At 70.0% G+C, this 219,344-nt stretch carries 232 protein-coding genes, 2 tRNA genes and 2 pseudogenes (1 of these 236 running past the window's edge); 162 read left to right on the top strand and 74 right to left on the bottom strand.

Translation table 11 applies throughout. The annotated features are described in order from the left end of the window. Positions 1–99 precede the first annotated feature (99 nt). Together GRS48_RS02030 and GRS48_RS02035 are read right to left on the bottom strand one after the other, a co-directional pair. Entirely contained in the window at positions 100–723 is a 624-nt protein-coding gene (locus tag GRS48_RS02030; protein ID WP_159483259.1) for an RPA family protein, read from the bottom strand. A gap of 1 nt (position 724) precedes the next feature. Beyond that, a complete protein-coding gene (locus GRS48_RS02035; RefSeq protein WP_159483260.1) occupies positions 725–1,651 on the bottom strand; it encodes a replication factor A in 927 nt (308 codons plus the stop codon). A gap of 438 nt (positions 1,652–2,089) precedes the next feature. On the opposite strand from GRS48_RS02035, the gene GRS48_RS02040 reads away from it, so the two are divergent. The 4 genes from GRS48_RS02040 to GRS48_RS02055 all read left to right on the top strand — a co-directional run bounded on the left by GRS48_RS02040 (position 2,090) and on the right by GRS48_RS02055 (position 6,863). Further along, entirely contained in the window at positions 2,090–2,392 is a 303-nt protein-coding gene (locus GRS48_RS02040; protein WP_159483261.1) for a hypothetical protein, read from the top strand. 163 nt (positions 2,393–2,555) lie between these two features. Beyond that, on the top strand, positions 2,556–3,758 hold the full coding sequence (locus GRS48_RS02045; protein ID WP_159483262.1) for a hypothetical protein: 1,203 nt from the start codon (positions 2,556–2,558) through the stop codon (positions 3,756–3,758). Positions 3,759–3,924: 166 nt separating this feature from the next. After that, a complete protein-coding gene (locus GRS48_RS02050; RefSeq protein ID WP_159483263.1) occupies positions 3,925–5,985 on the top strand; it encodes an ABC transporter substrate-binding protein in 2,061 nt (686 codons plus the stop codon). Next, positions 5,982–6,863 carry a phosphatase PAP2 family protein gene (locus GRS48_RS02055; RefSeq protein ID WP_159483264.1) on the top strand — a complete coding sequence of 294 codons (882 nt, stop codon included), beginning with the start codon at positions 5,982–5,984 and terminating at the stop codon, positions 6,861–6,863. The genes GRS48_RS02050 and GRS48_RS02055 overlap by 4 nt, the downstream gene beginning before the upstream one ends. Before the next feature lie 46 nt (positions 6,864–6,909). Here GRS48_RS02055 and GRS48_RS02060 read toward each other — a convergent pair whose 3' ends face one another. After that, positions 6,910–7,530, bottom strand: coding sequence for a DsbA family protein (locus GRS48_RS02060; RefSeq protein WP_159483265.1), 621 nt, complete (start codon positions 7,528–7,530; stop codon positions 6,910–6,912). Between the two features lie 266 nt (positions 7,531–7,796). Here GRS48_RS02060 and GRS48_RS02065 point away from each other — a divergent pair, with 266 nt between their 5' ends. The 5 genes from GRS48_RS02065 (at position 7,797) to GRS48_RS02085 (ending at position 15,262) form a co-directional block, all read left to right on the top strand. Then, complete coding sequence (locus tag GRS48_RS02065) at positions 7,797–8,096, top strand: hypothetical protein (protein WP_159483266.1); 300 nt, start codon at positions 7,797–7,799, stop codon at positions 8,094–8,096. Between the two features lie 38 nt (positions 8,097–8,134). Then, positions 8,135–10,945 carry a DNA mismatch repair protein MutS gene (mutS, locus tag GRS48_RS02070; protein WP_159483267.1) on the top strand — a complete coding sequence of 937 codons (2,811 nt, stop codon included), beginning with the start codon at positions 8,135–8,137 and terminating at the stop codon, positions 10,943–10,945. A gap of 72 nt (positions 10,946–11,017) precedes the next feature. After that, positions 11,018–13,222 (top strand): NAD-dependent DNA ligase LigA, encoded by a 2,205-nt coding sequence (gene ligA / locus GRS48_RS02075; RefSeq protein WP_159483268.1) that lies wholly within the window; start codon positions 11,018–11,020, stop codon positions 13,220–13,222. 226 nt (positions 13,223–13,448) lie between these two features. Continuing rightward, positions 13,449–14,450 carry an ABC transporter ATP-binding protein gene (locus GRS48_RS02080; RefSeq protein WP_159483269.1) on the top strand — a complete coding sequence of 334 codons (1,002 nt, stop codon included), beginning with the start codon at positions 13,449–13,451 and terminating at the stop codon, positions 14,448–14,450. Further along, complete coding sequence (locus tag GRS48_RS02085) at positions 14,447–15,262, top strand: ABC transporter permease (RefSeq protein ID WP_159483270.1); 816 nt, start codon at positions 14,447–14,449, stop codon at positions 15,260–15,262. The genes GRS48_RS02080 and GRS48_RS02085 overlap by 4 nt, the downstream gene beginning before the upstream one ends. A 25-nt stretch (positions 15,263–15,287) precedes the next feature. Here the strand turns inward: GRS48_RS02085 and GRS48_RS02090 are convergent, their stop codons facing one another. Both GRS48_RS02090 and GRS48_RS02095 read right to left on the bottom strand, forming a co-directional pair. Further along, entirely contained in the window at positions 15,288–16,592 is a 1,305-nt protein-coding gene (locus tag GRS48_RS02090) for an O-acetylhomoserine aminocarboxypropyltransferase/cysteine synthase family protein (protein WP_159483271.1), read from the bottom strand. Positions 16,593–16,706: 114 nt separating this feature from the next. Beyond that, positions 16,707–17,234 (bottom strand): redoxin domain-containing protein, encoded by a 528-nt coding sequence (locus GRS48_RS02095; protein WP_159483272.1) that lies wholly within the window; start codon positions 17,232–17,234, stop codon positions 16,707–16,709. Positions 17,235–17,399: 165 nt separating this feature from the next. Between GRS48_RS02095 and GRS48_RS02100 the strand changes: the two genes are divergently transcribed. Further along, on the top strand, positions 17,400–17,957 hold the full coding sequence (locus GRS48_RS02100) for a DedA family protein (RefSeq protein ID WP_159483273.1): 558 nt from the start codon (positions 17,400–17,402) through the stop codon (positions 17,955–17,957). 118 nt (positions 17,958–18,075) lie between these two features. Here the strand turns inward: GRS48_RS02100 and prs are convergent, their stop codons facing one another. Continuing rightward, positions 18,076–18,927 carry a ribose-phosphate diphosphokinase gene (prs, locus tag GRS48_RS02105; RefSeq protein WP_159483274.1) on the bottom strand — a complete coding sequence of 284 codons (852 nt, stop codon included), beginning with the start codon at positions 18,925–18,927 and terminating at the stop codon, positions 18,076–18,078. A gap of 168 nt (positions 18,928–19,095) precedes the next feature. Here prs and GRS48_RS02110 point away from each other — a divergent pair, with 168 nt between their 5' ends. After that, positions 19,096–19,746 (top strand): HVO_0476 family zinc finger protein, encoded by a 651-nt coding sequence (locus tag GRS48_RS02110; RefSeq protein WP_159483275.1) that lies wholly within the window; start codon positions 19,096–19,098, stop codon positions 19,744–19,746. A gap of 147 nt (positions 19,747–19,893) precedes the next feature. On the opposite strand, the gene fer is transcribed toward GRS48_RS02110, so the two are convergent. Beyond that, a complete protein-coding gene (gene fer / locus GRS48_RS02115) occupies positions 19,894–20,283 on the bottom strand; it encodes a ferredoxin Fer (RefSeq protein WP_159483276.1) in 390 nt (129 codons plus the stop codon). 186 nt (positions 20,284–20,469) lie between these two features. On the opposite strand from fer, the gene GRS48_RS02120 reads away from it, so the two are divergent. Continuing rightward, a complete protein-coding gene (locus GRS48_RS02120) occupies positions 20,470–21,339 on the top strand; it encodes a CheF family chemotaxis protein (RefSeq protein ID WP_159483277.1) in 870 nt (289 codons plus the stop codon). Between the two features lie 296 nt (positions 21,340–21,635). Here the strand turns inward: GRS48_RS02120 and GRS48_RS02125 are convergent, their stop codons facing one another. Genes GRS48_RS02125 through cheB form a run of 5 tightly spaced genes read right to left on the bottom strand, consistent with a single transcriptional unit; the run spans position 21,636 to position 27,959 of the window. Beyond that, positions 21,636–22,505 carry a CheF family chemotaxis protein gene (locus GRS48_RS02125; protein ID WP_159483278.1) on the bottom strand — a complete coding sequence of 290 codons (870 nt, stop codon included), beginning with the start codon at positions 22,503–22,505 and terminating at the stop codon, positions 21,636–21,638. Continuing rightward, positions 22,506–23,720 (bottom strand): HEAT repeat domain-containing protein, encoded by a 1,215-nt coding sequence (locus tag GRS48_RS02130; protein WP_159483279.1) that lies wholly within the window; start codon positions 23,718–23,720, stop codon positions 22,506–22,508. Next, positions 23,720–24,523, bottom strand: a complete 804-nt coding sequence (locus GRS48_RS02135) for a protein-glutamate O-methyltransferase CheR (RefSeq protein ID WP_159483280.1) — start codon at positions 24,521–24,523, stop codon at positions 23,720–23,722. Before GRS48_RS02135 ends, GRS48_RS02130 begins: the two co-directional genes overlap by 1 nt. Continuing rightward, positions 24,520–26,730: a chemotaxis protein CheA gene (locus GRS48_RS02140; protein ID WP_159483281.1), complete on the bottom strand. Its 2,211-nt coding sequence runs from the start codon at positions 26,728–26,730 to the stop codon at positions 24,520–24,522. The genes GRS48_RS02135 and GRS48_RS02140 overlap by 4 nt, the downstream gene beginning before the upstream one ends. Beyond that, positions 26,730–27,959 carry a chemotaxis-specific protein-glutamate methyltransferase CheB gene (gene cheB / locus GRS48_RS02145; RefSeq protein ID WP_159483282.1) on the bottom strand — a complete coding sequence of 410 codons (1,230 nt, stop codon included), beginning with the start codon at positions 27,957–27,959 and terminating at the stop codon, positions 26,730–26,732. Before cheB ends, GRS48_RS02140 begins: the two co-directional genes overlap by 1 nt. A 102-nt stretch (positions 27,960–28,061) precedes the next feature. Here cheB and GRS48_RS02150 point away from each other — a divergent pair, with 102 nt between their 5' ends. From GRS48_RS02150 to GRS48_RS02165, 4 genes are all read left to right on the top strand, one after another. Beyond that, a complete protein-coding gene (locus GRS48_RS02150; protein WP_159483283.1) occupies positions 28,062–28,496 on the top strand; it encodes a chemotaxis protein CheW in 435 nt (144 codons plus the stop codon). A 128-nt stretch (positions 28,497–28,624) separates the two neighbouring features. Next, complete coding sequence (locus tag GRS48_RS02155) at positions 28,625–29,320, top strand: ATPase domain-containing protein (protein ID WP_159483284.1); 696 nt, start codon at positions 28,625–28,627, stop codon at positions 29,318–29,320. Beyond that, positions 29,320–29,700, top strand: coding sequence for a hypothetical protein (locus GRS48_RS02160; RefSeq protein WP_159483285.1), 381 nt, complete (start codon positions 29,320–29,322; stop codon positions 29,698–29,700). The genes GRS48_RS02155 and GRS48_RS02160 overlap by 1 nt, the downstream gene beginning before the upstream one ends. Before the next feature lie 43 nt (positions 29,701–29,743). After that, positions 29,744–30,352 (top strand): hypothetical protein, encoded by a 609-nt coding sequence (locus tag GRS48_RS02165; protein WP_159483286.1) that lies wholly within the window; start codon positions 29,744–29,746, stop codon positions 30,350–30,352. Positions 30,353–30,371: 19 nt separating this feature from the next. Here the strand turns inward: GRS48_RS02165 and GRS48_RS02170 are convergent, their stop codons facing one another. Both GRS48_RS02170 and GRS48_RS02175 read right to left on the bottom strand, forming a co-directional pair. Continuing rightward, positions 30,372–32,360: an ATP-binding protein gene (locus tag GRS48_RS02170; RefSeq protein WP_159483287.1), complete on the bottom strand. Its 1,989-nt coding sequence runs from the start codon at positions 32,358–32,360 to the stop codon at positions 30,372–30,374. A 165-nt stretch (positions 32,361–32,525) separates the two neighbouring features. Beyond that, on the bottom strand, positions 32,526–34,082 hold the full coding sequence (locus GRS48_RS02175; protein ID WP_159483288.1) for a DNA polymerase IV: 1,557 nt from the start codon (positions 34,080–34,082) through the stop codon (positions 32,526–32,528). Between the two features lie 165 nt (positions 34,083–34,247). On the opposite strand from GRS48_RS02175, the gene GRS48_RS02180 reads away from it, so the two are divergent. From GRS48_RS02180 to GRS48_RS02190, 3 genes are all read left to right on the top strand, one after another. Continuing rightward, positions 34,248–34,526, top strand: coding sequence for a zinc ribbon domain-containing protein (locus tag GRS48_RS02180; RefSeq protein ID WP_321168245.1), 279 nt, complete (start codon positions 34,248–34,250; stop codon positions 34,524–34,526). A 455-nt stretch (positions 34,527–34,981) separates the two neighbouring features. Then, the gene (locus GRS48_RS02185) at positions 34,982–35,311 is read left to right on the top strand and encodes a hypothetical protein (protein ID WP_321168271.1); all 330 of its coding nucleotides are present in this window, start codon (positions 34,982–34,984) and stop codon (positions 35,309–35,311) included. Positions 35,312–35,420: 109 nt separating this feature from the next. Beyond that, a complete protein-coding gene (locus GRS48_RS02190) occupies positions 35,421–36,092 on the top strand; it encodes a phosphate ABC transporter permease (protein ID WP_159483289.1) in 672 nt (223 codons plus the stop codon). A gap of 89 nt (positions 36,093–36,181) precedes the next feature. On the opposite strand, the gene GRS48_RS02195 is transcribed toward GRS48_RS02190, so the two are convergent. Further along, the gene (locus GRS48_RS02195; protein WP_159483290.1) at positions 36,182–37,039 is read right to left on the bottom strand and encodes a 3-hydroxyacyl-CoA dehydrogenase NAD-binding domain-containing protein; all 858 of its coding nucleotides are present in this window, start codon (positions 37,037–37,039) and stop codon (positions 36,182–36,184) included. A gap of 149 nt (positions 37,040–37,188) precedes the next feature. Between GRS48_RS02195 and GRS48_RS02200 the strand changes: the two genes are divergently transcribed. The 3 genes from GRS48_RS02200 to GRS48_RS02210 all read left to right on the top strand — a co-directional run bounded on the left by GRS48_RS02200 (position 37,189) and on the right by GRS48_RS02210 (position 39,860). Continuing rightward, the gene (locus tag GRS48_RS02200) at positions 37,189–37,938 is read left to right on the top strand and encodes a helix-hairpin-helix domain-containing protein (protein ID WP_159483291.1); all 750 of its coding nucleotides are present in this window, start codon (positions 37,189–37,191) and stop codon (positions 37,936–37,938) included. A gap of 240 nt (positions 37,939–38,178) precedes the next feature. Next, positions 38,179–38,982 (top strand): class I fructose-bisphosphate aldolase, encoded by an 804-nt coding sequence (locus GRS48_RS02205; protein ID WP_159483292.1) that lies wholly within the window; start codon positions 38,179–38,181, stop codon positions 38,980–38,982. Further along, on the top strand, positions 38,982–39,860 hold the full coding sequence (locus GRS48_RS02210) for a class 1 fructose-bisphosphatase (protein WP_159483293.1): 879 nt from the start codon (positions 38,982–38,984) through the stop codon (positions 39,858–39,860). Before GRS48_RS02205 ends, GRS48_RS02210 begins: the two co-directional genes overlap by 1 nt. A gap of 67 nt (positions 39,861–39,927) precedes the next feature. On the opposite strand, the gene GRS48_RS02215 is transcribed toward GRS48_RS02210, so the two are convergent. Beyond that, the gene (locus GRS48_RS02215) at positions 39,928–40,839 is read right to left on the bottom strand and encodes an NAD(P)-dependent oxidoreductase (RefSeq protein WP_159483294.1); all 912 of its coding nucleotides are present in this window, start codon (positions 40,837–40,839) and stop codon (positions 39,928–39,930) included. A gap of 205 nt (positions 40,840–41,044) precedes the next feature. Between GRS48_RS02215 and GRS48_RS02220 the strand changes: the two genes are divergently transcribed. The 3 genes from GRS48_RS02220 (at position 41,045) to GRS48_RS02230 (ending at position 44,266) form a co-directional block, all read left to right on the top strand. Further along, positions 41,045–41,275 carry a PRC-barrel domain containing protein gene (locus GRS48_RS02220; protein WP_159483295.1) on the top strand — a complete coding sequence of 77 codons (231 nt, stop codon included), beginning with the start codon at positions 41,045–41,047 and terminating at the stop codon, positions 41,273–41,275. 319 nt (positions 41,276–41,594) lie between these two features. After that, complete coding sequence (locus tag GRS48_RS02225) at positions 41,595–42,332, top strand: hypothetical protein (protein ID WP_159483296.1); 738 nt, start codon at positions 41,595–41,597, stop codon at positions 42,330–42,332. Positions 42,333–42,466: 134 nt separating this feature from the next. Continuing rightward, positions 42,467–44,266: an acyl-CoA carboxylase subunit beta gene (locus GRS48_RS02230; protein ID WP_159483297.1), complete on the top strand. Its 1,800-nt coding sequence runs from the start codon at positions 42,467–42,469 to the stop codon at positions 44,264–44,266. Positions 44,267–44,330: 64 nt separating this feature from the next. On the opposite strand, the gene GRS48_RS02235 is transcribed toward GRS48_RS02230, so the two are convergent. The 5 genes from GRS48_RS02235 to GRS48_RS02255 all read right to left on the bottom strand — a co-directional run bounded on the left by GRS48_RS02235 (position 44,331) and on the right by GRS48_RS02255 (position 48,619). Next, a complete protein-coding gene (locus GRS48_RS02235; protein WP_159483298.1) occupies positions 44,331–45,470 on the bottom strand; it encodes an ATP-NAD kinase family protein in 1,140 nt (379 codons plus the stop codon). Positions 45,471–45,780: 310 nt separating this feature from the next. Then, entirely contained in the window at positions 45,781–46,479 is a 699-nt protein-coding gene (locus tag GRS48_RS02240) for a molybdopterin-binding protein (protein WP_159483299.1), read from the bottom strand. Positions 46,480–46,589: 110 nt separating this feature from the next. Further along, complete coding sequence (locus tag GRS48_RS02245; protein ID WP_321168246.1) at positions 46,590–47,396, bottom strand: DUF5803 family protein; 807 nt, start codon at positions 47,394–47,396, stop codon at positions 46,590–46,592. 3 nt (positions 47,397–47,399) lie between these two features. After that, positions 47,400–48,095 carry a DUF2110 family protein gene (locus tag GRS48_RS02250; RefSeq protein ID WP_159483300.1) on the bottom strand — a complete coding sequence of 232 codons (696 nt, stop codon included), beginning with the start codon at positions 48,093–48,095 and terminating at the stop codon, positions 47,400–47,402. After that, the gene (locus GRS48_RS02255) at positions 48,095–48,619 is read right to left on the bottom strand and encodes a transcription factor (RefSeq protein ID WP_159483301.1); all 525 of its coding nucleotides are present in this window, start codon (positions 48,617–48,619) and stop codon (positions 48,095–48,097) included. Before GRS48_RS02255 ends, GRS48_RS02250 begins: the two co-directional genes overlap by 1 nt. A 245-nt stretch (positions 48,620–48,864) precedes the next feature. On the opposite strand from GRS48_RS02255, the gene GRS48_RS02260 reads away from it, so the two are divergent. Beyond that, positions 48,865–49,806 (top strand): hypothetical protein, encoded by a 942-nt coding sequence (locus tag GRS48_RS02260; RefSeq protein WP_159483508.1) that lies wholly within the window; start codon positions 48,865–48,867, stop codon positions 49,804–49,806. Positions 49,807–49,883: 77 nt separating this feature from the next. On the opposite strand, the gene GRS48_RS02265 is transcribed toward GRS48_RS02260, so the two are convergent. Both GRS48_RS02265 and htpX read right to left on the bottom strand, forming a co-directional pair. Further along, the gene (locus GRS48_RS02265) at positions 49,884–50,630 is read right to left on the bottom strand and encodes a tRNA (cytidine(56)-2'-O)-methyltransferase (protein ID WP_159483302.1); all 747 of its coding nucleotides are present in this window, start codon (positions 50,628–50,630) and stop codon (positions 49,884–49,886) included. A 55-nt stretch (positions 50,631–50,685) separates the two neighbouring features. After that, positions 50,686–51,558 (bottom strand): zinc metalloprotease HtpX, encoded by an 873-nt coding sequence (gene htpX, locus GRS48_RS02270; RefSeq protein ID WP_159483303.1) that lies wholly within the window; start codon positions 51,556–51,558, stop codon positions 50,686–50,688. A gap of 120 nt (positions 51,559–51,678) precedes the next feature. Here htpX and GRS48_RS02275 point away from each other — a divergent pair, with 120 nt between their 5' ends. Further along, positions 51,679–52,590 (top strand): NAD(P)-dependent oxidoreductase, encoded by a 912-nt coding sequence (locus GRS48_RS02275; RefSeq protein ID WP_159483304.1) that lies wholly within the window; start codon positions 51,679–51,681, stop codon positions 52,588–52,590. Positions 52,591–52,733: 143 nt separating this feature from the next. Here GRS48_RS02275 and GRS48_RS15000 read toward each other — a convergent pair whose 3' ends face one another. Together GRS48_RS15000 and GRS48_RS02280 are read right to left on the bottom strand one after the other, a co-directional pair. Continuing rightward, positions 52,734–52,874: a hypothetical protein gene (locus GRS48_RS15000; RefSeq protein WP_200840192.1), complete on the bottom strand. Its 141-nt coding sequence runs from the start codon at positions 52,872–52,874 to the stop codon at positions 52,734–52,736. A gap of 102 nt (positions 52,875–52,976) precedes the next feature. Continuing rightward, positions 52,977–53,756, bottom strand: a complete 780-nt coding sequence (locus GRS48_RS02280) for an HAD-IIA family hydrolase (protein WP_159483305.1) — start codon at positions 53,754–53,756, stop codon at positions 52,977–52,979. Between the two features lie 154 nt (positions 53,757–53,910). Between GRS48_RS02280 and GRS48_RS02285 the strand changes: the two genes are divergently transcribed. From GRS48_RS02285 to GRS48_RS02295, 3 genes are all read left to right on the top strand, one after another. After that, on the top strand, positions 53,911–54,684 hold the full coding sequence (locus tag GRS48_RS02285; protein WP_321168247.1) for a GTP cyclohydrolase IIa: 774 nt from the start codon (positions 53,911–53,913) through the stop codon (positions 54,682–54,684). A 2-nt stretch (positions 54,685–54,686) separates the two neighbouring features. Beyond that, positions 54,687–55,751, top strand: coding sequence for a glycosyltransferase family 4 protein (locus GRS48_RS02290; protein ID WP_159483307.1), 1,065 nt, complete (start codon positions 54,687–54,689; stop codon positions 55,749–55,751). A gap of 78 nt (positions 55,752–55,829) precedes the next feature. After that, the gene (locus GRS48_RS02295; RefSeq protein WP_159483308.1) at positions 55,830–56,060 is read left to right on the top strand and encodes a hypothetical protein; all 231 of its coding nucleotides are present in this window, start codon (positions 55,830–55,832) and stop codon (positions 56,058–56,060) included. Positions 56,061–56,081: 21 nt separating this feature from the next. On the opposite strand, the gene GRS48_RS02300 is transcribed toward GRS48_RS02295, so the two are convergent. Next, positions 56,082–56,312, bottom strand: coding sequence for a hypothetical protein (locus GRS48_RS02300; RefSeq protein WP_159483309.1), 231 nt, complete (start codon positions 56,310–56,312; stop codon positions 56,082–56,084). A 306-nt stretch (positions 56,313–56,618) separates the two neighbouring features. On the opposite strand from GRS48_RS02300, the gene GRS48_RS02305 reads away from it, so the two are divergent. Genes GRS48_RS02305 through GRS48_RS02325 form a run of 5 tightly spaced genes read left to right on the top strand, consistent with a single transcriptional unit; the run spans position 56,619 to position 60,019 of the window. Further along, complete coding sequence (locus tag GRS48_RS02305) at positions 56,619–57,134, top strand: hypothetical protein (protein WP_159483310.1); 516 nt, start codon at positions 56,619–56,621, stop codon at positions 57,132–57,134. Between the two features lie 16 nt (positions 57,135–57,150). Beyond that, complete coding sequence (locus GRS48_RS02310) at positions 57,151–57,738, top strand: hypothetical protein (protein ID WP_159483311.1); 588 nt, start codon at positions 57,151–57,153, stop codon at positions 57,736–57,738. Then, complete coding sequence (locus GRS48_RS02315) at positions 57,728–58,120, top strand: hypothetical protein (RefSeq protein ID WP_159483312.1); 393 nt, start codon at positions 57,728–57,730, stop codon at positions 58,118–58,120. Before GRS48_RS02310 ends, GRS48_RS02315 begins: the two co-directional genes overlap by 11 nt. Further along, on the top strand, positions 58,117–59,676 hold the full coding sequence (locus GRS48_RS02320; protein WP_159483313.1) for a DUF4332 domain-containing protein: 1,560 nt from the start codon (positions 58,117–58,119) through the stop codon (positions 59,674–59,676). The genes GRS48_RS02315 and GRS48_RS02320 overlap by 4 nt, the downstream gene beginning before the upstream one ends. 37 nt (positions 59,677–59,713) lie before the next feature. Further along, positions 59,714–60,019 carry a hypothetical protein gene (locus GRS48_RS02325; RefSeq protein WP_159483314.1) on the top strand — a complete coding sequence of 102 codons (306 nt, stop codon included), beginning with the start codon at positions 59,714–59,716 and terminating at the stop codon, positions 60,017–60,019. Between the two features lie 33 nt (positions 60,020–60,052). Here GRS48_RS02325 and metX read toward each other — a convergent pair whose 3' ends face one another. Further along, positions 60,053–61,357, bottom strand: coding sequence for a homoserine O-acetyltransferase (gene metX / locus GRS48_RS02330; protein ID WP_159483315.1), 1,305 nt, complete (start codon positions 61,355–61,357; stop codon positions 60,053–60,055). Continuing rightward, entirely contained in the window at positions 61,354–62,667 is a 1,314-nt protein-coding gene (locus GRS48_RS02335; RefSeq protein WP_159483316.1) for an O-acetylhomoserine aminocarboxypropyltransferase/cysteine synthase family protein, read from the bottom strand. The genes metX and GRS48_RS02335 overlap by 4 nt, the downstream gene beginning before the upstream one ends. Positions 62,668–62,908: 241 nt before the next feature. On the opposite strand from GRS48_RS02335, the gene GRS48_RS02340 reads away from it, so the two are divergent. Next, entirely contained in the window at positions 62,909–64,384 is a 1,476-nt protein-coding gene (locus GRS48_RS02340; RefSeq protein WP_159483317.1) for a DHHA1 domain-containing protein, read from the top strand. Positions 64,385–64,451: 67 nt separating this feature from the next. Here GRS48_RS02340 and GRS48_RS02345 read toward each other — a convergent pair whose 3' ends face one another. After that, positions 64,452–65,015, bottom strand: coding sequence for a HalX domain-containing protein (locus GRS48_RS02345; RefSeq protein ID WP_321168248.1), 564 nt, complete (start codon positions 65,013–65,015; stop codon positions 64,452–64,454). Between the two features lie 143 nt (positions 65,016–65,158). Between GRS48_RS02345 and GRS48_RS02350 the strand changes: the two genes are divergently transcribed. Then, positions 65,159–65,887, top strand: a complete 729-nt coding sequence (locus GRS48_RS02350; RefSeq protein WP_159483318.1) for an ATPase domain-containing protein — start codon at positions 65,159–65,161, stop codon at positions 65,885–65,887. Positions 65,888–65,996: 109 nt separating this feature from the next. On the opposite strand, the gene GRS48_RS02355 is transcribed toward GRS48_RS02350, so the two are convergent. Beyond that, positions 65,997–66,335, bottom strand: coding sequence for a helix-turn-helix domain-containing protein (locus tag GRS48_RS02355; protein WP_159483319.1), 339 nt, complete (start codon positions 66,333–66,335; stop codon positions 65,997–65,999). A gap of 542 nt (positions 66,336–66,877) precedes the next feature. Here GRS48_RS02355 and GRS48_RS02360 point away from each other — a divergent pair. From GRS48_RS02360 to GRS48_RS02380, 5 genes are all read left to right on the top strand, one after another. Continuing rightward, on the top strand, positions 66,878–67,567 hold the full coding sequence (locus tag GRS48_RS02360) for an archaellin/type IV pilin N-terminal domain-containing protein (RefSeq protein WP_159483320.1): 690 nt from the start codon (positions 66,878–66,880) through the stop codon (positions 67,565–67,567). Positions 67,568–67,798: 231 nt separating this feature from the next. After that, on the top strand, positions 67,799–68,563 hold the full coding sequence (locus GRS48_RS02365; protein WP_159483321.1) for an archaellin/type IV pilin N-terminal domain-containing protein: 765 nt from the start codon (positions 67,799–67,801) through the stop codon (positions 68,561–68,563). Positions 68,564–68,728: 165 nt separating this feature from the next. Further along, the gene (locus GRS48_RS02370) at positions 68,729–69,532 is read left to right on the top strand and encodes an archaellin/type IV pilin N-terminal domain-containing protein (RefSeq protein ID WP_159483322.1); all 804 of its coding nucleotides are present in this window, start codon (positions 68,729–68,731) and stop codon (positions 69,530–69,532) included. Positions 69,533–69,749: 217 nt separating this feature from the next. After that, entirely contained in the window at positions 69,750–70,496 is a 747-nt protein-coding gene (locus GRS48_RS02375; protein ID WP_159483323.1) for an archaellin/type IV pilin N-terminal domain-containing protein, read from the top strand. A 62-nt stretch (positions 70,497–70,558) separates the two neighbouring features. Beyond that, the gene (locus GRS48_RS02380) at positions 70,559–71,164 is read left to right on the top strand and encodes a hypothetical protein (protein WP_159483324.1); all 606 of its coding nucleotides are present in this window, start codon (positions 70,559–70,561) and stop codon (positions 71,162–71,164) included. Between the two features lie 8 nt (positions 71,165–71,172). Here GRS48_RS02380 and GRS48_RS02385 read toward each other — a convergent pair whose 3' ends face one another. Further along, complete coding sequence (locus GRS48_RS02385) at positions 71,173–71,613, bottom strand: zinc ribbon domain-containing protein (protein ID WP_159483325.1); 441 nt, start codon at positions 71,611–71,613, stop codon at positions 71,173–71,175. Positions 71,614–71,884: 271 nt separating this feature from the next. On the opposite strand from GRS48_RS02385, the gene GRS48_RS02390 reads away from it, so the two are divergent. From GRS48_RS02390 to flaJ, 11 genes are all read left to right on the top strand, one after another. Beyond that, the gene (locus GRS48_RS02390; protein WP_159483326.1) at positions 71,885–75,298 is read left to right on the top strand and encodes a BGTF surface domain-containing protein; all 3,414 of its coding nucleotides are present in this window, start codon (positions 71,885–71,887) and stop codon (positions 75,296–75,298) included. A 560-nt stretch (positions 75,299–75,858) separates the two neighbouring features. Further along, positions 75,859–76,233 carry a VOC family protein gene (locus GRS48_RS02395; protein WP_159483327.1) on the top strand — a complete coding sequence of 125 codons (375 nt, stop codon included), beginning with the start codon at positions 75,859–75,861 and terminating at the stop codon, positions 76,231–76,233. Between the two features lie 80 nt (positions 76,234–76,313). Continuing rightward, the gene (gene cheY, locus GRS48_RS02400) at positions 76,314–76,670 is read left to right on the top strand and encodes a chemotaxis protein CheY (RefSeq protein ID WP_159483328.1); all 357 of its coding nucleotides are present in this window, start codon (positions 76,314–76,316) and stop codon (positions 76,668–76,670) included. Further along, entirely contained in the window at positions 76,670–77,956 is a 1,287-nt protein-coding gene (locus GRS48_RS02405) for a chemotaxis protein CheC (RefSeq protein WP_159483329.1), read from the top strand. The genes cheY and GRS48_RS02405 overlap by 1 nt, the downstream gene beginning before the upstream one ends. Next, positions 77,953–78,465 (top strand): chemotaxis protein CheD, encoded by a 513-nt coding sequence (locus GRS48_RS02410; protein WP_321168249.1) that lies wholly within the window; start codon positions 77,953–77,955, stop codon positions 78,463–78,465. Before GRS48_RS02405 ends, GRS48_RS02410 begins: the two co-directional genes overlap by 4 nt. Positions 78,466–78,565: 100 nt before the next feature. After that, positions 78,566–80,173, top strand: a complete 1,608-nt coding sequence (locus tag GRS48_RS02415; protein WP_159483330.1) for a FlaD/FlaE family flagellar protein — start codon at positions 78,566–78,568, stop codon at positions 80,171–80,173. After that, a complete protein-coding gene (locus GRS48_RS02420; RefSeq protein WP_159483331.1) occupies positions 80,163–80,681 on the top strand; it encodes a flagellin in 519 nt (172 codons plus the stop codon). The genes GRS48_RS02415 and GRS48_RS02420 overlap by 11 nt, the downstream gene beginning before the upstream one ends. A 1-nt stretch (position 80,682) precedes the next feature. Then, the gene (locus GRS48_RS02425) at positions 80,683–81,189 is read left to right on the top strand and encodes a flagellar protein G (protein ID WP_159483332.1); all 507 of its coding nucleotides are present in this window, start codon (positions 80,683–80,685) and stop codon (positions 81,187–81,189) included. Between the two features lie 2 nt (positions 81,190–81,191). Continuing rightward, entirely contained in the window at positions 81,192–81,944 is a 753-nt protein-coding gene (locus GRS48_RS02430; RefSeq protein ID WP_321168250.1) for an ATPase domain-containing protein, read from the top strand. 81 nt (positions 81,945–82,025) lie between these two features. After that, entirely contained in the window at positions 82,026–83,699 is a 1,674-nt protein-coding gene (locus GRS48_RS02435; RefSeq protein WP_159483333.1) for a type II/IV secretion system ATPase subunit, read from the top strand. Positions 83,700–83,703: 4 nt separating this feature from the next. Next, complete coding sequence (gene flaJ / locus GRS48_RS02440) at positions 83,704–85,440, top strand: archaellar assembly protein FlaJ (protein ID WP_159483334.1); 1,737 nt, start codon at positions 83,704–83,706, stop codon at positions 85,438–85,440. Between the two features lie 53 nt (positions 85,441–85,493). Here the strand turns inward: flaJ and GRS48_RS02445 are convergent, their stop codons facing one another. After that, positions 85,494–87,509 (bottom strand): helix-hairpin-helix domain-containing protein, encoded by a 2,016-nt coding sequence (locus GRS48_RS02445; protein ID WP_159483335.1) that lies wholly within the window; start codon positions 87,507–87,509, stop codon positions 85,494–85,496. A gap of 226 nt (positions 87,510–87,735) precedes the next feature. On the opposite strand from GRS48_RS02445, the gene larE reads away from it, so the two are divergent. The 3 genes from larE (at position 87,736) to GRS48_RS02460 (ending at position 89,372) form a co-directional block, all read left to right on the top strand. After that, positions 87,736–88,698, top strand: a complete 963-nt coding sequence (gene larE / locus GRS48_RS02450; protein ID WP_159483336.1) for an ATP-dependent sacrificial sulfur transferase LarE — start codon at positions 87,736–87,738, stop codon at positions 88,696–88,698. Positions 88,699–88,788: 90 nt separating this feature from the next. Continuing rightward, positions 88,789–88,986 (top strand): hypothetical protein, encoded by a 198-nt coding sequence (locus tag GRS48_RS02455; RefSeq protein WP_159483337.1) that lies wholly within the window; start codon positions 88,789–88,791, stop codon positions 88,984–88,986. A gap of 152 nt (positions 88,987–89,138) precedes the next feature. After that, entirely contained in the window at positions 89,139–89,372 is a 234-nt protein-coding gene (locus GRS48_RS02460; protein WP_321168272.1) for a glutaredoxin family protein, read from the top strand. A gap of 55 nt (positions 89,373–89,427) precedes the next feature. Here the strand turns inward: GRS48_RS02460 and GRS48_RS02465 are convergent, their stop codons facing one another. Next, the gene (locus tag GRS48_RS02465; protein ID WP_159483338.1) at positions 89,428–90,576 is read right to left on the bottom strand and encodes an FAD-binding oxidoreductase; all 1,149 of its coding nucleotides are present in this window, start codon (positions 90,574–90,576) and stop codon (positions 89,428–89,430) included. Between the two features lie 160 nt (positions 90,577–90,736). Between GRS48_RS02465 and GRS48_RS02470 the strand changes: the two genes are divergently transcribed. After that, entirely contained in the window at positions 90,737–91,591 is an 855-nt protein-coding gene (locus GRS48_RS02470; RefSeq protein ID WP_159483339.1) for a pirin family protein, read from the top strand. A gap of 215 nt (positions 91,592–91,806) precedes the next feature. On the opposite strand, the pseudogene GRS48_RS02475 reads toward GRS48_RS02470, so the two are convergent. Continuing rightward, a pseudogene (locus GRS48_RS02475) lies at positions 91,807–93,570 on the bottom strand (HVO_2922 family protein). A 152-nt stretch (positions 93,571–93,722) separates the two neighbouring features. Between GRS48_RS02475 and GRS48_RS02480 the strand changes: the two are divergent. The 7 genes from GRS48_RS02480 to GRS48_RS02505 all read left to right on the top strand — a co-directional run bounded on the left by GRS48_RS02480 (position 93,723) and on the right by GRS48_RS02505 (position 99,822). Beyond that, positions 93,723–94,889, top strand: coding sequence for an amidohydrolase family protein (locus GRS48_RS02480; protein WP_159483340.1), 1,167 nt, complete (start codon positions 93,723–93,725; stop codon positions 94,887–94,889). Between the two features lie 155 nt (positions 94,890–95,044). Next, entirely contained in the window at positions 95,045–95,386 is a 342-nt protein-coding gene (locus GRS48_RS02485; RefSeq protein WP_159483341.1) for a HalOD1 output domain-containing protein, read from the top strand. Positions 95,387–95,654: 268 nt separating this feature from the next. Further along, the gene (locus GRS48_RS02490) at positions 95,655–97,310 is read left to right on the top strand and encodes a CTP synthase (RefSeq protein ID WP_159483342.1); all 1,656 of its coding nucleotides are present in this window, start codon (positions 95,655–95,657) and stop codon (positions 97,308–97,310) included. After that, entirely contained in the window at positions 97,310–98,227 is a 918-nt protein-coding gene (gene guaA, locus GRS48_RS02495) for a glutamine-hydrolyzing GMP synthase (RefSeq protein WP_159483343.1), read from the top strand. Before GRS48_RS02490 ends, guaA begins: the two co-directional genes overlap by 1 nt. Continuing rightward, entirely contained in the window at positions 98,227–98,631 is a 405-nt protein-coding gene (locus GRS48_RS02500) for a CTP synthetase (RefSeq protein ID WP_235027971.1), read from the top strand. Before guaA ends, GRS48_RS02500 begins: the two co-directional genes overlap by 1 nt. Positions 98,632–98,824: 193 nt before the next feature. Further along, the gene (locus tag GRS48_RS15005) at positions 98,825–98,989 is read left to right on the top strand and encodes a hypothetical protein (protein WP_200840193.1); all 165 of its coding nucleotides are present in this window, start codon (positions 98,825–98,827) and stop codon (positions 98,987–98,989) included. 83 nt (positions 98,990–99,072) lie between these two features. Beyond that, positions 99,073–99,822: a hypothetical protein gene (locus tag GRS48_RS02505; RefSeq protein WP_159483344.1), complete on the top strand. Its 750-nt coding sequence runs from the start codon at positions 99,073–99,075 to the stop codon at positions 99,820–99,822. Here the strand turns inward: GRS48_RS02505 and GRS48_RS02510 are convergent. Beyond that, the gene (locus GRS48_RS02510) at positions 99,714–101,129 is read right to left on the bottom strand and encodes a M20/M25/M40 family metallo-hydrolase (RefSeq protein ID WP_159483345.1); all 1,416 of its coding nucleotides are present in this window, start codon (positions 101,127–101,129) and stop codon (positions 99,714–99,716) included. The genes GRS48_RS02505 and GRS48_RS02510 overlap by 109 nt on opposite strands. 141 nt (positions 101,130–101,270) lie before the next feature. Between GRS48_RS02510 and GRS48_RS02515 the strand changes: the two genes are divergently transcribed. Together GRS48_RS02515 and GRS48_RS02520 are read left to right on the top strand one after the other, a co-directional pair. Then, positions 101,271–101,344, top strand: a tRNA-Lys gene (locus GRS48_RS02515). A 256-nt stretch (positions 101,345–101,600) separates the two neighbouring features. Continuing rightward, entirely contained in the window at positions 101,601–102,527 is a 927-nt protein-coding gene (locus tag GRS48_RS02520) for a ketopantoate reductase family protein (RefSeq protein WP_159483346.1), read from the top strand. Positions 102,528–102,617: 90 nt separating this feature from the next. Here the strand turns inward: GRS48_RS02520 and GRS48_RS02525 are convergent, their stop codons facing one another. Then, a complete protein-coding gene (locus tag GRS48_RS02525; RefSeq protein ID WP_159483347.1) occupies positions 102,618–102,839 on the bottom strand; it encodes a hypothetical protein in 222 nt (73 codons plus the stop codon). Positions 102,840–103,168: 329 nt separating this feature from the next. Here GRS48_RS02525 and GRS48_RS02530 point away from each other — a divergent pair, with 329 nt between their 5' ends. From GRS48_RS02530 to GRS48_RS02540, 3 genes are read left to right on the top strand one after another with little or no spacing between them, the layout of a single operon-like run. Next, positions 103,169–104,017, top strand: a complete 849-nt coding sequence (locus tag GRS48_RS02530) for a CBS domain-containing protein (RefSeq protein WP_159483348.1) — start codon at positions 103,169–103,171, stop codon at positions 104,015–104,017. Continuing rightward, the gene (gene glyS / locus GRS48_RS02535; RefSeq protein WP_159483349.1) at positions 104,017–105,801 is read left to right on the top strand and encodes a glycine--tRNA ligase; all 1,785 of its coding nucleotides are present in this window, start codon (positions 104,017–104,019) and stop codon (positions 105,799–105,801) included. Before GRS48_RS02530 ends, glyS begins: the two co-directional genes overlap by 1 nt. Before the next feature lie 22 nt (positions 105,802–105,823). Continuing rightward, positions 105,824–106,441, top strand: coding sequence for a dolichol kinase (locus GRS48_RS02540; RefSeq protein WP_321168251.1), 618 nt, complete (start codon positions 105,824–105,826; stop codon positions 106,439–106,441). 142 nt (positions 106,442–106,583) lie between these two features. Here GRS48_RS02540 and pdxS read toward each other — a convergent pair whose 3' ends face one another. Both pdxS and GRS48_RS02550 read right to left on the bottom strand, forming a co-directional pair. Further along, complete coding sequence (gene pdxS / locus GRS48_RS02545; RefSeq protein WP_159483350.1) at positions 106,584–107,492, bottom strand: pyridoxal 5'-phosphate synthase lyase subunit PdxS; 909 nt, start codon at positions 107,490–107,492, stop codon at positions 106,584–106,586. Between the two features lie 77 nt (positions 107,493–107,569). Next, positions 107,570–109,375, bottom strand: coding sequence for an aldehyde ferredoxin oxidoreductase family protein (locus GRS48_RS02550; RefSeq protein WP_159483351.1), 1,806 nt, complete (start codon positions 109,373–109,375; stop codon positions 107,570–107,572). Between the two features lie 134 nt (positions 109,376–109,509). On the opposite strand from GRS48_RS02550, the gene GRS48_RS02555 reads away from it, so the two are divergent. Beyond that, entirely contained in the window at positions 109,510–110,178 is a 669-nt protein-coding gene (locus GRS48_RS02555; RefSeq protein ID WP_159483352.1) for a molybdenum cofactor guanylyltransferase, read from the top strand. A gap of 251 nt (positions 110,179–110,429) precedes the next feature. Here GRS48_RS02555 and GRS48_RS02560 read toward each other — a convergent pair whose 3' ends face one another. Beyond that, the gene (locus tag GRS48_RS02560) at positions 110,430–110,876 is read right to left on the bottom strand and encodes a universal stress protein (RefSeq protein ID WP_159483353.1); all 447 of its coding nucleotides are present in this window, start codon (positions 110,874–110,876) and stop codon (positions 110,430–110,432) included. Positions 110,877–111,189: 313 nt separating this feature from the next. Here GRS48_RS02560 and GRS48_RS02565 point away from each other — a divergent pair, with 313 nt between their 5' ends. The 3 genes from GRS48_RS02565 (at position 111,190) to GRS48_RS02575 (ending at position 113,825) form a co-directional block, all read left to right on the top strand. Beyond that, positions 111,190–112,662 (top strand): amidohydrolase, encoded by a 1,473-nt coding sequence (locus GRS48_RS02565; protein WP_159483354.1) that lies wholly within the window; start codon positions 111,190–111,192, stop codon positions 112,660–112,662. Positions 112,663–113,003: 341 nt separating this feature from the next. Further along, positions 113,004–113,492, top strand: coding sequence for an Lrp/AsnC family transcriptional regulator (locus tag GRS48_RS02570; RefSeq protein ID WP_159483355.1), 489 nt, complete (start codon positions 113,004–113,006; stop codon positions 113,490–113,492). 81 nt (positions 113,493–113,573) lie between these two features. Next, positions 113,574–113,825 carry a HalOD1 output domain-containing protein gene (locus tag GRS48_RS02575; protein ID WP_159483356.1) on the top strand — a complete coding sequence of 84 codons (252 nt, stop codon included), beginning with the start codon at positions 113,574–113,576 and terminating at the stop codon, positions 113,823–113,825. A gap of 306 nt (positions 113,826–114,131) precedes the next feature. Here the strand turns inward: GRS48_RS02575 and GRS48_RS02580 are convergent, their stop codons facing one another. Genes GRS48_RS02580 through hemC form a run of 3 tightly spaced genes read right to left on the bottom strand, consistent with a single transcriptional unit; the run spans position 114,132 to position 116,911 of the window. Continuing rightward, positions 114,132–114,920, bottom strand: coding sequence for a uroporphyrinogen-III synthase (locus tag GRS48_RS02580; protein ID WP_159483357.1), 789 nt, complete (start codon positions 114,918–114,920; stop codon positions 114,132–114,134). Further along, complete coding sequence (gene cobA, locus GRS48_RS02585) at positions 114,913–115,761, bottom strand: uroporphyrinogen-III C-methyltransferase (RefSeq protein ID WP_159483358.1); 849 nt, start codon at positions 115,759–115,761, stop codon at positions 114,913–114,915. Before cobA ends, GRS48_RS02580 begins: the two co-directional genes overlap by 8 nt. Continuing rightward, positions 115,754–116,911 (bottom strand): hydroxymethylbilane synthase, encoded by a 1,158-nt coding sequence (hemC, locus tag GRS48_RS02590; RefSeq protein WP_159483359.1) that lies wholly within the window; start codon positions 116,909–116,911, stop codon positions 115,754–115,756. Before hemC ends, cobA begins: the two co-directional genes overlap by 8 nt. 224 nt (positions 116,912–117,135) lie before the next feature. On the opposite strand from hemC, the gene GRS48_RS02595 reads away from it, so the two are divergent. From GRS48_RS02595 to GRS48_RS02605, 3 genes are all read left to right on the top strand, one after another. Further along, on the top strand, positions 117,136–118,413 hold the full coding sequence (locus GRS48_RS02595; protein ID WP_159483360.1) for an aminotransferase class V-fold PLP-dependent enzyme: 1,278 nt from the start codon (positions 117,136–117,138) through the stop codon (positions 118,411–118,413). 144 nt (positions 118,414–118,557) lie between these two features. Further along, positions 118,558–118,971 (top strand): Fe-S cluster assembly sulfur transfer protein SufU, encoded by a 414-nt coding sequence (sufU, locus tag GRS48_RS02600; RefSeq protein ID WP_159483361.1) that lies wholly within the window; start codon positions 118,558–118,560, stop codon positions 118,969–118,971. A 101-nt stretch (positions 118,972–119,072) separates the two neighbouring features. Beyond that, complete coding sequence (locus tag GRS48_RS02605) at positions 119,073–119,771, top strand: Sjogren's syndrome/scleroderma autoantigen 1 family protein (protein ID WP_159483362.1); 699 nt, start codon at positions 119,073–119,075, stop codon at positions 119,769–119,771. A 31-nt stretch (positions 119,772–119,802) separates the two neighbouring features. On the opposite strand, the gene GRS48_RS02610 is transcribed toward GRS48_RS02605, so the two are convergent. Continuing rightward, positions 119,803–122,337 (bottom strand): DEAD/DEAH box helicase, encoded by a 2,535-nt coding sequence (locus GRS48_RS02610; RefSeq protein WP_159483363.1) that lies wholly within the window; start codon positions 122,335–122,337, stop codon positions 119,803–119,805. A gap of 324 nt (positions 122,338–122,661) precedes the next feature. On the opposite strand from GRS48_RS02610, the gene GRS48_RS02615 reads away from it, so the two are divergent. The 3 genes from GRS48_RS02615 to GRS48_RS02625 all read left to right on the top strand — a co-directional run bounded on the left by GRS48_RS02615 (position 122,662) and on the right by GRS48_RS02625 (position 125,055). After that, positions 122,662–123,195 (top strand): DUF5807 family protein, encoded by a 534-nt coding sequence (locus GRS48_RS02615; protein ID WP_159483364.1) that lies wholly within the window; start codon positions 122,662–122,664, stop codon positions 123,193–123,195. Between the two features lie 51 nt (positions 123,196–123,246). Next, entirely contained in the window at positions 123,247–123,726 is a 480-nt protein-coding gene (locus GRS48_RS02620) for a TrkA C-terminal domain-containing protein (protein WP_159483365.1), read from the top strand. Between the two features lie 108 nt (positions 123,727–123,834). After that, the gene (locus GRS48_RS02625; RefSeq protein WP_159483523.1) at positions 123,835–125,055 is read left to right on the top strand and encodes a cation:proton antiporter; all 1,221 of its coding nucleotides are present in this window, start codon (positions 123,835–123,837) and stop codon (positions 125,053–125,055) included. A 92-nt stretch (positions 125,056–125,147) separates the two neighbouring features. Here GRS48_RS02625 and GRS48_RS02630 read toward each other — a convergent pair whose 3' ends face one another. Both GRS48_RS02630 and GRS48_RS02635 read right to left on the bottom strand, forming a co-directional pair. Beyond that, positions 125,148–126,029, bottom strand: a complete 882-nt coding sequence (locus tag GRS48_RS02630; protein ID WP_159483366.1) for a homoserine kinase — start codon at positions 126,027–126,029, stop codon at positions 125,148–125,150. Positions 126,030–126,180: 151 nt separating this feature from the next. Then, complete coding sequence (locus tag GRS48_RS02635) at positions 126,181–126,432, bottom strand: hypothetical protein (RefSeq protein WP_159483367.1); 252 nt, start codon at positions 126,430–126,432, stop codon at positions 126,181–126,183. A gap of 117 nt (positions 126,433–126,549) precedes the next feature. Here GRS48_RS02635 and GRS48_RS02640 point away from each other — a divergent pair, with 117 nt between their 5' ends. Both GRS48_RS02640 and GRS48_RS02645 read left to right on the top strand, forming a co-directional pair. Continuing rightward, a complete protein-coding gene (locus tag GRS48_RS02640) occupies positions 126,550–127,845 on the top strand; it encodes a TIGR00341 family protein (protein ID WP_394351185.1) in 1,296 nt (431 codons plus the stop codon). A 92-nt stretch (positions 127,846–127,937) separates the two neighbouring features. Continuing rightward, positions 127,938–129,818, top strand: a complete 1,881-nt coding sequence (locus tag GRS48_RS02645; RefSeq protein ID WP_321168252.1) for a formate/nitrite transporter family protein — start codon at positions 127,938–127,940, stop codon at positions 129,816–129,818. A gap of 27 nt (positions 129,819–129,845) precedes the next feature. Here the strand turns inward: GRS48_RS02645 and GRS48_RS02650 are convergent, their stop codons facing one another. After that, the gene (locus GRS48_RS02650; protein WP_159483369.1) at positions 129,846–130,835 is read right to left on the bottom strand and encodes a GTPase; all 990 of its coding nucleotides are present in this window, start codon (positions 130,833–130,835) and stop codon (positions 129,846–129,848) included. A 203-nt stretch (positions 130,836–131,038) separates the two neighbouring features. Between GRS48_RS02650 and GRS48_RS02655 the strand changes: the two genes are divergently transcribed. The 3 genes from GRS48_RS02655 (at position 131,039) to GRS48_RS02665 (ending at position 133,371) form a co-directional block, all read left to right on the top strand. After that, the gene (locus GRS48_RS02655) at positions 131,039–131,494 is read left to right on the top strand and encodes a DUF2240 family protein (protein ID WP_159483370.1); all 456 of its coding nucleotides are present in this window, start codon (positions 131,039–131,041) and stop codon (positions 131,492–131,494) included. A 28-nt stretch (positions 131,495–131,522) separates the two neighbouring features. Next, positions 131,523–132,026 carry a hypothetical protein gene (locus GRS48_RS02660; protein ID WP_159483371.1) on the top strand — a complete coding sequence of 168 codons (504 nt, stop codon included), beginning with the start codon at positions 131,523–131,525 and terminating at the stop codon, positions 132,024–132,026. 103 nt (positions 132,027–132,129) lie between these two features. Further along, positions 132,130–133,371: a DNA double-strand break repair nuclease NurA gene (locus GRS48_RS02665; RefSeq protein ID WP_321168253.1), complete on the top strand. Its 1,242-nt coding sequence runs from the start codon at positions 132,130–132,132 to the stop codon at positions 133,369–133,371. Positions 133,372–133,405: 34 nt separating this feature from the next. Here the strand turns inward: GRS48_RS02665 and GRS48_RS02670 are convergent, their stop codons facing one another. Both GRS48_RS02670 and GRS48_RS02675 read right to left on the bottom strand, forming a co-directional pair. After that, positions 133,406–134,197 carry a CPBP family intramembrane glutamic endopeptidase gene (locus tag GRS48_RS02670; protein WP_159483373.1) on the bottom strand — a complete coding sequence of 264 codons (792 nt, stop codon included), beginning with the start codon at positions 134,195–134,197 and terminating at the stop codon, positions 133,406–133,408. A gap of 88 nt (positions 134,198–134,285) precedes the next feature. Next, the gene (locus GRS48_RS02675) at positions 134,286–135,578 is read right to left on the bottom strand and encodes a glucose-6-phosphate isomerase (RefSeq protein WP_159483374.1); all 1,293 of its coding nucleotides are present in this window, start codon (positions 135,576–135,578) and stop codon (positions 134,286–134,288) included. A gap of 353 nt (positions 135,579–135,931) precedes the next feature. Between GRS48_RS02675 and GRS48_RS02680 the strand changes: the two genes are divergently transcribed. Further along, entirely contained in the window at positions 135,932–137,248 is a 1,317-nt protein-coding gene (locus GRS48_RS02680; protein ID WP_159483375.1) for an MFS transporter, read from the top strand. An 86-nt stretch (positions 137,249–137,334) separates the two neighbouring features. Here the strand turns inward: GRS48_RS02680 and GRS48_RS02685 are convergent, their stop codons facing one another. Further along, the gene (locus GRS48_RS02685; RefSeq protein ID WP_159483376.1) at positions 137,335–137,772 is read right to left on the bottom strand and encodes a DUF5809 family protein; all 438 of its coding nucleotides are present in this window, start codon (positions 137,770–137,772) and stop codon (positions 137,335–137,337) included. Between the two features lie 36 nt (positions 137,773–137,808). Then, complete coding sequence (locus GRS48_RS02690; protein ID WP_159483377.1) at positions 137,809–138,378, bottom strand: DUF5810 domain-containing protein; 570 nt, start codon at positions 138,376–138,378, stop codon at positions 137,809–137,811. A 212-nt stretch (positions 138,379–138,590) separates the two neighbouring features. Between GRS48_RS02690 and GRS48_RS02695 the strand changes: the two genes are divergently transcribed. From GRS48_RS02695 to GRS48_RS02715, 5 genes are read left to right on the top strand one after another with little or no spacing between them, the layout of a single operon-like run. After that, positions 138,591–139,814, top strand: a complete 1,224-nt coding sequence (locus GRS48_RS02695) for a translation initiation factor IF-2 subunit gamma (RefSeq protein WP_321168254.1) — start codon at positions 138,591–138,593, stop codon at positions 139,812–139,814. Between the two features lies 1 nt (position 139,815). Beyond that, on the top strand, positions 139,816–140,283 hold the full coding sequence (locus GRS48_RS02700; RefSeq protein WP_321168255.1) for a DUF188 domain-containing protein: 468 nt from the start codon (positions 139,816–139,818) through the stop codon (positions 140,281–140,283). 29 nt (positions 140,284–140,312) lie between these two features. Further along, positions 140,313–140,894, top strand: a complete 582-nt coding sequence (locus tag GRS48_RS02705; protein ID WP_159483379.1) for a DNA-directed RNA polymerase — start codon at positions 140,313–140,315, stop codon at positions 140,892–140,894. Then, positions 140,894–141,091 (top strand): transcription elongation factor subunit Spt4, encoded by a 198-nt coding sequence (gene spt4, locus GRS48_RS02710; RefSeq protein WP_159483380.1) that lies wholly within the window; start codon positions 140,894–140,896, stop codon positions 141,089–141,091. The genes GRS48_RS02705 and spt4 overlap by 1 nt, the downstream gene beginning before the upstream one ends. 36 nt (positions 141,092–141,127) lie before the next feature. Next, positions 141,128–141,700 carry a GTP-dependent dephospho-CoA kinase family protein gene (locus tag GRS48_RS02715; RefSeq protein WP_159483381.1) on the top strand — a complete coding sequence of 191 codons (573 nt, stop codon included), beginning with the start codon at positions 141,128–141,130 and terminating at the stop codon, positions 141,698–141,700. Between the two features lie 177 nt (positions 141,701–141,877). Here the strand turns inward: GRS48_RS02715 and GRS48_RS02720 are convergent, their stop codons facing one another. Then, positions 141,878–142,165, bottom strand: coding sequence for a transcriptional regulator (locus tag GRS48_RS02720; RefSeq protein WP_159483382.1), 288 nt, complete (start codon positions 142,163–142,165; stop codon positions 141,878–141,880). A 185-nt stretch (positions 142,166–142,350) separates the two neighbouring features. Between GRS48_RS02720 and GRS48_RS02725 the strand changes: the two genes are divergently transcribed. The 4 genes from GRS48_RS02725 (at position 142,351) to GRS48_RS15305 (ending at position 144,978) form a co-directional block, all read left to right on the top strand. Then, positions 142,351–142,659: a 30S ribosomal protein S24e gene (locus GRS48_RS02725; RefSeq protein ID WP_159483383.1), complete on the top strand. Its 309-nt coding sequence runs from the start codon at positions 142,351–142,353 to the stop codon at positions 142,657–142,659. A 14-nt stretch (positions 142,660–142,673) separates the two neighbouring features. Beyond that, positions 142,674–144,386: a bifunctional N(6)-L-threonylcarbamoyladenine synthase/serine/threonine protein kinase gene (locus GRS48_RS02730; protein ID WP_159483384.1), complete on the top strand. Its 1,713-nt coding sequence runs from the start codon at positions 142,674–142,676 to the stop codon at positions 144,384–144,386. Between the two features lie 43 nt (positions 144,387–144,429). Next, complete coding sequence (locus GRS48_RS02735; RefSeq protein WP_159483385.1) at positions 144,430–144,717, top strand: DUF5808 domain-containing protein; 288 nt, start codon at positions 144,430–144,432, stop codon at positions 144,715–144,717. Between the two features lie 126 nt (positions 144,718–144,843). Beyond that, positions 144,844–144,978: a hypothetical protein gene (locus GRS48_RS15305; protein WP_255473041.1), complete on the top strand. Its 135-nt coding sequence runs from the start codon at positions 144,844–144,846 to the stop codon at positions 144,976–144,978. Here the strand turns inward: GRS48_RS15305 and GRS48_RS02740 are convergent, their stop codons facing one another. The 4 genes from GRS48_RS02740 to pyrH form a co-directional block, all read right to left on the bottom strand. Beyond that, positions 144,979–146,013 carry a sensor histidine kinase KdpD gene (locus GRS48_RS02740; protein WP_159483386.1) on the bottom strand — a complete coding sequence of 345 codons (1,035 nt, stop codon included), beginning with the start codon at positions 146,011–146,013 and terminating at the stop codon, positions 144,979–144,981. A gap of 143 nt (positions 146,014–146,156) precedes the next feature. Then, positions 146,157–146,480: a hypothetical protein gene (locus GRS48_RS02745; RefSeq protein WP_159483387.1), complete on the bottom strand. Its 324-nt coding sequence runs from the start codon at positions 146,478–146,480 to the stop codon at positions 146,157–146,159. Next, positions 146,481–148,319, bottom strand: coding sequence for a lysine--tRNA ligase (gene lysS / locus GRS48_RS02750; RefSeq protein ID WP_159483388.1), 1,839 nt, complete (start codon positions 148,317–148,319; stop codon positions 146,481–146,483). Then, positions 148,316–149,035 (bottom strand): UMP kinase, encoded by a 720-nt coding sequence (gene pyrH / locus GRS48_RS02755; protein WP_159483389.1) that lies wholly within the window; start codon positions 149,033–149,035, stop codon positions 148,316–148,318. The genes lysS and pyrH overlap by 4 nt, the downstream gene beginning before the upstream one ends. Before the next feature lie 647 nt (positions 149,036–149,682). Between pyrH and GRS48_RS02760 the strand changes: the two genes are divergently transcribed. From GRS48_RS02760 to GRS48_RS02805, 10 genes and pseudogenes are all read left to right on the top strand, one after another. Continuing rightward, a complete protein-coding gene (locus GRS48_RS02760; protein ID WP_159483390.1) occupies positions 149,683–150,564 on the top strand; it encodes a molybdopterin synthase in 882 nt (293 codons plus the stop codon). Positions 150,565–150,900: 336 nt separating this feature from the next. Then, positions 150,901–151,161 carry a hypothetical protein gene (locus tag GRS48_RS02765; RefSeq protein WP_159483391.1) on the top strand — a complete coding sequence of 87 codons (261 nt, stop codon included), beginning with the start codon at positions 150,901–150,903 and terminating at the stop codon, positions 151,159–151,161. 184 nt (positions 151,162–151,345) lie between these two features. Beyond that, entirely contained in the window at positions 151,346–152,497 is a 1,152-nt protein-coding gene (locus GRS48_RS02770) for a site-2 protease family protein (protein ID WP_159483392.1), read from the top strand. 11 nt (positions 152,498–152,508) lie between these two features. Then, positions 152,509–153,309, top strand: coding sequence for an FkbM family methyltransferase (locus GRS48_RS02775; protein WP_159483393.1), 801 nt, complete (start codon positions 152,509–152,511; stop codon positions 153,307–153,309). Between the two features lie 80 nt (positions 153,310–153,389). Beyond that, entirely contained in the window at positions 153,390–153,788 is a 399-nt protein-coding gene (locus tag GRS48_RS02780; RefSeq protein ID WP_159483394.1) for a DUF5778 family protein, read from the top strand. Positions 153,789–153,895: 107 nt separating this feature from the next. Further along, on the top strand, positions 153,896–154,666 hold the full coding sequence (locus tag GRS48_RS02785; RefSeq protein ID WP_159483395.1) for an alpha/beta fold hydrolase: 771 nt from the start codon (positions 153,896–153,898) through the stop codon (positions 154,664–154,666). A gap of 372 nt (positions 154,667–155,038) precedes the next feature. Continuing rightward, the gene (locus GRS48_RS02790; protein ID WP_235027972.1) at positions 155,039–155,716 is read left to right on the top strand and encodes a DUF2391 domain-containing protein; all 678 of its coding nucleotides are present in this window, start codon (positions 155,039–155,041) and stop codon (positions 155,714–155,716) included. 83 nt (positions 155,717–155,799) lie between these two features. Then, positions 155,800–156,540, top strand: a complete 741-nt coding sequence (locus GRS48_RS02795; RefSeq protein WP_159483396.1) for a DUF2391 family protein — start codon at positions 155,800–155,802, stop codon at positions 156,538–156,540. A 252-nt stretch (positions 156,541–156,792) separates the two neighbouring features. Then, positions 156,793–157,158, top strand: a pseudogene (locus GRS48_RS02800) (Hsp20/alpha crystallin family protein); the annotation flags it as partial. A 162-nt stretch (positions 157,159–157,320) separates the two neighbouring features. After that, a complete protein-coding gene (locus GRS48_RS02805) occupies positions 157,321–158,994 on the top strand; it encodes an AarF/ABC1/UbiB kinase family protein (RefSeq protein ID WP_321168256.1) in 1,674 nt (557 codons plus the stop codon). A gap of 166 nt (positions 158,995–159,160) precedes the next feature. On the opposite strand, the gene GRS48_RS02810 is transcribed toward GRS48_RS02805, so the two are convergent. Beyond that, positions 159,161–159,231 (bottom strand) — tRNA-Gly (locus GRS48_RS02810). A gap of 212 nt (positions 159,232–159,443) precedes the next feature. On the opposite strand from GRS48_RS02810, the gene GRS48_RS02815 reads away from it, so the two are divergent. The 25 genes from GRS48_RS02815 to secY are packed head-to-tail and all read left to right on the top strand — an operon-like array spanning position 159,444 to position 173,765. Continuing rightward, positions 159,444–160,310, top strand: coding sequence for a putative RNA uridine N3 methyltransferase (locus GRS48_RS02815; RefSeq protein WP_159483398.1), 867 nt, complete (start codon positions 159,444–159,446; stop codon positions 160,308–160,310). A 4-nt stretch (positions 160,311–160,314) separates the two neighbouring features. Then, the gene (locus GRS48_RS02820; RefSeq protein ID WP_159483399.1) at positions 160,315–161,331 is read left to right on the top strand and encodes a 50S ribosomal protein L3; all 1,017 of its coding nucleotides are present in this window, start codon (positions 160,315–160,317) and stop codon (positions 161,329–161,331) included. Positions 161,332–161,334: 3 nt separating this feature from the next. Next, on the top strand, positions 161,335–162,081 hold the full coding sequence (gene rpl4p / locus GRS48_RS02825) for a 50S ribosomal protein L4 (RefSeq protein WP_159483400.1): 747 nt from the start codon (positions 161,335–161,337) through the stop codon (positions 162,079–162,081). Next, a complete protein-coding gene (locus tag GRS48_RS02830) occupies positions 162,078–162,332 on the top strand; it encodes a 50S ribosomal protein L23 (protein WP_159483401.1) in 255 nt (84 codons plus the stop codon). Before rpl4p ends, GRS48_RS02830 begins: the two co-directional genes overlap by 4 nt. A gap of 1 nt (position 162,333) precedes the next feature. Beyond that, positions 162,334–163,056 (top strand): 50S ribosomal protein L2, encoded by a 723-nt coding sequence (locus GRS48_RS02835; RefSeq protein WP_159483402.1) that lies wholly within the window; start codon positions 162,334–162,336, stop codon positions 163,054–163,056. After that, complete coding sequence (locus GRS48_RS02840; protein ID WP_159483403.1) at positions 163,053–163,478, top strand: 30S ribosomal protein S19; 426 nt, start codon at positions 163,053–163,055, stop codon at positions 163,476–163,478. The genes GRS48_RS02835 and GRS48_RS02840 overlap by 4 nt, the downstream gene beginning before the upstream one ends. A gap of 3 nt (positions 163,479–163,481) precedes the next feature. Further along, positions 163,482–163,946 carry a 50S ribosomal protein L22 gene (locus GRS48_RS02845; RefSeq protein ID WP_159483404.1) on the top strand — a complete coding sequence of 155 codons (465 nt, stop codon included), beginning with the start codon at positions 163,482–163,484 and terminating at the stop codon, positions 163,944–163,946. Continuing rightward, a complete protein-coding gene (locus GRS48_RS02850) occupies positions 163,946–164,866 on the top strand; it encodes a 30S ribosomal protein S3 (RefSeq protein WP_159483405.1) in 921 nt (306 codons plus the stop codon). Before GRS48_RS02845 ends, GRS48_RS02850 begins: the two co-directional genes overlap by 1 nt. A gap of 3 nt (positions 164,867–164,869) precedes the next feature. Then, entirely contained in the window at positions 164,870–165,082 is a 213-nt protein-coding gene (gene rpmC / locus GRS48_RS02855; RefSeq protein WP_159483406.1) for a 50S ribosomal protein L29, read from the top strand. Position 165,083: 1 nt separating this feature from the next. Next, positions 165,084–165,530 carry a ribonuclease P protein component 1 gene (locus GRS48_RS02860; protein WP_159483407.1) on the top strand — a complete coding sequence of 149 codons (447 nt, stop codon included), beginning with the start codon at positions 165,084–165,086 and terminating at the stop codon, positions 165,528–165,530. Further along, complete coding sequence (locus GRS48_RS02865; RefSeq protein WP_008001361.1) at positions 165,521–165,865, top strand: 30S ribosomal protein S17; 345 nt, start codon at positions 165,521–165,523, stop codon at positions 165,863–165,865. Before GRS48_RS02860 ends, GRS48_RS02865 begins: the two co-directional genes overlap by 10 nt. After that, positions 165,865–166,263: a 50S ribosomal protein L14 gene (locus tag GRS48_RS02870; protein ID WP_159483408.1), complete on the top strand. Its 399-nt coding sequence runs from the start codon at positions 165,865–165,867 to the stop codon at positions 166,261–166,263. The genes GRS48_RS02865 and GRS48_RS02870 overlap by 1 nt, the downstream gene beginning before the upstream one ends. 2 nt (positions 166,264–166,265) lie before the next feature. Next, positions 166,266–166,622, top strand: coding sequence for a 50S ribosomal protein L24 (gene rplX, locus GRS48_RS02875; protein WP_159483409.1), 357 nt, complete (start codon positions 166,266–166,268; stop codon positions 166,620–166,622). Beyond that, the gene (locus GRS48_RS02880) at positions 166,619–167,350 is read left to right on the top strand and encodes a 30S ribosomal protein S4e (RefSeq protein ID WP_159483410.1); all 732 of its coding nucleotides are present in this window, start codon (positions 166,619–166,621) and stop codon (positions 167,348–167,350) included. The genes rplX and GRS48_RS02880 overlap by 4 nt, the downstream gene beginning before the upstream one ends. Continuing rightward, the gene (locus GRS48_RS02885) at positions 167,343–167,867 is read left to right on the top strand and encodes a 50S ribosomal protein L5 (protein WP_159483411.1); all 525 of its coding nucleotides are present in this window, start codon (positions 167,343–167,345) and stop codon (positions 167,865–167,867) included. Before GRS48_RS02880 ends, GRS48_RS02885 begins: the two co-directional genes overlap by 8 nt. Next, positions 167,864–168,037: a 30S ribosomal protein S14 gene (locus GRS48_RS02890; RefSeq protein ID WP_159483412.1), complete on the top strand. Its 174-nt coding sequence runs from the start codon at positions 167,864–167,866 to the stop codon at positions 168,035–168,037. The genes GRS48_RS02885 and GRS48_RS02890 overlap by 4 nt, the downstream gene beginning before the upstream one ends. Positions 168,038–168,039: 2 nt before the next feature. Beyond that, the gene (locus GRS48_RS02895; RefSeq protein WP_159483413.1) at positions 168,040–168,432 is read left to right on the top strand and encodes a 30S ribosomal protein S8; all 393 of its coding nucleotides are present in this window, start codon (positions 168,040–168,042) and stop codon (positions 168,430–168,432) included. Between the two features lies 1 nt (position 168,433). Continuing rightward, positions 168,434–168,967, top strand: a complete 534-nt coding sequence (locus GRS48_RS02900) for a 50S ribosomal protein L6 (RefSeq protein WP_159483414.1) — start codon at positions 168,434–168,436, stop codon at positions 168,965–168,967. A gap of 3 nt (positions 168,968–168,970) precedes the next feature. Further along, positions 168,971–169,681 (top strand): 50S ribosomal protein L32e, encoded by a 711-nt coding sequence (locus GRS48_RS02905; protein WP_159483415.1) that lies wholly within the window; start codon positions 168,971–168,973, stop codon positions 169,679–169,681. Beyond that, positions 169,674–170,135, top strand: coding sequence for a 50S ribosomal protein L19e (locus GRS48_RS02910; RefSeq protein ID WP_159483416.1), 462 nt, complete (start codon positions 169,674–169,676; stop codon positions 170,133–170,135). The genes GRS48_RS02905 and GRS48_RS02910 overlap by 8 nt, the downstream gene beginning before the upstream one ends. Then, positions 170,135–170,692 carry a 50S ribosomal protein L18 gene (locus GRS48_RS02915; RefSeq protein WP_159483417.1) on the top strand — a complete coding sequence of 186 codons (558 nt, stop codon included), beginning with the start codon at positions 170,135–170,137 and terminating at the stop codon, positions 170,690–170,692. Before GRS48_RS02910 ends, GRS48_RS02915 begins: the two co-directional genes overlap by 1 nt. Beyond that, complete coding sequence (locus tag GRS48_RS02920; protein ID WP_159483418.1) at positions 170,685–171,332, top strand: 30S ribosomal protein S5; 648 nt, start codon at positions 170,685–170,687, stop codon at positions 171,330–171,332. Before GRS48_RS02915 ends, GRS48_RS02920 begins: the two co-directional genes overlap by 8 nt. Next, entirely contained in the window at positions 171,332–171,796 is a 465-nt protein-coding gene (locus tag GRS48_RS02925; protein WP_159483419.1) for a 50S ribosomal protein L30, read from the top strand. Before GRS48_RS02920 ends, GRS48_RS02925 begins: the two co-directional genes overlap by 1 nt. Next, on the top strand, positions 171,793–172,287 hold the full coding sequence (locus GRS48_RS02930; RefSeq protein ID WP_159483420.1) for an uL15m family ribosomal protein: 495 nt from the start codon (positions 171,793–171,795) through the stop codon (positions 172,285–172,287). The genes GRS48_RS02925 and GRS48_RS02930 overlap by 4 nt, the downstream gene beginning before the upstream one ends. Before the next feature lie 2 nt (positions 172,288–172,289). Continuing rightward, positions 172,290–173,765, top strand: a complete 1,476-nt coding sequence (gene secY, locus GRS48_RS02935) for a preprotein translocase subunit SecY (protein WP_159483421.1) — start codon at positions 172,290–172,292, stop codon at positions 173,763–173,765. Positions 173,766–173,997: 232 nt separating this feature from the next. On the opposite strand, the gene GRS48_RS02940 is transcribed toward secY, so the two are convergent. Together GRS48_RS02940 and mutS (GRS48_RS02945) are read right to left on the bottom strand one after the other, a co-directional pair. Next, positions 173,998–175,803: a DNA mismatch repair endonuclease MutL gene (locus GRS48_RS02940; protein WP_159483422.1), complete on the bottom strand. Its 1,806-nt coding sequence runs from the start codon at positions 175,801–175,803 to the stop codon at positions 173,998–174,000. Further along, positions 175,796–178,672 carry a DNA mismatch repair protein MutS gene (gene mutS, locus GRS48_RS02945; RefSeq protein WP_159483423.1) on the bottom strand — a complete coding sequence of 959 codons (2,877 nt, stop codon included), beginning with the start codon at positions 178,670–178,672 and terminating at the stop codon, positions 175,796–175,798. Before mutS (GRS48_RS02945) ends, GRS48_RS02940 begins: the two co-directional genes overlap by 8 nt. A 163-nt stretch (positions 178,673–178,835) precedes the next feature. On the opposite strand from mutS (GRS48_RS02945), the gene GRS48_RS02950 reads away from it, so the two are divergent. From GRS48_RS02950 to GRS48_RS02960, 3 genes are all read left to right on the top strand, one after another. Beyond that, on the top strand, positions 178,836–179,384 hold the full coding sequence (locus GRS48_RS02950; RefSeq protein ID WP_321168257.1) for a DnaJ domain-containing protein: 549 nt from the start codon (positions 178,836–178,838) through the stop codon (positions 179,382–179,384). Positions 179,385–179,481: 97 nt separating this feature from the next. Continuing rightward, positions 179,482–179,787, top strand: a complete 306-nt coding sequence (locus tag GRS48_RS02955; RefSeq protein ID WP_159483424.1) for a PadR family transcriptional regulator — start codon at positions 179,482–179,484, stop codon at positions 179,785–179,787. Positions 179,788–179,805: 18 nt separating this feature from the next. Then, positions 179,806–180,294, top strand: a complete 489-nt coding sequence (locus tag GRS48_RS02960) for a CopG family ribbon-helix-helix protein (protein WP_159483425.1) — start codon at positions 179,806–179,808, stop codon at positions 180,292–180,294. Between the two features lie 54 nt (positions 180,295–180,348). On the opposite strand, the gene GRS48_RS02965 is transcribed toward GRS48_RS02960, so the two are convergent. Next, the gene (locus GRS48_RS02965; protein ID WP_159483426.1) at positions 180,349–180,813 is read right to left on the bottom strand and encodes a DUF302 domain-containing protein; all 465 of its coding nucleotides are present in this window, start codon (positions 180,811–180,813) and stop codon (positions 180,349–180,351) included. Between the two features lie 215 nt (positions 180,814–181,028). On the opposite strand from GRS48_RS02965, the gene GRS48_RS02970 reads away from it, so the two are divergent. Then, the gene (locus tag GRS48_RS02970; protein ID WP_159483427.1) at positions 181,029–181,628 is read left to right on the top strand and encodes a hypothetical protein; all 600 of its coding nucleotides are present in this window, start codon (positions 181,029–181,031) and stop codon (positions 181,626–181,628) included. A gap of 116 nt (positions 181,629–181,744) precedes the next feature. Next, positions 181,745–182,215: a DUF5812 family protein gene (locus tag GRS48_RS02975; protein WP_159483428.1), complete on the top strand. Its 471-nt coding sequence runs from the start codon at positions 181,745–181,747 to the stop codon at positions 182,213–182,215. Positions 182,216–182,263: 48 nt separating this feature from the next. Here GRS48_RS02975 and GRS48_RS02980 read toward each other — a convergent pair whose 3' ends face one another. Beyond that, positions 182,264–182,596, bottom strand: a complete 333-nt coding sequence (locus tag GRS48_RS02980; protein ID WP_159483429.1) for a hypothetical protein — start codon at positions 182,594–182,596, stop codon at positions 182,264–182,266. Positions 182,597–182,754: 158 nt separating this feature from the next. Here GRS48_RS02980 and secF point away from each other — a divergent pair, with 158 nt between their 5' ends. Together secF and GRS48_RS02990 are read left to right on the top strand one after the other, a co-directional pair. Beyond that, on the top strand, positions 182,755–183,639 hold the full coding sequence (gene secF / locus GRS48_RS02985; protein WP_159483430.1) for a protein translocase subunit SecF: 885 nt from the start codon (positions 182,755–182,757) through the stop codon (positions 183,637–183,639). Further along, on the top strand, positions 183,640–185,241 hold the full coding sequence (locus GRS48_RS02990; RefSeq protein ID WP_159483431.1) for a preprotein translocase subunit SecD: 1,602 nt from the start codon (positions 183,640–183,642) through the stop codon (positions 185,239–185,241). Positions 185,242–185,269: 28 nt separating this feature from the next. Here GRS48_RS02990 and rnhB read toward each other — a convergent pair whose 3' ends face one another. Continuing rightward, positions 185,270–185,941: a ribonuclease HII gene (rnhB, locus tag GRS48_RS02995; protein ID WP_321168258.1), complete on the bottom strand. Its 672-nt coding sequence runs from the start codon at positions 185,939–185,941 to the stop codon at positions 185,270–185,272. 197 nt (positions 185,942–186,138) lie between these two features. Between rnhB and GRS48_RS03000 the strand changes: the two genes are divergently transcribed. The 3 genes from GRS48_RS03000 to GRS48_RS03010 all read left to right on the top strand — a co-directional run bounded on the left by GRS48_RS03000 (position 186,139) and on the right by GRS48_RS03010 (position 189,152). Continuing rightward, positions 186,139–186,621 carry a hypothetical protein gene (locus GRS48_RS03000; RefSeq protein WP_159483432.1) on the top strand — a complete coding sequence of 161 codons (483 nt, stop codon included), beginning with the start codon at positions 186,139–186,141 and terminating at the stop codon, positions 186,619–186,621. Positions 186,622–186,751: 130 nt separating this feature from the next. Next, entirely contained in the window at positions 186,752–188,260 is a 1,509-nt protein-coding gene (locus GRS48_RS03005) for an RtcB family protein (protein WP_159483433.1), read from the top strand. Between the two features lie 187 nt (positions 188,261–188,447). Continuing rightward, a complete protein-coding gene (locus GRS48_RS03010; RefSeq protein ID WP_321168273.1) occupies positions 188,448–189,152 on the top strand; it encodes a hypothetical protein in 705 nt (234 codons plus the stop codon). 59 nt (positions 189,153–189,211) lie between these two features. On the opposite strand, the gene GRS48_RS03015 is transcribed toward GRS48_RS03010, so the two are convergent. From GRS48_RS03015 to GRS48_RS03025, 3 genes are all read right to left on the bottom strand, one after another. Beyond that, positions 189,212–189,523, bottom strand: a complete 312-nt coding sequence (locus GRS48_RS03015; protein ID WP_159483434.1) for an MTH1187 family thiamine-binding protein — start codon at positions 189,521–189,523, stop codon at positions 189,212–189,214. Positions 189,524–189,602: 79 nt separating this feature from the next. Then, on the bottom strand, positions 189,603–190,538 hold the full coding sequence (locus GRS48_RS03020; RefSeq protein ID WP_321168259.1) for an alpha/beta fold hydrolase: 936 nt from the start codon (positions 190,536–190,538) through the stop codon (positions 189,603–189,605). Next, positions 190,535–190,981 (bottom strand): hypothetical protein, encoded by a 447-nt coding sequence (locus GRS48_RS03025; RefSeq protein WP_159483435.1) that lies wholly within the window; start codon positions 190,979–190,981, stop codon positions 190,535–190,537. Before GRS48_RS03025 ends, GRS48_RS03020 begins: the two co-directional genes overlap by 4 nt. A 405-nt stretch (positions 190,982–191,386) precedes the next feature. Between GRS48_RS03025 and yqeC the strand changes: the two genes are divergently transcribed. Then, entirely contained in the window at positions 191,387–192,199 is an 813-nt protein-coding gene (gene yqeC / locus GRS48_RS03030) for a selenium cofactor biosynthesis protein YqeC (RefSeq protein WP_159483436.1), read from the top strand. Positions 192,200–192,257: 58 nt separating this feature from the next. Next, the gene (locus GRS48_RS03035) at positions 192,258–192,629 is read left to right on the top strand and encodes a 30S ribosomal protein S8e (protein ID WP_159483437.1); all 372 of its coding nucleotides are present in this window, start codon (positions 192,258–192,260) and stop codon (positions 192,627–192,629) included. A 46-nt stretch (positions 192,630–192,675) separates the two neighbouring features. On the opposite strand, the gene GRS48_RS03040 is transcribed toward GRS48_RS03035, so the two are convergent. After that, positions 192,676–193,179, bottom strand: a complete 504-nt coding sequence (locus GRS48_RS03040; protein WP_321168260.1) for an archease — start codon at positions 193,177–193,179, stop codon at positions 192,676–192,678. A gap of 149 nt (positions 193,180–193,328) precedes the next feature. Here GRS48_RS03040 and GRS48_RS03045 point away from each other — a divergent pair, with 149 nt between their 5' ends. Both GRS48_RS03045 and hmgA read left to right on the top strand, forming a co-directional pair. Further along, positions 193,329–193,802, top strand: a complete 474-nt coding sequence (locus GRS48_RS03045) for an N-acetyltransferase (RefSeq protein WP_321168261.1) — start codon at positions 193,329–193,331, stop codon at positions 193,800–193,802. Between the two features lie 156 nt (positions 193,803–193,958). Continuing rightward, positions 193,959–195,179: a hydroxymethylglutaryl-CoA reductase (NADPH) gene (gene hmgA, locus GRS48_RS03050; RefSeq protein ID WP_159483440.1), complete on the top strand. Its 1,221-nt coding sequence runs from the start codon at positions 193,959–193,961 to the stop codon at positions 195,177–195,179. Positions 195,180–195,228: 49 nt separating this feature from the next. On the opposite strand, the gene GRS48_RS03055 is transcribed toward hmgA, so the two are convergent. The 4 genes from GRS48_RS03055 to GRS48_RS03070 all read right to left on the bottom strand — a co-directional run bounded on the left by GRS48_RS03055 (position 195,229) and on the right by GRS48_RS03070 (position 197,969). Further along, positions 195,229–195,582: a hypothetical protein gene (locus GRS48_RS03055; protein ID WP_159483441.1), complete on the bottom strand. Its 354-nt coding sequence runs from the start codon at positions 195,580–195,582 to the stop codon at positions 195,229–195,231. A 115-nt stretch (positions 195,583–195,697) separates the two neighbouring features. Continuing rightward, positions 195,698–195,994, bottom strand: coding sequence for a DUF2250 domain-containing protein (locus GRS48_RS03060; protein ID WP_159483442.1), 297 nt, complete (start codon positions 195,992–195,994; stop codon positions 195,698–195,700). A 66-nt stretch (positions 195,995–196,060) separates the two neighbouring features. Continuing rightward, a complete protein-coding gene (gene cofH, locus GRS48_RS03065) occupies positions 196,061–197,449 on the bottom strand; it encodes a 7,8-didemethyl-8-hydroxy-5-deazariboflavin synthase subunit CofH (RefSeq protein ID WP_159483443.1) in 1,389 nt (462 codons plus the stop codon). Positions 197,450–197,585: 136 nt separating this feature from the next. Beyond that, entirely contained in the window at positions 197,586–197,969 is a 384-nt protein-coding gene (locus tag GRS48_RS03070; protein WP_159483444.1) for a hypothetical protein, read from the bottom strand. A gap of 180 nt (positions 197,970–198,149) precedes the next feature. On the opposite strand from GRS48_RS03070, the gene GRS48_RS03075 reads away from it, so the two are divergent. The 3 genes from GRS48_RS03075 (at position 198,150) to GRS48_RS03085 (ending at position 199,859) form a co-directional block, all read left to right on the top strand. Next, the gene (locus GRS48_RS03075; RefSeq protein ID WP_235027973.1) at positions 198,150–198,416 is read left to right on the top strand and encodes a hypothetical protein; all 267 of its coding nucleotides are present in this window, start codon (positions 198,150–198,152) and stop codon (positions 198,414–198,416) included. Then, on the top strand, positions 198,413–199,255 hold the full coding sequence (locus GRS48_RS03080; protein WP_159483445.1) for a 3-keto-5-aminohexanoate cleavage protein: 843 nt from the start codon (positions 198,413–198,415) through the stop codon (positions 199,253–199,255). The genes GRS48_RS03075 and GRS48_RS03080 overlap by 4 nt, the downstream gene beginning before the upstream one ends. 196 nt (positions 199,256–199,451) lie before the next feature. Then, entirely contained in the window at positions 199,452–199,859 is a 408-nt protein-coding gene (locus GRS48_RS03085) for a hypothetical protein (RefSeq protein WP_159483446.1), read from the top strand. Positions 199,860–199,884: 25 nt separating this feature from the next. On the opposite strand, the gene GRS48_RS03090 is transcribed toward GRS48_RS03085, so the two are convergent. Continuing rightward, entirely contained in the window at positions 199,885–201,729 is a 1,845-nt protein-coding gene (locus GRS48_RS03090) for an acetyl-CoA carboxylase biotin carboxylase subunit (RefSeq protein WP_159483447.1), read from the bottom strand. Positions 201,730–201,879: 150 nt separating this feature from the next. Between GRS48_RS03090 and GRS48_RS03095 the strand changes: the two genes are divergently transcribed. From GRS48_RS03095 to GRS48_RS03110, 4 genes are all read left to right on the top strand, one after another. Next, entirely contained in the window at positions 201,880–202,227 is a 348-nt protein-coding gene (locus tag GRS48_RS03095; RefSeq protein WP_159483448.1) for a hypothetical protein, read from the top strand. Between the two features lie 95 nt (positions 202,228–202,322). Beyond that, positions 202,323–202,604: a HalOD1 output domain-containing protein gene (locus GRS48_RS03100; RefSeq protein WP_159483449.1), complete on the top strand. Its 282-nt coding sequence runs from the start codon at positions 202,323–202,325 to the stop codon at positions 202,602–202,604. 75 nt (positions 202,605–202,679) lie between these two features. After that, complete coding sequence (locus GRS48_RS03105; RefSeq protein WP_159483450.1) at positions 202,680–203,804, top strand: tRNA (guanine(26)-N(2))-dimethyltransferase; 1,125 nt, start codon at positions 202,680–202,682, stop codon at positions 203,802–203,804. 132 nt (positions 203,805–203,936) lie between these two features. Further along, positions 203,937–205,268, top strand: coding sequence for a YhjD/YihY/BrkB family envelope integrity protein (locus GRS48_RS03110; RefSeq protein ID WP_321168262.1), 1,332 nt, complete (start codon positions 203,937–203,939; stop codon positions 205,266–205,268). Positions 205,269–205,390: 122 nt separating this feature from the next. Here GRS48_RS03110 and glnA read toward each other — a convergent pair whose 3' ends face one another. Next, positions 205,391–206,758, bottom strand: a complete 1,368-nt coding sequence (glnA, locus tag GRS48_RS03115) for a type I glutamate--ammonia ligase (RefSeq protein ID WP_159483452.1) — start codon at positions 206,756–206,758, stop codon at positions 205,391–205,393. 126 nt (positions 206,759–206,884) lie between these two features. Between glnA and lrp the strand changes: the two genes are divergently transcribed. From lrp to GRS48_RS03145, 6 genes are all read left to right on the top strand, one after another. Continuing rightward, positions 206,885–207,343: an HTH-type transcriptional regulator Lrp gene (lrp, locus tag GRS48_RS03120; protein ID WP_159483453.1), complete on the top strand. Its 459-nt coding sequence runs from the start codon at positions 206,885–206,887 to the stop codon at positions 207,341–207,343. A 154-nt stretch (positions 207,344–207,497) separates the two neighbouring features. Next, positions 207,498–207,692 (top strand): 30S ribosomal protein S17e, encoded by a 195-nt coding sequence (locus GRS48_RS03125; protein WP_159483454.1) that lies wholly within the window; start codon positions 207,498–207,500, stop codon positions 207,690–207,692. Between the two features lie 120 nt (positions 207,693–207,812). Beyond that, positions 207,813–209,048 carry a tripartite tricarboxylate transporter permease gene (locus GRS48_RS03130; protein WP_159483455.1) on the top strand — a complete coding sequence of 412 codons (1,236 nt, stop codon included), beginning with the start codon at positions 207,813–207,815 and terminating at the stop codon, positions 209,046–209,048. 177 nt (positions 209,049–209,225) lie between these two features. Next, on the top strand, positions 209,226–209,405 hold the full coding sequence (locus GRS48_RS03135) for an HVO_2753 family zinc finger protein (RefSeq protein WP_159483456.1): 180 nt from the start codon (positions 209,226–209,228) through the stop codon (positions 209,403–209,405). Position 209,406: 1 nt separating this feature from the next. Continuing rightward, on the top strand, positions 209,407–209,673 hold the full coding sequence (locus GRS48_RS03140) for an elongation factor 1-beta (RefSeq protein WP_159483457.1): 267 nt from the start codon (positions 209,407–209,409) through the stop codon (positions 209,671–209,673). A gap of 161 nt (positions 209,674–209,834) precedes the next feature. Continuing rightward, positions 209,835–210,626 carry an HpcH/HpaI aldolase/citrate lyase family protein gene (locus GRS48_RS03145; RefSeq protein ID WP_159483458.1) on the top strand — a complete coding sequence of 264 codons (792 nt, stop codon included), beginning with the start codon at positions 209,835–209,837 and terminating at the stop codon, positions 210,624–210,626. Positions 210,627–210,698: 72 nt separating this feature from the next. Here GRS48_RS03145 and GRS48_RS03150 read toward each other — a convergent pair whose 3' ends face one another. Further along, entirely contained in the window at positions 210,699–212,117 is a 1,419-nt protein-coding gene (locus GRS48_RS03150) for an ATP-binding protein (RefSeq protein ID WP_159483459.1), read from the bottom strand. Positions 212,118–212,361: 244 nt separating this feature from the next. Here GRS48_RS03150 and GRS48_RS03155 point away from each other — a divergent pair, with 244 nt between their 5' ends. Next, positions 212,362–213,504 carry a thiolase family protein gene (locus GRS48_RS03155; protein ID WP_159483460.1) on the top strand — a complete coding sequence of 381 codons (1,143 nt, stop codon included), beginning with the start codon at positions 212,362–212,364 and terminating at the stop codon, positions 213,502–213,504. 112 nt (positions 213,505–213,616) lie between these two features. Beyond that, positions 213,617–214,564 carry a D-2-hydroxyacid dehydrogenase gene (gene ddh, locus GRS48_RS03160; RefSeq protein ID WP_159483461.1) on the top strand — a complete coding sequence of 316 codons (948 nt, stop codon included), beginning with the start codon at positions 213,617–213,619 and terminating at the stop codon, positions 214,562–214,564. Positions 214,565–214,693: 129 nt separating this feature from the next. Here the strand turns inward: ddh and GRS48_RS03165 are convergent, their stop codons facing one another. Both GRS48_RS03165 and GRS48_RS03170 read right to left on the bottom strand, forming a co-directional pair. Further along, complete coding sequence (locus tag GRS48_RS03165) at positions 214,694–215,632, bottom strand: CehA/McbA family metallohydrolase (protein ID WP_321168263.1); 939 nt, start codon at positions 215,630–215,632, stop codon at positions 214,694–214,696. A gap of 82 nt (positions 215,633–215,714) precedes the next feature. After that, entirely contained in the window at positions 215,715–216,671 is a 957-nt protein-coding gene (locus GRS48_RS03170; protein WP_200840194.1) for a permease, read from the bottom strand. A 141-nt stretch (positions 216,672–216,812) separates the two neighbouring features. Between GRS48_RS03170 and GRS48_RS03175 the strand changes: the two genes are divergently transcribed. From GRS48_RS03175 to GRS48_RS03190, 4 genes are all read left to right on the top strand, one after another. Beyond that, positions 216,813–216,986 carry a zf-TFIIB domain-containing protein gene (locus GRS48_RS03175; protein WP_159483462.1) on the top strand — a complete coding sequence of 58 codons (174 nt, stop codon included), beginning with the start codon at positions 216,813–216,815 and terminating at the stop codon, positions 216,984–216,986. Positions 216,987–216,988: 2 nt separating this feature from the next. After that, positions 216,989–217,489: a hypothetical protein gene (locus GRS48_RS03180; protein ID WP_159483463.1), complete on the top strand. Its 501-nt coding sequence runs from the start codon at positions 216,989–216,991 to the stop codon at positions 217,487–217,489. A 395-nt stretch (positions 217,490–217,884) separates the two neighbouring features. Next, positions 217,885–218,343, top strand: a complete 459-nt coding sequence (locus tag GRS48_RS03185) for a nucleoside deaminase (RefSeq protein ID WP_159483464.1) — start codon at positions 217,885–217,887, stop codon at positions 218,341–218,343. After that, positions 218,340–219,344: the 5' portion of a carbohydrate kinase family protein gene (locus tag GRS48_RS03190; protein WP_321168264.1), read on the top strand. The gene runs 81 nt beyond the window's last position; 1,005 of the gene's 1,086 nt are visible here — the first part of the coding sequence; the start codon lies at positions 218,340–218,342; its stop codon lies beyond the right edge, outside the window. The genes GRS48_RS03185 and GRS48_RS03190 overlap by 4 nt, the downstream gene beginning before the upstream one ends.

A 219,344-nucleotide genomic window follows, 5' to 3' on the forward strand; every position in this document is an offset into this window, starting at 1 on the left:
CATTAAAAGGGCGCCCGCCTCAGTTCCATTAAAAGGGCGCCCGCCTCAGTTCCATTAAAAGGGCGCCCGCCTCAGCCCTCGGCCGAGGGGGAGGCCGCCTCAGTTCCCGGCCGGGGTGTCGGCGCTGGCGGCGTCGCCGTCGGCGAGCTCGTCGCCGCCGTCGAGCCCCTCCAGCGCGGACAGCGCCGCGGCCTTGTACGTCTCGGGGTCGAGGTCGTACTCCTCGCGCGCCATCCGCGCGTACTCGTTGCCCTCGTCGTCGAAGGCGGCGACGCGCTCGATGGTGCGCTCGGCGGTCTCCGCCACCCATCGGTCGCGGACGGCCGCGTCGACCTCCGTGATCGACTCGGGACGGACGGAGACGCGGATCGTCCCGTCGTCGGTCTCGTACGTCCGGGGCTTCCCGACGACCGCGACGTAGGCGGGCGGCTCCAGGTCGCGGATCGCGGAGGCGGCCTCGGGCTGGTACTGACCGGCGTAAACGAAGAACGTCCCCGTCGGGTCGACGATCCGACCGCGCCAGTACTCGGAGTCGTCGCCGACGTCCTCCTTCTCGGTGAGGGTGCCGACGAAGAACACGCGGTTCGCGGACTCGCCGGTCGGAAGCAGCGCGTAGACGGGCGCGCGCTCGTCGTCGGACTCCTTGAAGGTGAAGCCGGCGTCGTTGAACTCGGTCGCGAAGACGCGCCGGGCGACCTCGCGGGTGGGTGCTGACTGGCTCATTTCAGATCGACCTCGCTTTGATCAGCGCGCCCTCGGGATCGATCGGCCCGGGCTCCTCCATGTCGTCGACGAGCACGTAGCGGCCGAACGTCGGCCCCGTCACGCGGTAGTACCGCCCGAGGAGGTCCTCGGCCATCTCCTCGGCGACGACCGTCGTGTCGAGCGCGTCCATCGCCATGTCCTTCGCTTCCTCCAGGGTTATCCCGGTGAGGTCCTCGGTGGCCTCGCGGTCGAAGATCACCTCGGTGACGGTTTCGCCGTCGTCGAGGACGCCCTTGATCCGGAGGTCGAACTCGCCTTCGACCTGGCCGTGCTCCGAGCAGCGGCCGTTCTGGAGGACGCGGGTGCAGTCCTCCTCGGGGCAGCGTTTGATGAGGCCGGACCCGGACTGGATGTCGACGAGCGCGCCCTCGACCGTGTCGGCGTTGTCGCCGACCTCGATCTCCTCGTCGATCGCGGTGATGCCCGTCGTCCGGTTGAGCTTCACCGAGAAGTTGCCCTCGTACTCGTCGGTGACGACGTTCGAGAGCTCGTAGGACCGTCCCTCCTCCAGCTTCGGGAGGTCGGACGTCTCGAAGGCGACGAACTTGATCGTTCCCGACTCGTCGCCGACGAGTCCGACCTGCGAGATGGAGTCGCTACGCGGCTCCCAGAGGTCGACCAGCTTCACGCGCAGGTCGACCCACTGTTCGTCCTGGTCGATGTCGTTCACCTGCACGCGCTCCGTGCCGCCGCGGCCGAGCTGGTCGCGCTCCATGCCGGCGTCGTCGAGGTAGCTGTTGGTGACGCTCCGGCGGGCCTCGTCGAGGGGGACGCGGTACTCGTTGACGAGGTTCTCCAGCCGCTCCTCGACGGCGTCGGCGTCGACGCTCAGGTGGTCCGAGAACTGTTCCGCTATCGCTTCCGCTTCCTGTCGCAGTTCGCTCATGGTGGTCTGCCTCCGGTCGTGTTTCAATGGGAGGCGTACGCCGGTTGGTTCCTCATCGTATTAAAAGGTGTGTGACCGCGGCGAAAGTGGCGTCTCCCGGCCCGTAACGGGGTCTATACGGTCCGAGGCGCTCGCCGATTCGACGGGCGTCGGGGTTCCGGATCCGCCCCTCCCTTTCGGCTCCCGCCGCGACCGGTCTCGGCGTCCGGAGTTAACAGAAGCGTCCGGAGTCAACAGCAGCGTCCGAGCTTAAAAGAAGGATCCGAGATTACAAGCGCGTCCGACGCCCGTCAGCCATGCGCGGGCTTCGTTTCGAGTGGAACGATCCACGATCACGGCTCACATGGGGTGTCGTCCGGACGCGACGTCGTCGGTTTATCAGTGACCGCCGCAGTCGCGCGGCAACGGACCTATGTTCCGTGCGGTCGAACGCCGGGTATGGACGACCGGCTCGAGCGCGTGTTCCGCCAGCAGCTCCGGAAGGCCGGCCGGCAGTTCGAGGAGGCCAAGCGAGCGTACGCCGAGGGGAAGGGATCGCCCGAGGGCTCGAACGCGGGGACGGCGGTGTACGACCTCCCGAGCGACGACGACGGCCGTGCCCGGATCGTCTGCCGTCGCCACGCCGAACGGCGGTCGGTCGCCGTCGACGCCGAGGGCCGTCCCGCGTGTTTCGAGTCCGGACACGTCGACTGTGAGGGCTGTGCGGAGGACGTCCGGGACGGCTACGTCGAGACCTGGTAGCGCTCGCACCCCGTCCACGGTTACGGTAGCGCCCGCACCGCGCCAATCTAGCGCCCGTACAGCACCCGCACCGCGCCAGTTAGCGCCCGTACAGCACCCGCACCGCGCCAGCAGCCGTGTTCGGATAGGGTTTTTATCACGCCACCACGAGGATCGGACACTCATGCGACGGAAAGCGCTCGTCGCCGTGCTGCTCGTCGTCGTCGCCGTCGGGCTCGCGCTTTCCGGCGTCCTCGGCGGGACCGCGGACGAGCCCGCGAGCGGTGAGGTCCCCGCGGAGTCGCTGATCGAGATCGACGGCGATCACGAGCTGTGGCCGTACACGAGCCGAAGCACGTCGGTCGAAGGGCGGACGCTCGCGATCAACGTCGTCTTCCACGCCGACGGCGACGCGGTTCGCGAGGCGTTGACCGCACAGCCGGAGACCGACTGGGAGGAGACCGACGAGCTCGAGAGCGACGCGGAGTCGGACCTCGTCGTCGACGCGGTGACGGCGGACTGGGAGGACGCTCACGGCTCCGTCCGGTACTCCTACTTCGAGGGCCCCGACGGCGGCGAGTGGGTCGACGAGTCGTTCGAGCTGCACGACGGCGAGTACCTCGGTGCGCGCGACCACGTCCGCGCGTACGAATCGCCGGACGGCGCGTACACGGCGGTGCAGGTCCACGAGGAGTACTACGACTGGTTCCGGCTCCGACACACCGTGACGCACATCGGCGACCCGGCGGTGCGGATCGAGGACGACTTCATCGCCGCGACCGGTGAGAACGTGGCGGTGGACGGCACGGCGGTGCGCCGGGAGTACCACGGCATCGACGGCGGCTGGAGCGACGGCTGGCTCTCCGTGATCGAGCTCGCGGTCCTGATCCCGCTGGCCGGCACGCTGTTGCGCCGCCGGACCCGGGAAGCGACCGTCGACCTCGCGCGCCGGTTCCGCTCGGAGGCTGGCCGGCACGCGGACGCCGCCATGTTGGGAACGGCGCTCGCCGCCGTCTTCCTCGGCGTTCGCGCGGCCGGCATCGGCATGGAGGTCGCGTACCCCGGGATCCCGCCGAAGGCGCTCGCGGCTCCTCTGTACCTCGCGATCGCGGTCGGGCTTCCGGCGCTCGTCGTCGGGGCGGCCGGACGCTGTGAGCCGACCGCGGCGTTCCTCGGCGTCGCGGTCGGGCTCGGTGCGGGCTTCGTGCTCGACTTCGCCGGGCTCGGCGTCGCGGTCCCCCCGGACCTGATCGTTCACCGGGCGGCGATGGTGGCCTCGCTGGGGCTCGTCGCGCTCGGCCGGGCGAGCGACGACCGGACGATCCTCGCCCTCGGGCTCCTGGCGTGGACGGCCGGGTTGGCGCTCCCGCTCGCGGACGTGATCTGAGTCCACGTTCCGCCCGCGACGTCCCGCTGGCCCCTCGTTCGCGACGTCCCGCTGGCCCCTCGTTCGCGACATCTCTCGAGCCTCGATCGCCCCGTCCGTGTTCCCGGCCGTACGAGGGGGAGACCACAGAACTGTTATATCGTCGGTGACGAAGGTGTATGAACGAATGACACGGACGACGAGCCGGCGGTCGGTGCTCGCGGGAACGGGTCTCGCGGTCGCGAGCGCCGGCTGTGTCGGACGTGTTCGCAACATCATGGGCCGGGATCGCTCCGCGCAGCTCTCCTTGGAGATACGCACGGTGCCGGCCGACGCCGACCCGAACGCGGTCCGGATCGCTCGACACCTCTCGGAGCACCTCAACGCCGTCGGCGTCGACGCCCGCGTGGACACCATGGCGCAGGCGGACCTCAGCCGCAGCGTGCTCCTCAACCACGACTTCGACGTCTACGTCGGGCAGTTCCCGCGGACGAAGCCGTTCGATGCGGACGCGCTGTATCCGCTCCTCCACTCGCGGTTCACCGCCGAGACGGGATGGCAGAACCCGTTCGGGTTCACCGAGCTCGTCGTCGACGACCTGCTCGAGGACCAGCGCCGCGCGAACGACGAGCGCCGGGCGGAGGTGATCGCAGACCTTCAGGAGGCGGTCTGTGAGCTCCAACCGTTCACCGTCGTCGCGTTCCCCGACGCGCTCACGGCGTACCGCGAGGGGACGTTTAGCGGGTGGGGGACGTCGTACCCGAACTCCGCACAGGGCCTCCTCAAACTGTCACACGTCCGCGAGGGGGAGACCACCGATGACGACGATCCCGTGACGCTCCGACTCACGACGACCGACGACCGGATCACGGAGAACTGGAACCCCATCGCCGCCGAGTACCGCCAGCATGGGGCGTTCACCTCCCTGCTGTACGACCCGCTCGCCAGACCGTCCGACGACGGCCCGATCCCGTGGCTCGCCCGGGCGTGGGAGTGGTCCGACGCCCGTACGCTCCGGGTCGAGATCCGCGACGCCGAGTGGCACGACGGCGAGCCGCTGACGGCCGCGGACGTCGCGTTCACCTACGAGTTCCTTCGGGACACGTCGATGGGCGAGGCGGAGACCCCGATCCCGACCCCCCGGTTCCGCGGCCGGAGCTCCCTGGTTGAATCGGTCGACGTCATCGACCGATCGACGGTCGAGATACGGATGGAAAACGTGAATCCGGGCGTCGGGGAACTGGCCCTCCAAGTTCCCGTCCTCCCGGAACACGTCTGGAGCGAGTACACCGACCCGGTCTCCATCGCTGGCCTCGCGGTCGACGAGGAGACGACGGAGGCGCTCGTGTGGAACAACGAGGAGCCCGTCGGCAGCGGTCCCCTCCGCTTCGTGGAATCGACCGCCGAGTCCGAGGTGACGTTCGAACGGAACCCGAGCCACTTCCTCCGTCGGCCCGAAGCGCTCGAAAGCGTCGACGAAGGGGAGACGGAGGACGGAAACGGCATCGACGAGGAGGGTGGAAGCGATGGGGCGGACGCCGACGAGGACGACGCCGACGACGTCGGCGTCGATGGTGCGGAGGACAACGGGAGCGGTGCGACCGATGAGGACGAGAACGGTACCGGAGACGACGGCGACAGCGACGGCGACAACGGCGACAGCGACAACGGTGATCGCGCCGGCGACGGGGCCGGCGAGGGGAGCGGTGACGACGGGAGCGACGCGGTCCGCTCGATCCCCGAAGCGTTTCACGGCAAGCCGAGCTTCGAGCGGCTCGTTCTCGAGGTCGTCCCGTCCGACATCGCGGCGGTCCAACTGGTCGGCGACGGGATGGCCGACGCGACGGCCTCGAACCTCGGCCCCGACGCGGTGCCGCGGATCGGTCGCGAGGCGGACGCGCGGCTCGTGAGCTCCCGTTCGGCGGCGTTCTACCACGTCGGGTACAACGCCCGGCGCGCGCCGTTGTCCAACCCCCGTTTCCGGGCCGTCCTCGCCTCGCTGATCGACAAGTCGGCGCTCGTCGACGACGCGTTCCAGGGGTACGCACGGGCGGCCGCCTCGCCGATGGCGGCGTCGTCCGAGACCGTCCCGGACCGGCTGCGATGGGACGACGAGACCGACGAGGACCCCGTGTACCCGTTCCGGGGCTCCGACGGCGGCCTCGACGTCGACGCGGTCCGTGACGCGTTCCGGGAGGCCGGGTACCGATACAACGAATCCGGCGAACTGCTCTCGCGGGACCAATGAGCGTCCTGCTCTCGGTCGTCCTCCGGCTGGTGTTCTGGGTCGGCGTGATGTGTTTCGTCGCCGGGATCGCCCTCATCGGACCGGCCAGGCTGTACGAGTTGGCCCACGAGTTGATCCCGAAACTCCGCGCGTCGGCGGTCCCGATCGCCGGCCTGTTGGCCGTACTGATCGCGAGCGCGGTCGGCCGCGGAGCGTTACAGACCGTTTCCGAGGTGATCGCCTTCCGACTGACCGGAACGATCTACGCGATCGAGGGGCCGTTCGTCGCGTGGCTCCAGGCGACGTACGTCACGCCGGAGCTGACCTTCTACTTCTCGTGGATATACATCTACGGCTACGTGTTCCTGCTCACGTTCCCGTTCATCGCCTACGCGGCGCTGCCGGGAACGGCGGCGCTGAAGCGGCTCATCGCCGCGTACGCGCTCAACTACGGGATCGGGCTGGTCTTCTACACGCTGATCCTGGCGTACGGGCCGCGAAACGTGATGCCCGACGTCGTCACCTCCCTGCTGTACACGTTCAACCCGGACTTCCAGGCGCTCACGAGCGAGGTGAACGAGAACACGAACGTCTTCCCGTCGCTGCACACGTCGCTGGCGATGACGGTCGCGACGTTCGGCGTCCTCACCCGCCGCGAGTACCCCGCCTGGGCGGTCATCTCCGTGTGGATCGCGGTTTCGGTCATGGTGTCGACGATGTACCTCGGCATCCACTGGCTCGTCGACGTGATCGGCGGGATCGGCCTCGCGCTCGGCTGCGTCTACCTCTCCTACCGGCTCGTGGAACCCGACGAACCGATCGACGGCGGGGCCGAGGACGTGGCTGCGGGCGAGGATACCGCCACGTCCCCCGGCGAGGACGGATCGGCCACCGGTTAGCTGCTGTCTCGACCGTCGGCGGACGCGGGTCCCGCCGTCGGGCCGGCTACTCGCCCTCGATCAGCCGCCGGAGCTGTTCGGGCGGGACCGCGCCGCGGGCGGCGTGACCGTCGAACATGAACGTCGGGACCCCGGTGACGCCGCGTCGTCTGGCGGCGTCGAACAGCCCGTCGATCCGCTCCCGGTGGTCGTCGTCGTCCAACGCGTCGTCGACGACCGCCGGGGACACCCCGTCGACGTCGTCGGCGACCTCGACGAGGACGTCTCGATCGCCGACGTCCCGACCCTCCTCCCAGAGCGCGGCGAGGACGGCGTCGTCGAACCGCTCCCAGACGTCCGGGGAGTCCTCCTTGACGCGAAGCGAGACGAGCTGGGCCGGCAGCGAGTCGACCTCGAGGGCGAGCTCCTGTGCCATCTCGACGTCGTATCGCTCCTGTAGCCGGCGGACGTTCTCGCGGGCCCCCGCGTAGTAGTCGCCGTCCTTCCCGTCGTCGACGTCGTGGTCGATCACGCCGTCCGGGCCGCGCTTCCCGGCGCGGAGGTCGAACGGGTGCCAATCGACCGCGAGCGGCTCGTCGCGTCCCGACCGGTAGCGCTCGAGCGACTTCCGACCGAGGTAACAGAACGGACAGACGTGGTCCGAGTACACGGTGACGGTGTCGGTCATACCCCGGGTTCGGGCCCGACCCGGAAAGCCCGTTCGCCGGCGGTGATCCGTGACGTCACCGTCGAAGCCGTCGGCGACCGCCGTCAGCGGAAAAGCTGATACCCCCGCCGCCGTGAGTTACCCCCGTCGCGGGAGTCGTGTCCTCGGGTAGGGGCCGAACGCGACCCCGCGACGGCGGTTCGACCCCGGCGAGCGACGGCGACGGACGCGTCACGCCCGAGCCTCCGGCACGGAACCCTTTTGCCCGTCTCGCCCGACGTATCCGTATGGCAGTCCTGGAGTCGCCGGGCGTGGCGCTGTTCGGCGTCGCGGCGACCGCCGCGCTGTTCGTCGCCGTCCGCAGGGACGCGTCCCGGGTCGGGATGTCGCGGTCGCTTTTATGGGCCGTTGCGGCCGCCGTCCCGGTGCTCGTCGGGTTCGGCATGTACCTGTACGTGCCGGCGGTCCCGATGACCGGCGTGATCATGACCGCGAACACGGGGCTCGTCGTCTACGGGCTCGAACGCGAGGTGTCCACCGAGGAGGAGATACCCGCGGACCCGGGGAGCCTCCCGAACCGGAAGTAACCCGTAGGGTTTTAGCCGGCGACGGCGGGAGTACGGGTATGACTACGGGTATCGTCGGGGAGTTCCTGGAATTAAAGGAGGGGACGGACGCGGACCTCCTCGCGATGCAGTGTGGCGACTTCTACGAGTTCTTCGCGGACGACGCCGAGGCGGTCGCCGACGAGCTCGACCTGACGGTGTCGCGGAAGTCCTCGCACGGGTCGTCGTACCCGATGGCGGGCGTCCCGCTCTCGGAGCTGACGCCCTACCTCAAGGCGCTCGTCGAGCGCGGCTACCGCGTCGCCGTCGCGGACCAGTACGAGACGGCGGACGGCCACGCCCGCGAGATCGTCCGCGTCGTCACGCCGGGGACGCTCCTGGAGACGACGGACTCGGACGCCCGGTACCTCGCCGCGATCGTCCGCGACGACGCCGACGCGAACGGGCCGTACGGGCTCGCGCTCGCGGACGTGACGACGGGGCGGTTCCTCGTGACCGAGGCGGCCGACGAGGGCGAGCTGCGGGCGGAGCTGTACCGGTTCGACCCCGCGGAGGTGTTGCCGGGGCCGGCCGTCCGCAACGACGACGCGCTGATCGCCGCCGTCCGCGAGGAGCTGTCCGGGTCGGTCTCGGTGTTCGACTCGGAGGCCTTCGCGCCCGGCCGCGCGAGACACGCCGTCCGCGAGCAGTTCGGCCGGGAGACCGCCGACAGCGTCGGCCTCGAGTCCGAGCGGGCGACCCGCGCGGCGGGGGCGGTCCTCGGGTACGTCTCCGAGACGGGCGCCGGCGTGCTCGCGTCGATGACGCGGCTCACCGCCTACGGCGCGGACGACCACGTCGAGCTCGACGCGACGACCCAGCGCAACCTCGAGCTGACGGAGACGATGCGCGGCGACGGCGACGGCTCGCTGTACGACGCCGTCGATCACACCGTCACCTCGCCCGGCGGGCGGCTCCTGCGCGAGTGGCTCACGCGTCCGAAACGCGATCGAGCGGCGCTGAACCGGCGGCTCGACGCGGTGGACGCGCTGGCGTCGGCGGCGCTCGCGCGCGACCACCTCACGGAGGTGCTCGACGGGGCCTACGACCTCGAGCGGCTCGCCGCCCGGGCGACGAGCGGGAGCGCGGGCGCGCGGGAACTGCTCTCGGTCCGTGACACCCTCGCGCTGCTGCCCGAACTCGACGACGTCGTCGCCGGGACCTCGCTCGAAGGGTCGCCGGTGACGGACGTGCTCCGGCGGCCCGACCGCGACCGCGCACGCGACCTCCACGACGAGCTCGACGAGTCGCTCGCGTCGGATCCGCCGAGCACCAAAACGCAGGGCGGGCTGCTCGCGACGGGGTACGACCCGGAGCTCGACGAGCTGATCGAGCGCCACGAGGCGGCGGTCCGATGGATCGACACGCTCGCCGATCGGGAGAAGCGTCGCCACGGGCTCAGCCACGTCACGGTCGACCGCAACAAGACGGACGGCTACTACATCCAGGTCGGCAAGTCCGTCGCCGACCAGGTGCCCGACGAGTACCGCGAGATCAAGACGCTGAAGAACTCGAAGCGGTTCGTCACCGACGAGCTGGCCGAGCGCGAACGGGAGATCCTCCGGTTGGAGGAGGTCCGCGGGGACCTCGAGTACGAGCTGTTCGAGGAGCTCCGCGAGCGCGTGGCCGCGGCGGCGACGCTGCTGCAGGACGTGGGTCGCGCGGTCGCGGAGCTCGACGCGCTCGCGTCGCTCGCGACACACGCCGCGGGCAACGACTGGACTCGCCCGACCCTCGCGGACCCCGGGACGCTGTCGGTCGAGGCCGGCCGACACCCCGTCGTCGAGCGCACGACGGACTTCGTGCCGAACGACCTCGAGCTCGATTCGGACCGGGGCTTCCTGATCGTGACGGGACCGAACATGAGCGGCAAGTCGACGTACATGCGGCAGGCCGCGCTGATCCAGCTGCTCGCGCAGGTCGGCTCGTTCGTCCCGGCGCGGTCGGCGACCGTCGGGCTCGTCGACGGGATCTACACCCGGGTCGGCGCGCTCGACGAGCTGGCGCAGGGACGGTCGACGTTCATGGTCGAGATGCAGGAGCTCTCGAACATCCTCCACTCCGCGACCGAGGAGTCGCTCGTGATCCTCGACGAGGTCGGCCGCGGGACCGCCACCTACGACGGCATCTCGATCGCGTGGGCCGCGACGGAGTACCTCCACAACGAGGTCCGCGCGCGCACCCTCTTTGCGACCCACTACCACGAGCTCACGACGCTCGCCGACCACCTCCCGCGCGTCGAGAACGTCCACGTCGCCGTCGACGAGCGCGACGGCGACGTGACGTTCCTCCGGACGGTCCGCGAGGGGCCGACGAACCGCTCGTACGGGGTCCACGTCGCCGACATCGCCGGCGTCCCGTCGCCGGTCGTCGCCCGCGCGGACGAGGTGCTCGACCGGCTCCGCGAGGAGAAGGCGATCGAGGCGCGCGGCGGGGGCGGCGGGGACGGCGGGACGACGCAGGCGGTCTTCGACCTCTCCGCCGGCTCGTTTGCGACCGACGCCGGTCGCGACACGAACGGCACCGGCACGACCGAGAGCGACACGGACGGCATCGACACGAACGACACCGACGCGGCCGGAGCGACGACTGGCAACGCGTCGGCGGTCGCGGAGGGCGGTTCGGCGGGCACGGGGGACGCGTCGACTGGCACGGAAGACGTGCCGACTGGCACGGAGGCGTCGCTCGTGGACGGCCCTCCGGCGTCGTCGATCGACCCCGACGCCGAGGCGGTGTTGGACGAGCTGGTCGACATCGACGTGAACGAGACCGCACCGGTCGAGCTGCTCGCCCGGATCCAGCGCTGGCAGGAGCGGCTGGGCGGAGAGTAGCCGCGGGATCCCCCTTCCGGACCCGACCGCGAGCCTCGGACCTTTTAAGCTATCGCGACCAACCCCCGGTCGATGACGAACTCGTCGCCGCGCCACGCCGACCCCGACGAGAACCCGTACGTGGAGCACCCCCCGACCGACTTCGATCCGGTGGCGGAGCTCTCGACCGCGGAGGCCGCCGAACAGGCCGCGCTGCTGCGGGCGGCGGTCCGCGAGCACGACCATCGGTACTACGTCGAGGCGGACCCGCTCGTCGCCGACGAGACGTACGACCGGCTGTTCGCCCGGCTGGTCGAACTGGAGGACGCGTTCGACCTGGACGCGGAGGGCTCACCGACCCGGCAGGTCGGCGGCGAGCCGCTCGACGGGCTGGCGACGGTCGAGCACGTCGCGCCGATGCTCTCGATCGACAACGACGTCGACGCCGAGGGCGTCCGCGAGTTCGACGACCGCGTCCGGTCCGGGCTCGCGGGGGCGGGTTTCGATCCCGACGCGGTCCGGTACGTCTGTGAGCCGAAGTTCGACGGGCTCTCCGTCGAGGTCGTCTACGAGGACGGCGAGTACGCCCGCGCCGCGACCCGCGGCGACGGCTACGTGGGCGACGACGTCACCGAGCAGGTGCGCACCATCCGGTCGATCCCGGGGCGGCTCCGCGGTGACCCGCCCGCCCTGCTCGCGGTCCGCTGTGAGGTGTTCATGCCGCGGGACGCCTTCGAGGCGTACAATCGGGAGCTGATCGAGCGCGGCGAGGAGCCGTTCGCGAACCCCCGCAACGCCGCGGCGGGGACCCTCCGCCAGCTCGACCCCGGCGTCGTCGCCGAGCGCCCCCTCGACGCCTTCTTTTTCGACGTGCTCGGCTGGGAGGCCGACCCGGACGCGGAGACCGACTCGGACGCGGAGACCGACTCGGACGCGGACGTCGATGCCGCCGCCGTCGACCGCCCCGACACACACCGGGGGGAACTCGACCGGTTCGAGTCGTTCGGGCTCCGCCGGAACGACCTCGTCGAGGTCGTCGACGACGTCGCGGCCGCGATCGAGTACCGCGACCGGGTCCTCGACGCCCGCGACGATCTGAACTACGAGGTCGACGGGGTCGTGATCACCGTCAACGACCGTGCGGCCCGCGACGCGCTCGGCACGACCGCGCGCGCGCCACGGTGGGCGTTCGCCTACAAGTTCCCGCCGCGAACGGCGACGACGACGGTCCGCGACGTCGTCGTGCAGGTCGGGCGGACCGGGCGGCTCACGCCGGTCGCCGAGCTCGACCCGGTCGACGTCGGCGGGGTCACCGTCTCGCGGGCGACGCTCCACAACCCGGCGGAGATCGAAGCGCTCGGCGTCGGGATCGGGGACGTCGTCCGGGTGTACCGCGCGGGCGACGTGATCCCGTACGTCCCGGAGGTCGTCGAACGGCGTTCGGAGCGCCCCTACGAGTTCCCGGAACGGTGTCCCGTCTGCGACGCGCCGGTCGAGCGGGACGGTCCGATCGCGTTCTGTACCGGCGGGCTGGGCTGTCCCGCCCAGCTCGATCGCGCGGTCGAACACTGGGCACGACGCGACGCGCTCGACATCGACGGTCTGGGTCCGGAACGCGTCGAACAGCTCCGCGACGCGGGGCTCGTCGGGTCGCTCCCCGAGCTGTACGACCTCTCTATCGAGGAGCTCGCGGCGCTGGACGGGTGGGGCGAGACCAGCGCGCGGAACCTGATCACGGCGCTGGAGGCGACCCGGGAGCCCCCGCTGGACCGGTTCCTCGCCGGCCTCGGGATCCCCGACGTCGGCGCGACCACGGCGCGGTCGCTGGCGGCGCACTTCGGCGACCTCGACGCGCTGATCGAGGCCGACGAGTCGGCGCTCCGCGAGGTCGACGACGTCGGCCCGGAGGTCGCGGCGTCGATCCGCGAGTTCCTCGACGCGCCGGAGAATCGCGCGGCGATCGAGGGGCTCCGCGAGCGCGGCGTCGACCCTCGACGGGCCGAGGGGGCCGACGGGGACGCAGGCGGGGACGAGCTCTCGGGGCTCACGTTCGTGTTCACCGGGTCGCTCTCGACGACCCGGAGCGAGGCGACGGCGGTCGTCGAGGCGCACGGCGGGTCGGCGACGTCGAGCGTCTCCGGGAACACGGACTACCTCGTCGTCGGCGAGAACCCCGGACGGTCGAAGCGCGACGCCGCCGCCGAGGCGGGCGTCGAAACGGTCGACGAGGCGGGGTTCGGTGCCCTCCTCGACGAACGCGGGATCGCGTGGCCGCCGGACGGCGACGACGGGGCGTGAGGCCGGAGGCGAAACGGAGAGGTGGGATAGTGGAGGAGTGGGGTAGTGAGGAGTGAGCTAGGGGGAGGTGTGAGGTAGTGGAGGAGTGAGCTAGGGGGAGGTGTGAGGTAGTGGAGGAGTGAAGGAGAGGAGACGAGAACGAGTCCGTCGGTCCGCCGTCTCCGGCGGTATCACTCCTGGTAGACGAGACACAACCCTTTATCCGCCGGCCGAGCAAGCGACGCGCATGACAGCCATCGAGCTGCGCGGCGTGACGAAGGAGTTCGCCGACGTCACGGCCGTCGACGCCCTCGACCTCGCCGTCGAGGAGGGCGAGGTGTACGGCTTCCTCGGCCCCAACGGCGCGGGGAAGTCGACGACGATCAACATGGTGCTCGACCTCGTCCGGCCGACGGCGGGGACGGTGACGGTGCTCGGGCGGGACGCGACGGCCGACAGCGTCGCGATCCGCGAGCGCACCGGCGTGCTCCCCGAAGGGTTCTCGGTGTACGGCCGACTCACCGGGCGCAAACACGTCGAGTTCGCGATCGAGTCGAAGGACGCCGACGCCGACCCCGACGCGGTACTCTCGCGGGTCGGGCTCGCGGACGACGCGGACCGGAAGGCGGGCGGCTACTCGAAGGGGATGCAACAACGGCTCGTGTTGGGGATGGCGCTCGTCGGCGAGCCCGACCTCCTCATCCTCGACGAGCCCTCGTCCGGGCTCGACCCGGCCGGTGCGAAGGAGATGCGCGAGATCGTCCGCGAGGAGGCCGACCGCGGCGCGACCGTCTTCTTCTCCTCGCACGTCCTCGGGCAGGTGGAGGCGGTCTGTGACCGCGTCGGCATCATGCGCGAAGGCAGGCTCGTCGCGGAGGACTCCGTCGAGGGGCTCCGCGAGGCGGTCGGCGGCGAGGAGACGTTGGAGATCGAGGCCACGGGCGTCGACGCGGCCGCCCTCGACACGGTGCGGGAACTCGACGGGGTCTCGCGCGTCGAGCTCGACGAGGCCGGCGAGGGCACCGTGACGGTGAGCTGTGCTGGCGGGGTGAAGACCCGCGTGATCGCCACGCTGGAGGACTCGGGGGTCACCGTGGCGGACTTCCACACGACGGAGGCGTCGCTTGAGGACCTCTTCCTGGCGTACACGGAAGGGGAGACGCCGTCGTCGGGCGACACCGCTCACGTGGACGACGCAGATACTACCGGCGCAGACGACGCCGCTGACGCCGAGGAGGTGCAGAGATGAGCCTCCCCGCCGTCGCGAAGAAGGACTTCCAGGACACCGTGCGGTCGAAGGCGATGCTGCTGCTGGTCGCCCTGTTCTCCGGGCTCGTCTCGGTGATGGCGTACGCGGTTCGTCCGGCGGGGGACGGCGACGCGTTCGCGACCGAGCTCCTCTTGAGCGTCTTCGTCGGGCCGCTGCTGGTGTCGACGCTGGTGCCGCTCGTCGCGGTCGTGATCGGCTACAACGCCGTGAGCGGCGAGCGCGAGTCGGGGTCGCTGAAACTGCTGTTGTCGCTGCCGCACTCGCGGGCCGACGTCGTCTTCGGGAAGGTGCTCGGGCGCGCCGCCGCGCTGTCACTCGCGGTGTTCGCCGGGTTCCTGCTTCCCGCGGTCGTGTTGGCCGTGATCCCGGTGTCGTTCAACGTCGGGTCGTTCCTCGGTTACACGGTGTTCGCCGCGATACTCGGCTGCGTGTTCGTCTCCATCGCCGTCGGCTGTTCGGCGGCCGCATCCACCCAACGGCGCGCGCTGATCGGCGGGATCGGGATCTACTTCCTGTTCGTGCTGTTCTGGAGCACGCTGACGGGACAGCTGATCGGCGCCTTCGACGGCGTCATCGACGCGCTGCCGGCAACGGACGTGCAGATCCGGACGTTTCTCGAGGTCGCGAACCCGACCACGGGCGTGCAGGTGTTGACGAACGCGTTCCTCGGCGAGCAGCTGTTCGCCGGTGAGACGGTGAACCAGCAGGTCTCCGCGGCCGCGATGCTCGTCTTCTGGGCGCTCGCGCCGCCGCTGGTCGGGCTCCTCAAGTTCGACCGCGACGACCTGTAGTCGACTGCGACGCTTCGCGGACCGTCTACTCGGTCGCGACTTCGATCGCGGCCTCGAGGTCGGCGACGATGTCGGCGGGGTCCTCGATCCCCACGGAGAGCCGGATCATGTCGCCGGTGACGCCCGCTGCCTCCTGTTCTTCCTCGGTGAGCTGCTGGTGGGTCGTCGAGGCGGGGTGGATGACGAGCGTCTTCGCGTCGCCGACGTTCGCCAGCAGCGAGGCGAGTTCGACGTTCTCGACGGTCGCCTTCGCGGCCTCGAAGCCGGCCTCGAGCCCGAACGTGATCATGCCGCCGTAGCCGCCCTCCAGGTACTCGGTCGCTTCCGCGTGGGTCTCGTGGCTCTCTAATCCGGGGTAGTTCACCCACGAGACGTCGTCGTGCTCGTCGAGGTACTCCGCGACGATCCCGGCGTTCTCACAGTGCCGATCCATCCGAAGCGGGAGCGACTCGGTCTGCTGGAGCGTGTTCCACGCGTCGAACGGCGCCTGCTGGTTGCCCAGATCGCGCAGCCCGCGGGTGACGGCGGCGAAGGTGAACGCGGCCTCGCCGAACGCGTCGACGTAGTTGATCCCGTGGTAGGCGGGGTTGTCCTGGGCGATCTCCGGGAACTTCTCGGGGTACTCGCCCCACGGGAACGAGCCGCCGTCGACGAGGATCCCGCCGACGGTCGTCCCGTTGCCGGTGAGCCACTTCGTCGTCGACTCCCAGACCAGGTCCGCGCCGTGTTCGAGCGGCCGGCACAGGTACGGCGTCGCGAACGTGTTGTCGACGAACAGCGGCACGCCCTCTTCGTGGGCGATCTCCGCGATCCGCCCGATGTCGGGGGTGACGAGGGCGGGGTTACCGATCGTCTCGAGGTGGACGTAGGCGGTGTCCTCGTCGATGGCGTCGGCGTACCCCTCGTAGTCGAGCGGGTCGACGAACCGGGTCGAAACGCCCCGGCGCTCGACCGAGTGGGTGAGGTAGGTGTAGGTGCCGCCGTACAGCGCCGACGAGGAGACGACGTTGTCGCCCGCGCTCGCGAGCATGAACGTCGCGAGGTCGAGCGCGGCCATTCCCGAGGAGGTCGCGATCGCGGCGACGCCGCCCTCCAGCGAGGCGATCCGCTCCTCGAGGGCGGCGTTCGTCGGGTTCATGATCCGCGAGTAGACGTTGCCGAGCTCCTCCAGCCCGAACAGCCGCGCCGCGTGGTCGGCGTCCTCGAACTCGTAGGACGTGGTCTGATAGATCGGCGTCGCCCGTGCGCCGGTGGTCGGATCCGGGGTCGATCCGGCGTGAACGCTTCGCGTACGGAACTCTCTGGGGGTCTCCGCGTCGTCGGGTGCCATACGTGACCTTGCTCCCGCGGATCGCTTAAAAGGGCCGACGATCGCAGCGTTGACCGATACCTCGGACGGGGCCGACCGGGCCTCGAGGCGGGCGCGCCGCTCCCGCCGGAGGGATCACCACGAGCCGTCGTAGTCGACCGTCGGCCGGTCGACGTCGAGCCCCAGCTCGCGGAGCGTCGCCGTCGCCTGCTCGACGGGCGCGGGCGACGCCCGATCGAGCGCGTCGTGGGTCGTGGCGGCGAATCGGACGGTCCAGTCGTCGTCGACGACGACGGTCGCGCGCCGGGGGATCTCCGAGTGTCCTTCCCACGAGTCGGCGAGCAGGTCGTACGACTCCGCGACGCCGCCGTGGAAGTCGGCGACGACCGGGAACGGGAGCGAGAAGCGGTCGGCGTACGCGAAGCCGGCGAACAGCGAGTCGCCCGTGAGCGCGACGACGGCGAGGTCCTCACGGGCGTCCCAGCCGGCGTCCCGAACGGCGGCGAACGCCGCGGTACAGGGGGGCACGAACGTCGCCGGCGCGAACGACAGGACGACCGCGCGGTGTTCCTCGACGAGCCGGAACAGCTCCAACTCGACGCCGGTCCCGCCCGAGACGGCCGGCGCGATGAAGTCGGGCGCGGTGACGCCGACGTCGATCATACCACGCCCTTCCACGCGGCGGCCTTAAAGCGATCGTGGTCGGCCGCCGCCCCCGGCCGTCATCGCGAGAAACGCCTCTTGAGGGTGTGTGACGTACCTTCGTGGTCGTTTCGACCCCGATCGCCTACAAGAGCTTTAACGGATGAGGGCGTACTCTCGATCGAGATGAACGTGCTGACGGCCACCGCCCTCGATCTGGTCGCCACCTACGGGGTCGCCGTACTCCTCTGTGTGTTCGTCCTCGAGGGGGCGCTCGTCGGCAAGCTGATCCCCACGCGGACGCTGTTCGTCGCGGTCGTGTTGACCGCGGGCTCCGACGCGTTCGCGTTCCTCCCCGTCGCCGCCGCCGCGGTGGTCGGCGCGACGATCGGCCAGAGCATGCTGTTCGTCGCCGTGCGCCGCTTCGACGTCGACCCGACCGACTTCCGTGCGGTCCCCGTCGACGGGGCGCGTCTCGACGGCGCGGACCGCTGGTTCGACCGATGGGGGCTGCCCGCGGTCGCGGTGACGAACGCGCTCCCCGGAACCCGTGGGTGGCTCGCGCTTCCCACCGCGACGTCGTCGGTGTCGGCCCCGCGGTTCGTGCTCGCGTCGCTGGCGGGGTCGGTCGCGTACGCGGCGGCGCTCGTCGCCCTCGCGATCGGCCTGGAAGGCGCGTTCGGCGTCGTCGTCGCCGGCCTCGTCAACGGAGCCGTCGTGGAGGGGCTGCTCGCAGTCGTCTGATCGGGATCGCCTAACCGGGATCGTCCCTGCGTTCCTGGGGTCCAGTCAAGTCGAGGCTCAGTCGAGTCACGGTTCAGTCAAGTCGAGTCACGGTTCAGTCAAGTCGAAGAGCCGAGGGTCAATCGAGCACGCCGGCGACGACGGGTGCGACGCTGACGACGCTACAGCTGCGCTCGATCGTGTCGGTACCGATCAACGTGTCGACGCCGGCGGCGCGGAGTTTCGTCACCGCGTTCCCGGCCAGCATCGGATGGACGCAGGCGGCCAGGACGCGGGTGGCCCCTCGGTCGACCAGCACGTCGACCGCCTCGCTCATCGTCGATCCCGTGGCGACGATGTCGTCGACGATGACCACGTCGCGGCCGTCGACCGGCGCGTCGGACGGCGTGACCTCGACGTCCCCGGTCTCCCGGTCGCGGCGCTTCTCGAAGTAGTCCGTCTCTCCCTCCCCGTACGCCGTTTCGACCGTCTCCGCGATGTCGATCGCACCCTCGTCGGGCGCGAGGAAAAGAGGGTCGTCGAGCGCCGGAAGCGGCTCGGCGAGGACGCTCGCGGCTTCGATCACGTCGACGGGAACGGTGTAGAAGTCGGCAATGGTCGGCTCGTGCGGCGTCACGAGAACGACGCGATCGGTTCCCGTGGACACCGCACGCGCCATCGCGCGGGCGGAAACGGGCTGGCCGGCCCCGAACGACTCGTCCTGTCTGGCGTACCCCATGTAGGGGATCACCGTGGTGACGTGCTCGGCCCCGGCCTCGCGGACGGCGTCCTGTAGTTGAAGCAGCTCGACCCACGCCTCGTCGGAGTCGGTCGCGGCGACGACGACGGCCTCGTCGTCGTCGAACTCCGGGACGGCGGCGAGCGCCTCGCCGTCGGGAAACCGGTCGTACGTCGCCGTCGCGAGCGGGCGGCCCGTCTCGTCGGCGAGCGCGGCCGCGAGCAGCTGGGAACGTGACCCGGGTACGATCATGGTCGTCCGTTCCGCCGACTCCGATAAACCATTTTCCTTAGCCGGCCATCGCGACTCGTCGAGCTGGCGCGTTCCGGCGGGACCTCTTCGCGCTCTCCCCGCGGTAGCCGTCCGCATACGGCCCGCACAGGGGCGGATATTTACGCGCGCGGCGGCAACGACGGCGTAATGACCGAAACCGGAGACCGAGTCGCGCTCGCCTGTCCGTCGTGTTCGCCGGGCGAGCCGACCGTCCACGAGGTGTTGCGACCCGGCGGCCAGTCCACCGTCAGGTGTACCGACTGTGACCACACCCACAAAACGGAGATCCCCGAGGAGGAGACCGTGCCGCTGAAGATCGTCATCTCCCAGTCGGGCGACTCGTTCACGACCGAGATGGACGTCCCCGCGGACACGTACGTGAGCGAGACCGACGAGTTCGTCGTCGACACGCCCGACGCGCTGATGCAGGTCCGCGTGACCGGCATCGAGGTCGGCCCGGAACGGCGCGTCGCGGAGGCGGACGTCGAGGACGTCGAGACCCTCTGGACCCGCGCGGTCGACAACGTCGGCGTCGACGTCACCTTACACCCGAAGGACGGCGACGCGGACGGGACGCGCTCGCTTCGAGTGAACGTGCCGGGCGATTACGAGCTCACCGTCGGCGACACCGTCGAGTTCGGCGACGAGGAGTTCACGATCGAGGGGGTCCAGATCCGTAGCGACGCCCCGGAGTACCGCCACGAGAAGCTCGACCACCGCGGCGACATGGCGTACGCGAAGGACGTCAAGCGCGTGTACGCCCGCGACGAGACGCTGACCGCCTGGTCGGCGTGGTGACGACGGCCGTCACGACGGTCGGTCCGCTTTCGGCGTTCGGCCCGGTTTTCGCTCGGGCTTTCGATCGCCTGCTCCCTTTCTGACGACGGCGCCCACGGTTCCGTGGCTACGCGGCGGGAATAAAAAAACGAGAACAGTGGATCCGCGTTAGATGACGCGGTTCTGGAGGTAGTCGAGGTGTTTCGCGTTGTAGACGATCTTGATCTCGTCGGCGGCCGGGCTGCCGATGCAGGTCAGCCGGACGTTCTTGTCGTCGACTTCCTCGTCGGAGAGGATCTGCTGCATGTCCATCTCGATCTCGCCCTCCTTCACGATGGCCGCGCAGTTCGCACACGCGCCGGCGCGGCACGAGAAGGGCCAGTCGAAGCCCTGCGCCTCCGCGGCTTCGAGGATGTACTCGCCTTGGTTCACTTCGAGGGAGCCGTAGTCCTCGTCGCCGAGGTCGGCGCCGGCCGCCTCCTCGAAGAGGTCGTCATCGTCCATCGACCAGCCGTGGTCGTCGAGCACTTCGTAGTTGAGGTATTCTACCGTGGGCATCGGGCGAGAATTCGATGCCCACCTCATTAGGCTTTGCTGTTCCTCGCGCCGAGGCCGCCCGATCGTCGCCACCGAGGCGCTCCGCTCGCGATCTCGGAGGAGGTCGTCGCTTTCCGCTCCGGTCGGGGTTTCCGTCGGTACGAGCATCAGAAAGGATAAAGAACGAACGGTCCACACCACTTCCTCATGGAAGAGTCCGTCGTCGCCGACTTCGTCGGTCGGATCCACACCTCCGATATCGGCGGCGACGAACCGGTGACGGGGCGCGTGCTGTTGAGCCAGCGGCGGCTCGTCCTCGTCGGGTCCGACACGAAAACGACGATCCCGCTGTCGCGAGTGTTCGACGTCGCGGTCGGAACCGTTCCGAACGACCTCCGGTCGTTCTTCAGCGACACGGTCACGATCGCGTACGAGCACGGTTCGACCCGTCGCACGGCGGTCGTCGAGGGAGAGCCCGACGACATGGACCGGTTCACGAGGGTCCTGTTCAAGGCGCTGCTCCGCGACGTCACCGTCACCGTGCGGCACCCCGCGATGGTCGGTGGACGCGTCACCGACGCGCCCGAACAAACCGCCTCGGTGTCGCTGTCGCCGGGCGCGGTCCGCTTCGTCGACTGTTCGACACCGTTCACGGTCGACCTCTCGACGGTGACCGACTACGAGCGAACGGACCGAACGCTGGACGGGAAGACGCGCCCCGCGCTCGTGTTCAGACACGTCTCGGAGGGTCGGACCCTCACGTCGATCGCGACGGTCCCGGATGGCCGGACCCTCAACGTCCTCGGTCGGTACATCAAACTCGAGTACAGCGAGGTGATGGCGGAGGTCGAGGAGCTCGATCCGACGACGGAACAGCTCGAAACGCTCGTCTCCGTCTACTCCGCGGGCGGCGAGGCGAGCATCTCCGACGTCGTGACCGGCGACGCGACCCGCACGTCGATGGTGCTCGAGTCGCTTCGAGCGGACGGGCTCGTCGTCGACGGGGAGACGGGGATCGTCCTCACCCGAAAGGGGCGGATGGCGGTCAACACGTACCTCGAGTCGGTCAACGCCTGAGACGCGCCCGCAAGACCGTCGATCCGGCTCGATGAGGTCACCACGCTCGGCGACTCTTTATCAGTGATGGGGCAGCCAGACGCCACGTGCACTGACCCTCCGACCCGGATCGGACGAGGCGGGCGTTCGGCGACCCGACCGGGACACGACCGCTCGAACCGCCGACTGTTCGCCATTCTCCAACGCCGTCGTTGGCCGATCGACCGACCCGCTTTCGGGAGTCCTCCGGAACCGGCGCAACGTGGTCCCATCTCCTCGTCCGGTCTCACTGCTCGTCCGGCCTCACTGGTCCGGCCTCACTGCTCGTTCATCGCCTCGCTGGCGATGTTTCGGCCGCGTGAGTTGAGCGACACCTCCCGGCGGACTCGCACCTGCTCGACGACGTCGAGTTCGATCAGCCGCTCGAACGTCTCCTCCGCGACGTCGACGTCGAGCCCGAGGAACGCCGGGATCTCGAACGGGGAGACGCCGGAGTACAGCGCCATCAACACCTCCCGGTCCCGGTCCGAGAGGTCGACGTTCGTCGAACTCCGCTCTTCTCCCTTCCGCAGCCACGCCTCGACGAACCGCACGCGGTCGGGTCGCCCCGCCAGGTGCGTCTCGATGCTGGTGCCGCCGTCGGTGTGTGAGACCTCGATCACCGGTTTCTTTTCGCCCGCGACCGTCCGCCGTGCGGCGTCCAACCCGCTGATGTCGTCGAGGTCGAACTCGACGAACGCCCCGCCTTCGAGCGCGGCGCTGAGCCCGTTCTCGTCGATCTTCACGCGAGCCTGCTCCCACTCGGTCTCCTGAACGACGCCGCCGGCGACCGCCGGGTGTTTCGCCAGTAGCGTCCGCTGGTCGAGCAGGGCCCGGTAGACGTCCCGCTCGAACCCGTCGTGATCCGCCGCCGCCACGAGCAACACCTGTTCGCCGAGATCGAAGCTCACGTAGTTCGAGACGCGGGTGATCGACTGGTTGGCGTCGTGTCGCCCCCCGAGTCCCTGCAGTTTCGACAGCGGCACCGTCCGCTTCCCGTCGTTATCGGCGAGGATCAGCCGCCGGTTCGAGAGGAGGACGCGTCCGGGGACCCACGAGACGTCGTTAACCGACCGGCCGTCGCGGACGGCGACCGCGAATCGCGCCTCGGTGTCGGCGATCTTGTGTTCGCCCTCGCGGTTCGCCATCTATCGACCCCCCGCGCGGAGCTTCGAGACGGACGAGAACACGCGTTTCCGGACCGCCTCGCTCTCGTCGTCCGTCATTCCTTCGAGCCGGTTCCGCGCCTCTTGACCGCCGACCTGCCCGAGGACGAACACCGCCTTCGCGCGGGCCTCGTCCGGACGGTCGGCGTCGAGCCGGCCGAGCAGCGTGTCCTCGACCGTCGGTCCACCGAGCGTCGCGAGGCTCGTCGCGGCGAACTGCGCCGTCTGGGCGTCCTCGTCAGCGAGCGCGTCGGCGAGCGCCTCGATGGCGTCCCCGGACGTCGGATCCGCGACGCGGCCGAGGATCCATGCGGCGTTCCGGCGTTGACGGTCCTGTCGTCCCTCCGTGAGGATCTCGACGAGCGGGTCGACCACGGTCGCGTCGTCGGCTGCCTTCAGCTCGGAGACGACCCGGTCCCGAACGGCGTGGCTCTGTTCCGTGGGGACGTTCGAGAGCAGTTCGATGACGGAGTACACCGCGGCGTTGCGCACGATGGCGCTCTCGTCGCCGAGCGCGCGCGCGAGCGGCTCCACGGGTTGGGGATTGTTCGCCTTCCCGAGCGCGCCGGCCGCGATCCGGCGAAGCGACTCGTCTGCGTCGTCGAGCAGGCCGATCAACGGGGCGAGCGCCCGGTCGGTGGCGATGCCGCCGAGGGCGTTCGCGGCCGCCCGCCGCACCCGGGGGTCGTCGTCGAGTCGCTCGGTGAGCGCCGGGATCGATCGCGGGTCCGCGAAGGTGCCACAGGCGTGACACGCGCGAAGCCGTACCCGCGGGTCCGGGTCGGAGAGCGCCTCAACGAGGGCGGGGAGCGCGCTCTCCTCGCCCAGCCGCCCGAGGGCGTTAGCGGCGGCCATTCGGAGCTCGGGCCGTCCCGACTCCAGCGCCCGCGCGAATCTCTTCGCGGTGACCCACTCCGCCTCCGCGTCGCCACGTTCGCCGCCCGTGAGCTCGGCGAGGAGCTGTTCGACCGCCTCCTGCCCGACCGCGTCGAGCGCGTCGATGGTGGCCCCGCGAACGCGCTCGTCATCGTCGGTCGTGGCGGTTCGGAGGAGGACGTCGATCGTCGCTTGGTCGTCTTCCGTGGCGAGTTCGCCGAGGAGTTCCACCGCACGTTTTCGGACCGCCGTGCTCTCGCTGCCCATCGCGTCCCGGATGCGTTCGACGTCCCCTCGCCGGGCGTGCTGGTACAGCGACATCAGGCCCTCCGGAACACCCGGCGTCGTTTCTCGATCGGCTCGTACCTGTCGGTGCGATCCGGGGGAACGCTCTCGGTCATCCCCACGACGAGCACGCCGTCGTCGGTCAACGACGCCTCCAGCGTGTCGAACAGCGCCCCCTTGTGGTCGACGTCGATGTAGATCAGGAGGTTCCGACACAACACCACGTCGAACGGGTCCCTCGCCCCGTCGCTGATGAGGTCGTGGGTCTCGAACTCCACGAGGCGTCGCGGTTCGGACCGCACGCGGAACGCGTCGTCGTCCCGTTCGACGTATCGGGTCGGCTCCGTCAGGAGGTCGAGCTCCGCCGCGATGTCGGTCGTCCGCGTCGTGTGGTAAACGCCCTCTCGAGCGTTTTCCAGCGCCTCCTCGCTGATGTCCGACCCGAGGACCTCGATCCGTCCCTCGTCGATCTCGGGGTCGTCACACGCGAGCATGGCGAGCGAGTAGGGTTCGCGACCGTCCGCACACGGCGCGGACCAGACGCGAACGCGGCGCTGCTCGGCCGTGAGGTCGCGGAGGACGCCGCGAAGCACCTCCCACATCTCGGGGTTTCGGAAGAATTCCGTCACGTTGATCGTGAGCGCGTCCATCAGCGCCTGTCGCTCCGTCGCGTCGTCGCGCAGCAGCCGCTCGTACTCCCGGTGCGACTCCGTCCCGCGTCGGCGCATCCGCGCGGTGACCCGGCGGTCGAGGTACGACTCGTTGTAGTAGCCGGGCTCGAACGGGACCGAGTCGTCGATCTGTCTCAGGACGCCCTCGAAGGCGGCGTCGTCGCTCATAGGCTCACCACGTCGAGGACGGCTACGACGTCGCCGTCGCCGAGGACGGCGGTGCCGCTGAGCCCCGGGGTGCCCGACAGCGGTCCGTCGAGCGGTTTCACGACCACCTCCTCCTGGTCCAACACGGCGTCGCAGTGGAGCGCGACCCGTCGCGTCTCCTCGCGGATGCGGACGAGCATCCCGGGGTCGGAAGCGGTCGCGCCACCGTCGGCGGTCGCGATCGGTTCGACCGCGTCGTCCGTGTCGTCCGTGTCGTCCGTATCGTCGTCGCCGGCGGTGTCGGCTGCGGGTCCACCGGTGCGCGTGGTCCGGTCGCCGGCGGCGGTCGCCGAGCCGCCACCGACGGTGTCGAGACGCTCGCCCAGCCGGATCACCGGATACAGATCGCCTTCGTGGCGGACGACCTCGTCGCCGTGGACCTCCGCGACGCCGTCGTCGCGGGCGATCTCCGCGATCGACTTGATCGGGATCCCGTACTCGACCCCGCCGACGTCGACGAACATCACCTTCACGATGGCGACGGTGACGGGGAGCCGGAACCGAACGGTCGTCCCCTCGCCCGGCTCGCTGTCGACGGAGACGGACCCGTCGAGCTCGCGGGCCGTCGTCCTGACGACGTCCATCCCGACGCCTCGTCCGGAGACGTCCGTGACCTCCTCCGCGGTGGAGAGACCGGGGTGGAAGACGAGGTCGTACGCCTCGCTGTCGTCCATCGCGGCGACCGCCTCGCGGCTCTCGACGCCCTCGGCGACCGCCTTCTCGCGGAGCACGTCGGGGTCGAGCCCGCCCCCGTCGTCGGACACCTCGATGACGACGTGGTCGCGATCGCGCTCGGCGGTGAGCCGCACGCGGCCGGTCGGGTCCTTGCCCGCGGCCTCGCGCTCGGCAGGGGGTTCGATGCCGTGATCGACCGCGTTCCGCAGCACGTGAACGAGCGGGTCGCGCATCTCGGTCAGGATGGTGCGGTCCAGCTCGACGTCGTCGCCCTCGATGTCGAACGTCACCCGCTTGTCGACGTCGCGGGCGACGTCCCGAACGAGTCGGGGTAGCGAGTCCGACACCTGCGAGAACGGGATGAGCCGCATGTCCATCGCGGTGTCCTGGAGGCTCGACGCGAGCTTGTCGAGCTCGTCGAGCGCGTCTGATTTGACGCCCGCGTCCTCGAGCTCCCGGCGGAGCTTGATCCGGCTCGTCACCAGCTGTTCGACCTGCCCGTACAGCTCGTCGACCTGGTCGACGCCGACCCGAATTGACTTGATCGTGTCGTCGCTCCCGCCGTTGCTGGCGCGTCCGTCGTCGTCGGCGTTCGCGTCGCTTCCGTCGCTTCCGTTGTCGACATCGGCGCCTCGGCTGTTGCCGTCACTCCCGCTGTCGTCGTCGCTTCGGTCGCTGTCGACCGAGCCGTTCGCTCCGCCATCGTCCGCCGCCGGATCGAGGTGGGTCGTCTCCACGGCGTCGACCTGCGTGAGCGTACCGACCTCCTCGGCGACGACCGCGGGATCCTCGGCGACGACGAAGACGTCGAACCCGTCGCCGTACGTGCCCGCCTCCAGCGTCTCGCGGTCGGGGTCCGTGACGTGCCCGTCGAAGCGGCTATCGAGCGCCTGCAGCACGAACGTCGCGTCGACGCCGGGCATCGCCGCCTCCCCCACCGTCACGTCGGCGTAGACGAGCCCGTCGGCGTCGAGATCGGCGACGGCCCCCGGCGGATCGGGTACCTCGACGCTCGAACCTCCGCTCCCGTCGCCCGTCCTCGTGTCGTCGGTATCGGATTCCGCGTCCTGGATCGGCGCGTCGTTCTCGTCGTCGCCTGCCGCCGCGTCGTCCGGGCTCCCGTCCTCCTCCATCGCGCGGAGTCGCTCCTCGAGGTCCGTCGGGTCGGTCACGACCGTGCCGTCGTCGGCGATCTCGGCGATCATCGCCTCGACGGCGTCGACGCCCTCGAACAGGAGGTCCATCAGCTCCGGGGTCACCTCGCGATCGCCCCGGCGGACGGCGTCGAGGAGATCCTCCAGCGCGTGGCCGAACGCGGAGACGTCCTCGTACCCCATCGCCGCGGCGTTCCCCTTCAGCGTGTGGGCGACGCGGAACACGTCGTCCATGGCCGCGTCGTCCGCGGGATCGGCCTCCAGCGCGAGCAGGGCGTTGTTGAGGTCGGTGACGCCGTCCTCCGCTTCGGCGACGAACGCGGCGCGATGGGACTCCATCACGCCACCCCCTCGAACACCGCGTCGGCGACGCCGTCGAGGTCGTGAACCTCGTCGATCGTTCCGGTCTCGACCGCGCGCCTCGGCATCCCGTAGATGACGCAGGTGTCCTCGCTCTGTGCGAGGGTTCGCGCGCCGGCGGCGTTCATGGCGCGGATTCCCTCGGAGCCGTCGGACCCCATCCCGGTCAGGATCACGCCGACGAGCGGATCGTCGACCGTTTCGGCCGCCGACCGCATCGTCACGTCGACGGACGGCGCGACCGGCAGCGAGTCGTCCGCCTCCAGCCGCACCCGCATCCGCCCCGCGCGGTAGCTCTCGATCCGGGTGTGTGTGCCGCCGCGGGCGACGAGCGCCTCGCCGGGGCCGATCCGCGCGCCGTCGTCCGCCTCCGACACGTCGTACGCGGAGACGGCGTCGAGCCGGTCGGCGAACCGGGGCGTGAACGCCTCCGGCATGTGCTGGACGATCACGACCCGGCAGTCGACCCGAGGCAGCGACGCCATGACCCGTTCGACCGCGTTCGGCCCCCCCGTCGACGCGCCGATGATCACGGTGAGCGGGTCCATAGTCGCCGCGGACGGCGGGTCGGAGGCGGCGTCCCTGTCGTCCTCGGCGTCTCTGTCGTCCCTGTCGTCCTCGGCGTCTCTGTCGTCCCTGTCGTCCTCGGCGGTTGCGGTCGCCGTGCGCCCCGATCTCGTCGTTGTCGTTCCCGATTGCGCCGTGGAATCGCCCGACTCCGTCGTCGCGTCGACCGCCCGTGTCGACGACACACGACTCCTGTTCGCGGCGTCGAGGTCGGCGTCCGCGACCGATCGGACCGCCTCGGCGAGCCGGTCGGACTCGCGGGAGACGCCGGCGGAGACCTCTCCGCCAGGCTTCGCGAAGAAGTCGACGGCCCCGCGCTCGAGCGCCTCGAACGTGACTTCGGCCCCCTCGTCCGTGTGTGCCGACAGCATCAACACGGGCGTCGGCGTCTCCGCCATCAGGCGCTCGACCGCCTCGAGACCGCCCATGCCCGGCATTTCCACGTCCATCGTCACCACGTCGGGCCGCTCGTCGGCGACGACCGACAGGGCCTCCGCGCCGTCGCCGGCCTCCCCGACCACCGTGATCCCGGCGTCGGAAAGGAGGTCGGTGATCACCCCGCGCATGAACGGCGAGTCGTCGACGACGACCGCCCGTGGAAAGCCGTCGGCGTCACCACGCCGATCCGTCGTCCTACTCATGTGCGGATCCGAACCCAGAACGAGCATAAACCCACGGACGCAGTAATCACCCTTGATAACTCGAGGGGTACGGTTATGCGTCCCATCGCCCCACCGACTGATATGGCTGCCATGGAGGCGGACGCCGAACCCACGAAGGTGCTGGAGTTCGGTCTCGGCGACGGGACGTACTGTCTGGACATCGGCGTCATCGACGAGATCGTCGACGCCGGCGAGCTCACGCGGATCCCGAACTCGCCCGCACACGTCGAGGGCGTGATGGACCTCCGCGGTCGGACCACGACGATCGTCGACCCGAAGACGCTGTTCGGCATCGATGAAGGCGGCTCCCGTGACCGGATCGTCGTCCTCGACGCCGACTGCCTCGACGAGAGCGGAACCATCGGGTGGATGGTCGACGAGGTGTTCCAGGTGCGGGACGTCGCCCCGGAGGACGTCGACGAGGGAACCACCGCCGACGACGACGGCGTCAACGGGATCGTCAAGTCCGACGACCGCTTCGTCGTCTGGATCGCGCCGGACGTCACCGGATCGTAACGGGAGCTCGACCCGACGACTCGAACGTTCGGCTCGACGACACCGAACCGCAACCGGGCGCTCACGTCAGTTCTCACCCCTGAAAACCGGGGGACAACACTTATGCGAGGATCGGGACGGCATCACGTATGCGTGTCTCCAGCGGCGTCCCCGGGTTCGACGAACTCGTCGACGGGGGGCTCCCCACGGACCGACTGTACGTAGTGAGCGGGCCGCCCGGAAGCGGTAAGACGACCTTCTGCTCGCAGTTCGCCGCCCAAGGGGCCCGTAACGGGGACGACGTGCTGTACATCAGCATGCACGAGACGAAGGCCGGGATCCGCGAGGACATGGCGGGCTACGAGTTCGGGTTCGACCGGGCGCTCGACACCGACCGGGTGACGTTCCTCGACTCGTTTTCCGCCGAGGGGCGGCGCTTCTTCGGGCTTCCGGGCGAGCGTCGGGACCGATCCGGCGTCACGAACCGGCTGACGGGCTTTATCAACTCCCGCGACATCGACCGGGTCGTCTTCGATTCGACGATGCTGTTGCGGTTCCTGCTGGACGACGACGAGGACACGATGATCCAGCTGTTGTCGTCGCTGAAGCGGTGTTCGGCGACGACGCTGCTCATCTCCGAGATGACCGACCCGAGCGCGTACGCCGAGGAGCACTACCTCGCACACGGCGTCGTCTTCATGCACAACTACCTCGAGGACGAGGGGATGCGCCGCGGCGTCCAGGTGTTGAAGATGCGCGGGACGGACATCGACACCGACATCAAGGACCTCGAGTTCACCGACGAGGGGCTCGCGGTCGGCTCGGCCGCGACGGTGGTCCGTTGATGTACGAACGCACCTTCGGCACGGACTGGGAGACGCTGAGCCGAGCGGAGGCGATCGACCGGGCGTTCGCGCTCGGCGTCGCGGCGGCCTGCGACCGCGGCGACGCGGCGGAGCTCGAGCGCCTGACGACCACGGCCGACGGCGCGTACGGCCGGAGCCTCGTCCGCCTCGCGTACGACGAGGGGCGGACGCGGGCGCTCGAGGCCTCGGCGGAGGGACCCGCGGCGGTCTGGCGGGCGCTGGTCGACGATGCCGGCACGCCGCGGAACACGCCGTTTCCGGCCGCGCTGCCCGGAGCCCTCGGCGAACTGACCATGACTCGGCGACGGGGAGACGGCCCGCCCTCGTCGCTGGAGCTGCCCCCGTTCCTCCGAAAGTGATCCCTCGGAAGGGTTTTACGGGGCTCGCCCCCACGGGTCACACATGACGGTGCTTCCCGACGTGGTCCGTGACGCGGACAGCGTCCTCGTCAGCGGGCCGCCGATGAGCGGGAAGTACGACCTGTTCATCCGTCTGCTCGCCGGCTGGTCGGACGCGCCGGTCGTCGTCTCGACCGGCCGCACCGCGGAGAAGGTTCGCGGGGATTACGAACGGATCACCGGCGGGAACGCCGGCGACCTCGTCGTCATCGACTGTGTCACCCACGAGCAAGGCGAGAAGGTCCCGGACACGCCGACGACGAAGTACGTCGCCAGCGCCGGCAACCTCACCGACATCGGCGTCAAGTTCACCGACGTCGTCGAGTCGTCGGCGGGGATCCCGCGGGCGGTCGGTCTCTACTCGCTCTCCCAGCTGTTGATGTACTGGGACCCCGAGCGGGTGTACCAGTTCACCCGCGTGATGGCCTCACAGGCGTCCGGCGAGGGGTGGCCGTTCGTCGGCGTCGTCGGGTCGACGGCCCACGACGAGCAGGTGATCCACACCCTCCACGAGCCGTTCGAGCTCGTCGTCGAGACGCGTGTCGTCGACGACGAACGCCAGTTCCGCGCTCGCCACCGGGTGGGGCCGCCGACCGAGTGGACGGGCTTTTAAAAGCCGCTACGGGCCGTCCTCACTCCCGGCCGGACCGACGTGCGTCCGTCCCATCTGCCGTGTCTTCGTCGATCGACGTCCTGACGAACCGTTTCGCCGCCTCGCTGAGCCCGCCCGTCGACGCGTCTGTGGGGGCCGCCGCGTCGCCGCTCGCGTCGTCCGCGCCGCCCGCGGTGTCCCCGTTATCCGCGTTTCCGCCGCCGGTTCCGTCGCCCGCCCGTCCGTCCCCGTTGCCGCTACTCCCGTTTCCGTCACCGTCGCCGTCGTGTTCTCCGCCGGCGTCGGCGGTTTCGCCGTCCCCCCGATCCGGGGCGTCCACGGACGGGACGAACGCGGCTTCGACCTCCCGAACGGTCTCCCACAGCGCGTCCTCGTCGAGCCGGTCCGCGTACGCCTCCCGGATGAGCGCGGGGATCGCGTACGTGTAGCGTCCGCGGCCGGCGTGGCGGATCAGTCCCGCCTTCCGGATCGGCCGGTTCCGCCCGTAGGCGTGTTCGCTGTCGCCGTCGCCGCCGGCGTCGATGTGCGCGGCGACCGGGTCGCTCTCGCCCTCCCGGCGGTAGTGGCGGAGCATCTCGCGGGCGAGCGGCGGGAGCGACGCGACCCGCCCTCTGAGCTCGTCGATGACCGCCTCGCGGGTGCCGAGGTCGACCGCCTCGTCGAACCGGAGCGCGCCCTCGGCGACGTCCACACGCGTCACCGGGTCGACGTCGCCAGCGTCGGTCGCCGTACCGCCCGCGTCGACGACGTCGGTCCCCGACTCGCTCTCGCCCGTCTCCCCGTTCTCGGGCTCGGGCGCGCCGTTCCCGTCGTGGCGTTCCCTGTCGTCACGTCCCTCGTCGTCACGTCCCTCGTCGTCGCGCCCTCGGCCCCGATCGTCGTAGTCGTCGAGCCCGGACTGGTCGCGGTCGTTCGGGTCGTTCAGGTTCCGCCCCTGGCCGCCCCGATACGGGGCTTCGGCCCGCCCGAGGAGCGCCTGCGAGAACTGGTCGGCCATCCGTTTCAGGTCGCGTGCGTCCTCCAACTCCCGTTCGAGCTGGTTGATGTGCGACCGCTTCTCGTCGAGCTCCTGACGGAGGTCGGCCAGCTCGGACTCGCGCTGCGCGCGGTCGTCGGAGATCGACTGGAGCTCGTTGACGAGGTCGCCGGAGACGGACTTGAGCTCGGGTCGTTCGAAGTCGTCGAGCCCGGGCGTCGCGCCCGCGTCGAACGTCCGCTTGCGGTGGAACTGGATCCGCCGGATCGACTCGTCCCAGTCGGTCAGCAGGAACGCCTCGCCGTCGCCGAGCTCCTCGACGGCGTCGGCGTACTTCGAGCCGAGGATCCGGCCGACGACCTTCGTGTCGTTGTCCCAGGTGAGTCGGTGCCAGCAGAGCCAGTCACACTGCGTGATGAAGTCCTTCTTGACGTCGGCCGGCCGCTGGCTGATGCCGACGATACCGAGCCCGTGTTTCCGGCCGCGCTTGCCGACCTTGATCAGCATCCGCCCCGTCTCGTTCATCCCGCCGCCCTCCGGGATGTACTCGTGACACTCCTCGACGACCAGCAGGAACGGCTTCTTCAGCTTCTTCTCCTTGGCGAACAGCTGTCTGACCACCTTCAACAGGAGCTCGTCGGCCGTCGACTCCTCGAGGTACCCGGAGACGTCGAGGATGATCGGGACGTTCTGTTCGAGCGCGAGCGACGCGATCTTCTCGGCGTGTTCGGGCGAGACGACGATGTCACACTCCTCGTCCGCGCCCGCGTGGAGGATCTCGTACTCCTCCTTGAGACCGTAGTACTCTCCGTCGGTGTCGACGATCATCACCGGGAACCCGCTGTCGAGTAGGTTCTCGATGACGACGGACGCGGTGTTCGACTTTCCCGATCCGCTCTTGCCGGTGATAAACGATCGGCCGGTGAGCACGTCGACGACGGGCAGCTCGACCGGGCTCCCCGCCGCGGCCGTCGCGTCCCCCCCGATCCCGTCGCTCACGTCGGCGACGTGGATCGTCTCCTCGTCGGTCATGGTGTATACAGGCGAGGCCCGCGTCAAAGACCTTCGCCTCGCGAGGCCCGCACCGGTCGGGTTCCGACCGCCGTCCTTCAACGGGCCTTCGCTTCGCCGAGCCTTCGCTTCGCCGATCGATCCCTTCGCCGATCGATCCCTTCGCCGACCAATCGACGCCCTCGCTCAGGACCAGTCGCCGAGCGACGCCTGCCCCTGCTCCTGCCCTTCGTCCACCCGTCCCTCGTCCTCCTCGCCCTTGCCCTCGCCGTCGCCGCGGTTGCGGTCGCGGCTCGCCCCGCGCCCCCCGGTCCCGTTCGCCCCGCGCCGCTCGGTCCCGTTCGCCCCGCGCCCCCCGGTCCCGCTCGCCCCGTCTCCTTCGTCGCCGACCCAATCCGTGAGCTTCTCGCCGTCCTGCCGACCGTTCGCGTCGGCTGCGGCGGGACGGTCGTCACGCCCGTGTCGGCCCGTCCGGGCGGTGGCCGCGGCGGTCCCGTCGTCCGCGCCGGCAGGGTCCGCCTCCTCGAACCCGCCGAGGGTCGCTTGGTCGCCCGCCGCGAAGTCGAGCTTCGAGACGCGGACGCCGAGCTTGCGGGCGCGGTCGCCGTCGAACTCCTCGAGGAGGTCGAGCGCGACCGTCTCGACCAGGTCGGGATCGTCGACGGGACCGGGGAGGCTCCGCGCGCGGGTGTTGACGTCGTAGGGTGGCTCGACCACCTTGATACCGATCGTCCGGTACAGACAGCCGCGCTCGCGGGCGCGACGGGCGACGTCGGCGGCGAGCGCGCGCACCGCCGACCGCTTCTCGTCGCCGTCGGCGGTCGCGGGCAGCGACGACTCCCGGGAGAGGCTCTTCGGGAGCCCCCGTGGCGTCACCTCGCGGTCGTCCTCGCCGCGGGCGCGGGCGCACAGGTCGACCCCGCGGTCACCGAACTCGGCCGCCAGGGCGTCGGGGTCCGCCGCCGCGAGGTCCCCCGCGGTTTCGATCCCCATGCCCGAGAGCGTCGCCTCCGTCACGGGGCCGACGCCGTGGAGCTCCGCGGTCGGGAGCGGCGCGAGGAACCCCGGGACGGTCCCCGGCGGCACGACGACGAGACCGTCGGGCTTGTCGAAGTCGCTCGCGACCTTCGCGGTCGACATGTTCGGCGCGACGCCGACGCTCGCGGGGACGCCGGCCTCCCGCTCGATGCGCTCCTTGACGTGTCTGGCGTACCCCTCCGCGAGCGTGCGGACGTCGGCCGCCCCCGCCGCCGCGCTCGGTGCGGGGGCGTCCGCGTCGCCCGCGACCGCCCACGACGTCCGGTCGGTCGCGTCCAGGTACGCCTCGTCGACGCTCACCTCGCGGACGACGTCCCCGCAGTCGTGGAGCACGTCCTTCACCGTCGCGGCCACCTCCTTGTAGTATTCCAGCGTTACCGGGCGGTAATGTCCCGATTCCGTGGGGTCCGGCGCGTCCGGATCGTCGGGGTCCGCGTCGGCGCGCCGCGGCATCGCGGCCAGCGCCTCGGAGATCGGCATCGCGCTCTCGACGCCGAACGCGCGCGCCTCGTAGCTCGCGGTGGCGACAGCGCCGACCGTCTCGCCGGGCTCGTAGCCCATCCCGACGACGACCGGCTCCCCGCGGAGCGCGGGCTCGCGCAGCCGCTCGCAGGACGCGTAAAAGCAGTCCATGTCGACGTGGAGGACGACGCGATCGGGGGCGTCGTCGTCCGCGCCGGAGCCGGGGAGCGTCCCGCCGTCCATCGTCGAAGGCTCGGGGCCGAGACCCCTTAAGAAGCGCCCACGCTCGGCGGAAGTGATGCCGTCGACCGTTGTCCGCGAGACGTGGCTCCGTCGCCGACCTGTGCTTATAAATCCGCGCCCGTTGCCGACTGACGCTTATAAGTCACCCACCGCCCAAACCCGGGTGTGCCCCGCGACCGCGTGCGCTGTGTCGACTGCCGGGAGCCGGTCCCGACGGACGCCCGGATCTGCCCGCACTGTCGGGCCGTCCAGCCGTCGCCCCTGCTCGACGTCGGGCTCGTCGTCGGGGGCGTGTTCTGCGTCCTCTTCGGCGTGATCCTCGCCGTGATGACGGTCGGGGCGAGCCGCCTCGTCGGCTTCACGCTCCTCATGCTCGGCTTCGGGCTGTCGGTCGGCGGCTACACCCGATACCTCGACCGCCAGTCGAGCCGTGCGGCGCGGTGACGTGACCGCGTTGACCGGACTTCCGGCGCGTGGCTGCCACAACGTTAAGCGTCCGGACGACGGACGGGTACACCGTGTCAGACGAGCCATCGGACGACCCCGTCGACGACGCTCCCGGCGAGGGGTCGTCCACGCCCGACGACGATCCCTCGGCCGACCCCTCGCCCGGTGACTCCTCGGCCGACGACTCGCTCGATCCTTCGCCCGGCGACGACGGCGATGACTCGCCCGACCCTTCGCCCGGTGACTCTTCGGCCGACGACTCGCCCGACCCTTCGCCCGGTGACGAGGGCGACGACGGCGACGGTGGTCGCGTCGACCGCCCGGAGACGGAAAGCGAGGACCTCCCGACGTTCCCCGTCGGCGGGGCTGACGTTCCGGACGTTCCGGACGTCCCGCCGGGTCCGAACACGGGCGCGTTCACGGACCCGACCGCGGTCGACGACCTCCCGACGGTGGCCTGCTCGCGGTGTGGCCGCGAGTGGGACCTCGCCTACGAGCTCGACGAGCTGTCCGCCGGCAACCGGGCGGTCGAGCAGTTCGCCCTGGACCACCATCGACACACCGGCCACTACCCCGACGGAGTGACCCCGTGGATCGCGGACTGCCTGATCTGTCCGGACGGCGAACGGTTCCTCGCGGAGCGTCCGGCCCGCCGGTTCGCGCGGACCCACGCCCGGCACACGGGCCACGCCGTCTCCCTGTCGAAGCCGGACGCGGACGTCGGCGAGACGGTCGGCGAGACGAACCCCGGCGCTTCCGACGGCGACGTGGGGAGGCGCTGACCGACGGCGACGTCAGTGACCCGTCGGCATCCCGTCGGCCGCGTCCCGTTTCGATCGCGTCCGCCGACGGTGTGACTTTTTAAGGTACCGGCCGGTACACGTACCCGATATGGTTACCCTACTCGACGTCGGGATCGTGGTCGCGGGGCTCCTGCTCGCGTTCGTCGGCGCGGCCGCGTCCGTCTACGCCGTCACGCTGACCGGCTTCCTCGTCGGCGCGGGGGCCGGCTACCTCGCCGCGCCGAACGTGGTCGGGCTCGTCGCGGTCGACCCGCTCGCAGTCACCGGCGGGGCCGTCCTCCTCGGCGGCGGGATCGGCGGATTCCTCGCCTACGCCGGGCTCTCCGTCGCGGTTCTCGGGATCGGCGGCATCGTCGGCGGGTTCGTCGGCCGGTTCGCCGTCGGGCCGATCTACGCGGCCGACGCCGGCGGGATCGAGGGGACCCTCCTGCTCGTCGGGGCGACGCTCGCCGGCGTCGCCGTCGGCGCGCTGTTCGGGTTCGTGCTCAGCCGGACGACGCTCGTCGTCTCGACCGCCTTCATCGGCAGCGCGCTCGCCTCGCGGTCGCTCACCGCGGACGCGTTCACGGCCGCCGCCGAGGGGATGACCGTCGACCCGATCCTCTTCGACGTGACCGCGCCCGCGTTCCTCGCGGTGTTCGTTCTCGGCGCCCTCTCGCAGCTCGGGCTGTTCAAGTTCGGCTACGTGACGCGGCTCGTCGGCGTCCTTCCGGGGGCGAGACGCTGGACCGCGAGCGACGACCGGACGGACGCGAACTGAGTTCCCCTTCCCGTCTTGTTCCTTCCTCCTTTCCCTTCCGTTCCCTTCCGCTTTTCCTGCCTCTGCCCCTGCCCCTGCGTCTGCCGCGCTCAGTCGTACTCGTAGAAGCCGCGACCGGTCTTCTTCCCGAGGTCGCCCGCCGCGACCTTCCGCTTGATCGGATACGCCGGCTGATAGCGGTCTCCGAGCTCCTCGTGGAGCGTCTCGCTGGCGTCGAGGACGACGTCGAGGCCGATGTGGTCGGCCAGCTCGAGCGGCCCCATCGGGACGTTGGTGCCGAGTTTCATCCCGCGGTCGACGTCCTCCTTCGAGGCGACGCCCTCGTCGTACGCGCGGACCCCCTCGTTGATCCACGGCATCAGGATCCGGTTGGTGACGAACCCCGGCTTGTCGTCGGACTCCCACGTCTCCTTGCCGAGGTCCGCGGCGAACGCGTGGGCGAACGCGGCGACCGCGTCGCTCGTGTGCTCGCCGACGACCACCTCGACGCCCGCCATGATCGGGACGGGGTTCATGAAGTGGAGCCCGACCACCTCCGCGGGGCGGTCAGTCGCGCTCGCGATGGTCGTGATCGAGAGCGTGGAGGTGTTGCTCGCGAGGACGACGTCGTCGTCGACGGCGTCGTCGAGGTCGGCGAAGATCTCCCGTTTGATCGGCATCTCCTCGACCGCCGCCTCGATCACGAGGTCGGCGTCGGCGAGGTCGTCGAGGGCCGTCGTCCCCGCGATCCGCGCCCGGATCGCCTCGGGGTCCTCGGACAGCGCCCCCTTCGAGTCGAGGCGTTCGAGGCTCGAGTCGACGGCGTCGAGCCCTCGATCGACGTACGCCTGCTCGATGTCGCGCATCACCACGTCGTAGCCGGCGGTCGCCGCGACCTGTGCGATCCCGTTGCCCATCGTCCCGGCCCCGACGACGCCGACGACGTCGATCTCGGATAACTCGCGCATACCGCCCGGTCGCGAGGGCGCGGCCTAAGCGTTGTGGGGTCCGGCCGGGACGGGATCGACGGCCCGGCCGCACCGGTCCCGTCGTCACGCGTGCGCGTCGACGGGGGAACGCTCTTGTATCCCGTCGGCGTTACCTCGTGACGAACGAGATGGCCGGATCGCGAGCCGACGGATCGAGCGATACACCCGCGGACGGGGACGGCAACGGCTCCCGGAGCGACGTCCATGGGGCGTCGGACGCCCGTGTCGATGCGGACGCCTGCGGAGGGCCCGACGCTCGCTCGGACCCCGACCGCCACGATGAACCGAGGGCGACCGCGCTCAAATGGGTCGGGCGCGCGACCGCGGAGACGCTCGCGGCGGCGGGGCTGTCGGCGGCGGACGTGACCGAGAAGCGCGTCTCCTACCGCCGCCTCGTCGACGCCGGCGTGAACCCCGGCGTCGCGGCGAAGATCCGGCGAGAGTACTCCCTGTCGTGGTCGTTCGAGGCCGGGGACGGGCTCGACCGTCGCTCGGCGCAGGTCCGTGGGCTCGGCGAGGCCGAGGCGGCGTGGGTCGCGGCGAGCGCGGGCGACTGGGAGTCGGCGGCGGACGGCGCGGCCGCCGGTTCGGCGGACGGATCGAGCACGGACCCGGCGGCCGCTCCGACCGACACGGGCGAGGGCGTGTTCGACGCCCGTGGGACGGAGGCGTGGCGGTCCCGGTCGCGGCCGACGCCGCTGTCGACGCTCCCGACCGTCGACGGCGACGAGGACGCGATCGACCTGCTCGCCGAGGCCGGGATCACCTCCGTTCGAAGCCTCGCGACCGCACACCGCGACCGGGTCGCGGCGGCGCTCGGCGTCGACCGCGACCGGCTGGACGGGTGGGTCGCCGCCGCACGCGACGCCCACGAGTAACCGGGGCGACGACCCGTTCTCGACCTCGCTTCCGACCCTCGGCCCGACTTCCGTCTTCGCCCTCGCTCCCGATCCCCGATCGTTTCATCCGTACAACTATTTACTATTCCAGTAGTAATATCTTGGCGCGGTTATCTCCGCTACATCGGGGTTTGGAGCCTTGGGAGGTTGGTCCACCGTCCCGGATAGCGATGCTCCTGACCACAGCCCTTTTTACCGATGTAACTGGTTGTATACACGATGCTCCCACACGCTGACGACGCCATCTCACGGGACGGGAAGTCGCTCATCCTCGCGTACGACCACGGGCTCGAGCACGGGCCGGTCGACTTCGAACCGAACCCGGCGACGGCCGACCCCGAGCGGCTGTTCGAGCTGGCGAGCCACGACGCGGTGACCGCGCTCGCGGTCCAGAAGGGGATCGCCGAGCGGTACTACCCCGACTACGCCGACGACGTGAACCTGCTGTTGAAGCTCAACGGCACCTCCAACCTCTGGATGGGGGAGCCCGACAGCCCCGTCAACTGCTCGGCGTCGTACGCGGCCGAGCTGGGCGCGGACGCGATCGGGTTCACGCTGTACGGCGGCTCGAACCACGAGGTCGAGATGGCCGAGGAGTTCAGTCGGGCCCAGGAGGAGGCCCGCGAACACGACATGGCCGTCGTCATGTGGTCGTACCCGCGCGGCCAGGGCGTCAAGAACGACACGAGCCCGGGCACCATCTCGTACGCTGCCCGGCTCGGTCTGGAGCTCGGCGCGGACGTGGTGAAGGTGAAGTACCCCGGCTCCGCCGAGGCGATGGGCGAGGCCGTCCGGATGGCCGGGCCGACGAAGGTCGTCATGTCCGGCGGGACGATGCGTGACGACGAGGCGTTCCTCGCGAACGTCGCGAACGCCATCGACGCCGGCGCGACGGGGCTCGCGGTCGGGCGGAACGTCTTCCAGCGCGACGACCCCGAGCGGATCCTCGACGCGCTGGAGGCGGTGGTCTTCCAGGAGGTCGACCCCGCCGAGGCGCTCGCGATAGCCGAGGACGACGACTGATGGCGGACGGCGACCCGGTCGTCGAGGCGGTGTTCGACGCGGTCGCGGCGACGGCCCCAGCGATCCGCGACGCGCTGCCGGGACGCCGGGTCGCCGACGGTGCGGAGAACCCGTCGGGCGAGACGGTGCTGGCCGGCGACCTGTACGCCGACGAGCTGCTCGCCGACGCGCTGACCGCGATCGACGGGGTCGGCGCGTACGTCAGCGAGGAGCGCCCCGAGGCGACGGACGCCGGCGAGGGCTACTCCGTCGCGATCGACCCCCTCGACGGCTCCTCGAACCTCCGGTCGAACAACGCGATGGGCACCGTCGTCGGCGTCTACGACGCCCCGCTTCCGGCGACCGGCCGCGACCTCGTCGCGGCCGGCTACACCCTGTACGGCCCGATCACGACGATGATCGTCGCGGACGCGTCGGGCGTCCGCGAGGAGGTCGTCGAGCGCGACCCCGACGCCGACGGCGGCGTCTCCCGGTCGGTCGTCGCCGAGGACCTGACGCTGCCCGACGACCCCACGGTGTACGGGTTCGGCGGACGGGTCCCCGACTGGACCGACCCGTTCCGGGCGTACGCCCGCGAGGTCGAGTCCGAGCTGAAGCTCCGGTACGGCGGCTCGATGGTCGGGGACGTCAACCAGGTGGTGACGTACGGCGGGGTGTTCGCGTACCCCGCGCTCACGGACGCGCCCGAGGGGAAGCTCCGGCTGTCGTTCGAGGGGAACCCCATCGCGTACGTCATCGAGCGGATGGGCGGGGCGTCCTCCGACGGCTCCGGTTCGATCCTCGACGTCGAGCCGACCGGGCTCCACGACCGTGTACCCGTTTACGTCGGCAACGAGGCGTTGATCGAGCGGCTCGAGGACGCGGTCGCCGACGACTGACGCCCCGGCGGACCCACCGCCCTTTTCGGCCGGTTTCGACGCCGCCCTCGCCCGCCCGGCCCGAGCGCTAGCGCCGCGGCCTCGGGGGCTCGGACGGGTCGGTCCCCGAGTCGGCGGGCTCGTACCCGACGCGCTCGCGAGCGTGTTCGATGTCGAACCACGAGTTCGGGTTGTCGCTGATCCCGTAGAACGCCTCGAAGACCCCGCCGGAGACGGTGTCTTCGCTCGGCTCGGCCCCCTCGTCGAGCCCGTCGTCGAGGCACGCGTCGACGAGCGCGGCGCAGTCGCGCCGGGAGAGCCACGTACAGCGCATCCGGGCGACGGCAGTCTCGTAGTCGCCGTCGCCGCGTTCGTAGTCGCCGCGGGCGACCGCGCGCTCGGCGTCGCCGAACGGGTGGTCGAACGTCGGGTCCCTGACCGAGCCGATCCGGAGGGCGTAGCAGTCGATCCCCTCCCGCTCGGCGTACAGCCGGCACCACGCCTCGCCGGCCGCCTTCGACGCGCCGTAGTCGGAGTCGGGGCGGATCGGGCTCCGGTGGTCGACGGTCGGACCCTCCTCGCCCTCGTCGGGGTCGTACAGCGCGGGCGCGTGTTCCGTCTCGTACATCCCGACGACGTGGTTCGAGGAGGCGAAGACGACGGTTTCGACCCCGGCGCGCGACGCGGCCTCGAGGACGTTCCGCGTCCCGCGAACGTTGTTGCGCTCGACGCTCGCGTACGTCGCGGAGACCGTCGGGTCGCCGGCGAGGTGGACGACCGCCGCTACCCCATGGTCCGTCATGGCGTCCGTGAGGTCCCCGACCGCGCCGTCCGCGCCCACGTCGACGACGACGGTCTCACGGTCGCGGTGTGGGTGCGGGCTCCCGTCGCCGAGCTCGTCGGGTGCGGGCTCCCGGTCGAGCAGGACGTGGTCGTACGCCGAGCCCGCGGTCACCGCGGTGCCGACGGTGCCGTGTGCGCCGGTGAGTAGAACGGTCATGGACGGCGTTCGGGCGCGGGACGGATAAGCGGTCGGCGGCTCCGTCCGCCGTATCGACGCCGTAAGCCGTCCGTATCCGGCAGTAACGTCAAGCGATCGGTCCGTCGACCGTGGTTACGAACGACCCTGCCGAGCTTACCCGCGACTATGGACCAGATTACAATGTCCGAGGTCGCCGGAGTATCGGATGCGGAGGAAACCACAGATGGAACTCTCAGACAAAGAAGAAGGCAAGCGCGTAGTCAACAGGGAAGGACAGGAGGTCGGGATGGTGTCCAAAGTCGAGGGCCACCGAGCGCACGTGGACCCGGACCCGGGGCTCACCGACTCGATCAAGTCCAAGCTCGGCTGGGGAGACTCCGACGAGGACATGTATCCCATCGACGAGTCGGACGTCGAGACGATCACCGACGACGAGATCAAGCTCAAGCGGTAGTGCCGTCCCGCTTCAGCCGTTAGCCCGGCTCCGGCTCGGACGGAGAGATCGGCTCCGTCCGAACGGAAGCTCGGCCTCGACGCCGAACGCGGCTCGTTTTTTGTCTACGGGCGGACGACGCTCGAAGCCACTCGCTCCCGTGGGATGGCTCGAACTAGCTCGAAACACTCGCTTATAGTCGCGTTTACCTGACTTTGTGTGATTTTAAATTCAGTTAGTGAGAATCTAAACTATTTGTAGCGGTTCCAAAAGAAACCCTTATACAAATCGGATCCTAACGATCGGTACGCTCCGGTATGCCGCTGCTACCGGCCGACACATGGACGCGAACTACGACGACCCCCGGATAACGGGCGAGCACCTCCGTTCGATCGACACCCCTACGGGGACCGTTACGCTGATCGGCGTCGTCCACGACCACCCCGCCAGCGCCTTTCGGGTCCGAACCGTGGTCACGGACCGCGCTCCCGACGTCGTCGCGCTCGAACTGCCGCCGCTCTCGCTCCCGCTTTTCGAGCGGTATGCTGAGGATACTCGCACTCCGCCGGTGTTCGGCGGGGAGGCGAGCGCCGCGATCCAGGCGGCGACCACCGACCGCGTCGTCGGGATCGACGGACCGACCCTGCCGTTCCTCCGCCGACTCGCCGCGACGCTGTATCACGAGGGCCGATCGCTCGAGACGGTTCGCGGCGTCCTCAACGGCCTCGCGTCGGTGACGAAGAACACCCTCCGATGCCGGCTCGCGGGGTCGGTCGCCGCGATGACGTCGATCCGGCTGGAGGTCGACTCCCCGGTTATGTACGCAACCGGCCGGACCGATAGCCCCGAGCGACAGGCCGAGAATGAACGCAGCCAGATCGCGCGCGCCCGCGCCGTGATGGACACGTTCGAGCCGTCCCGGGCGGTCTCGTTCGGCGACGACGTTCGCGAGACGCACATGGCCGACCGCCTCGCCGAACTCCGCCACGAGGGCGACGTCGTCGCCGTCGTCGGTCGCCACCACCTCGACCCGATCGCCGAACGGCTCGACGCCCGGCTTGGCGGGTCGGATCGCTGACCCGGACTGTGGATCCCATTTCTGATCCGGATCGCTGATCCGGACCGCTGTCTCGAGCCGACCAACGGTCGCGCCTCGCTCCCGGCGGGATCGACATGGAAAACGGTTTAGGACCTACCGCGACACGTGAATCCATGAAAGTCCACGTCGGCGCGGCGGCGACGGCCGAGGAGGCCGAGGCGATCGCCCGGTCGCTCGCGGAACACCTCGGCGTCGACGTCGACGTCCACGTCGGCGACGCCACGGAACCCGCGGCCAGCGCCACCGCGCCCGAGCCGACGTACCCGCTGGCGGACGACCTCGGGCCGACGGACCGAGAACGCGACTTACGCGCCGAGATCGACGACATCCTCCGCGGGGGACCGGAGAAGTACCGCGACCGGCTCCCCGAGCAGGGGAAGCTGTTCGTCCGCGACCGGCTCGACCTCTGGTTCGGCGGCGAGGACGGCACTCGGGGGACCGGCGACGCCGGCTCGCCGCCCGAAAGCCCCGCGGGCGTCCACTTCGAGGACGGGCGGTTCGCCGCCTTCGACGACTGGCACCCCGAGGCCCCCGACGGCGACGCGTACGACGACGGCGACCGGATCCCGGCCGACGGTTTGCTCACAGGAGCCGCCGCGTTCGAGGGGCGCGACGTCCACTTCATGGCCAACGACTTCACCGTGAAGGCGGGGTCGATGGCGGCGAGGGGCGTCGAGAAGTTCCTCCGGATGCAGGAGCGCGCGCTGAAGACGGGCAAGCCGGTGCTCTACCTGATGGACTCCTCGGGCGGTCGAATCGACCAGCAGTCGGGCTTCTTCGCCAACCGCGAGGGGATCGGGAAGTACTACTACAACCACTCGATGCTCTCGGGCGCGGTGCCGCAGATCTGCGTCCTCTACGGCCCCTGTATCGCCGGCGCGGCGTACACCCCGGTGTTCGCGGACTTCACGGTCATGGTCGAGGGGATGTCCGCGATGGCGATCGCCTCCCCGCGGATGGTGCGGATGGTCACCGGCGAGGAGATCGACATGGACGAGCTGGGCGGGCCCCGCGTTCACGCCGAACACTCCGGCTCCGCCGACCTCGTCGCCCGCGACGAGGAGCACGCCCGCGAACTCGTCGCCGATCTGATCGGCTTCCTCCCCGACAAGGCGGGCGAGAAACCCCCCCGGTCGGGGACGAAACCGCCGAAACGCTCCCCGGAGGGCATCGACGAGCTGATCCCCGAGTCGCCGAACCGCCCGTACGACGTCCGCGACCTGCTGGAGCGGATCGCGGACGCGGAGTCGATCCTCGAGTTGAAGGAGTCGTACGGGGCGGAGATCGTCACGGCGTTCTGCCGGATCGACGGCCGCCCGGTCGGCGTCGTCGCCAACCAGCCGACCCAGCGCTCGGGGGCGATCTTCCCCGACGCCGCCGAGAAGGCCGCGGAGTTCATCTGGACGTGTGACGCCTACGAGATCCCCCTGCTGTACCTCTGTGACACGCCCGGGTTCATGGCGGGTTCGGCCGTCGAGAAGGACGCGATCCTCGAGAAGGGCAAGAAGATGATCTACGCGACGTCGTCCGCGACGGTCCCGAAACAGACGGTGGTCGTCCGCAAGGCGTACGGCGCGGGGATCTACGCGATGGGCGGGCCCGCCTACGACCCCGAGAGCACGCTCGGGCTCCCCTCCGGCGAGATCGCGATCATGGGGCCGGAGGCCGCGATCAACGCCGTCTACGCCCGCAAGCTCGCCGCGATCGACGACCCCGAGGAGCGCGCCGAGACGGAACAGCGGCTCCGTGAGGAGTACCGCCGCGACATCGACGTCCACCGGATGGCCAGCGAGGTCGTCATCGACGAGATCGTCCCGCCGTCGGCGCTGCGCGAGGAGCTCGCGGCGCGGTTCGCCTTCTACGCCGACGTCGAGAAGGAGCTCCCCGACAAGAAACACGGGACAGTGCTCTGAGGGGCGGCCCCCCAGTCACACGACGAGCCGGTCACGTCGCGCACCGCACCACACCTGCCCGGCCTCACACGATCTTCATCATCCGCGTCTCGAACTTGCCGACGCGGACGCGGACCCACCCCGCGAGCTCGTCGTCGAGGTCGGGGTCGTCGGTGTCGACCCGCAACACGGGGACGGCATCGAGCTTGGCGCGCGAGGCGACGATCCGGAGGTCGCACTCGCGGATCACCGCGGGCGACAGCTGGGGGTTCCCGCGGCCGAAGACGAAGCCCTGGCCGCCGATCGGCGAGACGACGATGACGTTCTCGTCGCCCAGCGCCGCGAGGATCTCGGCTTCGGTCGCGTCGTGGACGACCACCGCGCCGTCGCGCCAGACGTCGATTCCGATCGGCGACGGCTCGAACCCCAACTCGGCTTTGATCGCGCCGACGGTCGACCCCGGTCCGAGCACGAACGTGACGCCCTCGCCGTCGCGCTCGCGGATGTCGTCGCCGACGCCCTCCGCGAGCGACTCGACGGTCCCGCCGCCGGTCTGTTTCGACGACTGGAGGTCCTCGGCGACGGGGACGTGTGCGACCGCGCGGAGCTCCGGATGGACCTCGCCCGCGCGGTAGTCGTCCTCGTCGATGTCCATCACCTCGCGCCGCTCCGTCCGCGTGAACGTGGCGACGACGTCGGCGGCGTCCTCCGGCGACACCGCGAACACCGACGAGTACACCTTCACCCCGGCCGGCACGCCGAGCATCGGCGTTTCCGTCCCCGACAGCGCCTCCGCGACGTCCGCCGCGGTGCCGTCGCCGCCGACGAACAGCACGATGTCGACGTCCGCCTCCCGGAGGGCCCGGACCGCCCGCTTCGTGTGATCGGCCGTCGTCGAGGGATCGGCGTCGGTTTCGGCGTCCGGCTCGGCGTCGGCGTCCGGCTCGGCGTCGGCGTCGGAGTCCGGCTCGTCCTCCGGATCGACGACCGTGGCGGGTTCGAAGCCGGCCTCGCGCACGAGCGACTCGCCCATCGGGTCGGCGACGGTCGAGACGGTCGCATCGGGCGCGACCGCGGCGAGCCGCGTCAGCGCCCGGCGCGCCCGGTCGGGCGAACGCGGCGTCGCGCCCCGGGCGATCGCCTCCGCGACCTTCCCGTCGGTTCCCTTCAGCCCGACACGACCGCCCATCCCCGCGATGGGGTTCACGACGACGCCGACATGCATGTCCGTCCTTTCGTCCGCGGCCGTTTATAAACGGCGGCAGGCGATCGGCGAGAGCGTCGCCCGGCGCGTCGACGACGCCCGCCATCGAACGTCCGCCATCGAACGCCCGCCATCGAACGCCCGCCGCCGAAGGATCAACGCTTAAGAGCGCCCCCGAACAAGCCCTGCACATGATTCCGCTCGCCGTCCAGCCGGAGCCGCTCCCGATCGACGCGACCGCGACCGCGGTGCTCCTCGTCAGTCTCGTGATCACCGTCCTGTGGGCGGCCTACTTATATCGGTAGTCCCGGACCGACGCCGTCGCCCCGACTCACGGCTCGCTCCGCTCGGGAGCCGTCGATCGATCCCGGAGCCACGCCGCCGCGCGCTCCGCCTCGGCGGCGTCGGCGGCGGTGATCTTCACCGTCACGTGCTCGCCCGGGTAGGATCCGACGCCGACCTCGAACCGCTCCTGTAGCTCCGTGAACCGGTCGAGCAGAGTGCTCTCCGGCTCCGCCACGTTGACCGCGACCGTGTGCGTCGGGGTCCCTTCGAACTCGTCGGCGACCGACTCGAACATCGCCTTCATCTCCGCGGGGACGCCGGGGAGGACGTACGTCGACTCGACGACCGCGCCGGGCGCGACGCCCTCAACGTTCCGCAGCGGGCGACAGCCCGCGGGGAGGTGTGTCGTCTCCGCGGTGAGGTCGTCGGCGCTGTAGCCCCGCTCGGCGAGCCACGCTGCCGCCTCCTCGTTGGCCTCGACCGCCCGGCCGAAGGCGGCCGCGATCGCGTCCATCGTCACGTCGTCGTGGGTCGGGCCGAGCCCGCCGGTGACGACCGTCGCGTCGTATTCGGCGTGGTACTCGTTGACGACGCGGGCGATCTCGCCGACCTCGTCCGGGACGACGGTCACCCGCCGGACCCGGACCCCTCGGTCGGAGAGCCGCCGGCAGAGCCACGTCGCGTTCGTGTTCTCGGTGTCGCCGACGAGGAGCTCGTCCCCGACGGTGACGATCGCGGCGTTCATGTCCGCACTCACGAGTGGCTCGCTGAAAAGGTCGCTGGAGGCGGACGAAAGACGGGTCGGGGAGCGATCGTGACGAGGGCGGGAGACGGGAGACGCGTCGCTTCTCGCCCCTAGGTCCCGGGTCCGCCCTTCCGATCGTCGTCGTCCGCCCCTTCCTCCTCGTCCTCGTAGACGCCGAGGCCCAGCTCCATCCGCCGCTCGCGGAGCTCCTCGAGCTGCCGGCGGAAGTGGGCGGTCCCCGCGACGGCGACGACGACGGCGACGACCAGGATCCCGGCGAAGACGACCAGGTCGCGCTCGCGGTACGACTGGACGACGATCGAACCGCTCGTGACGGAGTCCCACGTGATCCGGTCGCGACCGTCCACCTCCTCGACTCCGTGGCCGCGCGGCGAGACGTGCCCGACGATCGGGAAGGACGTGGTGAACCCCTCCGGCAGCGTCACGGCGTACGACCCTTGCACGTACGTGAGCATCGTGAACCGCCGCGGTGATCCCGCCCCGGAGAAGGCGATCTTCCCGCCCTCCATGTCGTCGGCGAGGCGGATCCACGTCTCGTCGGGGGTCCGGTCGACCTCGCCGCCGCGGGCGCGGAACTCGCTTCCGTTGACGACGGTACCGTCGGGGTACTGGTAGCGGAACGCCCGGAACTCGAGCGGCTGGTCCCCGCCGTACACCGTGTCCTGGTACAGTCGGAGCGGATCGCGCTCGGAGACGTTGTAGACGACCGTGTACGTGGCGTCGGCCGAGAGGTCGAACTCGGCGTCGCGGTCGGTGTCGAAGTCGTACTCGCGGGGCGGCTCCGCGTCGAGCGTTTCGTTTGCGACCTCGCCGCCGCCGGTGACGTAGCCGAGACAGCCGGCGCTGACGGCAAGCAGGGCGACACAGGCGACCGCGAGGGCGAAACGACGGGTCACGGATCAGACGACGCAGCGCATCTCCGCCGGGAGATAGCTGCCGATCGCGGCTAACAGCCCCGGCGGGTCGGTTCCCTCCGCACAGACGATGCTCTGTTCGAGCAGACCGAGTCGTTCGACGGTGACGATGTCGCGGGCGTGACCCGCCCGGTTGACCGTCGCGCGGACCTCGCCGCGGGTCGCGGAGTTGACGTTCACGCGGCCGTCGCCGCGCTGCCAGTCGTACAGGCGGTCCCGCTCCGCGTCCGCGAGCCGGTGTGGCTCGGCGTCGGGGTCGCCGACGTCCCCGCCGTAGACGAACCGCATGGGGAGGTGTTGGACGAGCCCGAACCGCTCGACGACCTGTTCGGGGGAGCCGACGCCGAGCCCGAGCCCGTCGGCCGGCACGTGGACGTCGACGCCGGCGTCGAGGACGAAGCCGTCCTCGTCCCACGACTCGAGGGTGCCCACGTACTCCTCGCCGGCGACCATCCCCTCGTCGTGGGTGACGATCGCGCCCCAGGTCTCCGCGAGGACGTTCCGGGCGACTTCGGCGTCCTCGCCGCTCACGTCCACCTGCACGAAGTCGTCGTCGCGGACGCCGACCTGCCACTCGACGTGGAGGTCCCCGACGTCGTTGTCGACCAGCGATCCCATCCCGTCGAGCGCGCGCTCTCGGGCGTCGCCCTCGACGTAACACTTGGTTGCGATGACCACCATTAGCCGGTCACGTCCACGTTGAGCTCGTCGCCGATCTCGTCGATGCGGCGCTCCATCGCCTGCCGGAGCCGCTCGTTGTCCATCGACTCGACCGGGGAGCCGCACTCCGGACACTCGAAGCCGAAGTCCATCGCCTCGCCGAACTCGAAGCGGATCGAACACACCTCACAGAGGTAGAACTCGTGGGTGCGCTCGTACTCCTCGCGGTCCTCTAACGCGTCGAGCAGGCGGTACAGCTCTTCCTCTAGGTTCTCCGGGATGTTGTCGTAGTGGAACGTCCACAGGTACGTGAGCCATCCCGAGTCCTCGTCGCGGACCCGCCGGTAGGTGGCGAGGTCGTTCTCGTAGAGGATGAACAGCGCGCGCCGGACGTCGTTCAGCTCTAACCCGAGCTCCTCGGCCAACTCCTCGTCGGTCACCTCGCCGTCCGGCGGTGCCGCGGCGACCGGCATCCCCGTCGGCCCCACGAGCTCGTGGAGGTACTTCTGGATGACGGGGTCGTTCAACAGATCCTCAAAAGCCATTGCCGGAATTTCGGGCAGGAAACGGGTTAAAAGCTCCGGAAGGGCACGGTGAGATCCGGACGGGCGCGGAACCGACACGACGGCGACCACTCGTTTTCGTGGGCCGACAGCGACCGCCCGCCCTCACGGGCCGACAGCGACCGCCCGTCCTCACGGACCGACGTACGACGACGTCCCCGCCTTCGGCAGACCTTTAACCCGCGTGTCCCACCCTATCGCGTATGTCTGGCACGCCGGGCGAGGCGATGGCGCGTGGCGGGACGGCACGCCCTCGCGCGTACGTCGGGCTCGTCGCGCTCGCCGCCGTCCCCGTCCTCCTCGCGGCGCTGCCGATCGTTCCCCTCTCGCTGGGCCTCGGCGTCGGCCTCGTGCCCGGCGTCCTCGCCGCCGCGGTCGTCGGCCTCGGGGGTGCCGTCGCGCTCGGTCCGGCCCTCGTCGAGCGCCGGACCGCGCGGCTCCCCGACGCCGACCTCGACGACCGGCCGGCGGCGTTCATCGAGGACCGGGTCGCGGACGTCGCCGGCGAGGTCGGCGTTCCCGAACCCGACGTGACCGTCGTCCGCGCGGACGCCGCCAACGTCGCGGTCACGGACGGCTATCGAGGGGCGCGGCTCGTCGTCTCGACCCGACTGCTCTCGCTGCCGGCGGCGGACCGCGACGCCGCGCTCCGACACGCGATCGTTCGACTTCGCGGCCGTGACGCCGCGATCACGACCGCCCTGCTGCCGGCGCTCGTCGCCGTCGAAACGCTGGCGCTGTTGGCGACGCTGTTAGTCGGGCGGCGAAACGAACGCACCGCCGCCGACCGGCGAGTCAACCGGATCCACGGCTACGAGCCCGAAGGGGATCGGGTGCCGGGTCCGGCGTACACGGCCGCCGGCGTCCTCCTGTGGCTCGCGCTCGTTCCCGTCTGGGTGCCGTCCGTCCTCGGCGACCGGCTGTTCGTCGCCGAGCGTCGGCGCGCGGCTGACGTCGCCGTGGCCCGCACGGGCGACGAGGGACGGGCCGGGATCGCGAACGCGATCGGGTTCGCCCGCGACGCCGCCGGGGCCGCCGACTGGCCGCCGCTCCTCGACCGGCTCTCGCTCGTCACGATGGCCGACGAGGAGACGGGACGGGTGCGGGGAACGAGCCGACAGGAGACCCGCGTCCGGCTCGCGCGGCTGCGGTCGAAGCGCGCCCTCTAACCGACGGGCCCTTCGATCGAAGCGCGCCCTCAAACGAGTACTCGAACAGGATCTCGATCCGGTCGTTCCTCCGAGCGTTACGCGGACTGCCGCCCGCCTTCGTCCTCGGTGTCGCTCTCGGCGTCGTCGCCGGTCGAATCGTCGCCGTCCGCCGCGACGACCTCCTTGCCCGTCGCCCGCGGGACGACCCGCCGGTCGGCGTCGGTCCACTCGCGGTCGAGCTCCGCGCCCTCGAAGAACCGGTCGAGGAAGACGGCGAGCCCGGCGACCTCCGAGTGCGGCTGGTTCGTCACGCCGACGTTGAAGTCGGCCCGCTCGTACAGCTCCCAGGGCACCTTCTCGCCGCCCACGACGACGAGCAGGTCCCGCGGGTCGGCGTCGACGTCGGCATCACCGCCGCCGCCATCGCTGTCGCCGTCGCCGTCGCCATCGCCGCCCGCCGCCGCCCTGATCTCGTCTTCGACGTCCTGGATCCGCTCGCCGTACATCGTGAGGTGGACGACGACGCCCTCGAATCCCCGGACGATCGCCTGCTGGTCCGCGCGGAGCTCGACCGTGAACGGGCCGCCGAACCGCGACGTGATGTCGCGGACGGTCTCGGCCGCCTGCCCCGCGTTGTCCGGGAACACCGCCCGATCCGCGCCGAGCGCCCGCGCCGTCAGCCCGACGTGGGTCGTCATGCGGTCGTCGCGCCCCGGCCGGTGACCGTACCGGAGGACGACGACCTCCCGTTCGTCGTGCCCGTCGGATCCGGCGCGCTCGGCGCGCCCGTCACGCACGTCGTGTTCGGCGCGTCCGGCGCGCTCGTCGTGCTCGTCGTTCATATCCGCCCTGCGGCGGGGACGCGGGTGGACCTTTCGATGCGAAACGGCGGCCGGATCAGGCCGTCTCCATCTCCTTTTCGAGCTGGCGGAGGCGCTCGATCCGGCTCTCGGTCGACGGGTGCGTCGACGCGAGCTTGCCGATGAACCCCGAGCGGATCGGGATGATGAAGAACGCGTTCATCTCGGCCTCCTCGCGGAGGTCCTCCTTGGGAACGCGGTCCATCCGGCCACTGATGCTGACCAGCGCCGACGCGAGCGCGCCGGGCTTGCCGGTGATGAGCGCCGCGCCGCGATCGGCGGAGTACTCGCGGTACCGCGACAGCGCGCGGATGAGCAGGAACGAGATGATCCACACGACGAGCGAGACGGCGATGGCGACCCACACGGGCGGCGCGTTGCGGTCGTTGCCCGCGAACAGCCATCCCCACCGCACGATGAAGAAGGCGATAGTGGAGAGGAACGAGGCGATGGTCATCACCATCACGTCGCGGTTCTTGACGTGTGCGAGCTCGTGGGCCATGACGCCCTCCAGCTCCTCTTCGTCGAGCGTGCGGAGCAGCCCCGTGGTCACGGCGACGGTCGCGTTCTTCTGGTTCCGGCCGGTCGCGAACGCGTTCGGCACCTGCGTCTCGGCGACGGCGATCTTCGGCTTCGGCAGGTCGGCCTGTTGACAGAGCCGCTCGGTCATTCGGTGGAGTTCGGGATACTCGTCCGCGGACACCTCGCGGGCGCCCATGCTCCGTAACGCGAGCTTGTCGCTGAAGAAGTACTGCGCCAGCGAGAACCCGCCGAGGAGGACCAGTATGGTCATCATTCCGGCGTCGAACATCGTCACGAGGATCCCCACGAAGACGATGTAGAGGGCGAACAACAGGAACATGGTGAACGCCATCCGTCCACGCAGTCCCCAGTCCGTGGTCCATTGCATGGGCGTTCCTATCGGCTCGGCGGCTTAAAGCCTGCCGGAGGCGGTCTCGTCCCCGGCTCGGTGACTTACCGAGCTATCGACCCCCGACGCCCTTTTCACCCGACCCGTCAACCTTCGGACATGGACACGGTTCTGGTCACTGGCGGGCGGGGTGCGTCGGGGCGGTGGGTCGTCGATCGGCTCGCGGGCGAGTACGAGGTCGTCGTCGTCGACTACGAACACCCGGGGCTCGACGCCGCGCCCGCGCCGCACGTCTCTTTTAAAGGGGCGGACCTGACGGACCGAGGGGAGGCGCTCGACGTCGTGAGCGCGGTCGCTCCCGACGCCGTCGTCCACTGGGCGGCCATTCCCGTCGCCGGCACGTACCCCGAGGGCCGGGTGTTCGAGACGAACGCGCTCGCCGCTCACAACGTCCTCACCGCGGCCGGGCGGGCGGGCGCACGGTTCGTTCAGGCGTCGAGCGACGGCGCGTACGGCTTCTTCTTCGCCGACCCGACGCCGCTACCCGACGCGCTGCCGGTGACCGAGGACCACCCGCTCCGGCCGGAGGACCCGTACGGGCTCTCGAAGGTGACCGCGGAGGAGACGGCCGCGGCGGTCGCGCGCCGACACGACGTCCCCGCGGTCTCGATCCGCCCCTCGTGGATCCAGTACCCCGGCGCGTACCCCTGCCGCGACGACGGCTACGTCGAGGACCTCGAGGCGGGCGCGGGCAACTTCTGGTCGTACGTGGACGCCCGCGACGTCGCCGAGCAGGTCGCGGCCGCGTTGGCGTGGACCGCCGACTCGGCCGCCCCCGGCGTCCACGAGGCGGTCAACTGCGTCGCGGCCGACAACGCGCTGGGGCGGCCGCTCCGCGAGCTGGTTCGGGAGGCGTACGGCGGGCTTCCGGAGGAGACGGACGTGGCCGCAGGCGACGATCGCGGCGCGTACGCGATCGCGAAGGCCGAGCGGCTCTTTGGCTGGACGCCCGCCCACTCGTGGCGGACCGCCGCGGCCGAGGACGTTCCCGAGCCGACGCTGTTCGAGTAGCGTCGCTGTCACTGATGTTTATAAGGGTTACCGGTCGGTATCGACGACCTTTATAAGCGCGCTCGAGCGATGCTCGCCGCGTCCGCTCGCACCGACGGGCGGCGACCGCTCCGCCGCGGGAGACGTCGTTCCCGCGCGTGCGATCAGTACCGGTACTCGTTGAACTGAACGGCGTGCCCTTCGACGATGGTCACCGTCTCGGAGGCGTCACCGTCGTCCTCGGGGGCGTCGACCGGCTCGTCGGGTGTGTCAACGGCCCCGTCGCGCGTGTCAAACACACTCATATACGAGAAGAGGCAACATCAGCTTATAAATCTTCGTGATCGTGAACGATCGATGACCATCGACCGACGCTGGTCGGCCGCCACTGGGGCTGAGCGAACGCTTCAGCCGATGACGTCGTCGATCTCGCCGAGGTGGTCGATCACGTGGTCCGGTTCGATCGGGCTCGCCGCGAGCGTCGCCTCGTCGGTGACGCCGGACCGGACGAGAACGGTCGTCATCCCCGCCCGCGCGCCGAGTTCGATGTCCGTGTCCAGCCGATCGCCGACGACGAGACACGCCTCGGGCGGGTACGGGAGGTGCTCGCGAACGAGGTCGATCGCGGGTTCGGACGGCTTTCCGAGGACGACGTCCGGATCCCGGCGAGCGACCGCGGCGACGGCACCGATCACGGCCCCGGACCCGGGTCGGTCGCGGTCGGGAGCGGGGATGACGACGTCGGGATCGGTTCCGATAAAGGGGATCCCCCGATCGAGCGCCCACAGCGCCGTACAGAGGTCGTCGTAGCCGAACTCGTGGTCGATCGACGCGACGAGCGCGTCGGCGGCGTCGACGTCCTCCGTCGTCGAGAGGCCGGCGGCGTCGAACTGCGCGAGCAGCCCCGGCGCGCCGATACAGAGGAGGTCGTCGTCCCCGTGGCGGCCCCGCAGGTAGTCGGTCGTTATCGTGCCGGCGGTGAACACCCGGTCGGGGTCGACGTCGTAGCCGGCGTCCCCCAGCCGGTCGACGTACGCCGCCGCCGGCTTCGTCGGGTTGTTCGAGAGGAACAGCGTCTCGATGCCCGCCTCGCGGATCCGGCGGTACCCCGCCGGCGCACCCGGGATCGGTTCGTCGCCGCGAACGACCGTGCCGTCGACGTCGAGGACGGCCCCACGGAACTCCATACCCGTCTTCGGGCCTCCTGCAAGGTAGCGGTTGCGGCGCGAGTATCCCGGTTGTGGCGCTCCGTCGGGCCGCCCTCTCGTTCAGTACCGAGACGGATCCCAGCCTCGGGATAACAGAAGGGTAAAGCGGCGGCGGTCCCAAGCCGGCGGTACTGTGACGACGACTCAGGTGACCCTGGTGCAGATCGACAACTACGGGCCGTGGACGGTCACGCCCGAGCCGCGTCGGGAGATGGACCTCCAGACGCTCCAGTCGCGGCTGTTCGCCGACATCGCCCAGTTCCTCGGCCACCGCGACGCGTACGTCTTCTTCACGCGTTTCGACAACATGATCGCGGTGACCAACGGGGTCGACGGCGCGGCCCACGCGTCGCTTCAGGAGTCGATCGGCAACCGCTACCCGGTGAGCGTCAGCCTCGGGACCGCCGTCGCCGAGCGGCCGGTCGACGCCCTCGAGGCGGCGAACCGACAGCTCCAGGTGGAGGGGAGCGCCCAGGACGAGGCCCGAACGGAGGTGCTGTCCGGCGAGTACCTGACCGAGACGGCCCCCGACGACCTCCAGATCGCGCACTTCGACGTCGTCGACGCCACGGGCAAGTACACCGACCGCCTCAACGAGTTCGACACGTTCATCCACATCGAGCAGGGGTACGCCTCCCTCATGCGCTACCTCCGGGAGACCCACGGGGCGCTCTCCTTCTTCGTCGGCGGCGACAACGTGATCGCGGCCTGCCCGGGGCTCCCCGAGCCGGCGTTCGCCGCCGCGGTCGACCACGTCGCCGCCGACGTCGACGTGGAGCTGCAGGTCGGCGTCGGTCGCGGCGCGTCCGCCCACGAGGCCGGTTTCGCCGCCAAACACGCGCTCGAGGACTGCCGACACGACGGCACGAGCGTCGAGCTCTCCGGGACCCCCGCCGCCGGCGACTGACGATGGCCGCCCCCCGCGTCGGGCTCGTCGTGTACGGCGAGCTCGACACCCGGTCCGGGGGGTTCCTCTACGACCGGATCCTCGCGGACCACCTCTCCGCGAACGGGTGGGACGTCGACGTCGTCTCGATCCCCGAACGGTCCTACCGCCGATCGACGGTCACCAACCTCTCTCCGGGGCTCGTCCGGCGGCTCAGCGCCTGCGACGTCGTTCTCGAGGACGCCTACTGTCACCCGTCGCTGTTCCTCGCGAACCGCCGGCTCGAGGGGGTCCCCGTCGTCGCGCTCGTCCACTTCCTCCGATCGAAGGAGCCGCGAAGCCCCTGGCGCGGCCGCGCGGTGGCCGCCCTCGAACGCGAGTTCCTTCGGACCGTCGACGGCTTCGTGTTCAACAGCGGCGCGACCGCGACCGCCGTCGCGGACCTGTTGGACGCCCCGCCGAGCGATCTCCGAGGCGTCATCGCGCCGCCGGCCGGCGATCGGCTCGGAACCGGGCCGCCGCTGGCCGGCGACCGCCTCCGCCGCGATCCCTTCCGGGTCGTCTCCGTCTGCAACGTGACCCCTCGAAAGGGGGTGACGACCCTGATCGAGGGGCTCTCGCGGGTCGACGCCGACTGGCGGCTCCACGTCGTCGGCGACACGACGGTCGACCCCGATCACGTCGCGGCCGCGCGCGAACTCGCACGCGAGCACGGCGTCGCCGACGCGGTCCGGTTCCTCGGCCGGGTGGACGACGACCGGCTCCGCGAGGAGCTGCGGGCCGCCCACGTCCTCGCGGTCCCGTCGCGATACGAGCCGTTCGGGATCGTCTACCTGGAGGGGATGGCGTTCGGGCTCCCCGCGATCGCGTCCGCCCACGGCGGCGCGGACGACGTCGTCGACGCCGGCAACGGCGCGCTCGTCCCCCCGAACGACTCGGCGGCGGTGGCCGACGCGATCGCCCCGCTGACCCGCGACCGCGACCGCCTCGGCCGGGCGAGCCGCAACGCGTGCGAGACGTTCGCCGCGCACCCGACGTGGGACGAGACGTGTGAACGGATCCGGGAGTTCCTCGCCGAGATCGCCTGACTCGCGACGGGCAAAGCTATCGCCCTTGATAACCGGTGTCGAACGCTTTTATAACCGGGGTGGAAACCACCGCTCAGCATGTCGGAGGAGATCGTTTACGTTTGCACCGCGGACGGCTGTGATGCGGGCCCGTGGGAGGGGTCACACGACGCGATGGCGCACTGCTCGGAACACCTCGAACACGCGTACACCGGTCATCCCCGCGCGGCGGTCGGCGACGTCATTCCGGCGACGGTCGTCGAGGCGCGCGACAACCGTAACCTGCATCACAAGGGGAATCCGCGGGGCGCGCTCGCGGACGACGACTGATCGCGACCGCCCTGCCCGCCGCTAGTCGCGACCGCCCTGTTCTCCCGCGTCCTCGTCGAACAGCCCGAGGTCCTCCGCGACGAGGTCGGCCAGCCGGTCCTTCAGGCCGGGGTCGACTTCCGCGACCGTCTCGCCGCCGTGTTTTCCCTCGTTGTGCCTGGAGAGTGCGTCCGCCACGTCGGGCAGCGGGACGCGCGTCTCCGTCCCGCATTCGGTACACACGATCGGCACGGTTGGGTCCTCTTCCGACATCGTTCGACCCGACTCCGGCGGCCGGTATAGGCCTTCGGTTCCACACGACCGGACGCCACCTCCTCACGCACGGGGATCCTCCGATCCTCGACCTCTCGGCATACGGGGCCGCTCCGGTCTTCGCCCCCCCAGAGTTCGTCTTCACGAACGCTCGCCGATCCGGGTGCAGTACCCGATCGCACCGCCCGGTCAAATCGCTCGATCGGACCACCCGATCAAATCGCTCGGTCGCACCGTTCGGTTGAGCGCCGATATCCCTTTTAATTTACATACCACTTTATGATTGATAGCTGGTATCGTATGCCTATGTCAGTAGGACAAGAGCTACTCGACGTGCCGTTCCCCGAAATGGTCGCCAGCCTCGGACAGGGGATCGCGGACGCACAACACCAGCTGGACATGAACTCGGTGGAGGTCGCCGAGAAGCTCGCGAACACCGAGATCGAGGTCGTCCCCGCGATCACGCGGACGATCGGCTCCGACGGCGAGGTGACGTACGACTCCGCGGAAGCCGTCGACGTCTCGCTGCTCCAGGCGGGGATGTTCCCGACGTTCTACCAGTTCTCGGAGGCGACGATCGACGTCGAGATGGACATCAAAACGACCACCGAACGGGAGACGAACATCGACGTGAGCGCGAAGGCCCGGGCCGGGTTCGGCCTCTGGGGCGCGAGCGTCCAGACCGACGTCAGCCACAACCGGAAGTTCGGGAAGGAGGTCCACGGGACGAGCCGCCTGCGGACCACGATGGTCCCCGTCCCGGCCCCGCCGTACCTGTTCCCCGAGGTGGAGACGGTGGACAACCGGCCGACCGACGAGTGACGGCCGACGGCCAACCATGAGACACCGACAGCACCACACCGGTACCGACCGTCCCGGGGGCGACCCCGTCGACCGGGTCGGAACCGATCGTCACGTCCGATCCGACGGCGGCCGTCCACGGGAGGTCCGTGACCTCCCCTTCGACGAGCTCCTCTCCCTGCTCGCCGGCGGCGTCGCCGAGGCACAGGAACGGCTCGACGCGGAGGCGGTCGCGGCCGCGCGATCCCTCACGGAGACGACGGTGGACGTCGTTCCGCGGGTCACCCGCACGATCGACGCGGACGGGACCGTCTCGACGACGACGGCCCCCGCGGAGGAGCGGACCCTCCTCGAGCTCGGCTTCGAACCGACGCGCTACCGCTTCGAGGAGGCGACCGTCGAGGTCGACGTCGACGCCGCCTTCGTCGACGAGGGCGGGTCGGCGCTCCGCGCGTCGACGACGGACGCGTCGACCCGCAGACGGGTTCGCGGCGAGGTCGAGACGAACGCCCGGCTCAGCGCCCGACTCCGACCGACCCCGCTCCCGCCCCGGACCGGCCCGGCGACGGGGGACGCGGACGGACCGATCGATGACCGCACCGACGGGGGTATCGATGCCGACTGAGCGGTGGCTCTCCCGGCCGGTCAAGGAGTTCGTCCGGTCGGTCGCCGTCTCCGTCGCCGAGGGGCAAGAGGAGCTCGACCGTCGGTCCGCACGGATCCAACGCGAGATCGAACGGGAGATCGCGGCCGGCGACCTCGAGTACGACCTCGACGCGTCGTGGCTGCGGTTCTCCGAGGTCGAGGCCGACCTCGAGACGACGCTCTCGATCGAGGGCGAGGAGATCCGCGACCCCGACACCGGCGCGGTCCGCGGCTACCGTCCGACGGTGGTCGCGACCCCGCTGAACTCCCGGACCAGGTCGGCGTACGACGTCGACGCCGAGATCGCCAGCGAGATCCGCCTCCGGATCGCCCCGGTGCCGCCGGAGCGCCGCGAGCCATGAGCGACCGATTCGAGATCGACGACTCCGTCGTCGGCGGGATCGGGTCGTTCCGGCTCGAGACGCTCCCGCAGGTCGAGACGGGGAAGCTCGACCTCGTCGAGAAGGCGGCCATCGAGCGGGCGGTCGCCGACCGCGAGGACCTGATACAGACGTATCAGGTCGGTACCTTGGAGCTACGGAGCGAGCGGAACGCGCTCGCGAGCCGGCTGTCCGCGGTCGAGTCCGAACGCGACGGGCTCCGCGAGCGGATCGCGGAGCTCGAGGTCGAACGGCCGTCGATGGAGCCGCGGGCCGTCTTCGAGAGCCTCGGCTCCGCGTTCGACCGGGCCGACGAGGAGCTGTCCGGCTCGGACTACCGCGTCGAGGACGTCGACTTCCGGCTCAAAGCGAACGTGATCGGGACCCAGGAGGGCGTCCGGATGCACCTCCCGTCGGTCGACGAGCGGTCGGCGTCGGCGAACCTCAGCGAGGTCTCCTTCCGGCTCCGCGCTCCCCGGCGCGAGGAGGAGCGCCGTGCCGAGGAGGAGTACGCCGAGATCCCGGACGTGACCGGTGCGGCACACGGGACGGCCGCGCGCCGGCTCGCGGCCGCCGGCCTCGACGTCGGCGACGTCGAGACGGTCGCCGCCGCGGGCGTGCGCCCCAACACCGTCCTCGAGCAGTTCCCCGAGCCGTTCACGGTCGCGCCGCCCGGCGCGCCGGTGGACCTCGTCCTCTCGGCCGAGCCCGACGACCCGGAGCCGGAACCGGGCGCGGAGCCGGAACCGGACGACGGCGAGGGGGACACCGAAGCGGACGACGACGCGGAGCGCGAGGCGGAAGAGGCTCGCCAAGAGCGTGAGGCGGAAGAGGAAGCCAAGCGTGAAGCGGAGGAAGCGGCCAAGCGTGAAGCGGAGGAAGCGGCCAAGCGCGAAGCCGAGGAGGAGGCTAAGCGTGAAGCCGAGGAGGAAGCTCGTCAAGAGCGTGAAGCGGAAGAAGCGGCCAAACGTGAAGCCGAGGAGGCGGCCAAACGCGAGGCGGAAGAGGAAGCCAAACGCGAGGCGGAAGAGGAAGCCAAACGCGAGGCGGAAGAGGAAGCCAAGCGTGAAGCGGAGGAAGCGGCCAAACGTGAAGCCGAGGAGGAAGCTCGCCGGGAGCGCGAGGCGACGGATCCGTCGGTCGACGACGCGTTCCTCGAAGGGTTCCGCGCAGCGATCGAGCGCGGGGCGATAGACGAGCGGTCCGCGTTCGCCGACCGGCTCGGCGAGGCAGGGCTCGGCGGGATCGAGGCGCTCGTCGACGCCGACACCGACCGGCTCGCGAAGGCGCTGGAGGTCCCGACCGACCGGCTCGAACCGCTCCACCGGGAGCTCGTCGCGACCCACGGCACGGCGGAGCTCGAATCGATCGGCGGGATCGGCCCCACCTACGCGGGACGGCTCCGCGACGCGGGGATCCTGACCGTCGGCGAGCTCGCGCGGCGGGACCCGCGGGAGGTCGCCGAGATCACCCGGGCCTCGCCGAGCCGGGCCGAGGGCTGGATCGAGGAGGCGCGGTCGATGCTCTCGGGTCGATGAAGGGTGGACGTGACCGCCGGCCGGTCCACGCGGATCGATGACGATCGCCGACCGGTTCGGGGCCGACATCGACGTCCGTGGGCCGGACCCCGACTCGGAGGGGACCTTCCTCGTCACGCCGGTCGACGGCGTCGACCACGAGGCGTTCGTGACCGCCCTCCTCGGCGTGATCGGGGGTCACGACCGGCTCCTCGCGCACCACCGGTCCGGCTTCGCGCTGGTGCGGATCCCGTTCGATCGGAGCCGGCGGCTGCGGCGGCTCCCGTGGATCGCGACGGTCGGCGGAGTGAGCTTCGACCCGGAGCGGTTCGCCGCCGTCGTCGGCGGAAATCCGCCCACGTGACTCGATGTCAATCCTACCGACGTAACCCCAGTTTCACCCCCGGAAGAGGCTCGCGTGGACCGGCGCGTGATCCGGGGCGTGATCCGTCTCGGCGCGCGCGGGTTCGTCGGGGTCCCCCCCGTCGTCGGTGACTGCGCGGCCCTCAACCCCGTCGGCGAGGAAGTCACGGACCGGCGGGCCGACGCGCTCGGGCTCGACGAGGAACGCGTCGTGGCCGTGGTCGGAGTCGATCACGTGGTGTGCCACCGGGACGTCGCGGTCACGGAACGCGGTCGCGAGCGTCCCCGACTGCTCGACGGTGAAGTGCCAGTCGCCCGTGAAGCTCACGAGCAGCGCTTCGCCCTCGAAGGCGGCGACCGCGGACGCGTCGTCGACGTAGCCCGCGGCGAGGTCGTACTCGTCCATCGCCCGCGTGAGGTAGAGGTAGCTGTTGGCGTCGAACCGGTCGGTGAACCCGTCGGCCTGGTAGTCGAGGTACGACTCCACCTCCCGGTACGGGAAGAAGGTCGCGGCGGGGTCGCTCGGGAGCCCCAACTCGCCCTCCTCGCGGCTCAGCGAGTCGCGGCCGGCCGAACGGCGGCCGAACTTCCGTTCCATCGAGGGCTTCGAGAGGTACATCACGTGGCCGATCTCGCGGGCGATCGCGAGCCCCTCCTCCGGCGTCGGCCGGTCGGCCCCGTAGTAGTCGCCGCCGTTCCAGCTCGCGTCCGCCCGGATGGCGCGGCGGGCGATCGCGTCGAGCGCGAGACACTGCGCGTCGAGCCGGGCGGCGGCCGCGACGACGACGAGCCGGTCGACGTCGTCCGGGTAGCGCTTCGCCCACTCCACGGCGTTCATCCCCCCGACGCTGCCGCCGACGACCGCTCGCAGCCGTCCGACGCCGAGGTGGTCGAGCAGTCGGCGCTGTGCGCGCGCCCAGTCTTCGACCTGAACGGGCGGGAACCGGGTCCCCCAGCGGTCGTGGTCCGGTTCGTCCGGGAACTCGAGGTCGGCGGGACGCTCGCTGGCGGGCCCGGAGGTGCCGTAACAGGAGCCCGGGACGTTCGCACAGACGACGTAATACTCCGTCGTGTCGATCGCCTTACCCGGACCGACGATGTCGTCCCACCAGGCACGGGCTTGCCCGGCCCGCCGCGGGCCGTCCCCGTCGACGCCCGCTTGCGGCGTTCGGGCCACGTTCTGGCTCCCGGTGAGCGCGTGGCAGATCAGTACCGTGTTGTCGCCGTCGAACTCGCCGTACGTCTCGTAAGCGACCTCCAGGTCGGGGATCGACTGCCCGCACTCGAAGGTGAACTCGCCGAGCGAAACGGCGCCGTGATCGGCGGGCGTCGTGCTCATTTGTGGTCACCGCCCGACGCTGCATCCGTCGCCGCGCGCTCGCCCGCCGCGAGGCCCCCGTCGAGGTCGGCGACGATGTCCGCGGGGTCCTCGATCCCGACCGAGAGCCGGAGCATGTCGGGGCGGACCCCCGCGGCCCGCCGCTCCTCGGCGGACAGCTGTGCGTGTGTCGTGGAGGCCGGGTGGATGACGAGCGTCTTCGCGTCGCCGATGTTCGCGAGGAAGCTCGTCAGCTCGACGGACTCACAGAGCGCCTTCGCCGCGGCGAAGCCGCCCGCGACGCCGAACGTCACCATCCCGCCGTCGCCGTCGAGATACCTCGCCGCCTCGTCGCGAGTGGGGTGGTCCTCGAAGCCGGGGTAGGTGACCCAGCCGACGCGGTCGTCGTCGCGGAGGAACTCGGCGACCGCTCGCGCGTTCGCGCAGTGGCGCTCCATCCGGAGCGGGAGCGTGTTCAGGCCCTGTATCGTCTGCCACGCGTCGAAGGGCGACTGCTGGCCGCCGGTGGGACGCACCCCGCGCTGTCGGACGACGTTCGCGAAGGCGGCGTCGCCGAACCGCTCGACGAAGTCGATCGGGAACGCCGGGGACTCGCCCGACAGCTCGTCGTAGTCGGCGTCCGGGTGGTCCCACGGGAACGTCCCGCCGTCGACGACGACGCCGCCGACGGTGGTTCCGTTGCCCGTGATCCACTTGGTCGTCGACTCCCAGACGACGTCCGCCCCGTGTTCGATCGGGCGACAGAGCGCGGGGGTCGCGAACGTGTTGTCGACGACGAGCGGCACCGCGTGGTCGTGGGCGATCGCCGCGAGCCGCTCGAAGTCCGGCGTCACGAGCGACGGGTTCGCGACGGTCTCGACGTGGACGAACGCGGTATCGTCGTCGACGGCCGCCTCGACCGCCGCCGGGTCGAGCGCGTCGACGAGCCGTGCCTCCACCCCGCGTCGGTTCGCGATGGAGGTGAGGTACGTGGAGGTGCCGCCGTACATCTCCTCGCCGGCGACGACGTTGTCGCCCGCGCTCGCGAGCACCGTCGCGATCGCGTCGAACGCCGCCATCCCCGACCCGGTCGCGACCGCACCCGTTCCGCCCTCCAGGTCGGCGAGACGCGCCTCCAGCGTGCTCACCGTCGGATTCGAGAGCCGGGAGTAAACGTGGCCGTCCGCCCGCAGCGCGTACAGGTCCGCGGCCGTGTCGGCGTCGTCGAAGACGAACGACGTCGTCTGATGGATCGGCGTCGCGCGCGCCCCGGTCGCCGGATCCGGCTCGGATCCGGCGTGGAGACTCCGGGTGCTGAACCCACGTGTCATGTATGTCGTGCATATATCTGTACGCTTCTATAACTGTCAGTTACGGCAATCTCTGCCGTCGACGCGGACGTCCCTCGTATGGTGGCACCACGGTGCGGGCGGCGCCACGAACTCACGGCGTCACGGTGTGGGCGGTGCCACGGAGTTGACGGCGTCGCGCTGCGGGCGGCGTCGTGACACGGGTGACCCGCCGACCCGCCGAAGCGTGGGTTTATCGGCGATGGCGAGCCACGTTCCAGTGATGGCTGCCGCCGACACGCCGGTCCCGACCGATCCGCCCGTCCCCGAGCTCGCGGACCGCGCTCGCGCCTGTGCCGACCGTCTCCGCGACGCCGACCGCGTCCTGCTCGCCTCGCACATCGACGCCGACGGGCTCACGAGCGCCGCGATCGCGTCGACGGCGCTCGCGCGGGCCGGGATCGACCACGAAGTCGTCTTCGAGAAACAGCTCGACGCGGCGTCGGTCGCGGGGATCGCCGCGCGCGAGTACGAGGTCGTGCTCTTCACGGACTTCGGCTCCGGACAGCTCGACGTGATCGCCGAACACGAGGCGGCGGGCGCGTTCACGCCCGTCATCGCCGACCACCACCAGCCCGCCGAGCCCGACACGGAGTTCCACCTCAACCCCCTCTTGGAGGGGCTCAACGGGGCGAGCGAACTCTCCGGGGCGGGCGCGAGCTACGTGCTCGCCCGCGCGCTCGAGGCACCCGCCGACGCGTCTTCAACGGACGGGTCGACGGACGTCCCGACCGACAACCGCGACCTCGCGGCGCTCGCGGTCGTCGGCGCGGTCGGCGACATGCAGGACACCGACGGCGGGCTCGTCGGGGCGAACGAGGCGATCGTCGCCGACGGCGTCGCCGCGGGCGTCGTCGAGCCCCGGACCGACCTCGACCTGTACGGCCGACAGACCCGCCCGCTCCCGAAGCTGCTCGAGTACGCCTCCGACGTCCGGATCCCGGGGATATCCAACGACGCGGCCGGTGCGGTCTCGTTCCTTTCGGGACTGGATCTCGAGTTGAAATCGGAGGGCGAGTGGCGGCGATGGGTCGACCTCGACGACGACGAGCGGCGGACGCTCGTCTCCGCGCTCATCAAACGCGCCGTCGCCTCGGGGGTGCCGGCCGCCCGGATCGACGGGCTCGTCGGCACGTCCTACACCCTCGTCGACGAGGAGCCCGGCACCGAGCTCCGCGACGTCAGCGAGTTCTCGACGCTGCTCAACGCCACGGCCCGCTACGAGCGGGCGGACGTCGGGCTCGCGGTCTGTCTCGGCGACCGCGACGCGGCGCTCGCGGAGGCCCGGAGCCTCCTGCGAAACCACCGCCGAAACCTCTCGGAGGGGCTCCAGTGGGTGAAAACGGAGGGCGTGACGCACGCGGACCACCTCCAGTGGTTCGACGCCGGCTCGCGGATCCGCGAGACGATCGTCGGGATCGTCGCGGGGATGGCGATCGGATCGCCGGCGGTCGACCGCTCGAAGCCGGTGGTCGCGTTCGCGGAGAAGAACGCCACGGAGCTGAAGGTGTCCGCGCGCGGCTCACACGGGTTGGTCCGGCAGGGGCTCGACCTCTCGGCGGTGCTTCGGGAGGCCAGTCAGTCGGTCGGCGGCGACGGGGGCGGTCACGACGTCGCCGCGGGCGCGACGATCCCGTCCGACCGGCGCGACGCGTTCCTCGCGGCGGCGGACGCGCTCGTCGGCGAGCAGCTCTCGTAGGAGTCGAGAGGCGTGGGTGTGCCTCGGTGACGAGGGGTCGTCCCGGGTTCCGGCCGTCGGGGAGTCCTCAGGCTTCGCCGATGTCGCGGAACATCGCGCGGTAATCGTCGGTGGAGAACGACTCGTCGAGGTCGTCGATCTCGGCGTCGAGGTCGGCGAGCTGGTCGACGAGGTCGGCGTACGACTCGTTGCGTTTCAGCTGCGTCACGGGTTTTTCGGCCTCCAGGACGGCCCGCTTGCTCGCGAGCGCGGCGGCCCGCTGAAGCAGGGAGTCGTACTCGGTCCGGGCCAGCAGGGTGTCGAGCGCGGCCAGGAGGTTCGTCCGGCTGACCGGCTTGGTCAGGTAGAGGTCGAATCCCATGTCGACGATGTCGAAGTCCGGCTCGACGGCGGTGACCATCGCGACGCGACAGTCGTACCCCTGCTCGCGGACGTGTTCGAGCACCCCGTCGCCGCTCCCGTCGGGAAGACGCCGGTCGAGCAGGACGGCGTCGATCGCCTCGTCGATGCGCTCGACGGCCTCCGCGGCCGTCTCGGCGACGGTGACGTCGTATCGCTCCTCGAGGAAGCCGGCGTACAGCGCCGCGATGTCCGGCTCGTCCTCAACGATGAGGACTCTCGGTTCACTCACCGCCGATCACCGTCGTGTTCGACGGGGGTGGTCGACCGCACATACAGTTGCAACCGATGTGTTGACGAATAAATCTGTCGCCGGCGTCGTCGCCTCACGGACGGTCGGTCTTTTATATAGGCCGGCCGCTATACATCGCACGAATGTCCACACTCGTCTCTACCGGTGTCGAGGGGCTCGATTCGATCCTCTCGGGCGGTATCACCGAGCAGTCGACCGTGCTGGTCTCGGGCAACCCCGGCACCGGCAAGAGCATCTTCGGCATCCAGTACCTCCACACGGGCGTCACGGACCACGACGAGCGCGGCGTTTACGTCTCCTTCGAGGAGGACGCCGCCGACGTCCGCGCGGCCGCCGCCTCCGTCGGGTTCGACGACTTCGGCGACCTCGTCGACGACGGCGAGATCGTGATCCTCGACAAACGCGAGATGCTCCGGGAGGCCGACTTCTCGACGGCGATCGACCGCCTGCTGGAGACGGTCGAGGGGGGCTCGTTCGACCGGCTGGTGCTCGACTCGCTGTCGATGTTCCAGCTCTTCTTCGACGACGAACACGAGAAGCGGACGTACCTGCTCAAGTTCTCGGACATCCTCAAGGCCAACGGGCTCACCTCGCTGCTCATCAACGAGCAGGGCGCGGTGTTCCCGGACACGGAGGTCGGGTTGGAGAACTTCCTCACCGACGGCAACATCTACTTCATCCAGACGCCGACCGACTCCGGCGTCAACCGGTACGTCTGGGTGGCGAAGATGCGGAAACAGGAGATCGACACGGACATCTTCCCGATGGAGATCGGCCAGGGTGGGATCACGGTACACGACCGCGCGGGCGGGTTCTCGATGATGGGCGGGTCCGACGGCCCGTCGTTCTGAGGTCGGACAGGAAGTGCGGGCGGTGGGTGATGCGAGGGGTGCGAGGGGCGGTGCGGGGCAACACGGCGGTGCGATGGCGCGCTGGCGGTGGAACGGGGGAACGGCGCGCCTACTGGCTCGCCGAGAGGTTCCGCCAGACGTCGTCGAGGCGGTTCTTCACGGCGGAGCGCTCCTCGAGCTCGACGGAGAGGCCGTCACGGAAGTCGACCTCGACGCCGTCGACGCGCCGCCGGTACACCTTCACGCGGCGGTGTTCGTCGGAGAGCGGGCGGTCGTGCAGCTCCAGCAGCTCCGCCTCCTCCAGTTCGTTGATCCGGCGATAGCAGGTCGCGATCGGGACGTCGAGCTCGTCGCTCAGGTCCTGGGCGGACTTCGCTTCGCCCGTCGCGCTCAGTATCTCCGTGTTGTACTTGTTTCCCAACACCGTAATGAGGTCATCCCCCGCCATGCTCGTTATCGACGATGATTGTTGGGGCCTAAAGGATATCGGTCGCCCTACCGCCGGTGACGGGTGCTCCCGCCGATCCTTGCCGTTTGCTTCACGGCAGTACTCTCGTCATAAACCGTCGGTATGACGGCGTTATCGGGGGTGATACCCGATCCTAACGTCCGATCCTTCTCGCTGGCGGTGCTGGTCGGTTGCGGTCGCGTCGTGCAGCGCCGACGTGGGTCGTCGATGCGGGATCGAGGCGGGGTCGATGCAGGATCGACGCGGGATCGACGCGGTATCGGTGTAGAGTTTCCACGGAGTCGGCCGAAGGCGGTGCAGTTCCGCAGCCTCGTCCTCGCGCTCGGCCGTGGGTTTCAGCGGTGATACCTCCGGCACCGATCCGACGCTCGGATCGTGTTTTCATCTCCGATCTATATCTGAAAACTGCACGACTGCGAGCTATTATCAATGCGGAGATTTTGCTCCAAGCGCTTAAGTACGAATTCCCACTCGGAGTTGATAACGCTCGCCGGGCGGACCGGGGGCCACACGACACACAGATGTTCGAATTCATCAACGAGGACGACCGCGGTCAGGTGGGTATCGGCACGCTCATCGTGTTCATCGCGATGGTGCTGGTGGCGGCGATCGCCGCCGGCGTGCTGATAAACACCGCCGGGTTCCTCCAGACGCAGGCCGAAGCAACGGGCGAAGAGAGTACGAGTCAGGTCGTCGACCGCATCGAAGTCCAGTCCGTCTCCGGGCAGGTGGCGGGGATCGACGATACTGAACTCAGCGAACAGGGCGAGGGCGACTTCAACGGCATCTACGTCACCGACTTCACGGTGACACAAGCGCCCGGAGCCGACGACATCGACCTCAACGACGTCACGGCGGAGTTCATCACGGACTCTGGCGTGACGCAGGTCGTTCTGGATCAGGACGGTGACGACTCTGAACTCGTCGACATCGACGGGATCAACGTCGACGGCGACGAGAACGTCATCACGGACAGCAGCGACCGGTTCAGCGTCTCCTTCGCAGGTTATGAAGATGATACTAACAATGAAGGGATCTTCCCTGACGACCTGAGTGAAGCCTACAGCGACGAAGCCGACGGCGCGTGGGCCGGCCACCTCGAGGGCGGCGACACGATGGAGGTCCGTCTGACGACGGCCGCCGGCGCGACGACGATCGAGGAAGTGCGCGTGCCCGACTCGCTCATCGACCGCGACGCGGTCGCGCTGTAAGCGACGACGGTTCCGTTCGGTTCTCTCCCGCGCGTTCGGCGGTATCGAACGCGCGTGTTTATTACCCCCGCGAGCGGCAGCGCCCGCCGTCGTCGGGGACACATCGACGCGAGTTCGTCGGCTTTCGCTCTCATTGACTATCAGGAATGATACTTAGCGGACTACGTTTAACAGGGGGACTGTCGTCGTTTCGGGCAGTGCCCGTCGTTTCGGGCAGCTGTAACCGAGAACATGTTCGAGTTCATCAACGAGGACGACCGCGGGCAGGTGGGGATCGGTACCCTCATCGTGTTCATCGCGATGGTGCTGGTGGCGGCGATCGCCGCCGGCGTGCTGATAAACACCGCCGGGTTCCTCCAGACGCAGGCCGAAGCAACGGGCGAAGAGAGTACGAGTCAGGTCGTCGACCGCATCGAGGTGCAGAGCGAAACCGGGCAGGTCGGCGCGTTATCGGGCGAGAATGACATCGTCGCATCGAGTGAGGCCGACAGCGAAGACACCCTCGTCGTCTATGGCGTCGACCTCACGGTGACGCAGGCACCGGGTGCGGACGACATCGACCTCGACGAGGTGACCGCGGAGCTGATCACCGACAGCGGCGTCGAGCAGATCGTGCTCGGTGACGGGCTCGATGATCCGGCCTCCTCCGAGGTCGACACCGCTGACGACGCACCGGTTTATATCAGCAGCATCACCAACAACGGCGATGACAACGTGATCTCTGACTCGAGCGACCGGTACCAGATCCGGTTAGCCGGTTACGCGCTTGGGGACGGTGAGAACGACTACTACTCCTTCGAGGATGTCGTTCCGACCGACGGAACCAACGAACCGATCCAAGGAGCAGACAGCCGCGAGGGCGATCAGGCCTGGGCCGGTGATCTCGAGGGTGGCGACACGATGGAAGTCCGCCTGACGACGGCCTCGGGCGCGACGACGATCACCGAGGTTCGTGTACCGGACTCGCTGATCGACCGCGACGCCGTCTCGCTGTAACGGCGTTCGACCAGAGTACGTTTCTTTTAACTGATCGACGCTCGTCGGCGAGCGACGCCGCCGACCCGAATTATCGACACTGATAGTGGGCGGCGCACGTTTAACACGAACGGTTGGATCGCTTAGATCAATGCCCATCGATACGGGCAGGGATATCAACAAGGTATGTTCGAGTTCATCAACGAGGAAGAGCGCGGTCAAGTGGGTATCGGGACGCTCATCGTGTTCATCGCGATGGTGCTGGTGGCGGCGATCGCCGCCGGCGTCCTGATAAACACGGCCGGCTTCCTCCAGACGCAAGCCGAGGCAACGGGCGAGGAGAGTACGTCACAGGTCGTCGACCGCATCGAGGTACAGAGTGAAACCGGGCTCGTCGCGGCCGTGACTGACGACGACATTGCGAGTTCGGACGGGGCATCTAGCGACGATCTCGTGCTCTACGGCGTCGATCTCACGGTGACACAGGCACCGGGCGCTGGCGACATCGACCTCGAGGAGGTGACCGCGGAGCTGATCACCGACAACGGCGTCGAGCAGATCGTGCTCGGCAACGGCATCGACGATATCGATGCACCGCTCGAGGACCAGGAGTCCGCCGACGGTGAAACCATCGATAGCTCCGCCGACACCGGATCGGTCGAGCCGGTTTACATCAGCGAGATCACGCAGAACGGCGACGACAGCGTGATCACCGACTCGAGCGATCGGTACCAGATCAGTCTCGTGGGGTACGCCTTCGAGGACGAGGACACCACGACCGACGTCTATTACTCCTTCGAGGAGTCCGTCCCGATGAATTCGGATAACGAAGTCGCGGACAGTAGCGTCGAAGCGAACCAGGCATGGGCTGGCGATCTCGATGGCGGCGACACGATGGAAGTCCGCCTGACGACGGCCTCGGGCGCGACGACGATCACCGAGGTCCGCGTACCCGATTCGCTGATCGACCGCGACGCCGTCGCGCTGTAACGGCGTTTCGACCGCGACCCTCGATTTTTGCCCCGACGCTCCCCGCCGAGCGATCGCGAGGGCCGCCCGCGCGCATAGAGGTTCGCCCCGCGTCGACCGTATCGACCGCCGTCCGGCACCGCGTTTCCACGCCTGATAATCGGCGGGTCAGCCTTAAGCCCGACTCCCGGTTCCGTTCCGGTAATGCCCAGCCGAACCGGGCAGCTGTAACCGATACATGTTCGAGTTCATTCACGACGACGATCGAGGTCAGGTGGGGATCGGGACGCTCATCGTGTTCATCGCGATGGTACTGGTGGCGGCGATCGCCGCCGGCGTGCTGATAAACACCGCCGGGTTCCTCCAGACGCAGGCGGAGGCGACCGGCGAGGAGAGTGCCAGCCAAGTGAGCGATCGGATCGAGGTGCAGTCCGCGACCGGCGAGGTGGCGTTCATCGAGGGCACGGGCACGGACGGCTTCCAACTGACCGGCGACGACACTAGCGACGACATCGAGGAGGGACCGCTCCTCTACCAGGTCGACCTCACGGTGACGAAAGCGCCGGGAGCTGACACCATCGACCTCGAGGACGTGACCGCCGAGATGATCACCGACTCCGGCGTCGAGCAGGTCGTGCTCGAGGAAGAGATCGGTGCACCCGACGACGCGGATACCGACCAACCCGTCTCGATCGCCCCGATCACCGCCGAGACCGAGGACGACGTCGTGATCACGGACAACGGCGACCGCTACACGGTCTCGTTCTACGGCTACGAGGGCGACGACGACGGCGAGCACTTCTCGAACCTCGACGGCGACGCGGACGTCCTCGACGACGCCGAGGACCGCGACGCCGCGTGGATCGGCGACCTCGAGGGGAGCGACACGATGGAGGTCCGCCTGACGACCGCCTCGGGCGCGACGACCGTCGAGGAGGTCCGGGTGCCGGACTCGCTCGTCGACCGCGACACGGTCGCGCTGTAACGCCCCGTTCGACCCCGGGATCGCCCGGAACACCTATTTTGCCGCGCGGACACCGCACTCGCATGAGCGACAAGGAGGTGCCGCCGGCCGACCCCGACGACCTCGACTTCACCGACGACGAGCGCGTCGCGGAGATCGACGAGGGACGCTACGTCGTCGGCACGGGCGGTCCGCCGAACGTCGCGGCGTCGCGCTCGGACCCGGGCCCGGACGACGACTCCGGCTTCCAGGCGCCCGCGGAGCAGAAACGCGCCGCCGAGCGCGACCCCACGTCCGACGCGATCGGCGGCGACCCCGCCGGGGGGAGCGCCGAGGTCGATCGCCGGGCGGTGAGCCGCTGGCTCGCGACGTCGTTCGACGGCGACGGCTTCGCGTACGGCTTCGACGCCACGCTCCACACGGAGGGCGACACCACCCGCCACCGGATGGTGTCGAACGACGTGACCGCGACGTTCGACACGCTGGTCTCGTGGTTCGCGAACAACGCCGGCTCCGACGCGTCGCCCTCCGAGGCGCTCGGCCTGCTGCTCGTCGCGTCCGACACTCCCGTCGACCTCCCGCCGGTCGCGATCACGCGCTTTGCCGCGCGGGAAGGGCTCTCCGCGGACGACTCCATCGGCGACCTCGTCCGCGCGGCCGAGGAGGCCGGCGGGCTCCGGATCGAATGACTCTCGTCTTATAAAAGCGCCAGCAGCGCGACCCCGACCAGCAGGGAGACGCCGTAGATCCCCGCCATCACCTCGCGTTTGAACGGGCTCCCGAGCGGCCGCGCGGTCAGTCGGCGGACCGGCGGCAGGATCGCGACGCCGCCGAGCAGCAGCACCCACGCACCGGGGCTCGCGATCCGGGTGAGCGCGACGACGACCGTGCCGTAGCCGACGACGTAACAGCCCCGCCGCCAGAGCCGCTCGCGGTCCGACGGACCCGTCTCGGCCGTCCTCGCCGCCCCGTCTTCGCTCCCGTCGCCCGTCCCCGACTCGGCGACGACCTGCTCGGCCCGCCGCCGGACGCGGTCGTCGAGTTCGGCGGCGGCGTCCTCCGTCTGCGGCGCGCCACACTCGACACAGAAGCGCGCCGCGTCGTCGATCGACGCCTCACATCGGGGACAGGACTTCATCCTCATCGATACCGGGCCGCCGTCGGCCTTAATTCTTCGGACCCCGAACCGGCGATCGATCCCGCCGCAGTCCTGCGATCGTCGTGCTTGCCGCTCGTCCTCGGCCGGTCGGGTTCTCCCGGGTGATAATCGGGGGCGCACGTTTTAGTTCCGGAGCGGTGCAGTTCACGCCAGACGCGCCCGCCGGATCCCGGTCGCCGGACCTCGATCGCCGTCCTCTCGATCGTCGGACCTCGATCGCCGGACCCGGGTTGCGGCGGGCCCCGACACGATGTCACGTATCCCCCCGTCAGCAGACCGCGTGACCGCCCTCCGGTCCCGTCAGCGACGCGGTCCCTCCGGCCGGACCGTCCTCTCGATCGCCCTCGCGGTCGGTCTCCTCCTCGCGTCCGGCCTCCTCCTCGCGACCGGCACGCCGGCCGCGGCCGCCGACGGGCTCGACGTCGCCGACCCGGTCGTCGAGCCGGACGCGGCCGACGCGGGGACGACGACGACCCACGAGGTCACCGTCGCGGCCGGCGGCGTGACGGACGCCGCGACGATATCGGTCGCGTTCCCGGCGGCGTTCGGCGACGGCGGAGCGGGGGCTATCGCGCCGGTCGACGCGGACGACGTGACCGTCGCCAGCGGGGGTGACGGGAACGACGGGAGTGGGAACGGAGGGGGTGGAGACGGCGAGGGTGGAGACGGCGGGGACGGAACCGACGGGAGCGCCGGCGTCGAGCTCGTCGGCGATCCGACCGTCGACGACGGGACGGTCGCCGTCGACGTCGCGGTCGAGGGTACGGACGCCGCCGTCGACGTCGCGCTCTCGCTCGAGCTCACCCATCCGCCCGCGGCCGGTGACCACGACGTGACGGCGACGGTCGACGACGAGGACGGGGCGACCGCGAGCGCGACGTCGGCGGCGGCGCTCTCCACGGCGGCCGCCCCCGCCTATCTGGTCGACGGAGAGCCTCGATCGACGGTGTTCCATGGGCAAGTCGTGACCGTCGCGGGGCTCGAGCCCGACGAGTCGTACACCCTCCGGCGGGGCGACGCCGACGACAGCGACCCGGTCCTCGTCGAGACGGCCGACGACGCGGGGACGGTCCGGGTCGAGACGGCGGGGCTCGACGCCGACGCGGACTACTTCCTCGGGGGCCTCGACGACCCCGCCGCAGGGGACGGCTTCGAGCTGGTCGTCCACGAGCTCGACGCGTCGTCCGGCGACGACACGGTCGCGGACGCGGGCGACGGCGCGACCACCTCCCTGTCGGTCTCCTCGGCGCTCCGGACCGACGCCTACCCGGTGAACGTCTCAGCGGGCGGCTCGCTCGACGCGGACGAGCTGTTCACGGTCCTCACCGACGGCGAGTCACCCGACGACGTCGACCGCGACGCCCGGCCCGACGACCTCGAGGCGGCGACGACGACGGTCGGTCCCTCCGGGTTCGCGGTCGCGCTGTACGACCCCGACGTGGACGGCGCTGACGACCGGGTCGTCCTCGTCGACGGCGGCGAGAACGACGGAACCGTCTCCTTCGCGGGGTTGGAGACGACGGCGTACGACCTCGAGGTGCGGGCGGTCGACACGGGCGCGACGGACACGGCGACCGTTCGCGTCGAGGCCGCCGACCTCGACGGCTCCTTCGGGCAGGACACGTACGCGTCGCCGGCCGGCGACCTCGTCGAGGTGTCCGTGGACCTCGGCGGGGCCGACGAGGGCTACGTCGTCGTGGGCGGCGACCGCCTCAGCGACCCCGACGCCCCGTCCGGCTACCTCGACGTCCTCCACGTCGAGGGGAGCCCGACGATCACCGTCAACACCCGGCTCGTCGGCACCGACGCACCCACCGAGGACGTGTACGCGAGCGACGGGACGGTCGTCAGCTACGCACACGAGTACGGGCCCCACACGGACGCGGCGGCGACCGAGACGTTCGCCGACCTCCGGTTCGAGGACGCCGACGGCGACGCGGTCGCCGACGACCTCGCCGGCTTCCGCGGGGCGGCCGGCGTCGGCGGGATCGCGGGGCCGCTGATCCCGCAGCGCTACCGGCTCACGGTCGGGGCGGGCGACGCGCTCGTGGTTCGCGACGACGGCGTGGTCGAGCCGGAGCGCCCGTTCGCGCGGACACACCTCGTCCTCACCGACCCCGCGTTCCGCGAGGAAGTTCGGGTGTCGACCGCGCCGAGCGGGTCCGCGAGCGAGGCCGACTCGGTCGGCGAGCTGCTCGACGGGGGCGTCGACCGGACGAACGTCACCGAGGGCGACCGGGTCGTCCTCGGCTTCGAGGCGACCGGGATCTGGGGGGCGTTGACGCACTTCGCCGACGAGGAGGCGGTGTACGAGTCGGACGGAACGGGCGTCGCGCCCCTCGACGAGCTGCTCGCCGCCGACGAGGGGCTGTCGATGACGGTCCGACAGACGAATCCCGGCCGCAACGAGCCGCGGACGGAGCTGGACCTCGGGGCCGCCTCGACCGGCGAGGCGTACCTCCTGTTCGAGGAGCCCGAAGCCGTCGGCGACCTCGGCGACGGGCCGACCGCCGGGGCGTTCTCGCTCGTGCTCGACACGCGGGGGTCAGCGTTCACCGAGGCCGTCTCCCCGGGCGACGAGTTCGCCGTCGAGTTCGCGCTGGAGGGGGACGCGGGCGAGCGCTACCGCTTCGACCGATCGGGGTCGGGACCGCCCGGGCCGTTCGCGGCCGACTCGGCGACGGACGACCGGCTCGCCCCGCAGTTCCCCTACCTGTCGTTAGACGAGGGCGGCGTGAACGCGACGGCGACGTTCCGGATCCGTCCGGAGCGGCTGGAGTACGACCGGACCACGGCCGACGGCGACCTGCTCGCCGCCCCCGACAACGGGACGGTGTCGGGGACCACGACGCTCCACCCCGCGACCGACCTCGAGGCCGAGATCGTCTCCGACGCCGGGCCGACGCCGACGGTGGGCAGCGAGGGCGTCGAGGTGACCGACGACGGGCGCTTCTCGTTCGACGCCGACGTCTCCGCGTCCGAGCCGGGCCACCGGGTCAACGTCGAACTGTACCGGGACGGGAGCCTGTACGACAGCCGCGCGCTGCTCGTCGTCTCCGACCCCGACGACCCCTTCTCGTTCGCGATCGACGACGCCCCGGAGCGCGTGACCGTCGCCGAGGGCGAGGGGCTCGGGAACCTCACGGCGACCGTCCGCAACGAGGGCGACATCCGCGGCGTCGACCGGCTGACGCTCGACGTCGGGGACGGGCGGCTCGCCGCCGACGAACGGGTGCGGGCGTGGCCGGACGAGGCCGAGACGGTGTCGTTCTCCGGAACGACCGCCGACCTCGATCCGGGCGAGTACGCCTACACGCTCGCGGTCGACGGCGACGAGACGGACGGCGTCCTCGTGGTCGAGCCGTCGACGGACGCGACTATCGATCCGGACGCAGAGGACGAGGACGCCGAAGCGGACGACACGGACGGTGACGACGGTGACGTGGACGGGGCGGACGGAAACGGAGACGACGCCGCCGAGGACGGCGAGACTGACGGTGATGAGTCCGGTGCCGGAGACGACGACAGTGCGGGCGGCGACGACCCGGGCGACTCCGACGACGATCCCGCGGCGGTCCCGCTCCCCTTCGGAGTCGGGACGCGGGAGGCGCTCGGCGGCACGGCGGTCGTCGGGGGGACGTACCTGCTCGGCCACTGGGTCTGAACGGCTGCGTTGAAACGCTCGACCACCGCTCCGGTCCGCCGAGCGATCGTTCGCTTATAAACCTCGAGGCGGTGGGCGACGGCATTTATAAACGGGTAGCGACGCCGTTATAAACGGCTGTGCGGTCGGCGCGCGCGAGAAACGCGCGCGAGGGAGCAGTCGGGGCCCGCCGGAGGTCCCCGGCGGGCCTCGACTGCGAGGTTGGGGAGGTGTGAGGTTGCGGTGCAGGACGGCACGGGTACGGCACAGCGCGTACAGTGCGGCACAGCGCGGTACCGTGTGGCACAGCGCGTACAGTGCGGTACAGGCGGTACGAGTAGTGGACTCGTCCATCGCTCGTCGCCACACCGGCTTCCGCCGAGCCGTCATGTTGCTTATAAATCGCGTCGCCCTCTCCCGCGACCAGTTATGAACTCATCCCGTGACGGATCGCCCGATCCGCACCCGTCAGCGACCGGCCGTTTCGTCGGTTGGCATCCCTGAAACCCGGGGTTCGACGGAGCCACCACCCCTCGCCACGCCGGGGCCACCTTCAAACCCCCCGCCGTCGACGGGGGCGTATGGACGTCATCCACACCGCGATCCGGGTGTCCGACCTCGAGGCCGCACGGGAGTTCTACGTCGACGCGCTCGGGCTCGACGAGGCCTGGTCGTTCACGCTCGGCGGCGTCGAGAACGTGTACGTCGGCGGCGAGCACGGCGAGATACAGCTCCGATACGACCCGGAGGCGGACGCCCCGGCCCCCGACCGATCGACGATCGACCACCTCGCGGTCTCCGTCGACGACGTCGTCGCGACGACCGAGCGGATGGTCGCGGAGACCGGCTGTACGGTCGTCGACGGGCCCCTCGTCGTCGAACCGGCGAACGCCCGCGTCTCCTTCATCGAGGACCCGGACGGCTACGTCGTCGAACTCGTCGAGTCGCTGGACTGACCTCGGGCGAGGGGCATCGTTCTCACTGCTGAGAACCGCGGGCGAGCGGTTAAGTGAGCGCTCGCTCCGATCCTCCGTATATGGCTACACGAGTGCTCATCGCGGACGACTCGGAGTTCATGCGGAACCTGCTCCGGGAGATCCTCGAGGGCGAGTTCGAGATCGTCGGCGAGGCCGAAAACGGCGTCGAGGCCGTGAACATGTACGGCGAGCACGGTCCGGACCTCGTGATGATGGACATCGTCATGCCGATCCGCGACGGGATCGAGGCGACGACGGAGATCACGGAATCGGACCCCGACGCGACGGTGATCATGTGCACCAGCGTCGGGCAGGAGGAGAAGATGAAGGAGGCCATCAGGGCCGGGGCCGAGGGGTACATCACGAAGCCGTTCCAGAAGCCGAACGTGCTCGACGCCATCGGGTCGGCCGTCTGATGCGCGTCGACGTGCGGGCCCTCGGCGCGTGTAACCGGTTGGCCGAACGCGGAGCCGGCAGGGCGGCCGACGCGCTCGCCGAGCTCACGGGCACCGACCTCGCCGTCGAGGTGACGGGGACGAGCGTCGCGTCCGGCACGGACCTCGCGGAGGCGTTCGCCGGTCGGGAGTCGGTCGGCGTCAGCGTCGGGCTCCGCGGCGGGCTCGAGGGGGAGGCCGTCCTCGCGTTCGACCCGGTCACCGCCGACTCGCTGCGCTCGCTGTTACCCGGCGGCGAGTCGATGGAGCGGAGCGCGATGACGGAGGCCGGCAACATCGCCCTCGGTGGGTTCCTCGACGGCTGGGCGAACTACCTCGGCCGGGCGATCGACATGACCCCGCCGCGATACGTCGAGGCGGACGGGGCGGCGATCCTGCCCGACGGCGCGCGCTCGGGCGACGGCGTCTTCCTCTTCGAGAGCCGGCTCGACGCGTCGCACGCCGACCTCGATTTCGCGATCTACATGCTGCCCGACTCGGACCGCTTCCGCGACCTCATCGTCGGGCGGACGGCGGCCGGGACTGCCGAGGCGGCCGGGACGACTGCCGAGACGGACGGGACGACCCCGCACGGCACGGCCGGCGACGGCGCGGCGGACGGCGGCCGTGCGGGCGGTGGTCACGCGGGCGGCCATGCGGGCGACGCCTCGGGGGGGACGGCCGTCCCGTACGACTCGCTGTCGACGTTCGCGTCGCTGGCGAAGCGCGGCTCCGCGAACGCCGCCGACAACGTCGCGATGATGACGGGCCTCGAGACGAGCGTCGACGTGAGCCGGCTGCGGTTCGTCCCGCTGGCCGACGTCCCCGCGACGGTCGGGACGGAGCCGCACGCGGGGACCGTCTTCGAGCTGCAGGGGAGCCCGAGCGGCTACCTCGCGATCCTCTTTCCGGAGGCGGCGGCGGCGAACGTCGCGGCGACGATGCTGCCGACGGAGCCCGACGAGCCGCTCGGCGAGACGGCCCGAACCGCGCTTTGTGAGCTCGGCAACGTGATGACGAGCGGGTTCATCGACGGCTGGGCGAACGTGCTCGACACCGCGATCTCGCACTCGCCGCCCGAGTTCGTCCACGACATCGGCGCGTCGACGGTCAGCCCGCTCGTCGCCCAGCTGAGCGAGCGGCAGGACTACGGCTTCGTCATCGACGCCGCCATCGAGACGGAGGGCGTGCAGGCCGGCTGTCACGTGTACGCGCTCCCCGACGAGCGCGAGCTGGCCGCGGCGCTCGAACGGCTCTCGGGGGCGTGACCCGTCCCGACCCGTCGGACGAACCGGATCCCCCCGGCACGCAGCGACGCGTGAAGGTCGGCGTCGGCGACCTCGCCGTCGTCACGGACGGGGCGACGCTGACGACGAGCGGGCTCGGGTCGTGCGTCGCCGTGGCGCTCTCCGACCCCGCTGAGGGGACCAACGGCCTCGTACACGCCATGCTACCGACCGCGCGACGGAGCGACCTCGACGCACCCCGGCCGGCGAAGTACGTCGACAGCGGCGTCCAAACGCTCCTCGACGAGCTCCGCGAGGCCGGCGCGTCGATCGACCGGTTGGAGGCCCGCCTCGTCGGCGGGGCGGAGATGCTCGACCTGACCGACGCCGTCGGTCCCCGGAACGTCGAGCGGGCGGAGGAGACGCTGTCCGCGGCGGGGGTCCCGGTCGTCGCCACGGACGTCGGCGGCGGGGTCGGACGCACCGTCAGGGTTCGTGGCGACGGCGATGTCGCCGTTCGGGCCGCGGACGGGTTCGAGCGCGTGCTGTAACGACCGCCCCGCGGTCGTTCGGTTTTCGCCCGTCGATCCGTTCTCACGAGTGATAGTTTGAGGGGTGGCTTGAAGTGGGAGCTGTGGGTTCACACCGACAATGGGCCTCGAACTACCGGTGTGGGGAGCCTCGACGGCCGTGTGGGCAGTCGCGACGCTGGGGCTCGTCGGCGCGAGCGTCCTCGATCGGTTCCTCGACGGCGATTCCGACGACACGAACGACGCCGGCGGCATGGGCGGCGACGGAGGGATGGGCGGTGACGATCCCTTCGGCGGGGGTGGCGGCGGCTCCGGCGACGGGGGGTTCGACGACTTCGACGGGATGGACGAGTGGGACGACGCCTTCGAGGAGGAGGACGGCGGCGGCGGTGCCGATACCGACGAGCTGGAGAAACGGATCGACGACCTCGAAGCCGAGGTGGCGTCGCTCTCCTCGACGGTGTCGACCGTCCGCTCGGAGAACGAGGAGATCTCGGGAACGGTCGAGGGGATCGAGGAGGACGTCCGCAACCTGCTCGACATCTACGAGATGGTCACGCGGGGGATCAACCCGTTCGTCGACGAGTCGAGCGGCTTCGACGAGATGGGCGGCGGCGAGTCGTTCGGCCTCTTCGACGACGACGGGGCCGACGAGGAGGAGCCCGAACTCGACGACGACGTCGCCAGCGCCGACGCCGACGGCTTCTTCGACGAGGAGCTGGTCGAGCCCGGCGCCGCCGACGACTTCGGGGATCTCGACGAGGATCTCGATGACGACCTCGACGAGGATCTCGGCGACGACCTCGACGACGGGCAGGGCGGGGAATCGGACGACGAACTGGACGCCGGCGACGCCGCCGACGCCGCGTCCGAAACCGAACCGGCGGACGACGGAAACGACATGAACGACGACGGAATGAGCTTCAGCGAACTCAAAGAGGAGTACGACGCCGGGGAGGCCGACTGGGCCGACGACGGCGGTGACACGGCCGCGGACGACCCCGCGGACGGGGACCCGTTCGACGACGACCCGGAGCCGCTCGACGGGGCCGGCCCCGGCGACGAGCCGGACCCGGCGGCCACGAGCGCCGATCGGGGCGTCGCGGCGGGGCCGGGCGGCGATCCGGCCGAGTCGAACGGCGGCGGCTTCGAGTACGTCCGCGAGGACGAGCTGTCGGGAGGCCGCGGAAAACCGTATCTGACGACGTTGCCCGGCGACTACGTCGGCGACCTGCTCGTGATGGAGTGGCTCGAGTTCCTCGTGTCCGAGAGCGACGTCACCGACGCCGTCCGAGCCATCAACTACTACGAGCGGATCGAGTGGGTCGGCGGCGACGCCGCCGCGCGGCTCCGTGACTTCCTCTCCGGCTTCGGGACGATCGATCGGAACCTCGTCGATCGGCCGGGCACCGACCGACTGGTCCGGGAGCACCACACGCGGAGCCTCCGGTACATCACCCAGCTGAACGGGACGAGCGCACACACCGTGCTCCTCGACCGTTGGGACGTCCTCGCCGGCGGGTCGCTCGTCGGCGGGACGCCGCCCGGTCCCGAACCCTCCGAGCCCGCGCCGCGCGATCGCGGCAGCCACGGTACGCGTGCCTCGAACGGCGGCGACGCCGCGGCCCGCCACGAGGGGAACGGGACGTCACCCCGCCCGATGAACGACCCGGATCCGCGCTCGGACCGCGCCGATCCGGCCGACGGAGGGTGGGGAGATGGGCGTTAGCGTCTCCGCTTCCACGGCCATCATCGTCGCGGGGCTGTTCTTCGCGTTCACCACGTTCTACCCGGTCGCCGGGAACGGGTTCGAGCGCGTCACCGCCGCCGAGCGGGACGTCCACGACCGCGCGCTCGACCGGCAGAACACCGCGATCGCGATCGACGACGCGGCGTACCACGAGGACCCGGACCCCGGCGACGGGGCGACCGAGGACGAGGTCGTCGTCGCCGTCGTCAACGACGGCGCGACCGGCCTCGTCGTGAGCGACACGACGCTCGTCGTCGACAACGGGTACGTCGACCTCGCGGCCGTCGACACGACGGTCGTCGGCGATGCCGAGGGCGACGACCCCGACGGCGACACCGACCTCTGGCTGGCCGGGGAGACGCTGACGGTGACGCTCGTTGACGCCGACGTCGACGGCGCGGTGGCCGACGCCGACCGCGTCGGGGTCGTCACCGAGCCGGGCGTTCGCGACGCGGCCACCGTGACGGACGCGGAGGTGGAGGCCTGAGATGGCGAGCGTCCCCGTCTCCCACCTCGTCCTGTTCGTCGCGAGCCTCGTGATCGCCGCCGGCGTCGTCGGCACGGTCACGACCGGCGTCGACCGGGTGAGCTCCGCGGTCAACGACGGCAGCCTCGACGCGACCGAACAGCTCCGGACGGACGTGACGGTCATCTCCGACGCCAGCGCCGGGGTCTACGAGCACGACCCGGACGCCGACGTCAACGAGGTCACGCTCCTGGTGAAGAACACGGGCACCCAACGGCTCGCCCCGGACGGATCCGGGCTCGACGTCGTCTTCGACGGCCAGTACGTCGCCGGCGACGCGACGGACGGCGAGCTCGTCTCCGCGGGGACGGGGGCGGCGTGGGCCCGCGGCGACGTGCTCGAGTTGACGATCGACGTCGACGCGGTGAACGACGGCGAGCCGCTCGACGAGGGCACCGACCACCGGGTGTACATCACGGTCAACGGCGACGAGGAGCTGTTCCAGTTCCGCGTCGAGGGGGGGAGCTAACCGTGCCCCGGAGCGACAACCTGCTGTCGCTGGGCTTGGGCGACCGCGACCGATTGAACAAGGAGCTCGGCGGCGGCATCCCGCGCGGCAGCATCGTCCTCATCGAGGGCGACTACGGCGCGGGCAAGAGCGCGCTGTCACAGCGCTTCTCGTACGGGCTGGTCGAAGAGGGCGCGTCGGTGACGCTGATGTCGACGGAGCTGACGGTCCGCGGGTTCATCGACCAGATGCACTCGTTGGAGTACGACGTGGTGAAGCCGCTGTTGCGCGAGGAGCTGCTCTTCTTGCACGCCGACTTCGACTCCGGCGGGGCGTTCTCCGACACCGACGGCGAGCGCAAGGAGCTGCTCAAGCGGTTGATGAACGCGGAGGCGATGTGGAAGTCGGACGTCGTCTTCCTCGACACGTTCGACGCCATCTTCCGGAACGACCCGACGTTCGAGGCGTTGATCCGGAAGAACGAGGAGCGGCAGGCGGCCCTCGAGATCATCTCCTTTTTCCGCGAGATAATCTCGCAGGGAAAGATCGTCGTGCTTACGGTCGACCCGTCCGCAGTCGACGACGACGCCATCGGCCCGTTCCGCTCGATCGCCGACGTGTTCATCGAGCTCGAGATGATCGAGGTCGGCAGCGACATCCGGCGGCAGATCAACGTCAAACGGTTCGCCGGCATGGGCGAACAGGTCGGCGACACGATCGGCTTCTCGGTCCGTTCGGGGACCGGGATCGTGATCGAGAGCCGCAGTGTCGCGTAACGCGACGCGGGTCGGGCCACCGGTCACGGCGCGGTATCGACACGGACGACCACACGGACGCGGACGACGACACGAGCAGGAATGACCGAACACGGGACCGCGAAACCCTCGGACGAGCTTCGAAAGGCCGCCATGCGGCGGCCACACCTACGGGAACACCTCCGGGAGTTCAAACAGATCACGGGGGAGTTCCCGCTGTTCATCGACGAGCCGAAAGGCGAGTACGAGTCGCACCGTCCGAACGTCCTCTACCCGGTCGGCGGGCCGATCTACTGTCACGTGTACGGCGACCTCGGCCAGGAGACGAAATACTACGCCATCGAGCCGAAGATGTCCGGACCGCAGGCGGCGATCCTCGAGCAGGTGAAATCCAAGCTGCTCACCGCGAGCGGTCAGCACGACGCGCCGGACTCCGAGTCGGAGTACGACGACCTCATCGAGCAGCTGTTGGAGGACGTCACCCACGTCCGAGGCAACCGCGAGGGGTGGCGACGACTGCTCGAACGGCTGCGCAACTGGGGGACGCTGTCGGTGACCGAGGAGACGTACGAGGACATCCGATACCGGCTCAACCGCGACATCGTCGGGCTCGGCCCGCTCGAGCCCGTGATGCGTGACCCCGCCAACGAGGACATCCACGTCATCGGTCCCCACGAGTGTCACGTCGACCACGGCACGTTCGGGATGTTGGAGACGACCGTCGACTTCGGGGACCGGAAACGGTTCGACAGCTGGCTGCGGAACATGGGCGAGCGGATCGGCGACCCGCTGTCCGACTCCGACCCCATCGTCGACTCCACGCTGCCGGACGGGTCGCGTATCAACATCATCTACTCCGACGACGTCTCGCTGAAGGGCTCCTCGCTGACGATCCGGCAGGGCCAGGAGCAGCCGCTGTCGATCAACCAGATCACCGACTGGGGGACGCTCTCGCCGCAGCTGTCGGCGTACCTCTGGCTCTGTTTGGAGAACGAACAGACCGTCTTCGTCGTCGGGGAGACGGCGTCCGGGAAGACGACGACGCTGAACGCGATCCTCTCGTACATCCCGCAGGACTCGAAGATATACACCGCCGAGGACACGGCGGAGGTCATCCCCCCGCACAACACCTGGCAGCAGCTGTTGACCCGTGAGGGCGGCGACGAGGGCTCCTCGGACGTCGACATGTTCGACCTGGTCGCGGCCGCGCTGCGCTCGCGTCCCGACTACATCATCGTGGGGGAGGTCCGCGGCGCGGAGGGGCGCATGGCGTTCCAGGCGGCCCAGACGGGCCACCCCGTCATGTTGACGTTTCACGCGTCCGACATCGTCTCGATGATCCAGCGGTTCACCTCCGAGCCGATCAACGTCCCCGAGACGTTCATGGACAACGCCGACGTGGCGCTGTTCCAGAACCGGGTGAAACAGGGCGACGACGTGCTCCGTCGCGTGACGAGCGTGCAGGAGATCGAGGGTTACTCGAAGGAGATGGGCGGGGTCGTCACCCGCGAGGCGTTCAGCTGGGACCCGGTCGAGGACGAGATCGTCTTCCAGGGGATGAACAACTCCTACGTGCTCGAAGAGCAGATCGCGACCCTGCTCGGCTACGCGGACACCCGCGACATCTACGACGACCTGCAGTTCCGTGCGGACCTGATAGAGCGGATGATCCAGGAGGGGATCCTGGGCTACCACGAGGTGAACGACGCGATCGACGCGTTCCAGCGCGACGGCGTCGAGGGGCTCCCGTTCGACATGCACCGGAAGATCGGGTGACTCGATGTCGGTGAAACGCGCGGGCGACGGGGTCGCGACCGCGGTCCGGCTGACGGGCGAAGTGCTCGAGTCGTACGAGAAGCTCGACGTCTCGAAGCGACAGTACCTCGGCTACGTGTTGCTGCCGGCTCTCGGAGTGTTCCTCGCGAGCGTCGTCGGCCTGTTCCTGCTCCCGCTCCCGCTGGCCGCCCGCGTTCCGGTCCCGATGTTCGGCGCGCTCGCGCTGGTCGCGGCGGTCGTCTACCCGAAGATCTATCTCAGCAGTCAGGAGAACCACATCGACAACCAGCTCCACCTCGTGATGACGCACATGACCGTGCTGTCGACGACGAACATCGACCGCATGGAGGTGTTCCGGACGCTCGCCGCCGAGGAGGAGTACGGCGTCGCCGCCGAGGAGATCGGCCGGGTCGTCCACCTCGTCGACACGTGGAACCAGAGCCTCGACGAGGCCTGTCGCCGCCGCGCGAAGGAGGTCCCCTCCGCCGCCATGGGCGACTTCTTCGACCGGCTCGGCTACACGCTCGGGGCGGGCCAGTCGCTGGAGACGTTCCTCTTTTCGGAACAGGACGTGATGTTGACGCAGTACGAGACGCTGTACGAGTCCTCGCTGTCGAACTTGGAGGTGATGAAGGACCTCTACATGTCGATGATCCTCTCGGTGACGTTCGCGCTGGTGTTCGCCATCGTCCTCCCGATCCTCACCGGCAACGATCCGACCGCCACCGTCGCCGCCGTCATCGTCCTCTTCGTCTTCGTTCAGATGGGGTTTTACGTCGCCATCCGCGCGATGTCGCCGTACGACCCGATCTGGTACCATCCCGAGGAGCGGTCCCCGGGCGACCTGAAACTGTGGGCGTCGCTCGGCGTCGGCGGCGCGCTCACGTTCGGGCTCATCGGGGTCACGGCCGCGGGGATGTTCGGGTACGGCCCCGGCCTCCCCGGGCTGTTGTGGTTCATCGACGACGTGCGGCTCCCGCTGTACCTCGCCGTCCCGATCACGCCGATGGCGATCACGGGGGTGATCCTCCGGGCGGAAGAGGAGGCGATCACGGCTCGCGACGCCGAGTTCCCCTCCTTCATCCGCGCGCTCGGGGCGACCGAGAGCGCGAAACAGTCGACGACGACGGACGTGTTGACGACGCTCCGGGACAAGGACTTCGGGGCGCTCTCGCCCGCGATCGAACGCCTCTACCGCCGGCTCAACATGCGGATCAGCACGGAGGGGGCCTGGCGCGCGTTCTCGCGTGACACCCGCTCGTACCTCATCCAGAAGTTCTCCGAGATGTACCTCGTCGGGCGGCGGATGGGCGGCGAGCCGAAGCAGCTCGGCGAGCTCGTCTCGCGGAACATGAACGCCGCGAACCAGCTCCGCGAACAGCGCCGGCAGGCCGCGGTCACGTTCGTCGGGCTCATCTACGGGATCACCGTGGCGGCGACGTTCGCCTTCTTCATCGGGTTGGAGATCGTCTCGATCCTCGCCGACCTCTCGGCGGACTTCGAGATGGAGCGGATGGACATCGGCCAGATCATCTACGCCGGCGCGTACGACATCCCGCTCATCGAGTACCTGCTTCTCACCGTCGTCATCTTCAACGCCGCGCTCTCCTCGCAGATGATCCGGACGATCGACGGCGGCAACCCCGCGAACGGCTACATTCACTTCGTGCTGCTCACGTGGCTCGGCGCGCTCACCGCCATCGCGACCCGGACGCTCGTCAACGCGCTGTTGACGATCTGAACGGGTCGATCGACGTCGCTCCGAGCCGCCTCCGGACGTCGCTCCGAGCCGCCTCAGAACTTCTCCAGGAGGCGCGCGTAGAAGTCGCCGCCGCGGTCGTCGGCCAGCTTCTCGACGATGAGCTCCGGCGTCGACCGCGCCAGGTGGTCCTTCTTCGGGGACCGGTTCACCCGGAGCTCGCCGTCGACGAGCCCGACCGCCTCGATCCCGTCGACGGCGACGTCGGCGGCGGCCGCCTCGCGTATCTCCCGGGCGAGGTGCGAGACGAAGACGGCGGTGGCGTCCTGGCCGTCGAGCGCCTCGAGGATGCCGGCGATGATCTTCGCGGACGCGCCGGGTTCGGTGATCGACTCCAGCTCGTCGACGAGGACGAGCCGCCCCGCCGCGCCCTCGACGAGGTCGCCGAAGTCCCGCAGCGTCGCCTCGAACGCGCCCGCGTCGAGCGTCCCCTGTGACTTCGCGTAGTAGTGGACCTCGGTGAACCGCTCGAGCTCGGCCTCCGCGGCCGGCACCGGCATCCCCATGTGCGCGAGGACGACGACGAGCGCGACGAGGTCGAGCGTCGACGTCTTCCCCCCGGAGTTCACGCCCGACAGCAGCGTCACGCCCGACACCTCGTAGTCGACCGGATCGACCGCCTCGAACGGGACGTCGAGCAGCGGCGAGCGCCCGCCGACGATCCGGAACCCGGTGACCGCGTCCGCCGCCGTCGCGTCCCGTTCCCCGTCAGGGCCGCCGACGGTGGGCATGACGCAGTCGAAGTCGCGTGCGAACCGCGCGATCGCGAGCTCGACGTCGAGCTCGAGCGCGTCGCGGACGAGCGCCTCGACCGGCTCCCGAAGCGCGCCGAGGTCGTGGGCCAGCTCCGCTTTCAACCGCGCCGCCCGGCGGTCCCGCGCCGCCGAGAGCTCGGTCCGCAGCCGGGACACCGCGTGCTCCGCGTGCTCGACCGGGAACGTCGGGTCGTCGCCGAAGGCGTGGCCGGCCAGTTCGGCCTCGTCGGGCTCCAGCCGGAGCGCGTCGACGAGGTGCTCGCGGGCGCGCTCGAGGGCGACGTCGTACTCGTCGGCCAGCTCCCGGTCGAGCAGCGAGTCGACGCGCGCGCCCTGCTCGACGAGCGAGAGGAAGTCGGTCCCCTCGATGGTGACGTCGCGCTCGCGGATCGCCTCGCGGAGCCGGTCGTCGGCGACGGACTCGGCGGTCGCCACCGCGGCGTCGAGGTCGTCGACCGCGGCGGTCAGCCGCCGGAGCTCCGCGTCGCCGACGACCGTCCCGTCGTCGTCGAGCCGCGCGAGCGCGTCCCGGAGCCGGTCGGGGTCGGCGGCCGCCCCGTCGACGGTCCCCGCGGCCTCGTGGACGGCGGCCGCGGCGGTCAGCCGGTCGCGGTTCGCCGCGAAGAAGGCCAGCAGCCGCTCGGGGACGGTGTCGGCCGGGGTCTCCAGCGCGTCCGGGCGAACGTGGACGTCGCCCTCGACGTCGAGCCCGGCGAACTCCTCGTCGAGGACGATCACGGTCGCGTACGAGCGCGCGAGCTCGGAGATCCCGCGGGCGTCCTCGACCGTCTCGACGGAGAGCTCGGGCACCGCCGACTCGGCGGCCGCGTACGTCTCCGCGTCGGCGGTGGCGAGACACCGGTCGCGGACCCGGACCGGGCCGGGCGTTTCGAGGGGTTCGACCCCCGAGAGCGCCTCCAGGACCGCGGGGTCCGGCTCGCGCTCCGTCGCCGTCGCGACGAACGCCTGCGCCTCGGCGATCCGGGAGGCGGAGCCGCTCGGGTAGAACGTCTCCAGCCGTTTCTCGGCGTACTCGGTGACCGTTCGCTCCTTCAACAGGCCGACCGCGTCGCGGTACGCCTCGCGGGCGCGGTTGGTCGCGAGCAGCCGGCCGTCGTCGTCGTGTCGCCGACGGATCGCGCCGCGAGCGATCCGAGCGGCTCGGGCCTCGTTCACGCCGGGCGCACGGGCGATAGCGGCGACGTCGCCGGACTCGACGGTCGCGGCCGGGTCGTCGAGCTCGCGCAGCGCCGCGGCCGTCTTCGCGCCGACGCCGGGGATCGCCTCGAGGTCCATCTACCCGCGGGTATCGCGGGAAGGCGCAAAAGGGTACGGGGTCCGGCGGCCGCTGCCCCCCGTCGCCCACGGGCCCCGCCGCGGCCGACGCCCCCCGTCGCCTACGGCCCCGCCGCGGCCGACGCCCCCCCCGTCGCCTACGGCCCCGCCGCGGCCGACGCCCCCCCGTCGCCTACGGCCCCGCCGCGGCCGACGCCCTTTTTCCCCATGGGCCCGAACGCGTCCCATGACTCGGGACCCCCTCGCCGCCGCCCCCGACGGGCTCGATCCGGGCACGGCGGCGAAAGCGACGGCCGCACGGGACGCGCTCTCGGAACGCGACGGCGTCGTCGTCGCCTTCTCCGGCGGCGTCGACTCCTCGGTCGTCGCCGCGCTCGCGTACGACGCGCTCGGAGCCGACGCGATCGCGTGTACCGCCCGCAGCGAGACGCTGCCCGCCGCGGAGCTCGACGACGCCGAGCGCGTCGCCGCCGAGATCGGGATCCGCCACGAGACGACGACGTTCTCGGAGCTCGACGACCCGAACTTCGTCGTCAACGACGGCGAGCGCTGTTACCACTGCCGGACGATGCGGCTCGGGAAGATGTACGAGGTCGCCCGCGACCTCGAGATCGGCACGGTCTGTGACGGGACGAACGCCGACGACCCCGGCGAGGGGCACCGACCCGGGCTCCGGGCGGTCGAGGAGCTCGACGTGTTCTCGCCGCTGTTGGCCGAGGGGATAACCAAGTCGGAGGTTCGCGCGATCGCGGACGCGTACGGGCTCTCCGTGGCGGATAAACCCTCGATGGCGTGTCTCTCCTCGCGTATCCCGACCGGACTGCGGGTCACGGAGGAGCGGCTCACCCGCGTCGAGAAGGCCGAGCGGCTCCTTCGCGAGTGGGGGTTCGAGGGGTTCCGCGTCCGGGACCACGACGGGCTCGCGCGCGTCGAGATCGCGCCCGACGAGCTGGAGCGCGCGCTCGATCCGGCGTTCGCCGAGGCGGTCCACGAACACCTCTCGGACCTCGGTTTCGACTACGTCACCCTCGACATGGCCGGCTACCGGACGGGGAGCGTGAGCCCCGGCGAGGAGGACGGGGCGGAACGCGATGCGGGCGGGAACGACGGGACGGGCGCGGGGGACGCTAGCGACGCGCCCGAACGGGACGCCTCCGCGATCGATCTCGGCCGCGAGTACCCCCGCTAAGGCGATCTCGAGGCAGTCGGTTCCCCGACGTTATCAGCCGGGAGAACCGGACGCGAACCGTTATTAGGCGGATCCGTGAACCGCCGGACGATGGACGACCCGAACACGCTCGCGGTGCTGGCCGGCGGCGTCGGCGGGGCGGTCGGCGCGTTCGTCGGCGTCGCGATCGGCGGCGACCCGCTGACGGTGACGCTCACCACGCTCGTCGTCGCCCTGCTGGTCGGCGGCGCGGTGATCGCGAGCGCGGTGATCGCCGGCGACGTCGAGTTCGTCGCCGACGCGGAGTGAGCGGCCCGACCGAAAGGCACTCGTCGCCGGCCCGCGACCCATCCGGCGTGAGCGACCCGTCTCCCGACGACCTCGAGACGCCCGGCGGATCCCCCGACGACCTCGAGACGGCCGACACGGAGCCCGGCCGCGACGACGCGGTCCCCGTCACGATCTACACTCGCGAGGGGTGCTCGCTGTGTACCGTCGCACACGGGACGGTCGAGCGCGTCGCGGCGGACCTCAGCGTCGCGGTCGCGGTCGACCTCGTGGACGTCGACGAGGACCCCGAGCTGGCCGACGAGTACGGCGAGCGCGTCCCGTACGTGTTCGTCGACGGCCACCCCGCGTTCAAGTACGAGATCGACGAGCGCGAGCTCCGCCTGAAGCTGCTGTCGGCGGCGTGACTGCCCCGACCGCGAGGACCTACCCGCTGACTGTCCGTCGCCCGGGTCGCCGTCGCTACTCCCCGAACCGATCGACGCGGAAGGGTTTCAGGTCCGTCTCGGGCTCGACGCCGCGGACCGCGTCGGCGACGAGCTTCCCGCTGTAGGGCCCGAGCGTCAGGCCGGTCGGTCCGTGCCCCGTCGCGAGGAAGGCCCCTTCGACCGATGGGACCGGGCCGAGGATCGGGAGTCCGTCGGGTGACGCCGGGCGGAGCCCGACGCGCGTCTCCACGTGCCGGGCGTCCGCGAGCCCGGGCGCGACGCGGAGCGCCTCCGTCGACACCTCGCGGAGCCCCTCGAGCGTCACGGACGGCGCGAAGCCGGAGCCGGTCTCCCGCGTCGCGCCACAGGCGACGCGGCCGTCGGGCCACGGCACCTGGTACTGGTGGCGGAACGCCTTCACGATGGGCCACTCGCCGGACGGTCGCGGAGCGTCGAGCGGGCCGACGTCGAGGTGAAGGATCTGTCCGCGCTGAGGCTCGACGGGGACGTCGACGCCGAGGTCAGCGCCGAACCGCGGCGACCACGCGCCGCCCGCGATCACCACGGCGTCCGCGTCGTACGCGTCGCCCGCGGCGGTCGTCACCCCCCGAACGGAGCCGTTCTCGACCCGGATCCCCGTCACGTCCCCGCGTTCGGTCGTCACGCCGAGGGACCGCCCCGTCTCACAGAGCGCGGCCGTGAACGCCCGGCCGTCCACCCGTGCGCCATCCGCGTAGTGGGTCACGCGCTCGGCGTCGGCCAGCGGCGGGTACAGCTCCCGCGCCCGTTCGGCGCTGATCTCGGCGGTGCGGTCCGCGCGCGGGCGACCCCGTTCGGCGGTCCGCCGCTCGGTGCGCCGTTTCTCCTCGAGGTAGTCGTCGACCTCGTCGGGGTCGACCGCGACGCTCAACAGCCCGGTCCGCGCGTAGCCGTGGTCGTCGCCGTCGAGCGCCGCCGCCAGCTCCGGGTAGTAGTCGGCGGCCTCGAGCGCGAACGCGAACCACGTCGGCGACGCCGACCGGCTCGACGTCGCCGGGAAGACGATCCCCGCGCCCGCGTCGGTGGCCCGCCCCTCGTCCTCGCGGTCGATGAGCAGCGTCTCCGTTCCGTTCCGTGCCAGGTGGTAGGCCGTGGACGCGCCGACGAGCCCCCCGCCGACGACGACCGCGTCGTGTTCGGACATGCAGACAACCGGCGGGGCGTCGAGGTAAACGTTGTCGGTCGTTCCCACGGCCTGGCGTACCTGAAGAAGGCCGCCCGGTGCGATGGACGGGAGCGGCCGAAGCGGATGGAGCCGGCCGCGGCACAGAACCCATTTGACGCTCGCGGCCCTTCTCGGAGCTATGGACGACCCAGCGCCGACGCAGGTGCCGCCGCGGATCCACGTGACCGGTCGCTCGACGGTCGTGCGGGATCAAGGGGGGTTCCGAACCCGGTTCGACTTCCCCGGCCGTGCGGTCCCCGGCCACGAGGACCACGGCTACGGCCCGTTGGCGACGGTCGTCGAGTCGTTCCTCGACCCGGGAACGCACATCCCGATGCACGCCCACCGCGACGAGGAGATCGTCTCGTGGGTGCCCGACGGCGTGATGCGCCACGACGACCGCCAGGGGAACGACCTGGTCACGGATTCCGAGCACCTGTTGGTGATGAACGCCGGCCGCGGGTTCTGGCACGCCGAGTCGACCCGCGCGGACGACCCGCCGCTGCGGATGCTCCAGATCTTCGTCCGCCCGCACGCCATCGGGCTCGATCCCGGCATCCAACACGAGCCGATCCCCGAGCCGGTCCCGAACGAGTGGCGACACCTGTTCGGTCCGGTGGACGGCGACGCCCCGCTGTCCGTCCGCAACGCGGTCGACTGTCGCGACTGCCGGCTCGCCGCCGGGTCGGCGGTCGCGCTCCCGTCCCGTCGCGACCCCGATCGGGACACCTACCTCTACGTGTTCGACGGCGCGGTGACCGTCAGCGCCGACGCGACACCCGCCGACGCGCCGTCCGCAGACACGCCGTCCGCCGACACGCCGCCCGCCGACACGCCGCACGATGACGACCCGACCGCCCTCGAACGGGGCGAAAGCGCGCTCGTCGTCGGCACGGACGGGTTCACCGTGACCGCGGACGCGGACGCGACGCTCGTGGCCTTCTCCATCGATCCCGACGCCCCGATCACCCGGCAGGGGACGATCGGTCGTTGACCGGTCGCGACGAGTGGTACTGCCCGGTCGCGACGAGTGGTACTGCCCGGTCGCGACGATCGGTGCTGTCCGGTCGCGATCGGGGCGGCTCGGCGGATACTGCTTGCGAGGGAATCCTCGCCCTTCAGGTCGGGGAGGATGTCAAAAGTGGTTTCTCAGACGGATCGAGGATAAGCGAACGGCCGATTCCAGGATCGCTCGGTCCACCGTCCCGCTCAGTCCGCCGTCCCCGCCTCGACGGTCTCCTCGGCGGCGTTCGGTGCGTTCCGCTTCACGCCGGTGACGGCGTCGACGGCGTTCGACCGGGAGGCGTACCCCTCGCCGGAGTCGGCGACGATGTTGCCGTTGCGGTGGCGGAGCCGCCAGCGCCACTCGTCGGCGTTGTCCTCGTAGATCTCGAAGGCGGCGTTCCCGACGTCCAACACGTCGGCGTCGGGGCCGTACTCCCGAACGCGGTCGATCGCGTCGCGGGCGCCGCTCTTCGAGGCGTACCCCTCGCCGGAGTCGGCGACGATGTTGCCGTTGCGGTGGCGGAGCCGCCATCGGTACTCGCCGGCGTTGTCCTCGTATAGCTCGAAGGTCGCGCTCATAACGTCCGTACGTCTCACGCGATCGATATAAAGGTGGTCGGCGGCGTGACGGCACGCGACCGCGTTCTGCGCGCTTTCCTGCGTTCTGCGCTCACCGCGTTCTGCGCTTTCCCGCGCTTACAGTTCCTCGACGTCGGCGTCGGCGACGTTCGAGCGCACGCTGTCGGCCCCCTGTCGGGCCTTCGTCCGGGAGCTGTACCCCTCGCCGGAGTCCGCGAGGATGTTGCCGTTCTCGTGGATGAGCCGCCAGCGCCACTCGCCGGCTCGGTCGCGGAACAACTCGAAGGCGGCCGGGTCGACCCGGAGGTAGTCGGCGGCGGCGACGTGTTCGCGGACCCGCGAGAGCGCGCGCTTCGCGTTCGACTTCGAGGCGTACCCCTCGCCGGAGTCGCCGATGACGTTGCCGTTGTCGTGTCTGAGCCGCCATCGATACTCGCCGGCGTTGTCCTCGAACAGCTCGAACGTCGCCCGGCTCGCGAGGTCGTCGTCCGCGCTCGGGACGGCGACGTCGGGGCTCGCGGCGTCCTCGGGCTCGGGCCCGTCGTCGTCGGCGATCGCCGCCGCCTCCGCGGGCGGGGTCTCGATCCGGAGCAGCCCCGCGCCGAGCGCGTTCCGCTTCACGCTGTGGAGTCCCTGCTGGGCCTTCCCGCGGCTGCTGTACCCCTGTCCCGCCGTCGCGATCACGTTGCCGTTGCGGTGGCGGAGCCGCCACCGGGCCTTCCCGGCGCGGTCCTCGAACAGCTCGAACCGGGCCTTGCTCGACCGGAGCGCCTCGACCTCGGCGTTCGCCGCCGTCAGCTCGTCGTCGAGCTCCGTCGCGCGCGCTTCCGCCGCCGCGAGGTCCGCGGTCGCGGCGTCGAGCTCCTCGGCCGTCTCGGCCAGCTCCGCTGCGGTCTCCTCGCGGGCGGACTCGGCGTCGGCGGACGCCGACTGCATCCGCTCGTAGTCCTCGCGCACCGGGTCGGTCACGAGCGGGACGATCGCCCCCGCGAGCCCGATGATGACCACGCCGGCCGCGTAGAGCGCGTTGACGACCGCGTTGCCCGTCGATCGCGACCAGCCGTCGGGGAAGACGACGAAGAAGTAGACGACGGCAGCAACCGTGAGGAAGCCGCCGATCGCCGCCAACGTCGTGGCGGAGCGGCGCAGCGGGAACCTGACGATCGCGCCGATCATCACGAGCGGCGGCGACAGCGCGACGAACGCGTAGCCGACCGCCCGCGCGCCCGTTCGCGGCTCGGTCAGCGCGAAGAGGACGACGCCGACCACGCCGAGCAACACCCCAAGCGCGAACAACCAGTACCCCCGCACCTCGTCGTCCGTCGTCGGGGTGCCGATCCGTCCCTCGTATAGGTCCGCGAGCGCCCCCGACGGTTTCGTACTTGCCATATTCGTGAGGATACATGTCTGATCACTTATCTGTGGGGGTAGATCTCACCTGAACCGGACCGGCCGAGCGGGGTCGGACCGGACCGACAGCCGCCGCGGTCCCCGACTTCCGCGATCGGACCATTTACCCGGTCGTCCGCCCCTGATGAGGTATGCACTTACTCACCGGCGGTCGCGTGGCCGACGTCGACGGCACGCGCGAGGCGGACGTCGCGATCGAGGACGGAACGGTCGTCGCCGTCGGGGACCTCCGCGACCTCGTCGACGACCGAGAGCCGACGACGACGGACGTCTCCGGGAGCGTGATCGCGCCGGGACTGATCGACGCGCACGTGCACCTGATGATGGACGGCCGCCCGGACGTCGCAAGCGCCGCTTCCGAGAGCGACTACGCCGCGAGCTACCACGCCGCACACAACCTGCGGGCGGCGGTGAACGCGGGCGTCACCGCGGTCCGCGACCTCGGCGCGCGCGGGACGCTCGCGATCGACGCGGGCGAGGCGGTCGCGGACGGGACGCTCACGGGTCCGCGGGTCGTCGCCTGCGGCCGCAACGTGATCATGACCGGCGGCCACGGCAACTGGTTCGGCCGCGAGGCCGACGGCCCGGCGGAGGTCCGGAAGGCGGCCCGCGAGCAGCTGAAGGACGGCGCGGACGTACTCAAGTGCATGGCGACCGGCGGCGTGCTCACCGAGGGGGCCGTCACGGGCGCGCCCGAACTCACCCGCGAGGAGCTGGCGGCGTTCACGGACGCGGCCGCGGCGACGGGCACCCCGACGGCGGCGCACGCACACGGCGAGGTCGGGATCAAGAACGCCGTCCGCGCGGGGATCTCGAGCGTCGAACACGGCACGTTCATGGACGCCGAGGCGGCCGAGCTGATGGCCGAGAACGGGACGTACTGGGTGCCGACCGCGAGCGCGCTCGCCGGGATCGTCGACAACGGCGTCGAGGCGGGGATCCCCGCGGACGCCGTCGCGAAAGCCGAGGACGCCGCGGACCGGTTCGCGGGCGCGTGGGAGCACGCGCTCGACGCGGACGTCCCGATCGCGATGGGCACCGACGCGGGCACGCCGTTCAACCGCTTCGCGGAGATCCCACAGGAGTTGGCGTACATGGTCGATTACGGCCTCTCGCCGGCGGCGGCGCTCGAGGCGGCCACCGTCAACGCCGCCGACCTCCTCGGGCTCGACGACGCCGGGCGCGTCGCCGAGGGGTATCGCGCGGACCTCGTCGTCCTCGAGGCCGATCCGAACGCGGACGTCACGGCGTGGCGCGACCCCGAGACCGTCTTCGTCGGCGGCGAGCCGGTCGCCTGAGTCGGTCGCCCGAGCCGGTCACCTGAGCCGGTCGCCCGAGACGACGCGGTACCGCAGTTACGGGTCTCGAGACGGCGTACCGGGCCGGTGTCGATCGTTCGAACCCGGATTATTTCGGCTATCAGTATAACCCCCCGTGTCCCGCACCCTCACACATGGCAGACGAGGGAACCGCGGTTTATCAGTCAAGTACACCGGTCGTCGACGCGAGATACGGGGGAGAAACGGGACGATCGCCGGCGATGGCCGTGATCGATGCGGTAGCCGAGGCGGCGGATATCGACCCCACCGAGTTGCCGCCGTTGTACGAGTCCGTCGACCCGGACGCGCTCGACGCGCTGTTCGGCCGCGACGGCGGGCGGGGCGACGCCGCGCTCTCGCTCAGCTTCACGGTCGGCTCGTGGAACGTGTTCGTTCGCGCCGACGGGAAGGTCCGCGTCTGTGACGACACCCAGCCGACCGATCCGGAGCCCGCGTTCACCGGCCACTCGGCGTAGCGAGCCACTCACCGTAGCCGGCCGTTCGGCGTTCGTGGCCGTTCGGTGTGCCCCGGCCCGCCCCCGGTAGCATCGCGTCGCCCTCCCTCCGACGCGCTCGCCGCCGCGGCCGGGTCGTTCCGTCCCGTTCCGTATCGTGATCCCCGATCGTTCCGTTCCGTATCGTGATCCCCGATCGTTCCGTACCGTGACCGTCGGTTTCGTGACACGCCTTGGCGGTCGGCGGGCCCTCCGAAACGGTTTTGCCGGCCCCTGACGGACGGTCAGTATGCCGACGGATCCCGATACGGGGTACGACCCCTCGCTGGGTCGGAAGTTCGTTTTCGTAACCGGGGGCGTCATGTCCGGGCTGGGTAAGGGCATCACCGCCGCCAGCACCGGCCGACTCCTCGCGAACGCGGGCTTCGACGTGACCGCCGTCAAGGTGGACCCGTACCTCAACGTCGACGCCGGAACGATGAACCCCTACGAGCACGGCGAGGTGTACGTGCTCAAGGACGGGGGGGAGGTCGACCTCGACCTGGGGAACTACGAACGGTTCCTCGGGACGGACATGACCTTCGATCACAACGTCACGACTGGCAAGACCTACCAGCACGTCATCGAGCGCGAACGCGCCGGCGACTACCTCGGGAAGACGGTCCAGATCATCCCGCACGTCACCGACGACATCAAACGCCGCATCCGGGAGGCCGCCGAGGGGAGCGACGTCTGTCTCATCGAGATCGGCGGAACCGTCGGCGACATCGAGTCGATGCCGTTCCTCGAGGCGCTCCGACAGTTCGCCCACGAGGAGGACCCCGAGGACATCCTCTTTGCACACGTCACGCTCGTCCCGTACTCGAAGAACGGCGAGCAGAAGACGAAGCCGACCCAACACTCGGTGAAGGAGCTGCGGTCGATCGGCCTGCAGCCCGACGTCCTCGTCGGCCGGTGTACGGAGCGGCTGGACCCGGAGGTCAAAGAGAAGATCGCGCTCTTCTGTGACGTGCCGACGGAGGCCGTCTTCTCGAACCCCGACGTCGAGGACATCTACCACGTCCCGCTGATGGTCGAGGACGAGGGGTTAGACGAGTACGTGATGGAGCGGCTCGACCTCGTCGACGAGGCGCTGCCGAAGGCGGACCGCTCCACCGAGTGGCGCGAGCTCGTCACCCGGGACCGAACCAAGGAGATCGACGTCGCGCTCGTCGGCAAGTACGCGCTGGAGGACGCCTACATGTCGATCCACGAGGCGCTGAAACACGCCGGCATCGAGACGCGAACCGAGGTGAACGTCCACTGGGTCGACGCCGACGAGACGCGCGATCACCACCTCGAACGGCTGGAGGACGCCGACGCCGTCGTCGTTCCCGGCGGCTTCGGCTCCCGCGGGACGGAGGGGAAGATCGAGGCGATCCGTCACGCCCGCGAACACGACGTCCCCTTCCTCGGGCTCTGTCTCGGCTTCCAGATGGCGGTCGTCGAACACGCGCGGAACGTCCTCGGGCTGGCGGGCGCACACTCCGCGGAGCTCGACCCCGACACGCCGTACCCCGTCATCGACCTCCTCCCCGACCAGCACGACACCGAGGAGATGGGCGGGACGATGCGGCTCGGCGCACACGAAACCGACATCGAGCCCGGGACGCTGGCGGCCACGGTGTACGGCTCCGGCTCGTGTACCGAGCGTCACCGCCACCGCTACGAGGTGAACCCCGAATTCATCGACGACCTCGAGGCCGACGGGTTGCGGTTCTCCGGACGGGCCGGCCGGCGGATGGAGATCCTCGAACGCGAGGACCACCCGTTCTTCTTCGGGACGCAGGCACACCCCGAGTTCCGGTCGCGGCCGGACCGGGCGAGCCCGCCGTTCGTCGCGCTCGTCGAGGCGGCGTTAGGATCGATGGACACAACAGAGCACGACGCGGACGTACCCGTATAATGGTCGACACGGACGAGTTCATCGAGGAGGCGGTCGAGGAGATCGGCGAGACGATCGGCGACGCGAACGCGGTCATCGCGCTGTCGGGGGGCGTCGACTCCTCCGTCGCGGCGACGCTCGCGTACGAGGCGGTCGGCGACCAGCTGACCCCCGTGTACGTCGACACCGGGCTGATGCGGAAGGGCGAAACCGACGAGATCCGCGAGACGTTCGCGTTCATGGAGTCGCTGCGCGTCGTCGAGGCACAGGACCGGTTCTTCGACCGGCTGGCGGGCGTCACCGACCCCGAGGAGAAGCGACACGTCATCGGCGAGGGGTTCATCGACGAGTTCGAGCGGGTCGCCCGCGACGTCGGCGCGGACTACCTCGTGCAGGGGACGATCTACCCGGACCGCATCGAGTCGGAGGGGAACATCAAGTCCCACCACAACGTCGGCGGGCTCCCCGACGTCGTCGACTTCGACGGGATCGTCGAGCCGGTGCGTGACCTGTACAAGGACGAGGTCCGCGAGGTCGCGCGCGCGCTCGGCCTCGAGGAGGTCATCGCCGAGCGGATGCCGTTCCCCGGCCCGGGCCTCGCCGTCCGGATCGTCGGCGAGGTCACCCGCGAGAAGGCGGGCGTGGCCCGCGAGGCGTGTCACGTCGTCGAGGAGGAGTTGGCGGAGTACGAGCCGTGGCAGGCGTTCGCGGCCGTGATCGGAAAGGCGACGGGCGTGAAGGGCGACAACCGGGTCCACGGCTGGGTCGTCGCCGTTCGGTCCGTCGAGAGCCGGGACGGGATGACCGCGCGGGCCCAGGAGATCGACTGGAACACGCTCCAGCGGATCCAGAGCCGGATCACCGGCGAGAACGAGAACGTCGCCCGCGTCGTCTACGACGTCACCCACAAACCCCCCGCGACGATCGAGTACGAGTGATGTCGGACCAGGACACCGAGCGGAAGGCGGACCAGGACGCCGAGCGGGACGACGAAGACGACGCCGTCCGAGCGATCGTCGTCGGTCCCGACGAGCACGGGCTCGGCGAGGAGCTGATCGCGCTCGACGCCGTCGTGACCCGCATCGAGGGCGTCGTGGCGACGGAGGCGCTCCGCGCGGCCGGCATCGAGGACGCGGACTACCTCGTGGTGACCGACGTCGAGGAGGCGACCGGCATCCCGGTCGCAAAGGAGCGGAACCCCGACGTCGTCGCGGTGACGTACGCCGAGCGGTCGCTCCCGGCGTTCGTCGCCGCGGTCGCCGACGTCGCGATGGACCCGGCGCTGTTGAGCGCCGCCGCGGTCGCCGAGGAGCTGGCGGGCGGGAACGACGACGATCGGTAGCGAGCGGGTCGTTCGGTAGCGAGCGGGTCGTTCGGGAGGAGCGGGTCGTTCGGGAGCGGGCAACCTACGAGCGGATCGTCCCACGCCGCACCCGCTCGCGCCGATACGGTTCACACTCCTCCCCGATCGTACGGCTCACCGACATATCCATAACGAACATTTTATTTGCGATATCGCGATAGTTGACGTCGTCATGGCGAAACTCGGTCAGGGGTGCAGGGAACACCTCGAAAAGGCCCTCCGTATCGACGACCCCAAAGAGAAGAACTTCCACATCCGACACGTCCTCCAGTCGGCGAGCGTCGACGACTCCCCGACGGACGCCGAGCGGGACGACCGCCCCGCCGACGGCGACTGATCGGCCGGACCGGTCCCTCCCGGACGGCCGCGATTCCTGCCCCGGTGCCCGCCGCTTATATACGCGCACACGAACGGGTCCGTATGGACGAGGAGCCACGCGCCGACCGTCGCTCCCCCGTCGGCGAACCGGTCGTTCGGGCCGACCCCGAAGTGACCGGCGAGCGGGCGGCCGAGGCGGTCGGCTTCGACCCGGACGACCCCGAGAGCCTCGCTGCGGCCGCCGACACCGTGCGGCGGTTCGCGACCGGCGACGTCGCGGACGACGACCACGTGTTGATGCTCCGCGGCGCGGCGGCGTGTGCGGCGCTCGTCCGGGGGGTCGGGTCGTACAAGGCGGCCGCCGAGCGCGCCGGCGACGGCGTCTCCGTCTCCTTCATCCGGAAGTGGGCCCGCGTCCACGACCTCCCGCAGGCGGTCCGCCGGCACGTCGCCCGCGGACGGATCGCGCCGAGCGCGGCCAAACACGTCGCCCGGGTCGCCGGGGACGACCGCTACCTCCTCGCGTGGGCGACGATCGACGCCGACCTCACGGTCCGTGACGTCCGTGCGGTCGTCTCCGCGATCCACGACGGGTCGGACGCCGAGACGGCGCTCCGTGACGTCGGCGTCGACGTCGGCCGGCTGACGCTCCGGCTCCCGACGGCGGCGTACGTCGACCTCCGCCGGCACGCCTCGATGCACAACGTGGACCCGGGCGTCGTGGTCGGCGAGGCGTTGGCGGCCTACTTCTCGGCGGACGGCTCCGACGGGAGGTCCGCCGGCGACTCGCCCGCGACGGATCCCGACGACTCGCTCGAGGACTCGCTCGGCGATCCGCGCGACGACTCGTAGCCGGCCGCGAACCGACGGACGGCGGCCGCGATCGCCGCACGCCCCGACTCCACTTCGTCCCAAACGATCGTCTCGTCCGGGTAGTGTGCCTCACCGATGTCGCCCGGGCCGAAGAGTACCGCGGGGATCCCCGCCTCGACGTAGTGTCGCGAGTCGGCACCGTACGTCGCGCCCTCCGGCTCCCGGTCGGGGAGCCCGACGTCCCCCAGCCCCTCGCGGACGGCGGCCACGATCGGCTCGTCGGGGGCGATCTCGGCGGGCTCGAACTGGACCGAGAACCGTTCGAACGTCGGCGGGTGCTCGCGCAGCCAGGGGTCGTCGGCGACGATCGACGCGAGGCGCTCGCCGAACAGCGCCTCGGCCTCGGCGACGGTCTCGCCGGGCGCGACGCCGATCCGGAACTCGGCGGTCAGCGACGCGGGCACGGTCGAGGCCCACGACCCGGCGGTGACGGTCCCGCAGACGACGGGGAACGGGACGGGGAACTCCTCGTAGAGGGGATGATCGATCGAGGCCGTCCGCTCGGCTTCGAGGTCGGTGAACGCCCCGCGGATCCGCTCGAAACGCGGGAGGACGTCCTCGCCGTTCCAGCGGGTGGCGGCGTGTGCGCTCCGCCCCGTTAGCTCCAGGCGCGCCATCAGGCTCCCGCCGCAGGCGACGATCGGCGCGAGGTCGGTCGGCTCCGCGACGATCGCGGCGTCCCGCTCGAAGGGGTACGGGTTCGCCAGCGCGGCGGTCGCCGCGCCGTAGCCGCCGTCCTCCTCGCCAGCGACCGCCTCGACGACGACGCGAAGTCCGTCGGCGACGCCCGACCCGTCGTCGGCCTCGAACGCGTCTCGGACGTCGAGTGCCGCCCCGACGCAGGCCGCTAATCCGGACTTCATGTCGGCGGCCCCGCGGACGGTGAACGTTTCCGCGTCGGGGTCGTCGCGGTCGACGGCGGTCCCGTCGGCGTCGCGCCACGTCGGTTCGAACGGGTCGCTCGACCACGACCCGCGCTCGGCGGGCACGACGTCGAGGTGGCCGTTGAGGACGACGGTCGGGTGGTCGTCGTCGCCGTCGGCGGTCGCGTCGCCGAGCGCGAGGACGCCGCCGACGCTCCGGCGGCCCGCGACGTCGATGGCGGCGGGGTCGTCGGGGAAGGAGGGATGGTCCGCGAGCAGGTCGGCGTCGGCGTCCCAGACGACCGTCTCGAAGCCGAGCGCGTCGAGGCGGTCTCGGACCCACGCCGTCGCGTCGGCCTCCTCGCCCGCGGTCGATCGGAACCGGCAGAGCCGGTCGGTGAACCGGCGGAGATCGAACTCCATGGTCGCGGCGATGGCGGCGTCGGTGGTAACGTTTCGGGTCGACGGGGATCGCCGGCGTCGTCCCGTTGTGACGGCGAGCACCGGTCGGCCCGTCCGTCGTTTCTAAACGCTTATCAGTCACCTGCCGCTAGTAGCGGGTGCGGGCCGGTAGCTCAGTTAGGGAGAGCGTCCGGCTTTTAACCGGACGGTCGGGGGTTCGAATCCCTCCCGGCCCGTTGTCCCGCCGCGAGCACCGTCGCGAGCGGCGTCGTCGTGACCCCTTTTAAGCCCCGAACGTCGTCGCGACCCCTTTTAAGCCCCGAACGTCGTCGCGACCGCGCCCCACGCCTCCCGAACCCGAGGCCGCGGCTGCTTATAAGGGCCCACGGGGGTCCCTTGCGCGTCCTCGGAGCCGAGGCTCGTCGTCCCCTTATATATCGCCCGCTTCGCCGAACCGTCACGGCTTTCGCTCCTCGGGCGCGTTCCGGGCGTATGGAGGTCCTCGTGTACGGTGCCGGTGCGCTCGGGAGCCTCGTCGGCGGGCTGTTAGCGCGGGCGCACGACGTCACGCTCGTCGGGCGCGACCCACACGTGCGACGGGTCCGGACGGCCGGGCTCCGGATCGACGGAGCGATCGCGGCCGACGTCTCTCCCCGGGCGGTGACCGACGGGCGCGACCGCTCGGCGGACGTCGCGATCCTGACGACGAAGGCGTACGACGTCGACGCGGCCGCCAGCGACCTCGCCACCGGGACGTACGACGTCGTCGTCCCGCTCTCGAACGGGCTCGTCGAGGAGCGGCTCGCGGACGCCCTGTCGGGGACGCCCGTGCTGGCCGGAACCGCGAGCTACGGCGCGCGGCTGTCGGAGCCGGGCCGCGTGACCTGTACCGGCGTCGGCGAGGTCACGGTCGGCGCGCTCGCGGGCGGACCTGACCCCGCCGCCGACCGCGTCGCCCGCGCGTTCGACGCCGCGGGGATCGAATCGGTCGCCGCCGCGGACATGCCCCGACGTCGCTACGAGAAGCTCGCGGTCAACGCCGGGATCAACGGGCCGTCGGCGCTCGCGCGGGTCGAGAACGGGGCGACGGTCGCGGCCCCGATCGGCGCGGTCGCCCGTGCGGCGGCGCGGGAGGTCGCCGCCGTCGCGCGGGCCGAGCGCGTCGGTCTCGACGACGACGCGGCGGTCGCCGCCCTCGAACGGGTCGCCGTCGACACTGCCGCGAACCACTCGTCGATGCGCGAGGACGTGGCGGCGGGGCGGCGCACGGAGGTCGACGCGATCTACGGGGCCGTCGTCGATCGGGGGGTCGAACACGGGGTTCCGACGCCGACGTGCCGGACGCTCGCGTCGCTGCTCCGCGGTTGGGAGGTCGGCCAGGAGCTCCGAGCGGGTGAGGGCTCGCCGTCGACGGACTGACTCCGACTGCCGCGTCGGACGGCGTCGTCGATAGCGGGTCGATACGCGGCACGAAAACGAACGGTCGGGTCTCGGCGGTCGCGACCGGCCTCAACACCACTCCTCGAGGACGGGCGCGTCCGTCTCGTCGACGGAGAGCCACGCGTCCTCGCGGGAGACGTCGGCGATCACGAGCTCCGATCGGGACCGGACGGAGTCGATCGACGCCATCACGTCCGGCGACGGCGTCGGTACCGCGTCCGCACCGGTCGGCAGTGCCGTCGGCCGGCGGTCGGGGTCCGGTGCGTCCCAGGGAGTGGAACTCCGTGACATGCTTGTCACTAATTCGCAACCATTGATAAGGATTGCGAACTCGCGTTCGCGTCGGCGATATCGCCACACAAACGTGCATATTCGGGCGAAACATGTACGGATCCATCCTTCGATCCCGTGAGAAAACGTACGCGAACAGTTCCCATGGTGAGGCCGGTGGAGCCGTTCGTTGAGGTCGCTCGTCGTCCCGTCTCCCCCGTTCGTTGCCGATCCGCTTCTCATCGCGGCGGTTCGCCGGTCCGTTTTCCCCGCTCCGCTCGGCTCCGCCCGCCCGCTGACGCCGACACGCCTTCGCAGTATACAAGAGGTGGCCCGGCAAATGACGTGGCATGAACGTATCAGACGCCATGACGCCGCGATCGGACCTCGTCGTCGTCGAGATCCCGGGGAGCCGGAGCGACGTGCTGGAGTACATCCAGGAACACGGTTTCTCCTCGGTGCCCGTCGTGAAGGACGTCGACGGCGAGGAGGTGTACCGCGGGCTGGTGTCGCGTGACGACCTCATCGAACAGCCCGACGAGGACCAGCTCGCGCTGTTGATGCGCGAGGTGCCGACGGTCGGCGCGGACGACGACCTCCGCGAGGCGGCGGCGACGATGGTCGCGGAGCGCTCGCGTCGCCTCCCGGTCGTCGACGGCGACGCCCTCGTCGGGATCGTCACCGTCACCGACGTCGTCCGGGCGATCGCCCGCGGCGAGGTCGACGGACAGAAACCGGTCGGCCCGCTCGCCACGCGCGCCGTCAACACGACGTACGTGGGCACCCCGCTCCCGGTCGCGGAGCGGGAGATCGGGTTCGCCGACGTCCCGTACGCGGTCGTGCTCGACGACGACGCGGACATGGCGGGCATCCTCACCGAGGTCGACGTGCTGGAGGTCGCCCGCGTCGTCGAGGGCGAGGCGAGCACCGGCGACTCGCTCGCCGAGCAGGACTCCGAGTGGTCCTGGGAAGGGATCAAGGCGATCGGCGCGCGCTACCTCCCGACTCGCAACGTGGAGATCCCCGCCGAGGAGACGCGCCACTTCATGACGAGCGACCTCGTCACCGTCACCGGGAGCCGGACGGCGGAGGCGGTCGCCCAAGAGCTGATAACCAACGACATCGAGCAGGTCCCGCTCGTGAGCGGCGCCGACCTCGTCGGCATCGTCCGCGACGTCGACCTCCTGGAGGGCATCTGATGGCCGGCAGCGACCTCGCCGAGCTGGCGAAGCGCCGAGGGTTCTTCTTCGGCTCGAACGGCGCGTACGGCGGCACCGCCGGGTTCTACACGTTCGGCCCGCAGGGGGCCGCCCTGAAGCGGAACGTCGAGGACGCCTGGCGCGACCGGTTCACGCTCAAGGAGGGCAACCGGGAGATCGAAGCCCCGACGGTGATGCCCGAGGCCGTCTTCGAGGCGTCCGGCCACCTCGAGGGGTTCGACGACATGCTCGTCGCCTGCGGCGAGTGCGGCGCGTCCCACCGCGCCGACCACCTCGTCGAGGACGCGACCGACGTCGAGGACGCCGAGGCGCTCCCGGGCGAGGAGGTCGAGGCGCTGATCGCCGACCACGACATCGCCTGTCCGGCGTGCGGCGCGCCGCTCTCCGGCGAGCCCGTCGAGGACTTCAACCTCATGTTCGCGACCGACATCGGCCCGGGCGACTCCCAGCCCGGCTACCTCCGCCCGGAGACCGCACAGGGCATCTTCGTCGAGTTCCCTCGGCTGAAGGAGTACGCCCGCGGCAGCCTCCCGTTCGGGATCACCCAGATCGGCCCCGCCTACCGCAACGAGATCTCGCCCCGAGGCGGCCTGCTGCGGCTCCGGGAGTTCACGCAGGCGGAGCTGGAGCAGTTCATCGACCCCGAGACGGACGAGCCGCCGCTGGATCGGGTCGCCGACGTCGCGGTCCGGCTCTACCCCGCCACGGCGCAGGCGGCCGACGACGGCGACTACCTCGACACGACGATCGGCGAGGCGGTCGACGAGGGGGTCATCGGCTCCCCGTGGGTCGGCTACTACCTCGGCGTCGCCCAGGAGTGGTACGAGCGGGTCGGCGTCGACCTCGACCGCTTCCGGTTCCGCCAGCACCTCGCGGGCGAGCGGGCCCACTACGCGGCCGACTGCTGGGACGCCGAAAGCGAGGTCGACGGCGACTGGATCGAGATCGCCGGCTTCGCGTACCGCGGCGACTACGACCTCTCGAAACACGACGAGTACGGCGACGACGCGTTCACGGTGTTCAAACGCTACGACGAGCCGAAGACCGTCGAGCGCGCGACCGTCGACCCCGACATGTCCGTCCTCGGCCCCGAGTTCGGCGGCGACGCCGGCGCGGTCGCGGCGGCGCTGGAGACGCTCGCGGCGCGCGACCCGGACGCCTTCGCGGACGAGACGGTGACCGTCGAGGTCGACGGGGAGCCCCGCGAGGTCGACGCCGACGTCGCGGACTTCTCGGTCGAGGAGGTGACGGAGAACGGCGAGCACATCACGCCGCACGTCGTCGAGCCGTCCTTCGGCGTCGGGCGGACCGTCCAGACGCTGCTCGCTCACGCCTACGAGACCGACGAGGTCGACGGCGAGGAGCGGACCTTCCTCTCGTTACGACCCGAGATCGCGCCGACGGACGCCGCCGTCTTCCCGCTCGTGACGAACGACGAGCGCCTCACCGACCTCGCCGACCGCGTCGCCGCCGACCTCCGGGCGGCCGGGCTGGCGGTGTCGTACGACGACTCCGGCTCGATCGGCCGGCGTTACCGGCGGCAGGACGAGGTGGGCACGCCGTTCTGTGTCACCATCGACCGCGACGGCGTGGAGGGCGACGGTCCCGAGACGGTGACGGTCCGCGAGCGCGACACCGCCGCACAGGTTCGGGTCCCGGTCGACGAGCTGGCCGACGAGCTGGCCGCGCTCCGCTCCGGCGACGAGTTCGCGGCGCTGCGTGACCGCTACGGGGCGGTCGCGACCGACGTGGAGACGAACTGACCGTGTCCCGAGGGGCACGGCGGTGACTCTCCCGGCGGCGGAGTGGCGCGAGCGCGTCGAGTTCGAGCGGCGGCTCGTCCACGCGGGCGGCACCCTCTACCCCGTTCCGTACCTGTTGGGCTGGATCAGTTGGGAGCTCACGGGGCTCCTGCTGTTGGCCGGCGTCGGCGTCGTCGCGCTGTTGGAGTTCCTCCGGCTCGGCGTCGGTCTCGACCACGCGGTGTATCGGGCGCTCACCCGGGAGTACGAGGCGGACGGCGTCGCGGGCTACGCGCTGTATCAGGTCAGCATGGCCGGAGTCGCGCTGTTCTTCGCGCCGACGATCGCGATCCCCGCGATGTGGATGCTGTCGATCGGCGACCCGGTGAGCGGCACCCTCGGCCGGAACGCGGCCACCGAGCCGAAGCGCCCGACGGTGTGGATCGCGATGTTCGCGGTCTGTCTCGCGCTCGCCGTCCCGTTCACCGTCGCGGCGTTCGGGACGGTCGTCGGCATCGCGGTCGCGGCCGCGGGGGCGGTCGCGGCGACGGTCGCCGACGGGCTCCCGCCGGTGATCCGCGGCGTCGCCGTCGACGACAACCTCACCATCCCGCCCGCGGCGGCCGTCGCGATGCTCGCGCTGGCGACGCTGCTCGGGTAGGCTCGTTCGGATCCCTCGGCGAGAGTCGCTCGGACCCCTCCGGTCGGCTCGTTCGGATCTCTCGGATGGGTTGGTTCGGGTCTCCAAAAAACGGGCGTGTGGTCCGGGCGATCGGGATGGTCGGGGTGGTCGGGCGTTCGCGTCAGACGCCGCGGCCCTGTAGCCGCTCCTCGTCCGGGATCGAGTCGTTCGACTGCCCTTTCATCCCCTTGCCGACGTCGGAGGCGATCTCCGCGAGCTCCTCGGGGTCGTCCCAGTTGTTGACGGCCTCGACGATGGCCTCGCCCATCTCGACGGGGTCCTCCGCGCCGAAGATGCCGGAGCCGACGAAGATGCCGTCACAGCCGTGGTACATCATCAACGCGGCGTCCGCGGGGGTCGCGATCCCGCCGGCCGCGAAGTTGACGACGGGCAGCCGCTCGACCTCGGCCGTCTCGTGGACGAGGTCGCGGGGCGCGCCGTGTTCGCGGGCCCACTTCTCGCGCTCGTCGTGGTTCAGTCCGCTGATCTCGCGGATCTGGCGTTTCATCGTGCGCTGGTGTTGGACGGCCTGGTTGACGTCGCCCGTGCCGGCCTCGCCCTTCGTGCGGATCATCGCGGCCCCCTCGTTGATCCGGCGCAGCGCCTCCGGGAGGTTCCGCGCGCCGCAGACGAACGGCGAGGTGAAGCCGCGCTTGTCGATGTGGTACTCGTCGTCGGCGGGCGTGAGCACCTCGGACTCGTCGATCATGTCGACGCCGAGCGCCTCGAGGATCTCCGCCTCCTTCAGGTGGCCGATCCGGGACTTGCCCATCACCGGGATCGACACCTCGTCGATGATCTCGGTGACGTTCGCGGGGTCGGGCATCCGGGCCACGCCGCCGCGCTTGCGGATGTCGGCCGGGACGGCCTCGAGCGCCATCACCGCGACCGCGCCGGCGTCCTCGGCGACGCGGGCCTGCTCGCGCGTGACGACGTCCATGATGACGCCGCCCTTCTGCATCCGCGCGAACCCGCGCTTGACGAGCTCCGTCCCCCGCTTTAACTCCTCTAAGTCCGTGGCCTCTGGCATGTCCTCCCGTTCGAGCGGTGGTCACTTAACGGGTCGCTTTCGGGGCGTTTCGTCGGTCGCGGCCGCCTCTGTCTGACTCAGCGACCCGCCCGCGAACCGTCGCCCTCCCCGACCGAACCGAGCCCGAGCCGATCGAGCGTCGCCGGGGTCGGTCGTCCGTCGGGGCTCCAGCCGCGGGCCCGATAGTAAGCGTCGAGGAGCGCGTCGAACGCCTCGGGGTCGACGCGGGCCCCGGCCGCGGGGCCGTCCGCGATCGGCTCGCTGAGGGTCGCCGGTAGCTCGTCGTCGCCGCGGGAGACGCCCTCGCGGGCGTTGAACAGCCGGACGAGCGTCCAGATCCGCTCGCCGCAGCGTCGGAGCTCCGCGGGGTCGGTCGGAAGCGGCGCGCCCGTCGCCCGCACGTGCGCGTCGACGAACGCCGCGCCGCAGTCGGACCACAGCGTCTCCCCGGCGAAGTCGTCGGCGACGAGGCTCCAGAGCGTCGATCGGGCGTTCTGGGCGGTGACGACGGCGGCGACGCGGTCGTCGTCCTCCCACGCGGCGAACACCTCCTCCTCGATCGGTCGTGCGCGGCGGTGACACCCGCCCCGGTCGCTCGTCGCGTACGCCAGCGCCATCGCGGGCGACGCCCGCGGGTCGTAGCCGGGCAGCGCCATCGACTTCACGGTCGGGATCGGGTCGAAGCCGAAGCGCTCGGCCGCGGCGTCGACGCCCCGCCGGAGCGCCTCGAGGAGGGCGGGGTCGAACGCCGCGGCGTCCTCGCCGCCTCCCGTCGCGATCGCCGTGATGAGCGCCCGTGCCGCGTCGGGGTCGCCGAACCCCACGTCCGCGTCGAGGACGCCCGCCTCGCTCGCGCGGGCGACCCACGCCACCGCGTTGCCCGCGCCGATGACGTCGACGCCGAGCCGGTCACAGAGCCCGCCGAGCGCCGCGACCGCGTCGAAGTCGTCGACGCCGAGCCCCGCCCCGAGCGTCATCGATGCGGCCCCTCGGGGCACCGTCTCGCCCGCGTCGGTTTCGACCCGGAACCCTCCGGGAACGTCGTCGTCGGGGTGCTCGCGTCCGACCGACGCCGATCGGGCCGCCTCGATGCCGACCGCGTCGGTGCCCGCGAAGCGTCCGGACCGCCAGCCGTCCGCGGCGAGCGCGCCCACCTCGTTCGCGAAGTCGACCGATTCCAGGGTCTCGGCGGCCGCCTGCCAGCGTCCCACGTCGTCGTCGGCGTATCGGTCCGCGTACGACTCGCGAAGCGCCGCGAGCTCGGTGGACGCGGGCTCCGCTGCCGGACCCGCCGCGATCACCGCCTTCAGCCGCTTGCTCCCCATCACTGCGCCCGCGCCGCCGCGGCCGGCGTGGTGGTCGCCGCCGTCGCTGGCGACCGTCGCGTAACACACCTCGCGCTCGCCGGCCGGCCCCACGCACGCGACCGCCGCGTCGGGATGAGCCGCCGCCGTCTCGGCGGCGTCCGCGCCCCACGTCCCCGTAGGGACGATCCGCCCCGTTCCGTCCGCGATCTCGATCCGGACCGGTTCGTCGCTCGCGCCCGTGACGAGCAGCGCGAGGCAGTCGTCGAGGCTCCCCGCGAGCCGGCTCGCGAACGTCCCGCCGGCGTACGAGTCGAGGAACAGCCCGGTGAGCGGCGACTTCGTCACCGCGGCGTATCGGGGCTCTCCCGGGAGGGAGCCGGCGAGCGGGCCGACACAGAACGCGAGCAGGTTCCCCGGACTCAGCGGGTCGACGCCGGCGTCGAGCTCGGCGTAGAGGTACCGCGCACCGATCCCCTTCCCGCCGAGGAAGCGCCGTCGCCACCGCTCGGGCACGGGCTCGCGCTCGACGGTCCCCGCGGAGAGGTCGGCCCGCAGGACGTGGGTTCGGTCCGCCATTCGTTACCACGGCGATTGGCCGCCCGGACGTATATGCTGTCGGGTCCGGGGCGGCGGGTCGCCTCCGCGCGGCGGTGAGTCGCCCCCGCGCCGCCACCACAAACGCGAAGCCCGCGCGCTACCACCCTCCACGCATGACGACCGGAGCCATCGTGGCGGGCGGGCGGTCGACGCGCTTCGGGGACGCCGACAAGTCGGTCGCGCCGCTGTCGGGGGTCCCGATGGTGCGGCGGGTGGCGAACCGTCTCGCGGGCGCGGACGACCCGATCCCGCCGGGTGCCGACCGGGCGGCGGGCGGGGAGCCCGTCGTCGACGACCTCGTGGTCAACTGCCGGCCCGACCAGCGTGCGGCGATCGCCGACGCGCTCGACGGGATCGGGCTCCCGGTGCGGTGGGCGGTCGACGACGAGCCGGACCTGGGGCCCATGTCGGGGATCCGAAACGCCTGTCGCGCCGCGCCCGGGGAGTACGCGCTAGTCGTCGCCTGCGACATGCCCTTCGTCGACCCCGCGTTCGCCGCGACGCTGTTCGCGGACGCGGCGGGCCACGACGCGGCCGTCCCCCGCCTCGACGACCGCTGGTTCCAGACGACGCAGGCGGTGTACCGGGCGGAGGCGATGGCCGACGCCTGCGACCGGGCGCTGGCGCGTGGCGACCGGAAGATCATCGAGCCGCTGTTCGAGCTGTCGTACGTCGTCGTCGGCGACGACGCCATTCGCGCGCGGACCGACGAGCGGACCTTCGAGAACGTCAACACCCGCGCGGAGCTGGCCGAAGCGGAGGCGTTCGTCGAGGGCGTCTGACCGGACACGGGCGCGACCGACGCGAACGGCCTCGTTGAAACCGTTGTTGGCAAACGTGACGGACGAGTCGTCCGGGATCGGATGGCTGCCCTCCCGCACTCACGCCTCCTCCGGTTCGTCGAACGTGCTGTCGTGCTGGCCCGCCGTGCTGTTTTGCGTGGGGATCGGGACTGTCCGAAACCATGAGCGGAACTGGCTACCGAATACAGAGTAACGGTCTTGCGAGGCAGACGATCCCAACTCCACCGGTGTTACCTGACGACTGTGACCGGAATGGTAGTCCGCTCAACCACGTTTCGTGCTACGCTGCCCATGAATTCAATAGCTCGTTCCGACCGACCCCGGTGACCAACGTAGAGCGTTTCGAAACCCGATTCTTCGGCGTATTCGGGTATTGTCTTCGCCGGTTGGCCGTAGAGTAGTTCTCCAGACACGGTTTGTCCGCGCTCCGCCGCAAACTCGACCGCCTCGTCTATGATCGCTCGACCGTGCTTCTCTGCGGAGTCAAGGCTATCGACGACTAGCCGGTCCCTGCGGTCGGACTCGGATATCGGTTCTCCACCACCCATGTCATGGATGTCCGGTTCGATCGCGTGGATCAGCGTGATCGATCCGTCGGTTGCGTTAGCGATCTCCGCAGCGTACGCAAGTGCTCGATTGCTCTCTTCCGATCCATCCACGGCGACGAGTAGTTTCATACCATACATTTCACGCCGGACCGATTAAATCGACCGCCTCTTCGGATGACTCGAGAACGGTCTTCTGCCTCTCGAGGCCCGTTGGCCATACTAGCACGCAGAAAGAAGACCGCTGAAACCCATCACCGAGTACGAGATTCAACAAGACCGTTGAAAACCAAATCCCCTGTATAGAACGCGACCGGGGAAATGTCTCACTTTCTAAGGGCTTCAACGGAGCCACTGAATCCTGAACCCAAGGGAGGGACGTTCGCACGCTCGACCGGACCGCCGGGGTCCGAACCCTTTTGCGCGCGCTGTGTGAGGTGAGCCCATGGAAACCGAGCAGGTCGCCGACGCGGTGGCGGAGCGGCGCGAGCGGTTGATCGCGCTGTCACGGGAGATCTGGGACCGTCCGCAGACGGCCTTCGAGGAGACGGACGCCGCCGAGCGGCTCGTCCGGGCGCTCGCCGACCGCGGCTTCGACGTCGAGGTCGGCGTCGGCGGGGTCGAGACCGGGTTCGTCGCCCGCTACGGCGAGGGCGACCCGGTCGTCGGCACGATGGGCGAGTACGACGCGCTGCCCGGCCTCTCACAGCGCGCGGCGGCGACGCGCGAGCCCGTCGAGGCGGGCGCACCCGGTCACGGCTGCGGGCACAACCTCTTCGGCGTCGGCTCGCTCGGGGGCGCGTTCGCGGTCGCGGACGCGATCGACGCGGGCGCCGAGGGAACGGTCGTCTACGTCGGCACGCCCGCCGAGGAGGCCGGCGCGGGGAAGGTGTACCTCGCGCGGGCCGGCGCGTTCGACGACGTCGACGCGCTCGTCGCGTGGCATCCCGGCTGGTACAACGCGCCCACGAAGGGGTCGTGTTTGGCGGTCAACGGCTTCGAGGTGACGGTCCGCGGGGAGTCCGCACACGCCGCCGCCGCCCCCGAGGCCGGCCGCAGCGCGCTCGACGGGATCCAGCTGTTGAACACGGCCGTCGAGTACATGCGCGAGCACGTCCCGGACCCGGTCCGGCTCCACTACGTGATCACCGAGGGCGGCGACGCCGCGAACGTCGTGCCGCCGGAGGCGACCGCCGAGTACCTCGTTCGCGCGCCGAGCCGCGAGCTCGTCGAGGAGGTCAGCGACTGGTTCCGGCAGGCGGCCCGCGGCGCGGCGCTGATGGCCGACGTCGACGTCGACGTCACCCAGACGAGCGGCGTCTACGGCGTGCGACCGAACGAGACGCTGGGGGACGCGATCCGGTCGACGATGGCGGACCTCGGCCCCTTCGAGATCGACGGGGCGGACGCGGCGCTGGCCGACGATCTCCGGGCGTCGCTCGGCGACGTCTCCGGGGCGGTGGCGACGCTCGATCCCGAACACCGCGAGGCCGCACGCGACGCCGCGTACTTCACCGAGCCGATCGACGCACTCGACGCCGGGACGACCGGGTCGTACTCCACCGACTCCGGCGACGTGAGCCAGATCGTCCCGCTCGGCCGGATGACGACCGCGACGTTCCCGGTCGGGACGCCGCTGCACTCCTGGCAGGCGGTCGCGGCGAGCGGCTCGACCGGCGTCGAGGGAATGCTGTACGCCGCGAAGACGATCGGCGGGACCCTCGTCCGGCTGCTCGAGGACCCCGACCTCCTCGCGTCGGTCGTCGCCGAGTTCGAGGACCGCGGCGGCGCTGCCGGCTACGAGTCGCCGATGCCGGCCGACGCCGATCCCTACGAACTGCTCGGCGTCGAGCGCCCCGGCTTCGACCCCGACTTCGGCGGGAACGTCACGACCGTCGAACGCGCGGGCGACGACTGAGCGGACGTCGGCGGAGTGGACGGAGCGGACGGTTCTGGTTTAAATGGAGTGGCGGCCGCCGTCGGCCAATTTATAAGTGATCGGGTGCCACTGTCTATCGTTTATAAACACGCGGCGCGCCGTCGCCGTTTCCCCGCAGACCTCGAAGGCTCCGTTGAAATCATCCGTAGCTGATAGCGAATCCGTGCTGAATACAGAGCATGTAGTCAGCATGAGGGACTGCGTTATTTTCTCAAAGTGGATCCTGAATTAGCCGATAGAACACGCCTGCGAACTGAGTAGCTGTTTCTGAGCGAATCGAGGCAACCTACTTATTGGCGGCTCTCTTACCGTTCTTGTCTATGGCTTCGGAGGAACTCGACCCGGTTGACAAAGGTATTCTGTATCTCTTGCAGGAAGATGCTCGGAATAACACGACGAGCACCATCGGGGAACAGGTCGGCGTCTCGTCCAGTACGGTCGCCAATCGCATCAAGAAGCTCGAAGAGAGCGGCGCTATCACGGGATACCACCCGACGATAGACTACGAACAAACAGGGATGGGCCATCACCTGCTCGTCGTCGGGACGGTTCCAATTAACGATCAAGAGGAGATTGTTGACGATCTCGTTAGTGTTCCGGGTGTGGTGAGTGTCAGTGAGTTATTAACGAATAACGCAAATCTCTCAATCGAGTTGGTCGGGCAGAACAAGCAAGAAATTGAGAAAAGCATCAGTGAGATGAGCGAGTTGGGCGTCGATATCGAGCGCATGGATATGCTGAAGCGGATTCGGGCATTGCCTTACAATCATTTCGGAAAGAAATTCACGAACGAGGACGACACTGGATAATTGCCCGCCACTATTTAAGCCCCATTGGCTATTATCAAACCCTCGTCATGTTTATGCGAAGAGAGAACATAGTCGTTTTCGATGAGTCAAGTTCAGACCGCCGAGGGGGGTAGTCGGAGTGCGAGTCAGACAGTAATAGATGCAGTAGCTGCCCTTGAAGGGATTCCATCTACGGAATTAACGCCGCCATTGTACGACGTAGTTGACCCCGATGCGTTGGACAAAGTGTTCGCTGGGAAGGCATCTCTGGGAAAGGTTGTGTTCAACTACAAGAGTTACGAGGTTCGTGTGGATGCCGATAGCTATGTGGTCGTCAAGGACCACCGTGGATAGCTACCGTCTGCAGGAAACCGCTACCAACCTTCGCGGGCCACTGGATAAGTAAGTACCATGTACTGAGCGATCTACTCTGATCGAATTGAGAGATGATCTGAGGGCTTTAACAGGACCCTTCGAAGGAATTGCCCCAAAAACCGCAAAAGACTCCGAGAAGCCCCGGAACGGCATCGAAAGGCCCCCGGTAGCCTCGAAAAGCCTTGATGCACCTGCCGCGCGCTTTATAAGCGATCGTCGTTCCTGCCGCGCATATTTATAAGCGGCCGCGGTTCTCGACGCAACTCGTCGGCCTCTCGATCGGGCTCAGTCGTCTGTTTCGTCGGTGTTTTCGCCCGCGTGCTCGCCGTCGGTTCCGTCGGCGGAGTCGCCGATCGCCTCGACGACTCGTCTCGCGAGCGCCTCGAACGTGGCCTCCTCGGGGACGACGTCGACGTCGATCCCGTGGTCCGCGGCCGTCTCCGCGGTCGGCGGCCCGATCGCGCCGACCACGGCGTCCGACAGCCCCGCGAGCGCGTCCTCGCGAACCCCCCGCTCGTCGGCGGCGGCGAGGAAGTTCGCCACCGTGAGCGAGGAGGTGAACGCGACCCCGTCGAGGTCACCGCGGGCGGCCAACTCGGCCGACTCGCCGCTCCCGTCGGGGCGCGTCAGCCGGTAGAGCACCGTCTCGTGGACGTCCGCGCCGGCCGCACGGAGGCCGTCGACGAGTACGTCGCTCCCGTGATCCGACCGCGCGACCTCGACGCGCTCGCCGTCGACGGCGTCCCGCAGCCGCGAGACGAGTCCCGCGGAGGTGTACTCGTCGGGGACGACGTCGACGCTCCAGCCGGCCTTCCGGGCCGCCGCGGCGGTCGCGGGGCCGATGGCGACGAGCGTCGCGTCGCCCGGCTCCCAGCCCGCCGCGGCCGCCAGCTCGACGCCGGTCTTGCTCGTGAGGACGACGTACCGGCCCTCTCCGGGCGTCGCGCCCGTCGGCTCGACCGCGAGCATCGGGTCGGCGACCGGCGTCGCCCCGAGCGCCGACAGCAGCTCGACGGCGTCGTCGATCCGCTCGTCGGCCGGTCGGAACGCCGCGACGCGGGGGCCGTCAGTCATCGGTTCTCGCCTCCGGTCCGGCGTCGGAACACGCCTCGGACCCGGCGTTGCGGAGGAACGACAGCACGCGCCCGCGAGTCGCCGCCACGTCGCCGATCACGGTGATCGCGGGCGGCTCGATCCCGGCGTCGTCCCGGGCGTCCACGATCGTCTCGAGCGTCCCGGTCGCGACCCGCATTCCCGGCCACGTCGCGCGCTCGACGAGCGCGACCGGGGTCGAGGGGTCCATCCCCGCCTCGCGCAGCGCCGCGGTGTACTCCGGCAGCTTGCCGACGCCCATCAGGACGACGATCGTGCCGCCGGTCGCCGCGAGCGCGCCCCAATCGACGGCCGACTCCGCCTTCGTCGGGTCCTCGTGACCGGTGACGAACGACACCGAGGAGGCGTGGTCGCGGTGGGTGACCGGGATCCCGGCGACCGCCGGGCCCGCGATCGCGGACGTGACCCCGGGAACGACCTCGAACGGGATCCCGGCCGCCGCGAGGTGTTCGGCCTCCTCGCCGCCGCGGCCGAAGACGAACGGATCGCCGCCCTTGAGCCGGACGACGGTCTTCCCGGCGCTCGCCAGCTCGACGAGCCGGCGGTTGGTGTACTCCTGCGGAGTCCACTCGCCGCCCGCGCGCTTGCCGACGTCCTCCCGTTTCGCCTCGGGGATGCGCTCGAGGATCGCGGGCCCGGGGAGCTTGTCGTGGAGGACGACGTCCGCCGACTCGATGAGCCGGGCCGCCTTCACCGTCAACAGGTCCGGGTCGCCCGGGCCGGACCCGACGAGGTAGACGGTGCCGACGTCCGGCTCCTCGTCCCCTTCCGTCCTCGGTCGCGTCGCGCCGCGCTCAGTCATCGACGTCGACCTCCTCGCGGGCGCGGTCGATCAGCTCGGCGGCTCCCCGGTCGGCGAGGTCGTCGGCGAACGCCTCGGCCGCCTTCGCGTGCGACCGGATCGGGAGGTCGCGCGTCCCGGCGACCTCCTCCGTTCCGTCCGTCGACAGCACCCGCGCCCGGACGTGGACGTGCTCGCCCTGGACGAGCGCCGAGACGCCGATCGGTGCGATACAGCCGCCGTTGAGCCCCGCGAGCACCGTCCGCTCGACCGTCACCGCCACCCGCGTCCGCGGGTGGTCGACGGTCGACCGCACCGCCTCGACGACGTCCGGATCGACCGCGGTCACCGCGATCGCGCCCTGGCCGGCGGCCGGAACGAACTCCGCGCGCGGCAGCCGAGTCGTCGGGATCTGCCCGTCGAGTCCCGTCCGGCGGAGCCCCGCCTCCGCGAGCACGAGCGCGTCGTACTCGACGTCGACCGTACGCTCCATCGCCGAGCGCTCCAGCTCGGTGAGGTCGTCGAACCACTCCTCGACGGTCCGATCGAACGTCTCGTCGTCGTCGGCCCCGTCCGACCCGGCGAGCACCGTGTCGGCGTTGTCGGGGAGGTCCCCGCCGTCCTCGCCCACCGCCGTGGCCGCCCGACCCTCACCGGAGGCGATCAGTCGACGCTCGTGTTCCGCTTGGAGGGCGGGCGCGATCAGCTTCTCGATCCGCGTGTCGACGTTGCCGCGGATCGGCTCGACCTCGAGGTCGGGCCGTGCCGCCAGTATCTGTGCGGTCCGGCGCAGGGAGCCGGTCCCGACGACCGCCCCCGGTTCGAGGTCGTCGATGTCGAGCCCGTCCGGGTGGACGAGGACGTCGCCGGAGGGCGCGCGTTCGGGGACGCCCGCGATCACGACGTCGTCCATTCCCTCGGTCGGGACGTCCTTCAGCGAGTGGACCGCGAGGTCGGCGTCGCCCGCGAGCACCTCCTCGTCGAGGGCGCGAACGAACGCGCCGGTGCGCCCGAGCCGGTGGATCAGCTCGTCGGGGATCTGGTCGCCGCGGGTCTCGACCCGCCGGATCTCGACGTCGCGGCGGCGGCTCTCCAGCGCGTCGCGGACGGCTCCGGCCTGTCGAAGCGCCAGGTCGGACCCGCGCGTGGCGAGCCTGAGCGTATCGGTCATGGCTGGACGGAGAGCCCGCTCACTCAAAAGGGCACCAGTTCGTCCGTGAACTGCTGGGACGCCGGTTCGCCCTCCGAGCGTCGCCGACGGTCGGCGATCGCGGCACTCGACGACCTCTTCGCGGCACGCGACGACCTCTTTGCGGCACTCGACGGTCCCTCCTCGATAGGAGCAACGCCTGCCGGACCGAAGGTGTGTTGACCCTGCGGCCCCGATACGAGGTAATGGGAGTTCAGGAACAGTACCCGTTCGACGTCCAGGCCGTCCGCGCCGACTTCCCGATCCTCGATCGGCTGGTCGGTGGCGATCCGACGACCGTCGGACAGGACGACAGCGACGACACCCCGCTCGTCTACCTCGACAACGCGGCGACGACACACACCCCCGAGCCGGTGGTCGACGCCATCGCGAACTACTACCGCGGCTACAACTCCAACGTTCACCGCGGCATCCACCAGTTGAGCCAGGAGGCGTCCGTCGCGTACGAGCGCGCCCACGACACCGTCGCCGATTTCATCGGCGCGGCCGGCCGCGAGGAGATCGTCTTCACGAAGAACACGACGGAGGCGCTGAACCTCGTCGCGTACGCGTGGGGGCTCGAGGAGCTCGGCCCGGGCGACAACGTCGTGCTCTCCGAGATGGAACACCACGCCTCGCTCGTCACCTGGCAGCAGATCGGCAAGAAGACGGGGGCCGACGTCCGGTTCATCGAGGTGACCGAGGACGGCACGCTCGACATGGCCGACGCCGCCGAGAAGATCGACGACGACACCGAGATGGTCTCGGTCGTCCACGTCTCGAACACGCTCGGCACCGTGAACCCGATCCGCGAGCTGGCCGACATGGCCCACGACCGCGACGCGCTGATCTTCGCCGACGCGGCCCAGTCGGTGCCGACGCGGCCGGTCGACGTCACGGACCTCGACGTCGACTTCCTCGCCTTCTCGGGGCACAAGATGTGCGGCCCGACCGGGATCGGCGCGCTGTACGGTCGCGAGGCGATCCTCGACGCGATGAGCCCGTACCTCTACGGCGGCGAGATGATCCGGCGGGTCACCTACGAGGAGTCGACGTGGGAGGACCTCCCCTGGAAGTTCGAGGCGGGCACGCCCTCCATCGCGCAGGGGATCGCGCTCGCGGCCGCGATCGAGTACATGGACGACCTCGGAATGGAGCGCGTGCAGGCCCACGAGGAGCTGCTCGCCGAGTACGCCTACGACCGGCTCACGGACCTCGGGTCGGTCGAGATCTACGGCCCGCCGGGCGACGAGCGCGGCGGTCTCGTCGCGTTCAACGTCGACGGCGTCCACGCGCACGACCTCTCGAGCATCCTCAACGACTACGGCGTCGCGGTGCGGGCCGGCGACCACTGTACCCAGCCGCTCCACGGGAAGCTGGGGATCGCCGCGTCCGCGCGGGCGTCCTTTTACGTCTACAACACGGTCGAGGAGGTCGACGCGCTCGTCGACGCCGTGAGCGACGCCTACGACCTGTTCGCCTGAGCGCGACCGTCGCCGGCGGTCTCGTCGGTCCCTCCCTCGTCTATCCTCGTCTCCGTCCCCGTCCGTCCCCACGCGTGTGACGCTCCGTTCCCCGTCGCCGTCGACGGAACGCTTTTGAGCGGCTACGCACTACCTCTCTGCAGTATGGGATTGGGCTCGGACATGTATCGGCAGCAGATCCTCGACCACTACAAGAACCCGCGCAACTACGGGGAACTCGAGGATCCGGATTTCACACACGTCGGCGAGAACCCCTCCTGTGGCGACACGATCCGTGTCGACGTCGCCCTCGACGACGGCGGCGAGACGATCGACACCGTCCGGTTCTCCGGCGACGGCTGTGCCATCTCGATGGCGTCCGCGAGCATGCTCTCCGAGCGGCTGGAGGGGATGACGATCGAGGAGCTACACGCGTTGGAGACCGACGACATCACGGAGATGCTCGGCGTCGAGATCTCGCCGATGCGCGTCAAGTGTGCGGTGCTCGGGCGGCAGGTCACACAGGACGGCGCGAAGATCCACCGCGGCGAGCTCGACCCCGACCGGATCGAGGAGTGAGCCGCGGACCCGGACCGTTCACCGCCGCGTCCCGGACGACCCCCCGGTAGCGGAGGGTCGAGCCCACGGGACTTTTCCCCGCGAACCACGTGCCACCAGCCATGAGCGAGGAGTTCGACAAGGAGGCGGAACGGGAGAAGCTCCGGGAGAAGTTCGCCGACGACGCACGGAAGCGCGAACACACCCAGCGGATGTCCGACCTGTTGTTGAAGGGGGCGACGATGACCAACCGTCACTGCGAGCAGTGTGGCGACCCGATCTTCAGCCACGACGGGCGGGAGTTCTGCCCGACCTGCAACGCGACGGCCGACGGGGTCGGCGGGGCCGCTGGGGCCGACGGGGCCAATGACGCCAGCGAGGTCGACGGCGCCGATCTGAGCGCGGACGACGCGACTGCGGGTCGGGCGGCGACGACACGCGCCGACGCCGTCGACACGGGCTCCGAAGCGGTCGACGCGCCCGACGTCGCCGGGGAGACCCCTCCCGGGAGCGACTCCAACCCGGCCGCGTCTCCCCGATCCTCGGAATTCGCGGGATCCCCCGCGGAGGGGGCGGCGTCTCACCCCGAACCGGCCGCACGGCCGAGCGATCGCTCCCGGAACCGATCCCCCGGTTCGGACGACGCGCCGATCACTACCGCCGACCCCGCCGGGGAGAACGTCGCCGCCGCCCGCGAGTCGCTGACGCGGACGCTGACGCGGTTCGCCCGAGCCGCCGAGGCGACGGACGACCCGCGGCGCGCCCGCGAACACCTCCGGGCGGCCCGGGAGGCGGCGGAGGCGCTGGCGGCGCTCGAGTGATCGTTTTCCGTCGAGATCGCTCGGAGCCGACCTACGGCTCGTAGCTCGCGCCGATCACGCCGCGGATACGCTCGGCGGTGACGGCACCGACGCCGTCGACCGCCAGGAGGTCGTCCTCGGGCGCGGTCATCACGGCCTCGACGCTGCCGAAGTGCTCGAGGAGCGAGCGGGCGGTGACGGGGCCGATGTCGGCGATGGCGGACACCACGTACTCCTGTTGTTCGGCGCGCGTCTTCGTCGTCTTCTCGCCGTGAACGCTCACCTCCCGGTCGCGGGTCTCCTGCTCGCGGCGGGCGATCGTCGCCAGCAGCTCGGTCGTGTCCGTCTCGTCCTCCGTCCGGAGGACGCTGACCCCGAAGTCGATCGCCAGCGCGGAGAGCGCGCCCCGGATCGCGTTGGGGTCGATGTCGCGCTGGCCGTAGAGGTTCGTCCCCTCGACGACGACCACGGGGCGTGCGTACGCCCGCGAGAGCTCACCGACCTGCGTGAACAGCGACCGGTCGGCGTCGAGCATCGAGTCGACGAAGTCGGCGGCCGACTTCCGCTCGACGGCGACCCGGTCGGAGAGGACGTAGTCGCCGACGGCGAGCGTCTCCAGCCGCGTCACGAGCCCGTCCCGCGTCGAGAGGGACTTCGCGATCGCGGAGTCGAGCTCGCGCTGGTCGATCACGACCTCGACGCCGCCGTCGACCCCGGCCGTCGCGACGACCGCGTCGTCCCCGCCGTCGTTCGCTTCGGCGTCGTCCGCTTCGGCGTCGTTCGCGCCGCCATCGACCGTCTCGTCCCCGTCGTCGTCCCCTCCGCCCTCGCGGGCGTCGGCCGCGAAGTCGGTGAGCGCGGCCGGGGCGTCCCCGCTGCTTGCTCCGTCGTCGGCGTCCGCATCGCCGGCATCCGCATTGTCGGCATTCGCGCCGTCGGGGACGTCGTCGCCTCCGTCGCCGCTGTCGTCGGTGTCGCCGTTATCGCCGGCGCCCGGCCCCGCGAAGGCGTCGAGCCCCGACTGATCCCCACCGCCGACGGTCGACTCGATCTCACCGGTTGCGGCCTTGAGGTCGGCGAGCTCGCGTTCCATCCGCTTCTCCCGTCGCCTCGAGATCCAGAAGAACGCCTCGTCGCGGGTGTCGGCCGCCATCAGCACCACGACCTCCCCGCTCGCCTGCCGGCCCGTCCGACCCTTGCGCTGGATCGAGCGGATCGCGGTCGGCACGGGCTCGTAAAAGCAGACGAGGTCGACCTCGGGGACGTCGAGCCCCTCCTCGGCGACGGAGGTGGAGACGAGCACCTCGAACTCGCCCGCGCGGAAGTCGTCGAGCGTCTCCTGTTGTTGCTTCTGTGTCATCCCGTCCGAGCCCTCCTTGTCGCCCTGTCCGACGAACTTCCGGACGTCGAAGCTCGCCGCGAGGAACTCGACGAGCGCCTCGGCGGTGTCGCGCGACTCGGTGAAGAGGATCGCGCGCTCGCCGTCGTTGATGCCGAGCGTCTCCGCGAGCAGGATCCGCGCCTGCGAGAACTTCGGGTGGAGCCCGTCGAACGACTCGGCCTGTCGCATCGCCTCCCGGACCTTCGGGTCGGCGATCATCCGCTGGCTCGCCTTCGATGCGCCCGATGAGCGGGCCGCGTTGCGCTGGCGCTCGAAGTACCGGCGGACTGACTCGACCGACTGCGTCTCGACGAGTTCGACCGCGCGACGGAGCTTCATCACCTCGGCGTGGGTACTCATCCCCTTGTACCCGTCCGACTGGTCGTTGTCCATCATCCGCTTGAGCTGCCCGCGCATCTCGTTGAGGTCGCGCTGGGAGAGGTCGGGGCTGGTGGTGTTCGTCACGCCGATCGACTTCAGTTTCTCCAGCCGGTCGACTATCACCGCGTTGAGCGCGTCACGGATCGCGATCACCTCCTCCGGGAGGTCGACCTCGACCCACCTGACGTCGGTGTCGTGGGTGTACTCGGAGACGTCGGCGTCGTCCTCCGTCATCACCTCGACGTTCCGGAGCCCGAGGTTCGTACAGACCGTCTCGATCTCCTCGGTGTCGCCGCCGGGCGACGCCGACATCCCCGTGACGAGCGGGTCCGCGGCGTCCGCGTGGTACCGCTCGGCGATGTAGACGTACGCGTAGTCGCCGGTCGCGCGGTGACACTCGTCGAAGGTGAGGTGGGTGACGTCCCGCAGCGAGATCCGGTTGCCGACGAGGTCGTTCTCGACGACCTGCGGGGTCGCGATCACGACGCGTGCGCGCTCCCACAGCGCGGCGCGGTCGTCCGGACGCACCTCGCCGGTGAACACGACGATCTCCTCGTCGGGGATCTCGAGCGCCTCCCGGTAGAACTCCGCGTGCTGCTGGACGAGCGGCTTGGTCGGGGCCAGAAAGAGGGCCGTTCCGCCCGCCTCGTGGAGGCGGTTCGCGGTGACCAGCAGGCTCACGGCCGTCTTCCCGAGACCGGTCGGGAGACAGACCAGGGTGTCCGCCGTCCGCGCGGCGTCCGCGAGCCGGAGCTGGTAGCGGCGGTGCTGGAGGAAGTCGTCGACGAGCAGCGGGTGGGAGATCCCCGTGGCCTCGGTCGCCATCGGCGGCTCTTGGCCGGCTTCGCCCTAAAGCCTTCGCGAAGCGGGGTGGAAGTTATCGGGCGCGGTCGTCGTCGCGGACGTCCTCGGGCACGTCCTCGTCGACCAGCGCGGCCCACTCGGCGAGCCGGTCACCTGACGGTGTGCGTGTACTCATCACACGGGAAATCCGTGCGATACCCCTTAATCGTTTCTCCCATTCCCTCCGGCTCGGAGCGGGGTGAGGCCCCGTGTCCGCGTCGTGACGCCACATCCGCGCCGCGTCCTCGGGGACGGCCGTCGTCCGAACACGGTCGCCTTTTAGGGCTCACGCCCGTCCCCGCCCACATGAGCAAACTCGACGAGTTCCTCGCGGGCGACCGCCTCGAAGACGTCGTCCTCTTCATCAGCGACGCGTTCCTCGACGACGACTCCCGGCTCCGGAACGTCGGCGAGGAAACCGATCGGGGGGTCCGGCTGATCCTCGACGGCGAGACGGGCCGCTCCGCGTTCCAGGCCGGCACCGGGATGGGTGCGATGGAGTTCGCACAGACGGCAACCCGGACCGAGGGACGGATCGCCCGGTCGCTCGACGACGGCGAGTGTCCGTTCGTCGACGCCGAGGACGCCACGGAAGAAGCCGAGGAGGGCGCTGAAGTCGACGCCGAGGACGCCGAATCCGACCCCGGGGACGCCGAATCCGACGCCGAGGGCGACGCGTTCGCGGGCGACCACGAGGTCCGGTTCGTCTTCGCGTTCGCGGAGGGGCAAAACGAGGAGGTCGGCGGGATCTACGCGGAGGGCGACGTCGTCCACGCGTACGCTCACTGCGCCTGCGGCGAGAGCTACTCGCACAAGTGGGTCGTCGGCGACCGGGCTTGATCCCACGACAGAGGGTGGGTTCTTTATCAGTCGGGGGTCGTAGTTCAGCGTATGCCGATCACCGAATCAGACCTTCCCGGCGTCGGGAAGAAGTTCGAGATCGACCTCGCCGACGGCGAGATGATCGTCGTCATCCACAACACCGGCAAGCGGGAGCTGTTCTACCGTCCCGAGTCGAACGCCGACTCCGAGAAGGTGTTCGAGTTCTCCGACGACCTCGCCCGGAAGATCGGGTCGATCATCGAGGGGGCACACTTCCAGCCGATCGAACCGGCCACCCAGGAGACGACCCTCCCGGGCGGGATCCTCCTCGAGTGGTACGAGGTACAGCCGGGCTCCTCGCTGATCGGCGAGACGCTCGAAAGCGCGGACGTCGGGAACCGAAGCGGCTTCACGATCGTCGCGATCCAGCGCGAGGACACGACGATCGACAGCCCGCCGGCCGACACCACGATTCAGGAGGCCGACACGCTGATCGGCGTGGGAACACGGGAGAACTGCGAGTCGTTCGAGGAGATTCTCACGGAATGAGGAGGGACTCGACCGGTCACGTCCGCCGCCGGCGCGGATCCGCGGATCCCTCGTGTCCCGCGATCGGGGTGAGCCTCCGTGGCTGATCTCCTGCTCGAGATCGGGGTCATGTTCGCGGCGATCGCCGGCGTCGGCGCGCTCGCGGACCGCCTCGGCCAGTCGGTGATCCCCTTCTACATCGTCTCCGGGATGCTGCTCGGGGAGTTCGTGCTCGGCCGGGTCGGGCTCCCGGTCCTCGGCGAGGTGTTCGTCGCGGAGTCGGAGTTCATCGCGCTGGGTGCGGAGCTCGGGATCGTCTTCCTGTTGTTCTTCCTCGGGCTGGAGTTCAACCTCGATCGGCTGCTCGACCGCCGCACGGAGATCGGGACGGCGGGGACGATCGACCTCGGGATCAACTTCGGGGCCGGCTTCGTCATCGGCTGGCTCGTCTTCGGCTCGTTCCTGCCGGCGTTCCTGATCGCCGGGATCGTCTACATCTCCTCGTCGGCGGTGATCACGAAGTCGCTCATCGACCTCGGCTGGATCGCCAACGACGAGTCCGAGCCGATGCTCGGCACGCTCGTCTACGAGGACCTCTTCATCGCCGTCTACCTCGCCGTCGTGTCCGCGATCGTCCTCGGGAGCGGCGGGGTCGAGGAGGCCGCCATCGACGTCGGCGTCGCGGTCGCGTTCATCGTCGCGCTGCTGTTGCTCGTCTACCTCGGCACCGGCTTCTTCTCCCGACTGGTCGAGACCGACGACCACGAGTCCGTGGTGCTCCGGACCGTCGGGGTGCTCGTGCTGATCGCGGGGGCGGCGCTCACGCTCGGCGTCAGTGAGGCGGTCGCGGCCTTCTTCGTGGGGATGGCGTTCTCCGCGACGGACCACGTCCACCAGCTCGAGGAGCTGCTCGAGCCGTTGCGGGACACGTTCGCCGCCGTCTTCTTCTTCTGGATCGGGCTCGTCACCGACCCGCTGCTGTTCGGCGGGGTGGCGGCACTGATCCTGTTGGCGGTCCTCGTCACGACGCCGACGAAGCTCGTCAGCGGCTTCCTCGGCGGGCGGGCGTTCGGGCTCGACACGCGCCGCTCGACACGCGTCGGGCTCGGCATGACGACCCGCGGGGAGTTCTCGCTCATCATCGCGACGATCGCCATCGCCGGCGCGGAGGCCGGGACGTTCGACGCGACGCTCGCGGCGACGATCAACGCGTTCGCCGTCGGCTACGTGCTGGTCATGGCGATCCTCGGGACCACCCTGATGGGCTACTCCGAGCCGTTCGAGAAGTTCGCCGTCTCCCGGCTCGGCGCCGGGGACTCGGAGCGGTCGGCCCCCGAGCCCGGCGACTGAATGAAACCGGCCGTCCCCCGGAGCCCGGCGACTGACCCGGGCGCCGCTCGCGGTCGTCGGTCTCGCCGGGTCGTTTCCGCCCTTCCCGTCGCCTACTCGTCGAGCACCGTCGCACCCGGCCCGATCCGCGTCTGGTACGCCCGCGAGTCGATGCCCGCGTCCGCGAACGCGTCGAGCATGGCGGCGGCGATCCCCTTCCGTCGGCCGTCGCGGCAGGCGGCGACCACCGCGGGCCCCGCGCCGCTGACAGTCACGCCGGTCGCGCCCGCGTCGAAGGCGGCCTCGCGGACCCCGTCGTAGCCGGTGATGAGGCGGGCGCGCTCGGGCGTGACGACCGGGTCGTTCATGCCCGCGCCGACGAGCGTCGGGTCGGACCGGCACATCCCGACGGCGAGCGTCGCGGCGTTGCCGACCGTCTCGACGAGCGCGTCCATCGAGGCCGTCTCCGGGACGACCCGTCGCGCGTCGCGCGTCGAGACGGCGACGTCGGGCAGGCAGACGACGAGGGGGACGTCGGCGCTCACCGCGTGGGTGCCCTCGGTCGTCGTGATGGTGAACCCGCCGAGCAGCGACGGCGCGACGTTGTCCGAGTGGGCGACGCCCGAGACGACCGCCTCGCCCTCGGCGGCGACGGGGACGAGCTCGGCCCGCGAGAGGCCGCGGTCGTACAGGCGATTGAGGGCGACGGCCGCGCCGGCGGCGCTCGCGGCCGACGAGCCGAGCCCCGACGCGGGCCGGACCCCCTTGTCGATGTGGATGTGGGCGGGCGCGTCGAGCTCCTCGACGACCGCGCCGACGGTGTTCTGCTCCGGGTCCTCCGGGATGTACTGGGCCCCGACGCCGGTCACCTCGATGGTCGTCCGCTCTGCCTTCTCGACGGTCACGACGTCGGCCGGGCGGGAGAGCGCGGCCCCGAACACGTCGAAGCCGCTCCCGAGGTTGGCGCTGGTCGCGGGTGCCCGTACCGTGATCATAGCGGTGGGTGGAGACGGGGACGCAAAAAGGAGCGGGATCCGCACGAGCCGTCCGACCCGAATCGGTAGGCGATCGCTACGGGGGATCCGGGACTCCGATGTCGGCGACCGTTTCAGGAGTCGGCGGCCGTTTCAGGGGTCTGCGGTCGTCTCAGGAGTCGGCGGTCGTCCACAGCATCGGGCCGATGACGGCGAGCCCGATCCCGAAGAGGATGTAGGTCGCCGGCATCGTCGTGAACGGGGCCATCAGGAAGATCGCGCCGAAGCCCATCACGACCGCGGCGATCACTTTCTGGGACTTCAGCGGTGCCGCCCCGAGCAGCGACGCGCCGAACGCCAACAGCAGGACGTGTCCCAGATGATAATCGAGCAGGATCTGGTCGACGAGCAGCAGCGTATCCATTCTGTCCGGAGATGCGCGGGATTCGCGCATTAAAGTTCCGTTTCGTACGACCCGCGCCGAGAGGTCGGCCGCCGCACGACCCCCGTCTTATAAGCCGCTTCCGGGCAACCGGTGTCCGTGCGACTCGTCCAGGTCATGATCCCGGCGGGCAAGCGCGCGGCGGTGATCAGTGCACTCGATAAGGAGGGTGTCGATTACGTCGTCACCGACGAGACGAGCAGTCGCGAGTACACCGCGGTCGCGACGTTCCCGCTGCCGACCGCGGCCGTCGAGCCGGTGCTCGAACGGCTCCGGGAGGTCGGCATCGACGAACGGACGTACACCGTCATCGTCGCCGCCGAGACGGTGATCTCCCGCCGGTTCGATCAGTTGGAGGCGCAGTACGCGGCGAAGTCGGAACGCAACGAGGACCGGATCTCCCGACAGGAGCTCCAGGCGAAGGCCGCAGACCTCGTCTCCGGCACCCAGACGTACGTGCTGATGACGGTGCTGTCGGCGGTGATCGCGACCGCCGGGCTGCTGCTCGACTCGCCCGCGACCGTCGTCGGATCGATGGTGATCGCGCCGCTGATCGGCCCCGCGATGTCGGCCGCCGTGGGCACCGTCGTCGACGACGACGAGCTGTTCCGGCGGGGCGTCCGCCTGCAGGCGCTCGGCGTCGCGCTCGCGGTGGGGTCCGCTGCGGTGTTCGCCACGGTCCTCCGTGCCACCAACCTCGTCCCGCCCGGGGTCGACCCGCTCACGCTCGCGGAGGTATCGGAGCGGCTCGCGCCGAACGTGCTCGCGCTCGCGGTCGCGCTCGGCGCGGGCGTGGCCGGGATCGTCTCGCTGATGACCGGCGTCTCCGCGGCGCTCGTCGGCGTCATGATCGCCGTCGCGTTGATCCCGCCGGCGGCCGCCGTCGGGATCGGGATGGCCTTCGGCATCCCGCGGCTCGCGGTCGGCGCGGGGGTCCTCGTCTTAGTGAACGTCCTCTCGATCAACCTCGCGGCGCTCGTCATGCTGTGGTACGAGGGGTACCGTCCGGAACGGTGGTTCCGCGAGGACGACGCGAAGGCCGCGCTGGTCAAGCGGGCGGCGATCCTCGTCGCCGCCATCGCGCTGTTGTCCGTCTTCCTCGGCGGCGTCACCTACGACTCGTACGTCGCGACGACCACCGAGGGGGAGATACGGAGCGCCGTCGGGGACGAGCTGGCGTCGATCGACGCCGGGATCGAGCTCATCGATATCGAAATCGAACGCGCCGGCAACGTTCCGCCCCGCTCGACCGAACGCGTGGTGATCACCGTCGGTGCGCCGCCCGGGACGGGGATCGAGGGGCTCGCAGCGAGACTCGACACACGGATCGAGGCCGTCATCGGAACGGAGACGACCGTCGAGGTCAGGCTGCTGACCGTCGAGCGATCGTCGTAGCCCACACGCCGTCGTTCCGGGAACGACCGTGACCGTCGGGCTCTCGGCACCGAGAAGGAAGCTCTTTGCCGTTCCACGCGGTGAGTACCGCCGTGACCGACCAACCAGTATCCGACGACGAGCCCGTTCGGGACGTCGTCGAACGGTCCCGGGGCGGCGCGCCCGCGGTGGGCGAGGCGGTACGGGACCGGTTCTCCTCCGACGAAGTTTTTCAGCGGATCATCGCCGCGGCCGACGAGGAGGTGACCTCCGGCAACCGCGAGCTGTTTTTCAGCGGCGTCGCCGCCGGGCTCGCGATCACCATCACGTTCCTCCTGTACGCCTCGATGACCGCCTCGACCGACGGCCATCCCGTTTTGAGCGTCCTGTTGTACCCGCTCGGGTTCATCTACATCATCATCGGCGGCTACCAGCTCTTCACCGAGAACACGCTCCCGCCGGTGGCGTTGACCCTCGAGCGGCTCGCGAGCTTCCCCACGCTGTTGCGTCACTGGGGGATCGTTCTCGCCGGGAACTTCGCCGGCGGCGCGATCGGCGCGGTCGTCCTGTCGTACGGCGGCGTCTTCTCGCCGGAAGCGGCCACCGTCGCCGCGGACATCGCCCGATCAGGCGTCGAGACCGGCTGGTGGCCGCTCTTCTTCAAGGCCGCCATCGCGGGGCTGATCGTCGCCGGGGTCGTCTGGGTCGGGTTCGCCTCCACGGACTCGGTCACCCGTCTGCTCGTCGTCTACCTCGCGTTCCTCGCGATCCCGCTGGGGAACCTCTATCACGTCGTCGTCTCGTTCACCGAGGCGCTGTTCCTGATGTTCGCCGGCACCCTCGGGCTGTACGTCGGAATGGTCGAGTTCGTGCTCCCGGTTCTCCTCGGGAACACGGCCGGCGGGGTCGTACTCGTCACGCTCGTCAACTACTTCCACACGAGCGAGAAACGCCTCGAGTCGGCGCGTTTCGACGGAATGAACCGCCGCCTCTCGGTCCCGGAGTGGCTGTTCGGACAGGCCGTCGGTCGGTCGTACGTGCCGATACTGAACAGCGCCGAGGCGGCGCTGTTCGCCGACGAAGGCCACCGCGTGATGGTTCCGATCACGAACCTGCGGACCGACGAGAAGCTCGTCGAGCTCGCGAGCGCGCTCGCGAGCGACCACGAGGACGGTACGGTCCACGTGGTCCACGTCGTGCAGGCCCCGGAGGGCATGTCGTTGACGTCCGGGGACAACAGCGACCGCATCATCGGGGCCTCCGAGCGACACATGGGGCCGGTCCGCTCGATCGCGGAGCGGTACGACGTCGACGTCGAGACGTCGACCGTCGTCTCACATCGGTCCTTCGAGGAAGTGTTCGACATGGCCCGCCGGACCCGACCCGAGACGGTTCTGATGGGCTGGAGGGACGACCAGCTGTGGAGCGCGGCCCGCGCGGAGCGGCCGATCGAGGAGCTGACGAACCAGCTGCCGTGTGACTTCCTGATCCTCGACGAGAGCGAGTTGGACACCTCGCGGGTGCTCCTGCCGACGGCCGGCGGACCGGACTCCGTACTGGGGGCGGAGGTCGCACGCGTGCTCTCCCGGACCGCCGACGCCGAGGTGACCCTGCTCCACGTCGTCCCGGACGACGACGCCCGCGAGGAGGGCGAGCGGTTCCTCTCGGAGTGGGCCACGGAGAACGGACTCGAGGGGGCGACGCTGACCGTCGACACCGGCGGCGACGTGGAGGGCGCGATCGAGGCGGCCGCGGTCGACAACACCCTCATCATCATCGGGGCGACCGAGAAAGGGCTGTTGTCCCGGCTCCTCTCCGACTCGCTCCACCTCGACTTGGTCAAGCACGTCGACTGTTCGGTACTGCTCGCGGAGCGACCCAGCCATCGGTCGATCAGGCAACGGCTCTTCGGTCGCGGGCGACGAGCACGAAAGGCCGACCGCGAGGTCGTCGCCGTTCCGGACGGCCGCGAAGAGCCGCCCGAAACGCGGTAACGGACCGTCCCTCGCCGGCGGTGGCCGCTACTCGCCGTCGCGTTCGCGGGTCGGGAGGTCCGGCTCGTAGGCGGCGGCGTCGACGATCATCGCGAGCACTTCCTCGACGTTCTCGCCCTCGGTCACGCTCATGGTCGCGTCGACGCCCTCGGCGCGGATCGCCTCGAACCGGTCGTGTTTGTTCGCGACGGTGTGCATCGGGATGGATTCGTCGAACAGGGCACGGACTTCCTCGCGGAGCTCCAGTTGGACGTCGAGCGGATAGCCGCAGTCGCCGGAGGGGTCGAGCACGAAGAGGACGACATCGGCGAGGTGGACCAGCGCGCTGACCGCCTGCCGTTCGATGTCGTTACGCTCGTCCTCGGGGCGGTCGAGGAGCCCGGGCGTGTCGACGATCTGGTAGCGGACGTGGTCGCGTTCGAAGTGACCGACCTGGACGCCCCGCGTCGTGAACGGGTACTCCGCGATCTCGTTGGACGCGCGGGTGACCTCGTTCACGAACGAGGACTTGCCGACGTTCGGGTAGCCGGCGACGACGACTGCGGGCTCGTCCGGACGGATGTCGGGCAGGTTACGGAGGGCGTCGCGGGAGTCGCCGATGTACCGGAGGTCGTCCTCGATCTGGTCCATCACGTCGGCCATGCGCGCGAACGCCTGTTTCCGGTGTTTCTTCGCGGCGTCGACGTCCGAGTTGCGGACCTTCGTGGTGTACTCGTCGCGGAGGCGCTCGATCTGGCGGCTCGCCCACATCACCTGCGCGAGCGCCTGTCGGAGGCGGTCGACGTCGACGATGGCGTCCGCGAGCTCGTAGTAGAACGGCTTGACGTCGAAGCCGAAGTCCGGCCACGAGACGACCACGTTCTCGAGGTTGTCCGAGAGGATGTTGCCGGCCGTGCGAAGCATCGCCTCCTGGGCCTCGTGGCCGCTCTTGGCGTGACCCGTTCGCGCCGCCCGGGAGAACGCCTTGTCGAGGAGTTCCTCCGCACGGGGCGTCGTCGGGAGGCCCTCAAATATCATATTGCCCCTTTCTTGCCCCTCAGCGCGTATAAGAGCGTCCGTTTCCGGACCCGAACGACACGCCGACACACGCCGGGGTGTGCCGACGCCTCCCGTTTCCTCGGGGTGACCGCCGATCGGGTCACCGAATCCGACGTTTGTCCCGTGTCGCCCGGACGGCTGGGTTCGGTAGGTTTACCGGCGTCGACGGCCCTCCCTCGCGTATGAGTCTGGAGGTCGCCGTCGCGGTCCCGTTCAAACGGCGCGGCAAGCAACGGCTCGGCGAGGGGGAGTTCGTCGTCGCGCTCTCGCTCGACCGGGAGTGGTTCTCGCCCGATCAGGCGAAGCGGCTCGTCGACGTCGCCGTCGGGCGCGGGCTCCTCGTCGAGGAGGACGGCGACCTCGTCGCCCGGTTCGACCCGGCCGACGTCACGATCCCCGAAGAGTTCGTCCCCGACGAATCGCTCCTCCGCGAGCAGTCCACCTTCGAGACGGCGCTCGACGCCATCGTCGCCGCCGGCGTCGAGAAGCAGCGCGCGGTCGCCGCGATCAACGAGCGCCAGCGCACGCTCGCCGTCACGCTCGAGGCGGCGGCGGTCCTCTACGCGAAAGAGCACGGGGCCGCGGTCGATCGGCTCGCCGACGACGTGCGCGCCGGGCTCGTGGAGGAGGAGGCGTGACCGCCGTCGGCCACGCGGGGGGCCGGTGATGGTCACGGACCGACTGACCGACGGCGTCCGCATCGCCCAGCTGCTCGCCTCCGAGGTGACCGGGAACCGGGGACGGCTCCGCGACCTCGTCGTCACGGACGCCGACCCCGACGTCGAACCGACCGTCGACGGCGCGCTCGCTTACTCGCTGGCGCTCGCCCCGAAACGTGAGGACGACGGGGAGGGTGGGAACGGGGACGAGGAAGACGGGACGGACGAAGACGGGACGGACGCAGACGAGGGCGACGAGGACGGATCCGAGCGCGTCGCGGACGTGTTCGTCCAGCCCGATCGGGTGCGGGTGGAGTTCGTCGTCGCGCCCGACGTCGCGGCGACGACGGCCGAGGGGGCGGGGCTTCGGGTCCGGCCGAAGGCGGTTCGTCCGCCCCGAACCCTCGTCTTCCTCGAGGACGGGGCGGCCGTCAAGCGCGTCCTGCCGACGCTCGAGGCGGTCCTCGAGGCCGCCCTCGAGGTGACCCCCGCGGACGCCGGCGGCGAGTGAGGCGGCCCCGCCTCGTCCCGTTTCGCGGTTCCGTTTCGGGGTCACGTTCACGGAGCCGTGCGGACCCCACCCACTTTTGGTCGCCGCGTCCCCTCGGGGAGGTGTGACGCTCGATCCGATCCACGTCGAGAACATCGCGCGGCTCGCGTACGACATCGCGAGCGACGTGGACACGACGGACCACGAGGACCTCGTCGGCCAGGTCTGGGAGGAGTGGCTCCCGTCGCTGCGCCGGGACGGCCGGGTCGTGATCGAGCCGGTCGGCGACCACGAGCGCCGTCGGACCGACATCGACGCGGTCGCGCTCGCGGAGCGCCCGTTCGGGACGGTTCACGGGCTCGACTCCGGAACGATCAACCCGACCACGTTCAAGAACGGGCTCGTCGTCGACGTCGCGCACGCGGCGATGGCGTCGGAGCCGACGGACCTGTCGCTCCACCGGGACCGCACCATCGTCGCGACCGTCCACGCGGGCGACTCGACGACGGACTTCGACCGCGAATGGACGCGCCGCGACGCGGGTCACACCCGCCAGCGGGTGCTCCACGCCCCGCGCGTGAACCGGTACGCAGAGGGGGTCGTCCACGCGCTCGCGCTCTACCTCGCCGAGGGGACGCACGCGCTCACCCACGCCGACCGCGTCGACGAACTGCTCGTGCTCGACGGGCCGGTGTATCCCAAGGAACTGTTCACGTGGGGCGACCGCGACCCCGAGCTGGGCGAGATCGCTCGGGAGGCGAAACCCCGGTCGGTCGTCGAGAACTACGTCCGGCTCGTCGAGCGGTTCGTCGAGCGGGACGTCCCCCTCGCGGGGTTCGTCAAGAACCCGGCGAGCCGCACGATCGTCCGCACGCTCGCGGACCGCGGGGTCGAGCCGCCGTGGCCCGACGACGCCGCGCTGTTCACGGCACTGCTCGAACGGCGGGCCGACGGCGACCGCCTCGACGACGCGCTCACGTTCACCACGTGGTTCCACAGCCGCGGGGGCGCGGACGGGACGATGGCGGCCGACGCGGACGCGCTCGGGATCGAGCGTGAGCTCGACCCGACGCTGTACGAGCCGACGTTCATGGTCGTCTACGACCCCCGAACGGACGTGACGTACAAGCTGGAGGCTCCCTATGCGTTCGCCCGCGACGCGTCGACGCGCGACCGGCTGACCCGACAGGTCCTCTCCGACGTGGCGGCGACCCGCGGCCCGCCCGAGGCGGTCGCGAAGGCCGACGAGCTCGCGCGGATCAACGCCGGCGAGAAGGCCGCGCTCCGCCGGAAGTTCGAGGAGCGGTTCGACAGCGACCAGCAGGCCACCTACGACGACCTCCGCTGGGGGAAAGAGCGGTACTGACGGGGTCGTCGAGAAGGGCCGTCCCGCGGAGGGCTCACAGCACGCCGGCGAGGAGTACGGCGTAGATCGCGGCGTTGTACGCGCCGTGGGCCAGCCCGGGGACCACCACGTTCCCCGTCCGCTCGTACAGGAGGCCGAGCACGCAGCCGAGCAGGACGACGACGCCGACGTACGCGAGCTGCTCGGGGAGCGCGCCCTCGATCGACGGGAGGTGGATGACCCCGAAGACGAGGCTCGCGATCAGGATCGCCGGACCCGCGTCGAACGCCCGCCGCAGCCCCCCTTGGACGACGCCGCGGAACAGCAGCTCCTCGATCGGACCGACTACGAGCAGCGAGACGGCGATCATCGCGAGGTAGTAAGGGACCGGGTCGCCGGCGGCGACGGTGGCTCGGTTCTCCCCGGTCGTCAGCCCGACCTCCGCGAGCACGAGCAGCGCCCCGTACTGGAGCGCCAACAGTCCGACGGCCCCGCCGACGACGAGGGCGGTGTCGATCCGGGACGGGCGGGCGACGTCGACGACGTCCCACTCGTCGGTGAACGCGAGGTAGCCGACGACCGCGAGCAGGAACCCGCCGAACTGCACGACGGTCCGGAGGACCTGCCACGCGCTCGTCCCCTCGGCCACGAGGCCGGCGCTCACGGCGAGTCTCGCCGTCGGGCCGGTGATCGCGGAGGCGACGAGGAGCGCGAACACGACCACGACCACCGCGCTCGCTACGCGAGTGACCCGCTCCAGCGGGACGGCGAACCTGGCGACGGGATCGGAGGCGTCGCGGGCGTCTTCACCGTCGCGATCCGATCGACCCTCACGGTCCTCGCTCATCGCCAGCCGTAGGGTCGGCGACGGTTTCAACGCTCCGGAAGGCGGGCGCTGGCGACGTCAGATGCCGGTCCTCACGTCGTCCGGCGGCCTACGACCGTTCGATACGCAGCTCGCGTTTGTCCGCGACGGCGGCCGCCTCCTCGAAATCGCCGCCGCCGAGGAGCCCCCGAGCGGCCTTCTTGCCCCACTCGACGGCGGGCTGGGTGAACGTCGGGACGCTCGCGAGCTCCCCGTAGAGGACGCAGGCGGCCTCCATCCCGTAGAGCAACTCCCCGAGCGCGCGCTCGTCGACCCGGTCGATCTCGACCCTGACGTTGGGGACGCCGGCGGCCGCGAGGCTCGCTTCGGTCGCCTCGAACTCCGCGTCGAGGAGGTCGCCGAGCGAGGAGCCGCCGAGGTAGGCGAGCCCCTCGAGGTCGGTTTCGGGGATGGGCGTCGACGCACGCTCCCGCGGCCGGACGACCGTGACGAGTTTGTCGCGCGGGCCGGCGCGGTACAGCTGGAGCTGTGAGTGTTGGTCGGTCGCTCCGAGCGCGCGCACGGGAGTCTGCCCGAGGCCGTCTTTCCCGAGGCTCTCGGCCCACAGCTGTGCGAACCACTCCGCGAACGTCTCGAGCGACTCGGCGTAGGGCATCACGGCGTTCGTGAGCGCGCCGCGCTCGGCGAGCGCGTACGTCGTCGCGCCGTAGGCGTACGCGGGCGACTCGAACAGCGAGCCGGCGAGCGCGTCGCGACCGTCCCGCCCGCCCGCGAGGACCGCCTCGATGTCGTGGCCCTGCAGGGCCGCGACCGCGAGCCCGACCGTCGAGAGCACCGAGAAGCGTCCAGAGACGCCTTCGGGAACGTCGAGCGCGGGGAGGTCGTGGCGGTCGGCGAGCCGGCGCAGGTTTCCTTCGTCGCCCGTCGTGACGAGGGTCCGTTCCGTCCAGTCGACCCCCGCGTCGGCCATCGCCTCGCGCACGACGAGGAAGTTCGCGAGCGTCTCCGCCGTGGTGCCCGAGTTGGAGACCACGTTGACGACGGTGTCCGCGAGCGGGAGCTCGGCGAGCAGCGCGTCGACGGCGTCGGGGTCGACGTTGTCGAGGACGTACGCGTCGGCGTCGCCGCCGAGCGCGTTCGACAGCGTCGCCGCCCCCAGCGCGCTCCCGCCGATACCGACCGTCAGCACGGCTGCGGGGTCGTCGAACGCGCCCGTCGCCGCGCGGATCGCCGCCGGGTCGGTGGTTTCGGGCAGGTTCAGCGCGGCGTACCCGAACTCGTCGTCGGCCATCCCCCGCTCGATCCGCTCGTGTGCGTCCCCGACGCGCTCGTCGAGCCGTTCCAAGGTCGCCTCCGTCACGCCCGGGGTCGTTCCCAGCGCGTTGCCGATGTCTACGTCCATACACACTCACGCGGGCGAGCGGGCCTTAAAGCGTGGGCGTCGGCCGCGGTCGCGTCGCCCCTGCGGCTCGCGGGCCGAGTGGGGGCGACCCGCGGATCGAGGCGGGACGGGCCGCTAGCACAACAGTGTTGTTCCACCGGACGCTTCGACAGGTATGGACGCGTTATCGAGGGTGCATAGCGATCGATGAGCGTGACGTATCCCGTTCGGACGACGACGACCCTCACACCGGCGGCCTTCACACCGGCGGCCTTCACACCGGCGACCCTCACACCGGCGACCCTCACACCGAGGAGCCTCGCTTCCGCCACGACGACCTCCGTCGCAACGACTGACCTCCTCGCCCGCCGTCGATGAAGAACCTATTGGGCGTCAACCCGCAGGTGTTGGCGCTCGCGCTCGCCCGGATGTCCGAGTCGGTCGGCAACTCGTTTCTCGTCGTGGTGCTCCCGCTGTTCATCGCGACGGACTTCGTCACCGGGGCCACCTTCGGGCTGACCGAGGTGTTCATCACCGGGCTCATCCTCTCGGTGTTCGGGTTCGTCAACAGCCCGCTCCAGCCGTTCACGGGGCGACTCTCCGACCGGACCGGCAAGCGCAAGGTGTTCGTCCTGTTCGGGCTCGTGCTCATCGCGGCGGCGAGCTTCGCGTACTCGTTCGCGACGACGTACTGGCACCTCATCGGCCTCCGGGTGTTCCAGGGGATCGCGGGCGCGTTCATCATTCCGACGACCGTCGCGCTCGTCAACGACCTCGCCACCGACGAGAACCGCGGCGGCAACATGGGGACGTACAACACGTTCCGGCTCGTCGGCTTCGGCGTCGGCCCGATCGCCGCGGGCGGGGTGATCGCCGCCGGGCCGTACTCGATCCCCCTCGGCGCGACGACGCTCGCGATCTCCGGGTTCGACGCGGCCTTCTACTTCGCGGCGTTCACCGCCACGCTCGCGTTCTTCCTCGTGTTGGCGCTCATCCGTGACCCGTCGGTCGAGCCCTCCGAGTCCGACGAGTCCGTTCTCGACGGGATCCCGATCCTCGACCGGAGCGGGTCGAACCTGCTCGACCCCGTCTTCGCGCTCGGCGTCGTCTCCTTTTTCATGGCGGTCGGCATCGCCGTCTTCGCCACGCTCGGTGAGATCGTCAACACCCAGCTTGACCAGGGGCCGGAGATGTTCGGGCTCCAGTTCGCAGCGTTCGTGCTCGCGCAGATCTTCTTACAGGCCCCGATCGGTCGAGCCACCGACTTCTACGGCCGCAAGGCGTTCATCGTCGTCGGGACGGTGCTGCTCGTCCCCACGACGCTCGTGCAGGGGTTCATCCCCGACATCACGCTGCTTTCGGGGGTCGTCTCGGACTCCTGGCTGATGTTCATCGCGCGCTTCCTCCAGGGGGTCGCCGGCGCGATGGTGTTCGCGCCCGCGCTCGCGCTCGCCGGCGACCTCGCGCCCGAGAACCGGTCGGGAGCGACCCTCTCGGTGTTGACGATGGCGTTCGGCTTCGGCGTTGCGTTCGGGCCGCTGCTCTCCGGGTTCCTCGTCGCCTGGGGCTTTGCGGTCCCGTTCGCGTTCGCGGCCGCGCTCGCGATGATCGGCGTCGTCCTCGTCGTCACGCAGGTCGACGAGGTGATGACGCCCCGGCGGCCGATCCCCTTCATCGGCTACGTCACCTGACCGGTCAAGCAGCGGGGGTCTCACTCGGGCGTTCTCGTGGCTCCCGACGATCCGGATCGGTGGTGGACGGTTCCTTGCCGTGTCGTTCAGCGACCCGACGCGGTGAACTCCTCCCGGTAGACGCGTCCGAACGCGTTCCGCCGGAGGGTGCTAACGGCCGCCGCCTGCTCCTCGTGGAACGTCGTCGCGATCACGGCGTCGGCGAAGGGGATCGGGTGCCACGTGATCCGGTCGACGTGATCCGAACCAAGCGTGACGACGTCCGCCTCCGTGAACTCGCTGTCGGCGAGCCACGCGTCGAACTCGTCGCGGTCGCCGACGTGGACCGCGAGCAGCTCGGCGAAGATCGCGTCCCGGGCGGTCTCGATGACCTCCGGACGGACCCGCTCGTCGTACTCGTCGGCGTCGAACTCCATCGCCTTCGTCGTCTCGCGCACGACGACCCGCGCGGCGGGGCCGGCGTCCTCGTAGCGCTCGAGCGCCGTCGCCCGCGTCGTCGGCGCGAACGCACCGATCGTTTGCATATCGGTCGGTTGTCCGGCGACCCAAAAGGGGTTGCGCTACGCGTCGGCCGGGTCGCTGCGATCGTCCCCGCCGCTTCCGTCGCTTCCGCCGCTTCCGTCCCTTCCGCCGCTTCCGTCGCTATCGCTCGCGCTCTCGCCGGTGTCCAGTTCGTGATCGCCATCGTCCGAACTGTCGTCCTGCCCGCCGTCCTCTCCGTCCTCTCCGTCCTCTCCGTCCTCGTCGTCGTACATCTCGCGGGTCAGTGCCCGCGCCTCGCGGAGCACGGCCGCCGTCTCGGGGTCGGTTCCGGCGTCGTCGACACCGAGCCCCTGGCCGCCGTCGCCGCTTCTCGTGCCGCGTCCGTGGCCGACGTGCCCGCCCGCGTCGACGCCGGGTCGGCCGCGGTCGACGGTGTCCTCGAACGTCTCGTGGTACGTCGCGTCCTCGGCGTGCGGGACGACGGCCTCGGCGAGCCCCTCGGGATCCATCCCGCCCCAGCCGGGGGCGTGCTCGTCGAGCCACGCCTCGTGGTCGTCGCCGTGGATCATCGCCGTGAACGCGAGGTGGTGCGCGAGGTGTTCGCCGTCTCGCTGCGGGGTATCACACACCGGGCAGGCGTATCCCATGACGGGACCGCCTACGCCGCTCGGGCCTAAAGCGGCGTCGGACCCGTTCGGTCGTTCCCGACGCGACGCCGCTCCCGCTCCTTTCGTCGCCTTGGGTCCACTCGCTGTCGCCCACCGCGTCCACACCGCCCTCGTGACGCCGCTAGAACAGCAACTTTATCACTCGCACGGGGCGAAATTCGCACAAGACTGCTCCCTTGGGAGGTTCAACAGTGACTCAAGCCAACACACAACCGGAGGTGAACATCGGTCTCGTCGGTCACGTCGACCACGGGAAGACGACGCTCGTCCAGGCGTTGTCCGGATCGTGGACCGACCAGCACAGCGAGGAGATGAAACGCGGGATATCCATCCGGCTGGGGTACGCGGACGCGACGTTCCGTCGCTGCCCCGGCGTCGACGCGCCCGAGTGTTACACCATCGACGAGGAGTGTCCGGACGGCTCCGAGAGCGAGGTCCTGCGGACGGTCTCGTTCGTCGACGCCCCCGGACACGAGACGCTGATGGCGACGATGCTCTCCGGGGCCTCGATCATGGACGGGGCGGTGCTCGTCGTGAGCGCGACCGAAGACGTCCCGCAGGCACAGACGGAAGAACACCTGATGGCGTTGAACCTCATCGGCATCGAGAACGTCGTCATCGCGCAGAACAAGGTCGACCTCGTCGACCGCGACCGCGCCGTCGACAACTACCGACAGATACAGGAGTTCGTCGAGGGCACGGTCGCGGAGGACGCGCCGATCGTCCCCGTCTCCGCCCAGCAGGAGGTCAACCTCGACCTCCTCATCGAGGCGATCGAAACGGAGATCCCGACGCCCGAGCGCGACCCCGACGAGGACGCGCGGATGTTCGCGGCCCGCTCGTTCGACATCAACCGCCCCGGCACGAACGCCGCGGACCTCAAAGGCGGCGTCGTCGGCGGCTCGCTCGTCCAGGGCGAGCTCGCGGTCGGCGACGGGCTCGAGATCCGCCCCGGCCGCCAGGTCGAGGAGGGCGGGCAGACCGAGTGGCAGTCGTTGGAGACGACGGTCCGGTCGCTACAGGCCGGCAGCCAGCAGGTCGACGTCGCCAAACCCGGCGGGCTGCTCGGCGTCGGCACCGGCCTCGATCCGAGCCTGACGAAGGGCGACGCGCTCGCCGGCCAGGTCGCGGGCGAGCCCGGCACGCTCCCGCCGACGCGCAACGACTTCGAGATGACGGTCGATCTCCTCGACCGCGTCGTCGGCGAGGGCGAGGTCGACGAGATCAGCACCGGCGAGCCCCTGATGCTCACGGTCGGCACCGCGACGACGGTCGGCGCGGTGACGAGCGCGCGCGACGGCGAGTGCGAGGTGAAACTCAAACGACCCGTCTGTGCGGAGTCGGGCGCACAGATCGCCATCAACCGCCGCGTCGGCGCGCGATGGCGCCTCATCGGCGTCGGGACGCTGTCGTAGCGTGCCCGGCACGGACCGCGGCGACGCGACGTACGGGCCGACGGCGGACGCCGACGACCGCGACGCCGACGGTCGCGACGACGGGACCGCCCCCGTCGTCGCGCTCGACGCGAGCGCCCTGATGGCCCCGATCGAGGCGAACGTTCGCCTGTTCGAGGAGCTCGATCGGCTCCTCGGGTCGCACGCGGCGGTCGTCCCTGCCGCGGTCGTCGCCGAGCTCGACGGGCTCCGATCGGGGGCCGGGACGGAGGCGACCGCGGCGAGCGTCGGCGCGGACCTCGCGGAGCGGGCGGAGACGGTCGAGACGGACGCATCGTACGCGGACGACGCGTTGGTCGAGCTGGCCACGACGGGCCGGGTCGGCTACGTCGTTACGAACGATCGACCCCTGGCGAGACGGGTGCTGGACGCGGACGTACCAGTAATCTGTTTAAGGGGTCGGAACACACTGGCGATAACGGAACCCTAGCGCAGGGATACAGCGCACACCCCACGCATATGTACAAACGAGTTCGACTCAAGGACACGGTCGAGGTCCCGCCGAAGCACCTGGCGGACGTCACCGACGAGCGGGTGAAAGCCCTGCTGCAGGACAAACTGGAAGGACGAATGGACGAGGACGTCGGCAGCGTCGTGAGCGTCATCGAGGTCCACGAGATCGGCGACGGCGCGGTGTTACACAACCGCCCCGGCGTCTACTACGAGGCGGAGTTCGACGCGCTCACGTTCGACCCCGACATGCAGGAGGTCGTCGACGGGACGGTCGTCGAGACGGTCGAGTTCGGCGCGTTCGTCGGGATCGGCCCGGTCGACGGGCTACTCCACGTCTCCCAGATCACCGACGAATACCTCACGTTCGACGGGGCGAACCAGCAGCTCGCCTCCTCCGACTCCGACAAGACGCTCGGCGTCGACGACGCCGTTCGCGTCCGCGTCGTGACGAAGAGCATCGACGAGCGCAACCCGCGCGACTCGAAGATCGGGCTCACGGCGAAACAGCCGGGGCTCGGCAAACACGAGTGGCTCGAAAGCGAGCGTCGCCGCCGCGCGGAGACCGGCACGGCCGCGGAGGACGACTGATGGCGGAGGACCGCCTCGCCTGCCGTGAGTGCCACCTGGTGAACGACCCGGACGCACAGACCTGCGAGCACTGCGGTTCCTCCTCGCTGACCGAGGACTGGGCCGGCTACGTCATCATCTCGCACCCCGAGGAGAGCCAGATCGCCGAGGAGATGAACGTCACCAAGGCCGGTTCGTACGCGCTCAAGGTCCGATAGCCGGCCGGCGTTCCCGAATTCCCGATAGTTCTCCCAATGCTCACGCTTCCCGACTCGCTTCGCGACGCGTTCAAGGAGCCGCTCGGCCCCGTGACGACCGACGCGGACGCGCTCCTCGCGGCCGCCGAGCGGACCCGTGAGACGCACGACGCCCCGGAAGCGTCCCTGATAGCGGTCGGCGACGTCGTCACGTTCCACCTCCGCGAGGCGGGACGGGTGCCCGACGTCGCGCTCGTCGACGGCATGACGGAACGCGAGGCGGTTCGCGCCGAGATCGACGACGCGCTCGGGGAGGCGACACAGCGACGGGTCTCCGTCTCGAACCCCGCCGCGGAGCTGACCGCGGAGCTGTTGTCGGCGCTCCGTGACGCGCTCGCCGCCGCGGAGCCGACCATCCTCGAAGTGACCGGCGAGGAGGACCTGGCGGCGCTCCCCGCGATCCTCGCCGCGCCCGTCGGGTCGACGGTCGTCTACGGCCAGCCCGGCGAGGGGATGGTCCACGTCGCTGTCACGCCGGACGCGAGGTCACACGCACGGGAGCTGTTCGACGCGATGGACGGCGACGTCGCCGGCGCGTATCGGGCGCTGGGCGTCGACCCGACGGCGTGAGACGCGAGGGACGACGTAACTCCCTGGACGACCGCGTAACTCCCTGGACGACCGCGTAACTCTCTGAGCGACCGCGCAACCCTCTGAGCGACCGCGCAACCCTCTGAGCGACCGCGCAACCCTCTGAGCGACCGCGTAACCGCGTGGAAGAGGACTCGGGATACCCGCGACGCGTGTCTACTCCTCGACTCGGTCGGCCTCGATGACCTCCCCGACGACGCTCCAGCCCTCCTCGTCGGGTCCCTGTCGTCCGAGCAGTACGCGCTCGTAGTCGTCCGAGGTGATCAGCCGAAACGACGCGTCGACGTCGGCGTCGACGCGGGCGCCCTCGCCGCGGAACTCGCGCTGGAAGAACTCCGTGGCGACGAACTCGTACACGCCGGCGTCGCCCGTGTCGAGTTCGAGCCGTACCGGTCGAGGCTGGACGTTGTGGATCCGCTTGGCGATCGGGTGTAGGTCGGCCATACGTGACCCACGGGGCGGTCGGGGAATAAAAGCCGTCGTGATGACGCAGTCGTGGCGGATCCCATCGTGGCCCGTCGGAGCCGGTCGGGAGACGCGAAACGGTCGTCGACGTCGCCCGCGCGGCGGGCAACACCCGCTTCGAAATCCTTTTACAGCTTTCGAGGGGAAGTAATGGTAACTGAACTATGGACGTCGATATCATCTCCGAGGAGGAGAACCCCATGCTACACCGTACAGACATTCGATTCGAGACGACCCACGAGGACGCGACGCCCTCTCGGCTCTCCGTGCGCGACTCGCTCGCCGCCAAGCTCGACAAGTCCTCGGACGAGGTCGTCGTCCACGAGCTCGACACGAAGTTCGGGATGCGCAAGACGGTCGGCTACGCGAAGGTGTACGACTCGGCCGCCGACGCGCTCGAGGTCGAACAGGAGTACATGCTCGAACGCAACAAGATCGGTGCCGAAGAGGACGCGGCCGCGGAAGAAGCCTGATACGGCCCTCTCGAATGCGAGTTCTCGGGATCGAGGGGACGGCGTGGTGTGCGAGCGCCGCCCTCCACGACTCCGGGTCCGACACCACTTTCATCGAATCCGACGCGTACGAACCCGATAGCGGCGGCATTCACCCGCGCGAGGCCGCCGAGCACATGAGCGAGGCGATCCCCGCGGTCGTCGACGCGGTCCTGACGCACGCGACCGACGAGTACGGCCCCGACGCGATCGACGCGGTCGCCTTCTCCCGCGGCCCGGGCCTCGGCCCGTGTCTCCGTACCGTCGGCACCGCGGCGCGGGCGCTCGCGGGGGCGCTCGACGTCCCGCTCGTCGGCGTCAACCACATGGTCGCCCACCTGGAGATCGGTCGCCACGAGTCCGGGTTCTCGAACCCGGTGTGTCTGAACGCCTCCGGCGCGAACGCGCACCTGCTCGGCTACCACGACGGGCGCTACCGGGTGCTCGGCGAAACGATGGACGCGGGCGTTGGCAACGCGCTCGACAAGTTCACGCGGCACGTCGGCTGGAGCCACCCCGGCGGGCCGAAGGTGGAGGCGGCCGCGTCGCGCGCCGACGCCGACGCGGACCTCCTCGACTTACCGTACGTCGTCAAGGGAATGGACTTCTCGTTTTCGGGGATCAGCTCCGCCGCCAACGACGCGGTCGACGACGGCGTCTCCGTCGAGGAGGTCTGTTTCTCGCTTCAAGAGCACGTGTTCGCGGTCCTGACGGAGGTGTCCGAGCGGGCGCTCTCGCTGACGGGGGCCGACGAGCTCGTCCTCGGCGGCGGCGTCGGGCAGAACGCCCGGCTGCGGGAGATGTTGGCGACGATGTGTGCGGAACGCGGGGCGCGGTTCCACGCGCCCGAGCCGCGGTACCTCCGCGACAACGCCGGGATGATAGCCGTGCTCGGCGCGAAGATGGCGGCGGTCGGCGACACCGTGCCGATCCGCGAGTCGGCGATCGACCCGAACTTCCGTCCCGACGAGGTCCCCGTGACGTGGCGTGAAGGGGAGCCGTCGGTCGTCCGGGACGCCGGGAGTGACCGTCGGGACGGGGAGGCAGGGAACGGGACCGCGGATGGTGACGCCGACCACCGGGGTGCGGAGGCGGTCGTCGACGTTCGCCCCCCGGACGACGCTCCGGGAGCCGGGGAATCGACCGATCCGTTGACCGCCGGGCGACGGGTCCGCAAGCGCCGCGTCCCGAAGTCGTACCGCCACCCGGGGCTCGACGCCACGCTCCGTCGCGACCGGACCGTGTCCGAGGCGCGGCTGACGAGCGAGGCGCGCCGGGCCGGCGTTCCGACGCCGCTGGTGTACGACGTCGACGTCGCGGACGCGACCCTGACGCTCCAACACGTCGGGGACCGCGACCTCGCGGCGGCGCTCTCGCCCTCGCGCGCGCGGACGGTCGGCCGACACCTCGCGGGGCTCCACGGCGCGGGCGTCGTCCACGGGGACCCCACGACGCGGAACGTCCGGGTCGAAGCCGGGGCCGACGGCGACGACGACCGCGTCTTCCTCATCGACTTCGGGCTGGGCTATCACTCGGCCCACGTCGAGGACCACGCGATGGACCTCCACGTCTTCGAGGGGTCGGTCGTCGCGACGGCGACGGATCCCGACCCGGTTATCGAGGCGTTCGAGGCCGGCTACCGCGAGGTCGGTGCCGAGCGGGTCCTCGACCGGCTCCGGACCGTCGAAGGCCGCGGGCGGTACCGCTGACCCGTCGCCACGATTTATATTCCCGGCGCGTGACGTACCTACCATGGCAGACAAACCGTCGTCCGGAGAGATATTCGGGATCCCGTACAACTTCGAGCGACCGAGCATCGGGCGGCTGCTCTCCGCACACTGGCAGCCCGGGAAGGGGATGCTGGTGGAGAAGCCGTTCGGCATCGGCTACACGCTCAACCTCGCCAACTGGCGCTCGTGGGTCGTCGTCGCGGTCGCGGGCGGGCTCTACTGGCAGGGCAAACAGAGCGAGGCCGCGCGCGCCTCCGCGGCCGACGCGGCCGACGACGAGCCCGTCGAAGTGATCGTCGACGACGACTGACGCGGTCCGCGACGACGAAGCTCGGGCCGGGTCGGAGCACCGACCACGCCCGCTCGAAGCGGCCGGTTATCAACCCTGGGTATCGAGACGGACTTTTTAAGTAGTCGTCCGTCGTACGAACGGTCAATGAAGGTACAGTTCGAGTGCTCCTGTGCGGAGGAGATCTCCGAGTTCACGCGCGGACAGACCAGCCGCGGGATACACGTCGAGTGCGGGAACTGCGGTGCGGTGTACGCCGTGACGATCACCGAACTCGAGTGATCACGCTCGGCCATCCGCCCTTCCGCCGTCCGTCTTTTTGCCGTCCATCCTTCCGCCGTCCGTCTTTTTGCCCTCCGTCCTTCCGCCGTCCGTCCTTCCGCCGTCCGTCCTTCCGCCGTCCGCCGTTCCGACCGTGCCGGCATCGCCGGGTTTGGTCGCTCGGAAGCGAAGCTGTACCGTGGTCCCGTCGTCGGTGACGTCGAACCGGACGGTTCCCCCGTGGAGCTCGCACATCCACTTGACGAGCCACAGGCCGATGCTGCTCGCGTGTGACAGCGGCGTCTCCTCTTCGGCCCGCAACACCGCCTGCTCGCTTTCCGGGATACCGGGGCCGTTGTCCCGCACGCGCAGGCAGACCGCGGAGCTGTCGGCGTCGATCCGTGCGTCGAGCCGGCAGACTCGTTTGTCGTTGTGTGCGATCGCGTTCTCGAACACTTCCCGGACCGGGTAGCCGACGGACCGGTCCGCGTGGATCCACGCCTCGGACGGCGTTTCTACCGTGATGTCGACGCCGGCGGCGCGGACGTCGTCGACCGCCTCGTGGACGACATCGACCAGGTTCACGCGTGTCCGGTCCGTCGGCGAGACGTCCTCGACGACGCGGAGCTTCTCGCTTATCGCGACGACGTCGTCGGTCGTCTCCTGGATCGTCTCGAGGTACCGGCGGCTCCGTTCGTCGTCGACGCGATCCTCCAGGAGGTTGGTGTAGCCCTGGACGACGTTGAGGTCGTTTCGGACGTTGTGGCGGAACACGCGACTCAACACCTGCAGCTGCTGATTCGAGGTCTCCAACTCGCGACGTGCGTCGTCCGCGCGTCCGTAGTGATGGGCGGCCACCCCGTAGACGACGAGCGCGGAGAGCGCGACGAGCAGCCAGCCGCCCGCCAACCCGGCCGCCCCCGTCGGCTCCGCCGTCGCGACGGTCGTCGCGAGCAACCGATCGATCGCCGGGACCCACACGATCCCGAAACCGAAGTAGACGACGGCGACCGTGAACGGCGACCGACCGAGCAGTTCACGCCCGATATCTTTCATACATGTATCACTTGAGACGAGCGGGAGCGTGTCGTAACGAACGGGTATCGGGCGACCGTATTAAACCTTCATCGTCGGCCGACGGCGGCCGCATCGCGTCGGATCCGCCTCGACCGATCGGGCTGTGCGACCGTCGTCGCCGGTCACCACGCCGTACAGTCCGCACAGACCGTCTCCCCGTCGTCGACCCATCGCCGTTCGACGACCGCGCCGCACCGATCGCAGGCGGCCCCGCCGGTCGTCCACGTCGACGTCGAGACGGCCGGGTCGACGTCGGCATCGGTGTCCGGGTCCGTGTCCGGGTCGGTATCCGCGTCGGTGTTCGCGCCGGTATCCGCGTCAGCGTTCACGTCGGTGTCGCCGTCGGCGTTCACGTCGGTATCCGCGTCGGCATTCGCGTCGTCCCCGTCGGACGCGTCCCCGTCCGGGTCGGCGGCGAAGTCGTCGAGGGTGGCGTCGTCGTCCATCTACGCCTCGCGCCGGAGCCGGGCAACGACGTAGTCGCGCTCGAGCTCGCCGAGGAACTCGCCGAGCCGCGGCCCCTGCGTCTCGTCGAAGAAGAGCCGGTACCCCGCCGCGAAGAAGTCGGCCACCTCGACGCCGTGTTCGCGGGCGGTTTCGTACATCTCGCTCTGGATCGCGTCGCCGTCGTGTCCCTCCGCGACGAAGTCGGCGAGGTCGTCGAGCGCGGCCGCCACCGCTGCGTCGAAGTCCGCGTCGGGCAGCTCGGTCTGGAGGCGGTAGTTGTACTCGTTGTCCATCCGCTCGGCCCAGTTGCGCGCGCGCTCGACGCGCTCGAGCGCCTCCGCGACCGCCCAGTCGGGGGTATCGTCCGCGAAGTGTCCCTCGTCGCGGGCGAGCTGTTCGCGGAGTTCGGGGTCGTCGACCATCCCGAGCACGGCGGCGAACGTGTACGGGAGCCGGACGCGGTCGCGCGGGTCGGCGTCCGGCGGCCGCTCGTCGGCGACGTCGCCCACGACGAACGGGTACGCCCGCTCCGCAAAGCGGACGAGCTCGGGATCGTCGACCTCGCCGAAGGACGCGCGCTCGAAGCGGTCGAAGCGGTCGACGAGCTGGTCGAGCCTGGCTAACTCGAGGTCGCGCGCCTTCTTCGGGTGGAGCGCGAAGAAGTACCGGAGCACCTCCGGCTCCAGCAGGTCGAGCAGCTCGGGCACGGTGACGATGTTGCCGGCCGACGAGGAGAGCGCCTCGCCGTTGAGGGTGAACCACTCGTACACCATCGGTACGGGGGGCTCGATCCCGAGGACGTTCCGGGCGACGTCGACCCCGGAGGGCCAGGAGCCCTCCGCGTGGTCCTTCCCGAACGGCTCGAAGTCGACCCCGAGCACCCGCCACTGGCCGGGCCACTCGAGCCGCCACGGGAGCTTCCCCTCGCGGAACGTCGCGGTCCCCTCGTGGCCACAGCCCTCGATCGTGTCGCCGCCGACGTCCATGTCGGCACAGACGTAGTCGACGGTCCCCGCCTCGACGTCGACGGCGGTCACGCGCTCGGTCACCTTCCCGCAGGACGCACAGACGGGGTTGAACGGGACGTACTCGTCGTCGACCTTGTCCTGATACGTCGAGAGCACCTCGCGGACGCCCTCGAGGTCGGCGAGGACGGCCCGCGTCACGTCGTCGAACGCCCCTTCGGCGTACAGATCGGTGTTCGAGAGCATCTCGATGGGGACGCCCAATCGTTCCGCGTCCGCCCGTAACAGCCCGGCGAAGTGGGCCGCGTACGACGTCGCCTCGCCGAACGGGTCGGGGATCGACGTGTACGGCTTGCCGAGGTTCCGACCGAGCGCGCCGGCGTCGACGTCGCCCAGGCCGACGATCTCGCCGTCCGCGTTCGCGAGCTTCCGCGGGATCTTTCGGAGCGGGTCCTTGTCGTCGGAGGTGAACACCTGCCGCACCTCGTGGCCGCGCTCGCGGAGCACCTCGGCGACGAAGTAGCCGCGCATGACCTCGTTGACGTTCCCGAGATGGGCCACCCCCGAGGGGGAGACGCCGCCCTTGATCACGATCGGATCGTCGGGGTTCCGCGCCTCGATCTCGTCGGCGACGACGTCGGCCCAGAAGGCGTGGAACGCCGCGGGCTCCCCGTCGGCACTCGCCTCGTCCCCGTCGGCACTCGCCCCGTCCCCGTCGGCGTCCGTCACCCCGCCCGTCCTCCCGGCCGCTTCCGAGAGGATGTGCGGGGAGTCGTCGTGGGGCGTTCCGGCCGGACCGGCGGCTCGCTCGTCGGACTGCCGGCCGTCGGCCGTCCGCTCACCCGCCCCTTCCACGGGCTCCTCGTCGCTCATTCCGCACCCGCCCAGTAGCTGGGCTCGCCGGTACCGGCCGGAACGACGTCAGTCCCGGTGTGTTCGCCGCGCAACACCGCGTCGACGAGCACGGCCGGGTCCGTGCCGTCCAGGACGACCGAGCGGATCCCCGCGCGGTCGATCAGCTTGGCCGCGAGCAGGTCGACGGGGGCGGACGCCCCGGCGTCACGGCTCATCGGAAGGACGACGTCGACGAGCTCCGCCGGCGTCATCTCGGCGTACTGGGTCGCGTCCGCGTGGACGTTGGGGTCGGCGTCGTACACGCCGTCGGCGCTCGTCGCGTACACGAGGAGGTCGGCGTCGACGGCTTCCGCGAACGCGGCGGCGACGGCGTCCGTGGTCTGTCCGGGCGTTACGCCGCCCATCACCGACACCTCGTCGCGGCGGAGCGCCGCCGCGGCCTCGTCGTACTCCGTTGCGGGCGAGATGGTCGCGGCCTCGCCCAGCGCGGCGATCAGCAGCCGGGCGTTGAGCCGGGTCGTTCCGATCCCCAGCTGGTCGAGCTGGACCTCGTTGGCTCCCAGCTCGCGGGCGGCCTCGATGTACTCGCGCGCGACGCCGCCCCCGCCGACGACGACGCCCAGTTCACACCCGTCCGCCGCCAACCGTTCGAGGGCGTCGGCGTGAGCGGCGACCCGGTCCGGGTCGAGATCCGGCGCGAGCACGCTCCCGCCGATGGAAACGACGACTCTCATTGATCCCGGGTAGCCCGGTTGCGCTCTTAAGGATTGTCAAGCCGGGACGAACGGGCGGGCGTCGACGGCGATTGGGAACGCCGGATATCGGAGCACTCCCCGGCCGAGGGGAATATGGCGTTTATAAATGTCGAGAACGGCATCCGCGATCCTTATAAAGAGGTCCCGCTCAGACCGTATTCCCACCGTCGGCGCGCGCGAGAAACGCGCGCGAGGGAGCCCGCGACTGGCAGCAGCCAGTCGCGGCGAGGCTGGGGAGGTGTGAGGTGCGGTCGCGGTGCGGGGTGGGACTGGAAGGGGCAGCCGCGATCTCCGTGAGCGAAGCGAACGGAGGCTCGGGAGACTGCGTCTCCCGGTGGGACGAAGCACGGTGAAGCAAGCACCGCAGTACCCGCGGCGGCTCTTTTAAAGGGCCGTCGCGGAGTGTCCGAGGAGCGTAGCGAGCCGCGCGAGTCCTCGCGGCTGGGGCTTCCGAGGTAGCGGTCCGTGCGTCACTCATACCGATCGCAGGCAAATCGTCTTATAAGCGCATGGCCGGGGCTTCCGGTGCGGAAGTATCGGCGACTAATAGGTGGACATCATTCCTCACCTCGTCTACTCGATCACGAGCGGGAAACGCCTAAGCCGCTGGCTCCCCGCCCTCAGGTATGCAACCGATCTCGATCCTCGGCCCGGGGGCGACCGACCTCGCCGGAGCGCTCGCGGAGGGGTTCGACGGACGCGTCGCCGTCGTCGACCGCGACGACGGGACCGCCGAGGGGACCACCGACGGCGGCGTCTCGGTGCCGGACGACGGAACCCCTGCGACCGCGTCCGACACCTCCGAGACCGCTGACGCCGCAGATGCCGCCGAACCCGCCGCGACGTCGATACGGCTCTCGTCGGACGGCTCCTGGACCGGTCACGGAACCGTCGACGGCTTCGACGACCTGCTCGACGGGCTCGCGCCGGCCCACGACTACCTCGTCGCCGTCGGCTACACCCGCCTCCGCGTGCCCACGGTCCTGCTCGGGGCCGACCTCAACCCGGACGACGTCCCGGGCGACGTGATCGCGACCGCCGCTGCTCCCGGGGACCTCGATCTCGACGCGCTCCGCGCCGACCTCGACGCTGCGGAGCCGTGGATCACCCTCGAGGAGCTCGTGGACCGGGCCCGCGACGCGCCCGACGCGGACCGATCGGGCGCGATAGCGACCTTCACCGGGCGAGTTCGGGCGCGGGACGCGCCGGACGACGACCGAACGACCCACCTCGCGTTCGAGAAGTACGAGGGGGTCGCCCGCGAACGCATGAACGCCATCGCCGACGAGCTGACCGACCGGGACGGCGTCTTCGAGGTGCTCATGCACCACCGGACCGGCGTCATCGAGGACGGCGAGGACATCGTCTTCGTCGTCGTCCTCGCCGGCCACCGCGAGGAGGCGTTTCGGACGGTCGAGGACGGGATCAACCGGCTGAAGGACGAGGTCCCGATCTTCAAGAAGGAGACGACGGAATCCGAGGCGTTCTGGGTCCATCAGCGGGCGTAGCCGGCGATCGCTCCCACGACAGTTTATAAGGCCCGTATGGATCGGGCCGCTGCGCGGGGACCGCCGCATCCGCGGGCGAGCACGCCTCGGGCGATATGGCGGAATTTATTGCTGGTACGGCCGGCATAGTGTCGGCACTATCGACCGGTAGTCGCCGTCGGGTTCGGGTATCGATCGCGGCGTTAAAAACACCCATAAACTGTCTCGGACCCTCTGAAACGGTTCTGAACGGTTCGTCTGACACGTTTCATCTCCCCGGGCCGCCTGAAAGCGTCCGAACGCCGCCGAACGTTCTTCCCTTTATAACACCCTCCATGGACAACGGTTGGGTGTATCATGAGCGCGACTGCGACTCCCTCCACGGACGGGGGCCCGACCGAGGACCGAAGCAAGGAAGAGCGGCTGAAAACGTACCTGCTCGACCGCGCCGAGGACGGCGAGATGTACTTCAAGGGGAAGTTCATCTCGGAGGACGTCGACCTCTCGCCGAAGGAGATCGGCGCGCTGATGGTGAAGCTCCGGGACTCCGCCACTGAGCTCACCGTCGAGAAGTGGTCGTACACGGGCGCGACCACCTGGCGCGTCGAAACCGTCTAGTCGGGCGGAGGCGCACAGCGGTCCCCGTCGAGCGCCACGATCACCCGAACTCCCCGTTCTCCGACCCGTTTTCCCCTGGTTTCCACCCGTTGCGCTCCACCGATCGGGGACGGAACCGCCCGATCCCACCCACCGAGCCGCCGCCGACGCGGGGTTTATACACGCCCGTGGCTAACTCCTGACGATGCCAGACCGCGAGGACGGGTCGCCGTCGGCGGAGGCCGACGTCCCCCGTCCGGAGCCCCTCCGGACGTTCTTTCGGGTCGACGACGTCCACTACGACGACGGTCGCGTCCGATACCGCGGCGAGTCGTACATCCCGGAGCGAACGCTGTTGCGCAAGGTCGTTCCGGCGTTCCGCGACCGCGGGTACGACGTCGAGCTCGAGGTGACCGAGGCGGGCCACGTCCTCGTCGCGACCCCGTTCGACCACGGCCGCGACGGGGTGCCGTGGACGAACGTCGTCCTGTTCGTCACGACGGTGCTCACGACGCTGTTCGTCGGCGCGTACGGGTGGTACTACGTCCCGCTCGGCGAGATCCGCGCGAACCCCCTCACGATGCTGCAGGCGTGGCCGTTCACCGCCGCCGTGCTCGGCGTGCTGATGGTTCACGAGCTCGGCCACTACGCCGCGGGGAAGTACCACGGGATCGACGTCTCGCTCCCGTACGTGATCCCCTTTATCTTCCCGTTCGGGACGCTCGGCGCGGTCATCCGGATGCGCGGACGGATGCCGTCGCGGAAGGTGCTGTTCGACGTGGGCGTGGCCGGCCCGATCGCCGGGCTCGTCGCCACCGTCGTCGTGACGGTCATCGGGCTCTCGCTCGACCCGATCCGAGTGCCGGCGGAGGTCGCCAGCCAGTCGGGGACGATGATCCGCTTCAACAACCCGCCGCTGCTCACGCTCATCGCCGACCTGCTCGGCCAGCAGACGGGCTACGAGGACCCGGGGCTGGCGGCCCATCCCGTGATCATCGGCGGCTGGGTCGGGATGTTCTTCACCCTGCTCAATCTCCTGCCGGTCGGCCAGCTCGACGGCGGCCACATGATCCGGGCGATGGTCGGCCCGCGCCAGGAGACGATCGCGTCGCTCGTCCCCGGCGTGCTCTTCGGGCTCGCCGCGTACCTCTACTACTGGCGCGGCCTCGGGCTCGACCAGTCGGTCGGGCTGTGGGCGTTCTGGGGCGTGTTCGCCATGGTGATCGCCTTCAACGGGCCGGCGAACCCGGCCGAGGAGGATCGGCTCGGCCCCGCCCGCATGGCCGTCGGCGTCCTCACGTTCGCCGTCGGCGCGCTCTGTTTCCTGGTCGTCCCCATCGAGGTCGTCACGACCTGACCGAGTCACGCATGACCGACCTCCGAACGCGGCTCGAACGGCTCGGGTTCCGCGGCTACTACCGCCTCGCCGACCTGACGTACGCGCTCGGCGTCGCCACCCCGAAACGGACCGTGGCCGGCCGCTACTGGAGCTACGAGCCGACGAATCCGCACGGCGACGACCCGGGGCTGGCGGCCCTCGCGGACCTCCCGTCCGACGCGACCGTGTTCGACGTCGGGGCACACGTCGGCGAGCACGCGATCCCGCTGGCGGTCGGGACGGATCGGCGGGTCGTCGCCTTCGAGCCCAACGGGGAGAGCGCGGACCGGCTCGCGCGGAACGCCCGCCGGAACGGGCTCGACGGGAGCGTCGACCTCCGACGGATCGGCCTCGGCGACGCGAACGACGAGCTGACCTTCTACCGCTCGACGTTCTCGAAGTGTTCCGCGTTCGACCGCGCGGACGCGACCCGCTGGGGGGCGAGCGTCGCCGCCGCCGAGCGCGTCCCGATACGTCGGCTCGACGACCTCCTCGACGGGACGACCGCATCGGCGACCGACGGCACCCCGACCGCCGGCCCCGTTCCCGACCCCTTGCGCGACTCCGACCCCTTGCCCGATCCCGACGCGATCAAGGTCGACGTCGAGGGTCACGAGCTCGCGGTGCTTCGGGGGGCCGCGGGGACGATCGACCGGTGCCGACCGCTCCTCGTCGTCGAGACGCACGGCGCGGACGACGCGCGGGAGGTCCGTTCGTGGGTCACGGACCGCGGGTACGCCGTGGACGAGCGCGGTGACGTCCTCGTCTGTCGATCGTTCGCGGGCCCGTGACCGAGCCCCGGTGGGCGGCGGCCGCCACGGATCGCGACCGGATCGCCATCAGTTTAGTGGTCGGGACGGAACGGGTATCCATGAGCGAGACCCTCGACTCGGACCTGTACCAGCGGACGAAGGCACTGCTCGAGCCGGGCGAGATCGAACTCGTCGGCTGTATCGTCCACACCGACCTCTCCGGGCAGGAGGACCTGGAGATGCACGAGCTGACCGTCGCGACCAACGACGTCATCGCCGAACACGCCGGGAGCGGGGAGACGTACATCGAGGCGGGCAACGACGACACGTCGTTCTCCTCGAACCAGTTCCAGGGGCGTACCCTCGAGGACGAGTCGTTCGTCTGGGAGTGTCAACAGCTCCTCCGCGACGGGACCTTCGACCTCGTGTTCTACTACGAAGCCGGGGTCGACCAGGACGCGCTCGCCACGGCCCTGGGGGAGCTCGACGGCGTCGGCGACGTGACGCAGGTCCCCTGACGGGCGACCCGGCCGGTGGAACGGGTGGAACTGCTGTGTACCCTCTTCACGCGAACGGGGTCGCCCCGCGGATCCCTTTTATAACCCGGCCACGGGAACGGTCACGCATGGAGCGGATAACCCATCACGGGCGGGAGACCGCCTACCGAGTCTCGGATCGCGGCGGGGACGGTCCGGCCGTCTGTTGTGTCCACGGAAGCGGCGGGTCCTCGGAGGTGTGGAAGGCGCAGGCCCGGCTGTCGGACCGTTTCCCCGTCGTCTCGCTCGACCTCTCGGGCCACGGCGAGAGCGACGACCTGGACGCCGACCCCGGCTACGAGACGCTCGGCGCGTACGCGGACGACGTCGCCGCCGTCATGGACGCGACCGGCGCGACCGTCGTCTGTGGCAACTCGCTCGGCGGGGCGGTCGCCCAGTGGGTCGCGCTCGAACACGACGTCGCGCTCGACGGACTCGTGCTCGCGGGCACCGGCGCGAAGCTCGCCGTCCTCGAGGACCTCCTCGGCTGGCTGGCGACGGACTTCGACCGCGCCGTCTCCTTCCTCCACGGCGAGGACCGGCTGTTCCACGACGCGCCCGACGAGTACGTCGAGCACTCGGCGGCGACGATGCGCGCGTGCGGCCGCGCGGTGACGGAACGCGACTTCCGTACCTGCCATCGGTTCGACGTGCGCGACCGGCTCGTGGAGATCGACGTCCCGGCGCTCGCGGTCGTCGGCGAGCATGACCGGCTCACGCCCCCGGCGTACCACGACTACTTCGCCGACGAGATCGCCGACTGTGAACGCGCCGTTATCGAGGACGCGGCACACCTCGCGATGATCGAACAGCCGGCGGCGTTCAACGCGGCCGTGGGCGCGTTCGTCGACCGGCTCTAGTCACCGCCTTCGCCTCGTCAGGGACGTCGTGGCGCGCCGCCAACGGCCGCTCACCGGGCGGTAGACGCCGGCTTCCGGGCGACGCTCACGGGTCATCGGTCGCTCCGCGGATCGCCTGTCTCTTAAAAATCGTGTCGGATCTGGCGAGGTCTCCCGCGCCCGATCCTCTTCTCGTTTCGAACGCGTCGGCGGACGCTCTCGTCGATACTCCGTTCCGTTCGTCGCCGATGGGTCGTGTGTTCGATAGCGTCCGTACTCACCTCTTGATACATGCTAACACACCAACAGTCATAAACGATGCGGTTGCGGCGACCGTTGCACCCGCCCTGGCGGTCCGACACACCTTTGAAGAGCGGCTGTCGATCCGCGGCCATGAGGAACGACGACCGTTCGGGTCCGCCCCCGGCCGACGGGGTTGACCCCCGGGTCAGCGGCGTGTCCAACGGCGGACCCGAGAACCCGGACATCAACGACCTGTTGGCGAAGCTGGACGCGCTCGAGGGGGTCGTCGACGACGACGCCGAGCGCCGCAAGGTCCGCCAGACGATCGCCATGGTCGAGCGGATGCCGGGGAGTTCGGCGTTCCGGACGCGGATCAGCAAGTACACGAGCCGGGACGTCGCCGAGTCGTTCGTGGGGGCCGTGCTCTTCTCGCTCCCGCTGCTCGTGGAGGACGGCGTCTTCGAGATCGCGGAGTGGTTCCTCGCGGTCACCGTCGTGGGGGTGCCGGTGTTCTTCGTCGGCAACGCCCTGTTCGTGCTCGCGATGACGGCCGGCCTGCTCTACTACGCCGACTTCCGGCAGGTGCAGGTGACGAAGCCGATCTTCGGCGTCATCCCCCGGCGATACGTCGGCGTCCTGGCGGTGTCGCTTTTCACCGCCGTCTTCATGCTGATGCTGTGGGGACGGCTCCACTCGGGAGACCCGACGGCGGCCGAACGGCTCGCCCGAGTGACGGTGATCTGGGCGGTGGCGGCGTTCGGGGCGGCGCTGGGTGACATCCTCCCGGGCGAGTCGAAGGGCGCGGACATCAGCGATCGCTTCGACTGACGCGAGGCGCGGGCCGAGCCCGCGTCCACCGCGTCCGCCGGGACGCCGACGGCTTTTATAAACCCCGCCGTGAGCCATGACGTATGAGCCACGACGAGGGACCGGGAGCGCCGTCGGGAGGCGGCGCGGGGGGCGGGGGCGGGGGCGACTGGGGCGGTAACTCGGATCGGGACGTCGGCATAAGTCGGCACGTCGATCCGGAAAACCCGGACATCAGCGACCTGCTCGACAAGCTCGACGCGTTGAAAGAGACGGTCGACGAACCCCACGAACGGGAGAAGGTCCGCCAGACGATCTCGCTCGTCGAGCGGATGCCGGGGAGTTCGGCGTTCACGACGCGGATCAGCAAGTACACGAGCCGGGACGTCGCCGAGTCGTTCGTCGGCGGGATCGTGTTGTCGCTCCCGCTGCTCGTGGAGGACGGCGTCTTCGACATCGCCGCGTGGTTCGTGGCGTCGACGGTCGGACCCGTCCCGGTGTTCCTCGCGTTCAACGTCCTGTTCGTCGTCGCGATGACGACGGGGCTGTTGTACTACGCCGACTTCCGTGACGTCCGGATCGAGAACCCGCTTCTCGGGATCGTCCCGCACCGACTCGTCGCCGTGTTGCTGATCTCCTTTACCGTCGCCTTCTCGATGATGCTCCTCTGGGGCCGGCTCCACGAGGGCGATCCCCCGGCGGTGGAGGCGTTCGCCCGGGTGACCGTGATCTGGGCGGCGGCGGCGTTCGGGGCGGCGCTGGGGGACATCCTCCCGGGCGAGTCCGAGGGGCGGAAGCTCGGCGACCGCTTGGGCGACCTCGGCGAGTCGCTCCGCGACGACTGACCACGGCGCGTCCCCAGTGTGGCCGGGATCACGCGGGAACCCGAGACCGGTTCGTCGGTCCACTCCCTCTCCGATCCAGCGACCGGTTCGTCGGTCCACTCCCTCTCCGATCCAGCGACCGGTTCGTCGGTCCACTCCCTCTCCGATCCAGCGGCCGGTCGACCCCCGCTCCGGCGGTCCGTCGGCCCACGCTCGGCCTCGATCCGACCCACGTACCACACCTTTTTCGCCGGTGACCCCCAACGGCTACATATGTCAGCGCTGCGCGATGCGCTTCGGGACCTCCCGGACGCGGTGTTTGCGGACCTGCTCGAATCCGACGACGCGTACGTGCTCGTCGTCGACCTCCCCGGCGCGACCGCCGACACGACGGAGGTCCTCTCCGAGGACGGCCGCCTCGTGATCGAGGCCCGCCGCGAGAAGGCGACGCCCGAAGGGTTCCGGTACGTCCGCGAGGACCGGCCGTTGTTCCTCGACGCCGAGCTCCCGCTGCCGTCCGACGCCGACGGCACCGCGGCCGACGCCGAGATGGACCGCGGCGTGCTCGAGGTCACCCTGCCCAAACGGGCCGGCGGCGATTCGAACCCCATCCCCATCGACGGGGACGACGACGGGGACGGAGACGACCGGGAGGGAGACGCGGGAGCCGGCGGTGCGGACGAAACGGGGGACCACGCCGCCGATGGCACCGACGTCGACGTGGGCGACGGCGTGGACCACGACGTGGACGCCGACGATGACCCCGCGGGCGACCCCGACGAGGAACGTGCGGCCTAACGGGTGGTGACGCTGGTCACCTTCCGCGCCTACTGGCGGTTCCTGGTCGTCATCCGACGGTTCTCGCCGCTGATCGTCGCCTACTGGCGGGACCGGAAGCGCTTCCTCCTGTTCGGCGGCGGACGCGAGGTCGACGAGGCGACCCAGCGCGAACGCGCGGACGTGCTCCTCGACATCCTGTTGACGCTCGGCCCGACGTTCATCAAGCTCGGGCAGCTGCTGTCGACGCGGCCGGACGTCCTCCCGCCGGCGTACATCGACGTGCTGGAGGGGCTCCAGGACGACGTCCCGCCCGCCCCGTGGCCCGAGTCGAAGCGCGTCCTCGAGGCAGAGCTCGGCCCGATCGACGAGACGTTCGACGAGTTCGACACCGACCCGATCAGCGGGGCCAGCCTCGGGCAGGTGTACACCGCACGGTACCGCGGTGACGACGTCGCCGTCAAGATCCGCCGGCCGGGGATCGAGGAGCTCGTCGAGGCCGACCTCCGGGCGATCCGTTGGTCGCTCCCGATCGTCCGGCGGTTCATCGGCGGCGGGCGGGCGTTCTCGCTGGAGAACCTCTCCGACGAGTTCGCGAAGACGATCCGCGAGGAGATGGACTACCGGCGCGAACGCGAGATGCTCGAGGAGATCCGTACGAACTTCGCGGACAACGACCGGATCCGGATCCCGTCCACTTACGAGTCGGCCTCGAGCGCGCGCGTGCTCACGATGGAGTACCTCCCGGGAACGAAGATCAGCCGGATCGACGAGCTCGACACGGCGGGGATCGACCGGACGGAGATCGCGACGACGCTCCAGCGCGTCTACCTCCAAATGATCGTCGAGGACGGCGTGTTCCACGCGGACCCGCACCCGGGGAACCTCGCGGTCGCCGACGACGGCGCGGTGATCTTCTACGACTTCGGGATGTCCGGGCGCGTCGACCCGTTCGTCCAGGAGCGGATCGTCGACTTCTACGTCGCGGTGGCGCGACAGGACATCGACGCCATCCTCGACACGCTGATCGCGATGGGGACGCTGTCGCCGGAGGCCGACCGCGACGTGATGGGCGACGTGATGGAGCTCGCCATCGCGGACGCCCGCGGCGAGGACATCGAGCAGTACCGCGTCAACCAGATCATCGAACAGGTGGAGTCGACCATCTACGAGTTCCCGCTGCGGCTCCCCCGAAACCTCGCGTTGGTCCTCCGGGTGGCGACCGTCGTCGAGGGGGTCTGCGTCACGCTCGACCCCGAGTTCGACTTCATCGCGACGGCGACGGACTACCTCAAAGAGGAGGGCTACTACGAGCAGACCGTCCGCGACCTCGCCGAGGACGCCGGCAAGCAGGCCCAGCGGACGGCCGAGTCGCTGTTCACCGTCCCGCCGAAGGCGGACGAGTTCCTCGACCGCGCGAACCGCGGCGACCTCCACGTCAACGTCACGATCGAGGACGAGACCGGCGTCCTCGACAAGCTCGCGATGCGGATCGCCTACTCGGTGCTGCTCGCGGTCGGCGTCCTCTCGGCGACGATCCTCTACTCGTTCGCCGACGAGTGGCGGCTCGCGCTCGTCGTGTTGGCGCTCGCGGTCCCCCTCGCCATCGCGCTCTACCGGTCGTTCCGGAAGAAGCGCGGGATCCGCGCGCGGCCGCAGTTCACCAGGCAGGGGATGAAACAGCGCCGCGAGGAATGACCTCGCAGGGACGGGGCGATCCGAGGTGGAGTGGTCCGATGAGAAACGGTCCCGTGAGGTGATTCGGACCGCTGTCGTCGTTCGATGAGGAAAGAACGTGGCCGTCGTTCGACGCGACCGGAACGTGGCCGTCGCTCGGATCGTGAGCGCGGAAGGAACGGAACAGTGCACCGGCCGAGATTTGAACTCGGGTTGCAACCATGGCAAGGTTGCGTGATACCACTACACTACCGGTGCGTGCTTCGCATCTACGACTAACCGGCGACGGGAACATAAGGGTTGCGAACGGGCGACCGTTCGAGGGTCAGCCGCTCGGGTCGCGGGAACGATTCACACGCGCCGATCGGCGAAAACCGCCGTCAAGGCCCGTGTGAACGGCCCACAGCCCCGAAACGGGACCGCTACCCTTTTACGCGCTCGTCGGGAAGTCGGGATACAGTCTCGCAACGATGCGCACCGAGGACGGACTCACGATCTGTGTGCCGTCCTCGCTCGTCCGCGAAGCCGAGGACCAACGCGAGGCGACTCGCAAACTCGGCTACGTCGCCCGCGCGGCGGCGGTCTTTCGGGCGGGCCGGCTCGTCGTCTTCCCCGACAGGGAAGGGGAGAGCCGCTGGGGCGAGGGGTTCGTCCGTGCCGTGCTGGGCTACGCCGCGACGCCGCCGGAGCTCCGAAAGGACCTCTGGGGCGAACGCGACGAGCTCCGGTACGCCGGAATACTCCCCCCGCTCCGCGTGTCGTGGCGGACCGGCTCCCCCCCCGACGGGGCGGAGTCGAAAACACAGGGACTCGTGACCGAGGTCGGACCTGAAGGCCGCGTTCGGGTCAATTCCCCGCTGGGGGAACACCCGATCTCCCTGCTCGTCCCCTCCGAAATGGAGGTCGAGCGGGGGGAACGCGTCACCATCAGGGTCTCTTCGAGAGAACCGGTCCGCGCCCGCATCACCGGAAAGCCGGAGGACGGCTTTCAGGTCGTGGCCGCGGACCTGTCGGAAGCGCTCACGGGCGACGAACTCGCCATCGCGACGTCGCGGCACGGGGAACCGCTCTCCGTCCCGCGGCTCGGCGAACTCGTCGCCGACGCACGGGAGGCCGGCGGCTACACCGTCGCCTTCGGTGCGCCCGGACGAGGGCTTCCGGACATGCTCGGGCTCACGCCCGAGGACATCCGAGCGGCCGTCAACGACGGCCGCCGAGTCGAACCCGATCCGGGGTTCGACCTCTGGCTGAACACGATCCCGGCACAGGGCAGCGAGGTAGTCCGAACGGAGGAGGCTCTGTTCGCGACCCTCGGCTCGCTCACACTCACGGAGTAAACACATGCCACAACCAAGCCGACCACGAAAAGGCTCGCTGGGCTACGGCCCGCGCACCCGCGCCGAGAGCGAGGTGCCGCGGATCCGTTCGTGGCCAGACGACGACGGTGCGCCCGCACTGCAGGGTTTCGCCGGCTACAAGGCCGGAATGACCCACGTCGTGATGGTCAACGACGAGGCCAACTCGCCGCGTGAGGGGATGGAAGAGTCCGTCCCCGTCACGGTGGTGGAGACGCCGCCGATGTACGCGGTCGCCCTGCGCGCCTACGAACAGACGCCGTACGGACAGAAGCCGGTCGCTGAGGTCTGGGGAAGCGAGTTCCACGAGGAGCTCGACCGTGCCCTCGACCTCCCGGCGGAGGACACCTTCGAGGAAAACGCCGAGGAGCTCCACGAGCTGCTCGAGGACGGGGTCGTCGACGACCTCCGCGTCATCACGCACACCGCGCCCTCGGAGCTCGCGAACGTCCCGAAGAAGGAACCCGACGTCATGGAGACCCGCGTCGGCGGCGGCTCCCTCGAGGAGCGCGCCGACTTCGCGCTCGACCTCGTTTCGGAGGGCGGTGCCCACGAGTTCGGCGACGTCTTCCGCGCCGGCCAGTACGCCGACGTTTCGGGCGTCACGAAGGGGAAGGGGACGCAGGGTCCCGTCAAGCGATGGGGCGTCCAGAAGCGGAAGGGCAAACACGCCCGCCAGGGATGGCGGCGTCGGATCGGCAACCTCGGTCCGTGGAACCCGTCCCGCGTTCGCTCCACCGTCCCCCAGCAGGGACAGACCGGCTACCACCAGCGCACCGAGCTCAACAAGCGCCTCATCGACTTCGGTGAGGGCGACGACGCGAGCGTCGACGGCGGCTTCGTCAACTACGGCGAGGTCGACGGCGACTACGCGCTGATCAAGGGCTCGCTGCCGGGACCGAACAAGCGCCTGCTTCGGTTCCGCCCGGCGATCCGGCCGAACGACCAGCCGCGCCTCGACCCCGAGGTCCGGTACGTATCCACCGCATCCAACCAGGGATAACCAATGAACATCACAGTACACGACCTGGACGGCGGGGACGCGGGCAGCGTCGAGCTGCCTGCCGTCTTCGAGACCGCGTTCCGACCGGACCTCATCGCTCGGGCGGTCACCGCCGCACAGGCCAACCGGAAACAGGCCTACGGTGCCGACGAGTTCGCCGGGCTGCGAACCCCTGCGGAGTCGTTCGGCTCCGGCCGCGGGCTCGCTCACGTTCCGCGTTCCGAGAACGTCGCCCGCCGCGTCCCGCACGCGGTGTCGGGTCGCCGCGCACACCCGCCGAAGGCCGAGAAGGACCAGACGAAGAAACTGAACGACAAGGAGCGCCAGCTCGCCACCCGGTCGGCCATCGCGGCCACCGCCGACACCGAGCTCGTCGCCGAGCGCGGTCACGCGTTCGATTCGGACCTCGAGCTCCCGCTCGTCGTCTCCGACGAGTTCGAGGACCTCGTGAAGACCCAGGAGGCACTCGCCGTGCTCGACGCGCTCGGCGTCGCCGACGACGTCACCCGCGCCGAGGAGGGTCGCTCCGTCCGAGCGGGCCAGGGTAAGGCCCGCGGCCGCAAGTACAGCCAGCCGAAGTCCGTGCTCGTCGTCACCAGCGACTCCACGTCCCGCGCCGCCCGCAACCTCGCGGGCGTCGACGTCGCGACCGCGAGCGAGGTCAACGCCGAGGACCTCGCGCCGGGCGCACACCCGGGTCGACTGACGCTGTGGACCGAGAGCGCCCTCGAGGAGGTGGCCGACCGATGAGCTCGCTCATCGAGCATCCGCTCGTCACCGAGCAGGCCATGAACGAGATGGACTTCAAGAACAAGCTGCTGTTCATCGTCGACGTGGACGCGACGAAACCGGAGATCCGCGACGAGGTGGAGACCCGGTACGACGTCGCCGTCACGAGCGTGAACACGCAGGTGACCTCGAAGGGCAAGAAGAAGGCGACCGTCACGCTCTCCGAGGACGACGACGCGACGGAGATCGCGTCACGCATCGGGGTGTTCTGAGATGGGACGACGAATTCAAGGACAACGGCGTGGACGCGGCGGCTCGACGTTCCGGGCCCCCTCCCACCGTTACAAGGCGGAACTGTCGCACAAGAAGCTCGAAGACGTGGACACGATCTCCGGCGAGATCGTCGGGATCGAACACGACCCCGCCCGCTCGGCTCCGCTCGCGGAGATCGAGTTCGAGGACGACGACCGTCGGCTCGTGCTCGCGCCGGAAGGCGTGCGCGTGGGCGACACGATTCAGGTCGGCGTCTCCGCGGAGATCAAGCCCGGGAACACGCTCCCGCTGGCGGAGATCCCCGAGGGTGTGCCGGTCTGTAACGTCGAGAGCAACCGCGGTGACGGCGGGAAGTTCGCGCGCGCCTCCGGCGTGTCTGCGACGCTTCTCACCCACGACCGCGACGTCGCGGTCGTTCAGCTTCCCAGCGGGGAAGTCAAGCGGCTCGACCCGCAGTGCCGCGCCACGATCGGCGTGGTCGCCGGCGGCGGCCGAACGGAGAAGCCGTTCGTCAAGGCCGGCAACAAGTACCACAAGATGAGATCGCGCGGGACGAAGTACCCGCGCGTCCGCGGCGTCGCGATGAACGCCGTCGACCACCCCTTCGGTGGCGGTGGTCGTCAACACCCCGGCCAGCCGAAGTCGGTCTCGCGGGACGCCCCGCCGGGACGGAAGGTCGGTGACATCGCATCCAAGCGCACCGGACGAGGTGGCAACAAATGAGTTCCGAATACCGCACCGGCCGTGAGGGCAAGGAGTTCGCCTACCGCGGTCACTCGCTCGACGAGCTGCAGGAGATGGACGAAGAAGAGGTCGTGGCACTGCTGCCCGCACGCCAGCGGCGAACCATGACGCGAGGGCTGGGCACCGAACAGCGCAAGCTGCTCGAGAAGGCCCGGAACCGCGACGAGGAGGAGACGACGAACGAACCGATCCGGACGCATCTGCGCGACATGCCGATCCTGCCGGAGTTCGTCGGCCTCACTTTCGCCGTGTACAACGGACACAGCTTCGAGCGCGTGAAGGTCGAACCCGAGATGATCGGTCATTACCTCGGCGAGTTCCACCTCACCCGAAGCACCGTCCAGCACGGCCAGGCCGGCATCGGCGCGACCCGGTCCTCGAAGTTCGTGCCCCTCAAGTAACCCATGGGAATCAACTACAGCGTCGAGGCCGACCCGGACACCACCGCCAAGGGGATGCTCCGCGACCGGCCCATCAGCGTGAAGGACAGCAAGGAGATCTCCCGGGAGATCAAAGGCGAAACCGTCGCCGACGCCGAGGCGTTCCTCCAGGCCGTCATCGAGAAGGAACGGTCGGTCCCCATGCGCCAGCACAACGCCGGCGCGGGCCACCGTTCGGACATCGACGGCTGGGACGCCGGGCGTTACCCCGAGAAGGCCGCCAAGGACTTCCTCAAGCTCCTGGAGAACGTGAAGAACAACGCGATCGAGCAGGGGTTCGACGGCGACGAGATGGTTATCAAACACGTCGCCCCCCACAAGGTCGGTGAACGGCCGGGACGGAACCCGCGCGCCGCGGGGGCGACCCAGTGGAACACCACGCTCGCTGACGTCGAACTCATCATCGAGGACCCGGAGGTATCCGAATAATGGCTGACGAACACGAATTCATCGAGAACGGGCTTCGCCGCTCGCAGATCAACGAGTTCTTCGAGACGGAGCTCGGTCGCGCCGGCTACGGCGGCATGGACGTCGCCAAGACGCCGATGGGGACGCAGATCGTCCTGAAGGCGGAAAAGCCCGGCATGGTCATCGGCAAGGGCGGGAAGAACATCCGCAAGATCACCGCCGAGCTGGAGGACCGGTTCGACATGGACGACCCGCAGATCGACGTTCAGGAGGTCGACGAGCCCGACCTGAACGCCCAGATCGTCGCGGACCGTCTCGCGAACGCGCTCGAACGCGGCTGGTACTTCCGGAAGGCCGGCCACACCACGATCGATCGGATCATGGACTCCGGCGCACTGGGCGCGGAGATCGTCCTCTCCGGGAAGGTCACCGGTGCGCGCTCGCGCATCGAGAAGTTCAACCGCGGCTACATCAAACACAACGGCGAACCCGCCAAGACCGTCGTCGACGAGGGTCAGGGCGTCGCCGTGATGAAGCTCGGGACGATCGGCGTCACCGTGAAGATCATCCCGCCGGGAGCGAAGCTCCCCGACGACTTCGACGTCCGCGAGGACGCCGAGGTCCCGCAGGTCGAACAGGCCGCCGAGGACGAGGGCGTCGAGTCCCTCCTCGAGGAGGAGCCCGAGGAGGTCCCCGAGGCCGACGACGACGACGTCGACGTCCCCGACGAGGACCCCGCCGACGTCATCGACGAGGAGATCGTCGAAGAGGTCATCGAGGAGGCTCCCGACGAGGAGCCCGTCGAGGAGCCCGTCGAGACGGGCGACGTCGACGACGACGCCGACGAGGAGCCGCTCGACGACCTCGACGAGGAGATCGAATCGGAAGCCGCCGACCTCGTGGCGGAGATGGAAGCGGCAGACGAGGAGACGGAGGAGTAACACATGGCGATCCTCTACACCGAAGAGATCCGGGACATGACCGCCGCGGAGCGGGAGGTCGAACTGGAGGAGCTCGAAACCGAGCTGCTCAACACCAAGGCACAGCAGGCCGCCGGTGGGATGCCCGAGAGTCCCGGGCGCATGAACGAGCTGAAGAAGACGATCGCGCGGATCAAGACGATCCAGCGCGAAGAAGGCGACTTCGACGACGAATAAGATGATAACCCCCGAGACGCTCACGCGGCACGAACTCGTCGGCCTCCCGGTTCGGGTGGCCGACGCCGACAGCGATGCCCACGTCGGGATCGCCGGTCGCGTGCTGTCCGAGACGTACCACACCGTCGTGGTGCGAACGAGCTCGGGGGACAAACGCGTGCCCAAGTCGGGCACGACGTTCGAGTTCGCGGTCGTCGATGACGCAACCGTCCGCACAGATGAAGCCGCCGACGACGGCCAGTCGTCGGGGTCCACGTCCCAACTCGGGTCGGATACTACGGGGGTACGCCCCCGTCAGTCCGGCCCGTCCGCGCCCGGCGTCTCCGACGCCGACGCGGCGAGCCGGTCAGGCGAGTGCAAAGACGTGGTCTACGTAACGGTGGATGGCATGCGGTTGCGGCATCGACCCGCCGAACGCACCGAACGAGGTGTCACACAATGGCGATAGGAATCGACGTACCCACGCCTCCGGAGCCAGACAACCCGGAGGATTACGACTACGAGAAATGCCCGTTCTACGGGCAGCTCTCCGTCCGCGGCCAGACCCGTGAGGGAACGGTCGTGTCGACGGATATGGAAAAGACCGTCATCGTCGAGCGGGAATACGACGTCTTCGTACCGAAATACGATCGGTACATGAAGCGTCGTTCGCGCATCCCGGCCCACGTGCCGGGCGTGCTCGACTCGCTCGAAGTCGGTGACGAAGTGAAGATCGCGGAAACACGACCGCTCTCGAAGACGAAGTCCCACGTCGTCGTCGAGAACCTCTCGGGTGATCAGTGATGGAGGCGCTCAAGGCCGACGTCACGCAGGGGCTCTCGAAGGGCTCGCTGATCACGTGCGCCGACAACACCGGCGCGCGTGAGCTGAAGGTGATCTCCGTCGCCGGCTACTCCGGCACGAAGAACCGCCACCCGAAGGCCGGTATCGGCGACAAGGTGACCGTCTCGGTCACCAAAGGGACGCCGGAGATGCGGCGACAGGTGCTGGAGGCGGTCGTCGTCCGCCAGCGCAAGTCGATCCGCCGCCCGGACGGCACGCGCGTCCGCTTCGAGGACAACGCGGCCGTGATCATCGACGACCTCGACGAGCCACGGGGCACGGAGATCAAGGGCCCCATCGCCCGCGAGGTCGCCGAACGATACGGGAGCATCGCGTCCACCGCGACGATGATCGTCTGATCATGACGAAACAGCCACGCAAACAACGAAAGCAGTCGGGGACCGCGCCGCTCCACCAGCGGCAGAACCAGGTCCGAGCCACGCTCACGGACGAACTCCGCGAGGAGTACGGCCGTCGGAACGTCCGCGTCAACGCGGGCGACACCGTCGAGGTGCTCCGCGGCGACCACGCCGGAACGGAAGGCGAAGTCGTCGCCGTGGACCTCTCCTCGGAGCGTATCACGGTCGAGGACGTCACCGTCGAGAAGGCGGACGGGGAGGAGGTTCCCCGGCCGCTCCCGGCGAGTAACGTCCGCGTGACCGATCTGGACCTCGAAGACGAGCGCCGCGAGGCGCGGCTCCAGGAGGACAACGAATGACGCGACATCAGAAACGACTGGCAGTACCGAAGTCCTGGCCGGTCGAGCGAAAGACGGCCACCTTCACCGTGAAGGCCGGAGCCGGCCCGCACGGCGAGGCCGGCGTGCCGTTGGTCGTCCTGCTGCGGGACGTGCTCGGCTACGTCGACTCGAAGAAGGAAGCGCGCTACGCGCTGAACAACGACTCGATCCTCGTGAACGGCGACGCGATCTCGGACGAGCAGCGTCCGATCGGGATGTTCGACATCCTGGCGTTCCCCGAGCGCGGGGAGTTCTTCCGCGTCTTCCCCGACGAGGGCGGTCGGCTCACGCTGACGCCCATCGACGAGGACGCCGCGGACGGTCGACTCGGCAAGGTCATGAACAAGTCCGTCGTTCCCGGCGGGGAGGTCCAGCTGACGCTCCACGACGGGACGAACGTCCGCGTCGACGCCGACACGGACTACGACACGAAGGACTCGCTCGTCATCGACAACGAGTCGAAGGAGATCGTCGCCCACTTCGAGTACGAGGAGGGCGCGCTCGTCACCGCCGTCGCCGGCCAGCACGCCGGTCGCATCGGCGTGATCGACGAGATCGACGTCACCCTCGGCTCGGGCGCGAACAGCGTCGTCGTTGCCGACGGCGACGACGCCTACGAGACCGTCGAGGAGTACGTCGTCGTCATCGACGAGAACTTCACCGACGACTCGGACGACGCCGACGAGGCGGGTGATTCGGATGAGTGAATCCGAGAGCGCGAGCCACGAGATGCGCGAGCCGTCCATCGAGAAGGTCGTCGTCCACATGGGCGTCGGCCAGGGCGGTGAGCCGCTCGCGGACGCCGAGGAGATCATCGAAGCGGTCACCGGACAGCAGTCCGTCCGGACGACCGCGAAGCGAACGATCGCCGAGTTCGGGATCCGCAAGGGCGACCCGATCGGCGTCAAGGTAACGATCCGCGGGGAGGACGCACACGAGTTCCTCCGAACCGCCTTCGAACTGGTCGAGATCTCCGAGCGCCAGTTCGACGACACGGGGAACCTGAGCTTCGGGGTCGACGACCACACCGACTTCCCGAGCCAGGAGTACGACCCGAACATCGGCATCTACGGGCTCGACGTGACGATGGCGATCGTCCGGCCGGGGTACCGCGTCGCCAAGCGCGACAAGGGCACCCAGTCGATCCCGGCGAGCCACCGGATGACGGTCGAGGACGCGGCCGCGTTCCTCGAAGCGAACTTCGACGTGGAGGTAACGGAATGAGCGAAGCAAACGAAGAGACGGGCGAACACGCCGCGAAACGCACCGGCCAGCAGAACGAGTGCCGGCGCTGTGAGCGCAAGCAGGGGCTCGTCGGGAAGTACGACATCAACCTCTGCCGACAGTGTTTCCGCGAGGTCGCTCGAGACATGGGATTCGAAAAGTACAGCTAATCATGGCAGGAAACGACCCCTTCGCCAACGCGCTCGCCGGCATGGACAATGCCGAGGGCGTTGGCCACCTGTCGTTTACGGTAGAGCCCGCCTCCAACATCATCGGCTCCGTCCTCGAGGTCTTCTACGACCGCGGGTACGTCGACGGCTTCGAGTTCGTCGACGACGGGAAAGCCGGGAGATTCGAGGTCGAACTGAAAGGCGCGATCAACGAATGTGGCGCCGTCAAGCCCCGCTACTCGGTGGGCGCTGACGAGTTCGAGAAATGGGAGAAGCGATACCTCCCCGCCCGTGACTACGGGACGCTCGTCGTCACGACCAGCCACGGCGTCATGAGCCACTACGAGGCCCGCGAGGAGGGCATCGGTGGCCAGGTGATCGCATACGTCTACTAATATGAACAGAGTCGAAATCGAGATCCCGGACGACGTCTCCGCCACGATCGACCACCTCGACATCGTCGTCGAGGGTCCCAACGGGAGCGTCACGCGACGCCTCTGGTACCCCGACGTCGACGTCACGGTCGAGGACGGCGCGGTCGTCATCGAGTCCGCGAACGAGGACGCGAAGACGAACGCGACGATCGGAACGTTCGAGAGCCACGTCGCCAACATACTCCACGGCGTCACCGAGGGATGGGAGTACACGATGGAAGTGTACTACGCCCACTTCCCGATGCAGGTGACCGTGGAGGGCGACGAGGTCGTCATCGAGAACTTCCTCGGGGAGAAGGCCGCGCGCCGCACCCCGATCCGGGGAGACACAGAGGTACAGGTAGACGGTGAGACGGTGACGCTGACGGGCTCCGACAAGGAGGCCGTCGGCCAGACCGCCGCCGACATCGAACAGCTGACGAAGGTGACCGACAAGGACACGCGCGTCTTCCAGGACGGCGTGTACATCGTCGAGAAGCCCACCGGAGGTGCCTAACCCATGGCCGAAGAACTCGAAGACATCAGCGGCGTCGGTCCATCGAAGGCGGACGCCCTTCGTGCGGCCGGCTACGAGACGGTCGAGGACGTGAAGGCCGCCTCTCAGTCGGAGCTCTCGGAGGTCGACGGCGTCGGGAACGCGCTCGCTGCGCGTATCAAAGCCGACGTCGGCGGTCTGGAGGTCGACGAGGAGGCGGACGCGGAGATCGAAGACGAGACGGACGAGGAGGAGGAGGCCGACGAGGCCGACGCCGACGAGGACGTCGAGACCGAGCTTCGACCCCGCGGTCACGCCGACAAGACGCCGGCGCTGGACGACGGAACCGCTCGCGCGCTCGCACAGAAGCACCGCGAGGGGAAACCGCAGTTCAACCGGCAGGACTACCACAAGAAGAAGCGCATCCCGACGTCGTGGCGGAAGCCGCGCGGCGGGCTGTCGAAGCAGCGCCGCCGTATGAAGGGCAAGGGCCCCGTCGTCGAGGCGGGCTTCCGCTCGCCGACGGCGTCGCGTGACCTGCACCCGAGCGGCTTCGAGGAGGTCCACGTGCACAACACGGACGACCTCGAGGGCGTCGACGGCGACGCGCAGGCGGTCCGCATCGCGGGCTCCGTCGGCGCGCGCAAGCGCGAACTGATCGAGGACGAGGCGGAGGAGCGCGAGATCCGCGTGCTGAACCCGACCTACGTCGAAGTGGAGGTCGACGATGAGTGATCTGAAAGCCCAGAAGCGGCTCGCCGCTGACGAACTCGACGTCGGGAAGGGCCGCGTGTGGCTCGACCCCGAGGCCGAAGCGGAGATCGAGGACGCGATCACCCGAGAGGACGTCCGCGAGCTCATCGACCAGGGGACGATCCGCGCGAAGGACGCGAAGACGAACTCCCGCGGTCGTGCCCGCGAGCGCGCCGAGAAGCGCTCGTACGGTCACAAGAGCGGGGCCGGCACCCGGAAGGGGAAAGCCGGCGCGCGACAGAACACGAAGGACGACTGGAAGGCGCGGATCCGCGCACAGCGGGCCCGTCTGAAGGAGCTCAGAGACGAGCAGGACGTGCTCGACTCGTCGGAGTACCGCGAGCTGTACAACAAGGCGAGCGGTGGCGAGTTCGACGACGTCGCCCGTCTCGAGGCGTACATCCGGACGCAGTACGGATACGAGGTGACGAACTAATGGCGACAGGACCACGATACAAAGTGCCGATGCGTCGCCGCCGCGAGGTCCGGACCGACTACCACCAGAGGTTGCGCCTGCTGAAATCGGGCAAGCCTCGCCTGGTCGCCCGGGTGAGCAACGCTCACGTCAGGGCGCAGCTGGTCACTCCCGGACCCAACGGCGACGAGACCCACGCGGCCGCCTCCAGCGAGGAGCTCGGCGAGTACGGCTGGGAAGCCCCGACGGGCAACCTCCCCAGCGCGTACCTCACCGGGTACCTCGCGGGCGCTCGCGCCGTCGACGCCGGCCTCGACGAGGCCGTCCTCGACATCGGGCTCAACACGGCGACGCCCGGCAACAAGACGTTCGCAGTACAGGAAGGAGCGATCGACGCGGGCCTCGAGATCCCCCACAACGACAGCGTGTTGGCCGACTGGTCGCGCACCCGTGGCGAGCACATCGCCGCGTACGCCGAGCAGCTCGACGAGCCGCTGTACGCCGGGGACCTCGACGCCAGCGACCTACCCGAGCACTTCGACGACGTGCTCACGAGGATCCAGGAGGACCATGAGTAGATACGACGACGGCTGGGAGCCGCGGACGCGACTCGGCCGCAAAGTACAGGACGGCGACATCACGTCGATGGAACAGGCGCTCGACTCCGGCCTCCCGCTGAAGGAGGAGGAGATCGTCGACCAGCTCCTGCCGGGGCTCGAGGACGAAGTGCTGGACATCAACATGGTCCAGCGCATGACCGACTCCGGCCGCCGTGTGAAGTTCCGCTGTGTGGTCGCCGTGGGCAACCGCGACGGCTACCTCGGCTTCGCACAGGCGCGGGACGACCAGGTCGGCGGCGCGATCCAGAAGGCGATCGGCGTCGCGAAGCTGAACATCATCAGAGTCGACCGTGGCTCGGGGTCCTGGGAGGACCAGCCCGGCGGAACCAACTCGCTGACGCGCAAGGCGACCGGCAAGGCCGGCTCCGTTACGGTCGAGATCAAGCCCGCCCCGCAGGGGCTCGGGCTGGCGGCCGCGGAGACCGTCCGGAACATCCTCGAACTCGCCGGCGTCGAGGACGCCTGGACGAACTCCGACGGCAACACGCGGACGACGGTGAACCTCGGCAAGGCGACGTTCAACGCGCTGGAGAACGCCGCGCAGTCGCGGACGCCACAGTACGCGCGTGAGGTCCACTACGACGAGGTGAGCGAGTGATGCAGGCTATCGTTCAACTCCGCGGCGAGGTCAACGTGAACTACGGCGTGAAGGACACGCTCGACATGCTGAACGTCGGCCGCGTCAACCACGCGACGCTCGTCCCCGAGACGGACTCGTACCGCGGGATGATCACCAAGGTGAACGACCTCGTCGCGTTCGGCGAGCCGAGCGCCGAGGCGGTCGCGGCCACGATCGCGCGGCGCGGCGAGCCCCTCGAGGGCTCCGACGACGTCGACGACGAGTGGATCGCGGACAACACCGACTACGACGACCTCGAGGCGCTGGCGGAGGCGCTCGTCGCCGAGGAGACGACGCTGCGCGAGCAGGGTCTCTCCCCGACCCTGCGGCTTCACGCGCCTCGAGGCGGTCACGACGGCATCAAACACCCCACCGTCGAGGGTGGCGAACTCGGCCGACACACGACCGAGGAGATCGACGACCTGCTGGAGGCAATGCGATGAGCAAGAAACGTCGACAGCGCGGCTCCCGAACGCACGGCGGCGGTACGCACAAGAACCGGCGCGGTGCCGGTCACCGCGGCGGTCGCGGCGCGGCGGGCCGCTCGAAACACGAGTTCCACAACTACGGACCGCTCGGCAAGCACGGCTTCAAACGGCCGGAGGCGTCCAAGGCGGACGTCCTCGAGGTCACGGTCCAGAAGCTCGACGAGGACGCGGCGCTGTACGCCGCTGACGGCCTCGCCGAGGCGGACGGCGATGCGTACGTCATCGACGCACGCGACGTCGTCGACGGCGGCTACGACGCCGACGTCGTGAAGGTGCTCGGCGGCGGACAGGTCCGCCGCGAGCTCCGCGTCACCGCTGACGCGTTCACGGCCGGCGCGGTCGAGCTCATCGAGGAAGCGGGCGGCGAGGCGGCCCTCTCGGAGCGGGCCGAGGCCGCCGCGGACGAAACAGAAGACACTTCAGACGACGAGGCTGACGAGGCGTAATCATGAGCTGGAAGGAGGTCGCCGAACCGGTGCTCACGCGGATGCCCGTCGTGGAGCGACCCTCGGGTCACGTCCCGTTCAAGCGAAAGCTCGCGTGGACGGCCGGGATCCTGGTCGTCTACTTCTTCCTCACCAACATCAACCCGTTCGGGTTGCTGGCCGGTGGGGGGACGGACTTCTTCGGGCAGTTCCGGTCGGTGCTCGCCGGCGAGCACGGGTCGCTGCTGCAGGTCGGCATCGGGCCGATCGTGACGGCGTCCATCGTGCTGCAGCTACTCGGCGGGGCGAACCTGCTCGGACTCGACACGAACGACCCGCGTGACCAGGTCCTTTATCAGGGCCTCCAGAAGCTGCTGGTGATCATCGTGACCGCGCTGACGGCGGCCCCGATGGTGTTCACTGGCGAGTTCCTTCCGTCCGACCCGGCCGTCGCGGCCGCGCTCGGGATCGGCGAGTTCGGCGTCGAACTGCTGATCTTCGTGCAGGTGTTCATCGGCGGCGTCCTCATCCTGTTCATGGACGAGATCGTGAGCAAGTGGGGCGTCGGGTCCGGCGTCGGGCTGTTCATCATCGCCGCGGTGAGCCAGCAGATCGTCGGCGGGTTCTTCAGCTTCTCGGCGCTCGGCGAGACGGGCTTTTTCGCGAGCTGGTTCGGGATCATCACCGGCCAGGTCCCGCTCGAATCGCCGCTCACGCCCACCGGGCTCGAACAGCTGCTGTTCGCGCCGGGCAACGTGCTCGCGCTGTTCACGACGCTGTTCATCTTCGGGATCGTCGTGTACGCGGAGTCGGTCCGCGTCGAGATACCGCTCTCACACGCCCGTGTGAAGGGGGCTCGCGGTCGGTTCCCGGTGAAGCTCATCTACGCGTCGGTCCTACCGATGATCCTCGTTCGCGCGCTGCAGGCGAACATCCAGTTCTTCGGGCAGATCCTCTCCTCGCAGTGGGCGGGGATGCCCGAGTGGCTGGGGGTGTACGGTGACCAGGGCCAGCCGGTGTCCGGGTTCTTCTACTACGTGAACCCGATCCAACAGCCCACCGAGTGGATGTGGTTCCTCGGCGAGATCCCGGCGACCGTCGAGCCGTGGATGATCGTGACCCGGATCGTCGTCGACCTGACGTTCATGGTGATCGGCGGCGCGATCTTCGCGATCTTCTGGGTCGAAACGACCGGGATGGGTCCGGAGGCGACCGCCAAGCAGATCCAGAACTCCGGGATGCAGATCCCCGGGTTCCGGCGGAACCCCCAGGTCGTCGAGAAGGTCATGGAGCGTTACATCCCGCAGGTGACCGTCATCGGCGGGGCGCTCGTCGGCCTGCTCGCGGTCATGGCGAACATGCTGGGCACGATCGGCCAGGTCTCCGGTACGGGTCTGCTGCTTGCGGTCTCCATCACGTACAAACTGTACGAGGAGATCGCCGAGGAGCAGCTCATGGAGATGCACCCGATGATGCGCCAGATGTTCGGGAACGACTAATAGCCACGCTAGAACGTAACCGAGCGTTCTAGACGTTCTTACGCGACCGTTATTGAGGCCCCTTGGTCGGTTCTGTGACCGATTCGATGATACGCAGCGGGTGCCGAGCCTCTCTCGCCTTCGTGACGTTTGATAGCCCCCGTACGCGTACTCCGTAATATCCCGGAGCTCGAAGCTCACCGAACGCGGGTGACCTCGCCGGTCCGGGGCAACCTCGCCGGTCCGGGGCGACTCACCGGTCGCGACCGAACCCCGCGGCGAACGTCGCCTCCGACACCGACAGCGTCGTCGGCCGGCCGTGTGGGCACGCGAACGGTCGTTCGCACTCGCCGAGCCGGTCCAACAGGGCCCGCCGCTCCGCCGCGGTCAGCTCGTCGACGTCCCCTCGCTTCAGCGACGGGTGACACGCGAGGTCCGCGAGCAACGTCTCCCGGGCATCCCGTGACGACCCGCCCGCCGAAAGCGACGCGAGCGCGTCCCGGAACGCGTCCGCATCGGCGACGCGTCCGAACGGTGCGGGGACACCGCGAAGTCGAACCGTCCCACCGCCGAACGGCTCCGTCGCGAAGCCGAGCGTCGCCAACGCCTCCGCGTGCGCGTCGGCCGCCGCGGCCTCCGCGGCCGACAGCGACAGCGTCGCCGGCGGGTCGAGGTCGGCGGTCCGGACGGGGTCGCCGTCGAACGCCCGACGGAGCCGCTCGTAGTTCACCCGCTCGTGTGCGGCGTGGGCGTCGACGACGAGGAGCTCGTCGCCGGACTCGAACAGCAGGTAGAGGTCACGGAACGACCCGAGGGGGGTCACGTCCGCGAACACCGCCCCTCGTGAGCCGTCCGGCTCGCCGACCGGCTCGAGCGCGGTTTCGAGGTCGGTGTCGACGGCCGCCCGTCGCCGGAGGTCGGCCCCGGTGAGCGCGTCCGCGACGGCCCCCTCGACCGCGTCGGCGACCGCCCCGCCGTCGTGGAGCCCGACCTCGCGTTTGGCCGGGTGGACGTTCGGATCGACCCGCTCGGGCGGGACCGAGACGTCGACGGCCGCCACGGGTTCGCGACCGTTCGGGAGCAACCGACCGTACCCCGCCCGAACCGCGGCCGCGAGCCGCTCGTTCCGCACCGGACGGCCGTTGACCGACGACCGAAGGTGGTCCCGGGACGCGCGGGTGACGGAGGGGTACGCGAGGACGCCCGTCACGTCGATCGGCCGCGTTCCGTCTCCGTCTCCGTCGTCGTCGACCTCGAGATCGACGGTCGCCGACAGCGTCGTCGACCGACCAGCCGTGTCACGGTCGTAGACGCCGAGGAGGGCGTCCGTCGGACCGGTGCCGGGCGTCGAGAGCGTTCGGGTCCCGTCGTGGTCGAGGGTGAACGCGACGTCCGGGTTCGCAAGCGCGTAGTTCCCCACGAGCGCGGAGACCCGGGCGAACTCCGTTTTCGGTCCGGCCAGCGACTCCCGGCGGGCGGGTCGCGTCGCGAACAGGTCGCGGACGACGACCGTCGTGCCGCGTCCCCGGCCGGCGTCGGCGACGTCGAGGTCGGCACGACCGTCACTCCGTCGTTCGTCGGCGCCTCGGTGTCCGTCGGCGCCTCGTCGTTCGTTGACGTTTCGGTCCCCGCCCACGTCCGCCTCGGGGTCGGAGGCGTTCCCACCGAACCCCGGACCGGCCGTCACCCTGGTCCCGACCGCGCCGCCGTCGTTGGTCGTCAGCTCGAGGCGGGCGGCGTCGGCGATCGCCGCCAGCGCCTCCCCTCGAAAGCCCAGCGAGCCGACGCCGACCGGGTCCCCGCCGGGCGCGAGCTTGCTCGTCGCGTGGCGTTCGACCGCCAGCAGAGCGTCCGTGCGGTCCATTCCGCGCCCGTCGTCGTCGACTCGGATCCGCTCCGTGCCGTCGCCGTCGACCGCGACCGAGACCCGCGACGCGCCCGCGTCGAGCGCGTTGTCGACCAGCTCCGCGACGACGCGATCGGGGCACGTGATGACCTCTCCCGCCGCGATCCGGTCGACCGTCGCCCGGTCGAGCCGACGAACGCGTCCGTCAGTCATGGCGTTCGACCCGGCCTTGGAGGTCGTACAGCGCGTTCAGCGCCTCGATCGGCGTGATCCGTGCGAGGTCGAGCTTGCGGAGATCGGCGACGAGGTCGTCCTCGACTTCCGTTTCGCGCTCCGTTCCCGCCCCCGCCTCGGCGACCTCTCCGTCCCGACCGGGGTCGGTTCCGGTTCGATCGCCGTCCCGGTCCGTTCCGTCTCTGCGGCCCGTCGTGTCGCCGCGGTTCGTATCGTCTCCGTGGTCCGTCCCGTCTCCGCGGTTCGTACCGCCTCCGTGGTCCGTCCCGCCTCCGCGGTCCGTCCCGTCTCCGTGACCCGTCGTGTCGCCGCGATTCGTGCCGTCGACGAGCTCCCGCGACCGATCGACGACCGGGCGGGGAACCCCGGCGAGCTCGGCGACCTCGACGCCGTACGACGACGACGAGGCCCCGGGAACGACCCGGTGGAGGAACGTCACCGCGCCGTCCTCGCGGGTCGCGGCGAAGTGCAGGTTGAACGCCCGCTCGCGGTCGGCGGCCAGGTCGGTGAGGTCGTGGTAATGCGTCGCAAAGAGCGTGGTCGCCGCCAGTTCGTCGTGGATGAACTCCGCGGCGGCGCGCGCGATGGCCCGGCCGTCCGTCGTCGCGGTCCCGCGGCCGACCTCGTCGAGCAGCACCAGCGACCTCGGCCCCGCGTCGTGCAGGATCTCCGTCAGCTCGCTCATCTCCCGCATGAACGTCGACTGGCCGCCGGCGATGTCGTCGGAGGCCCCGACCCGCGTGAACACCCGGTCGAAGACGGGGAGGCGGGCGGCCTGCGCCGGAACGAACGACCCGGTCTGTGCGAGCACGGTCGCCAGCGCGACCGACCGCATGTACGTCGACTTCCCGCTCATGTTCGGCCCCGTGATCACCGCGATCGACCCCCGCGGGAGGTCGGCGTCGTTCGGGACGTACGACGGCTCCGTGCGCTCGACGACGGGATGCCGTCCGCCCTCGATCTCGATGCCCGCATCGGGGTCCGTTACGAGTTCGGGCCGCACGTAGTCGTGCTCGACCGCGACGCTCGCCAGCGAGTGGAGGGCGTCGAGCTCCGCGAGGGCGTCCGCCAGCGCCTGGATCCGTTCGGTCTCTTCGGCGACGCGCTCGCGGACGTCGACGAAGCGCTCGTACTCGAGGGCGTTCGCGCGCTCGGCGGCCCCGACGATCTCCTCCTCGCGCTCCTTCAGCTCCGGCGTGTAGTAGCGCTCGCTGTTCTTCAACGTCTGGCGGCGGCGGTAGTCGTCCGGAACGCGGTCGCTGTTGGCGTCGGTCACCTCGATGTAGTAGCCGTGGACCCGGTTGTGTCCCACCGACAGCGAGTCGATCCCGGTCCGGTCGCGCTCGGCGGCCTCCAGGTTCGCGACCCACTCGCGGCCCGCCCGCTCGGTCGCTCGGAGGTCGTCGAGATCGTCGTCGAACCCCTCCCGGATCACGTCGCCCTCGGTGAGTTCCTGTGGCGGGTCGGTCGCTATCGCCCGGTCGATCAGCTCGCGGACGGACGCCAGCTCGTCGAGGCGACCGTGGAGGTCCCGAAGGTGTTCGGTTCGCGGGCCGTCTCCGGCGTCGTCGTCGCCCTCGTCGCCCTCGTCGCCCGCCCCCGCGAGCACGCGCCTGAGCTCCGGGACGACCGCGAGGGTCGCGTGAAGCGACCGGAGGTCGCGGGCGTCCGCCCGGCCGCGGGAGACGCGACCGACGAGCCGCTCGAGGTCGTAGGCGGTCGCGAGCGAGTCGGCGACGGCCTCGCGGACGAGCGACCGGGCCGCCAGCTCGTCGACCGCGTCGTGTCGCGACCGGATCGCGTCGGCGTCGACGAGAGGGCGACGGAGCCAGCGCTCCAGGCGGCGCCGGCCGAGCGCGCAGCTCGTCGCGTCGAGGGCGTCGAAGAGGGTGTCGCCCGCGCCGAGCCCGCGGTTCTCGAACAGCTCGAGGCTCCGCCGGGCCGCGGCGTCGAGCCGGAGGTGATCGCGGGGGTCGTACCGGCGCACGCGAGAGACGTACTCGAGCGGGCCGTCGTCGCCCTGCGTGTACTCCGCGTACGCGAGCACGGCTCCCGCCGCGCGACGCTCCGCTTCGGTGGCGAAGCGACGGTCCGGCGCGGGGACGTACGGTTCGAGCCGGTCCGTCGCGGCCTCCCGCCCGAACGCCGCCGGGTCGTACGCGTGGTCGACCCATCCGTGCTCGGCATCGGCGGGCTCGAAGGCGGGGGCGTCGGGCCCCGCGATGAGCTCGGCAGGCGCGATCCGATCGAGCTCGTCGGCGATCGTCGCTCGGTCGCCCGAGGTGACGAGACACTCGCCGGTGGCGACGTCGACGGCCGCGAGGCCGACGACTGGGGGGCCGTCCGGCTCGGTCGAGTCGCTCCCGCCGCTCGATTCGGCCGATCTCCCGTCAGGTTTCCCCGTTACGGCCGCGACGTAGTTCGTCGTCCCCGCCGCGAGGAGGTCGTCCTCGACGACGGTCCCCGGGGTGATGACCTCGGTCACGGCGCGGTCGACGAGCCCGGACGCGGCGTCGGCGTCCTCCACCTGGTCGCCGAGCGCGACGCGGTAGCCGGCGTCGAGCAGCGCCTCGAGGTAGGGCGCGGCGTTGTCGATCGGGATCCCCGCCATCGGGTAGTCGCCCGTCGAGTCCGACCGCTCCGTGAGAGCGACCTCACAGACGCGTGCGACCGCCGCCGCGGCCTCACAGAACGCCTCGTAGAAGTCGCCCACCTGGAACAACACGAGGGCGTCCTCGTGGGCCGCACACAGGTCCGCGTACTGTGAGAGCATCGGGGTGAGGTCGTCGCGGGCGGCGGCCACCCCCGGAGGGATCCCGGTCACCGCCTGTCGGTCCGCCGTAGGCATATATCCCGGATCGGGTCGCCCGCGGGGATAAACGGTGCGGAGGCGACGGCCCCGTGGACTCGGCGGCCCTGTGGAGGCGCCGGTCCTGTGGAGGCGACGGCCCTGCGGAGGCGACGACGCTTCCGCCCGAGAGCCTTACAACGCTGGCGGCCCGATCGATCCCGTGGCGAACCGAACGATCGTCGTCGGGATGGCTGCGACCTTCGCCGGGCTCACGGCCCTGCTCGTGATCGCGGGGATCGTCGTCAACCCCCTCCTCCTCGCGGTCGCCCTCCCGTTCGGCGCGGCGACGTACCTCCTGTGGTACCACGCGAGCGGGCGGCTCCGCGAGCGCGTCCGTCGGGAGGCCGCCGGCGAGCAGAACGGCCGAACGGACGCGTGGCGGCGTGCTCGCGCGGAGACCAACCGGCGGGACGCCTCCCGGTCGGCGGGCGGTGCGCGCGGGCGACACGCCGGGGCACGCGCTCGCGGCGAGGGCTCCCGGCGCGGCGAGGGCTCCCGGCGCGGCGACCCCCGCGATCGCGCGCCCCGGACGGACACGATGTCGAAGCGGGCCGCCTACCGGACGCTCGGCGTCGAGCCGAGCGCCGACGCCGACGCCGTCAGGACCGCCTATCGCGAGCGGGCCAAGCGGCTCCATCCCGACCGCGAGAACGGCGACGAGGAAGGGTTCAAGCGGCTGACGGAGGCGTACGAGGTCGTGAAACGCTGATCTCCGATGCCCGGTGGCCGTTCCCCGTTCACCGTTCCCCGTTCCAAACGGAAGGGCAACCGAAACCGTCGTGGTCGAGCGCGCGGATCCCGACGATATGGCGAAGTGGCTCCACAGCGGACGGCGGCGGGACCTCTGTGCGCTGTTGTACGACGCCGGCGAGCTCCGTGCACAGTCGCTGAAGAGTCGACTCGAGTCCCACTACGACGAGCGGATCGACCCGGCCTCGTTTTACGGGACGCTCACGGCTCTCGTCGAATCCGGGTTCCTCGACCGGCGAACCGAGGGGATCGCGGACGTGTACGCGCTGACCGACGCGGGCGAGCGCGCCCTGCTGGACCACTACGAGTGGCTCGGCGACCGCGTCGACGAGGGGGATCGGAACTCAAAGGTTAATAAGTAAACGCGACTGAGTTATTACATGGCCGTAGTCAGCGTTTCGATGCCCGAAGAGCTCCTCGAACGTCTCGACGAGTTCGCGGACGAGCACGGATACACGGGGCGAAGCGAGGTGGTTCGTGAGGCGTCGCGGAACCTCCTCGGAGAGTTCGAGGACGCGAAACTGGAGGACCGGCCGCTGATGGCGGTCGTCACCGTCCTGTTCAACTACGAGACGACGAGCGTCGAGGAGCGGATGATGCACCTCAGGCACGAACACGAGCGGCTCGTCGCCTCCAACTTCCACAGCCACGTCGGCCCACACTACTGTATGGAGCTGTTCGTTCTGGAGGGCGACCTCGCGGAGATCTCGACGTTCGTCGGGAAGGTCCGCGCGACGAAGGACACGCTCACGGTCGATTACAGCGTGATGCCCGTCGACGAGTTCGGGCCCGGCGGGCTGGACGGCGGGCACGGACACGCCCACGGGCACGGACACGGCGATGACGACGATCACGACTCCGAAGAGTAGCGCGGGACGGGGTCGGCGGTCGTCGGCCGGGTCAGTCGACGGTCGTCAGGTCGATCACTCGGGGGTCGCCGACGCGGAGTGGCGCTCGATGTTCTCCCAGACGTCCGTCATGCGCTCGCCGGTGAGCGCGATCAGGTCCTCGACCTCCTCGTCGCAGTCGCCGGGCGCACAGCCGAGGTCGCGGATCGCCTTCGTCGCCGAGACGTGGTGGACGTGGACCCCGTCGTCGGTGGCGGTCTCGTAGACGACCGTCGTACAGGGGAGCAGCCCCGCGAGCGTCGGGTCGATCGCGAGCGCGTCGCGGGCGATCTCGGGGTGGCAGACGACGATGAGCGCGGTCCGCTCGACGTCGTCCTCGCCGAGCATTCCTTCGATCATCGAGTCCAATCGAGTCACCTTCACCGTCTCGAAGTCGGCGAGTTCGTGTTCGAGTTGGACGAACGGGACGGCGTCCTCGAACGGAACGTCCAACGTCGTGTGTAAGGCCTCCTCGGCGGTCGGGGTCGCGGATCGGGTCATACTCGACGTGGGGGGTGGGGACTCAAAAGGCTTCGCGAGGTGTTTGCTCGCCTACAGCCGCCGAGCACCGCACCCACTCGGGATCGCGGAACCGACGATGAACGTCCGGTTCCCGGCGTCGGCGACGGCCCCCGATCGCTGCCCTCCCGTCCCCGAGAACGCGGTTCCCGGGACGAGTCGCGGGGTTTAATCGCGTCTCGCCCCTATCGCCGTCGATGGCCGACAGCTACCGTGGCGTGTTCGGGGCGATCCCGTACGCGATCCGCAACACGGAGTCGTGGACGATGCGCGCGTACGGCGCCGTCGGGACGCTCGCGGCGGCGCTCATCACGATCGTCGTGACGCTGGCGCTCGTCGTCTGGATGGCGGAGACGGCCGACATGGAGGGCGGGCTGTTCCTGTTCTCCCGGTCGCTGTACGTGGTCGTCGGCTTCGCCGCCGTCGCCCCGCTCTTGGCTCCCCTGCTGTTCGTCGCACGCCGGCATCGACGGAACGACCCCGTCGCCGACGGCTACGACCGGAAGCTGGCGTACACGGGGTTCCTCTTCCTCGCGTCGCTGTACGTCGGCATGGTGATCTCCGCCCCGGCCGACCTCCGGGACCCGACCGACTCCGTCGTCGTCGCCGCGCTGTACGCGCTGCCGCCTCTCTCGGGGCTCGTCCCTCCGACGCTCGCCGGCGCTCTCGTCTTCCTGACCCATCGCCGGCTTCGCGGGTCGGGCGACGGGGACGAGAGCGAGGCAGTTGACGGGGAGAACGGAGGCGATGCCGAGGGGGTTGACGGCCCCCACGTGGACGACGCCGAACCCGAGTGAGCCCCGTCCACGGACCCGGCTGACCGTCGTCCACGGGTTCGCTTCCGGACTCCCCCTTCGTCCGCCCCCGGGCCGCGCTCGAAACCCCGAAAAGGCTCCGTCGCGTAGCGCCGCCGATGACCGACGAGAAGGAGGGCACGTTCCTCGTCACCCACGTTGAGCCGGAGTCGGCCGTCCTGAAGGACGTTCACGACGGCCAGGTCCACACGCTGAGTTCGAACCCCGGGCTGGCGGTCGACGACGCCGTCGAGGCGACGGTCGCGCCCGACCCGCCGATGGAGGTCACGTATCAAGTGATCGAGGTCGCGGAGCGCCGCGGGCTCTCGATCGAGCGGAGCGAGGAGCCGCCGACGGCACACGAACGCGAAATCGCGGCCGACCAACCGGTCGGCGAGCTGACGCGCGAGCCGCGGGCGGGGATCGGGGAGATACACGTGTTGACTCCGGCGGAGGGAACGGCCGAGCAGGCGGCGACGGACGTGATCGAGGACCGCGAGGGAACGCTCTCGCGTGCCGCGCGGTTCGGCGTGAACCGCGTCGAGGTCCGCGCGGAGCCGGGCGTGGTGAGCGTTCGGTACCTGCCGTAGCCGGGTCGGCTCGCCCATCTCGTCGGCCCGTCTGCCTCGTTCGCCCGCCTACCTCGTCGGCCCGTCCGCGCTCTGGACCAGCCAGCCGCCGTCGACGTCGCCGGGGCGGGTCTCGTAGACGACCTCGGTCGCCTCGTCGACGGTCGCCTCGGCGACCGGCTCGCCGTCGACCTCGATCCGCTCCACCCGGAACGGGACGTCGAGGCTGTCGCCACAACAGCCGACGTCGACGAACTCCTCGCGGCGGTCCCCGACCGCGACCGTGCCGAGGACGCGCTTGAAGTACCCGCGGTACCGCTCCGTCCCGATCTGTTCGCGCCCCCAGCCGCCGAGTCCCTCGGGATACGAGAGCACGACGCGGGAGGCAATCGGTCGATTCATGGCGACCACTACGGCGTCGTGGCGGAAACGGGTTTCGCCGGTCCGGAACGCCCACGACCGATCGGCGGCCCCCACGACCTATCGGCGGTTCGCGCGGGCGTTTCCTCCGAGTTAGAGAGATAAGAAGGCTTATTCGGGCTCACGGACGAAACCGTTTCATGGTAGCGATCGAGGTACCGGAAGTCGACTACACCGAGTACACGAACCGACAGCTCGTGCTCGTCCCGCTTGCGGTGCTCGCGCTGGCGCTCGTGATCATCGGCGGCTGGTACCTCGCGACGGGTGCCCCCGCGAACCTCGGGTTGGAGTTCACCGGCGGCGTCGAGCTCCGGATCGCCGACGACGGCGAGGGGAACATGGAGGAACGCATCGAGGCGGCGTTCTCCGAGGAGCCGGACGCGATCCGGTCGATCCCCGCCGACGACGTCTACGTCGTGACGTTCCGCGCCGACGCCGACGACCCTGGCGGGCTCGCGAGCGATCTGGAGGATCAGGCGAGCGCGGCGGGGCTGTCGACTGAGGCGGTCGATCAGGTGTCGCCGAGCTTCGCGGCCGACACCGCCCAGACCGCGATCTTCGGGGTCGCCCTCGCGTTCCTCGGAATGAGCGTGCTCGTCTTCGCGCTGTTCCGGACGTTCGTCCCCTCGGTCGCGGTCGTCGCCTCCGCGTTCTCCGACATCGTCATCCCCATCGCGGCGATGAACCTGATCGGCATCGAGATGACCCTCGGGACGGTCGCGGCGCTGTTGATGATCATCGGATACAGCGTCGACTCCGACATCCTGTTGAACAACTCCGTGCTGCGACGGACCGGGGACTTCTACGAGTCGGTCAGCCGTGCGATGCGGACCGGGGTGACGATGACCGTCACCTCGATGGCCGCGATGATCGTCATGGCGATCGTCGCGACCGTCTTCGGTATCGACCTGCTTCGCGACATCGGGATCATCCTCGCGATCGGGCTGGCAGCCGACCTGATGAACACCTATCTGATGAACGTCACCCTGCTTCGCTGGTACAAGTTCGAGGGGGTGAACCGCTGAATGCTCGACCCGATCAAGAAGAACTGGCGCGTGCTGCTGCTCGTCGTCGTCATCGTCGCGGCGTCGATCGCGCTGTTCGCCCCCCAGTTCGCGCCCGACACCGCCCCCGGCGAGGAGGACGCCGACGCGAGACAGGGGCTGACGAACCTCCAGTACGGGCTCGACTTAGCCGGCGGGACGCGCGTTCGCGCGCCGCTGCTCGGCTACACCGCGACCGGCGTGGAGTTCGACGGCGACAACCCCTCCGAGGTGGCGTCGAACGTCGCCGCCGAACTCGACGGCGTCTCGACCCGGGAGGTCAACGCCGAACGCCTCTCGGAGGACGGCGGCGAGGTCGAGGTGACCGACCCGGACGTCACGGAAGCGCAGTTCCGCGACGCGATGGACGCGTCCGGATACGCGCATAGCGGTGTCCGCGCGGGCGTCACCGAGGAGACGCGCAACGCGGCCGTTCGCGTCATCGAGGGGAAGATCAACGAGGCGGGTCTCTCCGGCGGCAGCGTTCAACAGGTGCAGTCGATCACCGGCGAGTGGTTCGTCCTCGTCGAGGTCCCCGGCGAGGACCGTCAGGACGTGATCGAGCTGTTGGAGGAGCGCGGGACCGTCCAGATCGACATCGCCTACCCCGATTCGGACGCCGAGGACGGCCTCGGCGTCGAGGAGGAGGTGCTCGTCCAACAGGACTTCGAGAACATCGGTACCGCCGGCCGCGACGACCAGGACCAGCCGTACGTCCCCGTCTCGGTCATCAACGAGGCCCCGGAGGGCGAGCGGTCGCCCGCCGAGCGGTTCCAGGACGCGGTCGTCGATCGCGGGGTCGCGACCTCAAGCGGGGGCGCGCGATGTACCTACATGCAGGACCCGGTCGGCGAGAGCAACGAGCCGTGTCTCCTGCTCGTCGTCGACGGCGAGGTCGTCAACGCCTTCGGCATGAACGACGGGCTCGCGGAGAGCATGGTACGCGGGTCGTGGGCCGACACCGGGAACTTCCGGCTGACCACCACCTCCTTCGAGGACGCACAGCAGGTGTCGATCAACCTTCGCGCGGGCGCGCTCCCCGCCGAACTCGACATCGAGGGACAGGGGACGTCCTCGACGATCACGGCCTCACAGGGTGAGGACTTCCGGGTCTACTCGATGATCACCGGCCTGTTCGCGATCTTCGCGGTGGCCGGAATGGTGTTCTTACGCTACCGCGAGCCGAAGGTGGCGCTCCCGATGATCGTCACCGCGCTCGCGGAGGTGTACGCCCTGCTCGGCTTCGCCGCGCTCGTCGGCTACCCGATCGAGCTCGCGGTCATCGCCGGATTCATCGCCGTCGTCGGGACGGGGGTGGACGACCTCGTGATCATCGCCGACGAGGTGATGAGCGAGGGCGACGTGAACTCGCGGAAGGTGTTCGACTCGCGGTTCCGCCGCGCGTTCTGGGTGATCGGTGCCGCGGCCGCGACGACGATCATCGCGATGTCGCCGCTGATGGTGTTGAGCCTCGGCGACCTCTCCGGGTTCGCCATCTTCACCATCCTCGGCGTGCTGATCGGCGTGTTGATCACCAGGCCCGCGTACGGCGACATCCTCCGGCGGCTGCTGACGGTTCGGTGAGCGGCGGGCCGCTCCCCCTGGCCCCTTTTTAAAAGTCGTCGAGCGCCGACTGCTCCGCGGCCGCCAGCACGTCCGTACAGGTCGACCACGACCGTCTGGCACAGTCGGGAACGTCGCCGTGGTCGGCGACGTACGCCCGCAGGAACTCCCGTGTCGTCGGGTCGCTCGGATAGCCGCTCCCGACGCCGCCGTACGCCGGATAGGCAGCGTCGATCGCGGCCACGCTGGCGTCGCGGGCCACCTTCGCGACGACGCTCGCCGCCCCGACGAGCGGGTCGTCCTCGTCGGCCCCGTGTGCCGCCTCGACCGCGACGCCGGGGACGGCGTCCGTCCGATCGAGACTCGTGATACAGTCGTCGAGCCGACGCGCGAACCGCGCCTCGCTCGTGTCGCCGGCGTCGGCGACGACCCGGTCGCCCGCGGCCGCGACCGCCCGGACCGCCCGTGCCTGTCCGCGGACCGTGAGCGTGTTCATGTCCGTGTCGGGTGCGTCGATCTCGTCGGGCTCCACGTACGCCACCGCGACCGCGACGTCGTCGCGATCGCGGAGGGTCGCGGCGATCGCCTCCCGCCGGTCCGGCGCGACGCGTTTCGAGTCGTCGACGTCGGGCGGGAGGTCGTCCGGATCGGCCCGGACGGCCGCGGCGACCATCGGTCCCAGCACGGGCCCCTTTCCGGCCTCGTCGACGCCTACGTACACGCACCGAGCGTCGGGTCGACGGGACAAATAACTTCAGATGTCCGGGGACGTGCCTGTCGTGTCTCGAACCGCTCGTAAGCAGCCGTGGCGTCCCGACCGATCGGAAGCGGCCGTGGCGTCCCGACCGATCGTGAGCCGTCGGAGGTGAACCGGATTCATCCAGAACTGCTAACACGTTACACGACGTTTGAAACCGTATGTCACAACGGAGTGCGCGGTCCTGGCGTGCCGGTGCGGTCGCCGGCGCGACCGCCGGGGCGGTCATGGGCGTCTTGTTACACGGGGTGTTGGGGCTGATGCCGACGATCGGCGCGCTCGTCGGCGTCGAGAGCGTGCTCGTCGGATGGCTCGTTCATCTGTTCAACAGCACGCTGTTCGGCGGGCTGTTCGTCGCGCTGTTCGAGCGGCCGCTGTTCGACGACCTCCGGGCGGACGTCGGCGGCTACCTCTCGCTCGGAGTGATCCACTCGGCGCTGCTCGGGCTGATCACGGGCGGGCTGTTGCTCCCGACGTCGCTGGCGCTCGCCGGGGCGACCGAACTCCCGATCCCGACGCTTCCCCTTCCGGGCGTCACCGCCGATGCCGAGTTCGCGGCCGTGATCGCGATCGCACACGCGGTGTACGGACTGGTTCTCGGGCGGGTGTACGCCGCGCTCGTGCTGCCGACCGACCGGCGCTGACGGCTCCCGGGCAGCTCGTCGAGCGCTGATCTGACCGTCCCCTTTCCCGTTCAGGCGGCTCGCCGCGCCGCCACGCCGTCCGTCCCCGCCGGACGCAACGCCCTTTTGTGGTGGCACCGAACGGTCGTGTATGACTACGCGAGAGTTCGGCGGGATCCGGCTCGAGAAGGTACGCGAGCACGTCTGGGAGATCGCACGCGAGGGGGAGATGAACGTCGACGCGCGGGTCCTCGCCAGCGAGGAGCTGCTGTCCGAGATCGGAGAAGACAAGACGCTCCAACAGCTCCGAAACGCGACGCACCTCCCGGGGATCGTCGAGCCGGCGATCTGTATGCCCGACGGCCACCAGGGATACGGCTTTCCGGTCGGCGGCGTCGGCGCGATCGACACGGAAAACGGCTGTATCTCGCCCGGCGCGGTCGGCTACGACATCAACTGCGGCGTCCGGATGGTCCGAACCGACCTGACGTACGACGACGTCCGCGGGCACGAGGAGGAGCTCGTCGACGCGCTGTTCGAGGCGATCCCGTCGGGGCTCGGCGGGGGCGGGGTGATCGAGGGCGACGCCGACGCCATCGAGGGCGCGCTCGAACGCGGCGTCGAGTGGGCGATCGACGAAGGGTACGGGATCGAGTCCGACCTCGCCCACTGTGAGGACGAGGGGCGACGGGCCGACGCGCGCCCGGAGTACGTCTCACAGAAGGCGAAGGACCGGGGGCGGAACCAGATGGGGTCGCTCGGCTCCGGCAACCACTTCCTCGAGGTCCAACGCGTCACCGACGTGTTCCGCGAGGAGGTCGCCGACGCCTACGGGCTCTCGGCGGGACAGATCGTCGTCCTGATCCACTGTGGAAGCCGCGGGCTCGGCCACCAGACGTGTAACGACTACCTCCGGCGGATCGAGAAGCGCCACGGGGACCTGCTGGCGTCGCTGCCGGACAAGGAGCTCGCGGCCGCGCCGGCGGGGTCCGAGCTCGCCGAGGAGTACTACGGCGCGATGGGCGCGTGTATCAACTTCGCATGGGTGAACCGGCAGCTGATCACCCACCGGACGCGGGCGGTGTTCGGCGACGTCTTCGACGCCGACCCGATCGACGACCTCGGCATGGAGCTGCTGTACGACGTCGCCCACAACATCGCGAAAAAGGAGTCCCACGAGGTCGACGTCGGTCCGGACGGGCTCCCGACCGTCGCCGAGGACGCGGTCGACCGCGAGGAGCGCGAGCTCTACGTCCACCGAAAGGGCGCGACGCGCGCGTTCCCCGCCGGTCACGAGGACGTACCGGAGGCGTACCGGTCGGTCGGCCAGCCCGTGATCATCCCCGGGAGCATGGGAGCGGGGTCGTACGTCCTCCGCGGCGGCGACGAGTCGATGACCGTCTCCTTCGGCTCCACGGCACACGGTGCGGGGCGACTGATGAGCCGGACGCAGGCGAAACAGGAGTTCTGGGGCGGCGACGTCCAGCGCGACCTCGAGGACGGCCAGGCGATCTACGTGAAGGCCCAGTCGGGCGCGACCATCGCCGAGGAGGCCCCGGGAGTGTACAAGGACGTCGACGAGGTCGTCCGCGTCAGCGACGACCTCGGCATCGGCGACAAGGTCGTCCGGACGTTCCCCGTCTGCAACGTTAAGGGGTGAGCCGTCGCCTAGTGTCGACGCCCGATCGGTTCGCGCGGGCCGATCGGCCGTCGGTTCCGTATAAGCGCCTCGAGGGAACCTCCGTCCGCCCAGACCGTTTATAAGCGTCCCGACGACCGCCGCCGCTACGACGCCCCGCGACCCCCGATCCCTTATCAACGATATCGCCGCAACCCGTTCCGTGACGATCCCATCCCTTAGTGACGGACGCGACGGCGCGACGGCCTCCAGACGAACGGTCCTCGGCGGGCTCGCCGCGCTCGTCGGTGCGACGGGTGCAGGGGTCGCGACGCTCGCGACCGCGTCCGATCCCGCGGCCGCCGTCGATGGCGACCCGGCCGCCTTCGAGATCGGCGACGCCCCGACCGTCACCAGCAACGACGGCCGCGTCGAGTCCGTGTTCTTCTCGCCCGAGCTCGACGTCTCGTGGACCGACTTCGGCGACGGGGTCGACGAGGTGACGCTCGTGCTCGCGGTCGGGAGCGACCGGGGCGTCGACCGGATCTACGAGGAGACGTTGACCGCGGTCGAGCCGGCTGCGACCCCGGGAGACGTGACCGCCGTCGCTTCCGGAGACCACGGCGACGCGGACGGGCACGCGGAGGACGGATCGGAACCCGACTTCGACGCCGTCCACGGCGGGATGACGGTCGCGTTCGACCGCGTGGACGCGACCGCACGGGGCGACGCCGTGACGAGCGGGGCGCTGAGCGACGCCGACCTCGTCGGGGGCGAGACCGCGACGACGACGCTGGACGTCGTCTACCGTGCGGACGTCGTCGGCGGGGACGACGCGGCGAGCGTCGTTCGGACGGCGGCGATCGATCTCTCGGTCACCAACCCGGCGGGCGACGCGGCCGCCGGCGGGGTCGTCGACGTGGACGCCTCCTGATCGGCCCCTGACGGGTGGATCGACGGTCGGCTTCGAGACGACCGTCGCCCGCGGGCCGGTCACCGGTCGCGTCTGGCCTCGCGACCGAGGTGCTCCTCGACGGCGGACACCTTCTCGCTCGCCGGCGCGTCCACCGTCCGTTTGTCGTCGATCTTGAGGACCGTGGAGACCCGGTCGGCGTCGACGGCCGCGTGGGCGGCCCCGACCGCGGCGAGGAGGGTGTCGACGTCGTCCGCCTCGATCACGGTCCCCATCGGGTTCGTCTCATAGCTCACGTCGAAGTCGTCGAGCGCGGCCACCGCCTTCGCGACCTCCGCGGACATGCTCCCCTCGATCACCGGTGCAACGCTCAACAGGGCGACGACGGTCATGCCCACACGTACCGTCCTCAGGGACATAAAGGGCGGTCGCGGGCGACGGCTCGTCCGGTATCGGCGGGCGTCGGTGTCGCTACCGGTCGAGGGCGTCCCGTAGGAAGGAGAGCTGATGGCCGATCGCGGGCTCGAAGTCCTCGCCGAACGGCGAGAAGTGATCAGCGGGCATCGATACCACGGTCCCGCTGGACAGCTCCCCCGCGGCGTCGACGACCGCCTCGGCCGGCACGATCGGGTCATCGGTCCCCGCCAGCAACAGCGTCGGCGCACGGATCTCGGCGAGGCGGCCGACGGGCCGGTAGTTCACGATCCCCAGCAGCGACCGCGCGGGCGTCTCGTTTCGCCACGTCGACTCGCGATCGACCAGGTCGAGGTACCCCCGCTGGGTTCCGGGCTCGGTGATCGCCGCGAGCTCCTCGCTCCCGCCGACGATCGGGACCGTCCGTCCACGCCCGAGACGATGGCCGAGCAGGTCGCGCATCCCGGCTGCGCCCGCTCGAGCGACGTACCGAGCCCCGCGAGCCGACACGATCGACCGCGCGTCGAGGACGGGCGTCACCGCGATCACGGCGTCGACGTCCCGTCGCTCGGCGGCGAGCGTGAGGGCGTGTGCGGCCGACAGCGACGCGCCCCACAGGATCAGGTCGTTGCCGACGGCGTCGACCCGATCGAGACGGTCGATCGCGGCGGCGTAATCCGCCCGCTGGCCGGCGGGGTCGACGAGCTGTTCGTCGCCGTCGGAGCCGCCGAACCCGCGGTAGTCGAACAGCAGGGCCGCGTATCCCGCGTCGGCGAGCCGCTCGGCGATCGCCGGGTAGCCGAAGGTCCGCTCCGCGCCGAGCCCGGGCCCCATCACGACGACCGGCGGGTCGTCGTCGCCGCCCGGGAGGTACAGCCTCCCGCGACAGGTGTCCCCGTCGCTTTCGAACGCGATCGACCGGGTTGCGAACCGCTCGCGCGGAGGACGATCGAGGCGTCGCTGCGCGCGGTTCACCGGCGTTCGCCGCGTCACGCGTCGGACACCTCCCGATCGTCGCTCGGGCCGTCGTCCGGGCCATCCTCGTTCGGGCCGCCCTCCGGACCATCGTCGTTTGTGTCGTCCTCCGCATCGACGTGTGACACCGTGTGTAGCACCCGCGTCGAGAACGCCGTCTCCGTCAGGTCGTCGTCGATCAGCGCCTCGAACCAGTCGCCCTCGGCGGTCCACGTTCCGAGGGGATCGCCGGGCGATCGGACGACGGTCGCCTCGACGCGAACGGGGTCCCACGCGCCGGCGTCCGCCCGGTCGAGGAGCGCGTTGAGGGCCCGCCCGATCTCACGGCGATGCACCTCCCGCCCGGGAAACGCCGTCATGTACGTCAGCTCCAGCGGCTCGCCGCCGTCGAGCGACTCGACGCTGATGCCGTAGCTCCGGAGCGTCGGCTCCACCCCTGCCGCGGACTCGTCGCCGGTCATACGGATCGGTTGACGGCGTGGGATAAATCGGTACCGGCGTGTCCGCGCGTCCAACGACGCCGCTGCCGGTCGATGGGCGCCGTTCACAAAAGCCGCGGGCGGGGCCGTCATGGAAGACGGTTGAATCGGTTCTGTCAGAGGCACACGATCGTCCCGCGCGGCCGGATAACCCTCCGGCGTGTACGCACATAAACGCTCGGTGAACTGAATTTCGGTCGTCCGAGTTACAGGACGCCCCGGACCCGTCGTCGACGCTGCCGATGCCGTCGACGCTGCCGATGCCGTCGACGCTGCCGACGCCGTCGACGCCACGATCACACCCGGGATGCCGCCGAAATCGTCTCCCCCACGCGGCCCTCTCGCTCGCGCGGAACGGTTTTTACGCCGCCGGGAACAACCCGCACCATGGAACTCGTCGAGGCGCTCCGGGCCGAGGGGGCCGCGCTCGCGGTCGTCGGCGCGGGCGGGAAGAAGACCACGATGTACGCGCTCGCGGGGAGGGTTCCCCGGGCGGTCGTGACCGCGACCGTCAGGATCCCGATCTTCGACGCGGAGGTGGCCACGCTCCGCGTGACCGACGACCCGACCGCGGCCGTTCGGGGAGCGAACCGCGGCGCGTTCCCCCTCGGGCTGGTGCCGGAACGCGACCGCGAGGACCGCTACCGCGGCTACGAACCCGAAACCGTCGATCGGTTGATACGGGCCCACGACGGAGCGGTACTGATAAAAGCGGACGGCGCACGGGTCCGCGATTTCAAGGCCCCGAACGCGTCGGAGCCGCGGATCCCGGACGCGGTCGACGTGGTGGTGCCCATCGTCTCCGCCGGGGTCGTCGGCGAGCCGCTGACCGACGAACTCGTTCACCGTCCGGAGCGCGTCGTTCGGGTGGCCCGCGCCGCGGGCGTCGACGCCGCGCTCGGGGAGCCGATCACGCCGGCGCTTATCGGCGCAGTGCTCGCGAGCCCCGACGGCGGGTGCAAGGGCGTTCCGGAGGGAGCGACGGTGATCCCCCTCATCAACAAGGTCGACGACCCCGAGCGCGAGGCGGACGGGCGAGCGATCGCCGACGCGATCCGGTCACGGCTTCGCGACCCGCGTGCCGTCGACGACGGGCCGGCCGCGGACGTCGACGACGGGTCGGACGCGGACGTCGACGTTCCACACGTCGTTCTCGGGCGGCTGATGGACGGGGCCGTGGTCGCGACGGTGCCGGTGTAGGGGGCGTCCGTCGGCCGGAGTCGAACGCTTCAAGTATTCGCTGGCTGTTCGTATCCGTATGAAAGACCAGGGTGGCTCCACGCGCAAGCGCACCGGCGGTCGACTGAAGCACGCATCGAAGAAGAGCCGACACCAGCTCGGCCGCGAACCCGCCGAGACGACGGTCGGCGAGACTCGTGTCCAGTACATTGACTCCCGCGGCAACGAGTCGAAGGTCCGCGCGCTCTCGACGAACGTCGCGCAGGTCGCCGACGGCGACAGCGTCGTCGAGGCGGAGATCGAGGACGTCGTCGAGAACCCCTCGAACGTCAACTACGTGCGACGGAACATCATCACGAAGGGGGCCGTCATCGAGACGTCCGCGGGCCGCGCGCGCGTCACCTCCCGTCCCGGCCAGACCGGCGGCGTCAACGCCGTCCTCATCGAGTAACGTCGCCGAAGACGTTTCACGCCGTTCCCGCCCGCCGAGCCGCGGCTCAGACGTCGAAGACGACGTAGGCGTACCAGCCGCCGTCACGCTCCTCGAGGGCCATCTCCGAGTACGTGACCGCCTTGATCTCCCGTGCGGCGACGTCCGAAAGGGGAACGCCCCGGGCACTCCCCGTCACCCTCCACCCGTCGGGGTCGGCGACGGCTCCGTCATCGTTTCCGGTCGCACCCGCACCGTCTCCGGTCGCTCCGTCATCGTTTCCGGCCGCTCCCGTACCGTCTCCGGTCGGCTCGTGGACGGTACACCGGTGCTCGGCGGGGAGCACCGAGCGGACGTCACGCTCGTAGACGAGCTGGTCGAGGTAATCGAACAGCAGCGCCTCGCGCCCCTCGGCGCTCACCTCGACCGCGAACCGCTCGCCGGTTTCGGGGACCGACTCACAGCTCGCGGCGGTGAACCCCTCGGCGACCGCCTCGAACACGCCCGACAGCGTGGGTGCGGTGGCCTCGACGGCGACGTCGGCCGTGTGATCGCGGAGTTCGTAGCTCACGTCCGGTCGATTCGGGCGCGGCCGGTTTCGGTGTTTCCATCGCGGCGCTCCACCTGCCAGCATCAGCGGGCATGCCGCCGTGGGCGTGGCCGTCGACGCTGACGCGGGGGCGGTGGAGTTATATCCTGTACGGGTGTTATCTCGTTTCAGTGAGTATCAACGTGGAGGCGCGTACGGACCCGCCAGGGGACGCCGCCCACGTCGTCGAGGCGTGGGACCTCAAAGAGCGGATCCGTCGCGAGGAGGGCGTGCTCCAACAGCGCCGCGGCTTCTTTACGGACGCGTACCGACGATCGACGACCCACCTCCTCTACGAGGACGACGCGCTCGTCGCGTTTGCGTCGATACGACGTGACGGGTACGTGCTCTTTCTCGCGGTCGCCCCCGACTGCCGCGGCCGGGGGTACGGGGAGCGACTGATCGCCGACGCCGCCGCGGACCACCGGTCGATCGGGTGTCACGCCCGGACGACGAACGAGCCCGCGCTCGGCTTCTACGACCACCTCGGCTTCGAGGTGATCCGCCGGATCGACGGCTACTACGAGGACGGCGGCGACGCCTACTACCTGAAGCTCGGCGGCCAGACGCTTCGCGACCGGCTCTCCGAGTTCGTCCGCCGGTAACCCGACGGGACGGCGGTACGTTCGACGGGACGAGCGACGGGACAACGGTACGTCCGACGGGACGAGCGACGAGACAGCGGTACGTCCGACGGGACGAGCGACGAGGTGACCGCCGGAACCGACAGCCATTAGCGCCCGCCGCGAGGAGACGGGTCTATGACCGAGTCCACCGCGACGGACCTCGCGGAGCGAGTCCGTGCAGGCGACCTCCGGCTCCACGAACTGGAGGACCACGCCGACGCAGACACGGCCGCGGCAGCCCGCCGTCGACTCGTCGCCGACGAGTCGGGCGCGGACGTCGACGTCCTCGGCGAGTACGCGTTCGACGCCGCCGACGCCGAGGCGAACATCGAGAACATGGTCGGGGCGGTGCAGGTGCCGATGGGCGTCGCCGGCCCCGTCTCGATCGACGGCGGCGCGCTCTCGGGGTCTCGATACCTCCCGATGGCGACCACCGAAGGGGCGCTTATCGCCTCGATCAACCGCGGCTGTTCCGTGTTGAACGACGCCGGCGGGGCGACCGCCCGGGTGACCAAGCGGGGGATGACCCGCGCGCCCGTGTTCCGCGTCGCCGACGTGGCGGAGGCGGAGGCGCTCGTCTCGTGGGTCCGCGACAACGAGGCCGACCTGCGGGCGGCCGCGGAGGCGACGACGAGCCACGGCGAGCTGCTCGACGTGACGCCGTACGTCGTCGGCAACAACGTTTACCTCCGATTCCGGTACGACACGAAGGACGCGATGGGGATGAACATGGCCACCATCGCGACCGGCGAGGCGTGTACGGTGATCGAGGAGTCCACGTCCGCGTCGCTGGTCGCGCTCTCGGGGAACCTCTGTTCGGACAAGAAGCCCGCCGCCGTCAACGCGGTCGAGGGGCGCGGCCGGTCGGTGTCGGCCGACGTCGAGATCCCCCGCGAGGTCGTCGAGGGACGACTCCACACGACGCCGGAAGCGATCGCGGAGATCAACACCCGGAAGAACCTCGTCGGCTCGGCGAAGGCGGGATCGCTCGGCTTCAACGCCCACGTCGCCAACGCGGTCGCGGCGATGTTCCTCGCGACCGGCCAGGACGAGGCGCAGGTCGTCGAGGGGGCGAACGCGATCACCACCGCGGAGACGACCGCCGACGGCGACCTCTACGTCTCCGTCTCGCTGGCGAGCCTCGAGGTCGGCACCGTCGGCGGAGGGACCGGGCTCCCGACCCAGGCGGCCGGGCTCGAGGTGCTCGGCGTCCGCGGCGGCGGCGACCCCGCCGGGGACAACGCGGACGCGCTCGCGGAGGCGATCGCGGTCGGGGCGCTCGCCGGCGAGCTCTCGCTTTTGGCCGCGCTCGGGTCGAGACACCTCTCGTCGGCACACGCCGACCTGGGTCGGTAAGCCGAGACGAAGGCGTCGTCGCAGTGACCTGCGGCCCTGCGGACCGTGCTCACGCGGACGGGCGTCCGCTCCCGTCGCGCCGAAGGGCGTCGCGGAGCAGGAGGGCGGCCCCGCTGCCGGCGAGGGCGACACCCACCCACACGCCGGCGCCGGTCCCGACGGCCGCGGCGACGAGGAGTCCGACGCCGGCGACCGCGTGTCCCGCCGCCTGCTCCGCGTGCCTCGCTCGGCGATACACCGCGGCGACGCCGAACAGGAGGACGCCACACGCGACGAGTAACCCTCGAAGGAGCGGGGCCCCGTTCGGGACGGCTGCGGCTTCCGGTGTCGAGAGCCCGACCGCGAGGAGCCCGACACAGACCGCGCCGACGACGGGGAGGGCCGCCCGGTCACGAACTGCCATTGTCACTGTATAACACGGTAGCTCGGGATAAAAACGTCAGTCAGACGGGCGTCTGGTGCGCGCACGACACACCGCCGTGGGGACGAACGACGCGGCGTGGTGACGGACGGTCCGATCAGCGCCCCGCGGCCCGCCGGTCGTCGAGGGCGTCCCGGCCGGCGGTCGTGATCCGGTAGACGACCTCCCCGCTCACCTCCTCGACGAGACCCGCCTCCGCCATCGTCGTGAGGCGCCGCTCGACGTACGCGACGTGGAGCCCGGTGTTCCCGGCGATCAGCGCGGGGTAGTCCGCGCCGGATTCGACGAGGTACGCCAAGGCGCGCGCGTCGGATCGGGTCACGACGATGCCCGTCACGTCGGCGTTCGCGTCCTCACACGACGGCGCGACGTCTCGGGGGTCCGATGTGGACATCAACCGTGTTAACTACTACTATAGTCAAGAACCTTTCGACGGTTCGGATCGACGTCGCTTCGACCCTCAGTCGTCGACGCGCGCGGGCTCCCGGCCGTCGGGTCCGCGCCCGGCAAGCAACGGCGTCCCGTCGGCCCGGGGTCCGAGGGTCGGGCCGTGTGGCGGGTCGTCCGGGTCGAGGCGGCGACGCGTCCGGTAGTCGGTCGAGCGCTCGACGGGGATCCGGCCGATGGCGGTGATCATCTCGACGTAGTCGTCGAACGAGCGGTACTCGCCGTATACCCCGCCGGCGCGACGGGTGATCTCCTCCGAGAGGATCGTCCCCATGAAGTCGTCCGCGCCGCAGTTGAGCAGCTTGAGCCCGTGAGCGTCGCCCGACTTCACCCACGAGGCCTGCACGTGGTCGACGTTGTCCAAGAAGAGTCGCGCGACCGCGACGATCAGCTCGTCCTCGTCGTGGGAGGCGCCGCCGTCGACCACGCCGTGCCGGTAAAGCGGCGTTCGTTCGTGAACGAACGAGAGCGGAACGAACTCCGTGATCCCGCCCGTCCGGTCCTGGAGGCCGCGGATCACTTGCAGGTGTTCCGCGCGGTGGGCGACCGTCTCGACGTGGCCGTACATCAGCGTCGCGGTCGTATCGAGCCCCGCGGCCATCGCGCCCTCCATCGCGGCCACCCAGTCGTCGGTCCGGATCTTCCCCGGACAGATCACGTCCCGAACTTCGTCGACGAGGACCTCCGCGGCGGTGCCGGGCGCGGAGTCGAGCCCCGCGTCGGCCAGCTCGCGGTACACCGCCTCGTACTCCCAGTCGGTCCCCCGCCGGGCGTGGTACGCCTCCTCCGGCGTCATCGAGTGGAGGTGGACGCCGCCGACGGACATCGCGTCCATCTGTTCGAGGTACGTCCCGGGGTCGGTCGTGTACGCCTCCGGCGGCTTGTAGTTCACCTCGCTCGCGGGGTCGTCGTGGGCGGCGAGGACCTCGTGGTGCTCGTCGTTCAACGCGAACGCCGGGTGGAGCCCGGACACCGAACACACCTCGTACACGCCCATGTCGAGCGCGTCCTCGACGACCGCGCGCGACTCGGCCGGCGTCTTGGTGAACCCCGGGTGGTCGACGTCGCTGCCGGCCTCGAACGCGTGAGCGCTGTCCTTGAAGTTACAGAACAGACAGCCGGTGTTGCAGGCGGTGGTGACGTTGTTGTTCACGTTGGCGACGAACGTCACCTCGTCGCCGACCGCCTCGGCGCGGCGGCGATCCGCCAGCTCCAACACCCGCTCCTTTCGGACCGGGTCGATCCCCGGCGTCCCCGTCCCGGTCGCGAGCAGCTCGGTGGCGTCGTCGACGGTCAGCCGGCGCCCGTCGCGTGCGTTCGCGAGCGCGTTCTCGAACGACTGGTCCGTCGTCGGCTCGTCGAAGCCGAAGTCGTCCGGGTCGAGGTCACGCGCCGTTGTCATCGCCTCTCCCTCCCGTGTCCACCCTTAAAAACTGGCCGGTCACGGCACTCTCGGGACTGTTTCCGCCCCGTCACGCGAGAAGCGAGGGCCGATCAGGTCGCCGGGGGCGACGCGATCGAACCCGTCGGCGTGGGGATCAGGCCGTTCCCGTCGATCGTCCGCCGGCCCACGCCAGCGCGGCCGCGTCGTCGTTGAACGACTCGACCTCGACGCCGGCGACGTCGACGGTCCGCTTGAGGTAGCGCCGCTTCGGGCGCTCGGCGACGACAGCCCATCGAGTCACCCCCCGATCGGCCCCGGTCCGGGCCGCCTCCCGAAGCGCGCCACGCCCCGCGTCCGAACACGACCGCGTCGTCCGAACGACCACGACGGCGGCCTCGACGGCCGCCTCGGTCGTCACGGTCCGCCAGCGGTCCGCCAGCGCCTCGGCGTCCTCGGGAGTGAGGACGGTCCCGTGCGGGAACTCGACGACGAGCACGGACTCATCGAGGCGGATCGACCACTGGCTGTCCCGCTCCATGGGCCGCCATCCCCGCCGTTCACTGATAAACCCGCGTCCCCGAATATCTCGAGCGATACTCGAGCGATACTCGAGCGGTACTCGACGATACTCGTACGGTAGTTGAACGGTACTTGAACGATGCTCCGAGCGCTTCGCCGCCGCCCGCTTCTTTAAGTCGACGGCCGTCGACGGGCCACCATGACCGAGGAGTGTCCACATCTCACGTACCGAACCGAAGGCGACGACCGATCGTTCGACGTCGCCCGCGCGTTCTGTACGGTCACCGACTCGTTCGTCCAGCCGATGCGCGCTGACGTCTGTAACGCCCGGTACGGGCTCGATCCCGAGCGCGACTGCGAGTTCTACGTCGCCCCCGAACGCACGGACGGGGGCACCGTCGACCCCGCCAACGGAGCCGACGACCCGACCGAAACCGACGCCGCCGGCGGCGACGAGGACCGATGACGTACCGCGACTACCTCGACGGCAAGCCGACGATCGTCACCGCGGCGCTGTCCGGCGGCGTCCAGGGGAAAGAGACCCACCCCGACCTGCCCGAGTCCCCCGAGGAGATCGCGGCCGCCGCGGCCGCCTGTGAGGCGGCGGGCGCGAGCGTCGTCCACCTCCACGCGCGCCGCGAGAACGGGGAGCGCGCGTTCTCGACCGAGCGGTTCCAGACGCTCACGGACGCGGTCAGGGAGGCGACCGACGACGTGATCATCCAGCACTCGACGGGCGGGACGGCCGCCCCGGACGACCTCCGACACGAACCGCTCCGAACCGACCCCGCGCCGGAAATGGCGTCGCTCGACATGGGGCCGCTCAACCGATACGAGCGGCTCACCTCCGAGAACACCCGCGCGCTGGTATCCTCGCTGCACGCCGAGATGCTCGATCGGGACATCAAACCGGAGCTGGAGGTGTTCAACGACGGTCACCTCAACGAGACGCTCGCCGTGCTCGAGGAGTTCGAGGAGCCGCCGTACATGAACTTCCTCTTCGGCGGCGGTACCACGTCGCCGCCGTCGCCCCGAAACCTCGCCAATCGCGTCGAGAACCTTCCGGAGGGCGTCGAGTTCACCGTCATTGGGCTTGGCCGGCACCAGTTGCCGATGACGACCCAGTCGATACTGCTCGGCGGTCACGTCCGCGTCGGGCTCGAGGACAACCAGTACTACGAGAAGGGGGAGCGGGCGACGAACGAGCGGCTGGTCGCGCGGGCGGTCCGGATCACCGAGGAGCTCGGCCGCCCGGCGGCGACGCCCGCGGAGACGCGGGAGCTGCTGGGACTGCGCGGGAGATAGGCGTACGCAGGCGATCCAGTACCGTGGGCGATAGAATTGGGGGACGATGTCTACGTTGAAATCTCCATAATTTGATGCAATTTCTCCAGGCGCAGTCAATACATCACAACATCGATTACTCACGTTGAATGGTCGATTCGGAGAGCATATCTACGAATATCGACAGAAGTATGTATTCGTCGAATATGTCGAACGTATGGAACGTGAAGGTCCGGGATTTCTGGCTGACCTTGCCTTCCTTTGGGTTACGATTATCGCCTGTATCGTCGTCGCTGATGCGATCGATCGGCAAATCGGTCGGCCAGGAGGACTGCTCCTCGCGATCGGAGCGGCGGCCGGAGTCGCATTCGTTGGTCTCCTGGCGTATTACCGCGTCTTTCTCGATGAACGACCGATCTTGGGAACCCGTTCCCGATCACGATTTGCGATTCTATGGGTTCAGATAGTCTTCTTTGGGTTCATACTTGGTGCAGTATTTGCCCCACCGGACGCTACTGTCCAGTTCGGGATTGCAGGTATGGTCATGATCGCGGGCCTTCTCGTGGCGTACTGGTACGTCTACCTGAACGGGAGTAGGTCCGAGAAGTCGCCGACGGAGCTATAGGCAGTATATCCGTTCCGTCCGTGGTTCACTCCAGGACGACCAGGACGTCGCCCATGTCGACGCTGTCGCCCTCGGCGACGTGGACGGAGGCGACGACCCCGCCGCGCTCGGCGACGACGTCGTTCTCCATCTTCATCGCCTCCAGCACGCAGACGACGTCGCCGGCCGCGACCTCGTCGCCCTCGGCGACCTCCACGGAGAGGATCGTGCCCTGCATCTCCGCCTCGACGGCCTCGCCGCCCGCGGCGACCGCGACGTCCTCGCCGTCGTCCCCGTCCTCGTCCGCCTTCGGGGACCGTGCCCGACCGCGGCCGCCGGACCCTCCGGACCCGCCCGCCGCGCCGATCGGCGGCGCGCCCCGCTCCTCCAGGTCGACCTCGAAGCGCTTGCCGTTCACCTCGACCGTGAACTGCCGCTCGGTCACCTCGTCGGCGTCGGCGGCGGCGCTCTCGGTCCCCCACCGTTCCTGCGCCTCGGCGACCCGGTCGGAATCGAGCTCCTCGTCGAGGTACTTCGTCGTGTGGAGCCCCGCGAGGAAGCGGTCGTCCTCCAACATGAGCCGGTGGAACGGGACGATGGTGACGACGCCGTCGAGGTCGTACTCCGCGAGCGCGCGGCGGGAGCGGGCGAGACACTCCTCGCGATCGCTCCCCCACACGATGAGCTTCGCGATCATCGAGTCGTAGTCGGTGACGAGCTCGTCGCCAGCCCGAAGCGCGTCGTCGACGCGGACGCCGATCCCGCCGGGCGGGTCGTACGTCTCCAGCCGTCCCTCGTTCGCGGGCTGGAACCCGTTCGCCGCGTTCTCGGCGTTGATCCGGAACTCGATCGCGTGCCCGTCGAGGTCGACGTCGGCCTGCCCGATCGAGAGCCCGTCGCCGGCGGCGACCCGGAGCTGCTGTTTGACGATGTCGATCCCGGTGAGCGCCTCGGTGACGGTGTGTTCGACCTGGATCCGCGTGTTGACCTCGAGGAAGTAGAAGGGGGTGTCGGGGCCGAGCGGTTCCGCCGGGTCGCGGCCCGGATCCTCCTCGACGAGGAACTCGACGGTGCCGGCGTTGGTGTAGTCGGCCGCGGCGACCCCGCGGCGCGCGGCCTCGCCGATCTCCTCGCGGAGCGCGTCGGACAGCGCCGGCGACGGCCCCTCCTCGATCACCTTCTGGTGGCGGCGCTGGAGCGAGCAGTCGCGCTCGCCCAGGTGGACGACGTCCCCGGAGCCGTCCGCGAGCACCTGGACCTCGACGTGGCGGGGGGTCTCGAGGTAGCGCTCGAGGTAGACGGAGTCATTCGAGAAGTACGCCTCGCCCTCGCGCTTGGCGGCCGTGAACCGTTCTTCGGCCTCGTCCGCGTCCTCGACGACCTTCATCCCGCGGCCGCCGCCGCCGCCCTCCGCCTTGATCGCGACCGGGTACCCGTGCTCGTCGCCGAAGGCGGTCACCTCGGCCGCCGACTCGACGGGCTCCGTCGTGCCGGGGACGATCGGGACGTCCGCGTCCCGCATCACGCGGCGGGCGTGGGTCTTTTCGCCGAGCCGAGCCATCGCGTCGCTCGTCGGCCCGACCCACGCGATCCCGTCTTCGGCCTCGACGCGGGCGGCGAAGTCGGCGTTCTCCGCGAGGAAGCCGTAGCCGGGGTGGATCGCGTCCGCGCCGGCGGTTCGGGCGACGTCGAGTATCGCGTCCCCGTCGAGGTAGGAGTCGGCCGCGCGGGCGGGGCCGACGTTGTACGCCTCGTCGGCGTACCGGACGTGTCCGCCGTGTTTGTCCGCGTCGCTGTAGACGGCGACGGTGTCGACGTCGAGCTCCTCGCAGGCGCGCATCACCCGGACCGCGATCTCGCCACGGTTGGCGACCAGGACCTTGTCGAACATTCTTGCCGCAAGCTTCCACCAACGGCTACCTCATTCTGTCGGTCCGGCGTGTCCGAGTCGGTTCGTCCCACCGCCCACCGCTGGGAGGGTTTAAGAAGAGCCCGCTCCCTGCTGGGAGGGTTTAAGAGGGATCGAACCGGACGTTCAGCCATGCTTTCGGCAGGGAACCCGTACGTGTTGCCGTCCGTGCTGGTTGCGGCGGGGGCGTACCTCGCGCTGTCCGTGCTGACCGACCTCTCCGTACTGATCCGCGTCGGCGTGTTGGTCGGTATCGGGATCGCCGCCCCCATGGCGATCAATCGAATCCTCGGCGGGAGCGACGCCGTGAGCGACCCCGCGAGCGATCCGGCCGAGAACGCGGACCGCGACGGTGGTGCCGACGCCGACGGTGAGGTCGGCGGCGATGGTGGGGTCGGCGGCGACGACGGTGGCGGCGTTGACGTCGATGCCGCTCGTGCCGCGGACGTCGACGGCGGGTCGCGAGAGGAGTCGGCGTGAGGGCGCTTCCAACCGGCTCTCGGACCCGCCCGATCGAGGGTCGTGTCGCTCAGGCGTCAAGTCAGTTATAAGCCCACCCGTTGCTACCGAGTGGCATGGAGCGTCGCCCCGAGTCCGTCCGTCGTCGGTACGACCGCTCCGAAACGGTGCCAAGCGTCGCGGTCGTCGACGCGATCGCGGCCCTCGAAGGCCTCGGACAGACCGACGTCCAGGGACAGCTGGGGATCGTTCTCTACGATTACGTCGACACCGACGCGCTCGACACGATCCTCGCGCCCGGCACGTCGATCGAGGTCTCCTTTCCGGTCGACGACTACGCCGTCCGGATCGACGAGGGCACGGTGCGGGTCAGCCGCGTGTCGGGCGACGAGGCCTGATCCGCCGTCGGCGCACGTCCGGGCGATAGCGGGCGGGAACGCGGTCCTTTTAGGCTGGATCGACGAACGAGGCGCATGGATATCGAGGAGGGAGGCCTCACCGTCACCGTCCCGGAGTCCCGCGACGGGGCGAGCGAGGGCACCGGCGGCGGCGTCTTCTTCAACCCGACCCAGGAGCTGAACCGGGACGTCACCGTCGCGGTGTTGCGGGCGTACCGCGAGCGGGAGCCGCGCGCGGCGTCGTACCTCGACGCGATGGCGGCGTCGGGGGTCCGCGGGGTTCGCGCCGCCGCCGAGGGGTACGACGTGACGTGTGCCGACGTCGACGCCGACGCGGTCGCGCTCGCCGAACGGAACCTCGACGCCAACGATCTCCCGGGCGAGACGGTCCACCGCGACGTCAACGCCCTGTTGTACGAGAACGTCTTCGACGTCGTCGACCTCGACCCGTACGGGACGCCGATGCCCTTCGCCGACCCCGCGTTCGCGAACACGCGGAACCTCGTCTGCGTCACCGCCACCGACACCGCGCCGCTCTGTGGAGCCCACTTGAAAAGCGGGATCCGGAAGTACGGCGCGGTGCCGCGAAACACCGACTTCCACCCCGAGATGGGGCTCCGGACCCTGATATCGGCGCTCGTCCGCACCGCCGCGCGCTACGACAAGGCCGCTCGACCGATCGTCTCGCACGTCTCGCGACACTACGCACGGACCTACCTCGAACTCGAGTCGGGCGCGCAGGTCGCCGACGACTGCATCGACGAGCTCGGTTACGTCGACGCCTGTGAGGACTGTCTCTGGCGGGCGGCGACGCACGGGCTCATCGCGGATCCCACCGAGACGTGTCCGGAGTGCGGCGGCGACCGGGTCCTCACCGCCGGCCCGATCTGGTTGGGTCCGGTCGCCGAGCCCGCGTTCGCTCGAGCGGTCCGCGACCACGTCACCGACGACATGGGGGAGGCGAAACGGGCCCGGAAGCTGCTCGACACCGTCGCCGACGAGCTCGACACGCCGACTCACTACGATCAACACCGCGTATATAAAGGATGGAGCGAGCCCGCGATCGGGATGGACGAGTTCATCGGGGCGCTCCGGGCGGCCGGCCACGAGGCGACCCGCGCCCACTACCGCGGGACCGCCGTGAAGACCACCGCGTCGATCCCCGAGATGCGCGAGGCGGTCGGCCTCGACGGGACGTAACGAACCCGATCCCGGTCTATTTCGACCGTTCCCGGTCGTTTCTGGTCGTTTCTGGTCGCTTCCGGTCGCTTCCGGTCGCTTTCCCCCGATCCGACCCGATCCGTTTTGTATCGGTCGACCGAACCGTACGGCGTGACCCGCCACCCGACCTCCGCGATCGAGACGGCCCGGCTCGTCGTCGACGCCGCCTTGGACCAGCGCGTGACCTTCCTCGCGGCCAGCGTCGCCTACTACGCGTTCGTCTCGCTCATCCCCGCCATGCTGTTGCTCGTCGTCGTCGCCAGCAGCGTCTTCGGCGACGCGGTCGCGGCAGGGCTGCTCGCGGGGGCGGGCGGGTTCCTCACGCCCGCCGGCGAGGAGGCGATCGCCGTCGCCATCGCCTCCGCGGAGGGCCGGTCCGGCGCGACCGTCGTCGGACTGGTGGTCCTGCTCTGGTCGACGCTGAAAGTGTTCCGCGGGCTCGACACCGCCTTCCTGCAGGTGTACGGGGTCGAAGAGGAGGTGACGTTCCTCGAACAGCTGGCCGACGCCGCCTCCGTCGTCGTCGCGATCGGCGTCGGCATTACCGCCATGGTGGTGGTCGGGGCCCTCGTCGCCCTCGTCGACACGGTCCCCTTCGTCGGGATGGCGAGCGTTCTGTTCCTGCCGCTCCTGCTCTCGTTCGTCTTCCTCCCGATGTACTACCTGCTGCCGTACCCCGAGGTGAGCGTCCGCGAGGCGCTTCCGGGCACCGTCTTCGCCGCAGTCGGTTGGACCGTCCTCCAGGCGGGGTTCCAGGTGTACGCCGCCGGGGCCGGACAGTACCAGGTGTACGGCGTCATCGGCGGGATCCTGCTGCTCGTGACGTGGCTGTACGTCGCCGCCATCGTGGTCGTGCTCGGGGCCGTGATCAACGTCGTGCTCGCGGGGGGTCGCCGGCCGGGCTTCCCGGACGACCCGCTCTCGGGGCCGCGCTCGACGCTCGACGAGTCACCGACCCGACGTGACGCGGCGGACCGGCAGCTACAACACGGACGCGAACGACGAGTCGATATGAACGGAGAGTCGGACCACGGGGCCGACGAGGGCGACGACGAACGCCCCCGGGGAGCCCCGGACGTCGCCGCCTTGGAGGAAGAGATCGACCGGCTTCGCGCCGAGTTCGACGCGTTCGAGGACGACGTCCAGCGCCGCACCGTCGACAAGCCCGCGCTCGAGTCCGAGCTGAAGTCGTACGTTCGGTCCCGAATGCGCCGCGGTCACGCGCGCGGTTGGGGCCCGTACCTCGTGTTGCTGTACGGGACCGTCCTGACGCTCGGCGCGTTCACGTTCCTCGACGGGATCTACGCCATCGCCGCGATGATCGTGCTCGGGCTGTCGACGCTCGGGCTGTACACCCTCTTTATCATCGTCGGGATCGGGCTCAATCTGCTGGAGACGCCCGGAAAAGCGCTCGACTACGCGCGCGACCGCGGCGGCGACTGAGCCGGCTCGCGCTCGACGAACGCTGTTCGCTTCGACGGTGCGGTTGCTGTTCGCTTCGACGACGTGACCGCCGTTCGCTCGATTCGCCGATAAAAAACGCCGCCGGTGGTCGGTGGCTCCGGTTAGAACGTCTCGAGGTAGCGGTCCTCCTCCCACGCCGACACCTGGGTGAGGTACTCGCTGAACTCCTGGCTCTTCGCCTCGGCGAACTTCTCGGAGACGTGCGGGCCGAGCGCGTCGGAGACGACCTCGTCGGCCTCGAGCGCCTCGACGGCCGCCCCGAGGTTCGGCGGGAGCGTGTCGATGCCGTACTCCTCGCGTTTGGCGTCGTCGAACTCGTAGATGTCCTCGCGGACCGGGTCGCCCGGGTCGGCGTCCGTCTCGATGCCGTGGAGGCCGGCGGCGATGATCGACGCCAGTCCGAGGTAGGGGTTACACGACGGGTCGGGGCTGCGGACCTCGAAGCGCGCGGAGACGCCCGCGGCGTCCGGGACGCGGACGAGCGCCGAGCGGTTCGTGTCGGACCACGCGACGTAGATCGGGGCCTCGTAGCCGGGAACCAGCCGCTTGTAGGAGTTCACGGTGGGGTTCGTAATCGCGGTGAACGCCTGCGCGTGGTTGAGGATGCCGCCCATGAACTGGTAGGCGACCTCGCTCAGGTTGAACTCGTCGCCGTCGTCGGCGAACGCGTTGCCGTCGTCGTCGAACAGCGAGATGTGGCTGTGCATCCCCGAGCCGTTGATCTCGGCGATCGGCTTGGGCATGAACGTCGCGTGCAGGTCGTGCTGGCTCGCGACCGCACGGACGACGGCGCGGAACGTCGCGATGTTGTCGGCGGCGGTGAGCGCGTCGTCGTACTTGAAGTTGATCTCGTGTTGCCCCTCGGCGACCTCGTGGTGGGAGGCCTCGATCTCGAAGCCCATGTCCTCGAGCGTGAAGATGATCTCCTTGCGCACGTCGGACGCGAGGTCCTTGGGGGCCAGATCGAAGTAGCCGCCGTTGTCGTGGGGGATCGTCGTCGCGTTCCCCTCGTCGTCGGTCTCGAAGAGGAAGAACTCCGGCTCCGGGCCGATGGAGACGGAGTACCCCATGTCGTCGGCCCTTGCGAGCACGCGTTTCAGCACCTGGCGCGGGCCGCCCTCGAACGGCTCGCCGTCGGTCGTGACGATGTCACAGATGAGGCGGGCCGCGGCCGATCCGTCCTCCCCGCTGCGCCACGGGAGCACCGCGAACGTGTCCGGGTCGGGGATGAGCCGCATGTCGGACTCCTGAATGCGTACGAACCCCTCGATGGAGGACCCGTCGAAGTAGATCCCCTCGGTGAACGCCTTCTCCGCCTGGTGTGCCGGGACGGAAACGTTCTTTACGACGCCGAGAATGTCGGTAAACTGTAGTCTGAGGAAGTCGACGTTCTGCTCGTCCATCTCGTCGAGAACCGCCTGCTCTTTCGCGCTGAGCCCGCCGTCCGCCTTTGTGTTTTCGTCCGTCATGTTCTGGACGTTTAGTTCGTTATCTCCCAGTATAAAGGCCTTGTCGCTTGGTGCATGAACCGCCGGTCTCCGACGAGTAGTGGACGTTCGTAAAATTCTAAACCCCCCATGACGTGTGTTGGTGTAATGACGTACGAAAACCTCGACGCCAAACTCGTGAACTCGTTACTCGGCAACGGTCGCGCGAGCCTCCGAAGCCTCGGCGAGGAGCTGGACGTCTCCGTGACGACGGTCTCCAACCACCTGCGCGACCTGGAGGACGAGGACGTGGTTCGGGGATACACACCCATCGTCGATTACGACAAGCTCGGCTACGACGTGACGGCGATCCTGCAGCTGAAAGTCGAAGGGAGCGCGCTCCCGGACGTGACCGAGAAGCTCCGACAGGAGAAACAGATGGTGAGCGTCTACGAAGTCACCGGCGACTACGACGTCATCGCGATCGGGAAGTTCACCGACACCGACGGCATGAACGACCAGATCAAGGCGTTGCTCACCGACGAGGACATCCGCGAGTCGAACACGAGCGTCGTGTTGAACGCGGTCACCGAGAACGAGCAGTTCGATCTCGACGTTCACGAGTAGCTCGACGTTCAGGAGCGGCCCGGCGGAGCGCGACGACGCCCCGACCCAGGCACAACGAGGCGCGGGCCGAGACACGACGAGGCTCGGACCGAGGCGTGACGGCCGCTCGCGCGGGAACGAACCCTTTTAGTTCGACCCGGCGGTACCGCTCCGTATGGCTATCAAACCGAAGTACATCAAACAGCTCGGGAACGTGCTCCTCGAGCGCTACCCCGACTCCTTCAACACGGAGTTCGAGACGAACAAGGAGAGCGTCACGGCCCTGACGACCGTCGAGTCGAAGGGCGTCCGCAACCGCATCGCCGGCTACATCACCGCCAAGAAGTCGCAGGCTCTGCAGGCCGCGTAAGCCGTTTTCAGTCGACCGCTCTCGCTTCGTTCCCCGCGCGCGTCGTCCCGTGACCTTGGGGTATCGATCCGTCGCCTGCGCCCGGACGTTTATCCCCGAAGCCGCGGCCATCCCGTCTCGATGGACGCCCTGGTCCGGCCCGTGTTCGACCCGACGTTTGCCGCGCTCGCGCTCGCCTTCCTCTGTGGCGGCGCGGCGCTCGGCACGGTGAGCGGGCTCGTTCCGGGGCTTCACGCGAACAACTTCGCGCTGTTGCTCGCGGGGGTTGCGCCGTCGATCCCGGCCGACCCGCTCCTCGTGGGCGTCGCGATGCTCGCCGCGGGGGTCGTCCACTCGTTCCTCGACATCGTCCCGGCACTGGCGCTCGGCGTCCCCGACGCGGCGACCGCGATCGCGGCGCTGCCGGGGCATCGACTCGTCGTCGCGGGTCGGGGACGCGAGGCGCTTCGGCTCTCCGCGGTCGGCTCGGGGCTGGCCGTCGCGCTCGCCGTCCCGCTCGCGCTTCCGATCACGTGGCTCATGGTTCGCGGCTATCCGACGGTCCGCGCGCACCTCCCGTGGCTCCTGGCCGGCGTCGTCGCGTTCCTCGTCCTCACCGAGTCCTCGAAACGGGCGGCGGTCGGCGGCTTCCTCGCGTTCCTCGCGAGCGCCGTCCTCGGGGCCGCCACGCTCGACGTCGACCCGTCGGCCCCGCTCGACGCGGGCGGCGTCCTCGCCCCGCTTTTCACCGGGCTGTTCGGCGCGCCCGTCCTCGTCGACGCGCTGGGCGGCGACGGGGTCCCGCCGCAGGCCGACGCCCGGATCACGATGGGGAAACGCGATCTCGGCGTCACCGCGACGGCCGGGTCGCTCGCGGGGGCCGTGGTGGGGTACATCCCGGGCGTCTCCGCCGCGATCGCCGCGGTCGCCGCCCTGCCCGCGGTGCCGCGGCGCGAGGCGGACCGCGGGTTCGTCGTCGCCACGAGCGGTGCCAACACCGCGAATACCGTGTTCGCGCTGTTCGCGCTCGCCGCGCTCGGGACGCCGCGGACCGGCGTGACCGTCGCCGTCGATCGTGCCGGGGTCCCGCTCGCGCTCCCGGTCCTGCTCGTCGCGGTGGCGATCGCCGCGGTCTGTGGGTTCTCGCTCGTGGTCCTGCTCGGCGACGCGTACCTGCGCGTCGTCGGAAACGCCGACTACACGGTCGTCTCCGTGGGCGTGCTGTCCCTGCTCGCGGGGCTGTCGTTCGCGTTCGCGGGCGCGTTCGGCGTCGGCGTCTTCGCGGTCTCGGCGGCGCTCGGCCTCGTCCCGCCGCGGCTGGGGGCACGACGAGTCCACCTGATGGGGGTGCTGATCGGACCCTTGATGCTCGGCTGACGGCCGGCGGGCGTCGACGTCGGATCGGTCGCGTGTGTCGACGTCCGCCGATCGATCGTGGCGACGGCGGACCGGTCGCGGGTGTCGACATCCGACCGATCGCTCGCGCCGATGCCCGGTTCTGCGGGACGGGTGCAAAGAACAACGGTTAAAAGTCGCGCGACGGTGTGTTGAGGTATGAGCGAGAGTGAAACCCGAGGCGCGCGGAAGTGCGTCTCCTGCGGCATTCAGGTGTCCGGCATGAACGCCGCGACGTTCGCCTGCCCGGACTGCGGGACGACCATCCACCGGTGCGCGAAGTGCCGGAAACAGAGCAACCTCTACGACTGCCCCGACTGCGGGTTCCGAGGGCCCTGAGATGGGTGACGTCGCCGCCATCATCAAGGTGATGCCGAACAGTCCCGACGTCGACCTCGACGCGCTCCAGGACCGACTCGAGGAGTCGCTCCCGCAGGGCGCGAAGATCCGCGGCTTCGAGCGCGACGACGTCGCGTTCGGGCTCGTCGCGCTGCTCCCGACCGTCATCGTCCCCGACGGTGCCGGCGGCACCGAGGCCGTCGAGGAGGCGTTCGAGGGCGTCGAAGGCGTCGAGTCCGTCGCCGTCGAGAACGTCGGCCGTCTGTAACCCGGGCCCGCACCGTTTCTCCGGCCCGTCTCGGTTCTCCAGCACGCTCCGTCCAGGAGCGGCGTCGCTGCCCCGTCATCTTCATCACACCCGCCATCTCCATCGCCCCCAGCCCCTCCGACGTCGCGCACGTTTTTATCGCCCCTTCGTGAACGTCGGGCATGGATCTCGCACGGCGACTTCACGCGGGCGAGCGACCGGTCGGCGGCTGGTGTTCGGTGCCGTCTCCGACCGTCGCCGAAGCGCTGTCGACGGCGGCGTTCGATTTCGTCACCGTCGACACCGAGCACGCGCCGACGACGACCGAGTCGGTCGAGAACATGGTGCGGGCCGTCGATGCGGCCCCCGGTGACACCGAGACGGTCGTCAGGGTCGCCGAGAACGATCCGGTCCGTATCAAGCGGGTCCTCGACGCGGGGCCAGCGGGGTTGATGGCCCCGCAGGTGAACTCGGCCGCCGAGGCCGCGGCGCTCGTGGAGGCGTGTCGCTACCCGCCACAGGTCGATGGCGACGGGGAGTCCGCCGGGACCGGTCGGCGAGGGGTCGCCGCCAGCCGGGCGTCCGATTACGGTCGGCGGCTCGACGAGTACGTCCGCCACGACTCGTTTTCGATCGCCGTCATCGCGCAGATAGAGACGGAGCGGGCGGTCGCGGCGGCGGGCGAGATCGCGGCCGTCGACGGGATCGACGCGCTGTTCGTCGGGCCCGCGGACCTCTCGGCGTCCATGGGTCGGTTCCGCGCGTTCGACGACCCGGCCGTCCGGGAGGCGATCGACGCGACGGTCGCGGCCGGCGACGAAGCCGGGGTCCCCGTCGGGACGCTGGCGACGAGCGAGGCGCGGATCGACGCGTGGCTCGAGGCGGGGTTCGACTTCCTGATCGTCGGGACCGACGTCGGCTTCCTCTCGACCGGGGCGGACCGCGCGATCGAACGGTATCACGACCGTCGCTAACCGTCGGAGTCGTCCGACACCGGGGTGTGATCGGTTCTCGCTCCGTTGGGATCAGTCCTCGCTCCGCCGGTATCAGTCGTCCGCCTGATCGGGCGCGGCGTCGTGTGCGTGGTCGTGGTCGCTGTGGTCGTGGTCGTGGTCGCCGTGATCGTCGCCGTCGCCGTCGTTGTTCGTGTGGCCGACGATCTCGGCGCCCTCGCCGTCGATCATGTCCATGTTCTTGAGGTTGTCACGCTCCTCGAAGTCGGCGACGGCCTCCATCACGTCCGTCTGGGTGATCGTCATCCGGTCCTCCGTGAGCGCGCCGAGGACGGCCTCCCGAAGGACCATCCGGAGGTCAGAGCCCGTGAGCCCGGCGGTCCGGTCGGCGACCTCCTCGGGGTCGAAGTCGGCGATCTGCATCCGTCTGGTGACGATCCGGAGGATGTCGGCGCGCATGTCCCGGTCCGGCTTCGGGAAGTTGACGATCTCGTCGAACCGCCGCCAGGCGGCCGCGTCGAGCTGGTCCGGGTGGTTGGTCGCGCCGATGAGCAGCACCTCGTCGCGGACGAGCGACACCTCGTCGATCGACTTGAGCAGGGTGTTGACCGCGCGCTTCAACGCGGCGTGTTCGTCGGAGCGGCGCGTCTTCGCCACGGAGTCGAACTCGTCGATGAAGAGGATACACGGGGAGAGCCGTTTTGCGACCTCGAACGTCTTCTCGACGTTCTTGGCCGTCTCGCCGAGGTACTGGCTGGTGATCATCGACAGCTTCACCTCGACGAACGGGAGGCCGAGCTCGTGGGCGAGCCCTCGCGATATCGTGGTCTTCCCGGTGCCCGGCGGCCCGACGAACAGCAGCTTGCCGATCTCGCGGAGGCCGATCCGCGCGAGGTACTCGCGGTGTTCGATCGCCTTGACGATCTTCTGGATCTCCTCCTCCTGGTCGCCGGTGAGCACGAGGTCCTGAAGGGTGGTCTCGATCTCCTCGGGCGCGCGAACGTTGACGAGGTCGAGCATCTCGCCGTCCTCGTCCTCGTCGAAGTACTCCTCGAGGAGCGCGTCGATCCACACCCTGTCGGCGTGGATCGGCCGCGTCCCGTCGCGCGCCTCCTCGTGGGAGACCGGCGCGTCGAGCCCCTCGGCGCTCTCGAGCGCGGCGACGATCGTCGGGTTCGACGCGAGCCGCTCGTCGTCCGCGCGGTCGTGGAGCCACTCCAGCGCCATCCCCGGCTGGGTGAGTGTGATCTCGCCGGAGAAGTCGGTCCGCTGGGTGAACAGCAGGTCCGAGACCGCCTCCCAGGGGCGTTCGACGCCCGTCGCCGTGCGGGTCACGCCGTCGGTCGCTTTCAGCGGGCGCTCGACGCCGCCCGGGGCGTCGCCGCCGGCAGTATCCGACCAGAACACCTGCCGAAACCGTGGCGGCAGGTCGTTCTCGTCGAGGTCGCGGTTCTCGGAGTATAGGTGGGCGGTCAGCACGAACTCGACCACGTCGAGCGCCGGGTCACTCATCCCCGTGAGATAACGGTGGTGGCCGCTTAAGGCCGTCGAACGCTCCCGAGCTCCCCGTCGCCGTTCGTCGTGCTCACCGCGCCGCTCCCGTCACGCGCCGTCCGCGGTCCTCGCCGCGCCGTTCCGCGTCACGCAGGGCCGCTGTCCTCACCGCGCCACTCCCCGCCCCGACCGGCCGTAAACTACGGACCGATTCCTCGGGGTTCCACGCCGTTTTAAGCCGGTGACCGGTCTGTGTTCGGGTATGACCGACGAGACGACGCCCGTGATCGCGGCCGCGTATCGAACACCGCAGGGGAAAGACGGGGGCGTCTACGCGGACGTCCGGAGCGAGGACCTCTCGGTCCGCCTCATCGACCACACGCTCGCGGAGACCGGGCTGACGAGCGACCACGTCGACGACCTCATGTGGGGCGTCGCTCAGCAGCGCGGCGAGCAGGACAACAACGTCGCCCGCGTGATCGCGCTGCTCTCCGAGCTGGGCGAGTCGGTGCCGGCCGCCTCGATCAACCGCTGGTGTGCGTCCTCGATGCAGGCGGTGATCTCCGCCGCCGACGCGGTCGCCGCGGGCAACCGCGACTGCGTCGTCGCCGGCGGCGTCGAGAACATGTCCCGCGTGCCGATGGACGGCGAGTCGTACCAACACCTCCACCCCGAGCTGTCGGAGCGATACAACGTCTTCCAGCTTCAGATGGGAATGACCGCCGAGAAGGTCGCCGAGGAGTACGACGTGAGCCGCGAGGCGCAAGACGAGTACGCGGCGCGGAGCCACCGGCGCGCCGCGGCGGCGACGGAGTCGGGGCGGTTCGACGACGAGATCGTCCCCGTCGAGACCGACGACGGGACCGTCGAGACCGACGAGGGGATCCGCCCGGACACGACCGCGGACGCGCTCGCGGACCTCCCGCCCGCGTTCACCGGCGACGGCACCGTCACCGCGGGCAACGCCTCGCAGATCTCCGACGGGGCCGCCCTGACGCTCGTCACGAGCCGCGCGTTCGCCGACGACTACGGGCTCGACGTCCTCGCGGAGGTCGGCACGAACGCCGTCGCCGGCGTCGACCCCACCGTCATGGGGATCGGCCCCGTCCCGGCGACCCGCGGCCTGCTCGACCGTGCCGGGACGTCGATCGACGACTACGACCTCGTCGAGCTCAACGAGGCGTTCGCCTCCCAGTGTGAGTACGCGCGCCGCGAGCTCGGCGTCGACGAGGACGTCTACAACGTGAACGGCGGCGCGATCGCGCTCGGCCACCCGCTCGGCGCGTCGGGCGCTCGGCTCCCCGTCACCCTGCTCCACGAGATGCGGAAGCGCGACGCCGACCGCGGGCTCGCGACGCTCTGTGTCGGCTTCGGTCAGGGGGCGGCCGTCGAGTTCCTCAGATAACCACGACGCGGCGGCGCGGTCGCGTCGCGTTCTCCGTCGCGTTTCCGCCGCCTTCCCCGTCACGCTCCCCGTCTCGGGTTCTTTTAAATACCGTCCGGACGGATCCGTCGGTATGACGTTTACACTCGGCGTCCACGACACCGTCGACGCGGTGTTCCCCCCGGAGGTCCTCGTCGACGCGCTCGCGAACACGCCCGCCGCCTCGGGGACGGACGTCCGCGTCGTTCCCGCCGGCGACACGGACGCGCTCGCGGCCTGTGACGCGCTCGTGACGTTCGCGTACGACGGGGCGTTCCTCGACGCGGGCCTCGAGTGGATCCACTCGATCCAGACCGGAGTCGACCGATTCCCCTTCGACGACCTGGAGGGGGCCGGGATCGCACTCACCAACTCGACCGGGATCCACGGCGACGCCATCGGCGACACGGTCGCGGGCTACATGCTCAGTTTCGCCCGCCGGCTCCACGTCTACCGCGACCAGCAGCGCGACCGCGAGTGGACCTGGCCCGCCTTCGACGAGCCGTTCTCGTTGGCCGGCGAGCGGCTCTGTGTCGTCGGGCTCGGCGTGCTCGGCCGGGGGATCGCCTCGCGGGCGTCCGGGCTCGGGATGGACGTCGTCGGCGTCAGGCGGACGCCGACGCCGGTGGCGAACGTCGACGAGACCGTCGGCCGCGACGGGCTCGCGGACGCGATCGCGGACGCCCGGTTCGTCGCGCTCGCGCTCCCGCTCACCTCGGAAACGGCGGGGCTGATCGGCGAAGCCGAGTTGGCGTCGATGCGCGAGGACGCCTACCTGATAAACGTCGCCCGTGGGAGGATCGTCGACGAGGACGCGCTCGTCGCGGCGCTCGACGAGGGGTCGATCGCGGGGGCCGCGCTCGACACCTTCGAGACGGAGCCGCTCCCGGAGGCGTCGCCGCTGTGGGGCCACGAGGAGGTCATCGTCACCCCGCACGCCGCGGCCGCCCACGGCGAGTACGCGGACCGGGTCGCGGAGATCGTCGCCGAGAGCCTCCGCCGCCGCGCGGCCGGCGAGGGCTACGCGAACAGGGTCGTTTGAGCGGTCAGGCGGGACGGGAGGATCGCGTTCGGTGAGTGGCGGCGGAGAACGGCAGAGAGCTGTGGAGGACGGGAGGGAGCTGTGGAGGACGGTGAAGAACTGCGGAAACGGTGGCGAGCGGCGGTCGGGTCAGCGGACCCACGAGGCGATCCGCGCGAGCCGGTGTGCGCCCTGGAGCGCGCCGACCCGTGCGGTCGAGGCGGTCCGGATGGCCGCCCACTTGGCGGTCGTCGCGCTCCTGACGGCCCCGGTCTTCGCGTAGTAGCCGGACTTGCGCGCGGCGGCGATGGCGTAGTGTTTCGTCGCCATCGGGACCGGCGCCCGCTTTCCGCTCACGGTCGTCGTCCCCTCGCGGATCGCCGCGAGGACGTCGTCGGCGGTCACGTCCGCGACGGCGTCGACGCCGTCGATCTCGAGTTCGGTGAACGCACGGCCGACGTATTCCAAGGTGTGAGCGTCGCTGGCGGCGACTCCCGGATAGCCGTGCTCGGCGGCGAACCGTCGTGCGCGGCGGTTCCGGTAGCCGGTGAACAGCCAGGCGTTGAACACCTCGACGGCGTCGACCTCGTCGACCTCGTCGACCTCGTCGATCCCCTCAGCGGTTCCGACGGCCTCGTCGACGGTGGCGGTCGGGTCGTCAACGATCGCGGCCGAGTCATCGACGGTCGCGGCCGGGTCGACGGGTTTCGGGACGGGGATGTGTTTCTTCCGGACGCCGTGGCGCGACCGCTGGAAGGGGTGCGGGACGACGGCGACGCCGCCGTGGTCGTGGATCCACGACACGGTCTCGCCGAACGGTTCCCGGTGTGGGGGCATCTCCTCGACGCCGATCGCGAGGAGGTGGCCGTGGGCCGTCGACACTTCGACGCCGGGGATCCCGATCAGCCCGTAGTCGGCAGCCAAGTCGGCGGCCCGTTTCGACTCGCCCATCACGTCGTGGTCGGTGATCACGACCGCGTTCAGTCCGATGTCCGCGGCGTGTTCTAAGATCAGCTCGACGGGCTCGTGGCCGTCGTAGCTGTCCTCGGAGTGGACGTGCGGATCGATGCGGACGGTGACGCGGGACACGTTCGACGGTACGTCGGCGAGGATATATAAACCCCATACGGTCGGGTCGACGCCCGCGGGGCGCTCGACGCGATCCGGGGCCTCAGAACAGCCGCCGGATGCGGTCGACGACCGACTCGTCGTCCGCCTTCGCCTGCTCTTCCGCCCGCTGCTGTCGGCGAAGCTCCCGGAGCGCGGTCGCCTGGTCGTCCGTTCCCTCCCCGCTCGCCGTCTCGACGTCGCCGCCCTGTAGCCCTTTCAACTGCGTGACCGCGTCGTCGACGGACGCGTCGGTCGTGCGCGTCTCCGTCGCGGAACCGTCGAGGCGTTCGCGGTCGATCTCGACGTCGTCTATCGCGCTCGTGTTCAGCTCGAGCCGTCGGTTCTCGCTGCGCTCGACGCCCCCCCACGTCAGCTCGGCGTCCCCGAGCTCGCGCTCGATGTCCGCGCGGACCTGCTCGTCGGTGACCGCCTCGTCTCCGGCGTCGGTCCCGTCGCCCGCGCCCTCGGCGCCCGCCCCGACGGCACCGCCGCCCGCGGCCCCCGCGGTGCCCGCCAGACCACCGGCGATCCCGGTCACCCGCTCGACGCGATGGGCGACCAGCGCGGCCCCGGTCGCGCCGATCACCGACGCGAGCCCGACGCTGTAGACGGCGACCCCCTGTGCGCTGTAGTCGGGCGGGTTGACGACGTTCCACTGGTTCGGGTACGCCCAGACGAACAGGCCGACGGCGGCGACGCAAACGAGCCCGCCGACGCCGCCGAGGTACACCATCCGCACGTCGACCGGGAGGAGGACGACGACGCCGAGCAGGAGCGCGGGGAGCCCGACCGCGGCCGCGACGACGGCGACCTCGCGGACGGCGTACATCGACCCGCTGTTCGACGGCAACGTCGCGCTGTAGAGGAACGCGGCCACCCCGGCCACCCCGAGCCCGAGCCCGACGAAGAAGAGTCCGAACCCCGCGTACACGTCGACCGTGCGGTCCGGATCGCCGATGTATCGACGGTAATACGCCATGAACGGGTTCGTGTCGCTCGACTCGTTCGGGTCGCTCATACGGGGTCCTTTCCGCGCGGTGTTATCATTATTTCCCCGGGGCGGTCCCGTCCCGAGCGGACTCGTGCTCCTCCACCACACCGACCCCGTCTCGACCCCTGTGTTTTTTGCCTCCGCCGTCGAGGCCTCACGTGACCAACCGTGACGAACGACTGTCCCCGCTGCGAGGCGGCCCTGACGACGCTGACGCTGGCCGGCGCGGAGGCCGTCGCGTGTGACGCCTGCGGCTACGTCGGCGTCGAGGCGGACCACTCCGGTGAGCCGCGGGTCGCCGAGAGCTGGGCGGACGCGATACGGCGGTTCCAGGAGGGATGAGAATGGCAACGCTCGACATCACCGAGGCCGACCGAGACCGGATCGACGCCCTCCGCGAGGAGCTGGAGGCGACACACGCGGGCCCGTACGCGTCCGTCGGGCGCGACGACGTCGTCGCGTACCTCCTCGACCTGGCCGAGGCGGTCGACGACCCCGACCGGCTGGCCGATCCGGCGGCGTTCGACCCCGAGGACGCCGCCGAAGACGTCGACAGTGACGCAACCGACGACGCCGACAGCGACGCCGCCGACGTCGATACCGATGCCGCCGACGTCGATACCGATGCCGCCGACAGCGACGCCGCCGAAGACGCCGCCGAAGACGCCGCTAACGACGGCGGGTCGGGGCAGCTGAACGCGATGTTGAGTCTCCTCGACACGCACGCCGACAAGTGGCGGGAGGCGGACGGCGACGCCCGCTACGAGGTCGATCTCCCGGACGGAACCGCCGAGACGGCCCGGACGAAGGACGACGTTCGGGCGATCCTCTTCAAGCGCTACTGACCCTCACGCTGTCATATGACCCCGCTCACACGCCTCCGTCGGTGGCTTTCCGATCGCCTGTGGTCCAGCGGCGACGACCCGAGCTCTGATGCGGCTTCGACCTCCGACGCGGACCCGTCCTCCGCCCCCGGGGCCGAGCAGCCCGCCGGACCGGACGCTCCCGCCGGATCCGAGGAGCCGACGCTCGATCCGACCGTCGCGACGGAAACGCGGACGGGCACGACCGACGACGCGGTCGCCGCGCTTCGCGATCTCCGTCGATCGCCCCCGAGCGATGTGGCTCCGGACGACGGATCGACTCGAAGCGACGACGAACCGGATCGAGAGGGCCAGGACGACGGCCCGTCGTCGCCACGGTGACGAACCGTTAACTACCGTCGCGGGGAACTCCGGACATGACCGTGGAACGTGACCGCGTCGACCGGGCGATCGAGCTCTCCCGCGAGGCGGTCGAGGCGGGCGATACCCCGTTCGGGGCCCTGTTGGTCGTCGACGGCGAGATCGTCGCGGAGGCGCGAAACACCACGCGAACCGACGACGACCTGACGGCTCACCCCGAGCTGAAGCTGGCCCGGTGGGCCGGTCGCGAGCTCGACGCGGACGCGGCGGCGCGAAGTACGATGTACGCGAGCACCGAGCCCTGCCCGATGTGTTCGACGGCGATCGTGTACGCCGGCATCGGGCGGGTCGTCTTCGGCGTCGCCGGCGCGACCGTCCACGAGCTGACCGGCGGCGGCGTCGACGTCCCGTGTTCGGAAGTGGTCCGGCGCGCGAACGGGGCGACGACGGTCGTGGGGCCGGTCGCCGAACGCGAGGCGATGGCCGTCCACGAGGCGGCCCGGGATGCGCCGTGAGCCGGACGCCGGACTGCGTCGTGATCGGCGGCGCGATGGTCGACGAGGTCCACGCCGTGAGCAACCTGCCCGAGCCGGACGGCGGCGCGTTCGCGCACGACGTCGAGACCCGCGTGGGCGGCGTCGGGGCCAACGTCGCCGTCGCGCTCGACCGCCTCGGGCGGGACGTCGCGCTCGTCAGCCGAGTCGGCGACGACGACCGGGGACGGCTCGTCCGTGAGCACCTCGCCGACACCGGCATCGACACGACCCACGTCGCGGTCGGGGACGGGACGACGAGCTACTCGCACGTGTTCCGCGACCCCGCCGGGCAGCGGATGATCGTCACCGCCGGCGGGAGCTTCCGGGACCTCCGCCTCACGGACGCGGCGCTCGAGACGATCCGGGGGGCCGAGGCCGTCTTCCTCACTGCCTACACCCCGGATCCGGTCGCCGCGGCGGTCCTCGAACGGGTCGCGGCGGCCAGCGGTAACGACGCGAACGCGGCCGACGCGAACGCGACCAACACGAACGCGGTCGATATGAACGTGGCCGACGCGAACGCGGTCGATACGAACGCGGCCGACGGTCCCGCGGTCGCGTTCGACCTCTCCGGGCCCGTCTCCGAACTGTTGGACCGCGGGACCGCGCCCGCGACGATCCACGGGCTGGTACGCCACGCGGACCTGTTCGTCGCGGCCGACGTCGCGGCCGGGGCGTACTTCGGCGGCGAGGCGGCCGCCCGCGAGCGGGTCGGGGCGGCCGTCGACGGCACCGCCGACCGCGCGGTGCTCACCCACGGGGCGGACGGCGCGACCGTGCTGGCCCACGGCCGGCGGTCCCGGGTCGACGCCTTCGACGTCGACGCCGTCGACACGACCGGAGCCGGCGACGCGTTCGTCGCCGGGCTGATCGACGGCTGGCTGCTCGGCGACGCCCGCCCGGATGCCGGCGTTTCGTCCGGCGATCCGGTCGACGGCATCGAGGCTGGCGTCCGGTTCGCCGCGGCCACCGCGGCGATC

The organism is Halorubrum sp. JWXQ-INN 858, from assembly GCF_009806985.1.
Lineage (GTDB): Archaea > Halobacteriota > Halobacteria > Halobacteriales > Haloferacaceae > Halorubrum.

Bases quoted from the DNA above. Each gene is read 5' to 3' on its own strand.
- GRS48_RS02100 (WP_159483273.1), top strand. From the start codon at position 17,400: ATGAACGTGCTGACGGCCACCGCCCTCGATCTGGTCGCCACCTACGGG.
- flaJ (WP_159483334.1), top strand. From the start codon at position 83,704: ATGTCGGTGAAACGCGCGGGCGACGGGGTCGCGACCGCGGTCCGGCTG.
- GRS48_RS02725 (WP_159483383.1), top strand. From the start codon at position 142,351: ATGGACGTCGATATCATCTCCGAGGAGGAGAACCCCATGCTACACCGT.
- GRS48_RS02120 (WP_159483277.1), top strand. From the start codon at position 20,470: ATGGAAGAGTCCGTCGTCGCCGACTTCGTCGGTCGGATCCACACCTCC.
- GRS48_RS02765 (WP_159483391.1), top strand. From the start codon at position 150,901: ATGAGCGCGACTGCGACTCCCTCCACGGACGGGGGCCCGACCGAGGAC.
- GRS48_RS02895 (WP_159483413.1), top strand. From the start codon at position 168,040: ATGGCAGGAAACGACCCCTTCGCCAACGCGCTCGCCGGCATGGACAAT.
- GRS48_RS02290 (WP_159483307.1), top strand. From the start codon at position 54,687: ATGGCCGCCCCCCGCGTCGGGCTCGTCGTGTACGGCGAGCTCGACACC.
- GRS48_RS02225 (WP_159483296.1), top strand. From the start codon at position 41,595: ATGGACGCGAACTACGACGACCCCCGGATAACGGGCGAGCACCTCCGT.
- GRS48_RS02905 (WP_159483415.1), top strand. From the start codon at position 168,971: ATGGCCGAAGAACTCGAAGACATCAGCGGCGTCGGTCCATCGAAGGCG.
- GRS48_RS02580 (WP_159483357.1), bottom strand. From the start codon at position 114,920: ATGACTGACGGCCCCCGCGTCGCGGCGTTCCGACCGGCCGACGAGCGG.
- GRS48_RS02210 (WP_159483293.1), top strand. From the start codon at position 38,982: ATGGCGGACGGCGACCCGGTCGTCGAGGCGGTGTTCGACGCGGTCGCG.
- cheY (WP_159483328.1), top strand. From the start codon at position 76,314: ATGGCTACACGAGTGCTCATCGCGGACGACTCGGAGTTCATGCGGAAC.
- GRS48_RS15000 (WP_200840192.1), bottom strand. From the start codon at position 52,874: ATGAGTGTGTTTGACACGCGCGACGGGGCCGTTGACACACCCGACGAG.
- GRS48_RS02465 (WP_159483338.1), bottom strand. From the start codon at position 90,576: ATGTCCGAACACGACGCGGTCGTCGTCGGCGGGGGGCTCGTCGGCGCG.
- GRS48_RS03125 (WP_159483454.1), top strand. From the start codon at position 207,498: ATGGCTATCAAACCGAAGTACATCAAACAGCTCGGGAACGTGCTCCTC.
- GRS48_RS03150 (WP_159483459.1), bottom strand. From the start codon at position 212,117: ATGAGTGACCCGGCGCTCGACGTGGTCGAGTTCGTGCTGACCGCCCAC.
- spt4 (WP_159483380.1), top strand. From the start codon at position 140,894: ATGGCGGAGGACCGCCTCGCCTGCCGTGAGTGCCACCTGGTGAACGAC.
- GRS48_RS02900 (WP_159483414.1), top strand. From the start codon at position 168,434: ATGAACAGAGTCGAAATCGAGATCCCGGACGACGTCTCCGCCACGATC.
- rpmC (WP_159483406.1), top strand. From the start codon at position 164,870: ATGGCGATCCTCTACACCGAAGAGATCCGGGACATGACCGCCGCGGAG.
- GRS48_RS02790 (WP_235027972.1), top strand. From the start codon at position 155,039: ATGAGGAACGACGACCGTTCGGGTCCGCCCCCGGCCGACGGGGTTGAC.
- GRS48_RS02190 (WP_159483289.1), top strand. From the start codon at position 35,421: ATGGTTACCCTACTCGACGTCGGGATCGTGGTCGCGGGGCTCCTGCTC.
- GRS48_RS02660 (WP_159483371.1), top strand. From the start codon at position 131,523: ATGGTCACGGACCGACTGACCGACGGCGTCCGCATCGCCCAGCTGCTC.
- GRS48_RS02565 (WP_159483354.1), top strand. From the start codon at position 111,190: ATGGAAACCGAGCAGGTCGCCGACGCGGTGGCGGAGCGGCGCGAGCGG.
- GRS48_RS15305 (WP_255473041.1), top strand. From the start codon at position 144,844: ATGAAGGTACAGTTCGAGTGCTCCTGTGCGGAGGAGATCTCCGAGTTC.
- GRS48_RS02655 (WP_159483370.1), top strand. From the start codon at position 131,039: ATGAGTCTGGAGGTCGCCGTCGCGGTCCCGTTCAAACGGCGCGGCAAG.
- lrp (WP_159483453.1), top strand. From the start codon at position 206,885: ATGACGTACGAAAACCTCGACGCCAAACTCGTGAACTCGTTACTCGGC.
- GRS48_RS02415 (WP_159483330.1), top strand. From the start codon at position 78,566: ATGGGCCTCGAACTACCGGTGTGGGGAGCCTCGACGGCCGTGTGGGCA.
- GRS48_RS02155 (WP_159483284.1), top strand. From the start codon at position 28,625: ATGCGTGTCTCCAGCGGCGTCCCCGGGTTCGACGAACTCGTCGACGGG.
- GRS48_RS02050 (WP_159483263.1), top strand. From the start codon at position 3,925: ATGACACGGACGACGAGCCGGCGGTCGGTGCTCGCGGGAACGGGTCTC.
- GRS48_RS02150 (WP_159483283.1), top strand. From the start codon at position 28,062: ATGGCTGCCATGGAGGCGGACGCCGAACCCACGAAGGTGCTGGAGTTC.
- GRS48_RS03095 (WP_159483448.1), top strand. From the start codon at position 201,880: ATGCTTTCGGCAGGGAACCCGTACGTGTTGCCGTCCGTGCTGGTTGCG.
- GRS48_RS02845 (WP_159483404.1), top strand. From the start codon at position 163,482: ATGGGAATCAACTACAGCGTCGAGGCCGACCCGGACACCACCGCCAAG.
- cheB (WP_159483282.1), bottom strand. From the start codon at position 27,959: ATGAGTAGGACGACGGATCGGCGTGGTGACGCCGACGGCTTTCCACGG.
- GRS48_RS02095 (WP_159483272.1), bottom strand. From the start codon at position 17,234: ATGATCGACGTCGGCGTCACCGCGCCCGACTTCATCGCGCCGGCCGTC.
- GRS48_RS02925 (WP_159483419.1), top strand. From the start codon at position 171,332: ATGCAGGCTATCGTTCAACTCCGCGGCGAGGTCAACGTGAACTACGGC.
- GRS48_RS02650 (WP_159483369.1), bottom strand. From the start codon at position 130,835: ATGATATTTGAGGGCCTCCCGACGACGCCCCGTGCGGAGGAACTCCTC.
- GRS48_RS02620 (WP_159483365.1), top strand. From the start codon at position 123,247: ATGCCGATCACCGAATCAGACCTTCCCGGCGTCGGGAAGAAGTTCGAG.
- GRS48_RS02380 (WP_159483324.1), top strand. From the start codon at position 70,559: ATGAGCGACAAGGAGGTGCCGCCGGCCGACCCCGACGACCTCGACTTC.
- GRS48_RS02730 (WP_159483384.1), top strand. From the start codon at position 142,674: ATGCGAGTTCTCGGGATCGAGGGGACGGCGTGGTGTGCGAGCGCCGCC.
- GRS48_RS02205 (WP_159483292.1), top strand. From the start codon at position 38,179: ATGCTCCCACACGCTGACGACGCCATCTCACGGGACGGGAAGTCGCTC.
- GRS48_RS02860 (WP_159483407.1), top strand. From the start codon at position 165,084: ATGATAACCCCCGAGACGCTCACGCGGCACGAACTCGTCGGCCTCCCG.
- secF (WP_159483430.1), top strand. From the start codon at position 182,755: ATGGTAGCGATCGAGGTACCGGAAGTCGACTACACCGAGTACACGAAC.
- GRS48_RS02175 (WP_159483288.1), bottom strand. From the start codon at position 34,082: ATGGACGGCGGGACGCTCCCCGGCTCCGGCGCGGACGACGACGCCCCC.
- GRS48_RS02170 (WP_159483287.1), bottom strand. From the start codon at position 32,360: ATGACCGACGAGGAGACGATCCACGTCGCCGACGTGAGCGACGGGATC.
- pdxS (WP_159483350.1), bottom strand. From the start codon at position 107,492: ATGCCAGAGGCCACGGACTTAGAGGAGTTAAAGCGGGGGACGGAGCTC.
- GRS48_RS02405 (WP_159483329.1), top strand. From the start codon at position 76,670: ATGCGCGTCGACGTGCGGGCCCTCGGCGCGTGTAACCGGTTGGCCGAA.
- GRS48_RS02785 (WP_159483395.1), top strand. From the start codon at position 153,896: ATGGAGCGGATAACCCATCACGGGCGGGAGACCGCCTACCGAGTCTCG.
- GRS48_RS02275 (WP_159483304.1), top strand. From the start codon at position 51,679: ATGGACACGGTTCTGGTCACTGGCGGGCGGGGTGCGTCGGGGCGGTGG.
- GRS48_RS02370 (WP_159483322.1), top strand. From the start codon at position 68,729: ATGTTCGAGTTCATCAACGAGGAAGAGCGCGGTCAAGTGGGTATCGGG.
- GRS48_RS02060 (WP_159483265.1), bottom strand. From the start codon at position 7,530: ATGACCGACACCGTCACCGTGTACTCGGACCACGTCTGTCCGTTCTGT.
- yqeC (WP_159483436.1), top strand. From the start codon at position 191,387: ATGGAACTCGTCGAGGCGCTCCGGGCCGAGGGGGCCGCGCTCGCGGTC.
- GRS48_RS03180 (WP_159483463.1), top strand. From the start codon at position 216,989: ATGGCAACGCTCGACATCACCGAGGCCGACCGAGACCGGATCGACGCC.
- GRS48_RS02870 (WP_159483408.1), top strand. From the start codon at position 165,865: ATGGAGGCGCTCAAGGCCGACGTCACGCAGGGGCTCTCGAAGGGCTCG.
- GRS48_RS02355 (WP_159483319.1), bottom strand. From the start codon at position 66,335: ATGGCGGGGGATGACCTCATTACGGTGTTGGGAAACAAGTACAACACG.
- GRS48_RS02570 (WP_159483355.1), top strand. From the start codon at position 113,004: ATGGCTTCGGAGGAACTCGACCCGGTTGACAAAGGTATTCTGTATCTC.
- metX (WP_159483315.1), bottom strand. From the start codon at position 61,357: ATGAGCACGACGCCCGCCGATCACGGCGCCGTTTCGCTCGGCGAGTTC.
- GRS48_RS02705 (WP_159483379.1), top strand. From the start codon at position 140,313: ATGTACAAACGAGTTCGACTCAAGGACACGGTCGAGGTCCCGCCGAAG.
- GRS48_RS02395 (WP_159483327.1), top strand. From the start codon at position 75,859: ATGGACGTCATCCACACCGCGATCCGGGTGTCCGACCTCGAGGCCGCA.
- GRS48_RS02575 (WP_159483356.1), top strand. From the start codon at position 113,574: ATGAGTCAAGTTCAGACCGCCGAGGGGGGTAGTCGGAGTGCGAGTCAG.
- GRS48_RS02920 (WP_159483418.1), top strand. From the start codon at position 170,685: ATGAGTAGATACGACGACGGCTGGGAGCCGCGGACGCGACTCGGCCGC.
- GRS48_RS02550 (WP_159483351.1), bottom strand. From the start codon at position 109,375: ATGGCGGACCGAACCCACGTCCTGCGGGCCGACCTCTCCGCGGGGACC.
- GRS48_RS02455 (WP_159483337.1), top strand. From the start codon at position 88,789: ATGGACGACCCGAACACGCTCGCGGTGCTGGCCGGCGGCGTCGGCGGG.
- GRS48_RS02630 (WP_159483366.1), bottom strand. From the start codon at position 126,029: ATGATCACGGTACGGGCACCCGCGACCAGCGCCAACCTCGGGAGCGGC.
- GRS48_RS02615 (WP_159483364.1), top strand. From the start codon at position 122,662: ATGAGCAAACTCGACGAGTTCCTCGCGGGCGACCGCCTCGAAGACGTC.
- GRS48_RS02505 (WP_159483344.1), top strand. From the start codon at position 99,073: ATGGACGAGGAGCCACGCGCCGACCGTCGCTCCCCCGTCGGCGAACCG.
- GRS48_RS03105 (WP_159483450.1), top strand. From the start codon at position 202,680: ATGGATATCGAGGAGGGAGGCCTCACCGTCACCGTCCCGGAGTCCCGC.
- pyrH (WP_159483389.1), bottom strand. From the start codon at position 149,035: ATGAGAGTCGTCGTTTCCATCGGCGGGAGCGTGCTCGCGCCGGATCTC.
- GRS48_RS02375 (WP_159483323.1), top strand. From the start codon at position 69,750: ATGTTCGAGTTCATTCACGACGACGATCGAGGTCAGGTGGGGATCGGG.
- GRS48_RS03090 (WP_159483447.1), bottom strand. From the start codon at position 201,729: ATGTTCGACAAGGTCCTGGTCGCCAACCGTGGCGAGATCGCGGTCCGG.
- GRS48_RS02685 (WP_159483376.1), bottom strand. From the start codon at position 137,772: ATGCAAACGATCGGTGCGTTCGCGCCGACGACGCGGGCGACGGCGCTC.
- sufU (WP_159483361.1), top strand. From the start codon at position 118,558: ATGGGATTGGGCTCGGACATGTATCGGCAGCAGATCCTCGACCACTAC.
- GRS48_RS02635 (WP_159483367.1), bottom strand. From the start codon at position 126,432: ATGGATACGCTGCTGCTCGTCGACCAGATCCTGCTCGATTATCATCTG.
- GRS48_RS02040 (WP_159483261.1), top strand. From the start codon at position 2,090: ATGGACGACCGGCTCGAGCGCGTGTTCCGCCAGCAGCTCCGGAAGGCC.
- GRS48_RS02555 (WP_159483352.1), top strand. From the start codon at position 109,510: ATGACGACCGGAGCCATCGTGGCGGGCGGGCGGTCGACGCGCTTCGGG.
- GRS48_RS02420 (WP_159483331.1), top strand. From the start codon at position 80,163: ATGGGCGTTAGCGTCTCCGCTTCCACGGCCATCATCGTCGCGGGGCTG.
- GRS48_RS02280 (WP_159483305.1), bottom strand. From the start codon at position 53,756: ATGGAGTTCCGTGGGGCCGTCCTCGACGTCGACGGCACGGTCGTTCGC.
- hemC (WP_159483359.1), bottom strand. From the start codon at position 116,911: ATGACCGATACGCTCAGGCTCGCCACGCGCGGGTCCGACCTGGCGCTT.
- GRS48_RS02250 (WP_159483300.1), bottom strand. From the start codon at position 48,095: ATGGTGGTCATCGCAACCAAGTGTTACGTCGAGGGCGACGCCCGAGAG.
- GRS48_RS02680 (WP_159483375.1), top strand. From the start codon at position 135,932: ATGAAGAACCTATTGGGCGTCAACCCGCAGGTGTTGGCGCTCGCGCTC.
- GRS48_RS02445 (WP_159483335.1), bottom strand. From the start codon at position 87,509: ATGGACCTCGAGGCGATCCCCGGCGTCGGCGCGAAGACGGCCGCGGCG.
- GRS48_RS02990 (WP_159483431.1), top strand. From the start codon at position 183,640: ATGCTCGACCCGATCAAGAAGAACTGGCGCGTGCTGCTGCTCGTCGTC.
- GRS48_RS02910 (WP_159483416.1), top strand. From the start codon at position 169,674: ATGAGTGATCTGAAAGCCCAGAAGCGGCTCGCCGCTGACGAACTCGAC.
- GRS48_RS02745 (WP_159483387.1), bottom strand. From the start codon at position 146,480: ATGGACGACGACGCCACCCTCGACGACTTCGCCGCCGACCCGGACGGG.
- GRS48_RS02675 (WP_159483374.1), bottom strand. From the start codon at position 135,578: ATGGACGTAGACATCGGCAACGCGCTGGGAACGACCCCGGGCGTGACG.
- GRS48_RS03145 (WP_159483458.1), top strand. From the start codon at position 209,835: ATGGATCTCGCACGGCGACTTCACGCGGGCGAGCGACCGGTCGGCGGC.
- GRS48_RS02560 (WP_159483353.1), bottom strand. From the start codon at position 110,876: ATGAAACTACTCGTCGCCGTGGATGGATCGGAAGAGAGCAATCGAGCA.
- GRS48_RS02525 (WP_159483347.1), bottom strand. From the start codon at position 102,839: ATGTCACGGAGTTCCACTCCCTGGGACGCACCGGACCCCGACCGCCGG.
- GRS48_RS03185 (WP_159483464.1), top strand. From the start codon at position 217,885: ATGACCGTGGAACGTGACCGCGTCGACCGGGCGATCGAGCTCTCCCGC.
- cobA (WP_159483358.1), bottom strand. From the start codon at position 115,761: ATGACTGAGCGCGGCGCGACGCGACCGAGGACGGAAGGGGACGAGGAG.
- cofH (WP_159483443.1), bottom strand. From the start codon at position 197,449: ATGACAACGGCGCGTGACCTCGACCCGGACGACTTCGGCTTCGACGAG.
- GRS48_RS03155 (WP_159483460.1), top strand. From the start codon at position 212,362: ATGACCGACGAGACGACGCCCGTGATCGCGGCCGCGTATCGAACACCG.
- GRS48_RS02305 (WP_159483310.1), top strand. From the start codon at position 56,619: ATGTCAGTAGGACAAGAGCTACTCGACGTGCCGTTCCCCGAAATGGTC.
- GRS48_RS02480 (WP_159483340.1), top strand. From the start codon at position 93,723: ATGCACTTACTCACCGGCGGTCGCGTGGCCGACGTCGACGGCACGCGC.
- GRS48_RS02080 (WP_159483269.1), top strand. From the start codon at position 13,449: ATGACAGCCATCGAGCTGCGCGGCGTGACGAAGGAGTTCGCCGACGTC.
- GRS48_RS02425 (WP_159483332.1), top strand. From the start codon at position 80,683: ATGGCGAGCGTCCCCGTCTCCCACCTCGTCCTGTTCGTCGCGAGCCTC.
- GRS48_RS02235 (WP_159483298.1), bottom strand. From the start codon at position 45,470: ATGCATGTCGGCGTCGTCGTGAACCCCATCGCGGGGATGGGCGGTCGT.
- ddh (WP_159483461.1), top strand. From the start codon at position 213,617: ATGACGTTTACACTCGGCGTCCACGACACCGTCGACGCGGTGTTCCCC.
- mutS (WP_159483267.1), top strand. From the start codon at position 8,135: ATGACTACGGGTATCGTCGGGGAGTTCCTGGAATTAAAGGAGGGGACG.
- GRS48_RS02960 (WP_159483425.1), top strand. From the start codon at position 179,806: ATGGCCGTAGTCAGCGTTTCGATGCCCGAAGAGCTCCTCGAACGTCTC.
- GRS48_RS02770 (WP_159483392.1), top strand. From the start codon at position 151,346: ATGCCAGACCGCGAGGACGGGTCGCCGTCGGCGGAGGCCGACGTCCCC.
- GRS48_RS02360 (WP_159483320.1), top strand. From the start codon at position 66,878: ATGTTCGAATTCATCAACGAGGACGACCGCGGTCAGGTGGGTATCGGC.
- GRS48_RS02030 (WP_159483259.1), bottom strand. From the start codon at position 723: ATGAGCCAGTCAGCACCCACCCGCGAGGTCGCCCGGCGCGTCTTCGCG.
- GRS48_RS02795 (WP_159483396.1), top strand. From the start codon at position 155,800: ATGAGCCACGACGAGGGACCGGGAGCGCCGTCGGGAGGCGGCGCGGGG.
- prs (WP_159483274.1), bottom strand. From the start codon at position 18,927: ATGATCGTACCCGGGTCACGTTCCCAGCTGCTCGCGGCCGCGCTCGCC.
- GRS48_RS03140 (WP_159483457.1), top strand. From the start codon at position 209,407: ATGGGTGACGTCGCCGCCATCATCAAGGTGATGCCGAACAGTCCCGAC.
- larE (WP_159483336.1), top strand. From the start codon at position 87,736: ATGACTCGGGACCCCCTCGCCGCCGCCCCCGACGGGCTCGATCCGGGC.
- guaA (WP_159483343.1), top strand. From the start codon at position 97,310: ATGGTCGACACGGACGAGTTCATCGAGGAGGCGGTCGAGGAGATCGGC.
- GRS48_RS02720 (WP_159483382.1), bottom strand. From the start codon at position 142,165: ATGGCCGACCTACACCCGATCGCCAAGCGGATCCACAACGTCCAGCCT.
- GRS48_RS02325 (WP_159483314.1), top strand. From the start codon at position 59,714: ATGACGATCGCCGACCGGTTCGGGGCCGACATCGACGTCCGTGGGCCG.
- GRS48_RS02230 (WP_159483297.1), top strand. From the start codon at position 42,467: ATGAAAGTCCACGTCGGCGCGGCGGCGACGGCCGAGGAGGCCGAGGCG.
- GRS48_RS02500 (WP_235027971.1), top strand. From the start codon at position 98,227: ATGTCGGACCAGGACACCGAGCGGAAGGCGGACCAGGACGCCGAGCGG.
- GRS48_RS02295 (WP_159483308.1), top strand. From the start codon at position 55,830: ATGTCGGAGGAGATCGTTTACGTTTGCACCGCGGACGGCTGTGATGCG.
- GRS48_RS02840 (WP_159483403.1), top strand. From the start codon at position 163,053: ATGAGTTCCGAATACCGCACCGGCCGTGAGGGCAAGGAGTTCGCCTAC.
- GRS48_RS03005 (WP_159483433.1), top strand. From the start codon at position 186,752: ATGACTACGCGAGAGTTCGGCGGGATCCGGCTCGAGAAGGTACGCGAG.
- GRS48_RS02865 (WP_008001361.1), top strand. From the start codon at position 165,521: ATGGCGATAGGAATCGACGTACCCACGCCTCCGGAGCCAGACAACCCG.
- GRS48_RS02955 (WP_159483424.1), top strand. From the start codon at position 179,482: ATGGCGAAGTGGCTCCACAGCGGACGGCGGCGGGACCTCTGTGCGCTG.
- GRS48_RS02055 (WP_159483264.1), top strand. From the start codon at position 5,982: ATGAGCGTCCTGCTCTCGGTCGTCCTCCGGCTGGTGTTCTGGGTCGGC.
- GRS48_RS03055 (WP_159483441.1), bottom strand. From the start codon at position 195,582: ATGGCAGTTCGTGACCGGGCGGCCCTCCCCGTCGTCGGCGCGGTCTGT.
- GRS48_RS02625 (WP_159483523.1), top strand. From the start codon at position 123,835: ATGTTCGCGGCGATCGCCGGCGTCGGCGCGCTCGCGGACCGCCTCGGC.
- glyS (WP_159483349.1), top strand. From the start codon at position 104,017: ATGGCCGGCAGCGACCTCGCCGAGCTGGCGAAGCGCCGAGGGTTCTTC.
- GRS48_RS02965 (WP_159483426.1), bottom strand. From the start codon at position 180,813: ATGACCCGATCCGCGACCCCGACCGCCGAGGAGGCCTTACACACGACG.
- GRS48_RS03130 (WP_159483455.1), top strand. From the start codon at position 207,813: ATGGACGCCCTGGTCCGGCCCGTGTTCGACCCGACGTTTGCCGCGCTC.
- GRS48_RS02320 (WP_159483313.1), top strand. From the start codon at position 58,117: ATGAGCGACCGATTCGAGATCGACGACTCCGTCGTCGGCGGGATCGGG.
- GRS48_RS02125 (WP_159483278.1), bottom strand. From the start codon at position 22,505: ATGGCGAACCGCGAGGGCGAACACAAGATCGCCGACACCGAGGCGCGA.
- GRS48_RS02135 (WP_159483280.1), bottom strand. From the start codon at position 24,523: ATGAGCGACGACGCCGCCTTCGAGGGCGTCCTGAGACAGATCGACGAC.
- GRS48_RS02880 (WP_159483410.1), top strand. From the start codon at position 166,619: ATGACGCGACATCAGAAACGACTGGCAGTACCGAAGTCCTGGCCGGTC.
- GRS48_RS02915 (WP_159483417.1), top strand. From the start codon at position 170,135: ATGGCGACAGGACCACGATACAAAGTGCCGATGCGTCGCCGCCGCGAG.
- GRS48_RS02315 (WP_159483312.1), top strand. From the start codon at position 57,728: ATGCCGACTGAGCGGTGGCTCTCCCGGCCGGTCAAGGAGTTCGTCCGG.
- GRS48_RS03170 (WP_200840194.1), bottom strand. From the start codon at position 216,671: ATGAGCGACCCGAACGAGTCGAGCGACACGAACCCGTTCATGGCGTAT.
- GRS48_RS02530 (WP_159483348.1), top strand. From the start codon at position 103,169: ATGAACGTATCAGACGCCATGACGCCGCGATCGGACCTCGTCGTCGTC.
- GRS48_RS02195 (WP_159483290.1), bottom strand. From the start codon at position 37,039: ATGCGCGAGTTATCCGAGATCGACGTCGTCGGCGTCGTCGGGGCCGGG.
- GRS48_RS02835 (WP_159483402.1), top strand. From the start codon at position 162,334: ATGGGACGACGAATTCAAGGACAACGGCGTGGACGCGGCGGCTCGACG.
- GRS48_RS03070 (WP_159483444.1), bottom strand. From the start codon at position 197,969: ATGGAGCGGGACAGCCAGTGGTCGATCCGCCTCGATGAGTCCGTGCTC.
- GRS48_RS02365 (WP_159483321.1), top strand. From the start codon at position 67,799: ATGTTCGAGTTCATCAACGAGGACGACCGCGGGCAGGTGGGGATCGGT.
- GRS48_RS03060 (WP_159483442.1), bottom strand. From the start codon at position 195,994: ATGTCCACATCGGACCCCCGAGACGTCGCGCCGTCGTGTGAGGACGCG.
- GRS48_RS03000 (WP_159483432.1), top strand. From the start codon at position 186,139: ATGTCACAACGGAGTGCGCGGTCCTGGCGTGCCGGTGCGGTCGCCGGC.
- GRS48_RS02510 (WP_159483345.1), bottom strand. From the start codon at position 101,129: ATGGAGTTCGATCTCCGCCGGTTCACCGACCGGCTCTGCCGGTTCCGA.
- hmgA (WP_159483440.1), top strand. From the start codon at position 193,959: ATGACCGAGTCCACCGCGACGGACCTCGCGGAGCGAGTCCGTGCAGGC.
- GRS48_RS02890 (WP_159483412.1), top strand. From the start codon at position 167,864: ATGAGCGAAGCAAACGAAGAGACGGGCGAACACGCCGCGAAACGCACC.
- GRS48_RS02885 (WP_159483411.1), top strand. From the start codon at position 167,343: ATGAGTGAATCCGAGAGCGCGAGCCACGAGATGCGCGAGCCGTCCATC.
- GRS48_RS02760 (WP_159483390.1), top strand. From the start codon at position 149,683: ATGCAACCGATCTCGATCCTCGGCCCGGGGGCGACCGACCTCGCCGGA.
- GRS48_RS02670 (WP_159483373.1), bottom strand. From the start codon at position 134,197: ATGAGCGAGGACCGTGAGGGTCGATCGGATCGCGACGGTGAAGACGCC.
- GRS48_RS02035 (WP_159483260.1), bottom strand. From the start codon at position 1,651: ATGAGCGAACTGCGACAGGAAGCGGAAGCGATAGCGGAACAGTTCTCG.
- GRS48_RS02735 (WP_159483385.1), top strand. From the start codon at position 144,430: ATGGCAGACAAACCGTCGTCCGGAGAGATATTCGGGATCCCGTACAAC.
- rplX (WP_159483409.1), top strand. From the start codon at position 166,266: ATGACGAAACAGCCACGCAAACAACGAAAGCAGTCGGGGACCGCGCCG.
- GRS48_RS03080 (WP_159483445.1), top strand. From the start codon at position 198,413: ATGACGTACCGCGACTACCTCGACGGCAAGCCGACGATCGTCACCGCG.
- GRS48_RS02940 (WP_159483422.1), bottom strand. From the start codon at position 175,803: ATGACTGACGGACGCGTTCGTCGGCTCGACCGGGCGACGGTCGACCGG.
- GRS48_RS02775 (WP_159483393.1), top strand. From the start codon at position 152,509: ATGACCGACCTCCGAACGCGGCTCGAACGGCTCGGGTTCCGCGGCTAC.
- GRS48_RS02740 (WP_159483386.1), bottom strand. From the start codon at position 146,013: ATGAAAGATATCGGGCGTGAACTGCTCGGTCGGTCGCCGTTCACGGTC.
- GRS48_RS02335 (WP_159483316.1), bottom strand. From the start codon at position 62,667: ATGACACGTGGGTTCAGCACCCGGAGTCTCCACGCCGGATCCGAGCCG.
- secY (WP_159483421.1), top strand. From the start codon at position 172,290: ATGAGCTGGAAGGAGGTCGCCGAACCGGTGCTCACGCGGATGCCCGTC.
- GRS48_RS02160 (WP_159483285.1), top strand. From the start codon at position 29,320: ATGTACGAACGCACCTTCGGCACGGACTGGGAGACGCTGAGCCGAGCG.
- GRS48_RS03075 (WP_235027973.1), top strand. From the start codon at position 198,150: ATGACCGAGGAGTGTCCACATCTCACGTACCGAACCGAAGGCGACGAC.
- rpl4p (WP_159483400.1), top strand. From the start codon at position 161,335: ATGAACATCACAGTACACGACCTGGACGGCGGGGACGCGGGCAGCGTC.
- GRS48_RS02820 (WP_159483399.1), top strand. From the start codon at position 160,315: ATGCCACAACCAAGCCGACCACGAAAAGGCTCGCTGGGCTACGGCCCG.
- GRS48_RS02490 (WP_159483342.1), top strand. From the start codon at position 95,655: ATGCCGACGGATCCCGATACGGGGTACGACCCCTCGCTGGGTCGGAAG.
- GRS48_RS02970 (WP_159483427.1), top strand. From the start codon at position 181,029: ATGGCCGACAGCTACCGTGGCGTGTTCGGGGCGATCCCGTACGCGATC.
- GRS48_RS02385 (WP_159483325.1), bottom strand. From the start codon at position 71,613: ATGAAGTCCTGTCCCCGATGTGAGGCGTCGATCGACGACGCGGCGCGC.
- GRS48_RS02390 (WP_159483326.1), top strand. From the start codon at position 71,885: ATGTCACGTATCCCCCCGTCAGCAGACCGCGTGACCGCCCTCCGGTCC.
- lysS (WP_159483388.1), bottom strand. From the start codon at position 148,319: ATGAGCGACGAGGAGCCCGTGGAAGGGGCGGGTGAGCGGACGGCCGAC.
- GRS48_RS02065 (WP_159483266.1), top strand. From the start codon at position 7,797: ATGGCAGTCCTGGAGTCGCCGGGCGTGGCGCTGTTCGGCGTCGCGGCG.
- GRS48_RS02520 (WP_159483346.1), top strand. From the start codon at position 101,601: ATGGAGGTCCTCGTGTACGGTGCCGGTGCGCTCGGGAGCCTCGTCGGC.
- htpX (WP_159483303.1), bottom strand. From the start codon at position 51,558: ATGCAATGGACCACGGACTGGGGACTGCGTGGACGGATGGCGTTCACC.
- glnA (WP_159483452.1), bottom strand. From the start codon at position 206,758: ATGACGGACGAAAACACAAAGGCGGACGGCGGGCTCAGCGCGAAAGAG.
- GRS48_RS02850 (WP_159483405.1), top strand. From the start codon at position 163,946: ATGGCTGACGAACACGAATTCATCGAGAACGGGCTTCGCCGCTCGCAG.
- GRS48_RS02975 (WP_159483428.1), top strand. From the start codon at position 181,745: ATGACCGACGAGAAGGAGGGCACGTTCCTCGTCACCCACGTTGAGCCG.
- GRS48_RS02815 (WP_159483398.1), top strand. From the start codon at position 159,444: ATGCGCACCGAGGACGGACTCACGATCTGTGTGCCGTCCTCGCTCGTC.
- GRS48_RS03135 (WP_159483456.1), top strand. From the start codon at position 209,226: ATGAGCGAGAGTGAAACCCGAGGCGCGCGGAAGTGCGTCTCCTGCGGC.
- GRS48_RS02140 (WP_159483281.1), bottom strand. From the start codon at position 26,730: ATGGAGTCCCATCGCGCCGCGTTCGTCGCCGAAGCGGAGGACGGCGTC.
- GRS48_RS02165 (WP_159483286.1), top strand. From the start codon at position 29,744: ATGACGGTGCTTCCCGACGTGGTCCGTGACGCGGACAGCGTCCTCGTC.
- GRS48_RS02265 (WP_159483302.1), bottom strand. From the start codon at position 50,630: ATGAACGACGAGCACGACGAGCGCGCCGGACGCGCCGAACACGACGTG.
- GRS48_RS02340 (WP_159483317.1), top strand. From the start codon at position 62,909: ATGGCTGCCGCCGACACGCCGGTCCCGACCGATCCGCCCGTCCCCGAG.
- GRS48_RS02130 (WP_159483279.1), bottom strand. From the start codon at position 23,720: ATGTCGCTGTACCAGCACGCCCGGCGAGGGGACGTCGAACGCATCCGG.
- GRS48_RS02045 (WP_159483262.1), top strand. From the start codon at position 2,556: ATGCGACGGAAAGCGCTCGTCGCCGTGCTGCTCGTCGTCGTCGCCGTC.
- GRS48_RS03085 (WP_159483446.1), top strand. From the start codon at position 199,452: ATGGAACGTGAAGGTCCGGGATTTCTGGCTGACCTTGCCTTCCTTTGG.
- GRS48_RS15005 (WP_200840193.1), top strand. From the start codon at position 98,825: ATGGCGAAACTCGGTCAGGGGTGCAGGGAACACCTCGAAAAGGCCCTC.
- GRS48_RS02085 (WP_159483270.1), top strand. From the start codon at position 14,447: ATGAGCCTCCCCGCCGTCGCGAAGAAGGACTTCCAGGACACCGTGCGG.
- GRS48_RS02300 (WP_159483309.1), bottom strand. From the start codon at position 56,312: ATGTCGGAAGAGGACCCAACCGTGCCGATCGTGTGTACCGAATGCGGG.
- GRS48_RS02310 (WP_159483311.1), top strand. From the start codon at position 57,151: ATGAGACACCGACAGCACCACACCGGTACCGACCGTCCCGGGGGCGAC.
- fer (WP_159483276.1), bottom strand. From the start codon at position 20,283: ATGCCCACGGTAGAATACCTCAACTACGAAGTGCTCGACGACCACGGC.
- GRS48_RS02610 (WP_159483363.1), bottom strand. From the start codon at position 122,337: ATGGCGACCGAGGCCACGGGGATCTCCCACCCGCTGCTCGTCGACGAC.
- GRS48_RS02260 (WP_159483508.1), top strand. From the start codon at position 48,865: ATGGCGCGTGGCGGGACGGCACGCCCTCGCGCGTACGTCGGGCTCGTC.
- GRS48_RS02435 (WP_159483333.1), top strand. From the start codon at position 82,026: ATGACCGAACACGGGACCGCGAAACCCTCGGACGAGCTTCGAAAGGCC.
- GRS48_RS02215 (WP_159483294.1), bottom strand. From the start codon at position 40,839: ATGACCGTTCTACTCACCGGCGCACACGGCACCGTCGGCACCGCGGTG.
- GRS48_RS02255 (WP_159483301.1), bottom strand. From the start codon at position 48,619: ATGGCTTTTGAGGATCTGTTGAACGACCCCGTCATCCAGAAGTACCTC.
- GRS48_RS02715 (WP_159483381.1), top strand. From the start codon at position 141,128: ATGCTCACGCTTCCCGACTCGCTTCGCGACGCGTTCAAGGAGCCGCTC.
- GRS48_RS02780 (WP_159483394.1), top strand. From the start codon at position 153,390: ATGAGCGAGACCCTCGACTCGGACCTGTACCAGCGGACGAAGGCACTG.
- ligA (WP_159483268.1), top strand. From the start codon at position 11,018: ATGACGAACTCGTCGCCGCGCCACGCCGACCCCGACGAGAACCCGTAC.
- GRS48_RS03015 (WP_159483434.1), bottom strand. From the start codon at position 189,523: ATGACCGTCGTCGCCCTGTTGAGCGTTGCACCGGTGATCGAGGGGAGC.
- GRS48_RS02240 (WP_159483299.1), bottom strand. From the start codon at position 46,479: ATGAACGCCGCGATCGTCACCGTCGGGGACGAGCTCCTCGTCGGCGAC.
- GRS48_RS03025 (WP_159483435.1), bottom strand. From the start codon at position 190,981: ATGACCGGCGACGAGTCCGCGGCAGGGGTGGAGCCGACGCTCCGGAGC.
- GRS48_RS02110 (WP_159483275.1), top strand. From the start codon at position 19,096: ATGACCGAAACCGGAGACCGAGTCGCGCTCGCCTGTCCGTCGTGTTCG.
- GRS48_RS02350 (WP_159483318.1), top strand. From the start codon at position 65,159: ATGTCCACACTCGTCTCTACCGGTGTCGAGGGGCTCGATTCGATCCTC.
- GRS48_RS02830 (WP_159483401.1), top strand. From the start codon at position 162,078: ATGAGCTCGCTCATCGAGCATCCGCTCGTCACCGAGCAGGCCATGAAC.
- GRS48_RS03035 (WP_159483437.1), top strand. From the start codon at position 192,258: ATGAAAGACCAGGGTGGCTCCACGCGCAAGCGCACCGGCGGTCGACTG.
- GRS48_RS02485 (WP_159483341.1), top strand. From the start codon at position 95,045: ATGGCAGACGAGGGAACCGCGGTTTATCAGTCAAGTACACCGGTCGTC.
- GRS48_RS02930 (WP_159483420.1), top strand. From the start codon at position 171,793: ATGAGCAAGAAACGTCGACAGCGCGGCTCCCGAACGCACGGCGGCGGT.
- GRS48_RS02090 (WP_159483271.1), bottom strand. From the start codon at position 16,592: ATGGCACCCGACGACGCGGAGACCCCCAGAGAGTTCCGTACGCGAAGC.
- GRS48_RS02690 (WP_159483377.1), bottom strand. From the start codon at position 138,378: ATGGGATACGCCTGCCCGGTGTGTGATACCCCGCAGCGAGACGGCGAA.
- GRS48_RS02220 (WP_159483295.1), top strand. From the start codon at position 41,045: ATGGAACTCTCAGACAAAGAAGAAGGCAAGCGCGTAGTCAACAGGGAA.
- GRS48_RS03100 (WP_159483449.1), top strand. From the start codon at position 202,323: ATGGAGCGTCGCCCCGAGTCCGTCCGTCGTCGGTACGACCGCTCCGAA.
- GRS48_RS02200 (WP_159483291.1), top strand. From the start codon at position 37,189: ATGGCCGGATCGCGAGCCGACGGATCGAGCGATACACCCGCGGACGGG.
- mutS (WP_159483423.1), bottom strand. From the start codon at position 178,672: ATGCCTACGGCGGACCGACAGGCGGTGACCGGGATCCCTCCGGGGGTG.
- GRS48_RS02605 (WP_159483362.1), top strand. From the start codon at position 119,073: ATGAGCGAGGAGTTCGACAAGGAGGCGGAACGGGAGAAGCTCCGGGAG.
- GRS48_RS02595 (WP_159483360.1), top strand. From the start codon at position 117,136: ATGGGAGTTCAGGAACAGTACCCGTTCGACGTCCAGGCCGTCCGCGCC.
- GRS48_RS02470 (WP_159483339.1), top strand. From the start codon at position 90,737: ATGGACGACCCAGCGCCGACGCAGGTGCCGCCGCGGATCCACGTGACC.
- GRS48_RS02980 (WP_159483429.1), bottom strand. From the start codon at position 182,596: ATGAATCGACCGATTGCCTCCCGCGTCGTGCTCTCGTATCCCGAGGGA.